Source organism: Paenibacillus sp. FSL W8-0186 (assembly GCF_037969765.1).
In the GTDB taxonomy this organism is placed as follows: Bacteria; Bacillota; Bacilli; order Paenibacillales; family Paenibacillaceae; genus Fontibacillus; species Fontibacillus woosongensis.
This window is the reverse complement of the sequence record NZ_CP150207.1, coordinates 3,479,201-3,709,886: the sequence shown is the minus strand read 5'-3', so window position 1 is coordinate 3,709,886 and position 230,686 is coordinate 3,479,201. Positions and strand designations below refer to the sequence as shown.

The following is a 230,686-nucleotide window of genomic DNA, read 5'->3' as shown; positions in this document are numbered from 1 at the left end:
TGGAAATCATATCGTGACAACCACGGTAGAGCATGCTTCCGTATATGAGACCTGCAGACATCTAGAACAGCAGGGGTGCGAGGTGACTTATGTGCCGGTACAGGCCAACGGTGCTGTACGGGTCGAGGATGTCCTAGCGGCGGTAACAGATAACACGGTGCTTGTGTCCGTCATGCATGTCAATAACGAGGTTGGGGCGGTTCAGCCAATCGCTGAAATCGGCAGAGCTTTGAAGAATCGTCATCCCCGGGTTCTCTTCCATGTTGACGGCGTTCAAGGATTCGGCAAGCTGCCGCTGTCCATTCAGGACAGCAGGATTGACCTGTATAGTTTATCGGCTCATAAATTCCGCGGACCTAAAGGAACCGGCCTCCTGTATGTCAGGGAAGGAGTGCATCTGACACAGCTGCTGACAGGCGGTGGGCAGGAAGGAGGGCTGCGCTCCGGTACTGAGAACATTCCGTACATTGTTGGTATGACGAAGGCGATGAGAATGGCGGCGGAACGCCAACCTGCTCTTGCTTCGCACTGGTCCAAGCTGAGCCGCGAACTCCATGAAGGACTGGCAGGCTTGCCTGGCCTTGTGGTCAATTCCAGCCCCGATGGAGCGCCGCATATCGTGCATTTCTCCTATCCGGGAATAAAGGCCGAGGCGATGCTTCATATGCTGGAGGAGGAGGGCTTCCTGGTTTCTACGCAGTCCGCCTGCTCCTCCAAACGAAGCGAACCAAGTCGTGTCCTGCTTGCTATGCAGAAAGGGAAGGATTGCTCTTTGTCGGGGATCCGCATCAGCTTGGGTGAAGAGCATACCGAAGAGGATGTCAGACAATTGCTGGGCGCTGTCAAGCGTACGATGGAGCGCCTGCAGATCGTGAAAGGTGGAAACAGATAAAATGCTGCAATATGATATGCTTCTGCTGCGTTTCGGGGAAATTACCGTTAAGGGCAGAAATCGTTCTCGTTTTGAAAAGGCTGCTTTAGCTCATGTTCAAGATTTGCTGCAGGCTTACCCGGCGACCGAAATCAAGAAGGAATACGGGCGGATTTATGTCGTCTTGAACGGAGAGCCTGCAGCCCCAATTATCGAGGTTCTGAAAAATGTATTCGGCGTTACGTCGATTAGTCCAGTCAAGGTAGCGGCAGCCGAGATCGATGAGATTATTACTCAGGCAGTCAGCTTCGTCGAGAGCATGAATGTCGCCAAGGAAACGGCCTTTAAGGTCAATGCAAGAAGAGTGTGGAAGAAGTTCCCAGTATCTTCTCAGGAAATGAACCAAATCATCAGCTCGCCGATCCTGAAGTCGTGCTCCCATTTAAAAGTCGATGTGCGCCATCCAGAAATTGAGCTTCGCATCGAGGTTCGCGAGCAGGGGGCTTACCTGTTCTCCGAGGTCGTGCCAGCCGCGGGCGGGTTTCCGCGGGGGACGAACGGGAAAGCGATGCTTCTGCTGTCCGGAGGCATCGACAGTCCGGTTGCCGGATGGGCTGCGATGCGCCGGGGATTGGAAATCGAATGCGTGCATTTTCACAGCTATCCTTATACGAGCAAAAAGGCAGAGGAGAAGGTTATCGATCTTGCTCAGGTGCTGTCCGGATATTACGGAAAAATCAAGCTTCATCTCGTGCCGTTCACAGAAATTCAGACCACGCTCGCTGGCGGCAATCATGAGAACGTCATGATTACGCTCATGCGCCGGGCGATGCTGCGGATCGCCACCAATTTGGCCGAGCGAAACGGCGCACTTGCTCTGGTTACAGGGGATAGTCTCGGACAGGTTGCGAGCCAGACGCTGGCCAGCATGAACGTTATCGGAAAGGTTACGTCTCTGCCAATGCTTCGGCCGTTAGTGACGACCGACAAAGAGGAAATTATCGGATTGGCGCAGCAAATTGGCACTTATGAATTATCTATCCTGCCTTATGAAGATTGCTGTACCCTGTTTGTGCCGAAGTCCCCATCGACGAACCCGAATTTGCATATCATCGAGAAAATCGAGGCATCCCTGCCTCAACTGGATGAGCAAATCAAAGAAGCGGTCAGCAAGACCGAGACGATCGTGATCAAACCGGGTGAAACTGTCATTAGAAGATCGCAAGGAGAGCCGGTTGCACAGGATAAGTGGTTTTAGGAGGGGCAAAGGTTAGGTGCAGCTGTTTATATTCTGGAACAAATAACAAGGCTGCCTCACTAATATGGTGAGGCAGCCTTGTTATTTGTCATCCCAGCTTAGCGTGTAGCATGACGCGAGGGGCGTTTATTGTTCTGCTCGCGCCGCCGCTGCCTTTGCTTTGCTGCATAGCCGGCGCCAAGGACGCCTAAAATCGTCAGGACAATAAACACATATTTAACCACGGGCTTGTCCGCAAAAAACGGCTCCAAATGCGGCTCTTCCGTGATCATGTGGGAAGCGGTATAGGCGAGTACGGCAGAGCCCACATAAGCAATCCAGGGAAATCGTCCTAAGAGCTTGATGAAAAGGGTGCTGCCCCAGATGACGATCGGGACGCTGATCAGCAGGCCAAGGACGACAAGAATCATATGCCGCTGAGAGGCTCCGGCAACGGCGATCACATTATCGAGTCCCATCGCTGCATCGGCAATAACGATGGTCCTTACTGCAGGCCAGAGGGATTCCTTCGCATCTATCGTTTCATGGCCGCTCTCATCGACCAGCACCTTATAGGCAATGTAAACCAGCATAGCTCCGCCTATGGCGAGCAGCCAAGGAATATTGAGCAGCCATACGACAACAAGCGTCGCGGCGATTCTGAGCAGAACCGCTCCGCCCGTACCTAGCAGGATAGCTTTCTTCTGGATATGTGCGGGCAGCTTTCTGGCGGCCATGCCTATGACGATGGCATTGTCTCCAGCCAGGATTAGATCGATGAATATAATATTAATTAATGCGATAAAAAAAGCAGCGCTAAATAGTTCCACTATGGTCACTTCTTCCATCATTTTTTGCCATGCACTTTATTATTAATTCACTAAAAATGGTTTTTGTCCAGTGTTGTTTTTGTAAAAGAAAGGGTATAGCTTGGCACATCCCCTCATACAAGTGTATGGGAGGGATAAGCCTATGGAGCATGTAATATTGTTAACCGAAATCCTTATTATTAATTTGGTGCTTAGCGGTGACAATGCTGTCGTTATCGCCATGGCCAGCAGAAATCTTCCCCTTCAGCAGCGCAGGCAAGCCGTATGGTGGGGAGCGCTTGGCGCGGTGCTGATGCGCTGTATCCTGACATGGCTGGCGACGATTCTGCTCAAAATTCCCTATATTCAAGCCATTGGGGGAGTGCTGCTAGGTACGATTGCTTTTAATCTGCTCCACCACCGGGATAACGATTCGGCAAGAAGTCACGCGGACACGATTTGGAAGGCGATACAAACGATACTGTTGGCCGATTTTATCATGAGTCTGGACAATGTACTGGCGATTGCTGCTCTGGCTGACGGAGATCTTGCGATACTGATTATAGGCATTGCCATAAGTATACCCATTGTGATTTGGGGAAGTAATATCATTACAGGATGGCTGCAGCGGTTCCCAATATTGACATTCGCCGGTGCAGGCATATTAGGTTATACAGCCGGGGAAATGCTAATAAAGGATGCGAAATTAGGCGTTTTTTTGACAGAAATGCTGCCATCCGTACACGGGTGGATTCCGGTCATTCTTGCTGCGCTTGTTATTATGTTCGGTTGGATCGGCAATTATAAAGCGACATGAGGGAGTAGCGTTTTCGCTCTTCTTCATATAAACTGGAATAAGGATGGCACAAAAAGGGTAGTCCTGTCCGTAATTGTCAATTGGAAGGTGAGTGACAGAATGTCCGACAACAACAAGCTTATGACCGGCATACTGATCCTAGCTGCGGGAGTCATCATTTTGCTTGGGAAGTGGGGAGTATTCAGCTTTCTCGGAAAAGCGCTGTGGCCGCTGATTCTCTTGGTTCCCGGCATCCTGCTGCATATATGGGTTATCTCCAGAAGAGCTTCTGCCGAATTGCTGCTGCCCGCGGGGATTCTTGTCATATACTCCATTTTGTTCTTTATAGGCATTATTGGGGGCTGGACGTTCCTGTTCTACAGATTATGGCCGGCATTTATACTTGGCATTGCCGTAGGCTTGTTTGAGTATTATGCGTATTCACCGCAGCGTCAGAGCGGTATGCTGTTGATGGCCATTGTGCTCGCTGCTGCGTCCATCTTCTTACTGGGCTGGAGCCTGTTCGCCTTTTCCTTTGTTTATCTGCTGGCGATCATCATGATCGCTGCTGGGATCTGGCTGATTGTGAACCGCGGGGATAGCCGCCGAATCTGGTAGATCTCTGGAAAGTTCTTGAATTAATTCTGGTTTTGCGTATAATATTAAGGATAGATTAGCGTCGGAAGTTTTCGTCCGGCGCTTCTTTGGGTGGACCAGTCGGTATATGTCAATTTACTGCAAAGACGCAGACATGAAAGGATTTGGAGAAAACTTATGCATGATAGAAACAATATTCGCAATATAGCCATTATTGCTCACGTCGATCATGGCAAAACAACGCTTGTCGACAAGCTGCTTCAGCAGTCCGGCATTTACCGCGATAATGAAACTGTACAAGAGCGCGTCATGGACAACAATGATTTGGAGCGTGAGCGCGGCATTACAATTTTGGCGAAGAATACGGCAATTACGTACAAAGACTATTTGATCAATATCGTCGATACGCCGGGACACGCCGACTTTGGCGGAGAAGTGGAACGGATTATGAAGATGGTAGACGGTGTTCTGCTCGTAGTTGACGCTTATGAAGGCTGCATGCCGCAGACGAAATTCGTGCTTAGCAAAGCGCTGGAGCATCAGCTTACCCCGATTGTTGTCGTGAATAAGATCGACCGTCCGGCCGCTCGCCCATCGGAAGTCATCGACGAGGTGCTTGATTTGTTCATCGAGCTTGAGGCCAATGACGAACAGCTGGAATTCCCCGTCGTGTATGCATCCGCTTTGAACGGCACCTCCAGCTTGGATCCGGAGAAGCAGGACAGCAATATGCAGGCGCTGTATGATACGATTATCGATCATATTCCGGCGCCGACGGAGAACGTGGAAGAGCCGCTGCAATTCCTTGTAACGCTGATGGATTATAACGAATATTTAGGACGTATCGCGATTGGCCGGGTTAACCGCGGGGTCATCCGTCAAGGCCAGCCGGTTGCGGTCATGACGCGCGAAGGCGGCAAAAAATCCGCCCGGATCGAGAAGCTGTTCGGCTTCAAGGGCCTTAACCGCGTCGAAATCGATGAAGCCGGAGCAGGCGATATCGTAGCGATTGCCGGTATTAAAGATATCAACATCGGCGAGACGATCGCTGACCCGAATCATCCGGAAGCCTTGCCGGTGCTCAAAATCGACGAGCCGACTCTGCAGATGACCTTCCTTGTCAACAATAGCCCGTTTGCGGGCCGCGAAGGAAAATGGGTTACTTCCCGCAAGCTGCGGGAGCGTCTGATGAAGGAACTTGAGACCGATGTATCCCTCCGGGTAGATGAGACGGATAGCCCGGATGCCTTTATCGTGTCGGGACGGGGAGAATTGCATCTCGGCATACTGATAGAGAATATGCGCCGCGAGGGATATGAGCTTCAGGTATCCAAGCCGGAAGTGATCGTGAAGGAAATCGACGGAGTTAAGATGGAGCCGATCGAACGCCTGCTTATCGATGTACCGGAGGAGCATATGGGAACGGTTATGGAAAGTCTGGGTTCGCGCAAAGCGGAAATGGTCAACATGATCAATAGCGGCAACGGACAGGTTCGCCTGGAGTTCCTCATTCCTGCCCGGGGCCTGATCGGTTACGGTACGCATTTCCTCACGCTCACCCGAGGTTACGGCATCATGAACCATGCGTTTGACAGCTATGGACCGTTCGTTGGCGGACAAGTCGGAGGACGTCATCAGGGCGTTCTCGTTTCCAGCGAAAATGGCGTGTCGACCACCTATGGCATTCTGTCGATCGAAGATCGCGGCGTGCTGTTCCTCGAGCCCGGCTCGGAGATATACGAAGGGATGATCGTCGGAGAGCATAACCGCGACAATGATATCGTCGTGAATATTTGCAAAGAGAAGCAGCTGACTAACGTTCGTTCGGCGACGAAAGAAGAAACGGTGAAGATGAAGACGCCACGGATTTTCTCCCTGGAGCAGGCGCTGGAATACCTCAACGACGACGAATATTGCGAGATTACTCCCAAAAACATTCGCTTGCGGAAGAAAATTTTGAATAAGAGCGAACGAGAGCGTGCCGAAAAACATCGCAAAATGTCTGAAGCCAACTTATAATGGTGAAGTAAGGCTGTAAGAAAACTATAACGATGCTACTGCCTCGAAGGAGGGAACTGTGTTGCAACAATGGTTTGCCGATCACCCGGTGATCGCGTATATTCTCATTTTTGTATTGGTTACTTTCGTGTACAATAAGGTGTTTCGGGCCCAGCAGAAGCTGCCCTTATGGAAAGAAGTCATCTTGTACGTGTTGATGGCGATCGGCTCTTTCATGCTGCTCATTTTTCAAATCGACAAGCTGCCGATCATCCAGTGTCTTCTCGTAGCAGTTGCTCTTATGCTCATGGTGCGCATCCGCTATTTTGTGGAGGGGCGCCGGAACAAGAAGAACGGCTCATCCGCTGTGGAGGGAGACGGAGGAAATGCTCCGTAATTACCGGCAGCGGGGAGTAGGCTTGTAACTATTTGAAGCGCAGATACGTTTTTAGTATTGTAGGTCAAATTGCTAATTCACATGAAAAAGGTGTTTTAATCCATGAGTTCTACACGTAGTGGCCTGCCTCCTCGGGAGCAAAGCCATAGAAAGTCACCTAAAAAAGGCTCTCGCAAGAAGAAAAAGAAAGCCAGCGGCTTCCAGATATTTCTGCGAACGCTGCTCACCTTGATGATTGTACTGGCACTCGGCGTAGGCGTGTACATCGGCTATTTGTCCGTCACGATCGATCAGGTCATTGAGGAGACCGGAACCGATGAGAAGGTTGCGCCGCAGCAGTCGGCCAAAGTCAAACCACTGACGATGCTGCTTTTGGGGACGGACTACCGTCCGGAGACGAAGACGCATCTTACCGACGTGATGATGGTCATCGCCATGAATCCCGACACAAAATCGGCTACCGTAGTATCGCTGCCGCGTGATACGCTGCTGGAGCTTAAGGGATACAAGCCTGACAAACTGAATGCTTATTATCCGAATTTTCTGGTCCAGGAGAAGAAGTCAGGAATTACAGCCAAATATGAGATGAAAACGATGATGAGCAAATATTTCGATCTGGACATCGATTACGTCACCGTATTGAATTTCCAGGGCTTCCGTGATGTTGTGGATGCGCTTGGCGGCGTCGATATCAATGTTGATGCGGATATGTGCTACCGCGACCGTGCGGATAATACGAACATCAACCTGAAGAAGGGACAGCAGCATTTATCAGGAGAGGATGCGCTCGGCTACGTCAGGTACCGCAAATCTAACTGCAGTCCAAGAACGAAGGCTTCCGATGACTTTGACCGCAACCGCCGCCAGAATGAAGTGCTGCATGCCCTCATCGATCAGGCTAAATCGCTTGACGGTGTGCTTGGTGCCGGGAAGGTGATCCAGTCGGTCGGCAAGAATATGGAGACGGATCTGGAATCCCAACAAATGAAGAACATCATCTCAGCCTATTGGAACATATCCAAGGAAAATGTGGCGTTCATGCCGGTCACCGGCCAATGGAAGAGCCCATACGTTTATTTGAACAAGGACGAGTTTGAGCAGGCTAAGCAGGCTCTGAAGGATGAGCTCTCGGGCAACAGGCCGGCAGTCGGTGAGACCGGGGATGCGGAGGCCGCGGTGGCAGGCAACTGATGATTGAAGGCAAGTTTTGCAGCATGCTATAATACAATCATATAGAAGGATTGTATAGGAGGGCTGGTTCATGTCTGATATCGTTACGCAGTTATCCGAACCTTTATATACTGCTTTCCAGTCCGAGATGTTTGTATTATTGAGCACCGTCGATATCGAGTCCGGCGGGCCGACTTCAAGCGCGATTTCCTGGGTCTATGCGCTGGATTATTCCACGCTTCGCCTTGCTCTTGACCATCGTTCGCGGCTGGTCGCCAATATCAAGGCTCACCCGAAGGTAACGATTACCGTCTTTGGCGAAGGGACAATCTATGCCATTAACGGCAGAGCGGCCGTAGCTCAAGACCCGCTTGAAATGGTTCCTTTCAAGATGTGCTGCTTCGACGTGCATATCGAGGCGGTTCGCAATGCTCTGTTCTATGGAGCTCAGCTTGTTGCTGCTCCCGTGTACAATAAAGTTTATGATCGGCGTGCAGCGGACATGCTGGACGCGCAAGTGTTTGAAGCCATGAAAAAAGCCTAGCGAATTGTTTTTCGCCGGGCTTTTTTTCGTTCTCATCTAACTATCGATTTCCTTGCGGAGCCATTTGCATGTTGTTATTTCTCTGTTTGTTCTGGTTTGCTTTGGATTTATAGGTATGGCTTTGCGTGGAAGGCTGGTTTACCGAAGCCCCTGGCTTGCGGCCTTGGATACCGTTTTCGGTTCTCGGTACGGTATCCCTCGGCATTTGCGGCATGATTCGACCGATAATATCGGCTAACTCCGTTGCAAACCCGGAAACAGGGTGTCCTTGCCTGATCTTGGAGCCGATTTCTGCAAGGCGGTTGTTCAAATCAACATCTGCGGTGACAATCGCACCGGCTCCATGCGGATCCTTACTCAGAGCCTCGGCAACAGTGTACTTGATATTACCCACGCGGGCTCTTTCCAGCTTGCCGTCGACATCGATGCCGACTACGGCTGTATTGCCCAAAACAACACAGTGAGCTCCCTTTACACCGGGCACCCGCTTAACGAGCTGTTCCAGATGGGCTTGCTTATTAATTTGATTTTGGTTGCCGGCGTTTTGAGCCGCCGGTTTATTGCCTGGTGCGGTGCTTTGAGCCCGCGGGTTGTTGTTAGGTTGACCTTGGGGAGAGGGTGATGCCTTTTGTGATGCTGTATTACAGCCTGCAAGAAGAATAGCCGTCAGTAACAAACACAGCCATATTCGCATGTTAATCGTCCTTTCGGGAATAATGTCTGTCTTTAAGCTTCCCGCTAGCGGGAAGAAATATGTATGTAAATGAAATAGGCTGCAATGACAAGCGGTGGAGGGGATAACTGTGAAAAAGATATTTGTATTGGATACGAATGTATTGCTGCATGATCCCAATGCGATTTTTGCCTTCGAGGAACATGAGGTCGTCATTCCGGCCATCGTCTTGGAGGAAATCGACTCCAAGAAGAGGAACGCTGACGAACTGGGCCGAAATGCACGGGGAGTCTCCAGGCTGCTTGACGGACTTCGCGAAACAGGACATCTCCACGACGGGGTAAAGCTGCATAATGGCGGAACGGTGAAGGTGGAGCTAAACCACCGCAGCTTCGCCAAAGTACAGGAGATGTTCGGGGATATATCGAACGATAACCGGATTCTGGCTGTCGCGCTTAACTACCACCTCGAGGAAGCCGAGCTCGGCTCCTCTAAAACAGTCGTGCTGGTAAGCAAAGATGTCCTTGTCCGCATTAAGGCTGACGTACTTGGTCTAACAGCCCAGGATTACCTCTCCGACCGTACAGCGGGCCCAAGCGAGCTGTATGCCGGATACTCCACCGTCAAAGTACATCCCGGCGTAATTGACGAGTTTTATTCCTACCGCTCTCTGCCCATCAAGCCGCTGGGACTAACCTATCCGCTGTATCCACACGAATTCGTTATCCTGAAGGATGAAATGGGCAGTGGAAAATCAGCTCTGCTTAAGGTTAGCGAGGATAGCCTAAAGCTTGCTCCGCTATTTCTCAGCAATGAACCTGTCTGGGGGATCAGCGCGCGCAATGCCCAGCAGCGGATGGCCCTTGAGCTGCTGTTAAATGACGAAATCCCGCTTGTGACTATTACAGGTAAAGCCGGCACCGGAAAGACCTTGCTTGCTTTGGCTGCCGGATTACTGAAGGTAGAGGATGAGCATAAATATAAGAAATTGTTGATTGCCCGTCCCGTCGTTCCGATGGGGAAGGATATCGGATACCTGCCTGGAGAGAAAGAAGAGAAGCTTCGGCCATGGATGCAGCCTATTTATGATAACCTGGAGTATTTGTTTGATACGAAGAAATCAGGGGATATCGATAAGATCCTCATGGGTCTCGGGAGCATACAGGTTGAGGCGCTGACTTATATACGAGGCCGCTCCATTCCAGGACAGTTCATTATTGTGGATGAAGCCCAGAATTTGACGCGTCATGAGGTGAAAACCATCGTGTCGCGGGTCGGAGAAGGTAGTAAAATTGTACTGCTTGGTGACCCTGAGCAAATCGACCATCCCTATCTGGATTCCGCCAGCAATGGTCTGACTTATCTGGTGGAACGCTTCAAAGAACAAAGCTTGAGCGGCCATATCACCTTGGAAAAAGGGGAACGATCCAAATTGGCTCAGGCCGCTGCAGATTTGCTGTAATTTTGCATATTCCTGAGAATAAATATCTAAAAATGAGCCGCCGGACTTAGCTTCGGCGGTTTTTGCCATGTTTTGTAGGGGACAAAGTATGAGGTAATTTGTTACAATAAGGGTTGATTGGATGTCGGACGGCGATCGGAACGCCAGAGAGGAAGAACAGGTGTGAAGCGTAGAAATTATTGGGTGCTTTTTGCGATCCTTTTACTTGCTTTAATTAACTTGTCTCCAAGTAAGCAGTCGACTCTTATTCGCAATGAGGAAGGCATCATTCCTGAGCCCGTATCTCTTCCGAACCCCAAAGAGGTTCAGGAGCCGGGGCATTTTCGGGTTGCTGTACAGATGAATGAAGGAGAATTTCTGCGTCTGCAGCAATGGAACTATGAATATATGAATCAGTTTGCGGATCAGGTAGAGCTGGTGAATTTGCCATCCGGTGAATCGTACCGCGACTTACTGCAGCAGTTCGAATTGGGGGAATCTCCGGATGTCCTGCTGCTGGACAATGACTGGATACGGAAATTCGCGTCCAGCGGGTATCTGCTGCCTGCTGAGCGCTACTACTTCAGCCCTTTATCAGGAGAGGTACTAAGCGTAACATTGGGCCAGAATGAATGGAATGGCTACTTATGGGGGGTCCCCTTTGATACCGATCCTTATGTATTCGCATACAATCCCGCATTAATCAAGGAATTAGGGCTGGATCATCCTCCGCAATCGGCCGACGACTGGGAGAAGCTTTTATCCTCATTCAAGAAACAGAGCCGCATCCCAAGTCTTTTAGCGGTGGATATTAGCGAACCTTACGCGGCTCTAACCTTGCTTTGGCAGTTTGGCGGGAATGCGGCGGGAGGAAGCCCGCCGTTTGAAATGTCGGAAGGGATGCAGCGAGGCATTCGGTACCTCGAAGAACTTCGCCCTTATCTGCTTCGTTATGATACGGAAGCCCAATCTGCGTCAAACGTTTGGAAGCGCATTTATGATGGCGAGGTGGCGATTTGCCTTACGCGTGCATCGCTGATCAGAGACGGGCAGCATCCGCGAATGGAGGCATTCATACCCGATTCGGAGAATACGGGCACCACGATGTGGAGCTACGGGCGCAGCTTCGTAGTTTCCTCTAAGAGCCCAAATGCCGAAGCTGCTGGAGCGTGGATCGAGGAAATGACCGGAGCCGGCAGGCAGCGGGAGTGGCATGAAATTACAGGGCATCTGCCTGTCCTTAAATCGTTGTATTTTGAATTTGAAAGAAATAAAATACCGGCATGGGTTCCGGCCTCGCTGGTGGGAAGCAAGCCGGACGCATTGCCCGTTGGCAGCCTTCTCCCCGAGCAAATGGAGCAGTTTGCCCGCCTGACGACGAACTTTATGAACAGCCGGCTCACCCTCGAGCAATACGGCAAGGAAATCACACAGATTGGGCGCGACAAATAAATAAGCGCAAGCAAGAAGCCCTCTAAAGAGAGAGCTTCAGCTTGACGGTCAAGGTTCCCTTCTGAATGTCTGCTTCGACGGCTTTCACGAAGGGAACTATTTTTTGCGGATAAAATCCGAGATCAAAATCTTTCTCCAGCTCTAGGCGCGTTGTGTCCGGCAGCTCCAGACCGTTGAAGACGAGCCGGTCCACATGGAACACGATGGCGTTCTGTGGAACGTCCTCCACGGTATAATGGCCTTCTACCCGGAGATTAAGGCCTTCCCGGCTTCCCGTAGCTACAATTTTATCCTCTTCGAAAAGGAATGCCATATTGCTGAGCAGATCATTTTTGCCGCGTAGGAAGGCGTTCAAATCCTCTTCACGAATAACGAGGACATATCCTCCGTTTTCCGAGACCAGGCTGTCTTGATGATCCTTCAGAAAGTCTTGAAAGTCCATCATCGCCGAAGCGAGAGCCTTGAAGTAGCGGCGCACCTCATGCAACCCTACATTTTCCCAATAAGCCGTAAGCTCTTCGATCATCGCCCTCAGGTGCTCGGGATCGGCGCTCGCTCCAAGCTTTCCGTCTACGCTGCGCTGCAGTTCTATCACACGTTCACGCTGCATCATCAGATCGTCTTTCATTTGCGCCAGCTCATCGGCCATCGCCGCCAACTGCTTCCGGGATTTGTTCAGCTTGGCGAGCTCGTTTCTGTAGCCCGTTAGCACATCGCGATCCCGCTCCATGATCAACTGGTAGTAATCTAGTACCGTAAAGAAGTCCTTCCAGCTGTTTACGGACAGGAGAGCCGCAAGCAAATCCTCGCGTTCCCCCATATAATAGGCTCTAAGCCGGGCGCCGGCGCGTTCCTGTGCGATCAGCAATTTCTCTTCTTTTCCGGCAAGCTCCTTGGACAGGTTAAGCATTGAACGTTCCGTGTCTTGCTGCTTCATTTCAACTCGGGCAATCTCCCGGTCAATTTCTACGATGGATAAGCTCTTCTCCAAAATCTCCTGCTCCTCTTCCGATAATGGGAATGCACGGGCATGGTTTAACGGGAAGACTAGAGCTATAACTAGCGACGCTGCCAGCAAGCAGGAGGAGCAGAAGGATATGAGACGTCTGTTCAAGAGCGTTCCTCTCCTTGGGTTGGTCTATAAATATATATGATATCAGGACAAGAAATAGTCTTAATGAAAAAGGCGACTCGGCCTTGGCCGAATCGCCCTTGATTGAAAGAGTGAGTTAATCCTACTCGTTCAGCACACCTATGGATTAGAGAGGCAGTCCCATCTGGAAGATCGTCCAGTAACTGAAGCCCGTAAAAGCGACGATCATGTATCCCCAGAACAGCAGGATATACGTTCTCTCCGTAAACTTCAAGTAACCAAAGATGACGAAAAAAGCCGTTTGCAGGAAAAATAGCAGGGCCATTTCGATATGGTTACCGGCAAAGGCCATAAGTCCAATGGTTAATGTGAAGAAGCCAAGGACGCGGTACATGCGTGCCACAAATAAGTCCCCCTTTCGTATGTATCGGCGACATCCAATTTTCTATACCTCATTATACCCGTAACCCTAACAACTGTAAACGAAAAGTCACCAAAGATTAACGATTGATTCCCGGACAAGTGATTCATGTTATGGAGTATTGTTTTTTACGGATTAAGAATTTTTCACATTTTATCGAACGAGGTATGACAGCCCTTTATTTTGGACATACAAAATAGTATCAAATAGATTCTATGAACTCTATGAGAGGCATAGGATGGAATATGAAGCTTTTTTACCGATTACACCGGCCCGGAATCGTGCCCGGAAGACGGTTATATTAGGATGTCGTTAGGAGGTTTTTATAGCATGACAGCTGTGAGACAAGATGCATGGAGCGCGGAGGACGACTTGATCCTGGCCGAGGTAACCTTGCGCCATATCCGCGAAGGGAGCACCCAACTGACTGCGTTTGAAGAGGTGGGGGAACGAATTGGGAGAACGGCAGCAGCTTGCGGTTTCCGCTGGAACAGCTGTGTCCGTAAAAAGTACGAAGCGGCTATTGGCATTGCCAAGGCGCAGCGGCAGAAACGGAACTATATGAAAAAGCAGGGATCGATCGCCAGCCAAACCTCGATCGCTTCCTTGGCTTCTGTAGATCTGGAAGAAGGACTCTATAAAAGTGAAGGGGTTACGGAAGAAACGATTTCCATCGATGCAGTTATCCGGTTTTTGCGGGGGTGGAAGAATACGGTTCAGGAAACGAACCGATATGTAAAGCAGCTTGAGAAAGAGCTTCGTGAGAAGGATGAAGAGCTGGCCGTGCTGCGCGAAGAGAAAGAGCGTTTGTCGGATCAGGTCAACGAAGTACAGACCGATTACAGGGTGGTAAACGATGATTACAAAGCGCTGATTCAAATCATGGACCGGGCGCGGCGGCTTGCATTTCTGAATGAAGAGGATGAAGAGTTAAAGACGAGATTCAAAATGGATGCAAACGGCAACCTGGAGCGAATCGAATAACACCTTTAAGCTCTAAATTGAGAAATTCCGGTATTTTAATGCCGGAATTTCTTTGTGTTGTGGGGACGAGGTCTGGTATAAAGGAAATAACAGAAATGCGGAAAGGGTGGAGAGGATGAAATTCGAGATCGTTGGATCGGGCGCACTCGGTTTGCTCTTTGGAAGCAAACTGGCTGCTTCTGGTCAAGGGGTCCGGTTTTGGACAAGAACGGCGGAGCAGGCCGAGCTGCTAGTTCAGAAGGGTATCGTTTTGCAGGAAGGAGAAGGAAGCTCTCCAGCCGTTATTGCAGTTTCGGCCGCCCATCCACTGCAAGATGCCGCCCGCTTGGCACGGCCAGATGGACATGCCGATTGGGTTATGCTGGTAACGAAGCAACGGCATATTTACAGCAGCCTGGTTAAAGAGCTGCAGCCACTGCTTGGGCCTAAAACGCATATCCTGTGCTTTCAAAATGGAGTCGGGCATTTGGAATATTTGTCAGCAAGTTTTCCAGCCACCCCGATTTATGCGGCTATTACGACCGAAGGAGCGAAGCGTCCTTTCCCATGGCAGGTCATCCGCTCTGGGCAGGGGACGACCACGATCGGCATGGCAGAACAGATCGGCGAATCAGCGGATTTATACTCAAAAAATGCCGCAGAAAAATTAATTGATGCCCTTAATATGGCAGGATTTTACGCACTTCTGTCGAAACACATCGATAGGGAAATTTATAGAAAACTGCTTATTAATGCTGTGATTAATCCGCTGACCGCGATTTGGCGAATCCCCAACGGGGAACTATTGGATTCCGCAGAGCGCAGGGCGCTGCTGAAGCAGCTTTGCGATGAGGCGGCGGCGATATACACGGCCCGGGGCATTCCCTTCGAAGGGGATGCTTACGAGTTAGTAGCGGAGATATGCCGTTTGACGGCGAGCAATACTTCCTCGATGCTGAAGGACGTACTGCAAGGAACGCCGACGGAAATCGACTATATTAACGGCCGGCTCGCAGAAATGGCCAAACAGGCCGGTGTTTCGGCTCCCGGCCACGAATTGTTATGGCGGCTTGTTCGCGGATTACATAAGTGATTAACCGAACTGTGGCAAATGAAATAAGGAAATGCCATTTGTTGAAATATTTGCAGGAGGTGGAACCATGAGTCTGTTAAGTGATACTTTGACCTTACTCGCTATCGTGCCAATCATTCCATTTTTGCTCGTCTATTTCATTCATCTTTACTTGAAAAAAGATAAGAAAGCGGCGCTGCTGCTCGCAATGGACGTATCGACGCTATTTTTCATTCTAGCGGCTGCAGCCCTGTTCAACATCGTTTTCAAATCCGGATTCGGACTCTACCTCATTGTGCTGATTCTGCTCATTGCTGCCGGACTTATCGGCGGCGCGCAAAACCGCTTGAAAGGGAAAGTGGATATCAAGCGGCTGCTTCGTGCGGTATGGCGTCTCGCGTTCGCCGGAACGGGGGTTGCTTACGTTCTCTTATTCCTAATCAGCTTTATTACATATATTTGGACAGCATGAGTCTACATAAACGCGTGTGATGGAGCCTTTACACAAGCTGACAACAAGCTGACACATTTGGCGGTCAAAAGCGGCAAAATTGATGTCATAAGCAGAAGCCAATAATGTAGAAAGGACTATTTTGTTAAGAAAATGCAAAGGATTTTATTAACAATAGTTCAATTTCTGAAATTATGTATTGGATTTTTTGACCGCTGGTTGTATAATCTAAAAACATATACCACAAATTTTAAGGGGGATATTGCTAGATGAAGAAGAATAAGAGTCTCTTGCTTCTTTTGACATTGGTTTTGGCACTCAGCACATTGCTCGCTGCTTGCGGTTCCAATGACAAAGGCGCCTCTAATGGCGGCAAGAACAATACACCTGCCGAGAATGCAAGCAGCGGTGAGGAAAAATTGGCAGCGGATCAAACGCTTAGAGTTAATCTGAGCGCTGAGCCTCCAACATTCGACCCTGCCCAAGCGCAAGATAGCCAAGCTAACACTGTCCTCAAAACAATGTACGAAGGTCTGGCTCGTATGGATGAGCACGGGCAACCTGTTCCTGCTGCGGCGGAAAAATGGGATGTGGACGGTACGAAATATACGTTCCACCTGCGCAAAGACGCAAAATGGAGCAACGGCGACCCTGTAACGGCTAATGACTTCGTGTTCGCATGGGAGCGCGTACTTAGCCCGAACACAAAGCCGGCTGCACCTTATGCTTACCAATTGTACTACCTGAAAAATGCTCAAGCTTACAATGAAGGCAAAATTACAGATTTCAGCCAAGTTGGTGTAAAGGCAACTGATGACTACACATTGGAAGTTGAACTGGATGCACCGACGCCATACTTCCTTGGTCTGACTTCTTTCTATACTTTCTACCCTGTCCACCAATCTGTTAAAGATGATGCGAAATGGGCAGTAGACGCAAGCAAAATGATCGTAAATGGTCCGTTTACTTTGACGACTTGGATAAAAGGGCAAACGATCGAAGTTACTAAAAATGAAAATTATTGGGACAAAGACGACATCAAGCTGAACAAAATTACGATGTCCCTTGTAAATAGTGGAGCAACTGAAATCACCAGTTACAGAAACAATGAATTGGATCGTGCAGGACATCCGAACGGGGAAATTCCTACCGACCAAATTCCGATTGTTCAAAAAGAATTGAAAGATGAATATAAAGTAAAAGGTATTGCAAGTACGTATTACTACCAGTTTAACGTTACAGCTAAACCGTTTGACAACGCTAAAATCCGTAAAGCATTCGCCATGGCGATCGATCGTCAAATTATCGTCGACAAAGTAACGCTTGGCGGTCAAATTCCGGCATTCGGCTTCATTCCTCCAGGTATCGCAGGGGTGAACGATGAATATCGTACTGAGGTTAAAGACGATTACTTCACCGAGAATGTAGAAGAAGCCAAGAAACTCCTTGAAGAAGGTATGCAAGAAGAAGGCTACACGAAATTGCCTGATATCACGTTGACTTACAACTCCAGTGAAGCGCATAAGAAAATTGCTCTTGCCGTAGCTGATATGTGGAAGAAAAACCTTGGCGTTGACGTGAAAACGGAAAACCAAGAGTGGGCCGTATTTATCGAAAACCGCAAAAACTTGAACTATCAAGTGGCACGTGCTGGTTGGAGCGCGGACTATAACGATCCGATGACATTTATCGACCTGTGGACTTCCAACAGCGGTAATAACGATATCGGCTTTAAGAATGAAGAATTCGACAAGCTGATCGCTGAAGCTAAGGCTATCGAAGATAACACAAAACGTAACGAAAACTTCAAAAAAGCTGAGGAAATCCTTGTTAAGGACAATATGGCAATTATGCCAATCTACTACTATACAAACGTAGCGGTGGAAAAACCATGGCTTAAAGGCGTATCGCTCGATTTCAGCGGTGCGATCGACTATACTCGCGCTTACATTACCGACGCGCGTAAGTAATTTTGAATAGCTGCACCGGGATATATATGTGGGTATTCCATATATATCCCGTTTTTTTGTATGCGGTCAGGAAACTTCCAAGCATTGCGTACTTATGGCAATTATATTGAATAGACATTGTGAATGAATTATCCTAAAATCGATTTATGTCGAAATTTATCAAAGGGGGTGCTAACGGGCATGGTTCGTTATATTGCCAATAAGTTTTTCTACATGTTGGTTTCATTGTTCATTCTAATCTCGGCCACCTTCTTTCTGATGCAAGCAATTCCAGGGGATCCACTAACCTCGGAAAAACAGGTTCCGCCTGCGATTAAGGAGCGCCTGTATGAACAATTAGGTTTGGATAGGCCCGTTTATGAGCAATATTTAAAATATTTGGGGAATATCGTCCAAGGGGACTTCGGAATTTCGATGAAGAAGATCAACCAGGATGTCTCCGACATCATTGGGCAGACGTTTTCGACTTCATTGAAGCTCGGGTTGGTTGCCATCATCGTAGCGGTTATTGTGGGCGTACTGCTCGGAATGCTGGCAGCGCTGTATCATCGCAAGCTGATCGATAACGTGGCGATGGTGTTAGCGGTGCTTGGCATTGCTGTTCCCAGCTTTGTTGTTGCAACTTTGCTTCAATACGTCTTTTCTTCAAAACTTCAATTACTGCCGACGATGGGCTTTAATGGGCCGATGTACTATATTTTGCCGGTTGCCGCTTTGACAGCTCAGCCGATCGCGTTCATTGCGAGATTGACCCGTTCAAGCATGCTCGAGGTGCTGCATGCTGATTATATCAAGACGGCTAAAGCTAAGGGCCTCGGCTGGATGGCCATTTTGTTCCGCCACGTTATTCGAAATGGTATTATGCCGGTTATTACTTATTTAGGGCCAATGACTGCGAATATCGTCACCGGTTCCGTCGTCATCGAGCAGATTTTCGGAATCGGCGGTATTGGTAAGCAGTTCGTTGAGGCGATAAGCGTCCGCGATTATCCGGTTATCATGGGCATTACGATTTTCTACGGTATCCTACTGATGCTGGCCCGGTTTGTTACGGATATTGCATATATGTTCGTAGATCCCCGAATTAAACTAAACAAAGGAAAGGAGGGGTAACGGATGGATTTAAAACCGATGAAAGTAATGCCGGCCCCTGCTGACCTGAAGCCGGAAGATTTCCGTAAAATCGGCACGGACGAGAAGGAAGCGGAAGTCATTCAGCGTGAAAGTATTTCAGCTTGGAAAGATGCATGGTATCGCTTGCGCAGCAACAAGCTGGCGATGGGAGCCTTGCTCATGCTGCTGTTAATCACTCTAGCGGCTATTGTTGGACCATGGATTTCAGAATATAACTATTATTCTAATGATTATCTGAATACTAATTCGCCGCCGTCTGCGGAGCATTGGTTCGGAACCGATGACCTCGGGCGCGACATGTTCGTTCGTACCTGGATGGGGGCGAGAATTTCCCTGGTCGTAGGTTTGGCCGCTGCTTGTATCGACTTGCTGATTGGCGTTATTTACGGCGGTATCATGGGTTATTTTGGTGGCCGTGTGGATGAAATCATGAATAAGTTTTCGGAGATTTTGTATTCCATCCCTTACCTTCTGGTAACCATTCTCCTTCTTGTCGTTATGGAGCCGAGTCTGGGCACGATTATTTTGGCTCTGACGATTACCGGATGGATCAATATGTCCTGGATTGTACGCGGTGAAATTATGCAGCTCAAAAGCCGCGAATTTGTACTTGCTTCCCGTTCTATGGGCGCAGGATCGGGACGCCTGCTATTCCGTCACTTGCTCCCGAACGCTGTAGGACCGATTATTGTTACTGTGACTCTATCTGTTCCGAATGCCATTTTCGCCGAAGCGTTTCTTAGCTTCCTTGGACTTGGCGTGCAAGCGCCAATCGCATCTCTCGGTTCAATGATCAGTGACGCGCTTACCGGCTGGCTGTACTACCCTTGGCGGATGCTGTTCCCAGCCATTCTAATCAGCTTAACCATGCTGTCGTTTAACATATTCGGCGACGGTCTTCGCGACGCGCTGGACCCTAAACTGAAGAAATAGGAGGTGGAATGATGGAACCGATTTTACAAGTTAAGGATTTGCATGTATCCTTCCAGGTTAAAGGCGGAGAAGTAAAAGCCGTTCGTGGCATGAACTTTGAAATAGGAAAAGGGGAAACGGTTGCTATCGTCGGCGAATCGGGCAGTGGTAAGAGCGTCACGGCTCAGACAGTCATGCGCCTGATCCCGTCCCCTCCATCGATCATTAAGCAAGGCGAGATCCTGTTCCAAGGACAGAATTTGCTCAAGAAAAGCAATAAGGAAATGGAAGCTATTCGCGGTAAAGACATAGGCATGATCTTTCAGGACCCGATGACCTCTTTGAATCCGACGATTAAAGTCGGCAAGCAAATTACTGAAGTGTTAATCAAACATCAGAATATGTCAGCGGCTGAAGCTAAGGACCAAGCGATTGAAATGCTGAAGCTTGTAGGAATCAAAAACGCGGAAGCCCGCTTTAATCAATATCCTCATGAATTTTCCGGAGGGATGCGTCAACGCGCGATGATCGCGATTGCGCTCGCTTGCCGGCCAGCCCTGCTGATTGCCGATGAGCCGACGACCGCCCTAGACGTGACGATACAAGCGCAAATTATGGATGTTATGAAGGACATGCAGCAGCGTCTTGGAACATCAATCATTCTGATTACACACGACCTCGGCGTCGTAGCAGGCATGTGCGATCGCGTAATCGTTATGTATGCCGGGGAAGTGGTGGAAACCGGGACCAAATGGGAGATTTTCAAAAATCCTCAGCATCCCTACACCAAGGGACTGCTTCGTTCCATGCCGCGCCTCGACCAGAAGAAAAGCGAGCCGCTTATTCCGATTATCGGCACTCCGCCCGATTTGATTAAGCCGCCGCTAGGCTGCCCGTTTGCAGCCCGCTGCGATCAGGCGATGAAGATTTGTGAACGGATCGATCCAGAAGCGACCGTGTTTAGCGACACGCATACTGCACGGTGCTGGGACCTGCATCCGATGGCGAAGGAGGCGCAGTCGTCTTGAATAAAAATCTAATCGAGGTCGAAGGCCTCAAGAAGTATTTTAATGTTGGCGGCGGCAACGTACTCAAGGCTGTTAACGATATCAGCTTTTCCATTGCGGAAGGGGAAACGCTAGGACTGGTTGGCGAGTCCGGCTGCGGCAAATCGACGGCAGGACGGACCATCCTCCGTTTATACGAGCCAACTGGAGGCAGTGTTAAGTTCAACGGAGTAGACATCAGCAAGCTCCCTCCGAAGAAAATGAAGGCGATGCGCCGCGATATGCAGATGATATTCCAGGATCCGTACGCATCGCTGAATCCAAGATTTACCGTTACCGATATTATCGGGGAGGCGCTGGACATCCACAATATGGCCGGCAGCCGGGCGGAGCGGAAGAGACGGGTCGAGGAGCTGCTTGATATGGTTGGTCTCAACCCGGATCACGCGACGCGTTATCCGCATGAATTTTCCGGCGGTCAGCGCCAGCGGATCGGAATTGCCCGCGCGCTTGCCGTCAATCCGAAATTCATCATTTGCGACGAGCCGATTTCCGCGCTGGACGTATCGATTCAGGCTCAGGTCGTCAACCTGCTCAAGGATTTGCAGGATCGTCTGGGATTAACATACCTGTTCATCGCGCATGACCTGTCCATGGTCAAGCATATTAGCGACAGGGTAGCGGTGATGTACCTTGGCCGCATTGTGGAGCTTGCAGAGAGCGAAGAATTGTATGCTAATCCAATGCATCCGTATACGAAGACGCTGTTGTCCGCGATCCCGATCCCTGATCCGGAAATTGAGGCTAATAAAAAGCGCATTTTGCTGGAGGACGATGCCAATGGTCCAATCCATTCGGCCAAAGGCGGTTCCGGCGGCGGTGCCTTTGATCTGGAAAATTCCGAGCTGGTTGAGGTAACCAAAGGACACTGGGTATCGATGCCGAAAAAATAACAAAAACCGATGAGCTCTCTCAGCGCCGCGTTCGCCGCCTGGGAGAGCTTATTTATTTAAACATAGATTGGCTTTGACGGGAAAGGAGTACATTCGGTACAATCGAATGGAGGTTTTCGATAAGGAACAGGAGGATATGAACCTGATGAACGTTGTTCAAGAGCCTTTACAATCCGGTCAACCGCTGGCAGAGTCCTACTTGTCGGACTATGAGGCAGTAGAGCATTTGTACGGCGGAGGATATCCGGCAAACGAGCGAAGCTGGACGGCTAGACTACAGTGGCTGGATCAGACGGAACATTTACGGGCCGGGCGAAAGGAACTTGTCAGCCGGCTGCGCGAATATAATGAACGGCTTAATCCGGAGGCAGCCGTGATGAGTTCGTTGAGCAGGCTGGAGCAGCCGGGAACTGTCGTTATTGCTGGAGGACAGCAAAGCGGCTTGTTCACGGGGCCCTTGCTTGTCATATACAAAGCCGCAACGATCATTAAAGCGGCTGAGCGGGCGGCTTCCCTGCTAGGGCGGGATGTTGTTCCCGTATTCTGGATTGCCGGAGAGGATCATGACTGGGATGAGGTGAATCATACATATGTGCTCTCGCCAAGTCTTGAGGTAAGCCGTATCCGCATTCCGCGCGAGGAAGGCCGCAGGGGGCCGGTCAGCCATACTACGGTCAGCGAGGAGGAGTGGAACCATGCCGCTACAGAGCTAGAGAGGCTGCTCCCGGATAGCGAATTCAAAGCCGATTTGCTGCAGAAATTGAGGGATACGCTGGCCGTATCCGGTTCATTGACTGATGCGTTTGCAAGGCTGCTCGGCACCTGGTTCGGAAAGTATGGCCTCATCCTGCTGGATTCCGCGGATCCGGCGCTGCGGCGGCTGGAAGCACCGATGTTCGAGGCGATGATCCGGAGCAACGATGAGCTGGAATCCGCATATCATGCGGCCTCCAAAGAGATTGCCGCTCAAGGCTTCCATCCGCAGGCTGAGGTTGCGGAGGGAGGCGCAAATCTTTTCTACGTCTTTGAAGGAGAGCGTTTGCTCTTATTTAAGCGTGAAGGCCGATTTGTTGACCGAAAAGGTTTGGTTTCCTTTACTCCGAATGAACTGCTCGACGAGCTTCATAGCCATCCTGAGCGCTTTAGCAACAATGTGCTGACCCGGCCTGTGATGCAGGATTATTTGCTTCCTGTGCTCGGTTCCGTGCTGGGCAACGGGGAGATTGCATATTGGGCCCTGACGGGCAAGGCGTTTGAGCTGCTGCAGCTGCGGATGCCGATCTTACTGCCGCGAATGTCGTTTACAGTTATGGACGACAAACTGCAAAAGCATATGGACAAATATGGGCTGACATGGGAAGATGTAATGGATCATGCCGTATTTGACAGAATCAAGGCAGCTTGGCTGGCAAGACAGGATCAGCTCCGGCTGGTTGAGCAGTTCGAGGATATGAAGAGAGCCTTCGCTGGTATGTATGATCCGTTGATAGGGCAGCTTGGCAGCGTAGAAAAAGGTCTGCTCAAGCTGGGCGGTGCAAATAAAGCCAAAATCATCGAACAGATGGATTTTATGCAGACGCGCGTTAGGGATGCGCTTGAGAGAAGCAATGAAACGGGCCTGCGCCATTTTGACCGTATTGAACTGACCCTGTTTCCACAGCGCAAGCCACAGGAGCGGGTATTCAATATTTTTGCCTATTTAAATCGCTACGGGTTCGATTGGATTGACCGTCTGATGGAAGTTCCGTATGACATGATGGGGCATCATAGAATGATTTACATGTAAAGGCAATTCAGCAAGCGAAATTGTGATTAAAGATTATGATTGGGAGGTTACTGCATTGACAACAAAAGCGATTCAAAACAGCGTAATTACGGATTTGAAGCTGGCTCCAGAGGGCCATTTGAAAATCGATTGGGTGGAAGCTCATATGCCGGTGCTTAGCCGCATCCGCAAGCAATTTGAGCAGGAGCAGCCATTTAAAGGTTTAAAGGTGGCTATATCTTTGCACCTGGAGGCCAAAACTGCTTATCTGGCGAAAGTGGTGCAAGCGGGCGGAGCTGAGGTTACCATTACGGGCAGCAACCCTCTATCCACGCAGGATGACGTATGCGCGGCGCTTGTCGAGGACGGCGTAACAGTGTTTGCGAAATATAATCCCGATCCGAAGGAATATAAAGAGCTGATGATCCGCGCTTTGGAGAACAAGCCTGATCTGATCATTGACGACGGAGGCGACCTGGTCAGCATTTTGCACTCCGAGCGTCCCGACCTGCTGGAGAACGTTCGCGGCGGCGCTGAAGAAACGACAACCGGTATTTTGCGACTCAAAGCGATGGATAAGGAAGGCCAGCTGAAGTTCCCGATGGTTGCGGTTAATGATGCATACTGCAAATACTTGTTTGACAACCGCTATGGAACAGGCCAATCGGTCTGGGACGGCATTAATCGGACGACGAACCTTGTCGTTGCAGGCAAAACGGTCGTTGTTGTCGGCTACGGCTGGTGCGGCAAAGGGGTCGCCATGCGCGCCAAGGGCCTCGGAGCCAATGTTATCGTAACGGAAATCGACGCGATCAAAGCGGTCGAGGCTTACATGGACGGGTTCCATGTTATGCCGATGATTGAAGCTGCCAAAGTGGGCGATTTCTTCGTAACGGTGACGGGCAACCGCGACGTTATTCGCGGCGAGCACTATGATGTAATGAAAGACGGAGCAATACTGTCCAACGCAGGGCATTTCGATGTTGAGGTCAACAAGCCGGAGCTCGAGGAGCGTTCCGTTTCCGTACGCACCGTAAGACGCAACATCGAGGAATATCAGCTTAAGGATGGACGCAAAATGTACGTTCTGGCCGAAGGCCGTCTGGTGAACCTAGCGGCAGGCGACGGACACCCTGCTGAAATTATGGATATGACCTTTGCTCTGCAAGCCTTGTCCTTGAAATACGTCAATGAGCGCTATAAAGAAATCGGCGCAACTGTCGTTAACGTGCCTTATGAGCTGGATGAGCAGGTTGCCCGCTATAAGCTGGAAAGCCTTGGTTTTGGCATAGACCGTCTAACGGAAGAGCAACGTGCTTATTTGGATAGCTGGCAGGAGCATTAAGCTCAAAATGTATCATTAATATTGCATTTATTATACAAAGACAGGCGGGAAAATACTTCCCGGCTGTCTTTTTTGATTTGAGCGAGAAATGGAGTTTCGTAGGACTTTAGACCTTTTGTCAATGTGCTTAATGCCTAACTATTTTATGTAAAACATGGAAGTATTCAAAGAATCGCAAAAATATACGCTTTCTTCGAAAAATAATTTGCATTGTAGGAGGATTTTACGCTAGAATGCAGAATAACTAATGTCATGAGTGGTGGAAAGTGGTGCAAAGTGGGGGAAAGAGGTAAGGAGTGACGGTTCAATGTTTATGGGGGAGTTCCAACATAGCATTGATGACAAAGGCCGGATAATTATACCGGCTAAATTTCGTGATCTCCTCGGAGCCTCTTTCGTAGTGACTCGCGGTTTGGACCAATGCCTTTTTGTGTATCCGATGCAGGAATGGGAAGTGCTGGAGCAGAAGCTGAAGGCCCTCCCTTTAATGAAGTCTGATGCTCGTGCGTTCACCCGCTTTTTTTTCTCGGGAGCGACAGAATGCGAGTGGGACAAACAGGGAAGGGTAAATTTACCGGCAAATTTGCGGCAGTACGCTAAGCTTGAGAAGGATTGCGTTGTACTTGGCGTGTCGAATCGGGTTGAAATTTGGAGCCGTGACACCTGGGAGCAATACTTCCAGCAATCGGAGGACACGTTCAATGACATTGCGGAGAAACTGGTTGATTTTAATTTTGATTTGTAGACGGTCTGGAGGGCTGCAGCTTGTTTCATCACATCACAGTGCTTAAAGAAGAAGCGACAGAGGGGCTGCGCATCAAGCCGAATGGTATTTATGTAGATTGTACCTTGGGAGGCGGAGGGCACAGCTCGGTAATTCTGTCCAAGCTTGGAGCGGAAGGCCGGCTGATCGCCTTTGACCAGGATGATTGGGCGCATGAGAATGCCAAAGCCAAATTATCCTCTTATGGAGAGCAGCTAACCTTGGTGCGAAGCAATTTTCGATACTTGCAGGAAAAGCTGTCGGAGCTCGACTGGGTTCCTAAGAAGGACGGCGTGCCTCAGGTTGACGGTTTTTTGTTCGATCTGGGCGTATCATCACCTCAATTCGATGAGGGCGAGCGGGGCTTCAGCTACAATGCGGACGCCCCGCTGGACATGAGAATGGATCAGACGGCCGGCCTGACCGCAAGAGAAATCGTGAATGAATGGCCGGAGAGCGAAATCGCGCGTATTTTATATCAGTATGGTGAAGAGAAATTTTCTAGACGAATTGCCAGAGTCATCGCCGAGAGGCGTGCCGAGCATCCGATCGAGACGACCGGTCAGCTGGTTGAACTCATCAAAGAAGGGATTCCAGCCGCAGCGCGCCGTACTGGTGGACATCCGGCCAAACGAAGTTTCCAGGCATTGCGGATCGCGGTTAACGATGAATTGGGCGCCTTCGAGGACGGATTGCATGCTGCAATTCGTTGCGCAGCGCCGGGCGGCAGAGTGTCGGTCATCACATTTCATTCGCTGGAAGACCGGATTTGCAAGCAAATTTTCGCAAAATTTGTCGAGAGGTGTACTTGCCCTCCGGATTTCCCGATGTGTGTTTGCGGAGGGAAGGGTGAACTCAAACTGATTAACCGGAAGCCGATGGTTCCTTCCGAGGAAGAATTGGCCGATAATCCCCGTGCGCGTTCAGCTAAATTGCGCGTAGCGGAGAAATTGTAATCTGTAGCGGAGGAATCGAGAAATGGCCTATACACGGGGTAATTTGGCAGTAAAAGAAAAAGCTCATGAACGCGGCAATCAGTCGCAGCGCTACCGTGAAACGACGAAGGTTGTTACCCGCAGAGCCGCTCTTCCCGTTCGGGAGAAGCTGCTATATATGTTCACTATCATGTTCTGTGTAGCCGTGATGGGTGGTTTGCTGTGGCAAAATGCCAATCTGTATAACATGAAACGCGAAATGTATAACCTGAATACCGACATGCAGAAGCTGAATGCCGAGATGAATGAGCTGACAATTCAGAAAGAAAAGCTAGAGGAGCAAATTCCTCAGGAAGCCGCCAAGCTCGGTTATACGGAGTCGAATGAAGAAGGGTTTCACGTACAAATTTCGACGGAGTCCGGCAGCAAAACTGCGAATTCGGAAGACGCAGCCAAGGTAGCCAGAAAATAAAGAATTAAAGAGGTTCTAGCCATGATCAAAAGAATCAAACTGCGGACGCTGCTTATAGGGGGAGTTATTACCCTCTTTTTTGCTGTATTGATGGGAAAAGTGTTTTGGATACAGGTCGTTGAGGCGGATTTCTGGCAAGACTATGCGGAAAAGGTATGGTCCAAGAAGAAGACAATACCGGCCAGCCGCGGCAAAATCATCGATCGTAACGGCGATATTCTGGCGGTGGATGCTCCTGCTTACACCGTGGCCATCAATCCCAAACTGATTCATGAGGCGGGAATCCAGGAAGATATCGTGAAGGGGCTTCACGACATACTCGGCAAGAAAGAGGATGAATTGCGCGAACTCGTCAATGCCAAGAACGAAGACGGCGAGTTCTATAGGCAGAGAGAAGTGCGCAGAGAGGGCTGGAAGGTCGATCAGGACGTAAAGGAACAGGTTGAGAAATTAAGAGATGACCTGATGAAAGAGCATGAACTTGAAGATGTAGGCATCATTCTCATTAAGGATCAAAAGCGATATTATCCGAAGAACAGCCTGGCGGCGCATGTGCTCGGTTATGTCAATCGCGAAGGCGAGGCTGTACAGGGCACGGGCATCGAAGCATACTACGATGAGGAGCTGAGAGGCCAGGACGGTTCGCTTGAATATAAGAGCGACGGCCGTGGAATTGAGATCCCCAAGGCTAGCGAAATTTTCACGCCGGCAAAGAATGGAAAGGATTTACAGCTGACGATTGACTATACAATCCAGTATTATATCGAAGAGGCGATGAGGGAAGCTTTCGCCGAACTGAAACCGATCAGCATGACGGTAGTAGCAGTTGATCCGAAAACGATGGAGATTCTGGGCATGGCGAACATGCCAACTTATAATCCCAACGAGTATTGGAAGGGCGTCGACCAGAAGAATTTCTACAACCATGCGATCAAATCAGTCTATGAGCCAGGTTCGACGTTCAAGATTGTAACGCTGGCTGGAGCGGTGCAGGAAGGTATGTTCAATCCGAACGAGAGCTTCATGTCCGGCAGCATTCGCGTACCCGGCCAGACAATTCACGACGTAAAACGGTCGGGCTGGGGAGCGATCTCGTATTTGGAAGGAGTCAAGCGCTCCAGTAACGTTGCTTTTGTCAAACTTGGCTATGAGAAGCTGGGTCCTGATTTGCTAAAAGAGTACGTCGACAATTTCGGCTTCGGCCAAAAGACAGGCATCGAGCTTCCCGGAGAAGCGAAGGGGTTAGTTAGTCCTGTATACCAGGCAGACTATGCCGCCATGTCTTACGGACACGGCCAGCTGCTCGTAACGCCAGTCCAGCAGCTTGTCGCGGTAGCTGCGGTAGCTAATGGCGGCAAATTGATGGAACCGCATATTGTCAAATCCATTACGGATCCTCATACGGGGGAGACCGTGACAACGCAGCCGAAAGTCATCCGCCAAGTCATATCACCGGAGAAGGCGAAGGAAGTTAGCGGATATCTAGAGCAGGTGGTCTCTGATCTAAAGATTGGTACCGGCCGGCATGCTTATATAGACGGGTATCGTATAGCAGGCAAGACGGGAACCGCGGTTAAGGCGGCTAAGGGCGGGTATGATTATACGAAACAAGTCGTTTCCTTCGTGGGTTACGCCCCTGTAGATGATCCCAAGATTGCTATCCTCGTCTTGATCGACGAACCTAGCAATTCCGAGCTTGGCGGCGGTACGGCTGCAGGGCCGATCGTCAAAAAAATACTGAACCAGGTTCTGCAATATATGGGAGTGCCGAAGCAGATCGATAAGGCAGCGAACTCTTCTGTGACCACAACTGGCGCAAAGGCGCCGGAGCTTAGCGGCTTGGGTGTGCAGGAAGCTAAGGATTTACTTGCAGGGAAGGGGATTTCCTATGCGACGCTGGGTAACGGAAGCAAGGTGGTCTCCCAATTTCCGAAAGCCGGGACTCATATGAAGCCTGGCCAGCATATGTACATTCTCACGGAAGAAGGCCAGCATTTGAACATCCCTAATGTGAAGGGGCAATCTTTGCGCGATGCGTTGGAGCTGTTGTCTGTGCTCCAGGTAGCCGTAAGAACCGTAGGCGAAGGGTTTGTCGTTGATCAGCAGGTAACGGAAGTTCAAGGCCAAAGGCAGGTTACGCTTGTGCTGGAGCCTCTTAGCAAGGAGGGTGACCAGGAGGCCGCGGGAGAGGATGCTTCCGGCCAAAACGAGGACGGTGATGATAAGAACGAGACTGATTCAGGGGAATCTGGCGAGCCATCCCCATAGCTTGTTCTAACCCCTGTTTGTCCTGAATAGTCATGATAGCAGTACGATCATGTCTTGTAAGGAACGAACAGGGGGGCAAACTATGAAAGTATCCAAGATTACCATCAGGCGAAGACTGCTGCTTCTGCTGCTGCTGCTGGTTATGCTATTTGCGGCCCTGGTTATCAGGCTCGCTTACGTACAGCTAGGACAAGGAGCGGAGTTGTCGGCTAAAGCGGAGGACTCCTGGCGGCGCAATATCCCTTTCTCGGCTAAACGGGGGGAAATCAGCGATCGCAACGGGGTTACGCTCGCCTATAATATAACTACGCCAACGGTCATGGCGATTCCGGTGCAAATCAAGGACCCGAAGGCTACTGCGCGCAGCTTGGCGCCGCTGCTCGGGATGAGTGAAGAACAGATTCTCAAAACGATCACGAAGCGACAATCGATAGTCAGGCTGCAGCCCGGCGGACGCAAAATTACGATGGATAAAGGACAGCAAATTCGTGATTTGGCTCTCCCGGGTATTGTTGTTGCTGAGGATAACAAAAGGTATTATCCTTATGGAGGGCTGGCTGCCCACATTCTTGGTTTTACCGGCAGCTACAATCAAGGACTGACCGGTGTCGAGCAGAAATACGACAGCCAGCTGAACGGGATGAGCGGCAGTATCTCGTATTTGTCCGACGCGGGCGGCAGGCTGATGCCGGGCTCGTCTGAGAAATACGTTGAGCCGAAGGATGGGCTTAATTTGCAGCTTACGATCGATAAGACGATTCAGAGCATCATGGAACGGGAGCTCGATCAGGCGATGGCCAGGTTGCAGGCGAATTCGGCGATTTCTATCGCGATGGATCCCAATAGCGGAGAAATACTGGCTATGGCCTCTCGCCCGGGATATGACCCGGGAAATTATCAGGAATACACCGCCGAGGTGTACAACCGCAACCTGCCGATCTGGATGACTTATGAGCCGGGGTCAACATTTAAGATCATTACCCTGGCAGCGGCTTTGGAGGAGAAGAAAGTCAATCTTAACGAAGGTTTCTTTGATCCAGGCTTTATTAAAGTAGCCGGCGCCTCGCTTCGCTGCTGGAAAAGGGGCGGTCATGGAAGCCAGACCTTCCTGCAGGTCGTGGAAAATTCCTGCAACCCGGGATTTGTAACGCTTGGACAGCGGCTCGGCAAAGAGACTCTGTTCAAGTACATTAAGGATTTCGGCTTTGGCAGCAAAACGGGGATCGACTTGAGCGGGGAAGAGAACGGCATTTTGTTCAAGCTTTCTCAGGTAGGTCCCGTAGAGCTGGCGACGACATCATTCGGGCAAGGGGTCTCGGTTACGCCGATCCAGCAGATTACAGCGGTGTCGGCGGCCATTAACGGCGGCAAGCTATATAAGCCCCATGTGACGAAATCATGGACCAATCCCGACACCGGCCAGATTGTCGACGAGGTAGAGCCGACTGTTGTCCGGCAGGTCATTTCCGAGGCGACTTCAAAGCAAGTAAGGAGCGCACTGGAGAGCGTCGTCGCGAACGGCACAGGGGGCAACGCTTTTATCGACGGCTACCGAGTCGGCGGCAAGACGGGAACGGCCCAGAAGGTGGTGAATGGCCGTTATTCGACAAGCGAGCATATCGTTTCGTTTATCGGCTTTGCCCCTGCAGACGATCCGAAAATCGTTGTATACACCGCAGTCGACAATCCTCAAGGCATTCAATTCGGGGGCGTTGTCGCTGCGCCCATCGTCCGCAATATATTGACCGATGCCTTGGAGTACATGGAAGTCCCTCCCCGTAAGGATCAGATGACAAAGAAGTACAAATACGGAGAAACGAAAATCGTAACTGTTCCCGATTTGATCGGGCATAGCGTACAGGAAATCTACGAGGACTTGAACATGAACTTCTCCTTGGCTAAATCAGGGGTTGGCAATATCGTCATTAATCAGGCGCCGAAGCCGGGAACGCGGGTGGAGAGCGGTTCAACCATCCGGATTTACATGGGCCAAGAATCCGAGGCTGGTATCGAGCATGACCATAGTGAATAATATTCCTGAAAAACCATGCTCTTGGTGATAATATAAGTGAGTGCATTGAAAAGGAACGCAACAATTTGACGGAGGGGTCTTACATGCTGCTGACAGAGCTGGCTACATATTTAATAGCATCGAGAATACATGGTAATAAAGAGACGGCGTGCGCGGGTATCGCCATCGATTCCCGGCAAGTGAACGCTGGCGACCTGTTCGTCTGCCTGCCGGGTCATACGGTGGATGGGCATGATTTTGCCCCGGAAGCCGCTCGGCGGGGAGCTGTTGCGCTGGTTGTAGAGCGGTATTTGGAGCATGTCGATCTGCCTCAGCTGCAGGTGAAGGACAGCAGACTGGCGATGGCGATATTAAGCAATGTATTCTACCGGACGCCGAGCTCGCGCCTAAAAGTTATCGGTGTGACCGGGACGAACGGTAAGACGACAACGACTTATCTCATTGAACGTATTCTTGCGGATCAGGGCAGCAATACGGGGCTGATTGGCACGATTGAACGGAAATACGGGGGGCAAACCTTCCCGATGCCGGGAACGACGCCGGAGTCATTGGATCTGCAGCGTTATTTAGCTGAAATGGTGCAAAGCGATGTAGATTATTGCGTTATGGAGGTATCCTCACATGCGCTTGAACAGGGAAGGGTCAAAGGCACGCGTTTCCGTACCGCCATATTTACGAATTTGACGCAGGATCATTTGGATTACCATCATACGATGGAAGAATATCGCGCCGCCAAAGGACTGTTCTTCTCACGGCTTGGAAATATCTATGAGGAAGATCCTGATCTGCGCAGCTATGCTGTGATAAATGCAGACGACCCGGCTTCCGTTTATTTCGCACAGCAAACGGCGGCCGAGGTCATTACTTACGGCGTTGAGCATGCGGCCGATATCCGGGCATCGGACATCGCCATTACGGCTCGGGGGACTACATTCCATGTTGATACGTTTCAGGGCAGCACCGATATTACGCTTCGGATGGTGGGCAAATTTAATGTGTACAATGCTCTGGCAGCGATAGCCGCTGCTTTGCTTGAGGGTGTTCCGCTGAATCGTATCAAAGAGAGCCTGGAGGCTGTAAAAGGGGTGGACGGCCGGGTTGAGGCTGTGGATGAAGGGCAGCCGTTTGCGGTCATTGTCGATTATGCCCATACGCCCGACGGGCTCGAAAACGTGCTGCGCACGGTAGGGGAGTTTGCCCAAGGACGGGTTATCTGCGTATTTGGCTGCGGCGGGGACCGCGACCGGACGAAACGGCCCGTCATGGGGAAAATAGCTGCCCGATATGCGCAGCATGTCATCGTTACATCTGATAATCCGCGTACGGAGGATCCTGTGGCGATCTTGAATGACATTGCGTTCGGGCTTGTGGAGGACGGTGTCGACCAGAAGCGCTATGAGCTGGTTGTCGACCGGCGGGAGGCGATCCGGAAGGCTATTGAAATGGCAAGCAATGAAGATGTAGTATTGATTGCGGGGAAAGGTCATGAGACCTATCAACTGATCGGCACGGAAGTGCATGACTTCGACGATCGGATCGTTGCCAAAGAAGCGATAAGGGGCTTAAACAAGTGATCAAGAGAACATTGAGAGAAGTAGCGGCGATGTGCGGCGGTGAACTCCGCAGCCTGGAGGATGCCGAATTAATGATACAAGGGATAACGACAGACTCTCGCAGTATTATAGAGGGTTGTCTGTTCATACCGCTGGTGGGCGAGAAATTTGACGGCCATGATTTTGCCGGAGATTGCCTCGCAGCAGGTGCAGCGGCTATATTATGGGACAAAGCCAAAGGCTCGCCTCCTGGGCCGGCTGTGATCGTAGATGATACTCTGGCGGCTCTTCAGCGGCTGGCGCAAAACTACCTCAAGCAGAGCAAAGCCAGGGTAGTTGGAATTACCGGAAGCAACGGCAAGACGACGACTAAGGATATCGTTTTCTCTTTGCTGTCTACGACGTACAAAGTGCATAAAACGCAAGGGAACTTCAACAATCATATCGGCCTGCCGTTAACGATCCTTGCCATGCCGGAAGATACGGAAATTGCCGTTCTGGAGATGGGGATGAGCGGGCGCCATGAAATCGAGCTGCTCTCCAAGCTGGCCGAGCCGGAAGTAGCGGTCATCACCAATATTGGTGAAGCGCATTTGCTGCAGCTGGGGTCCAGGCTGGAAATTGCCCGGGCCAAACTGGAAATATTGGCAGGGCTCAGGCCCGGGGGAACGTTCGTCTATGACGGTGACGAGCCGCTGATTCAAGAGGTTCTGTCGGAACCGGCGACGCTCAAACCGGATCATTTCGATACGGTAACCTTCGGTCTGCTGCCGCATAATGATGATTATCCTGTCGGCTTGATGTTCCTGGATGACGGGACGGTGTTCACGTCCAGCGCCGGAAGCAACGAACCGCTTCATTTGCCGCTGCTCGGCCAGCACAACGTCGTCAATTGTCTTGCGGCCATCGCTGTCGCCCGATATTTCGAGGTTACAGAGGCCGCGATCAAGGAAGGGCTGACCCAAATCAAGCTGACGGGCATGCGGATCGAGATCGTGAAGGGGCGCAGTGGTATCACGATATTGAACGACGCGTATAACGCAAGTCCCACGGCCATGAAGGCGGCGATCGGCGTGCTTGAGAACATGAAGGGGTATAGACGCAAAATTGCTGTTTTGGGCGATATGCTGGAGCTTGGGGACGCCGAGGACGCTTTGCACCGGGAGGTCGGTGCCTTTATGAAAGGCGGTAAAGTGGACCAGCTGTTCACTTATGGAATTCTAGGCGCGAAGATCGCGGCAGGCGCCGCAGGGCAATTGGACCAAAGGAGCATTCACGCATATACTGATAAAGTTGAACTTATAGAAGGGCTTCTGGCGATCCTGCATCCTGAGGATATCGTGCTCGTCAAGGCGTCTCGGGGCATGAAGCTTGAAGAAGTCGTGGAGGCCGTCAAAAATAGCGAGCTTCCTCAATAAATACCGGCTAATAAGGGGGTGATCCCATGGATTTTGGACTTATATTGTTAACGATAGGAGTATCCTTTATACTGGCCGTCATTTCGGCTCCGCTTCTTATTCCGATTTTGCGGCGGATGAAGTTCGGACAGCAGATTCGAAACGAAGGACCGCAGAGCCACCAGAAGAAGGCAGGGACGCCAACGATGGGCGGTATCGTCATTATATTGGCCTTCACGCTGGCATTTCTGAAATTCTCGGTGATCAATACGGATTTTTATGTGCTGCTCGTGGCGACGCTTGGCTTCGGACTAGTCGGTTTTCTGGACGACTATATCAAGATCGTATTTAAACGTTCTTTGGGACTGACACCCAGACAGAAATTGTTCGGACAGCTGCTGTTCGCCGGCATCGTCTGCGCCCTGCTGATTTCCGAAGGACACAGCACCGCGCTGGGCATTCCGGGGACGTCGATAGCCTTTGACTGGGGGGCGTGGTTCTACTATCCATTTATTATCCTCATGATGCTTGCTATCAGTAATGCGGTGAATTTTACTGACGGACTGGATGGATTGCTGTCCGGCGTGAGCGCCATCGCTCTCGGGGCATATGCCGTCATCGCGATGCAGGCTACGTCGATACCGGCTGCGGTTTGTGCGGCAGCAATGATCGGTGCGGTGCTGGGTTTTCTCGTGTTCAATGCCCATCCGGCAAAAGTGTTCATGGGAGATACCGGATCGCTTGGCATCGGAGGCGCGATTGCAGCCATTGCCATTATTACGAAGAGCGAGCTTTTGTTTCTTGTAATTGGCGGGGTTTTCGTCATTGAAATGCTGTCCGTCGTACTGCAGGTTATTTCTTTCAAGACTCGCGGCAAACGAATATTCAAGATGAGTCCGATTCACCACCATTTCGAACTGTCGGGCTGGTCGGAATGGCGGGTCGTCGTTACTTTTTGGGCCGTTGGCTTGCTGCTGGCCGGGGTTGGACTTTATTTAAACAAGGGGTTGTAATATGATGAAGCATCCAGAACAATACCGGGGACGGCAGGTTGTCGTCCTGGGCCTGGCAAGAAGCGGTGTTCAAGTTGCCAAAACCCTGCATCGCCAAGGGACGATCGTAACCGTTAACGATAAAAAGGACAGAGACCAATGTCCCGAAGCTTCTGAATTAGAGGCTTTGGGAATTTCTGTTCTATGCGGGGGGCACCCGGACGATCTGATACATCAGGGAATCGAGCTGGTCGTAAAAAATCCAGGCATTCCTTACAGTGCGCCGCCTGTCGTTAAAGCGCTTGAGCTGGGGATTGATGTCGTGACCGAAGTCGAAGTTGCCTATCGCTTATGCGCTGCGCCAATGATCGGCATAACGGGCTCAAACGGCAAGACGACGACGACGACCTGGATTGGCAGCATGCTGCAGAACGCGGGCCTTAATCCGATCGTCGCCGGCAACATCGGAACGCCCCTCTGCGAAGCAGCCGAGGCAGCCCGCGCGGACAACTGGATGGTTGTAGAACTGAGCAGCTTCCAGCTTAAAGGGACGCAGCAGTTTCGCCCTGCAATTGGGGTGCTGCTTAATGTCGCCGAGACCCATTTGGACTATCACGGAACGATGGAGGACTATGTGTCCTCGAAAGCGAAGCTGTTCGCCAATCAGACGGAAGCGGACACCGCCGTAATCAATTGGGATGATCCAGTCTGCCGGGAGCTAGTCCCTTATATCCGGGCGAAGCTTTTTCCGTTTTCGATGACGGAGCGGCTAAAGGCCGAGGGAATTTATGTCGAACCTCCGTATTTGCCGCAAAATTCGGACTCCCAGCCAAGAACGGTCGTTTACAGGAATGCAGAGGGTGCGGTCATGGAGATTATTCGAGTGGACGAGATCGGCTTGCCGGGACGCTTCAACACAGAGAATGCTCTGGCTGCGATTGCCGCATGCCTTGCAGCAGGAGCAAGCCCTGAGCAGCTTGTTGAGCCGCTGTGCGCATTCCGTGGCGTGGAGCACCGGCTGGAGTACGTTGCCGTTAAAGAGGGTGTGACTTACTATAACAACTCGAAAGCGACGAACTCCAAGGCGACGACGATGGCTATCGAGGCGCTGGAGGCGCCGATTGTGCTCATCGCTGGAGGGCTGGACCGCGGCTCCGATTACATGGAGCTGGTTCCCGTATTTCGGGACAAGGTTAAAGCTGTTGTGGCGCTGGGAGAGACGAGGGAGAAAATAGCCCGCGTCGCCGAGCTGGCTGGATTATCGGACGCTTTGCTTGTCGATACTGGAGACAGTGCTGCCGAGACGCTGCGTACCGCGACCCTCCAGGCTGCCGGTCTGGCGAAGCCGGGGGATATCGTCCTGCTGTCGCCTGCTTGCGCCAGTTGGGACATGTTTGCTTCTTACGAGGAGCGGGGACGCATTTTTAAAGAGGCAGTGCATACCCTTTAAGTAGGGGGGTGGAAAAGCCCCTACTTTTGGTTAAGAGGTGGCTTCCACGATGGGCAAAAATCGCATGGCGCCGGATTTTTGGCTGCTGTCCAGCATATTGGGACTGTTGGCTATCGGAATTGTAATGGTATACAGTGCGGGCTCTGTACTCGCTTTCCATGATTACGGAGATTCTTTTTATTTCGTCAAACGACAGCTGTTGTTTGCTGTGCTAGGCCTTGTGGCTATGTTCTTCATGATGAATTTCGATTTTCGCCATCTGCGGAAATATGCCAAGCTGGGTCTGCTAGTCTGCTTTGTCCTGCTCGTTATTGTGCTTATTCCCGGCATAGGCGTTGTCCGGGGCGGTGCGCGAAGCTGGCTTGGCATCAGCTCCTTTGGGATTCAGCCTTCTGAGTTCATGAAGCTTGGAATGATTTTGTTCCTTTCCTACTGGTTAAGCAAGGAAGATTACAAGATTACGATATTTACAAAAGGGCTGCTGCCGCCTCTGGGCATCATGGGACTAGCGTTTGGCCTCATCATGCTGCAGCCGGATTTAGGAACCGGCACGGTCATGATGGGCGCATCCTTGCTGATCGTTTTTACCGCCGGAGCAAGAATCAGGCATTTGGCCGGGCTGGCTGCGATCGGAGCAGTCGGCTTCGTCGGGCTCATCTTGGCTGCGCCGTATCGTTTGCAGCGGATTACCGCCTTTCTCGATCCTTGGTCTGATCCGCTTGGCGCCGGATATCAAATCATTCAATCGCTGTATGCGATCGGTCCAGGTGGACTGGCAGGTCTGGGGCTGGGGATGAGCCGCCAGAAATACAGCTATGTTCCTGAACCGCAGACGGATTTCATTTTCTCAATTTTGGCTGAGGAGCTTGGTTTTATCGGCGGATTACTAGTTCTATTACTGTTTCTCATCTTAGTGTGGAGGGGCATGAGAGTGGCGATGACAGTGGAAGACAGCTTCGGGAGCTTGCTTGCCGTCGGAATTGTCGGTATGGTAGCTGTACAGGTTGTTATCAATATCGGCGTCGTCATCGGTCTCATGCCTGTCACTGGCATCACCCTGCCGCTGATCAGCTACGGAGGCTCATCGCTTACGCTGATGCTGACGGCGCTTGGTATTCTATTGAATTTATCCCGTTATGCGAGGTGAACAAGTATGCGCGTCGTGCTAAGCGGCGGCGGAACGGGGGGACATATTTATCCCGCTCTGGCGATCGCAAAACAATGCGGTGCGGAATACCCTGATTCCGAATTTCTATATATTGGCGGCGAACGGGGGCTTGAGAGCTCTCTGGTGCCCAAAGAGAACATACCATTCAAAGCTATTAATATTACCGGCTTTCGCCGGAAATTGTCGTTTGATAACGTTAAAACGATTGTTCGTTTCGTGAAGGGCGTGCGTACTTCCAAACGGCTTCTGAGAGAGTTCAAGCCGGATGTGGTGATTGGAACGGGAGGATACGTCTGTGGTCCCGTCGTCTATGCAGCGGCGAAGCTCGGCATTCCGAGCATTATCCATGAACAGAATGCGGTACCCGGACTGACGAATCGTTTTTTGAGCAAATACGTATCCACGGTAGCAGTCAGCTTCGAAGGATCGGGTGCTGCCTTTCCGGCGGCGAAGAAAATTCTGTATACCGGGAATCCTCGGGCCACGACTGTTTTTGAAGCGGATAAAACCAAGGGATATGCTTCGCTGGGGCTTCCGCCGAACAGCCCGATCGTTCTCGTTGTCGGGGGAAGCCGCGGGGCAAAAGCGATCAACGAAGCGATGATCGATATGGCGTCTTCCGTCTCTCAGCTGGGGCATATTTCTTTTATTTATGTTACCGGCGAAAGCTACTATGAAACTACAAAGTCGGCAATCGCTGCCAAACTAGGCGAGATTCCGGGGAACTTGCGGGTGCTGCCTTACGTGCACAATATGCCGGAGGTGCTGGCATGTACCTCGTTGATTGTGAACCGGGCCGGAGCGTCCTTCCTGGCTGAGATTACCGCCCTGGGCATCCCGTCTATCCTGATTCCGTCGCCGAACGTCACGAACAATCATCAGGAGAAAAATGCGAGATCGCTGGAGACATCGGGAGCAGCCGAGGTGATCCTCGAGCCCCAATTAAACGGCGGCAAATTGTTTGCGGCGATTGAACGAATTATGACGGAAGCTTCCCTTCACGGAAAAATGTCAGCAGCAGCAAGGAAGCTCGGCAAGCCGGAATCGGCTCATTTGATCGTGGAGGAAATGCGGCGGCTTGTTCGAAGTCAAGGAAAACGATAGAGTACTGCCGGTGCTGGGCCTTTGTCACACTCTTACTTCAGAGGGCATAATATACCATATAAATCGTGACAATCCATGCGGGGACCAGAAGGAAAGACGTCTTCCTGCGTCGTCTCCGCGAACCCATGCAGCCGGTGGAAATATACGGATAGAACCGATCATCGGACGGCCTGACTACCGGACGGGATTCGGCATGTTAGTCAAGGAGGGATTTTCAGATGCAGCAATGGATATCGAAATTGTCAGAGCAGGAAGTGGGCAAGGTCTTGCCAAACGAGCCGATGTCGAAGTATACGACATGGAAAATAGGAGGGCCGGCCGACGCTCTAATCATCCCAGAGAACAAGCGGCAGCTGGCAAATTTGATTCGCCAGCTTCATGAAGAGCAAATTCCTTGGTTAATGGTAGGCAAGGGCTCCAACATGCTTGTATCCGATAAGGGCATTCGCGGTGCGGTAATTAAGCTGGGCAGGGAAATGGAGCAGATCCAATTTCGGGGAACCGAGGCCGAAGCGGGGGGAGGCGCCTCGTTCGTGAGATTGAGCATTATGGCGGGGAAGGAAGGCATGACCGGTCTGGAATTTGCTGGGGGGATTCCAGGAACCGTCGGTGGAGCCGTATATATGAACGCTGGCGCTCACGGGTCTGATGTGTCACGCATATTTAAATCCGCTGAAATTGTTCTGGAGACGGGTGAGTTGGTAACTTACAATGCGCAGGATATGGATTTCTCGTACCGCCATTCCATCTTGCATGGAAGCCGCGGAGTAGTGGCCAATGCCATCTTCACCCTGAAGGAAGGGGATCGTTTGGAGATCGCGGCTGCCATGGCTACCTATAAGGATCGCCGCCGCAAGACTCAGCCGTTGCAGCAGCCCTGCGCGGGCAGCGTATTCCGTAATCCGCCACAGGATCATGCGGCAAGGTTGATCGAAGCGGCAGGACTTAAGGGGAGGAGTATAGGCGGAGCGCAAATATCCGAGCTGCATGCCAATTTCATTGTCAATACGGGGCAAGCGACAGCAGAGGACGTTCTCGCGCTCATGGAGCTAATCAAGGATACCATAGCCTCAAAATATGATATCGCTTTGGTGCCGGAGGTTTACTTCGTGGGTGAACGGTAAACTCGGAGGTGATACATTGGACAAATTGGTGATTGAAGGCGGGCGACCCCTATCAGGAACCATTCAAATCCATGGAGCGAAAAATGCCGCACTGCCTATCTTGGCTGCCAGCTTGCTGTCTGAGGGGGCGGTGCAACTTCGAAATGTTCCTCGTTTGCTCGATATTGATGTTATGCTTGGCATTTTGAGCCGATTAGGCTGTAAAACGGTTCATAAGGACGACACCGTCATGGTCGATGCCAGCGGAGCGGATTCCAGCCATGTGCCTGAGGATTTGATGAAGCAGATGCGCTCTTCTATTTTTTTGATGGGGCCGCTGCTGGCAAGGTTCAAGGAAGTATGCATATATCAGCCCGGCGGATGCGCGATCGGCGAACGGAAAATCGACCTGCATTTACGGGGATTACAGGCTCTTGGAGCCGTAATCGAGGAGAATGATCATCAGATTTGGTGCAGGGCGAGCAAACTTGTGGGCAGTGACATTCATCTTGATTTTCCGAGCGTCGGCGCTACGGAGAACATTATGATGGCTGCGGCGCTGGCTGAAGGAACTACCGTAATTACGAATGCGGCACGGGAGCCCGAAATCCAGGACCTGCAAAATTTTCTTAATCGCATGGGCGCGAGCATCATGGGGGCCGGTACCGACACGATTACGATCCAGGGGGTAAAGCGGCTCAGCCCGTGCGATTACGAGATCATTCCCGATCGGATCGTGGCGGGCACAGCGCTCATTGCCGCAGCAGCCACAAGAGGAACGGTCACCCTGACGCACTGCAATCCTTCCCATCTGGTCTCTCTGCTTCATGTGCTGCGCCGGGCAGGTGTTCAAATAAGCACCTACAATGATATAATAACGGTAAGCAGCATAGGCCGCCTTAAAGCGGTAGAACGTATCATTACTTCACCTTATCCTTCTTTTCCTACAGATTTACAGTCCCAGGTTATGGTGCTTCTATCTTTAGCTGACGGGGTTAGCTTAATGAAGGAAACGGTGTTTGAAGGTCGATTCAAGCATGTTGATGAATTAGTGCGGATGGGTGCGGATATTTCCGTTGATATGAACGCAGCGATTATTCGCGGGGTGCCTAGACTGTATGGCGCTACCGTGGAGGCGACGGATTTGAGAGCCGGTGCCGCACTCGTGATTGCTGGATTAGCCGCGCAAGGCAAGACGATCGTTGAGCGAGTATATCACATTGACCGTGGTTATGATCGGATAGAAATGATGTTTCAGCGGCTTGGAGGCGTCGTGAGACGTGATGCTCCTGTACTCAAGCAGCTGGATCTGGCCTAATGATGCCTTGAATTATCCCCTCCGCCGGAGGGGATAAAGGCTTTGCACATTACAATAATACGGAGAAAAGTTATGTCTAAAGCCAATATGCCGGTGTTGAAGCAACCAAAACCGAAAAGAAGAAGCAGCAAAAAAGTAGCCGGGATTTTAATTCTCCTGTGCCTGTCTTTGCTCGCAGTGCTTTTTTTTCGTTCTTCTTTAAGCAAAATTTCCAGCATTACGTTTGAAGGAAGCTCGTATACGCCAAATGAGGACTTGCTGGAAATCAGCGGCCTCAAGGTGGGCGCTCCGTTTTTTGGGACGAGCTCGGATACGATAGCGAGGCGTATGACGAAGATTCCGTCCATTGAGGATGTCGAGGTGAACAAATCCTTTCCCGGAGGAATTATGATCCGTGTTAAGGAATATCCGCTGGCAGCTTATGAACTGACCGTGGATGAAGGGTTGAAGGGTTTTCTAGCCAATGGGACAAAAATCAGCCTGGGGATCGGATCGATGCCGATGGAGAAGCCGATCTTGACGGGATGGAAGGCGGATGATCCGAATTTGTCCAAGCTTTGCCAAGTTCTCGCGCAAATCCCGGATGACCAGGTATCTGACATTTCGGAAATCGTGCCTTCACCTACCTTGTCATATCCGGATCGGATCAAGCTGTATACCGGCTCCAAATTTGAGGTGGTGACAGCCATTTCGCTTCTTTCGAAGAAGCTTGAGTACATGAACTCCATTTTGGAGTCCCAGGATCCCGGAATACTTACTATGCTTGAAGCGGATTCCTATGTCCCTTACGAGCCGCATGACGATCAAAATGATACTACTCATGAATGAGAAACAATGATAAAATACATTTTATGGGCTGGTTTTTAAAGAAGCCCTTTTGTCTAATTTTATAGCATTGGACATAAAGGTCTGGGAACCTATTCTATCGTTACCTTTATCCTACTTTATGCAAAAGATGGAATTCAAAAAAATTGTAGAAAAAAGAGGGAAAGGTCAAACGATGTTGAATATGTAGAGTGTGTGTTTTATAAGGCTATAACAATTTTGAATGGGAAATAGGAGGTGCCAGAGCTTGAGCAACAATGACATCATTGTTAGTTTGGACATCGGTACATCCAAAGTTCGTGCTATTATTGGGGAAATTAGTAATGGAACCTTTAATATTATTGGAGTTGGATCGGCCGACTCGGAAGGAATTCGTAAAGGCGCGATTGTAGATATTGACCAAACCGTACAATCGATCCGCAGCGCTGTTGATCATGCGGAACGGATGGTAGGTATTCAAATATCGGAAGTATACGTCGGCATTTCGGGAAATCATATCGGACTCCAGACGAGCCACGGGGTGGTAGCCGTACAGAACGAAGACCGCGAAATCGGTGAAGACGACATCGACCGTGTGTTGAAAGCAGCGGAAGTGATTGCGCTGCCTCCGGAGCGGGAAATTATTGATGTGGTCGCCAAGCAATACATTGTGGACGGCCTTGAAGGGATACAAGACCCCCGCGGCATGATCGGGGTTCGTCTGGAGGTCGAAGCAACGATAATTACCGGCGCAAAGACAGCGATACATAATTTGCTTCGTTGCGTGGAGAAGTCCGGGCTGAAAGTAAGCGATTTGGTATTGCTGTCCCTTGGAGCAGGCCAGCTTGCATTATCCAAGGATGAGAAGACAATGGGCTCAGTGCTGGTAGACATCGGCGCGGGATCCACGACGATTGCAGTATTCGAGAGCGGGACAATTACAGCGACATCTACGCTTCCGATAGGGGGAGAATTTATAACGAATGACATTGCTTACGGCCTTCGCACGTTAACGGACCAAGCGGAGAAGGTGAAGCTCAAATACGGCTGCGCCTCTATCGAGGATTCGGCGGCGGACGTAACCTTCAAGGTTACGAGAATCGGCAGCAATGTAGACAAGGAATTTACCCAAGAGGATTTGGCTGCCATTGCCGAGCCACGCGTTCAGGAAATATTTCAAATGATCCGGCAGGAAGTCAAACGGCTCGGTTACAACGAGCTCCCCGGAGGTTATATACTTACGGGAGGAACCGTGTCTATGCCCGGGCTTCTCAAAGTTGCTCAGGAGGAACTGGCTGCTTCCGTGAGGGTCGCTGTACCGGATTATATCGGTGTCCGTGATCCTGGATACACGGGAGGCGTTGGCATATTATACAAGGTTATCAAAAATATCCGCGTCCGGAATACCGGCAACGGTGCAAAGAAGACAACCAATCGGAATAAACCGGTAACTACCCAGGAGAGCGCGAGCAAACCAGGGATCATGGAACGTCTGAAGAGTCTATTCAGTGAATTCATTTAACTTCTAAATGGACGGGCCATCCATGCACAATGAGGGGGAGATGGAAGAGTATGTTGGAATTTGATTTTGAAATGGAGAGTTTGGCTCAAATAAAAGTCATTGGTGTTGGCGGTGGCGGTAGCAACGCTGTGAACAGAATGATCGAGAACGGGGTGCAGGGAGTCGAATTCATTACGGTGAATACGGATGCTCAAGCCCTTCATCTAGCCAAGTCCGAGCATAAGCTGCAAATCGGGGATAAGCTGACCCGTGGACTTGGAGCGGGTGCGAACCCTGAGGTGGGCAAGAAAGCGGCAGAAGAGTCCCGCGAGTTGATTGCCAACACACTGAAGGGTGCGGACATGGTGTTTGTAACAGCCGGTATGGGCGGCGGAACGGGGACGGGAGCCGCTCCGGTCATTGCGGAAATCGCCAAAGAGTGCGGCGCGCTGACTGTAGGCGTAGTGACCCGGCCGTTTACCTTCGAGGGACGCAAGCGTTCTTCGCATGCCGAGCATGGCATCGAAGCATTAAAGGAGAAGGTAGATACCCTTATCGTTATTCCTAATGATCGTCTTCTTGAGATCGTAGATAAGAAAACGCCGATGCTGGAAGCGTTCCGCGAGGCGGATAATGTGCTGCGTCAAGCGGTACAGGGTATTTCTGACCTAATTGCCGTACCGGGTCTGATCAACCTTGACTTTGCCGACGTGAAGACGATTATGACTGAACGCGGATCCGCCCTGATGGGAATTGGTGAAGCTACGGGCGAGAATCGTGCGGCAGAAGCTGCTCGCAAAGCGATCATGAGTCCGTTGCTCGAGACTTCGATTGAAGGTGCTCGAGGCGTAATTATGAATATTACAGGTGGATCGAACCTGTCCCTATACGAGGTTAATGAGGCAGCTGAGATCGTCATCTCTGCTTCTGATCCGGAAGTTAATATGATCTTCGGTGCAATTATTGATGAGAGTTTGAAGGAAGAGATCAAGGTAACGGTCATTGCGACCGGATTCGAGCATAAGTCTTCGGCAGTGCCAGTCCGCAAGCCGGGGGCAGACACAGCCGAAACGCAAGATAGCCGTGCGGCATCCTCGTTGAGACCTTTTGGAAACCAGCCAAGCGGTGATCAATTGGACATCCCAACCTTCCTCCGCAACCGTTCCCGTCACAATAACGATTAAGTTTGACCAAATCTCCCCAAAATCTAAACCTCTATTCCACATCTCGTGGAATAGAGGTTTTTTGCATTGCTCGACAAAACTAGTACTTATCTTCACCCAATTTTAGACAGACTTTACGATGGCATCTCTTTATACTGATAGCAACTCCTGTGGCTTTAGAAAGGCTCTTCTACCATCACAAGAAGAAGATTAGGGAGGGCTGGGGCAGGTGAACCGAAGTGGTCGTTTATCTCGATCTCATATTTCTTATGAACCTGCTGATCGATGCGAGCTTGCTGCTGATGACGGCCTGGATCAGGAGGCAGCGGGTGAGGGCATGGCGGATCACGGCCTCGGCGGCTGTGGGAGCTGCTTATGTCCTGATGATGTTTCTTCCGGAGCTATCTTTTCTATTTACCTTCCTGGTAAAGTTTTTATTCTCTGTCGTCATGCTATGGATCGCGTTCGGTTATGCTAGTCTGCAAAACTACTTGCGGAATATGGGGGCCTTCTACATGGTGAATTTTGCAGCGGCCGGCGGCATTTTGGGCATTCATTATCTGCTGCAGAATTCTGGGGAAGTGTGGAGTGGAATTTGGTATTCTGCTTCCGGGGGGCTTGGCTTTTCGCTCGAAGTAGGTTCAATATTTACGATCATTGTCTTTTTTATAGTTGTTCTATGGTTTAAGGCGGTTGTCTCCTCAAGGCGCGCAGTGGAGCGCGTAGAAAGCTGCTTGGCTGAAGTACAAGTACGCATCGATGAGACGACGGTACGGTGCATGGGGCTTGTCGATACGGGCAATCAACTGAAAGATCCGTTGACGAGATGGCCCGTCATGGTCATGGAAGCCTCGTTATGGGACCAGATGCTGCCGGAATCTTTTTTAAGCCGGCTAGCTGCGGAGCAAGCGGACAACCTCATCATGGAGTGGAGCGACGAGGATTCGTTTCCATGGAGGGACCGTTTGCGGCTTGTTCCTTACCGGGGAATTAATAAAGGCTCTCAGTTTATGATCGCGCTGAAGCCGGATGAAGTGTCGGTTGTTCAGGAAGGGCGGACGGTGACGACGGGCCGGGTACTAATTGGATTGGACGGGGGGCGGTTGTCCATGGAATCTGCCTACCGCGCGATCATTCATCCGGTGCTGCTCGAAGGGATGTCGGGGCGGGAAGAGGAGTATCTTGTCAGTACATCAGGATCGTGATATAGGAGGAAATGAAATGCGTGTTAGATGGAAGTTGATGCTGCAATTACAATATTATCGGCTGTTGTTCCTGTTCGGGCTCAAAAGCGAGGAAATCTACTATATCGGGGGGAGCGAGGCGCTGCCGCCTCCTTTGACGAGGGAAGAAGAAGAATATTTGCTGCAGCGCCTTTCCTCGGGAGATTCCGCAATTCGAGCCATGCTCATCGAACGAAACCTGCGTCTGGTCGTTTACATCGCCCGCAAATTTGAAAATACCGGAATCAACATTGAAGATCTCGTGTCGATCGGGGCCATCGGACTGATCAAAGCCGTTAATACGTTCGATCCAGAGAAGAAGATTAAGCTGGCAACGTATGCTTCCCGCTGCATCGAGAATGAAATATTAATGTATTTACGGCGCAACAGCAAAATACGCACAGAAGTATCTTTCGACGAACCGCTCAACATTGATTGGGACGGCAATGAGCTTCTGCTCTCCGACGTGCTTGGCACGGAGAATGATACGATTTACCGCAATATCGAGGAACAGGTCGACCGCAAGCTGCTGCACAAAGCGCTTGATAAGCTGAGCGAGCGGGAGCGACTGATTATGGAGCTGCGCTTCGGCCTCGTTGACGGCGATGAGAAGACGCAGAAGGACGTGGCTGACTTGCTGGGAATATCGCAATCTTACATTTCCCGGCTGGAAAAGAGGATCATCAAACGTCTCCGCAAGGAGTTCAATAAGATGGTCTAGAGGTCATAAACAAAGGAATAAAAATACAGCCCGGGGAGATAATGATCATTAAGTTTCTCCTTGGGAGGTAAAGACACGATGACCCGAAACAAAGTCGAGATTTGCGGTGTAGACACTGCAAAATTGCCCGTTCTAACCAATGTGGAAATGCGCGAGTTGTTCCGCTCCCTGCAGCAGGACAATGAAAGATCAGCCAGAGAAAAGTTAGTGAATGGCAACCTTAGGCTAGTGCTGAGTGTCATCCAGCGATTCAACAATCGGGGGGAGTTTGTAGACGATTTATTTCAAGTCGGCTGCATTGGACTCATGAAAGCCATCGATAATTTCGATTTATCGCAGAACGTTAAATTCTCTACCTATGCTGTACCCATGATCATCGGGGAAATCCGGCGGTATTTAAGGGATAACAATCCGATCCGGGTATCCCGCAGCCTGCGCGACATTGCGTATAAGGCGCTGCAAATGCGCGACAGCCTGACCAACCAGAATTCGCGGGAGCCAACGATCTTCGAAATTTCCGAAGCGCTAGGTTTGCCGAAGGAGGATGTGGTATTTGCCCTGGATGCCATCCAGGATCCAGTCTCTTTGTTTGAACCCATTTACCATGACGGCGGCGATCCGATCTATGTTATGGATCAAATTAGCGACGATAAGAACAAGGATGTATCCTGGATCGAAGAGATCGCCTTGCGTGAGGCGATGCAGCGGCTGAACCGCCGCGAGAAGATGATTCTGTCGATGCGATTCTTCGAAGGAAAGACGCAAATGGAGGTCGCCGATGAAATCGGCATCTCTCAGGCGCAAGTTTCGAGGCTTGAGAAATCCGCTATTTTACAAATGCAGAAGCACGTTAAGTCTTAAATCATGGGTTCCTTCGGGAGCCCTTTTTTTTGGATTTTAAAGGAAAGAAACCTTTTTCTTATTTGTCCGTCGGGTTCTTTAAATGTTTTGCGGACGATCATCATATATATATTACAAACGATTGGCGGGAGGCTGGCATGAAAATATCTGATTTTCAAACGAAGGATGTCATCAATGTCGTTGACGGCAAAAGGCTGGGGCATATTAGCGATTTAGAGCTTGATCTGCAGCAAGGTGTCATTGAAGCCATCGTGGTTCCGGTCAATACGAAGTTTATGGGCTTGTTTGGGGGAGGGAGCGATCTCATCATTCCCTGGAAAAACATCGTGAAGATCGGTTCGGACGTCGTATTGGTCAAAATGGACGGCTTGGCCCAAAGCGGCGTCCAGCAATTTGAGACGACTGTCTATATCGACCGGGACGGGAGAGCAGAACGCCGAGGTTAGAATTCATGGAATTCGGCGGGCTGCCTCTTCGAAAAGCGGTTCGCCTTATGGTAAACTTGAGTTTGCAGTACCATTTCAGGATATGAAATGATAAAGAGGTGGATGATGGAGCCGTTTAAATGGAAAGCTATAGAAAGGAAGGGCCAGCCCGAAACGTTTATGCTGGAGAGCTGGAGCGGGCTGCTGCCTGGACTAAGCGCCGGCTTTAGCGGCCGAAATGGCGGAATAGGCAGCTCCCCTTACGATTCGCTGAACCTGGCCTACCATGTCGGCGATGATCAGGCCGCTGCGCTGGATAACCGTATCATCCTGGCGGAGTTTCTGGACTTTGAGCCCGGGCAGTGGACCTGCGGCGAGCAGGTTCACGGGACGCATGTTGCTATAGTGAAGGATTCAGATGCAGGCAAAGGTTATTTGGATCGGGAAAGCGCCTTTCAGAATACGGACGGTCTAGTGACCAACGTTCGCGGAGTTTTGCTGACCTCGTTTTATGCCGATTGCGTTCCGCTCTACTTCCTTGACCCTGTCCAGGGAGCCGTAGGCTTGGCTCATGCCGGCTGGAAAGGCACGGTAGGTCATATCGCAGCCGCGGTCATAGAGACGATGGAGAGAGAGTATGGAAGCCGTAGAGAGGATATTCGGGCGGCCATCGGACCGTCAATCGGGGAATGCTGCTACGAGGTCGATGAAGCGGTCATGTCCAAGGTGAGAGCCGGGCTTCCCGCAGGCGAGACGGTCGCTGCGTTCACAGCGCCGTCCGTTAATCCGGACCGATGCATGCTGAACTTGAAAGAATTGAATCGAATCATTATGATAAAAGCAGGAATATTGCCGACTCATATCGAATGTACAACATGGTGTACAAGCTGCCATCCCGATAAGTTCTTCTCTTATCGCAAACAGAACGGAGTAACTGGCAGGATGGCGAGCTGGATTGGCATGAAAGAGAGGTGATCCTTTCTTTGTCGCTCAAAGATCGGATACAGCAGGTGGAACACCGCATCCAAGCAGCTTGCGAACGAAGCGGTCGCCGGCGGGACGACGTCAACGTCGTCGCAGTGACGAAGTATGTAGGCCTGGAGACGACAGGCATGCTGCTGGATGAAGGCATCGTTCATATCGGCGAGAACCGTCCGCAGAACGCGGTTCCTAAATGGGAGGCGCTGGAAGGACGGGGAGTATGGCATTTCATCGGCCATTTGCAGACCAATAAAGTAAGGGACGTCATTGGCAAATTTCAATATATTCATTCCTTGGATCGTCTGTCCTTAGCCAAGGAGCTAGAGAAGAGGGCAGCAGCTCAAGGGATTACCGTTTCTGCGTTTCTGCAGGTGAACGTATCCGGGGAAAGTTCCAAGCATGGAGTTAGCCCTGAAGAGGCGGCTGATTTGCTGAGGGAAATCGCCTCTTATCCTCACATCAGAATAATTGGACTTATGACTATGGCGCCGATCGAGGATAACCCGGAGCTGACACGGCCGGTATTCCGGGGACTCCGCGAGCTAAGGGATCGGCTGAATGCCCAGAAAATTACGAAGGAACCGTTAACCGAGCTGTCGATGGGGATGTCGGGAGATTTTGAAGTAGCGATTGAGGAAGGAGCGACATGGGTGCGCTTGGGTACAATTCTAGTAGGGAAAGGGGAGGAGATGTAATGGGAGTTATGAATCGGTTTATGAATTTTCTGGGCCTTCAGGAAGAAGAAGAAATCGTGGAGCGCGAGAAGCTTCAGGAGCAAGAGGAAGCCGAGTTTGAAGCTCCTAGCTTCGAGGCTCGGCGGAATCAGAAGTTGAATAATGTAGTCAGTATCCATTCCCAGAAGAACGTGAAGGTTATCCTGTATGAGCCGCGTTCTTACGATGAGGCGCAGGAAATCGCAGATCATTTGCGCTCGCATCGGTCTGTCGTCGTGAACCTGCAAAGGGTCCGCAACGATCAGGCGATGCGCATTATTGATTTTCTCAGCGGCACGATCTATGCGCTCAGCGGCAGCATTTCCAAAATCGGCGGCAACATATTTCTCTGTACCCCGGATACGGTAGAAATACAAGGCTCGATTACGGAAATTCTGACCGAAGAACACGAATATAACAGAATGAGGTGAAGGCAGCTTGGGATTTGATATTTATCGCTTGATTTGGACGCTGCATGATATATATTTTTACATGATTTTGATTTATATTTTGATGTCATGGGTGCCAAACGCCCGTGAGAGCTTTATTGGAGAACTGCTTGGCAAGGTGGTCGAGCCCTTTTTGGCCCCGTTCAGACGCTTTATTCCGCCGATTATGGGTATGATCGACATTTCGCCGATCGTCGCTATTTTCGTACTGCGGATGGCCGTTTTCGGCTTGATTGGCGTGCTGAGCTACGTGCTGGGGTAACGGTAGCGTATGCGGTCTAACATCCATGAACATTTTCTCCCGGAAGAGCGCCCGTTCGTTGACCGGGCCTGGGAGTGGGTTGTGAATGCAGGGGATTATCATGAAGCGAAATTGAGCGACTTCCTTGACCCGCGGCATTGCCACATCGTGGAGAGCCTGGCGAATCGCCATGCCGATGTCCGTATCCGGTTGGATGGCGGGTTCCCGGAGGCGGAACGGAAGCGGGCGCTGATCGCACCCGATTACCGGGAAATTGAGGCGGAGCCGATGAACATGAAGGTGCTCAGCATCACGTCGGATGACCAGAAACTGGCTTCGCTTCAGCACGGCGATTATTTGGGAGCCATTTTGGGGCTCGGGCTCAAAAGGGATAAAATCGGCGACATTCATGTCCGCGAAGACGGATGCCATGTCATTGTGGCCGAGGAAATCTCCGCCTTTTTGGATATGAATTTGCGCCAGGTGCACCGGGTGAGCGTGGCGACCGAGGTGCTGGGACTCGAGGCGCTTAGAACGGCAGACGCTGTGCTGGAGCCGCTGGATATCACGGTGGCTTCTTTACGTTTGGACGGGGTCGCAAGCGACGTGTTCCGTTTGAGCCGGAGCAAAATCGTCGTGCCAATCAGGGCGGGCCGCTGCCGGGTGAACTGGAAGACGGAGGAGGATCCGTCCAAACCGTTAAAACCAGGCGACATTGTAGCGCTCCAAGGATTCGGCAGATTCAAGGTGTTGGAGGCGGACGGCATGACGAAAAAGGGCAGACACCGTGTCCGAATTGGTAAATTTGTGTGAAGGCTTTGCAGGAGTTCGGGGATTCCTGTCGAATTTAACAACAACACTTGTGCTGTAATGCTTCTATTTAACAGAAGCTTCGAATTTTCTAGGAGGTGCGCAACATGCCATTAACGCCGCTGGATATACATAATAAAGAATTCTCCAGACGTATTCGCGGTTACGATGAAGATGAAGTCAATGAATTTCTTGATCAGGTGATCAAGGATTACGAGATCGTGATCCGAGAGAATAAGGAGCTCCAGAGCCAGCTGCTGGCCGTGCAGGAGCGGTTGGATCATTTTGCAAATATTGAAGAAACACTCAGCAAGACGATCATCGTGGCGCAGGAAGCGGCGGATGAAGTGAAGAACAACGCTAAGAAGGAAGCGCAGCTCATCGTAAAGGAAGCTGAGAAGAACGCCGATCGGATCGTCAATGAATCGCTGGCGAAATCGCGCAAAATCGCGATGGAAGTCGAGGAACTGAAGAAGCAGGCTTCGATTTATCGCGCCCGGTTCCGTACGCTGGTCGAGGCCCAGCTCGATCTGCTCAGCCACGATGGCTGGGAGTCGCTTGAAGACCGTGAACGGCTTGAGGATCGCGACCGTGAACGCGACCGTGAAATTAAGGAGATTTACTAAAACGTCTGCCTTGTTGACAGAGCGGGGCATCATAAGTTATAACTATAGACATATTAAATTGTGTATATAGATTTGATGATGGGAACCAGTACGCTGTGGTTTTGTTCTCAGAGAGTTGACGAATTGCTGCGAGTCAACGTTCAAGACACAGACGGAATATCATCCCGGAGAAGATGAGCTGAGATTTCCGCCGTGGAAAGCGTAAGCTATATCCGGCTGCCGGCCGTTATACCGGCCCCATATGAAGCGTATGGGATCAGAGTGCCATGCTGTCCGAGCCGGAGCGTTCCGGAGGGGATGCAGTATGGAACAAGGGTGGTAACGCGAGATAAGAGTCTCGTCCCTTTTGGGGCGGGGCTTTTTTTGTTGCCTGTAGAGGTTGCTGCAGCCTGTTAGATTTTAAAGCTAATAATATGCATTGAAAGGAAGTCGCTACAAAATGAGAAAAGTAGATGTCAAAGAACCAGCGCGCGCCCGCGATCAGCGTATCCTGGCCAAATGGAAGCAGGAAAATACGTTCAAACGCAGCATGGAAAACCGTGAAGGCCGCCCGAACTATGTATTCTATGAAGGTCCGCCTACCGCAAACGGCGCTCCGCATATCGGCCACGTTCTAGGCCGTGTAATCAAGGACTTTATCGGCCGTTATCAGACGATGAACGGCTACCGCGTGGTCCGCAAAGCCGGCTGGGATACACACGGATTGCCGGTTGAGCTTGGCGTCGAGAAGCAGCTCGGTATTTCTGGCAAGCAGGAAATCGAGAAATACGGTGTCGAGAAGTTCGTGAAGAAGTGTAAGGATAGCGTGTTCGAATACGAGAAGCAATGGCGTGAATTGACGGAAGGGATCGCCTACTGGACTGATCTCGATAATCCGTATATCACCTTGCAAAATTCATATATCGAAAGCGTGTGGAATATTTTGTCCACCATTCACCAGAAGGGGCTGCTGTACCGCGGTCATCGCGTAAGCCCGTACTGCCCGTGCTGCCAAACGACGCTCAGCTCCCATGAGGTTGCTCAAGGCTATGAAGACGTCAAGGATTTGAGCGCTACGGCGAAGTTCAAACTTAAGGACAGCGGCGAATATGTGCTTGCCTGGACGACGACGCCTTGGACGCTGCCTTCGCACGTGGCCCTTGCCGTAAATCCGGAATTGGAATACGTTCGTGCGAAGCAGGACGACGGCGTATATATCGTTGCCAAAAATCTGGCGGACGACGTGCTCAAAGGCGAATTCGAGATCTTGTCCACGTTAACGGGAGCCGAGCTTGTTGGCAAATCCTATACTCCGCCATTTAACTACGTTTCGCCGGAGAACGGACTCGTCATACTTGGCGCAGACTTCGTCACGGATGCGAGCGGTACAGGGATCGTTCATATGGCCCCTGCTCATGGCGAAGACGACTATAGAGTGTGCCGCGAGAATAAGGTAGAATTCGTCAGCGTCGTCAACTCGCAAGGACGCTATACGGACGAGGTGACAGAATTTGCTGGCCGCTTCGTGAAGGACTGCGATCTCGACATCGTCAAATGGCTCTCGGAACGAGGACTGCTGTATTCTAAAGAAAAATACGAGCACAGCTATCCATTCTGCTGGCGCTGTAAATCGCCGCTGCTCTACTATGCGATGGAGAGCTGGTTTATTGAGACGACCGCGGTCAAGGATCAGCTCATCGCCAACAACAATAATGTGCAATGGTATCCAGGTCATATCCGCGAAGGCCGCTTTGGCAAGTTCCTCGAGGATCTGGTTGATTGGAACATCAGCCGCAACCGTTATTGGGGCACCCCGCTGAATGTCTGGGTGTGCAGCTCCTGTAAGGGCGAATACGCTCCTTCGAGCCATAAGGATTTGCGTGATCATGCCGTTGGTCATGTATCCGAGGATCTTGAGCTGCACAAGCCTTACGTGGATGAGGTGAAGCTCCATTGCCCGCACTGCGACGGCGGAATCATGGAGCGCACATCCGAGGTAATCGACGTCTGGTTCGATAGCGGCTCGATGCCGTTCGCCCAGTATCATTACCCGTTCGGTGATCAAAAAGTATTCGAGGAGCAGTACCCGGCCGATATGATTTGCGAAGGGATCGACCAGACGCGCGGCTGGTTCTACAGCTTGCTTGCTGTATCGACGCTCTTTAATGGCAAGGCACCTTATAAGGCAGTCATTTCGACAGGGCATATTCTTGACGAGAATGGACAGAAGATGTCTAAATCCAAAGGGAATGTCATCGATCCTTGGGATATTATCAATGAATTCGGAGCGGATGCTTTCCGGTGGGCCTTGCTGTCCGACAGCGCGCCATGGAACAGCAAGCGATTCTCGAAGGGCATCGTGGCTGAGGCGAAATCCAAGGTCGTGGACACGCTGGTGAACACGCACTCTTTCTTGACGCTATATGCGGCAATCGACGGATTCAAGCCGGAGGAGCATGAATTCCGCCCTTCGAAGAGCAAGCTGGACCGCTGGATTCTATCCAGACTGAATAGCTTGATCCAGGTTGTAAGCAAAGGGCTTGCCGTGAACGATTTCCTGAACCCGGCCAAAGCGATCGAAGGCTTTATCGATGAGCTGAGCAACTGGTATATCCGCCGTTCGCGCGACCGTTTCTGGGGCAGCGGTCTCGGAGAGGATAAAGTATCCGCATATCAGACCCTAATCAACGTGCTGCTGACGCTTTCCAAACTGATGGCTCCATACACGCCGCTATTGGCAGAGGATATTTATACGAATCTTGGCGGTGGCGAGAGCGTGCATTTGGATGATTATCCGAAGGCTGACGAAGCGCTGATCGACGAGAAGCTGGAGCAGGATATGGAGGCAGCGCGTCAGATCGTCGAACTGGCCCGCAACGTGCGGAATGAGACCGGAATCAAAACACGCCAGCCGCTGACGAGCCTGATCGTCTCGATGGATCATGATTTTGCGGTGAGCGAATACGAGGGAATTATCAAGGACGAGATTAACGTCAAGCAAATTGAACTGGAGACAAGCGACAGCGGATTCGTCGATTTTACACTGAAGCTGAACCTGAAAGTCGCTGGTAAGAAATACGGCAAAAACGTAGGATTCCTGCAAGGCTTCCTAAAAGGAATGCCCCCAGAGGATACCCGCCGGGCAGTAGAAAGCGGAGTAATCCATGTTACTTCTCCAGAAGGGGAAGAGCTGCAAATTACGTCGGATGAGCTGCTGATCGACAAGCAGGCGAAGCCTGGCTTTGCTTCCGCATCAGGCTATGGCATTACGGTAGCACTGAACACCGATATTACGCCGGAGCTTGAGCAGGAGGGCTGGGTGCGCGAGGTCGTTCGGGCCGTTCAGGATACCCGCAAGAAGCTGGATCTGCCGATTGAGAAGCGAGTGCATCTGGTTCTCGATGTAGACGATGAGCTGAAAGCCGCGATCGAGGCATTTGAACAGGTGCTCCGCGATAACGTCCTGATCACAGATGTAACGTTTGGCAAGCTAGAAGGCGAAGCTGAAATCGCGGATCTCGGCACGAAGAAGATCGGAATCCAAATCAAGGGCTAATCGCTGTATGGCAGCCCTGACTGAAGGTCATAATATCTAGAACCCAAGCGCAAACGAGCTCAGGTTATTCCCTTATTCAAGGGAGCCTGGCTCGTTTGCGTTCAATTCAACTAATTGGCTTCTTAGCGCCGCCTTCAGTAAAGGATGGGATAGCCCATATGACTCAGCAGAAACCGGAAGCAGGCCATGATAAATTATCTGATACAGCAGAAGAGAAAGTAAACGTCATGTACGACATGACTCTGAGATGGGCGCAGCAGCTCGAGCAATCCCGGATCATTGAGTATGCCGAGCTGTTGTACCATCCATGGAGCCTCATCTGGCGCAACGTTCTGGCCGGTATGGCCAGGGGCGTCGGAATTGCGATCGGGTTCACTTTTTTTGCAGCTACGATCATTTATATTCTGCAAATCCTGGGGGCGCTCAATCTGCCGATTATCGGGGATTATATCGCCGATATCGTCCGGATCGTACAGCGCCAGCTGGAGCTTAAAACATTTTAGCCAATTCAGTAATCGGGATCAGTAATTGTTCGGTCCGTCGCCAAGCGAATCCTCGCTATCCAGATGTTGCGTGGCGCTCATATGCTTACGGTATTGGCCATTGCGGTAAAAAACGACGTTGCGGCCGTAAATATCTGTAGCAACAAAGCTTTCGTACGGTTCGACGAATCCGTCTAGTTCGTTGCTGGCTTCAATTTCCATATCATTGTAATCATCGACTTCGTCCTCCTCCGCCATGGCTGGAGAGTTCGAGGTACCGTAGCTTTCGACGATCTGCCAGGCGTCCTCGCCGTCAAACTCGGTCTCGTCGGCGCGCTCATCCAGGCTCGTTCGGCCGAACGGCGGATACAGAACTAGCTCTTCTACAGGCCGGTCCCTTGATACCTTGGACTGTGGACTGTGTTCCTTGCAGTAAGCCGTCTCGGGCAGAGCTTTTAGCCGCTCGATATCAATCGGCTGGTCGCAGGTTAAGCAGTAGCCGTAGCTTCCTGCAGCCATCCGATCCAGTGCGTCCTTTACGCGGGTTAGCCGCAACTCATCATGATTGGTGAGAGCCACGTCTTTACCGCGTTCGAACACTTCTGTCCCGATATCGCCAGGGTGATTGTCAATCGTGCTAAGCTCGCTTGTATTGTCGCGGACGCTCCCCTCTAAGCCGTAATGGTCATTGGCGGACAGCTTGGTTTCGATGGACTGCTGCTCGGAGCGCAGCTGGGCTTCAAGCTCCGCGAGGAGCTGCTTGGTAAGATGAGGCATATAAGGTCAGGTCTCCTTTCGGCCCGAATAGTCGCATGGGCATTGTTCATAGCTTTATTTTGCGTCAAAGTACGACGATTTACCTACGGAAAATACTATCTTACATGGACGACTTAATTCCTGCTGTGCTACAATATACAGGGCTTGCATGTGGTTAATCCTACCGCCGGCTGATGCGGGGGAAATGAAAAACGAGGTGACTTTGCCGCATGATATATTTTTTGATAGCGTTAATTATTTTCCTGGTTGATCAGGGTACGAAGTATTTGATAGCTACGCGTATGGCCATTGGGGAGCAAATTCCCATTATCGGAGACTTCTTTCTGATCACTTCGCATCGCAACCGTGGCGCGGCTTTTGGAATTTTGGAGAACCAGCGCTGGTTTTTTATCATATTCACGGTCATCGTCGTAATCGGCGTTATTTGGTATTTGCAAAAAGTGAAAAAGTCCTCCAACAAATTGCTGCCTGTCGCGCTTTCGCTCGTTTTAGGCGGAACGCTGGGCAATTTCCTGGATCGGCTGCTCACCGGGGAAGTTGTCGATTTCCTGCAGTTCAATTTCGGTAGCTATACGTTCCCGATTTTTAACGTGGCTGATTCCTCGATTGTGATCGGCTTCGGGATGATCGTGCTGGACTCGTTCCTGGAAATGAAGCGGGAGAAGCAGGCCTCGGCTGTTGTGGCTGAGCAAGAGGATAAGACATGAATGAATTGACATCTTACGAAAATACAGAGGATAACGAAATGGAATGGCTGATTGACGAAGCGGCAGCCAAGGTGCGCGTCGATAAATTCGTGAAGGAGCAGCTCGGCGAGGATACCTCGCGTACGCAAATCCAAATTTGGATTGAAGAAGGAGCCGTGCTGGTTAACGGTACAGCTGTAAAGACCAATTACAAGCTCGCGGCAGGAGACCGCATTACGCTGACAATCCCTGAGGCAGAGTCCGTAGAAATTGTCCCGGAAGATATCCCGCTGGATATTTACTATGAAGACAGCGATGTCATCGTTGTCAACAAACCGCGGGGAATGGTCGTCCATCCTGCTCCCGGGCATTCTTCCGGTACACTAGTCAATGCGCTGATGGCGCATTGCAAGGATTTGTCAGGCATTAATGGCGAGCTGCGCCCGGGGATTGTCCATCGGATTGACAAGGACACATCAGGACTGATCATGGCGGCGAAAAACGACAAATCCCATGCTTCGCTGGCGGCTCAGCTGAAGGAGCATTCGGTGACACGGAGATACTTGGCGCTCGTTCATGGCAATCTGAGCCATGATCAGGGCACCGTGGATGCTCCCATCGGACGTGACCCTCATGACCGTAAAATGTACACCGTCATCGATCGCAACAGCAAGCATGCGGTGACCCATTTCCATGTTATGGAGCGCTTTGGGGATTATACGCTGCTGGAGCTGAAGCTGGAGACTGGGAGAACTCATCAAATTCGCGTGCATATGAAGTTTATCGGCCATCCGCTGGTAGGCGATCCGATGTACGGGCGAAGCAAAGGACCGAAATTCAATGGACAAGCACTTCATGCGGCAGTTCTTGGATTTGTACATCCCTCTACGAGCGAATATAAGGAATTTACGGCTCCGCTGCCAGCGGACATGATGGATTTGCTTCATTCGCTGCGAAGCCGCTAAATTGCCGCCGAATACGGCTTAAAGCGGCTGAACATATATTCATAACATCCACACCTTTTGACAAGAAATCAGGCTTGCGGGCCCGATTTAAGTCAGAAGGTTTTTTTTGTTCTGCATCGCCTATACGGGCAAAAAATGCAAACGATAACTCGATTTATCCATTCCATGGCCGTCGGGCTTCAAGCATCATATAACGATAGACCGATGAAGGAGATGGATGAACATGACTGAACAAACAATAAATTCGGAACCAAATAAAAACACTTATATTCAACGGCAGTTTGCAGAAAGAATTGGCGGCTCGCGTTACGGGACGGATACAGCAATCTATAAATTCGAGAAAATCAAACGGGCAAAAGCTGCTGCCAGGGCTGAGTTCCCTGATTTGGAATTGATTGATCTGGGCGTAGGCGAGCCCGACGAAATGGCCGATCAGGCTATCGTGAGGAAGCTGGCGGCGGAGGCGGCCAAGCCGGAAAACAGAGGTTATGCCGATAATGGCATAGCTGAGTTCAAGGAAGCCGCTGCACAATATTTGGGGAATGTGTTCGGGGTAGAGGGCATTGATCCGGCGACAGAAATCGTGCATTCAATCGGCTCCAAGCCGGCGCTGGCGATGCTCCCCTATTGCTTCATCAACCCGGGAGATGTCGCGATTATGACGGTTCCGGGGTATCCGGTACTGGGAACTCATACGAAATATTTGGGCGGGGAAGTATATCATGTACCACTCACGGAGGAGAATGGCTTTCTCCCCGTTCTTGCAGCCATTCCAGAAGAGGTTGCCCAGAGGGCAAAGCTGCTCTATTTAAATTATCCGAATAATCCGACGGGCGCATGTGCGAATTATGATTTTTTTGCCGAGGTTGTCTGCTGGGCTAAGAAATACGATGTCATCGTCGTTCATGATGCCCCTTATGCAGCTCTGACGTACGACAGGCAGAAGCCGCTGAGCTTCCTGTTCGTTCCGGGGGCCAAAGACGTCGGCGTAGAGCTGCACTCTTTATCCAAGTCGTATAACATGACGGGCTGGCGAATTGGCTTCGTCGCCGGAAACCCGCTCATCGTCAAGGCGTTCAGCGATGTGAAGGACAATTGCGATTCGGGGCAATTTATCGCGATTCAGAAGGCAGCCGCTTATGCTTTATCCAGGCCGGAAATAACGGAGGCCATCGCTGCTAAGTATTCAAGACGGCACGAGCTGCTTGTAAGCGCGCTGAATGATCTTGGCTTCGAAGCGAAGAAGCCGCGGGGTTCTTTTTTTCTATACGTAAAGGCACCTAAGGGGATAGCGGGCGGAGAGGCTTTCGGATCAGCGGAGGAATTCTCGCAGTATTTAATTCGCCACAAGTTGATTTCGACGGTACCGTGGGACGAGGCCGGCGCTTTTGTGCGCTTCTCGGTGACGTTTGCGGCGGATGGAATTGAGGAAGAGCGAAGAGTCATTGCGGAAATTAAACGGCGCCTCGAAGGGATTTCTTTCGTATTTTAACGGCGATTGTATAAAGTATTGTATAATTATTAGTTTATATGTATAATTATAAAAAACAACGCGATGGGCTATGCAAGGCCATTTTTCCATCCATTTCGCGTTCCAAAATATTCATCCTATATTTTCTAGGTTGCCTTCTTGACAAGATAAGGTGCTTTCTGTCATAATTCACTTAAATCAATAGCACCTTTAAATCAGTCCCGTGAGGCTGGCAAGGTAACGTGAATGGGTTGTTATGGGGAGACCTGCGCTTTTTTGTGCGGTGATCTCCCGATACTCACCCGCATGATAGTCATGGTCATTTACTGTGGCTAACGGCTCCTTGCCTGTATCAGGCAAGGAGTTTTTTTGTGCGCTATCACGGAACCAGGTGAATTTATCATCTTAGGAGGCCAATACCATGAGCATTGAAACACATGTCATTATGGATGAGACTGCAATTCGGCGGGCACTTACCAGAATTGCGCACGAAATATTGGAGCGAAACAAGGGAATTGAAGGATGCGTACTTGCAGGCATCAAAACGCGGGGTGTTTTCCTGGCGAAGCGGCTTGCCGAGCGCTTGGAAGAAATTGAAGGGGCAAGCATCCCATGGGGAGAGCTGGATGTAACCTTCTACCGGGATGACCGGAACAAGACGGCGGAAGGAACGAACAGCAACACCTTCAGCCTGCCGGTACATGGCAAAAAAGTAATATTGTTTGATGACGTTCTTTATACGGGACGCACGATTCGCGCGGCAATGGACGCGATTATGGACTGCGGGCGTCCCGAGAACATCCAGCTTGCCGTGCTTGCTGACCGCGGGCACCGGGAGCTTCCGATCCGGCCGGATTACATCGGCAAGAACGTTCCAACCTCCAAGTCCGAAGAGATTGAGGTTATGCTTCAGGAAATCGACGGAAGCGACGTTGTTCGGATTTTGCACCATCGGGAGGAGAACTGATATGGCGATGACAGCTTCCGCATTGAAAGAGCGCAGTCTGCTGGGATTAAAGGATTTAAGCGGTGCAGAAATCAACTGGATTCTTGACCGGGCCGCTTACTGGAACAGCCAGAAGGAGAAGGTAGTTCCGATTTTGAAGGACCGCTTCATCTCTAACATGTTTTTTGAGAACAGCACACGAACCCGATTCTCCTTCGAAATGGCCGAGAAACGCCTGGGAGCCGAAGTGCTGAACTTTACGGCGGCTTCGTCCAGCGTAGAGAAAGGCGAATCCATCTACGATACGGTCCGCACGCTGGAATCGATGGGCATCGATGCCGGAGTTATCCGCCTCAAGCCAATCGGCGTCTTGGAAGAGATCGCCGAGAAAGTGTCGATTCCGCTCATCAATGCCGGAGACGGCAACAATGAGCATCCGACGCAAGCGCTGCTCGACGTATATACGATGAGAAAACATTTTGGCGAGCTGAAAGGACTCAAGGTATCCATTATCGGCGATATCAAGCACAGCCGGGTAGCACGCTCGAATTTGTGGGCGCTGCAGAAATTAGGAGCGCAGGTGAAATTCTGCGCACCGGACAGCATGAAAGCTCCGGAGCTCGAACGCCATGCTCCTTATGTGACCATCGACGAGGCGATGAGCAGCGATGTGGTCATGATGCTCCGCGTACAGCTGGAGCGCCATGAAGGAGGATTCATGAACTCCGCGGTAGAGTACCGGCAAAACTACGGGATGACGGAGGAGCGGGCACGGAATCTCTCCCCGCACGCGATTATCATGCATCCTGCACCAGTGAACCGGAACGTAGAGATCGACGACAGCGTCGTGGAGCATCAACAGTCCCGCATTTTCAAGCAAATGGAGAATGGGGTTCCGATCCGGATGGCAGTTATGGAACGGGCGATGAAGCACTAGTATTGTTCGCTGGCTAAACAGCTTATTAGAACAGATAACCTAGCACGGAATATTGCAATTCAATGAGCGGAGGTAAGTTATGCTACTCAAGATTACGAATGCCAATGTACTGGACGGAAACGGCCAGCTTCAGCTAAAGGATATCTATATCAGCGATGGAGTGATTGAGAAGCTTGCGGAGGCGGGAAGTGAAGGATCAAGGCCTGCGGATCAGACGATCGATGCGGGAGGCAAGCTGGTAACGCCAGGTTTTATCGATATGCATGTCCACTTGCGAGAGCCGGGCTATGAGCATAAAGAAACGATCGAAACCGGCTCCAGGTCGGCCGCCAAAGGCGGGTTTACGACGATCGCCTGTATGCCGAACACGCGCCCGGTCATCGACACCCCGGAAACGATCGAGCTGGTGAAGAGCAAAGCTGAAGCAGCGGGACTGGTCAACGTCCTGCCTTACGCTGCGATTACGAAAAGCGAGCTTGGCCGCGAACTGACGGACTTTGCAGCGCTGAAGGAAGCTGGAGCCATCGGCTTCACGGATGATGGGGTCGGCGTACAAAGCGCGCAAATGATGAAGGACGCCATGGCGCTTGCCCAGTCGCTGGACATGCCGATTATCGCCCACTGCGAGGACAACTCGCTCGTGGAAGGGGCTCCGGTCAATGAAGGGGAATTCGCGAAGCGCCACGGCCTGAAAGGCATCCCGAACGAATCCGAGGCGATTCACGTGGGGCGCGACATCCTGCTTGCGGAGGCGACAGGCGTACACTATCATGTGTGCCACGTCAGCACAGAGCAATCGATCCGCCTGATCCGGCAAGCGAAGGAGATCGGCATCCGCGTGACGGCGGAGGTATGTCCGCATCACCTGCTGCTCGCAGAGACGGACATTCCGGGCCTTGATGCCAATTGGAAAATGAATCCGCCGCTTCGTTCCCGCCGGGATGTTGAGGCATGTATTCAAGCGCTGGAGGACGGGACAATCGACATGATCGTAACGGACCATGCTCCGCATAGCGAAGATGAGAAGGCCAAGGGAATGCAGCTGGCGCCGTTTGGTATCGTCGGTTTCGAAACGGCTTTTCCACTCCTGTATACCAAGTTCGTCTTGACGGGGAAATGGGAGCTGTCCCTGCTCGTTCAGCGCATGACGGAAGATCCGGCACGGGTATTCGGGTTAACCGCCGGAAGACTGGCACCGGGAGCTCCTGGAGATTTGACGATTGTGGATCTCGATAAGGAACAGGAGGTTAACCCGGAAACGTTCGCATCGAAGGGGCGCAATACTCCTTTTGGCGGATGGAAGCTCAAAGGCTGGCCGGTGACGACCATCGTTAACGGCAAAGTAGTCTGGCAGGAACAATAAATTTATTGTAACGGCATCATAGGCAGAACTTTTTTTATAAATTATTGATATAGATACAAAAGTCGAGCATAAAGGAGTGCGGGGAAATGCAGGCAAGATTGTTATTGGAGGACGGCACGCTGTTTACCGGAAAGTCATTTGGGGCAGAGGGCGAATTCACGGGTGAGGTCGTTTTTAATACGGGAGTTACAGGTTATCAGGAAGTCGTATCGGATCCTTCCTACTATGGTCAAATCGTGACGATGACTTATCCGCTGATCGGCAACTACGGCATCTCCAGAGACGACTTCGAGTCGCTCGTTCCAGCGATTCATGGACTCGTAGTACGCCGCTACGAGCCGATTCCGAGCAATTGGCGCGCTGAATACAGTCTGGGCGACTTACTTAAAGAGCACGGCATTCCAGGGATTTCAGATATCGATACGCGCATGCTCACGAGAAAAATCCGCCAGAACGGTACGATGAAGGGAATCATCACAACTTCTGCCAAATCGGTAGAGGAGCTACAAGCGATGATGGCGGATGTGAAGGTTGAAGAGCTGCATAATCAAGTAGCCAACACCTCGACAAAATTCCTGTACCATAATCCAGGAACGAAGGAGCGGATCGTGCTCGTCGATTTCGGGGCGAAGAACGGAATTTTGCGCCAGTTGAACAAGCGCGGCTGCGATGTGGTTATCGTACCGCATAATACGACTGCTGAGGAGATTCGCCGGCTTAATCCAGACGGCATTCAGCTGTCGAACGGCCCTGGCGATCCGAAGGACGTTCCTCATGCTGCGAAGATGATCGCTGAGCTGCTCGGCGAATATCCGATTTTCGGCATTTGCTTAGGGCATCAGCTGCTGTCCCTGGCCTGCGGGGCAGATACAGAGAAGCTGAAATTCGGCCATCGCGGCGGTAACCACCCGGTTAAGGAGCTAGCTACGGGAAGATGCTACATTACCTCCCAGAACCACGGCTATGCGGTGAAGGAATCCTCGATTGCCGGTACGGAATTGGAAATTACACACATCAATAATAACGACAAAACGATCGAAGGCGTCAGACATAAGAAATATCCGGCTTTCTCAGTGCAATATCACCCGGAGGCGTCGCCAGGTCCTCAGGATAACAATTATTTGTTTGACCAGTTCCTAGATATGATCAGAGAACATAAGCAGAATAATCCGCAAAAATCACGTCAGGCTGAAATCATGGCCGCTGCGAAGGGAGAGCTTTAATATGCCGATCAATAAAGACCTCAAGAAGATTCTCGTCATTGGTTCCGGTCCAATCGTGATCGGTCAAGCGGCCGAATTCGACTATGCTGGTACCCAGGCTTGCCAAGCTTTGAAGGAAGAAGGCGTGGAAGTCGTCCTTATCAACAGCAATCCCGCTACGATCATGACCGATACGAATATGGCGGATAAAGTATACATCGAACCGATTACGCTGGAGTTCGTTACCCAGATCATTCGTCAGGAGCGTCCGGACGGATTGCTGCCGACCCTTGGGGGACAGACCGGCTTGAACATGGCCGTAGAACTCGCCCGTGCGGGAGTTCTCGAGCAGGAGAACGTGAAGCTGCTTGGTACGCAGCTTACATCGATCGAGAAAGCGGAGGACCGCGATCTGTTCCGCGAGCTGATGCGTGAGCTGGAGCAGCCGGTTCCGGAAAGCACCATCATCACAACGGTTGAAGAGGCGCTGCGCTTCGCAGATGAGATCGGCTACCCGGTTATCGTTCGTCCGGCTTATACGCTTGGCGGTACGGGCGGCGGAATTTGCGCGACGGAAGCAGAACTGAAGGAGACGGTTGCATCCGGGATCCGCTACAGCCCGATCGGGCAATGCCTGATTGAGAAATCGATCGCCGGCATGAAGGAAATCGAATACGAGGTAATGCGCGACGCTAACGATAACTGCATCGTCGTATGTAACATGGAGAACTTTGATCCTGTCGGCGTACATACCGGCGACAGCATCGTTCTGGCTCCAAGCCAGACTCTGTCGGACCGCGAGTATCAAATGCTGCGCTCCGCATCGCTTAAAATCATCCGCGCATTGAACATCGAAGGCGGATGTAACGTACAGTTCGCGCTTGATCCGCAAAGCTTCCAATATTATGTTATCGAGGTTAACCCTCGTGTAAGCCGCTCTTCCGCTCTGGCTTCCAAGGCAACGGGCTACCCGATTGCGAAAATGGCCGCTAAAATTGCGCTCGGCTACACGCTGGACGAAATCGTCAACCCGGTTACAGGGCAGACTTACGCTTGCTTCGAGCCGACGCTCGACTATATCGTCAGCAAAATTCCGCGCTGGCCGTTCGATAAATTCATTCATGCGAACCGCAAGCTGGGAACGCAAATGAAGGCGACAGGCGAAGTTATGGCAATCGGCCGGACATTTGAAGAATCGATCCATAAAGCCGTTCGCTCCCTGGAAATCGGCACGCACCGCTTGTACTTGAAAGGCACGGAACAACTGAGCCAAGAGACGCTCGATCAGCGGCTCGTTCAGGCCGATGATGAGAGGCTGTTCCTGGTTGCCGAAGCGTTCCGCCGCGGCTACAAGCTGCAGCAAATTCAAGATTTAACGAAAATCGACTGGTGGTTCCTGGATAAAATTGAGCGCCTCGTGCAATTCGAGCATAAGATTGCATCCGAGCCATCGTTGACCTACGAAACACTATATGAGGCTAAACGCCTTGGCTTTACAGACCGGGCCATCGCTGAGCTGCGGGCGGCGGGCCAGCCAGGGGGAACGCATTTGACGGAAGAGAGCGTGACTCACTTCCGCAAAGAGCACAACCTGCGCCCGGTATACAAAATGGTAGACACCTGCGCAGCGGAGTTTGAAGCATCCACTCCATATTACTACTCTACTTACGAGACCGAGAACGAAGTTGTGCAGACGAAAAAAGAAAAAATCGTTGTGCTTGGCTCCGGACCGATCCGGATCGGCCAAGGCATCGAATTTGACTACTCCACAGTGCATGCCGTCTGGGCGATTCAGAAGGCTGGCTATGAAGCGGTCATTATTAACAACAACCCGGAGACGGTATCGACGGACTTCAACACGTCCGACCGACTCTATTTCGAACCGCTCTTCTTCGAGGATGTCATGAACGTTATTGAAGAGGAGAAGCCGGTTGGCGTAATCGTCCAATTCGGGGGCCAAACCGCGATTAACCTGGCGGCACCGCTTCAGGCTGCTGGAGTGCGCATTATCGGAACATCGCTGGAGAGCATCGATGAGGCTGAGGACCGGAAGAAGTTCGAGGCACTGCTGTCCAGACTGCAAATCGCCCAGCCTAAAGGCAGCACGGTAACCTCCGTGGATGAAGCTGTAGGCACGGCGCAATCGCTAGGCTATCCAGTACTTGTCCGCCCATCCTACGTGCTCGGCGGACGCGCCATGGAAATCGTATACTCTGACCAAGAACTGCTGAAATATATGGAGGAGGCCGTCAACATCAATCCGCAGCATCCGGTGCTTATCGACCGTTACATGCTCGGCAAAGAGGTCGAGGTCGATGCGATCTGCGACGGCGAGACGGTGCTCATTCCGGGGATCATGGAGCATATCGAGAGAGCGGGCGTGCACTCTGGAGACTCCATCGCGGTATATCCGCCGCAGCATGTATCTGACGAATTGAAGAATAAAATTGCTGACATCACGATTAAAATTGCTCGTGAACTGAAAACGGTGGGTCTCGTTAACATCCAGTTCGTTATTTACAACAACGAGGTTTACGTGATCGAGGTCAATCCGCGCTCTTCCCGGACGGTTCCGTTCCTGAGCAAAGTGACGAACATTCCGATGGCCAACCTAGCTACGCAGTGTATTCTCGGCGCCAAGCTGAAGGATCTAGGATATACAGACGGACTATGGCCTGAGGCTGAATACGTATCCGTTAAGGTTCCAGTCTTCTCCTTCGCGAAGCTTCGCCGCGTGGAGCCGACGCTGGGTCCTGAAATGAAATCGACGGGCGAGGTTATGGGACGCGATCCGCAGTATGCCAAAGCGCTGTATAAAGGGCTTGTCGGCGCAGGCATGAAAATTCCAACTACGGGTGCGATTATTGCGACAATCGCGGATAAAGATAAAGAGGAGGCCGTGGAAATTCTTCGGGGCTTCTCGAAACTTGGCTACAAAATACTGGCGACGGGCGGTACGGCTGCCGCGTTACAGGAAGCCAATATCCATGTTACAACGGTTAATAAACTAAGCGAAGGATCCCCGAATATTCTGGATCTGATCCGCAACGGGGAAGCCCATTTCGTTATCAATACGCTGACCAAAGGCAAAGAGCCGGAGCGTGATGGCTTCCGCATTCGCCGGGAAGCGGTCGAGAACGGTATCGTCTGCATGACCTCGCTGGATACGGTACGCGCGCTGCTTAACATGCTCGAGACGATTAACTTCTCGTCCCAAGCGATGCCGGTCCTGTAAGATCTATATAATTGAGCAATTCAGAAATTTACGCGGCTCCGGAAGCTTTAGGCTTCGGAGCCGCAAGTATGACGGGGGGACATTAAATGAGTACATTTGAACAAGCTGCCGGGCGCCTCATGGTTGCGCTCGACTATCCGACTGCGGAAGAGGCGCGGGGGCTCATCACTCAACTGGAAGGCATCCCTTGTTACGTGAAGGTCGGGATGCAGTTGTACTATGCAGTTGGTCCTGATTTTGTAAGGGAACTGAAGAAGCGGGGGTATCGGGTGTTCTTGGATTTAAAAATGCATGACATTCCGAATACCGTGAGGGGCGGAGCCAACAGCGTAACCCGGCTCGGCGTAGACATGTTCAATGTACATGCTGCTGGAGGGTTGAAAATGATGGCTGCCGCTCTGGCCGGCGCTGAGGCTGCTCTGGCCGGCGACCCGTCGCTGGCTATGCCCACGATCATTGCGGTCACTCAGCTTACGAGCACGAGTCAGGAGACCTTGAATCGGGAAATCGGCATACCTGGAACGATGGAGGACGCAGTTGTCGCTTATGCGTCCTTGGCCAAACAAGCAGGATTGCATGGAGTTGTCGCCTCCCCGCTCGAGGTACAGGCGATTAAGAAGCATTGCGGGAACAGCTTCAAAACGGTAACGCCGGGCATCCGCCCGGCAGGCAGCGCAGCCGGAGACCAGTTCCGGACGCTTACCCCCGGGGACGCGATGCGTCAAGGGACGGATTACATCGTTGTCGGACGGCCGATTACGGAAGCCAAAGATCCGCGGCGCGCTGCCGAGCTTATTATAGAGGAGATGAAGGAAGCATGGTAAATACAAATCAAATCGCTTTAGAGGTAGCAGGGAAATTGCTGGACATTGAGGCGGTCGCTCTTCGGCCGCACCAGCCCTTTACTTGGACTTCGGGCCTCAAGTCACCGATTTATTGCGACAACCGCCTGACGATGTCCTATCCGGAAATCCGCGATCTCATTGCCGAATCGTTTGCAGGCATAATTCGCAGCACTTATCCACAGGCAGAGGTCATTGCGGGTACGGCTACGGCGGGGATTCCCCATGCGGCCTTCGTCTCCCAAAAGCTTGGGTTGCCGATGATTTATGTTCGCGACAAGGCGAAGGGCCACGGCAAGGAAAATTTGATTGAAGGCTTGGTCAAACCTGGGCAGAAGGTCGTTGTCATCGAGGATCTGATCTCGACTGGCGGCAGCTCGATCAAAGCGGCACAAGCTGTACGCGAGGCGGGTGCTGAACCGCTGGCCGTGCTGGCCATCTTTAGCTATCAGCTGGATAAGGGGACGCAAGCGTTCAAGGAGGCGGGATTTCCCTTACAGACGTTGTCCAACTATGGAGCGCTTATTGAAGTCGCGATCGAGAAGGGCATCGTGAAGCCGGATGATTTATCCCTGCTTCAATCCTGGCGGGAAAATCCCGAATCCTTTGGAGTATAATCAAACACGAGAGCCATTCCCTTGTTACAGGGAATGGCTCTTTTTTATAAATCGAATGAATGAAATAAGTACGTGGAATAACGTTCCGCATTGCTCAGGCTTGTCCAAACATCCGGCGTCTCGCCGCCGATGTGCCAGTATGCATAGCCAGCCACGCCCCGGCTCGCAGCCATCTGATATTTAAGCGATAAAGACCGGGAATCCTCCAGCCATATCCGATGGACTGCTCCATTGTTATACGCAGCGTGGTACTGGCCAAGGGTCTCGTTCCACACAGGCCGGAATTTATAGCGCACCATTAAATCAGTCTGCTCCTGCAGGGTGATATCCGTCGAAGCAAGAGCTGCGTTCGAGCTGCTTCCTTTGGTGGTCCAGTCTCGATTGTAGAAAGGCAGAGCCAAAATGAGCTTATGATCAGGCACGTCCTGCCGCAGCGTATCAAGACCGCTGCGCACCCAAGGCAGAGAGGAGACGGATCCCGCATAGCTGCCGCCTGCCCAATGCTCATCATATCCCATTAGCACGACGTAATCCGCATATTTGCCGATGGCCGCGTAATCGAAAGCCGCTGTCCAGTCACTGCCTAACTCTGGCGAGACATTTACCGATAGGACGGCGCCGGCGCTATGCATTTGCTCGCCCAGCAGTCTGATGAAACGGGTGAAATAGGGACGATCTTCGGGTTTTACGTTTTCAAAGTCGACGTTAATTCCCTGAAGGCCGTATTTCTGCACGGTGGACACGATACTGCGGGTAAAGTCGGCCGTTTCGGCCGATGAGGCCAGAAGCTCATGGGTCGCTTCCATATCGAAGCGGTTCCCCAGCATAGCCCATATTGCTTTATTATGCTGCTTGGCCCATGTGATGAGAGAAGGATCTGAATAGTCCTGCAGCTCGCCTCCCTTTTCCAAGAAAAACCAGCGTGGAGACAAGACATTTACGTTCGAGCTTAGAACGCTATGTTTATATTGCTGTGTAGTCTGTCCGTATTGCCAGCCTATTTGAATTTTTGGGCTTATCTCTTTGCCGATTTCATTCATCCATGGCTTGTGCGCTTGTATGCGGTACAGTAGTGAGGCTGCCTCTTGGCGGGATAACGGTTGATTCGGCTGAAACATTCCCTCGTAACCACCCATGAATTGCAGCTTCGTGACCGTATTAACATAAGGCAGCGCCCACGGGGCGATTTCCGATTGATCGCGGTACGGAGATAACGCTGTTGCTGAGCCTGGCTGCTGCTTGAATGCACGAACGATCCAGGCTGCCGCCTCTTGGCGGCTTAGCGGCCGGTCCGGACTGAATGTACCCGTGCCTGTTCCTGAGGCAAGGCCGATTTCCGTGGCGGCCTGGATATAGCCGTAATACCAGGAAGACGAAGCAACATCGCTATAGGCGGGCACCTTTGCTTGAACTGGAGTGAGGCGAAGCAGGCGAACGAGCGTCGTGAGAAATTCTGCCCGGGTCATCGGCTGCTTGGGAGCAAAAAATCCGGGTTTGACTCCGGCCATGATATTATCCCGGTAAAGGGCAACGATTTCTGTTTTGGCATAGCTGTCGCCAATGTCCTGAAACGGTGCTCCCTGAGTCAGAGCTATAGTTGGTGTCTGAAGATTGCAACTTATGGAAACAAAAAGCGTCATAGTAATGAGAAGAAATAGTTTTGCGCGCCGCTTCATCACTTCTCCTCCCTTTTTTCAAAATTGCTAGAATTTATAAACTATCAGCAGCGCTGAACTATGCCGTAATTTCTGCTATATTACGAGTCTTTGTCATCTTAACAGACTTACAGCCGCAGTTCAGTGAATAAATAATGGTAATATTATCTCAATATCGTAAAAAATGTTGTAACTTTTTGCCATGAGATTTCGTTTATAATGCTAGACGTGAAGAATTAAGGGACGCGTAAAAATAGGAAGTATAGGAGACCGATACACAATGATGCGATGGTTTCGCAAAACGGTAAAATCAGAACAATCCGATGATCAAGATGTGAGCGTTATCTCGAATAATGCTGCACCAGAGGAACCCGCCCGAGAGCTTGAGAACACGGGACAGGGGCTTGAGGAAGCTGCCGCCGCAAAGGTGGCCGCGGTGCCGAAGAATAACGTGGCGACCCCGAAATCTTCGGAGCCCATTCTGTCGGTAAGGGAAGTTCACCGGACGTTTCCGGTAGGCGGGACCGAACTTCATGTGCTGAAGGGTATTAACATGGAGGTTCGATCCGGCCAGCTTGTGATGCTTAAGGGCCGATCCGGTTCCGGAAAAACGACGCTGCTCAATATGCTGGGCGGGCTTGATCAGCCTACAAAAGGGGAAATTCTGTTCCGGGGGCAGCCGCTGCACCAGCTTAGCGACGACAAGCGTACGATATTGCGCCGCGACCAGATTGGATTCATCTTCCAGGCCTATGCATTGCTGCCGCTTCTGTCGGCATGGGAGAACGTAGAGCTGTCGCTTCGGATGGCCGGCGTGCCTCCGCAGGAATGGAAGCCGCGCGTGACGCAGTGCCTGGAGCTGGTAGGGCTCGGCAAGAGAATGTTTCACCGCCCGTTCGAGATGTCGGGGGGAGAACAGCAGCGCGTAGCGATCGCCAAAGCGATTGCCCATCGCCCCAAGCTGCTTCTTGCGGATGAACCGACGGCCAACCTGGATTCCCAGATGGGTGCACAGGTGATGTCAGTATTCAAAAATATCATACATACGGAACAAGTGACGATTTGTATGACGACTCACGATCCTACAATCTTGGAGGTAGCAGACCATGTTTATGAAATGGTGGATGGAAAATTTATCGAATAAAAGGGCATGGCTCCGGACGCTGAGCCTATTGTCATTATGTATTGTCCTAGTTGGCGCATCCGGCTGCGGATTGCTGCCAAATGAAGAGGAGGAAGAGGATCTGCCGGTGATTACCCCGCCAACGATTTCGAAGAAGCCGGAATACGAGGTCCGGAAGGAACCGATTGAGCTGGACGTTAAAGGGACGGGGAAAGTGCTGAGCCAGCGGGAAGAGCAGCTGTATTTCTCCGACGATAAAGGGGCCACGCATATTAAGAACGTCCGGGTGAAGGCTGGGGATAAGGTTGCCGCAGGCGACATTCTGATCGAACTGGACGTCGAGGAGCTGCAGAAGCAGCTTCGCAAGAAGCGCCTGGACTTCCGCAAGCAGGAGATTGCGATGAAGGAAGCGCTGCGCACGAAGGACGAGAAAGAGGAATATGAATTCGAGGAATCCGCCATCGTGTTCGAGGAAGCGCGCCAGGAGCTGGTCGATCTCGAGCAGCAAATTGCCGACGGAACTTTGCGGGCACCGTTTGCGGGCACCATCGTGTCCTTAAAGGCAGAGAAGGGCGGTACGATCAAGGCCTATGAATCACTTGGCGTCATCTCCGATACTTCGGCGCTTGTGGTTGGCGCCACGTTCAGCAAGGATGATCTGCAGAAGCTTGCCGTCGGGATGAAGGCCACCGTTGATATTAATACGTTTGGCAAATTCGACGGAAAGGTTAAAGTTATGCCATCCTCAACAGATAGCGGAAACAATGGGGGCAATAACAACGGAGGTCAAAATGGAACCCCTCCAGAGAAGGACTCTATTGATAAGTACCTGATCGTTGAATTGGATAAATGGCCTGAAGATCTGGGACGTGGTGCGATGCTGACCGTAAGGATCGTCACCCAGCGTATTGAGGATGCGGTGGTGATTCCGATTTCGGCACTGCGGACAGTAGGGTCGCGTACTTACGTACAGGTGATCGAGCCGGACGGAACGAAACGCGAAGCGGACGTTGAGGTAGGAGTTCAAACTCCGACTGATGTACAGATTGTAAAAGGACTAGAGCCGGGGCAGAAAGTAGTGGGTCGCTAATGGGTGTTCCTTTATTACGCTTGCTGTTCCGCAAAATGTGGAACACGAAATGGTTGACGCTTAGTACGTTGTTGGGGCTTGTCGTCGCTGTCTCATTCACAGTAAGCATACCGATGTACTCGGATGGGGCATTGAAGCGGGTTGTCTCGAATTCTTTGAAGGAAGAAAGCAAGGGTTTGCCTGCCGGCTCTCTGCTGATGAGCTATCAGGCTGCGGGCGGAACAAAGACGGATTTTGCCGGTCTGGAGAACGTTCATTCGTATATCGTAAATGAAGTGCCTGAAGAGATCGGATTCCCGCAGCAAACTTTTGTTAATACGCGTTCTATTCGTACGTCTGAGGTGTACCCTCAAGATCCGACAAAGGTGGATGCCAGCCGGAAAAGGGCGATGTCCATCGTCTCGATGAGCGGTCTGCCGGAACATATCACAATCACAAACGGGAAAGTGTTCTCGGACCAAGTCGAGGACGGATATATAGATGCCTTGATGCTGGAAGAAGCGATGTTCCGCCAAGATTTGCATGTCGGCGCGGTGATGGAATATCCCGTGATCGGCAAATCAGACCTGACTCTTAAGGTAAGAATCGTGGGCACATTCCAGCCTTTGCAAGAGGGCGATCCTTATTGGTATCAAGGCTTTGAAGGCATGATGAACCAGTTTTACGTCAGCGAGAAAGCTTTTAATGAGGGATTGCTAACAAAATTAACGGTGCCGCTGCATAACTCCGGGTGGTACTACGCATTCGATCTTAGGGAGATCAAGACGAGCCAGCTGTCACCGCTGCAGAGCACGCTGGATCGCCTGAACGTGGAGCTGTACCAGAAGCTGAAGGATACAAAGGTGGATATTTCTTTCGGCGGTTTGTTGAATGATTTCCGCAAACAAAGCCTGCAGATGCAAACGCTGCTGTTCACATTGGCCGCGCCGATGATTGCTATGGTGTTCTATTATATCGTCATGAATGCGCGCCAATCGCTCGACAAACAGCAAAGCGACATTGCCGTGCTGCGAAGCCGCGGAGCTTCGACGAGGCAGATCGTGTTCATCTATCTGCTGGAAGGGCTGCTGCTCGGGCTGGCGGCGATGATTATTGGTCCGCTGCTCGGCTGGTTCATGTCCAAGAGCATCGGTGCCGCTGACGGCTTCCTAGCCTTCGTGAACCGGAAATCGATTCCAGTGGGCTTTAATATGGACGCCTTGGCTCTAGGCGGCGCTGCTGTCATTATTGCCATTCTAGCCACGCTGATACCAGCTATTTCATATGCGAGGTCTTCGATTGTCAATGCGAAGCAAAAACAGGCCCGCTCGGACCGGAAGCCCGGCTGGCAGCGGTACTTTCTGGACCTCGTCCTGCTTGGCATTGCGGGTTATGGATATTACCTGTTCATGGACCGTCAAATGATCACGTTTCAGACAGGGATGACCACGGATGAGCTGCAGGTTCAGCCGTTCCTGTTTTTCGTACCGGCTATTGCGATATTCTCAATGGGGTTGTTTTTCCTGCGCGTATTCCCGTGGCTGCTCAAGCTGATCGGCTGGCTCGGGAAAAAGTGGCTGCCGGTGCCCTATTATTTAAGTCTGACGCAGTTATCACGTTCGTCGACATCCTATTATCCGCTCATGATTTTGCTCGTTCTCACTTTGGGCCTCGGGGTTTATAACGCCTCGGCCGCCCGGACGATCGATGTGAATTCGACGGAACGGACGCTTTATAAATACGGGACAGATGTAATTATGCAGGCCGTCTGGACAGGAACGCCAGAGAAAACGACAACGCCTCCAAACCAAGGACAGGGCGGGGGCCAGGGCGGCGGCCAGGGCGGCGGACAGCCGGGAGGAAATCCCGGAGCTGGCGGACCTGGAGGACCTGGCGGCGGTCAAGGCGGAAATACCCCGCCAGCGAAGATGGTATATAATGAAGAACCGCCGTTTCAGGCCTTCCGTGAACTGGATGGCGTGATGCATGCCGCTCGCGTGCTGCAAACGAAAGGGAACATCATCGTTTCGGGGCGCTCGGCCGGCCAGGGAACTTTAATGGGGATCGACAACGCGGATTTTGCACAGGTTGCCTGGTTCCGGAACGATTTGTTCCCGGCACATCCATTTCAGTATTTGAATTTATTAGGAATGAATGAAGCCGCTGCGATTATTCCGTCCAATTTTGCCGAGAAGCATAAATTGAAGCAGGGCGATATTTTCTCCGTATCGTTAACGGATGGCGCCATTGAATTGGCCGTCTATGGCATTGTGCCTTACTGGCCGAGCCAGTACCCTGACGAGAAGCCTTTTATTATCGCCAATTTGGACTACATCAACGATCAGCTTCCGCTTATTCCATATCAGGTATGGCTTAAGATGGAGGAGGGAGCGAAAGTGGCTCCACTGATGGAGAAATTGAAGGAGAAGCAAATCGAACTTTATTCCGTAGAGGATGTGCGCACCGTATTATCCGTGCAGAGCAAGCATCCTACCCGCGGCGGGGTGTTCGGCATCCTTAGCCTCGGGTTCCTCGTATCCGTTATCGTGTCTTTGATCGGTTATGTGCTGTACTGGTTCTTCAATCTGTCGGGCCGTGTCGTGCAATTCGGTATTTTGCGGGCGATGGGATTGTCGAAGAAGCAGCTTACATTGATGCTATTGGCCGAACAAATATTGACCGCAGGTTTATCCATTGTGCTTGGCATCGCCATTGGCAAAGTGGTCGGTAAACTGTATTTGCCGTTCCTGCAAACCGCTGATAACGTAACGACCCAGGTTCCGCCGTTCAGAATTATTTTCGACTCCAAGGATACGTTCCAGCTCTATGTCGTAGTATTTGTCATGCTGGCGCTGGGAGCCGGTCTACTGTTCTGGCAAATTCGCAGACTGCGGGTGCATCAAGCGGTCAAGATGGGAGAGGAGCGGTAAGATGGCAATGATTCATTGCGAAGGACTCGTTAAAATTTTTAAAACTGAGGAGATTGAAGTCGTTGCTCTTCAAGGGCTGAATTTGACCGTAGAGCAAGGGGAAATGATGGCGATTATCGGGAACAGCGGCAGCGGTAAATCTACGCTGCTGAACATCCTAGGCGGTCTCGACCGGCCTTCTGCTGGCCAGGTTCATGTCGGGGGCTGGGACTTGCTGAAAATACAGGACGACCAATTAGTGGAGTACAAACGAAATACCGTCGGTTTTGTATGGCAAAATAATGCGCGAAATCTGCTTCCGTATTTGACGGCGCTGGAGAACGTGGAAATGCCGATGCTGCTGTCCGGCAAGCTGGATCGCGCCTACGCGAAGCAGCTGCTGGAGTGGGTTGGGCTCAAGGACCGGATGCATAACAAGCTCCATCAGCTGTCTGGTGGAGAGCAGCAGCGCGTGGCCATCGCCATCTCGCTGTCGAACCGGCCGAAGATGCTGCTGGCGGATGAGCCTACGGGCTCGGTCGATACGGCGACCTCCGATCAAATTATGCGAATCTTCCGGGAAGTGAACAAGGAGCTTGGCATTACGATCGTGATCGTCACGCATGATTTGGAATTGGCCGGAAAGGTTGACCGTGTCGTCGCGATTCGGGATGGCTTAACGAGCACCGAGTTCGTAAAACGCAATCCGAATTTGGATCAGGCCAGCGGCGAGCCCGGCTCTCAGGGCGGAGGGCTTCAGGAGGTTCACGAAGCCTTCGTCGTGGTTGACCGGGTGGGCCGCCTGCAGGTTCCAAAGGAATACTTGGAGGCTGTTGGTATCGGGGGCCGGGCCAGCATGGAATTCGACGGGGAGAAAATTGTGATTACAGCTCCGAAACCTTTAGAGGGGGATAAGCAATGAACAACAGGTATAGTGGAAAAATCCGCAAAGTAATGACTTTCGCTTTGGCTGCGAGTTTAACCGTCGGCTTGCTTGCCGGCTGCAGCAGCGCCGGCAAAGTCAAGGACAGCAAGGAAGAAAAGGTGCTGCGCATCGGTATGCTGTACGGCTCTAACGATGATTCCTGGTTTCGGCAGCAATACACCGATATTTATGAGTTCAATAACAATGTAAGGATCGAAATCGTGCCGGCGGTAGACCAGTCCGAATATCGCTACAGAGATTACAGCAACAATGAACAGTACGTCGAGCCGGATTACTTCGAGGGCATGAAGAAATTGATGACGGGGAACAATCCGGTGGATATCATCATAGCGGATACCGGTACCCTGAAACGGCTGGCAGAGGAGAATTTGCTCAAGCCGCTGGATCCGATGATTCAGGAGGATAAGTTCGATACCTCCGATATCGTCCCGGTAGTCATCGATACGCTTAAGGATATTGGCGGAGACAACAAGTTGTACGGACTCTCGCCAACCTTCAGCTCGTCCGCGTTATTTTATAATAAGAAAGTATTTGCGGATGCAGGAATCGAACCGCCGACAGACGGCATGACCTGGGATGAGGTGTTCGATAAAGCTCGTATGGTCTCCAAGGGAGAAGGGAAGGATCGGGTGTTCGGCTTCTCCTTCAACCGTTATTTAGGCAGTGATCCTTATTGGGATATGCAAAGCAGTTATGTAACCCCGCTTGAACTTCGAGTGTACGACGAGAAAGCTGAACTGATGACGGTCAATTCGCCGCAATGGCAAAAGGTGTGGGATACGATCAGCAAGCTGGCGAAGGATAAAACTATTCCGAGTTCAGCAAATATGAACATGGAAGAGTATTACTCGGAAGACAATTACAGTCCGATCAGCGGCGATTTGTTCTTGTCGGGCAAGCTCGCAATGATGATCAGTGACGGCTATTACATTAATGAGATCGTAGAAGCCAATAACAATGCAGACAAGATTAAAAATTACAGCCCGGTGGACTGGGATATCGTGACGATGCCAGTGCATCCGGAGAAGCCGGGGATTGGCAGCAATATTTGGATCGGAAATACGTTCTCGATTAACAGTGCGGCTCCAAACGCCGAGACTGCCTGGGATTTCATTAAGTTCGTAAACGGGGAGGATTTCGCTAAGCTGAGATCCCGCAGCAACTCGTATGAAATGGTGTCCCGCAAATCGTTCATTACACCGAAGGCCGGTCAGTCTTATAATATTGATGCATTTTATCAGTTGAAGCCTGTACCGCCAGCTAGCGCCGCCGAAGAAAAACTAGCGCGTGATATCCCGGGGCTGTATAACATTACGAACTCAGGAAGACCGCATTTCCAGGAAGTGCTTGAGGACAAGAAATCAGTGGCAGACGCGCTGAAGGAATGGGAAGAGAAGGGGAATAAAATGCTGCTGGAGCTGAAAAAGAACCCGAAAGCCCAGTTTAATGAGGATGGCTCGGTATTTGAAATGCATTAATCATGAAATCTCGCCGGATTTTGAACCGGCGGGATTTTTTTTTGTACGTTGTTGGGTATTCTATAGTTGTAATGGTTCATCGACAAAATCTTTGAAGGGCAGGAATACCAGATGAAATGGGTGTATTTTAACAAGCTGTACCGAACAAAATTCCAGGCGGGCTGCTTGGCCAAAAGGCTTGTTCAGGACGGCTGGATTTACGGCTTCGATGAGATGAGGGAGGTGGAGATATTCCGTTCGCGGAAGGGGAAATACGGTGTCCGTTTTATTCCTTAATTTTTAAAAAATAATACTTGACGCCTGGCAGGGGTATCGTGTATATTATTAGTTGTCGCTATTTACTGACGCGGGGTGGAGCAGCCCGGTAGCTCGTCGGGCTCATAACCCGAAGGCCGCAGGTTCAAATCCTGCCCCCGCAATTCATCTTTACCCCGTTCCCGGGCCCTTAGCTCAGTTGGTTAGAGCGGTCGGCTCATAACCGACTGGTCGGGGGTTCAAGTCCCTCAGGGCCCATACATAAGAGAAACCCTTGCGAAGCAAGGGTTTTTTGCCGTTTGTAGGGCTGTTAGATGGTAGATTTACTCTTGTAAAAATGAACGGAATTAATGAATTGCTAACGCATTTGCTAACGCTCAATTCAGCACTGGTTCCGATGGTTTTTTAGCTCGGCTTTGATTAGTTATATGACCTCATCTTGCCACCTTAAGGAGAAAAATGGGAGTAGCGTCTGTTAAACATAGCTGGTAGGCTTCTTGAAAATCCCGGCGTTTAAGTTACCGACAACAGTCGGGGTATTAACCGATACGTGAGCAGAGAGTTGAATGAATTTTGACTATAACTTGAAGATAAGTTGAGCGCGATGTGGCGGGTTTTCCGTTATAGGATGTAAACATAGCAAAAGGCGGGAATGACAAGCACGGCTTGCATGAATGCGGCGATGAACCAGGGCGTACCTTGATGATTTGTTTGAATATACCCGACTTACTTCGATCGAAACCCGCTTGGATCTAAAGAAGATCGATGTATTCCAACTCCTCAATCAATTGCTTTTTGAATTCGAACCGATCGCTCAAGAGAACGGTATCTATATCGTAAAGGAGATAGGTAACTCTCCTGTTGTAATCCTCATTGACAGTGAAAAGATTGCCAGAGCAATTGATAATCTGCTGATGAACGCGCTTAAGTACTCAGTAAAACCGGGAACCGTTCGTATATTAATGAATTCGAATCATAAGCAAATTAATATTGAGATCGAAAATGAAGCAATTTCCTTGACGCAGGAACAACAAAACAAACTTTTCGATCGTTATTATAAAGTTGATTATTCGCGAAGCAGCGAAGGCATTCAAACAGGGGCCGGTCTTGGTCTTTCTATTGCCAGAAACATTGTAGAATTACACGGAGGAACTTTAATCCTCAATTATATAAACAACATATTTAGATTACTCTTACTTTGCCTCTTGATGGAACTGTGACTAACTACACGAATTGGGGCCCTGGCCCTGAAGGAAGTTAATAAAATTTCTGTTCTAATGTGTTTTCGCTCGACCCCCCATTATTTTTCAATTTAAATAGAAGAAAACCGCTGCCTAACGGGCAGCGGAGCAGCTGACAATTACAGCGTGTTACCATACCAACGGTTAAATCAGATGAAAAAAGGGAGCAGGAATAAGTTCCGAATGCCATAGAAGGGAAAACGGCGATAGAAAAACCGGCGTCTTGGGAAAAAGCCAGGGAAAAAACCAAACTGTCTGTAGGTTGCCTCATTCGCTGGTAATCCGTCTAAGCGCTGGATCATTTCATTGCTAGGAACCGCTAGAGTCACATAGTTCTGATCTACATGGGCGATAAAACCATCGTATGCATGACCGTCGGCCGTTTCAATCCCGACATATTTATTCATGCAGCTCCAACAGATTTGCTGATACTCATTTGCGTTCATAAACGTACCTCCTAAGGTTAATGTACCTGACATTAGTCTATGGACTTTAACCCAGAGTGGCACGGCATTAGCCTATATTAGCCTGTAATAAAAGGAGAGGATACTCATAAAGGCAATAACGATCATCCAGCCTTGGGCGACATTTCTAGCCCTTGAGGAGAAGCGTTTTGAAACACGCAGCTGAGCAACGAGGCATCGCGGACCAATCGCGATCCACGCCGGGAAGAAAGTCGATAAAAGGATCTGCCGGGAGGAACCTTTTTGCAGTATTCTGGCGAAGCATGGCTATACAGCGGACAATCTTCCGACAGGGGCGGTTATTGCCCTAGCGAATTTGCAGAGCTGTTATGCCGTAACCAGACCGTTTGGAGAAAAAGGGGATGTATGGCTTGAGACAGAGGGAAAGTTAGTCATATGGGATGCCCCAAGGCTTGTGGCGCTTGCGGCGCACAAGGGGCATGAATATGCCTTCGGGGATTACGGCCATGGCCGTTATGCTTGGGAAATGACGGATGTACGGCTGCTAGAGGAGCCCGTACCGGCAAAGGGGATGCAGGGCTTGTGGAATTGGGAAGAGCAGGCGGAGCAACCGTGTGAATAACCAATGTTCACGCCATGATCATTTGGTCTTGGATGCCAGCATTTGATCGACCAAATCGCTCATTCCTTGCCAGTTGTCTTTAAGCTGGTATTGATGCTGTATATGCGCATTCCATGGGCGAGGGATCAGGATTGTTTCCTTGCCGGCTTCGCTTGCGGCGATAATGTTATGAGGGCCGTCATCAATCAGCAGATCAAAGCCAACCAAATACTTCCGCTTCGCTACAAAAAAGTTCTCAAAAGGAATGAAGGGAAGGTGCTTCTGCATCCAGTTCCATTTCTCGGGAACGGAGGAAGGGCGGGCCGCAGTAATGACAATGATATCGTATTTTTCGGTCATTTTGCGTATTTCTTCGATTGTATATTCGTCAAAGATATCCAGTTCCTCGTAAAGCCCGGGTCTGCCGAAAAAGGCTTCCTCCGTGCATTCTGGGTGCCAGATGCCGCTTAGGTCAAAGCTGGTAACCTGCTCCATCATCAATTGAAGTCCGGGATACTGCATATTATGATAATAAAGCGCTTTGGGTATTAAATGACAGATGGTGTCGTCCATGTCAATGGCTACAATTTTTTTTCTCATGTTCATGTTGTTCTCCTAGCAGTAGATATAATGGTTTAGTAAGATTGTAACGGACATTAGGGCGGTTGGCAATTTGGCATAGTAGGGCAGGAAGCTCAGACCAATTGCAGCCTTTATTCTTGTCATTTCTGAGAAAAGGGTAAAAGAGAGAAGTGAACTGTTCGCAAAGGGAGGCTATTCACTCTTTTTCTTCCATATTAAACTGAGAGAGACGCCTAATGATATGCCAATGGCGATTCCGACGGCGAGATTATCCATGGCCAGGCCAACGCAGACACCAACAGCGACTCCCACCGCTAATCCGGTTCCAGAGAACTGTTCTATGTTTCCTTTGCTCATATGAGAGCCTCCTTATTTTACTTCTTTCAATACGGCAGCGGCAATAAATGTGGCGTATGTAATGCCGCCAGCTGTGTTGTTATAAGAAAAGTTAACCGTAGGAACACCCACCACAAGTGCTTGATCGTCTTTGAGCAAGTCCTTCGCCGTACCTGGATACCAGATGTAGATGACATTATTATATTTATCGTAAATTACGGCTATAGTGATCGTATTATCATCTAATACCATTTCATCAATTTTTAATACGGTTCCTTGGATCTTAACGAAGGTGTCTAAATAGTCATTGATGTTTTTGTCCAAATGCCTGGTCGTCACTTTAGGGTTCAATAAACGCTTGACCTCGTCTATGGATTCCTGGGAGTCTGCAGGGAAAAGTTGCTTTGTGCGATCCAGAAACTCATAGGATGCCGGAGTTAATTCTTTATTCGTAAAGACCGGAACAACCTCAACCATTCTATCAGCGATACTATCGTTTGATCTCGCTCTATTTTGCTCCTGTCCGAGAAGCAGCTCTACTGAATCGATAATTTGCTTTGTTTGCTCTATACCGTATTTTTCATAGAGAGGCTGAAAATAGGTTATATTCAGGTAAAATATATACTTCTCGGTTGGGATTGCGTACTGTACCATCGTGAATTCTTCACCATTGCTTTCAAATTTCCCCGTAAAGATCCCGCCGATATAATTTTTGTATTGTTTTTCGGTATATCCGGTCTTTTTGAAATTTTCAATGTTGGTTTTAAAAGACTCGATGAGAGCATCGCTAGCTGATTTAACATCTACTAACCTGTCGGTAGGGGAAATAAAGGCTTGCGCAAGAATATTGTATTTAGAATCGTTCGGATCTGGAAAGGCAAAAGAAACTACGTGTTCAATATTATCACCTATATCTATGTCTTCATTTCTTTCCCATGAAGAGGGATAAGAAAAGGAGTAAGCCTCACCTTGGTATGTAGTGAAATTTGTTACACGCTTGCTCGCCTGAACACTTGGTTCAGACTCTGGATGCTTAGAATAAGGCCTGCTGCCGCATGCGGTTAGCAGTGAGATGATAGCAAAAATAATAGCAATTTTTTTCATTAGCTGAAGGCTCCTGACACATCCCCATAGGCTGAGGAACTTGCTGTGGGTCGTCATGAATTAATACAAATGGGATGGCTCAGATCATTTCATGAACCACCGGACGATATAGCTGATCAATGACAATACGACGCTGATCAGAATGCAGGTCACGATGGGGAAATAAAATTTAACATTCCCTTTATCAATCATGATATCACCTGGCAAACGTCCGAGATGGATAAACCTGCCCAGAAAAGACCAGAGCAAGCCCGCGATAATGAGGACTGCCCCGGCGATGATTAATATTTTTGGCATGTTGTTCATTGGAGTTCCCTCCTCTATAAAGCAATGATTATCGGTTCTCTGACTTTTCGTATGCGATTAAGGCAACCTCATTCCCGGTTGCTTCAGCTATAGCCGCCTCGGCTTCTTTGATAATTGCGACGGCTTGCTTCTGATCGTTTAACGGCGCAATTTGGTAAGTGTCTGTCGTGATATTCACATGCATGACCTCCTGTCGTAATGGAATACATCATGTAGTGTATCCAGACAAACCGACTTGATGTAAAGGGCATGAATTACCTATCTTTAACCTACCAAAAAAATCTGCAAAAGGCCATCGGGCGATATTTTTTACATTTGGGCTTGAAACTCCGTCGAATATCATGTTATAATCAATAACGCAGGAATTTTTTCGACATTGATTTTGAACTGGCATATTATTTATGCCGGGGTGGCGGAATTGGCAGACGCACAGGACTTAAAATCCTGCGGTAGGTGACTACCGTACCGGTTCGATCCCGGTCCTCGGCATCCTTGATTAAAACCATGATTTAGAGGTTTTTTATGTGATAGCGAAACGCACAGAATCACAAAGATGAACGTCTCTCCGTTAAATATGGAGGAGGCGTTTTTTTCATGACAAGAATACTTGAGATTGACGATCAAAAGCTGAACGTGATAAATGGACAGATGTTCTAGAGGAGCACATCGAAATTAGGCGCGATAGGTCGACTTTCTACTTTGCGCGATGATGGAACTATTATTACGCTGAGATTGGCCACCCTGATCACGGTACTAGGATAAGGAGTTTCGGGCGTTATAAGCGGAGTAGAACGAAGTTCCTTGATATACTACTTAGGAACTGTGTCCAAGGGCTTTTTTATTTTTTCTAGGAATGGTATGATTTAGGTAATTTGGAGGGGGTAAAAAATGAGGAGAGTTAGCATACTTATATTGGCGCTATCCGTACTGTTGATATTTTCTGGATGCGGACAACCTGCTCGTACTAACAAAGGAAATGAAGCAGATCAAGCATTGAACGTTACGTCTAATGATTTATCTGAATCAATTATGGAATCAAATAAAGAAATTGAAAAGGAGGAAGTTCCAGAGCCTTTACGACTCGCCAGTGAGCAATTAGTTTCAGGAAATGTGGATCGCGCCAAGACGTACCTAGAATTAACTATAAATGATTTTAAAGGAACAGACGCAGAGTTTACGGCGGTAGTAATTAAATCTATAATTCTTGCATCAGAATCTCGAAGTTATACATATTTGCAAAGTTCACTGGGGAAAGGTATTGATAATTTAGCGATTTCACTAGTTGAAAAAAACGATTTTGATAGACTTGAAACTACCTATACTGAGTCTGCCCGTACTAAGGATGAATTATTAATTGAACTTGAGGGCACTGTCAAATACATATTTGATAACTACAAGGAACATTTAAATGATGAGTTGCAGGGGCTGAAGTTTGAATCGAAAGTGGTCTCATCACCTAGTGATTTGTCCTTTTTTGAAGATGTAGGTTATCCAGTCCCTACGGAGTCACAGATGAACGATACGCGGGTTTACGCTTTTGAGCAACTGTTAAGTAGAAATCTAAATGAAGTTATTTCTGTGAATAAAATAAATTATATTAATCTTTTTTATCTAGCAGGACTGAGTCTTATAGGATTGGAAGAATCAGAGGTGCTTGAATCTGTAATGAATGAAGTATTAACATTAACGGAAAATGATAAGTATAACGAAAAAAGAATTGACGTCCAAGAATTTTTGAATAGTAAGAAATAAGATAATAGCATGGATTGGATAGTATTAAAGCACGTGATAAGAGAGATGAAGAAAACAGACAATAAATCGCACAGCTCTCGCGAAAGCGAAGGTTGTGCGATTTTTTTGTCGGTTCCGCTCAGGGGATTTCTGCTAAAATGAGTTTAGGAATAGTATATAATGCTAGAAGCTTGGAAAGGGAGAGGCAACATGAGTAAGGAGATATTCGGCAACGATTGGGACCAGGTGCTTGCAGCGGAGATGGACAAGCCGTATTTCCATGAGCTGATGGATTGGCTGGATCAGGAGTACAGGGAGCATACGGTATTCCCGCCGCGGCCGTATTTGTTCCAGGCCTTGAAGCTGACGGGCTACAGCCAGACACGGGCGGTGATTCTGGGGCAGGATCCATATCATGGCGCAGGCCAAGCCCATGGCTTAAGCTTCTCTGTGCTGCCTGGGGTAAAGATTCCGCCATCGCTGCGGAACATCTATAAGGAGCTGTCCAGCGATCTTGGAATTCCTGTTCCTTCTGAAGGCACTTTGACTTCATGGGCCGAAGAGGGTGTGCTGCTGTTGAACACGGTGCTGACCGTACGCGAAGGGCTGGCCGGCTCCCATCAGGGCAAGGGCTGGGAGAAGTTTACGGATGCGGTCGTAGCAGCGTTAAATGAAAGGGAAGAGCCTGTGGTTTTCATTTTATGGGGAAGCCATGCCCAGAAAAAAGGAGCGCAAATCAATACGGATCGCCATCTTGTCATTGAATCGGCCCATCCGAGTCCTTTGGCGGCGAGACGGGGCTTTTTTGGAAGCCGTCCTTTTTCCCGGACTAATGCTTTTTTGAAAGCGCAAGGCGAACAACCGATCGATTGGAACGTAATTCATAGCCATAAATGATAGGAAGTAGGACAAACGAATTATTTTTGCGGAAAAAGGTTACGAAATTAATCCTATATGTCGATATAATTTCAGTAGAGCTGGATTGAATTTCCGGCTATAAATGACAACAAAGGAGAGAAATGGATGATTCCGAACAGGAAAATGACGAAGTGGCTCCTGACCATGGTGCTGCTCATTGCCGCTGTATTCCCGACTAGCGTCTTTGCTGCCTCCGGCGATGTCTTATCGATTGATATTGAAGGCTCCGGTGCAACGCTAGAACTTACGGTTGGCAAAGGAACGAAGCAATTGAAGGTATGGGCGACGGTCGAGGGCTCCTCGGTCAAAAAGGACATTACCCGTGCCGTCAGCTGGTCATCGGATCAGCCGGATACCATTAAAGTAGACAATGGTCTTCTAACGCCGCTAAAGAGCGGAACTGCTACAATTACCGCTGTCTATAACGATTCCGCGGTAGATACGATTACCGTCAAAGCGGTGGATACATACAAGGATTTGACTTTGGAGTATTCGCTGAATGGTAAATATAAGCTTGGAGCGGATGAAGCGGATCTGAATGTTAAAGCCCAGGCCGTCGTTGAGAACACGAACGGTACGCTGGCTGACGTAACTCAAGATGCGCAGTGGACTTCTTCCAATACGTCCGTGCTCACGATCGATAAAGGTAAAATTAAGCTTGTTGCAGAAGGTAAAGCGACGATTACGGCCAAATATTCCGGATTGACGGCTTCTTTCGAGGCCACAGTCTCTTCCCCGTACTCGGAACTGAATCTCGTATATGCAAGCAATGATGAAAAGGCAGAGGATATCGAACTGCTTGTCGGCGATAGTGGGATTGAGGTGAAAGCCACTTCCACTTTGTCGAGCAGCCAATCGACAGTGGATGTATCCGACAAAGCTGAATGGTCTACATCCGACAAGAGCATCGCTACCGTTGAGGATGGCAAGATCAAACCAGTAGCCATCGGTAAAGCGACGATTACAGCCGAATATCTCGGAGCCAAGGGTCAAGTGGACGTCTATGTACGTACACCGTATGAAGTGATCATCCTTAACCCTTCGTCCGAGCAATTCCTGTTCATCGGCGAGCAGCTGGAGGCAAAGGCAGAGGTTAGAAGCGGGGCCAATTCGACGGATGATGTTACCGCTGCAGCTGAGTGGACATCCTCCAACCCTCTGGCTGTAACGGTGGATAAAGGAATTATTTCTCCAAAAGCAGTCGGAACATCCACAATCAAAGTCAGCTATCGTGGCGTAAACAGAACTATGAATGTGACGGTTCAACCGACCATTACGAAGCTTGAGGCGGACAAAAGCGAGCTGGAATTACTCAAGAATGAATCGCTGAACGTACCGAAAATCAAAGCAACCAAGCTGGATGATACAGAATTAGATTTCAGCAAGGAAGTGATTTGGTCCTCCAGCAATGAGGATATCGTCAAAATCGAGGATGGCAAAATCGTGGCGAAGGATGCGGGCAAGGTAATAATTACGGCGAAGCTTCCAGAATCCAAGGTTACAGCCGGATCGGCCCACTCCATTCGCAACAGTTCGGTTGAGGTGGAAGTGACGGTCAAGGAAAAGGTTCTGGCGCTGATCAGCGAGGAAGAGAAGCTGAACCTGGTCGTTGGCGAGGAAAGCCCGTTCCCTAAAGTAGCTGTCGTATATGAGGACGGAAATGAAGAGGCAGATATCGCCAGCGAAATTACTTGGACGATTTCGAACAGCAATGCGGTGATCAAAGATTCCGCAAACGGCAAAACGATCAAAGGCCTGATCAAAGGATCGGCGACTTTAAAAGGAACGTACTCGAACAAGACGATCAGCATCCCGATGACAGTCGAGCAAAAAATTACGAAGGTTGTCGTAGAGCCGGTGAATATCGAACTTAACCTGAAGAAATCCAAGTCGATCAAAGTAACCGGCTATTATTCGAACGGCCAGAAAGTAACGCTGTCCACGAAAATGAACTGGCAATCCTCCAATACGGACGTAGCCACAATCAGTTCCTCGTCCGTCAAGGCGGTTGGCGAAGGCTCGGCTACATTGAGCGGATCTTATCAGGGTCATAACGTCAGCGTCAACGTGAAGGTTGTTCCTAAGCTGACCAAGCTGACCGTAGACGAGAAGAAGCTAGCATTAGCTCCTGGAGGAATCAAATCGGTTGTCGTAAAGGCCGAATATGATACCGGTGCGACGGCGATTGTAACCGGCAGCGCAGAATGGACCAGCTCCAAACCGTCCGTAGCTAAAGTGACTGGGGGCAAAATCGAGGCGGTAGGCAAAGGCACGGCGTCGATCAAAGGAAAGTTCGGCGGCAAGACGGTTACCATTTCAGTAACAGTGAAATAATAAGACTCATTTATCCCGTATTCTCCAATTCTAAAAGCACTTCAGCGATTTGGCTGAAGTGCTTTTGCATTATTTTCGCAGATAAAGGTTACAAGCTAATGGTTGATTCTGGCTGGAGCATTTAATATAATAAGTGGAACAAATGTTCTAATTGTTTCGTTGTCATGGCGCAAGGTTAGAGCAACTAGAAAAGGACAATGATCATCCATGAAGAAGTGTCGTTCGATTTTTAAATTTCAGTTAAGAATGTTCGTAAGTATTTTGGCTGTCGTGCTGATGTTATCTGGCTGTGCTCTGGAATTAGAACTAGGGAGTCCTGCCGATACAAGCAGCGGCTCCAGGCAGAATGAGGGCCGTCTGCGGGTTATTTTTCTCGATGTAGGTCAAGGGGCATCCCAATTGCTGATCAGCCCTTCGGGGAAGACGATGCTGATCGATGCAGGGAATAATGACCGAGAGCAGGCGATGCTTGATTATTTAAAGGAGTACGGCGTTAACCGCTTGGACATCGTGATCGGCACGCATCCGGATGCAGATCATATCGGCGGATTGGACCGGGTGATCGACCATGTTGATATCGGGGAAATTTATATGCCGAAGATTCAAGCAAATACGAAGACGTTTGAGTCCTTGCTGCTCTCGATTAAGAATAAGGGCCTGAAGGTCAAGACGGCGAAGGCGGGGCTTGTGCTTGAGTGGGATGAAGACGTTCAGGTGACCATGGTTGCCCCCGTCCAAACCTATGATGACAAGAACAATATGAGCGCCGTAGTCAAAGTGGTGTACGGCAATACATCCTACTTGCTGACCGGCGATGCCGAGCGTCAGAGCGAGAAGGATATGATCGAATCCGGGGCGGATTTGCAGGCCGACGTAATGCTGATAGGACATCATGGCTCGAAATCTTCTACTACGTTAAGCTTCTTGAAGAAGGTAGCTCCGCAATATGGGGTGATCCAGGTTGGGGAGAACAATTATGGGCATCCTACATCGACCGTGTTAGATAGGCTAAGTAAGCAGGGGATTGAAGTATACCGCAATGACCTGCATGGCACCGTGGAAATTGCTTCAGACGGTCATACATACCGAATCACGACCGAGAGGTGAGTGGAACGATGGTTGGGATCATTGAAGGCTTTGAAGGTGAGTATTGTATTATAGAGGTAGATGGCCAGACAAGGGACGTGCCTCGCGAGCTGGTAGGCGCCGGCGTAAAGACCGGAGATGTCGTGGAATGGGACGGAGCCCGGTGGAATGCAAACGCCGAGAAGACAAAGCAAAGAAGCGAGTATGTGAAGTCTTTGATGGATGACGTATGGGATGATTAAGCGATCTATATCTATGTTTGGGGGATGAGTTATGACGTTGTCTAAACCACAGTCAGGAGAGTATCTGGAGCATTTCGAGGAATATATTCGTGAAGTGCCCGAAGGAGAGTTAATTTCTCTGCTTGAGCTTCAGCCGGAGGAAGCAATGCTGAAGCTGGGAACACTTTCGGACGAAGCCGGTAATTACAAGTATGCGGAAGGCAAATGGAGCCTGAAGGAAGTGCTGGGGCATATAACGGATACGGAGCGCGTCATGAGCTATCGGCTGCTGCGGATTGCCAGGGGAGATAAGACGCCGCTGCCGGGCTTTAACGAGGAGCTGTTTGTGAGCCATGCCAATTTTGAACGGCTGTCGATCCAGCAGTTGTTGAAGGATTTTACGACGGTCAGGAAAGCGACTTTGTCGCTTATCCGGCAGTTGGATGATGAAGCTTGGCAGCGGGTCGGAACCGCAAGCGGGGGACCTGTATCCAGCAGGGCGCTTGCTTATATTATCGCCGGTCATGCGATTCATCATTTCCGCATCATTCGCGAACGGTATTTAATCGGACATATGTAAACGAAACGGGCTGACTTCGAAGTTAGATGCTTCTAACTAGAGTCAGCCCGTTTTTGATTCGGCGTTAGGACTTGTGTGGTTTTGCTATTCTGTTATTCCGAGGACACGATCAAATTCATCGAACCGTTCAATTCATACGGGCCGAAGGAGACAGGGAGAATAAAGTGGTCGCCCTTGTTTAGCGGGTATTGATTGTCTCCGGTAGTCAACTGTCCTTGTCCTTCAATTACGCTGCAAAGCATGTATTTCTTGCCAGCTTCCAGATGGGCCTGGCCATCGAGATCCCATTTTTGTACGGTGAAGAAATCGTTTGATACAAAGGAGGTGACAGTAAGTCCTTCTTGCGTAAATGTATCATAGGTCTCCTTCTTGTACGACTGGGGAATCGTGGTGACGTCAATGGCCTTGTCCAAATGAAGCTCCCGGGTATTTCCGTCCTTGTCTTTACGATCATAATCGTAAACACGATAGGTAGTGTCTGAGCTCTGCTGCGTCTCAAGCACAACGATTCCTTTGCCGAGTGCATGAATCGTCCCGCTAGGCACGTAGAAGAAATCGCCGGGATGAACCGGAACCTTGGTAAGAAGCCCCTCCCAATTTCCTTCCTCGATCCACTGCACGAGCTGCTCCTTGGATTTGGCCTCATGGCCATAAATGATCTCTGCGCCCGGCTCGGCGTCAATGATATACCAGCACTCCGTCTTGCCCAGCTCGCCGTTCTCATGCTCTCCAGCATACTCATCGTCCGGATGAACCTGAACGGAGAGGTCGTCGGAAGCGTCCAAAATCTTGGTCAGCAAAGGGAATACCGGTGATTCCGATTGAAATAATTCCGGATGGGACGACCATAGCTCCCCAAGGGTCAGTCCCTGGTAGGGCCCGGCTTTGACAACGCTTTGTCCGTTGGGGTGAGCCGATACCGCCCAGCACTCTCCGGTCTTCGCATAAGGTATATCGTAGCCGAATAGCTCTGCCAGCTTGCTTCCGCCCCAAATGCGCTCTTGAAATACAGGTTTTAGAAAAATAGGCTGTTGATTCATAGAGATGTTATCTTCCCTTCTTATCGCGTGATTAATATTTCATATGGATCAATGCAGCAGCGCCGATGAGTCCTGCATCCTGGCTTAATGCGGCAGGGACAATCGGGGTGCTCTGTCCCGACGGATTTAAGGCGCATCTGCTGACATAATCCTGCACGGAGCTAAACAGTGGCTTACCGACCTGCGAGACGCCGCCGCCGATAACCACCTTTTCCGGATCGAAGGTGTTGATCAGTGTGACGCAGCCGATGCCGATGTAGCGAAACACTTGATCGATCAGCGTCTTCATGCCGGGATGCCCTTCCTGAGCGAGATCGAACGCCTCTTTGGAGCTGACGTCCCTGCCAAGCAGCCGGGAAGCTTGTCTGGCGATAGCTGTACCGGAAGCGACGAACTCCCAGCAGCCCTGCTGGCCGCATACGCAGTCCCCGGCGGATGGGTCAATGACCAGATGCCCTACGTCGCCAGCGTTGCCGGTCGAGCCCGTAATCAGCTTGCCGTGCGAGAATATGCCGGCACCGATGCCGGTACTGATCGTTATGAAGATGAAATGGTCGGCGTCCCGCGCGGCTCCCTGCCATTTCTCAGCCAGTGCAGCGGCCGTGGCGTCATTCTCGAATGCAATCGGAAGCACAAAATGCCGCTTCAAGGATTCAAGCAAAGGGAAGCCATGCCAAGCCGGCATATTGGGCGGCTTGACGATATGGCCCGTCTTCGTATTCAAAGGGCCGGGAGCCCCGACTCCAATGCCTTCAATTTGGGCTTCGTTCAGGCTCTGTTCCGCAAGCAGCTGCTTGGCGGCATCGGCTATACGGCTGACCATCACGTGCGGATCAACCGTTAGATCTGTAGGCAGGGAGGTCTTGGCGCAAACCTTTCCATCCGAATCGATGATCCCGATCGCCGTCTTGGTACCGCCGATATCGATGCCTATCGCGTATTTCACTTCCAAGTCGAATACCTCCTGTATTCTATGTTAACTTTACAAACTTGACAAAATCAATTTTTGTAAAGTATATTTAGGTTAAGTTTATCATGTTTTGAGAGGGTTGAAAAGAATGGCCCGTAAAAAGAAAATATCTATGCAGGATATTGCCGACAAGCTGGAAATTTCCAAAAATGCCGTATCGCTGGCCCTGACCAACAAGAAGGGGGTAAGCGAGGAATTGCGCAGCCGTATTATGCATACAGCCAAGGAAATGGGATATGGCTCTTATGCCGTCAGCGGCAGCGAACAATCCAATATTCTCGTACTTGTGCCAGAGCGGATTATGAGCTACCAGGACAACGACCATTTTCAATTTTATCACGACATGATTTGGGGGCTCGAGAAGAGCATTCGCAGCAAAGGCTTCAACGCCGTCATCGCGCCGATTGACCGCGAATCCGAGCAGCGTCTTAAGCTGCCGCGCCTGTTCACGGATATTTCTTATCGAGGCGTTATATTATTTGGAATTACGAGCTTAGAATATGCGCGTCTTGTCTGGGAGCAGCAGGTTCGGCTTGTCATGATGGATTCTTATCATCGGGATCTGCCTTGTCCGGCTGTCACCTCGGCGAATATGGAGGGGGCATATGAAGCGGTCTCCTATCTCATGGAGTGCGGACATGACGAAATCGGATTCATCGGCCCCGTCAATTTGACGACAAGCCATGAAGAGCGCTGGCTGGGGTACTGGAGGGCAATGCAGCGCGGAGGACTGAAGATAAGGGGAGAGTATTGCCTGACATCATCGGAAGGCTATGATTATACGGAAGAGGAAATCTCCTCCTTCCTGTCTGGACTGACCGAGCTGCCAAGCGCATTTTTCTGCGGGAACGACCGAATTGCCTATATTTTGGCCGAGGTGCTTCAGAAACGGAACATTGCCGTACCTGGGGACATTTCGATTGCGGGTTATGATGATCTCCAGTATGACAGCAGCTCGGGCGTGAATATGACAACGGTACGCGTAGAAAAGGAGCGAATGTGCGATGCTGCTGCAGAGCTGCTGCTATCACTGTCTGAACCTTCCCGGGAAGCAGTCCGCTGGAGTATCGCGCCAACGCTGATCGTCCGCGAATCCGTAAAGAGGAAGCAGGGCGTGCGTTAAATTAAATGAATATACATCCACCAACCCATAAAAAGACGGACATCCCGGTGAAGAGATGTCCGTCTTGTGTTTGCATTAACTCAATTATTTGTTAAGAGCCGCTTCATAACGTTTCTCAACTTCAGACCAGTTGATGACGTTGAAGAAAGCTGCGATGTAGTCAGGGCGTTTGTTTTGGTATTTCAGGTAGTAAGCATGCTCCCAAACGTCCAGACCGAGGATTGGAGTTTTGCCTTCCATGATTGGGGAATCCTGATTAGGCAGGCTGTATACGGTCAACTTGCCGTCTTTGTCTACCGCAAGGAATGCCCAGCCGCTGCCGAAACGAGTCGTAGCTGCTTTCGTGAAATCTTCCTTGAACTTGTCGAAGCCGCCAAGCTCGTTGTTGATTGCGTCAGCAAGCTTGCCGGAAGGCTGTCCGCCGCCGTTTGGTCCGATCGTTTCCCAGAACAGGGAGTGGTTGGCGTGTCCGCCGCCGTTGTTCCGAACCGCTGTGCGGATGCTCTCAGGAACGCTGTCCAGATCGGCGATCAGATCTTCCAGAGATTTGGATTGAAGCTCAGGAGCGGACTCCAGCGCCGCGTTCAGGTTCGTTACATAAGTATTGTGATGGCGATCATGGTGGATCATCATCGTCTGTTCGTCGATATGTGGTTCAAGTGCGTTATTCGGGTAAGGTAGAGCAGGTAATTGGTGTGCCATAATTTAAATCATCCTCTCTAGTGTATATGTAGTGCCCTTTATTTCTCACAATGATCATTATAAATATTTACGGACACTTAGTCAACTTATATGTATGTTAAGTATATTAAATGGGTAGTTTGTATTGACAAATGGTAGGACGTTTATCATAATAATTGAACTGTAACGATAACGTATATTTGAGGTGACATGTGGTGGGCTTGGGAATCGTCGTTGTAGAAGTATGCGATAGCAATCTGCTCAGCTCGGTAGAGCTGGAGCAGCTGGAAGAAGAATATCCCGAGATAGCCGTTCTCCGCCTCGACTGCCTCAATTTGTGCGGCCTGTGCAAGCTAAGGCCCTATGCGATGGTCAATGGCAAGCGGGTATTTGCCAAGACGGTCGAAGAGTGCGTGCAGCTAATCCGGCAGACGATTGAGGAGGAGCTTCGAGCTTTTGATGATATAGAGTGATATTCCCTGTTTAATCATACCCAATTTCAGGCAAAATAAAACCTTCGGCGCTGACAATCGGCGGATCCGAAGGTTTTTATATTATTACTGCTGTTCTGCTTCCTTATTTGGATTGGAAATGACATAAATGCATCTTTTTCCGTCTTGCGCCAGGCATTCCGTACGCTCAATCTCTGTCTTCAAGAGCGACTTGAATAAGCTTAATTCGCAGTCACAGGCGTGGTTGTAGCGGTTTGCGATTTGAGAAATCGGACAGTTGTGCTCCTTCAGCACAAAATCACCGTCATCATTTTGCTCGCATTCAGTCATATAGCCGTTTTCGTTCTGAATTTGCGCCAGCTTCTTTACTTTATCGGCAAAGGGGATCCCTTCCATGCTTGTCTGGTACTGCTGCTTCAGCTTATCCCGGCGTTTCTCGAAGAGCCGTCTGATCGTATCCTCGCCGCCTTCATTTTCAAGCTCACTCAGCAGGTCGAGGGTCAGCGTATGGTAGTTTCTTGGAAACAGGCCTTCGGCCAGCTCCGTAAGCCCGAATACCGAGGTAGGCCTTCCCATCGTCTGCCGGATCATTTTGGATTCAATCAGCCCGTCGCGCTCCATCGTGCCGAGATGGCGCCTGACCGCCATTTCCGTAATTTGCAATTCGGACGTAATTTCTTTCGCGCTGAGAGGGCCGGATGTTTTCATCATGTGCAAAATCCGTTCCCTCGTCGGCAGCTCTTTGATTTGGTTCATCGTGACACTCCTTGCTAGAATGACATTAGCCGTTGCTTGCAGTGAGTGCGGCTTCCTTGCATTCGCTGCTGCAGAATCCGTGATGCTCTTCCTCGCAGGCTTCGCAGCAGACATGCTGGAGATTGCACACGGGACAGTTGATATAGCGGTCATTCGTCTCGCCGCAATGGTAGCAGCTCGCAATAACGATATCCTCGTCGGTACGGTTGATCGGCACGGAAATCCGCTCATCGAACACATAGCATTTGCCGTCGAACAAATGTCCCTGTACCTCAGGATCTTTGCCGTAAGTGACGATTCCGCCCTCTAGCTGGGCTACATCTGTAAAACCTTCATGCAGAAGGAAGCCGGTCAGTTTCTCGCAGCGGATTCCCCCTGTACAATAAGTCAAAATTTTCTTATCCTTATACTGACTTAAGTTCTCGCGAATCCACTCTGGGAACTCGCGGAAGGACTCCACTTCCGGACGGATGGCGCCGCGAAAATGGCCGATATCAAATTCGTAGTCGTTGCGGCCGTCGATGACGATGACGTCTTCCTGCTGCAATTGTTCGTGAAACTCGACGGGAGAAAGCCGTTTTCCGCTGATTTTGTTCGGGTCGAGCTCATGCTCGTAACGGAAAGTAACCAGCTCTTTCTTGTGGCGGACGAACATTTTTTTGAAGGCATGTCCTTCTACTTCATCGATTTTGAAGACGATGTCTTGGAATAGCGGGTTGGCCCGCAGGTCGTTCATATATTTCTCGGTTTGTTCTACCGTTCCGGATACCGTTCCGTTAATGCCTTCAGAAGCGATGAGGATACGCCCTTTCAGGCCGAGGTCTTTGCAGTACTGTAAATGTTCCGCGGTAAATGCTTCTGGAGATTCGATGTGTACAAATTTATAATATAGTAACACGCGGTATGCGGTTTTGCTCATTATGATCACCTATCTATATTGGATTCTTCTGCATTGTAGTGAATTTTAACTACTTAGTCAATATTAAAGTATAGTAAGTATAGTAACGAAAATCTACAGGATATTTAAGGAGACGAGTATATGACAAGAACGGTTGGCTTTATTTATGCCCATCCTGACGATGAAACCTTCGGCTGCTCTTATCTGATTCGGCAGATCGCTGATAGCGGCAATAAGGCGGTGCTGCTGACGGCAACGAGGGGAGAAGCAGGGAAAAGCGGCAGGCTTGGAGCCATGACTAGGGAGCAGTTGGCGGAGATTCGCGATCAGGAACTGCAGCGGGCCGGGGACATACTGGGCATTGCTGAAATCGAGCAGCTGGATCTGGGAGACGGCAAGCTGCGTGAAGTGAAGCAGGAAGTACTGGTCGATAATATTGCCGCGTTTCTAAACAAGCATGGGGCCGAGATAGTCGTTACTTTTCCGGCGGATGGCATTTCCGGTCATCCCGATCATATCGCTATCCATCATGCGGTAAATAAAGTGGTATTCAGCGGGGCATGCAGCTCTGTCCAGAAGCTGTATTATAACGTGATGGGGAGCGCTGGGTCCGAAGCCGTATTGGAGCTTAAGGGGGAGGGGCTGCAGGAAATGAAAGCCAAGGCACTTGCAGCGCACGAATCGCAGATCTTATCGATTGAACGGGTATTTGGCAAGCTCGATGACGGTCCGCCCTGGCACTTCGCGCCGGAATTATTCCAGCTTGTATGGGAGCGGGGGAGCTTTAACCCTGCAAAGCAGGAGCGCTCCATCTTTGATGGCCTGATGAACTGAATAGCTTAGCTCCTTATATTGGTTGCCAAGGCAAAGGCCAAGGCAAAGGGAAAAGGAAAGGCTGCTCCTCGTAAGAGGAACAGCCTTGTTGTTTGTCATGCTTTATATTTACGCGCCGTGCTTGACTTTTAAATGTGGTTTGCCGACAGGCGCTTCTATCTTGGTTACTGCTTTTTTGTGGTTAAACAGCCCGCGCAGGTAAGGGAGCACGTAGTAGTCAAGTCCGATTTTGCCGGCGTTGGCGGCTGCTACGACAATCAGTACTTCAAGCAAGAGCATTTGCGCATTCGTGCTCACTGTGCCCGAGAAGAGGAACGCCGCGTTCATCACAAGTCCCATCAGTGCTGCAAAGGTGGTGAAGGTACCGAGGATGAGGCCAAGGCCGACGAGAAACTCTCCGTAAGGAACCAGGATGTTAAAGATGTCTACTCCGGGCAGTGCGACATGTTCTAGAAATGCTGCCCACCAGCCTTGCACTGCCGGATTGTCGCCGGCGCTCTTGGCGATGGCTCCGGCCAGATAACCTCCGGCATCAAAGCCTCCCGTAATTTTGCCCCATCCTGCTTTCATCCATTCGAAGCCGAGATAAATCCGGACGACGGTCAGGAACCACATTGCAAATTTATTTGTTCTTAGGAAGTTGTTAAACATAATTACCACTCCTTATTGTGATGTTCTTTTTTTGGGTTTGTTTGAAGGATGATCATCTTTGATGTCTTTATTATAAGTGATATTTTTCACAATATATGTGATTTAAATCACAATTATTAAATTTTAAATAAATAAATTTTTAAGCACGGGAAAATAAAGCAGCGGAGAGGCGAGCTTCTCCGCTTTTAACAACGTTTTTTTGCTGATTTTGTGCTGGGCATAGCAGAATGCTATGGGCACGGTAGAATCTTGCGCGTTTAATGAATGACTTTTTTCAGCTGGTGATCAGGCTGGGCTTTATGGGTTAACAACTCGGTTACGGTTACGAAGGAATAGCCCTGTTTTTTGAGCTCAGGCAAAATCTGCTTCAGGGCTTCGACGGTTTGTGTACTGTTAGCCACATAATCATGCATGAGGACGATATCGCCGCTGCGTGCGTTCGTCAGCACTTTTTTGACGATTTTATTTACACCCGGGGATCGCCAGTCTTTCGTATCCTGGTGCCAGGACCAGAGAATAAATTTCAACTCGTTTGCTTTAGAGACGTTGATCAGCGTTTCATTGTAAAATCCGCCGGGGGGACGAAAGAGCACGGCCTTGTAGCCTGTAGCCTGGTAAATGGCCTGCTGGGTTTTACTGAGCTCATTATGCATATTGTCTTTGTTCAAGCCCTGAAAGGATGGATGCCGATAGGAGTGGTTGCCGATTTCATGGCCTTTGGCAAGCTGCATTTTAACGATTTCAGGGTATTTCTCGACCCGTTCCCCAACTACGAAAAAGGTAGCCTTGGCGTTATACTGATCCAGCACGTCCAGAATTTGCAGCGTTTGGCGGCGATCTGGACCATCGTCAAACGTAAAGGCAATGCACTTGTCCTCGGTGGGTACTTCCCACACGATATCGCCGCGTTGCTCATAATAAGCCCTGTCTTTGAATTCAGAAGCCGGGAGGGCCGATATGGAATGCGGGATTAGGGGAAAGGCGAGGGTCAATGTCAGAATCGGAATGAACCATCGGGTATATTTAGACATCTGAAGCTATCCTCCATTTTGCGGTCGTTAACCAACGTTTAGTTATTTTGCTGCAATCTGATGATTTTATCCCTCCCGGGCTTATTTCCTGAATGAGAAGCAGGAGAGGCAAGTAATTAAGCATTGTTTTCATACAAGCAGGCTTGCAAGGATGGGATGTCGAATAAGATGATTGTGGGGAGGTGATGAGGATGAAGAGAAATAGTGTAAAAACATTCTTCAACACAAATATTGGTGATCTTGAGAAGGAGATCAACGACTGGCTGTATGAGAACAGAAGATTTACCGTCCAGTCCATTCAGTATGCGGCGGAAGGAAACAGTTTCAGCGCTCTTGTCTGGTATTTGGTGTAATCATTCTTCCTTCGGACGTAACAAAACCAAAAAAACCTTTGGAGCCAATGGCTTCAAGGGTTTATGGTGTTGATCAAATATGAGGCGGACAGGGAGACAAGCAGAGCGCCGCCGACCCACCACAGCATTTTGCGGAATATTAGCTTCTCCGCCGTCTTGGCTTGCATTTGCTGCTCATCGGCGATTTCCTGTCTGAGCTGCTCCTGCAGCTCCTTTCTCCAAATCTCCAGAACGCCGCGCTGTTCTTTCATTTCCTGCTGCAGCTTCTCGTTCCCGAGTTCCTGTTCCTGCCTGAACTGCAGGATGAGCCGCTGCTCGGCTTCATCGATCATCGTCTGCTGATCCCGTATGACGGCCAGGATTTGCTTCGCCTGGTCATGGCTGATGCCCCAGAGCTGCTCGATATGCTCCTGCTGCTCCCGGATCGCGTCGTTCTGCTCTTTAAGCTCTCGCTGCTGCTGATGCAGCACGTTTTGCTGGTCCTTGATCACCTTAGCGTACATCGTTGTTAGCATGGCCAGCCCGATATTCATTTTCGAGCTTTCGATCAGCGTCTTTTCGGCATTCGCAAGCACTTTATCATTGCCCCCGGTAAAAGAGCCCCACCACATTTTAAACATGCCCTGCTCGGAGAGCTTGTCCAAAGAGTCCTGCGCATCGTCCAGATGCCCGACGACTTCGGTAATTTTAGGAATAAGCGAGGAAATATCCACTTTGCTGAGCATCTCATCGGTTATTTTTATTTTCGCCAAATCTTCGATTTCGCTTTGAAGTACGGTCATTTGCTTGCTCATCAGTTATTCACCTTTGCGTCGTTCTAGCAGCCGAAGAACCTCTGAGTAGGTATCCGCAACATCATCGATTCGTTCTGCTATCTTGTCGTTGTTTAAAATTATGATGCTCTGGTCATTTCTTATGTCCGCATAGTCCTGGATAGACTCCTCATAGGCGCTGTGGATGTCGTTCATCGTGGTTGCGTTGTCATACAAGACCAGCATATCACGCTCTTGGCCGGTGAAGGAGAGCTGCTTACTGCTAATAAGCTGCTTGCGCAAATCCATGCTATCCCTGGCAATCTGGAAGCAGTACTTGGCAATCATCAGGAGCTGCGGGACATTGAGCATAAACGGATTCTTCGTAACCGCCACTTTGCCGAGATTGAACAGCATGGCGAAGGAATGCGTGAACAGCAGCATTTTGCTCCGTTTGGAGCGGATCGCTTCTTTAGGCGCGTCAGCATTAAAGTAGCGGAGGAACAGATACACTCTCAGCATAATTTCAATAGCCGCCACGCTTAAAGCCTGACCTGTAACGATACGCAAATTGAAACCATGGTCAATGTACAGCTTCTCCGCAAAGGCAGGCATTTGATCGCCGTTCAAATTAGCGAGAACTGTCATGCCGGGAAGGGGCAAGGAGCGTACCGTACAAAAATCCTTAAACAAGTGAAGCAAATTGACAATGACGGCCGTCCCGAAGTCCAGCTGCTCGTACTCTGGGAATTCCTTGACCAATTCACCCCATCCAACGGACGAGACTCCGGCATATTCGCCAAACATCGTTTGCCTTACGCCTTCGAAGAAACGAAACAGATCATGTCCGTAGGAATACAGCCGGTGATCCCCGCCAAACGCTCCTGGTTCCTGATAGTCGATGGGATTATTTTTTAAATCATATTGTTTGAGCTGCTCTCCGAGTCCTCCGAAGGAACTGTTCGTAATTTTTGGCTCTTCCATGCCTTTGGGATGTCCGATGACCAGGTCGCATAATGCGCCAACACTGCCGCTGAGCACCATCATAATCCAATCCCATTTATCGAGAGGTAGCGTGTGGTCGTTTAAATAGTTAAAAGAAATATCATCAAAGAAGCTCGCGTCCGCTATGGAGCCATTCATCACTTTCGTTCACCTCAGGGTTCTATAAAGTATAGTCTTTCGGTTGTAGGTAAATAGAACTATTCGGCAAAAATACACGAAATCCTGCCTCTCGTTACGGATTATGCGAAGAAATCGGCTACAGCGAATAATTTTTAAGCTTGTTTCTCGCCTCAACCTGCTTGAACAAGCAGTATTTAATAATATCGGAGCGGATGGATTCCTTCATTTGAACGAATTCCAGCGAAATTTTATAGTTATTGTCCGGGAGTACCGCGCAATTGACGATCTTTCCATGAAACTCGATCGTATTTTGGGAATTGTTCGTCTCCAGATGCATGACTCCCGCAACCAGCTTCTCCGCCTCCACTTCAAAGCTGCACAGGAAGGACAGTCCGCCCCCGCTGATATCCTTTGTCGTTACCTTGATAAACTCATCTTCGTTTGGTTGTCCGGCTGGTTTGAGATTCAAATTTAATTCGACCTCAACGGGAACCCGGAAGAAGCGGCGTCTTTGCGCTTTTTTGATGCGGCTTGCGGGCGGGGCGGGGAATGACAGTTGGTTAAGCTGCAAGCTAATCTCGGTATCAAAAGAGTACAGCACCCGCTCCTCGCTATGGAAGAAGATCGTTACGGACATACTGCCGGTGAAGGACAGATAACGGTTCATGCGGTTGACTGGTTTTTGTATGTAAAGTCGGTTGTTCGCCAATTGGATAATTTGCGTTTTATACATGACTCCTTCAGGGGTTTGAAGCTCGAGCAGCTGGCCTTTCCAAAACTCGATGATTGCCGAACCTTCCATGAATAATGAATCTCCTCTCTCTTTATTTTGTATATTCGATTACAACAAAGACAACTCTACAATACCTATACACGAAGCGATTCCCAGGCTGTCAAGTTTTTGTAGAGCCTGTACACTTAATATATTTGTAAGGGGGGGAATCAATGAACATAGAAGGCAGTTATAATTACTATATTGTGGCACTCTCAGTAATAATTGCAGTACTGGCATCATACTCCGCTCTGAGTATAGCGGCAAAAATCTCTCTCGCTAACGGGAAAACCAGGTTCTTCTGGCTGCTAGCGGGTTCTTTGGTCATGGGCAACGGCATATGGTCGATGCATTTTGTTGGCATGCTAGCTTTTCATATCCATATGACAGTGAGCTATGATATTTGGCTGACTATAGGATCGCTGCTGGCCAGCGTGATTTCTTCGTTTATTGCATTTTACATCACGATCCCTCGGAATATTAAATGGTATACTATGGCCGTCGGCGGCTTCATCATGGGCAGCGGGATCGTAACGATGCACTATACGGGAATGGAAGCCATGATCATGCCTGTTGACATTTATTATGATAAAACGCTTTGGGTGCTTTCGGCGGTCATCGCTTTAATTGCATCCTATGCAGCGTTGTTGCTGTTCCTGCGCTTTCGCAGCCAATCCTCGGCAAGCTGGTCCAAGTGGCTGTCGGCCGTCACGATGGGCGCCGCGATTTGCGGCATGCATTACACGGGAATGGAGGCAGCGAAAATGGAACATTCCGCGACTGCCGATATGGTCGCAGAAGCTTCGACAGGCGCAGACTTGTTTCTGTTGTTTGGCGTGACCATCGTCATCTCCATCATCCTGCTCGTGTCCTGGGGAGCGATCTTCTTTGACCGCCATGTGCTTGAGAAGCTGGCCTACCTGGACTCGATTACCGGATTGCCAAACCGCAACGAAATGAACCGGTTTTTCGATTCTCATGTCGGCACCGAGAAGCTCGGCGTCCTGTTCCTCGATTTGGATCAGTTCAAAGCCATCAACGATACGCTTGGCCATAATATCGGGGACTTGCTCATTCAGGAAGTCGGCATCCGGCTTCGCCAGTACATCCGCGAGGATCAGCAGGCGTTCCGCATCGGCGGGGACGAGTTCTTGTTCATTATCAAGCACTGTACCCCAAAGCGGGCGGAGCAGCTGGCCCATCAAATTTTACAGAGCATTAAACAGGTCTACCACATTGAAGGCAACGAGTTGTACGTCACCGGCAGTATCGGCATCAGCATTGGCTCGATTCAGGATTCCGACCGCTCCGTCCTGCTCAAGACCGCGGATACGGCGATGTACAAGGCGAAGGGGCTTGGAAAAAACCAGTTTTGCTTCTACAGCGATGAAATGGGCCTGCAATTAGTGCGCAAAATGGAGCTTGAAAAAGATTTGCAGCTTGCTCTGGAAAATAAGCAGTTCTTTGTCGTGTACCAGCCCAAATGGAACGTAAAAACGAGCAGTCTGGTCGGATTCGAGGCACTGATCCGGTGGGAGCATCCGCGCCTTGGCTTGGTTAGCCCCGGGGAGTTCATCCAAATCGCCGAAGGAACCGGGCTGATCGTGCCGATGACAAGATGGGCGCTGGAGGAGGCCTGCTGCCAGTGCAAGCGATGGCAGCTGCAAGGACTGGAACAGCCGGTTTCCGTCAACCTGTCCGTGCGTCTCTTTCAAACCGACAGCTTGCAGGAAATTGTCCGGAACGTGCTTGACAAAGTGGGCCTAGAGCCTCATCTGCTTGAGCTGGAGATCACCGAGTCTATGGTGCTGTACGATATCAACGACATCATCCGCCAGCTCCAGAGCCTGCGTGAGCTTGGCGTCCGGGTATCCATGGATGACTTCGGAACCGGATATTCCTCGATCGGGCTGCTGGATCGAATCCCTATCGATACATTGAAGCTGGACCGCTTATTCACGAATGATTTGGAGAGCCCCAGCAAAAGGGCGATCATCAACGCTATCATTATGATGGCCGACCATCTTCAGCTTGACGTCATTGCCGAGGGCGTCGAGACGCGGGAGCATATCGAGTTCCTGACCCAACTGGGCTGCCATGTGATGCAAGGGTATTATTACGGCAAGCCCATGCGAGATGACGAGATCGGCGAATGGCTTAAAAAGCATGAACACTACATGAGTTTAGTCTGAATGCCCCAAAATTGCAAAGTCGACTGGCAAGTGGTTGTAAGCGTTATTCTTCGTGCTCCTGTTTCCAGTCGTCATACCAATCCGTAATATATGTACTTGGCTGTTCATTGAACTCTTCCAGTAAAATAGCGACCAGCAAACGGTATTGCCGGTGGACAGCCAATGAATTTTTATTTGCCGCGAAAATCTTCATCAGTGCAAAATGCGCTTCCTCCGCGATCGGATGCTGATGGCAGATTTCTAAATATTTTTCCACGGCCTTCGATTGCTGGTGGCTCGACATGTACCATTCGGCCATTCGGAACGAGGTGCGCAGCCATAGCATTTTTAATCTCTGGCGCTCACTCTCTGCCCACCAGTAGTCGTATTCCTTAAGGTAGTCATCTTTAAACAGCTTCATCATGCCGATATATTCGCCGATTGTTTTGTTCGTTACAGGCGGGCTGGATAGGATGAAGTTCTCCCATTCCTCGACATCAACGAGAACATTATTCAAATTTAGAATATATCCATCAACGGAGTTCGTAAGGGAAAAGTATTCCTCGTACTGCTCCAGGGTTTTGCGAATATGGTAAATGACCGTGTACAGCAAAGAAAATGCCCGGTTCGGCTCGTATTCGGGCCACAGCAATTCGATTAAGGTCGATTTGCGGATAAATTGGCCGCGGCACTGCAGCATGTACAGGAACAGCTCCTGAGCCCGGGTCGTCCGCCAGCGCAGCGGGGGCAGCTGCTTCTCGTCAAGGATCATCTGAAAATGGCCCAGCATTTTAATTTGCAGTGATTGATTCTGCTGCGCCAGACGATCCAAATCAAACACCGTCTGCGACCGGTCAATCCGCTGGAGCGTATTCATCAATCTTTCCGATTTCACAGGCTTGAGTAAATAATCCAGCGCATTCAGCTCAAAGGCTTTTACCGCATAAGCCTCATATCCTGTTACAAACACGATTTTTAAATCAGGTTTGATTTGTAAAATTTCCTCCGCCAGCTGAATCCCATCCACATCAAGCAGCTGGGTATCAAGAAAAACTAGGTCGACCGGCTGATTAATGATTTCTTTCCTGCCTGCTGCCGGATCTGTAAACTTCCCCGCAATTTCAATCCCGGGAATCTGCTGCAGCTGTTGTTCCAAATAGTCCAGTGCAATTCTATCATCATCCAGAAGAATAACTTTCATCGCGCTCTCCCTACATGTGTAATAACATCTGTAACAATCTAACAATTCCAAATAAATACTATAGACCATGAATCTATACAATCTCTGAACAAATTGTCTCTTTACTGGAAGAAATATCGGCAGGATATGGAAGATCCTGTAGTGTAGGGAGGTTTTTTTGTCGATTTTTACCTATGATAACTTTACTGCTGTTCTTTACTTATCAGCAATAGGGATTGGATAGAATATTGAAAGCATAAGGCTAGTTTATTGCATCGACCATTCTGCCAGGTTTTATTACATTGAAGATATTACTGCAGAGTGAGGTGGAGATCCATGTTGAGAATGATCTTTAAGAAAAACCAAGGGTACTATCCAGTAATTGATCTGGGAGACAGTGTGACGGACACGATGATAGTTCACTATCCAGTAGAAGCGCAATTTTTAGACCAGACTTTCATTCGCTTGAAATACAATTATGTGAATCAGGAGAAACCTAACAAATGGCAGGCTAAAGCACAATGGAGGCACTCCGGCTACAGTTTTGAAATTATAGATCAATGGACTGAAGAGATAAATCGGGTCGTTCTTCAGCGCAAAGTGAAGGCGAAGGCTTATCAAGCCGGTGCCGAAAATGGCGGACTCCAGCTTCGGCTCCAAGGGAGTATCCCAAGTTCCGATAGTGCTGAATGGAGATTTTGTGCTCCTGCCACCCATTATTCCGAGCAAGGTACGCTGGATACATTTTCTAAAGCCAGAGTATACATGGATGATCGTTTAACTTATCCGTTTATATTAGCGTACCGTCCCATGATTGGACGTTCAATTACTTTGGGGCGTGTAAGTCTGCCAAAGTCCACGCTGGCTCCTAGGCGAACAGAGGCAAAGGAAAGTGCTTATCTGCAGGAAACGGAAGTAGGTTCAGTCGGATATGGTGTTAAGGGCGGCAACGAGTTATTTCTTCAAGCATTCTGGCCTTACTACGAAGGGGATACAAGTGTTTCCCTCAATGCCCATGGTACTCCTGTATCGGCATATTATCCACTTGAGGGTGCCAATTTTCAGCTGGATCTATCTTATGATTTTCGCATCGGTGAAGGAGAGACTTTCGGTGATGCTGTCTATGCGGCCTTCCAAACGTACGCCGAGCTTCATCCCCCGCAACCGGTAGAGCTCCCTTTTACGCTTGATCAATCGATTGAATACCGGAAAATATCACTACGCCATAGCTATCGGGAGTTGGATAACGGGGGAGCAGGTTTTTTCTTTCACTTTGATCCTAGACATGGCTACATGTCGGAACCATCTGGATTTGGGACATCCTTTAACAATATTCCCCATGAAACGTATACTCGAATTTTAGAATTCGGGTTTACCGGACGGCAAATCAATGCAGCTTATATGCTGGCGAAATTGGACGGCAAGGAATGGATCGAGAGGGGAAGGAAGGTCACTTCATTTTTTGTAGATCGTCTTTCCACACCATCTGGATTTCTCTATTCTTTATTTGATATTGAACAAAACAAGCCATTTGCTTCTTTCGGCGAAATAGATGCCCCGAAATTACATTATATTTCCCATGGGAACATCCCGGGCAATTATTTACGCACGATGGTGGAACCTGCCTTCGATCTGCTGCAAATATATCAATTTTACGCTTCGCTAAACATTGAGGAGCCTACGTGGCTGGACACTACTATGAAGTTTGGGCATTTTTTACTTGAAAATCAAAACGAAGACGGCTCATGGTACCGGGCATACGAACCGGATGGAACGCCTTTAAAACATGGACATGGATTTGGAGAAAATGAGTTTTCCGCGAAATCGGCGAGTTCAATCCCAATCCTGTACCTAATCGCACTAGGAAAAGCGTCTGGAGCGGATGGGGAATTATTTTTCAATGCAGCTAAGAAGGCAGGGGATTTCGTTCTAAACACTTATGTTTCAAAAGATCATTACTTGGGCGGAACGCTCGACAACCCTAATGTGATTGATAAAGAAGCATCGCAGTATGCGATGGCCGCTCTTTATGGTCTGTATAAATTAACGGGGGATAAACGCTATCTGCAAGGTTCGGTCAAAGCCGGCAAACTATTTGTCACCTGGAATTATCTGTGGAATGCCCCGCATTTCCCGGGAACGGATCTGGCTCAAGTACAATTTCAAACGGTGGGAACTGGGGGGATTAACTCGATTTGGGGCGGTGGCGTTGTCGATATCTATTCCTTGTTCCATATTGAAGAATTGTATCTTGTAGGTGAGGAGACCAAAGAAACATTCTTCTGTACAATGGCGGAGTGGATTTCCAAAGGGACACAGCAGTTGCTGTCACATCCGGGTGATTTAATGGGATTTACCGACCTTGGAATGCAGCCGGAAGGGTTCGGAATTTGTAATCAGGGGATCGATGAAGGCATGATTGCCAAGGGTGATATTTGGGGTACGCTAGGATGGATCTACTCGGCAGGAATTTATGGACTGGGAAAATATTTAGAGAGCCGGAACAGATCATCATAGGATAGATTTTCATATCAAACTGAACAGTTTACTGAATGTAGTTTCTCTGTACTATACCGTACGATGAAAATATATTAAAAAGTGAATTTAGAGGAGGGACTTGGATGTGAAAAGAAAGTGGTTCAAAGAAAAGGCAGCGTTTGTGCTGATATTCATTCTTATCGTTGCGGGTTGTGGTTCGGGCAATTCAAAGGAAACCGTAACGGGTGGCGGCAACAGTGCTGCTTCCAAGCAGCGGATAGAGTTATCCATGCTCAGCAGCTGGAGTACGGATACGGAACGCGGGAGAGCTCTGCAAGCCGTAGTAGAGAAATTCAATCAAGAAAATGAAGACAACATTACCGTAAAGTTGGATATCAATGCCGACTGGCCGTCTTTGCAACAAAAAGTAAAAACAATGATCGCAGCCGGACAAACACCTGACTTGTTTAATTATAACTTCAATCCCAACGACCTGTCCCGGCAAGAATCCGGGGAACTGCTCGATTTTAATCCTTATATGGATGAAGAGTGGAAGTCCCGGTTTACAGAACAAGACTTGCAGGCGATGACGGTAGACGGGCAATTAACCTCGATACCGTTCGAGAAGGCGGGCATCTTATTTTACTATAACAAAGAATTGTTTACTCAAGCTGGCATTGAATCGTTTCCGGCAACCTGGGACGAGTTTTTTCAAGCATGTGAACAGCTTAAAGCAGCCGGAATCACCCCGATTTCTCTCATGACGAGTGATGATGCATGGCATACAACTAATTTATTTACCTACTTAGCAGCAAGCATTACCGGGACAAGTGTGTTTGAGCCGGGACAATCTCTCGATACACCGGAAGTGACGCAAGCGGCCCAATATTTGAAACAATTATTTGAATATACGACACCAGATGCCTTGGGAGGAAATTATTCGGTCAGCTCCAACAACTTCCTCATTGGCAATACGGCGATGATTATTGACGGGCCATGGCTCATCGGATCCATTTCAGAAGAAATGATTCCTTCCATAGGCATTGCAGCAAGCCCGACATTTGGAGATGGCAAGGTACAACCTGGTTTTACAGTAACCGACGCCCATACCCCTTGGTCTGCGGCTAAGCAAACATCACAAGAAAAAGAAGAGGCTGTCGTACAGTTTCTGAAATTTATGACTTCCGAGGAAAGCTCAAAAACGTTTACAATTGATGGCCGCATTCTATTATCGATGAGGCTGGAACTGAATGAGGATGAGGTGAGCGAAGCGGGACCGATCCTCGGCCAATATATCAAGACGAACAGTGAAGCGCCTGAAAGTATTGTAAATATCGTAAGAATACTCAAGCCGGCAGCTACTTCCAAGCTCCCTTCCCTTCTTGAAGGTCTAATCCTGGATAAATTTACACCAGAAGAGTTCGCCAAAGAGCTGGAAGCCGCTAATCAATAAGAAACTATCCACATGGGGGGGAGCTTTCCCCCCTTATGATGAAAGGAGCTGAAGCATGTTGACTTCACGGCAGATATACATTTACCTGGCTCCAGCCTTACTATTCACGGCTCTTTTCTTTATATTTCCTTTTGTATTCTTACTCTATGTAAGCATGCAGGAATGGAACGGCATCGGTGCAATGAATTTTGTCGCCTTCGATAATTTCCGTTACCTTCTAGGTGATCCTGTGTTCAAAACCGCAATGATCAACACCGTGCTGTGGATATTAGCGGGCATCCTTCTTCATACTCCGCTGGGGCTGTTAATGGCGTTGCTCTTATTTAGAAAACCAAGAGGCTGGAAGCTGTTCCGCGTGCTCTTTTTCCTGCCAAATGTCATTTCTACAACCGCGCTTGCCTTCTTATGGTACTTTGTACTTCATGTCAGCCTCGGTTTGGTCAACAACCTGTTCAAAACGGTTGGATTGGAGTCGTGGGCGCACCCTTGGTTAAGCGATCCAGGAACGGCTGTTTTCGCAAATATGATCCCTTTTGTGCTGTATATTGGCTTTACGATGGTGATCTTCCTGACGCAAATGACGACAATTTCACCGGATCTTTATGAAGCCGCTGAGATCGATGGAGCCACGAATATACAGAAGGACCGGTATATTACCATTCCCATGGTTAAAAGCGCGATCGCGATTAACGTGATCTTCAATACGGCATTTTGCTTGAAAATGTTTGAATATCCGCTGCTGATGACCGGGGGCGGACCCGCAGATTCATCCATAAACCTGTCTCTTTATATTTATAGGGAAATGATCACGGCGAACCGTTACGGCATCTCCATGTCGGCAGGGCTGATGACTATACTTATGGGGGCGGCAGCTATGCTGCTCGTCTTCGGGGCTCTGGGTCTAACGGAAAGGAGGGGGAAAGCATGAAGTGGCTGCGCTTTGGTTTCAAAATGCTTTTCCTGCTTGTGACGATGGTTCCTTTCCTATGGTTGATTCTCGCGTCGTTCAAGACGAACCAGGAGCTGTTTGCAGCCCCCTTCTCACTCCCAAAAAGGTGGATGATTGAAAATTATGAGGCGGTTCTTTCCAGTCATCCGATCCCGCATTATTTTTTCAATTCGATATTTATTGCCATCGTCTCGACGTTACTTGGCGTGATTGTCGCGACTTTAGTATCCTATGCTTTTATGTATACCTTTAAATTTAAATCAGGCTGGTTGTTATTGGTTACTTTTGGGATATTTATCCCCACAAATGCTTTCATTGTTCCTTATTATTTTATTGTGAATTGGCTGGGCTTGTATGATACTTTGCTGGGGGTAGCTCTTGTTTACGCGGGGGTCTCACTTCCGCTATGCGTATTAATTGTAAAAACGTACATGGACTCCATCCAGCATGAAATTCTTGAAGCCTCATTTATCGATGGGGCCAGTGTGCACAGGACGTTCTTTCAGGTCATTCTGCCTGTCTCTTATCCGGGTATGACGACGGCAAGTATTTTCCTGATGATTACGGCCTGGAATGAGCTGCTGTTTGCCTCTTTGCTTACTCAAAGCGAAGCGACCCGAACACTTCAGGTGGCAATCCGGTTCTTTTTAACGACCTTTTCAGCGAATTATCCGGTAGCTTTTGCAGCGATGGTTATTGCTATTATTCCAACTATAGTGATCTATTCTTTGCTTAGTGAGAAAATCATTGGTGGACTAACCGCGGGAGCCGTGAAATAATCGATTGCAAATACATGTTCGAGGAGGATATCTAACATGAAGGTACTAATTGTTGATGATGAAATATTTATCCGAGACGGACTTCGTACATTGATCGATTGGAGCGAGGCCGGATTTGATGAAGTGCTGGATGCAAAAAATGCCGTTGAAGCCAATTCCATCATTGAGGAAGGGCCTCCTGATTTAATTGTCACCGATATTTTTATGCCAGGCATATCCGGCCTTGATTTTGCCAAAAAAATTCGCAGTCAGCATCCCCACATTCGTTTTGTCATCCTGACAGGGTATGAGAAATTCGAGTATGCCAAAGAGGCGATTGAAATCGGCGTAGCCAAATATTTGGTCAAGCCTATTTTTCCCGAGGAATTAAAGGAGACTGTGAAAGAGATACGGGAAGAGATTCTGCTTGAGTACCGATTAGAGAACTGGAATGAGATGGCAAAGACAAGGCTTGAACAATACAAGCCTATTATTGCTGAAAAATTTTGGAGCGATTTACTTGCCGGAGGATTGTCTAGTTCCTCACAGATCCATGATCGGGCCGCCTCTGCTGATATTTCGTTAAATTATCCGGCCTTTTGTTGTGTCGCCATTGAAATTTGCAAATTAGAGAAGGCGTACGAGCGTTACGGGCAAAGCGAGCTTTCCCTCGTTCGCTTTGTCATTCGCAATATTATAGAAGAATTGCATTCACAAGCCATTATTTATATTTATAATCACTCGGATACTGTATTGCTCTGCGTATTATCCGAGTCAGGAGCTATCCCTCAGTGGACAAAAACCGTAGAGACGATCCAGCATACTTTGAAAATTGATGTCAATGCTGGTATAGGAAATAGCTACGAGCAGCTAACTTCTATTTGGGCCACCTCGCTTGAAGCACTTGACAGTGTGAAGTATTTAGCCATTTTAGAGCAAACAGGCATTATTCGGTATGAAGATATTCCTGCCTGGAAAAAAGACCATGTGGAGTATCCATACGAAGAGGAGAAGGCTTTACTGGAAATGCTGAGGTACCGAGAGCAGCTTAGCGAGCAAGCACTGGAGCCGTTTATGCAAAAAGTGATGGTCCAAAATCCTTCGCCCCCGATGATCCATCTTACTTTTGTACAACTGCTGGGGGCCATTTACCGACTGGTAGACGAGTATGGCATCGATTCGATCCCTACCTTTAATCAAAGCCTGTCCCGGCTCGAAGAACTGGCTTCATACAGTCAGTTTCAGAAATTGCTTACCGAGCTGCTCACGGAAATTATCGAGCGGAGAAGCAGGCATCATGCCAGCTTTGTAAGCCAGCTGGTGGATGGAGCCCAGCAAATGATCCAGGCACGTTTCAATGATTCAACGTTAAGTGTCACTTCTATCGCACAGAGCTTATGTATTTCGCCAAACTATCTTTCACGTATTTTCCATCAGCAGACCGGCAAAACCTGTGTTGAATTTATTACGGAATGCCGATTGGAGGAAGCCAAGAAGCTGCTGTTACTAACGAATCGCAAAAACTATGAAATATCGGAGGAAGTTGGTTATACTAGCGCGCATTATTTCAGCTCCATATTTAAGAAAAGCGTTGGCCACTCACCGAGTGAATATCGGGAACGATTCAGTACAGGGTCAGTGCAATGAGCTCTGTTCGCACACAGATGATGCTGTTTTTCTCTCTGCTTATTATTGTTCCCATCATTATTAGCAGTATCAATGTCTACTTTACGCTGCAAAACTATTTAAAAAACAATTATATCGTTCAGCAAAACCAATCCATAGAAAATTTACTGTCGCAAATTACGGAATGGCGGGGGAGCTACGAGGATTTGTCGCTGCAAATATTTGGAGACAAACGAGTGCAAAATTTTCTTCTTCATCCAAATACAATGCAGACGGGAGAACAGCTGGAGCGGTCTACCGATTTTCGTCAAGCGCTACAAACCTATGCTACGGCGGGAAATGGCAATTTTTCAATTTACGTCGTTCGTTTGAATGGGAAAGTGTACGGAGCAGGGCTTCATGCTGATCATGAACAATTTATCCAATCCAGAATCAGTATGGCAGAAAAATATGGCGGATTGCCCGTTTGGGAAAATGCGGATACACTGAATTCTATTGTTTTGTACCGGCAGATTAACAATAATGAGTTCGATTTAAAGCTCCCGGTTGGTTACCTGTTCCTCGTCATTGATAAAAGTGAAGCAGAGAAAATTATCGAGAGATACAGTGTCAATTCCAATCAGCAATACGGCATTTTCAATCAGGACCATACGTTGAGAATTAGCACGGATTTAGTGGCGGACAATGCATTTTTACATGAGGCTGGGAAACAGCCGGGCGTAACCAGCCAAGAGATGATTTATCAGGACATGTCTTATATTACATTTGCCAAAAGACAGTCAGACTGGACGTTCGTATCCTGGATATTAAAACGTGAAATATTGGAGCCGGCAAGGGAATTATTTTTAGGTATCCTTTTTATAGCGCTTTTGCTCCTATTATTCTCCGTATTTATGGTGATGTTTCTCTCCCACCGAATTACGAAGCCATTAAATTTAATGCGGCGCAAAATGAAGCAGATCGGAGAAGGCTTGTTTATCATTAAAGTCCCTGTCATACGGAATGATGAGATCGGAGAGCTGGCTAATGCAATGAACCGGATGTCTGATGAGATCGTAAGTCTTATTCAGAAAAATCGTGAAGAGGAAGCGAAGAGCCGCCTCCTGCAACTACAAACGCTTGAATATCAGATTAACCCTCATTTTTTATACAATACGTTGGACTCGGTGAATATGCTGGCCCGGAAGCATAAAGATCCGATCATTGCGGATATCGTGACCTATCTCTCCCGTTTATTTCGGATCGGGCTCAATCAAGGTCGGGAAATGATCACGCTTGCCGATGAGGTGCGTCATGTGACGTATTATTTAAAAATTCAGGAAATCCGGTTTGCAGGTCAGTTATATTGGGAAATTCAAATAGATGACAGTCTTGAAGATATCAAAATTATCAAATTTATTCTTCAGCCGCTCGTGGAGAATAGCATTAATCATGGCATTCGTAAACGCGATGAACCAGGACATATTTACATTCGTGTAGGGAAGGAAGAAAATTGTATCCTGCTGGAGGTAAAGGATGACGGCGTTGGCATCAAGTCTGAGCAAATGGAAAAAATCCGCCAATCTTTGGCCATCGAGCAAGAGCATGAGGAGAAGGATCACGGCTTTGGTTTGCGCAACGTTCACCAGCGAATCCAACTGCATTACGGCCCTCATTATGGTCTCCAGTTGGCTAGTGAAGAAGGGCAGGGAACTACAATATATATTAGGCTGCCTTACTCAAACGAACAAACCAGCTCATAGATAGAATAGGTTTGGACTTTCTTCACCGGTTTGAAATAGAGAATAAAAAAAGAACCCTTACGTCGTAAGGGTTCTTAAGTATGATCTGTAGTGGGCTCGAACCACTGACCCCCACCCTGTCAAGATGGTGCTCTCCCAGCTGAGCTAACAGATCAGATTCAATTAGTGAAGACAAGAAGTATCATACCAGGTTAAGCGAACTCTGTCAAACCTTTTTTTAAAAATATAATTAGAGAGTTCACAGATAGGCGCCTTTCTGGCGTATAAAGGGTGCGGATGCAGACGAAAATGAAGTTAGCAGGCACAAAGCCATAGTCAAAATCAAAGCACCAAGGAACATGACAGAAAGGATGAACAACGTGCAGCACAACAAGCTAACGACAGCAGCACAATTCCCCCGTAGAGTTATTTGTAAAATCGTTCTCGCCGTCGGCGCCTCCAGCTTACTGCTGCTGGGCAGCGGATGCGGACTGGAGCCGAGTAAAGAGACGTTGCAGCGGCAGCAGCAGCTTCCTTCCTGGTTCGGCCAATCCGTACGCGACAAGGTATACGGCAAATCCGTACGGGAGCACGTCTACTCGAAAGAGGTCATCACGCCCCCGTGAGAAGGGTTTAACTCAGTCATCCTCCCATTTCCGGGAATACCCCTTTTTGATGGTGTAAAACATGGGAACGATAAGTATAACGGTTACTAGCACCGAAGCGATAATCGTTATTGTGACCATGGTGTAGCGACTCCTTCCGGGGTAGATGTTCATAATATATAAAGATGAACTAAAGAATGGGATGCATGGCAAGGGAGAAAAATGATTCCGAAGAAACGTCAGTGGTCGCCTTTGTGACTGGATTTCTACCTTTTATGAATCTATACAATCTAAGAAATCTGGGAGCAACAGCGATCGTAGGAACATTTTACGTACTTGCCCTACATTCATTTCAATTGTTCAACTTATATAGAAGCGTAATAGTTACTTTACAACTATACACGAAAAGCTTTTTTTTGTATAATGATGCAGTTTGCATAGTAAAGAAGCAACATGGGAGGGGTATCAATGGCTGCTGCTGTAATTATAGCCGTTAATTCGGAAGAGCAATTGGAGAAATGTCTAAACATTCGCAAGGAAGTTTTCGTAGAGGAGCAGAAGGTGCCGATCGATCTGGAAATCGATGAATATGATGTGATCAGCCCGGACGCCGTTCATGTGCTGATCGAAATGGAAGGTACGGCTGCGGCAACGGGAAGAATTACGTACTATAAAGATAACAGCGCCAAAATGCAGCGGATTTCGGTTCGGAAGCCGTTCCGTTCGCAAGGCGTAGGCAAAATACTGCTGCTCGCCATGGAAGAGCGGGCCAGAGAGCTGGGACTGACGAAGTCCGTCCTTGATGCGCAATGCCAGGCCGAGGGCTTCTACGCCAAGCTGGGTTATGAGACGATTTCCACGGAACCGTTCTATGACGCAGGCATATTGCATGTACGCATGGAAAAGCCGTTATAAGCATCACCCCTCATATAAATGGCCGAAGCAGGCAACACTATAGGCATCCCTGCTGGGAATCTCAGTAGATTAAGGAGATGTGATGAAGGATGGCTGTAGACAGCAGAGAGACTTTTATCGCGGTTCAAAGAAACGGGGACGGCAACCTGACCCGGTTCAAAACCTCCAGTGGCCGTATATTGAACTATGAGGATGCGCTGAGTGAGGTAAATGCCGGTGCCATTGCGGGAGTGAACATTTTTAAGGGAAAAGACGGCGAGATGTATATCCGCGGCGATGCGGACGGAGATCCAACCAACAATTTGGACGCGCTGCCCACATTCGAATAGAAGATGCACAGAAGCCGCCCTGGGAAGGATTCCCAAGGCGGCTTTGTCGTATCGCGAAAAGTTATCCCTATAACTGATAGATTTCATGCTGGCGAAGGAAATCCATCTCGAGCGTCTGGCCGATATAGCTCTCCATTTCATCGCCGTAGTGCATCAGCGAGATTTTCGCCCGGATGTCCGCAGGCAAGGTCAGAAGCTCTGCCAAAGTGGTGTGAACCTGACCCGGTCCTGTCAACTGCACTTCATGCAGAATTTTACGGCAGCCGCGCCGATATACGAGCTTCTTCAGCAGTTCGGGCTGAAAGATCATATCCGCGCTGTAAAAAATTTCACTGTTCAGGTATAAAGAGTAGCTGTTCTTCCCAGGAATATGAGGGGTGCGAATGATTTCAAGCGTGAGGCCTGGCGCTAGCTCCGAGGTTTGCCCCTCGCGAAGGAGATGGACATGAAAGGCGTCCTCCAGCTTTTCGATGCCGTCCTGACCCAGCCCGCCTTTCAGGGTGTTCTCCCATAGCGGCTCTGCCAGCGGCTCGGGAACGTAAAGCACAGGCTTTCGTCCATGGCCGTATTTCATACGGAAAGCATATTCCTCCAATCCGCCGACATGATCGCCATGAATATGGGTGATCAGAACGGCGTCGATGGCCTCCATCGGCTTGCCGATCCGGTGAAGCGCCAGCGGAGCCGTAATTCCGCAATCGATCAGCAGCGTATAGTCGTCTGCATACAATAGTCCGTTGTTATTGAAATATTGCTTGGCAAAAGCACCGCCTGTACCAAGCATCTGAAGGCGAAGCGACAAATGGATTCCCTCCTTTATAACGTTCTTTGGCATACATTTCTAATTTACACGATTTCTTTCATGAGAGAAAGGAGCTCTTGCATTCTCGCAAAAAATAAGAGTGATTTGCAGAAAACACCGCAACTTGGGCCGTTTGCAGGAGTATACATTAACATCAACATGAATCAATTGGAGGGCTATTGATGAACTTAAATTGGAGAAGAGTAGCGGTACTAGTGTTGGCATTCTCCCTTGCGGGCGGATCCATGCTGTTTGCAGATTCAGCAACTCAGAAAGTAAAGCTGTATATGGATGGCCGTGAAGTGGAAGATGGCGGTTATGTGATCGATGGCAAAACTTATGTCCCGGTCCGGGAGCTCGAGGGACTGGTCGAATATGACGAAGCGACGAAAAAGGTTAATTATTATAAGCCTAACGTGCATATTTTCTTATTTAAAGGCAAGGATGTGTTCTCCGATATCGAGAAGACCGGCAAGCTTAAGTTCAGCGTATTCTCGCAAATCGACAATCTGAGAACGGAAATATCCGCCGTCAGAGTTGCGATTACGGCACCGGACGGCACCTCCAGAACGATTCAGACCAAAGATGTTAAAGATACCGGCAGCAACTTTTATTTCGTCACTGACGATTATACGTATGATTTCAAAACAGCGGGCAAATATACGCTCGGTTTCTACATGAAGCCGGCGGCCGGCAATTCCGATTTCGTCCTCGTGTCGGAGAAAAGCATCAATGTGCTGAAATAATTCACTTTTGCTCTGGAATAGCCTCGTTACTGAATTGACCTGCCCCGTAAAAAAATGATACGATACGAGAGGAAACTGACAGGTTCATCCAAACCAACCAACAAAACATTCAAAGCGAGGTATTTCAATGAGCGATCACAAGCATGAACACGGCGAAGCGTGCGGCTGCGGACACGATCATGACCATGAGCACGAGGAGTTTGTGCTCACGCTGACGGACGAAGAAGGCAACGACGTGGAAATGGTTCTCGTCGAAACATTCGACGTAGCCGAGAAAGTATATGCGCTATTGCTTGAGCGGAACAATCCGGAAGCGGACGGGATCATCCTTCGTCTGGAAGAAGAGAACGAGGAAATGGTTCTTTACAACATTGAAGATGAGGACGAATGGCGTCAAGTGGAGGCGGCCTACAACGAGCTGGTCTCCGGTCAAGATGAAGTGTAGCATGCTTGTCTATAGATCCATGACCTGAACTGAAGAGAAGCTCCCCGCCTAGGGGAGCTTCTTTGGATATGCACGCCTCGATAATAAGTTGCAATCATCAGAAAATCGGGTCGGCTTCGACGATGACCTTCACCTGATTGATGTACCGGTCCTCCGGTCCCTTTACGGGAAGCCCTACCTCCACATGATCAACGATATAGTCGATATTGTCCTGGGATATGACTTCTCCAGGGAGGAGAATCGGGATGCCCGGCGGGTACACATAGATGAACTCGGCAATGATGCGGCCTGCCGATTCTTTAAAAGGAACGACCTCGGTATCTGCATAGAATGCATCACGCGGAATAAGCGAGAGCTGAGGAATTTCCGGTATTTTTACGATTAGCTCGTTGGCATTATTTTCTTTATAATACATTTTAGACAATTCGCGCAGCGCTGTGAGCAGCGTTTCTACGGTTTCTTCCGTATCACCCGGGGTAATGAAGCACAGAATGTTGTACATGTCGCTGAGCTCTACCTCGATATTGTAGTTATCTCTTAGCCAGTTCTCCGTCTCATAGCCGGTGATCCCCAGATGGCGGACGTGAATCGTCAGCTTGGTCGGGTCATGATCGTAGGCAGCTTCGCTGCCGAGAATCTCCCGCCCGAAGCAGTACAAGCCTTCGATCTTATTGATTTCATGCCGGGCATGATGCGCCATGTCCAGTGCACGCTGGATCATTTCCCGCCCGTTAAGCGCAAGATTCCTTCTTGCCGTGTCCAGCGAAGCGAGCAGCACATATGAAGTCGACGTTGTAGTCAGCATGCTGATGATCGTCTGAACGCGCTGCGGGTTGACATATCCGTTCTTTACGTTCAGATTCAGCACGGAACTCTGTGTCATCGATCCGCCCAGCTTATGCACGCTTGTCGCGGCCATATCGGCGCCGGCCTCCATCGCCGACATCGGAAGCTCCTCATGGAAATGGATGTGCACGCCGTGCGCTTCGTCCACGAGCACAGGGACATTGAAGCTGTGGGCAAGGTCGACGATTTCCTTCAAATTGGCGCAGACCCCGAAATAGGTCGGGTTGATCACCACTACCGCCTTGGCATCCGGATGGCGCTTCAGCGCCCTTCTTACGGAAGAAGTGGTAATGCCGTGATCGATCCCCAGGTTCTCGTCCTGTGCAGGGGAGACGAAGACCGGCTTGGCGCCAGCGAAAATAATGGCCGACATGACGGATTTGTGCACGTTCCTCGGTACGATGATTTTATCGCCGGGGGAGCAAATGGACAGGATCATCGTCATAATCGCGCCGCTAGTGCCCTGAACGGAGAAATACGTGTAATCGGCGCCGAACGCGTCCGCTGCCAGCTTCTGTGCTTCTTCGATGACGCCGGTAGGCTGGTGCAGATCATCGAGCGGTGCAATGTTGATCAAATCGATCGAGAGGGCATTATCACCTATGAATTCTCGAAATTCTTTATCGGTACCAAGCCCTTTTTTGTGCCCGGGAATATGAAATTGAACGGGATTGCCGGCCGCGTGCTTCTTGAGCGCGGTAAACAGCGGTGTGACTTGATGATCCATGAAGGCCATCCCTGCCTTTCCATGCAAAATTTTTAAACAAAGTTGAGTATAGCAAAAAGAGAATGGATTGCAAGTAAAGATTGGACGCAAGATGCAGATAATCTCGAATCGGGGTGTAACTTACCGTCCCAAAAGGATAAACTAGAAATAACTTTTCGATGATAAAGAGAAGATAAGGGAGAACGACTGTGGAAATAACGACCAAACTCGTAAGCAAGAAACTGCTGACTCCGACTTTCATTAGCTTATGGATCATTATGTTCCTGGTGGAGTTCGTAAAGGGAGCATTAATCGTATCAATTTTACCTGTGTACATGGGGGATGTACTGCATCTTAGCGCGTTCGCAATCGGATTATCCTTCTCGCTTCAGTATATTGGCGATAACGTGTTTCGCAGCCCGGCCGGCTGGTTCATTGAGCGGGTCGGTTTCAGGCTGACGATGATGCTGGGGCTCTTGCTGACGTTTGTTGCCGTCCTGATTATCGCCATGGCGGATAAAATGGGCATGATCGTCCTCGGATGCGCGCTGATCGGCATCGGCACCGCTCCGCTATGGCCATGCGTTCTGATGGGCATTTCCGCCGTTACGCGCGAGAACAACAATTTCGGCACCGCGATGGGCGTCATTCAAATCTCCAGCTTGGGCGGGACAGGCTTAGGCCCGGTCATTATTAATTTTTTTGTGGACGGCTCGTATCGGCCGGTCTTCTGGGTTCTGCTTGCTTTGATGGGAATCGTGGTCATCGTGTCTTTGTTCCTGCCGGGAAAAAGCAAGATGAAGAGCAGTCCGGGTACGGCGGGACAACCATCGGAGGAGCCTTCTCTTTGGGAAGGCGGAGTCAAGGGAGTGCTCAACAATGTCCGCCAATCGATCCGCCATATTAAAGAGAATCTCCATGTCAGCCGGTTACTGTTCCCGGCGCTTTTCCTGCAGACCTTCGCGATTGGGCTGCTGACCCCGGTCATCACCTTGTATGTGCGGACGGAGCTTGATTTATCACCGGAAGCCTTCAGCGCCCTGCTCGTTACCGGAGGGGGGATCACTGTAATCGGCCTAATTCCGATCGGCCGGCTGGTGGACCGTTTCGGGACAAAATGGTTTCTGCATATCGGCTTCGCGCTCTCTTCCGTAGCGATCGGGCTGTTTGCCGTAACTCGCTCCATTTCTCTCGTCTGGATCCTCGTCATCCTCATCGGGATCAGTTATGCGTGCATTTTGCCGACATGGGATACGATGATTTCCCATATGCTTCCCGAAGGGGAGAAGGGGACCGTGTGGGGCCTCTTCCTCACGGTACAGGGATCAGGGATGGTCGTAGGACCGATCATCTCGGGCAAAATGTGGGACATGCTCGGCCCTTCAGCGCCGTTTATGGCTAGCGCCATTGTGATGGGCATTCTGTTCTTTGTCCATATCATCATATCCCGTCAAAAAAGCAGCCTTCCCCGAGCGTAAGGGGAAGGCTGCTTTTTTGCGTTTCAGAAGGATCCTTTGTAGAGCGGCAGTAACGTCTCAAAGGTTTGTTCGATCTTATGGGTCAGCCCCTCGCCATCTTGAAGAAGGGGGTGATCGCGATCGAGGCGCAATCCGCACAGCAGCTCGGATTTTTTCACGGCTTTGAGCTTGCCGGCCATTTGCAGCAGTGCCTCTTTATTCATTTCCCGGTGGAGCGTTCCCTCGGGCTTCATATGGTCGGTCGACCAGTAGAAATCAGCCGGCACGAGCTTGTCTACTTTGGCTGTATGCTTCTCCAAATACCGGGCGATCGTTTCCTTATTCGGGCTTTCATAAATAACCGCAAAAATGATGAACAGGTGGGTGGAGAACATCCCTACCTGGAAATGCGGCAGCGCTTTGTAGCCGCGCTTGCTGCTGCTCCAGGCAATCCACGTATCCTCCGGCGGATTGATCGTCCGTCTCGCGTGCTTCGCGACATGCGGGAACATCTCTTCGCCGCACAGGGCCGACAAGTAAGGAGCAAGCGTTCCTCCAAGCGCTTCGAGCTTGGGACGGATATTCGCGATGATCGCTTCCATCCGCGGCTCAAGCCCTGGTACGGTCAGGCTATCGAAATCTTGGCTGTGAAAGCCGGTAAAATTCATCATGGTAACCTCCAGCAGAATGCTTGTTTTTCTATGGGCCACTATCGGCCGTTACTCGCCAGTATAACACTTTTCCAGCCCATTCTGCGTCATAATGGGCCCATAACGGGTAAAAATAATCAATAATCCAAGTTACCTCTACATAAGATGAAGTATAAGATAAGGTAAGGAGGGAGTGCCGTGAATAAAAGTTATGAGGTAGAATACTGCAATCTGGAACTCCGTTTCGACCGTCGGCACATTCAGCAGCTGATTCGCGATCTGATCCAGGACGGATATTCGCTGTACTGGAGCGAGAACGAATCGATCTTTATTATTTCCGTACGCACTGGACGCAAATTAACCAAGTTGCGTTTTCAGCGTCTCGCGAAAGGATACAAGCTGGCAGGCGATTACGTCATTAAGGACGCCAAGCTGGCGGAATGGTTTGAGAAGCTGATCGGGGACTTGCGCGGCCATGCGGTCGTCAAACGGTTCAAAGACCGGCAAATATTAATCGAGAGCATCTTGTTTGGCGAGGTCATCCGTTTGGTGGAAATTACCGGGGTGGAGCATCGGGTTATTTTTCAAAAAGGCCCCATGCTTGACATGGAGCGAGTCGCGGAGCTGCTGGCATCGCAATCAGCGGAGCAGCAGATCGAAAGCCTGCAGAAGAGACTGGACGAAGAACTGGATCATTTGTATGACGCTATGAAATCCGGCGATGAACAGCTGATCGAGGACTGCAAAGAGAAGCTGCGCAAGCTTCGTATTCAATTAATCCAACTGGAGTGGTAACAGAGACAATGCGAACATCAAACAAGGATTGAAACGGCTCTTTCGGATTAGGGGAAGAGCCGTTTTTAAATATAAAATGAGAGTTGGATGAAGGGGTTCACTTCTGTACTTCAAAGAGTTAAAATGATATTATTGAAAAAAATATAGAATGCAAAGGATGGAGACCATGTCGAAACAACAAATTGGCGTTATCGGCCTTGCCGTTATGGGTAAGAACCTCGCCCTAAATATTGAAAGCAGAGGGTTCACTGTCTCGGTGTATAACCGCTCCCCTGAGAAAACTCACGATATGCTCGCAAACGAAGCGAAGGGCAAAAACGTGGTTGGTACATTCTCGGTTGAAGAGTTTGTCAATTCCTTGGAAGTGCCCCGTAAAATCCTGATCATGGTACAAGCAGGTCCAGCTACCGACGCAACGATCGAGCAGCTCCTTCCTTACCTGGATCAAGGCGATATCATTATCGATGGAGGCAATGCCTACTTCCCGGATACGCAGCGCCGCAGCAAAGAGCTTGAAGCCAAAGGCTTCCGCTTTATCGGCACAGGGGTATCCGGCGGTGAGGAAGGCGCGCTGAACGGCCCTTCGATCATGCCTGGCGGCCAGGAAAGTGCATATAAATTAGTCGAGCCGATTCTTACGGCCATTTCCGCTAAAGTGAACGGCGATCCATGCTGTACATATATCGGTCCAGACGGTGCAGGCCACTATGTCAAGATGGTGCATAACGGAATTGAGTATGGCGATATGCAGCTGATCGGCGAAGCCTACCACCTGCTCAAGGACGTGCTTGGCCTGGATGCCAAGGAACTGCATGAAATTTTCACCGAGTGGAACAAAGGCGAACTCGACAGCTACTTGATCGAGATTACGGCGGACATCTTCTCGCAATACGATGAAGAGACCGGCAAACCGATGGTCGATGTCATTCTTGATGCTGCCGGACAGAAGGGAACAGGCAAATGGACAAGCCAAAGCGCTCTTGACCTCGGCGTGCCGTTGTCCATGATTACAGAATCTGTATTCTCCCGCTTCTTGTCCGCGATGAAGGAAGAGCGCGTTGCCGCAAGCAAAATTTTGAGCGGCCCGGCTGCCAGCTCTTTTGACGGCGACAAACAGGAGTTCATTGAAAATGTTCGCAAAGCGCTGTTCGCCAGCAAGATCGTATCCTACGCTCAAGGCTTTGCACAAATGAGAGCAGCTTCCGACGAGTACGGCTGGGATTTGAAATACGGCAATATCGCGATGATTTTCCGCGGCGGCTGCATTATCCGTTCCCAGTTCCTGCATAACATCAAGGAAGCTTACGACCGTGATCCTGGCCTGAAGAACCTGCTTCTCGATCCTTACTTCAAGAACATCGTGGAAACATATCAGGATGCATGGCGCCAAGTGATCTCGGCAGCGGTCTCCCGCGGCATTCCGGTACCAGGCTTCTCCAGCGCATTGTCCTACTACGACAGCTACCGTACGGAGCGCCTGCCAGCTAACCTGCTGCAAGCGCAGCGCGACTACTTTGGGGCGCATACGTTCAAGCGCGTTGACAAAGAAGGCGTATTCCATCATCAATGGTTCTAATCAACTGATTCATAAGGCGTCAAGAGCGGTTTTGCTCTTTGGCGCCTTTTTTTGAATATTTAGCGATGAGATGTGCCGAAATGCTGGCGCCTGTGTTATGATATGAAAAAGTTTGCCATCAGCACAGGAATAAAGTAGGTGAAATATTGAGTGGAATGAGAAACAATATTATACTGGTAGGAATGATGGGCACAGGCAAGTCGACGGTAGGAGCCGCTCTTGCTGAAAAGGCTGGCTATCGCCTGATCGATCTCGATCAACAGATCGAAGAGGAGGCGAAGTGCACAATTCCCGAATTGTTTGCCAATTACGGCGAGACTTATTTCCGGGATATGGAGTCGGCATTGCTGAGCCGGGTTCTGCAAGAAGGCGGGGTAGTGCTGGCGACCGGCGGCGGGGCCGTCCTGCGCGAAGAGAACCGCTCCATCATGCTGGAACAGGGCTGGGTTGTTGCCCTTACCGCCGACCTGGAGAGCATCCTGAAGCGTGTTGGCGAGGATCCGGGCAGGCCGCTGCTTGCCGGAGGGGCGAAGGAGAGACTAACCGTCCTCCTGGAAGAGCGCAAGCATGCTTATGATTTTGCTCACGTCAAAATCGATACCACGGGTAAAACTCCGGACGTCCTAGCGTCTGAGATTTTAATGCATTACCGCGGTTAATCAAAATAATATTTGATGAAAAAAGGAGAATATAAATGGACGTTATCGTTAGACCAACGCCCGAGCTTAGCGGTGAAATCGGGGCGCTATCATCGAAAAATTATACAACGCGCTATCTGCTCGTTGCCGCGCTAGCCGAAGGGACGAGCACCATATATTATCCTGCGCACAGCGAGGACAGTGACGCCATGCGCCGCTGCATTGCCGACCTGGGGGCGGTGCTGGAGGAGGATGAGGAGAAGATCGTCATTACGGGCTTTGGCCGGAAGCCGAGGGATGTCAAGGAATTGAACGTAGGCAATGCCGGAGCCGTGCTGCGGTTTCTAATGGGCATCGCCGCGCTGTGTCCTGAGGTGACCTTCGTTAACACCTATCCTGATTCCCTAGGCAAACGTCCGCATGATGATTTGATTACGGCTCTACAGCAGCTTGGCGTCGAGGTCGACCATCAGGAAGGACGGCTGCCGATCACAATTCGCGGCGGCAATCCGAAGGGCGGCAAGATCACCGTATCCGGCGCAGTCAGCTCGCAGTATTTGAGCGCCCTCTTGTTCCTGACCCCTCTTCTGGAGGAGGACAGCGAAATCGAGGTGCTGGACGATTTGAAATCGAAGGTCGTTGTCGGCCAGACGCTCGAAGTTCTGGAGCAGGCGGGAATCATCATTCATGCCAGCGACGATTACATGAGCTTCAAGGTCCCCGGCCGCCAGAGCTATCAGGCGAAGACCTACACGGTACAGGGCGATTATCCGGGCTCGGCGGCCATTCTGGCGGCAGCTGCGGTAACAAAGTCCGATGTGAAGGTGCACCGTCTCGCCGAGCGCAGCAAACAGGGCGAGCGGGCGGTAGTGGATGTCCTGCAAATGATGGACGTGCCGCTGACCCATGTGAACGATACGGTTCACGTACAAGGCAATGGCCGCTTGCGTCCGGTTGAGTTCGATGGCGATGCAGCGACCGATGCGGTGCTGGCTATGGTGGCCGCCGCAGTGTTTGCCGAAGGAACGTCCCGTTTCTATAACGTAGAGAATTTAAGGTATAAAGAATGCGATCGGATTACAGATTATTTGAACGAGCTGAGAAAAGCCGGCGCGAACGTAGAGGAGCGCCAGGCCGAGATCATCGTGCACGGCCGTCCGAGCGGGCTTGAAGGGGGCGTCGAGATCAACGCCCACTATGATCACCGCGTCATTATGGCTTTGACGATTGTCGGCCTGCGCTGCCGCGAGCCGCTGGTCATCAAGGACGCCCATCACGTCGCCAAATCGTATCCGCAATTTTTTGATCATATGAAGGCGCTTGGCGCTCAGGTAGAATGGGTATAACAAAATAGAGCAGGGCATACTATGGAAATTCGAGAGGAGGATTCAGCCATGGCTTTTGAAAATCCCAGCCGCGAGGAAATCAAGGGAATTTTGGAGCATGCGGGCAATATCGCCGTCGTCGGGCTGTCCGACAAGCCAGACCGCACATCCTACATGGTAGCCCAAGCGATGCAGAGCAACGGCTACCGCATTATTCCAGTGAACCCGGCGGTAAGCGGGCAGATTCTCGGCGAACAGGTGTATGCTTCCTTGGCGGACGTACCTGAGCCGATCGATATCGTCAACGTATTTCGGCGCAGCGAATATACTCCGGAGGTGGCCCGCGAAGCGGTGGCGGCCCGTGCCAAGGTGCTGTGGCTCCAGCAGGGAATCATCAGCGAGGAGGCAGCGCAGATCGCTGAGCAGGGCGGCTTGAAGGTGATCATGGACCGGTGTATCAAGGTAGAGGACAGCATATTGCTCGGCAAGAGCCGGCAATAATCCCTAAGGAGAGGACCTGAATTCAGCGGGTCCTCTTTTTTTGTTTTAGCTGGACAGGTTTAATTTCCTTTGACAAATTTGCAAGCCTAGGATTACCATAATAGTGCGAACCCGAATTACTTCGTGAACAAAGATAAATATTATAGAGAGATGTATCCTATAACAGAGCAGGATATAGGGGGTCTAAACATGATACAGGGCGTCGCTGCAGCAGCGGGCGTAGCCATCGGCAAGGCATTCGTGCTGCCTGCCTGGGAATGGGATTTGCCGGACCGCCAGATGGATAAGGTGGATTTGGCCGCAGAGTTTGAGAGACTGTATGAAGGCATACGTACATCCAAGACGGAAATTGAAGTGATGAAAAATGAAGTCAAAGAAGCGGTAGGGGTTGAGGAGTCGAGCATTTTTGACGCCCATTTGGCCATTTTGGAGGATCCCGTATTCATGAGCGAAATCCGCGGGATCATCGAACGTCAGTACAAAGCGGCGGAAGTTGCCGTGAAAGAAGCAACGGATCATTTTGTCACCATGTTTGATCTGCTAGATGATGAGTATATGAAGGAGCGGGCGCTTGATATCAAGGATGTAGGCAATCGCCTGCTGAAGCATTTACTCGGCACGCCCGATATTACGCTTCCGGCCGATACCCAGCCCTATATATTGGTGGCCAAGGAATTATCACCCTCCCAGCTTGTACATATGAATCCAGATAATGTGCTGGGCATGGTTACGATGGCTGGGGGCAAGACCTCGCATTCGGCGATTATGGCCCGGGCTCTAGGGATTCCCCTTGTGTCCGGACTGGAGCACAAGCTTGGAACGCCGCTGAAGACGGGCGATATGCTTGTCGTTGACGGCGACGAAGGACTTATTTATGTTGAACCTGATCAGGAAATTATAGACCGCTACACGGAACTGGCCGAAATCCAGCGGAAGCGCAAGGAGCAGCTGCAGCTGCTGGCAACGGTCGAAGCTATTACACGGGACGGCGTCCGCTTTCGGCTGGCGGGCAATATCAGCTCCGTCAAAGATTTGGAGCAGGTGCTGCATTACGGCGCCGAAGGTGCGGGATTGTTCCGCACCGAGTTCCTCTATATGGATCGTTCCAGCTTTCCATCGGAAGAGGAGCAGTTTGATATATACCGGCAGGTTGCCGAGAAGGCAGGCCGCTATTCCGTCGTGATTCGCACGCTCGACATTGGGGGAGATAAGCAGCTGGAATATTTCGAGCTGCCGGAAGAGGATAACCCCTTCCTCGGCTACCGGGCCATCCGCATCAGCTTAAACAGCAAAGAAATGTTCAAGACCCAGTTGACCGCCATCCTCCGTGCCAGCGCCTACGGAAGCTTGAAAATCATGCTGCCGATGATTTCCTCGCTGGAGGAGGTGCGCCATGCGAAGCAAATACTGGCCGAGGCCAAGTCCGATCTCGACCAGCGCGGCATCGCCTACGACGACGGCATTCCGGTCGGCGTCATGATTGAAGTGCCTGCTGCGGCAGCGATCGCCGATCTGCTGGCCAAGGAAGCTGATTTCTTCAGCATTGGCACGAATGATCTGGTGCAGTACGTTCTGGCTGTCGACCGGATGAACGAGACGATCGCCCATATGTACCAGCCATTTCATCCTGCGGTGCTTCGCCTGCTGCGCCAGGCGATTACGGCGGGGCAGGACGCCGGGATTCCGGTCAGTGTCTGCGGAGAACTTGCCGGAGACGAGAAAGCTATCCCGATCTGGCTTTATCTGGGCGTCCGTGATCTGAGCATGTCCCCGCAATCGCTGTTAAGGGTGAAGCACCGGATATTGAATGCCGAAGCTTCCGCAGGACGGGAAGCCGGGGCGAACTGCTATCGGCTTGCGACCGGCGCCGAAGTGGAGGCAGAGCTGACGCGTTTTGCCGAAAGCTGTGTGTGGCAGAACCATTAAACACGAAGAAGAACCGCATAGGGAGAGCAGTGGGCTCCTTCCCTTGCGGTTCTTTTTTTGTGTACAGCAGCACTTCAGGGGAATGGGTTACGCTTTCGCCAGCGCATCCACGAACGCTTTGCCGTACGGCGGTAGATCCGGCGGACGGCGGGCTGAGATGATATGCCCGTCTACGACGACGGCTTCATCCTTCCAAATCGCGCCTGCGTTCTCCATATCATCGCGGATTCCCGGTGTCGACGTAACCGTAACGCCCTGTAGAATCTTAGCGGATATCAGCACCCAGCCGGCATGGCAGATTTGGCCAATCGGCTTCTTCGCCGCATGAAGTTCTTTGACCATTTCCAGCACCTTGCCATAACGGCGCAGCTTGTCCGGGGCCCAGCCGCCCGGAACGAGGATGCCGTCGTAGTCTTTGGCATCGATTTCCTCGAAGCTATATTCCGCTTCGGCAGGCACGCCGTACTTGCCGATGTATTTTTTGCCTTTCTCCGGTCCGACGAGATGAACCTCGGCACCTTCCTCGCGAACCCGATAAATCGGGTACCACAGCTCCAAATCCTCGAATTCCTCATCTACTAAAGCGATAACTCTTTTACCAGTAAGTCTCAATATGGACGCCTCCTGTTCTCGGTCGGTCTTGACGAAAATCGTTTTCGATATTTTAATTGTATCAAAAATAAAGTTATTTTTCATATGGCCATCGCCGCAGCCTAGGCGAGATTCCTTGCCAGTCAAGGAAATTACAAGCATTTGCATCCCCGAAAAGGAGAACATCCCTTAAGGGTCGAATACATCATTCAACGGACGGCGGGCAAGTAAAAGTAAATTGAAAATGATTTGTAAGAAGAGGTGGTACTGTGCGCAAGCTGTGTCATTGCGGGCAAGAAATGAGCCTTGATTTTAGAGTGCTTATTTTTGAAGGGATTATCGAAATTGACAGAGTACCGGTATTCGAATGCGAGCAATGCAGTCATTACGAGGTGCTTCCGGCCATAAAACCGGATCTGCTTGCTCTGCTGGGGGAACTGAAGGCGAGCCGGGAGCAGGGGCTCGTGCTTTTTAATGAAGTGAGCGAACTGGCAGACGTGATGTACGGCATTTACCGGACATGGAGCGAGACCGACTCACCATCCTTTGAATCGCTTCTCGACCAGAAATGCAAGGAACGCATTAACCTTCTGCTGGATGTGTATGGATGCGCCAAAGGAATGGAAGACCAGGTTTGGATGGAGGACATTTCCAAAAGATTGGCTCAAATATCTGACTTTGTAAATAACAGTCAGTTTTCAAGAACAAATTAAGGGTGCTTTCTGGCAAAAGTACTGCAATGAGTTGTGTTTAACGTCTTTTTTTTGTTAAGATAACAAAAGAGTAATGTTAAGTATGCCTTGTCGGAAAAAGGGGATGGATATATTATGGCTGGTTTGAAAAGAATAACTTCCATAGAAGAGCTTGCCCAGGCTATGGAAGATTCAGCGCACAGGCCGTTTTTGTTATTCAAACATAGTACCCGTTGTCCCATCAGTTCGGGAGCGCACCGGGAGTTCGATGCATACTTAAATCATAATCCCAACGAAGCTGTAAACTACGGTGTGATATACGTTCTCGAAGACAGGGCTGTCTCTGATGCGGCTGCTGAGCGCCTTGGAGTGAAGCATGAGTCCCCTCAAGCCATCCTGGTCAAAAACGGACAAGCCGTTTGGCACACATCCCATTCCGACATTACTTTAGAAGCCCTAGAGGGAATTCTAGCCGAATGAAGCGCGAACATTGCACAAAGTAAAATTTTGTCGTATCATAAACCTAATTGGAGCTTGAAAATTACGGGATGAATGAGTGAAAATCTATTGGCAATGGAGAGAAGAATGTGACGGTTACCATTTATGATGTGGCACGTGAAGCAGGCGTCTCAATGGCCACGGTTTCACGGGTTGTCAACAACAACCCCAATGTGAAGCCGCAAACCCGGAAAAAAGTATACGAAGCAATTGAACGGTTGGGATATCGTCCGAATGCGGTTGCAAGAGGCCTTGCGAGCAAGAAGACGACTACGGTTGGCGTAGTCATTCCGGACATCTCAAATTCAATTTTCGCTGAAATCGCCCGGGGTATTGAAGACATCGCTAACATGTACCACTATAACATTATTTTATGTAATGCGGACAAGAAGAAGGAGAAGGAAATCCGCGTCATCAACACGCTGCTCGAGAAGCAGGTGGACGGGCTTCTCTTTATGGGCGGAGCAGTGACGGAAGAGCATATGCAGGCTTTCCAGACCTCCTCTGTTCCGGTTGTGTTGTGTGCGACGAGCGATGAGAACGGAACAATTCCTTCCGTTGATATCGATCATGAGGCTGCTGCCTTCGATGCTGTCAGCACACTGATTCGCCATGGCCATCGCGAGATTGCCATGATCAGTGGAACGCTGCAGGATCCTGCCAACGGATATGCGCGGTTCCAGGGTTACAAGCGCGCGCTCGAAACTGCGGGCATTCAGTACCAGGAGGATCTGGTGCGGATTGGCAATTACCGCTACGAATCCGGTGTCGAAGCGATGAAGTATTTCCTGGGTCTTAAGAAGCGCCCGACGGCAATCTTCGCCGCCACGGATGAAATGGCGATTGGAGCAATCCACAGCATTCAGGACGAAGGTCTCAAAGTGCCGGAGGATTTCTCAATTATTAGTGTGGATAACATTCGCATGGCTTCGATGGTTCGGCCGCAGCTGACTACGGTCGCACAGCCGATGTACGACCTTGGTGCGGTAGCGATGCGTCTGTTGACGAAATTGATGAAGAAAGAGACTGTAGAGAGCTCGAAGGTGATTCTGCCGCATGAGACGATTCTTCGCTTGTCGGTCAGCCATGTATAATTGGCTGGACTGATTCATCAATTATAGATAGAGAAGAAGATTAAAGACAAATATATGAAAAAGGTTATACGGAAAAAGCTCCTGCTCAGGAGCTTTTTTTAGGGGAAAAAAGAGGAGGAGATCGTTATGGCCGCAACAATCGGGCTGATGGGCGCCATGGATGAAGAAATCGCTCTGCTGCTGGAGCAGGTAGAGGGGCAGAATACCGTCATACATGCCGGAATCAGCTTTGTAACCGGGCAGCTGCACGGCAAAGAGGTTGTCGTATGCAAGTCGGGCGTCGGCAAAGTCAATGCCGCTGCAACGACACAGGTGCTGGTGGATCGGTTCGGAGCAGACACGATACTATTTACAGGAGTGGCAGGTGCGGTTCACCCCGAGCTTAACATCGGGGATATCGTGATTTCCTCTTCATGCCAGCAGCATGACATGGACGTTACGCCGCTCGGCTTTGCCCGCGGTATAATTCCTTATCAGGACGTATCGGATTTTCCGGCAGACAAGAAACTGATCCGTCTGGCGGAAGAGGCCTGCTCCAAACTGTGCGAGGATAACAACTTTATCGTAGGCAAGGTGCTGTCTGGCGACCAGTTTATTTCCGATTATGATTATGTCCGCGAGCTTCACGAGACGATGGACGGCGCCTGCGTGGAGATGGAAGGGGCAGCTGTAGCGCAAGTATGCCATATGAATGGAGTGCCTTACGTCATTCTCCGCTCGATGTCCGACAAGGCCGACGGCACGGCGGACGTCAATTTCGCCGAATTTACGGTGCTCGCTGCCCGGCATTCGTTTGAAATTCTAAACGAGATGGTCGCCGGCCTGAACCGTTAATTAGATTTCAGGGAAATCCTGCAGCGCAACCGCGAGGCTCTCGCGGTTTTTTGCCGTGATTTCGGCCCTGCGGGGAATCCCTTCCCAATGGGTCAAATCATCGAGCCATTCGGCTGGAAGGCTTACCGAGCTCTGTTCCTGCCAACGCTCAATCCACGTTTGGGGAAGCCGGGTACGGGGATGCTGCTTCAGGGAGCGCTTTAGCGGATGATCCGTCATCTCCAGCCACAGCAGGCTCCATGCCCGGGGAACGACGCGCCAGATGTCATATCCGCCGCCGCCTACGGCAACCCAGCGCCCGCTGCAGTACGTATGGGCCAGACTGTGTATGATCGCGGGCATTTCGTTATAGATGGCCATGCTGCACTGCATATGGGAGAGCGGGTCGAGCGCATGCGCATCGCAGCCATGCTGGCTGATGATAAGATCCGGTTTGAAATATTCCGTCAAGCGGCGGATCGACTGCTCGAAGCATTCCATCCAGGAAGCGTCCTCCGTATAAGGCTGAAGTGGAATGTTGACGCAGGCTCCATAGCCCTGGTGCTCGCCCTTCTCTTGCACGAAGCCAGTGCCCGGGAATAAATACTTCCCGGTCTCGTGGATGGAATAGGTGCATACTTCGGGATCGGAATAGAAGCTCCACTGTACCCCGTCACCATGGTGCACGTCCGTATCGATATAAAGCACACGTGCCTTGTAGCGCTGCCGGACATAGGCGATAGCCACGGAGACGTCATTGTAGACGCAGAAGCCCGCTGCTTTGGCAGAGAGGGCGTGATGCAGGCCGCCGCCCAAATGCAGGGCGTGATCGCAGCGTCCGGACATAACCTCCTCGCAGGCCGTAATTGAGCCGCCGGCAACATAGGCAGCAGCCTCATGCATGCCTGGGAAGAAGGGCGTATCGTCGTCGTCCAGCCCGTACTGCCCTGCCCGCTCCAGCCAATCAGGACCTGGATTTGTGCTTAGCGCTTTTACAGCCTCTATATAAGCCGGCTGGTGAACCTGCAGCAGCTCTTCTTCTGTGGCCGGCCGCGACGTCAGCATCGCTGTAGGGGCTAGCGCACCCGCTTCGGCAAGAAGATCGAGCGTTAATCTAAGCCGGAGGGGATGAAAAGGATGGCTGTCGTGAAAATGATAATTCATGGCTTTATCGTGATGAATCAATAAAGCGCTTCCAGTCATGGGCGCCACTCTCCTTGCTCTTGTGTCATCATCTGCATGAGCATTAATACATGAACCGCTGCTGAAAGCGAATGCGGTCAAATTGCTCTTCAGATTCCAGCGGGACATCTTTTCCGATGCGGACCATCAGGCAGTTTGCCGGATGGGAGCAAATTTCCGGGTCATCGGTAGCGTACCAGACCATATCGACCGTTTTCATGAGCCGCTCCATCATTTTCCGGTAGTCCCATACGCTAAGTCCGCTGCTTTTCAAATCCCAATGCCAGTAATATTCCGTCGTAAATACGATGTAGCGCTCCATCTGTTCCTGCTCGAATGCTGTCCGGATCATTTTCGAGCCGAGTCCTAGCGAGCGGTAGTCGTTGGCTACCTCAATCGCCCCCAGTTCAATGAGATCGGGCATATTTCCCTGAGACCAGCGTTCCATTTCATCCGGATAATGAAACGTGACGTAACCGACGATTGTGTCCTGCTCCCTTGCGATGATAATGCGTCCTTCCGGGAGTCCCGCGATTTCGATCAACGCCTCATGCTGGTCCTTGGGTCTGCGAAAAGCATCGAGCTCCTCATGCATTTGAAAGTGCTGCAGGAGCTCCGGCGAAACCGGGCCCTCAATGACGATTTCGCGGCCTCCACTAGATACGGTATGGCGGATATGCGTTTTCCGATGTTCCATTTTCGCCGCCTCCTTTGCTCGTTCCCCTCACTTATAACAGAAAAATGAAAATTTGAAAAGTATAGCCCCTCATAAAAGCGTGTGTTATAATGTATTCCGACATAAAACATTCATAATTAACTCTTGACATCCCGCTGCACACTGCATGACTAATTACACACTGGCCCTCATGAACAAGTGGATACCGCTTCAAACTATGCCATTAGGTTGACAGCATTAATCCGCACTATGAAATCCGCCGACGTGTATCCGTTTTCATGATTTGAATTTGCTTATTAATGGGTGCTTAAAGACAGATTCAAGGGAGGATGAAACAATGAGTCAGCTGCAAGGTGAGATTATTTCGGAGGTAGCCCCCTCGTCCAATTTGGGGAACTATGAGGAGGCTTACGCCAAATTCGATTGGGCCGAAGTGGAGAAGCAATTCTCCTGGTATGATACGGGCCGCGTCAATATGGCTTATGAAGCGATCGACCGCCACGTGGATGCGGGAAAAGGCAGCCGTACGGCTCTGCTGTTCAGTGATTCGAACAGGAATGAATCCTATACGTATGAAGAACTGAGTACGCTGTCCAACAAATTTGCGAATGTACTGCGCAGCTATGGCATTGGTAAGGGCGACCGCGTTTTCGTCTTTATGCCGAGAAGCCCTGAGCTGTATATCTCCGTACTCGGTACACTCAAGGTAGGTGCGGTCGTAGGGCCGCTCTTCGAAGCTTTTATGGAAACGGCGGTCAAGGACCGGCTGGAGGACAGCGGCGCGGTAGCCATCGTCACGACGCCTGCGCTGCTGCATCGCGTCAAGCGGAACGAGCTGCCCGAGCTGAAGCATGTGTTCCTGGTCGGCGAGGATCTTCCGCAGGAAGCGGGGCTGATCGACCTGCTGGCCGAGCTGGAGAAGGCCGCACCGGAGACCGAAATCCAATGGGTCGACCGCGAGGACGGGATGATCCTGCACTATACATCGGGCTCTACGGGAAAACCTAAGGGTGTATACCACGTTCATAACGCGATGATTCAGCATTATCATACAGGCAGGGTTGTTCTGGATCTGAAGGAAGGCGATATTTACTGGTGTACGGCCGATCCGGGCTGGGTGACGGGGACCTCCTACGGGATATTCGCACCTTGGCTGCTTGGGGTTACGAATGTTGTGCGCGGAGGACGCTTCAGTCCCGGTGACTGGTATGATACGATTCAGCAGAACAAAGTAACAGTCTGGTACAGTGCGCCGACGGCATTCCGGATGTTGATGGGAGCAGGGGAAGACATCATCGGCCAATACGATCTGTCTTCGCTGAGACATGTCCTATCCGTCGGCGAGCCGCTGAATCCTGAGGTCGTACGCTGGGGACACAGAGTATACGGGCTGCGCATTCATGATACATGGTGGATGACGGAAACCGGCGGACAACTGATCTGCAACTACCCATCGATGCCGCTGAAGCCGGGCTCCATGGGCAAGCCGGTTCCGGGCATCGGAGCCGCGATTATCGACGATAACGGCAAGATTCTGCCGCCTAACCGGATGGGAAATCTGGCCATCCGTACACCTTGGCCGGCCATGATGCGGTTAATCTGGAACAACGCTCCAAAATATGAGGAGTATTTCCGGGTTCCGGGGTGGTACATTTCCGGCGACACGGCTTATATGGACGAAGACGGTTATTTCTGGTTCCAGGGCCGGATTGACGACGTCATCAATTCCTCCGGGGAGCGAATCGGCCCATTTGAGGTGGAGAGCAAGCTGCTAGAGCATCCGGCCGTTGCGGAAGCGGGCGTAATCGGCAAGCCTGACCCGACGCGGGGAGAAATCATCAAAGCGTTCATTTCGCTGCTGGATGGATATGAGCCTTCAGAGGAGCTGAAGGCAGACATCGCCCGCTTCGTGAAGGAAGGGTTGTCGGCTCATGCGGCACCACGCGAAATCGAGTTCAAGGATAAGCTGCCGAAGACGCGCTCCGGTAAAATCATGCGCCGCGTGCTCAAGGCCTGGGAGCTGAATCTTCCAACCGGGGATCTGTCGACAATAGAGGATTGATAACAAACGATAGGCATGACCGATATTCATTTAATACAAGAAAAACGCCGGGATGAACCATGTCAGCCCCGGCGTTTTTCTCGTAGTCAGCCTTCAACGAATTGCCCCTTGATGGGGTCAAGATCGTTTTTAAATTTTATGCGAATCGATTTGCCCTTCCCCAGACTTGGTTGATCGGACACCTGGAAATGAATATGCGCTTCGCTGGAATTTCCGGAATTGCCGGCAAGTCCAAGCGTCTGGCCTCGTTTGACCTTTTGCCCCTCCTGCACGCTGATCGATCCTTGTTTGAAATGCGCCAAAATACTGTACTCTCCTTGATGATTGATGATAATGTAGTTACCGGCGGCCTGCTGCTCGTTCATGGTGCCGACAGGGGCATTATCCTCCACATCGTTCACGACCTCCATGATGATGCCGTCCGCTGGAGCCAGCACCTCCCGTCCGAAAGCATGGAAGCTTTCATTTTCCGCCGGGTCCCCTTCATAGCTGCCGCCTTCCTCAACGACGATGAAATCGTAAGCATAGCGCTGGGTCTCGTAAGCGTAGTGATAATTGAAGAGCACGTTGCTGCCGCCCCAGAAGGTTAGCCATTCCCCTGTAAACGGTAAACTGTATTCTTGCTTGGTGTAATCATTATCCGTTGCGGGATAAGAGGACAGATTTACAATTTGCAGCCCCCATATGACTCCGTTCTGGTCTGTTACAGCGGAAATTCCTTTGCTGGAGGAAGGATCGATCCATACATAGTCCGTCATGCCGTTGACTGCTATCTTTGATTGCATCACAAACGTATCATTAGCCCCAAAGAAAGATTGCGACAGCTCTTTGATTTGCTGCATAGTTACTTGGCTTTGAAAATCGGGGCTAAGCGTGTTGTACACCTGCTTATAATGTTCGTTCTGCAAAGCCTGGGGGAGCAGATCGATACTTTCCAAGATATCGGCGGATGGCTGGGAATCTTTTGATGATTGTGAATTTTGTGAATCTGGCAGGCTGCACCCTGTGAAAATGAATAATGCTACTGCGCAAATTAACAATTTTGCTTTCATATGGCATCTCTCCTGTTCTACATCGAGTTGATCTCTTTGTCTGTAATTATAGCCGCCGGAGTTGAACGCTAGAAAAACAGGGGATTAACAGCTGCTTAAATTTATTATGCTTCTGTTAAGGTGCTGTTAAGGTTCCAGAAGCCATGAGACAGCAAGGATATGTTACAATGAGCACAACTATATGGAAGCACAGGGAGGACTAAAGAATGAGCCAGCCCCAAATCCTGCTGGTGGATGACGAGAAGGCAATTCTTAAATTGCTGCAGACGGTATTGGCCAAGGAAGGCTATACCGAAGTAGACTCCGTCGAGAGCGCAGAGGAGGCCATAGAGGCCTGCCGCTCCAAATCATACGATCTTATTATCTTAGACGTGATGCTGCCGGGTAAGAGCGGCTTCGAGGCAGCCCCATTCATTCGCGAATGGACAGCTGCGCCGATCCTGTTCTTGACGGCCCGTTCGACAGATTTGGACAAGCTGACTGGCTTCGCGATAGGAGGGGATGATTATATCATTAAGCCGTTCAATCCTCTAGAGGTCATCGCTCGACTGAAGGTTCATCTTAGAAGGACCACTGGATCCGGATCGCCAGGATCTCTGCCTGCAAAGAGGGCGGGAATTCAAGAAATATATGATTTTGGCTACTTCGTCGTGGATGGGACCGCCAAGGAGCTTACGGTAAACGGTAGTGCTGTTGACTGCCCGGCCCAAGTTTTTCAGCTGCTTTTATTTTTATGCCGCCATCCTAATCGTGTATTTTCAAAAGACGAGCTTTATGAACGGGTTTGGGGCGAATCTGCGTTCAGGGATGACAACACAGTTATGGTACATATTCACCGTATACGAGAGCGAATTGAGCGGAATCCCGCCAAACCAGAATTTTTGCTGACTGTGCGGGGACTGGGCTATAAGCTGGTTCACAGAGGAGCAGAACCGTGACCATGCGCCGCCGTTTTGTCTGGATGTTTATCAGACAGTGGTTGACTGTCGGGGTTATTACGGCAATTTGCATTGTGATGATGTTTCTATGGATCGCAGAAAAAATGATGGAACTGGATTTAAAGCGCAATTTCTCCCGTGTGGCGCTGGAATCCATTATGGACGCTTATTCGGTCCGCGAGGACGGCTCTCCGCACATTTCGCCCAGGCTGCTGAAGCAGGTAGAAGATAATGGCGGCTGGCTTCAAGTGCTAAATGAGGATGGGGAGGCAACGAGCGCCTATTTTACACCCCCGGATGTTCCCGAGAAATATAAGCCTGGTGAGCTGATCGACTATTTTAACCGTCAGCAGCCATTTCCTTACCGGCTCTATATATTGATTCGTCCGATTGAAGGAGAAATGGTTACGCTTCTGTATGGCGTCAAGGAGCCGCTGGACACGGCGGCGTCTGTACTAGCCGAGGGAGGTACGGGATATGAACATTTAATCAGGGAGGCAGGGCAAGCTGAGCCAGCCTCTGGATTCAACGGATGGCCCGAGGAGATTAGATACTCCCTGGAGGAATATGAGGCCGGCATACAGCTGCTGAGTGCTGAGGGAAAAGAGCTATTGTCGTATCGTCTGCCTTCAGGCGTCCCGCATCAATATTCTCCGCAGGAGCTCGTGTTAAGATGGCAATACCCGGAACGCTATGGCATGCGCATAGAAATGAGAACGGAGAAGGACAGCGGAAGGATATGGCTGATTCATGCTCCATATGATGCTGTTCCTGGCATCTGCTTAACGCCGTTTGGCCCTACTGTCAATAGTGAGAGTCAGCTCATGATGTACGGGTTCGGCAGTCTCGTGCTGATCCTATTACTTGCTTGCGGCGGATTGGCATTGTGGCAGGGGAATAGATTCGGGCTGCCAATGCTTCATGTAATGCGATGGCTGGAGCAACTGGCGCAGCGGCATTACAAGGAGCCAAACGACCGGCATGGCAGACCGAGCAGCAAACGGCGTTCCGGCCGCCTGAAGCACAGGTATAAAGCGTATGCAGAAGTCGTTTATTCTGTTGAGGAATTGTCTCAGCAGCTGGAGCAGCATGAGTTTGAACGGGAGCAAAATGAGCGCATGCGGGAAGAATGGATTGCAGGCCTGTCCCATGACCTGAAGACGCCGCTTTCCTCCATATACGGTTATGCCCAACTGCTGCGATCCGGGCAGTACGAGTGGGACAGAGAGGAAGTTACGGACTTTGCGGCAATCATGGTGGAAAAGGCAGAATATATGGATGGCCTGATTCAGGATTTAAATTTGCTTTATCGCCTCAAGCATGCCTCTGATGCGCTGCATCTGGAATACCGCAATGTGAACGAAGTGGCGGGGGAAGCCGTTGCGCGCATTGCGGAGGATCCAGCCTGGTCGCCGTATGAAAGCGAATGGATTTCTTCCCCTGAGGATATTTATTATCCTGTTGATCCTCTTGCATTTCGCCGAATGATGGATAATATTATGGTCAATGCCATGCTGCATAACCCGCCAGGGACGAAATTAATAATTCAGTTGCAGAAAGGCCCGGGATCCGGCTTCACCCTGCATTTCGAAGATAACGGTAACGGCATGGATGAGGCTACCTTAAACAGTTTGTTTCAACGGTATTATCGGGGAACGCCCACGGATCGCATAACGTCAGGCAGTGGGCTAGGCATGGCGATAGCTAAAGAAATCGCCGAAGCGCATGGGGGAACGGTTGAGGTGCGAAGTGCGGTGGGGCGGGGAACATTAATTACGGTAAGCTTCAGCGGAAATAAGAGGGGACACCCGGCAGATCTAAGTACGATCTAGCCGAATGTCCCGGAGGCTTCAAGGATATTAAATAGATCTGAAGCCGTTGGGCAAGACGCCTGTTCTGCGAATCGCCCGAATTTCCGCCAGGCTTAGACGCCTATTGGAGCTGATGATCGATTCAGGCTCACTGCCTGCAATAATGTCGTCTAGATCGGCGATATTGGTTACGCCCCGAAAAACCCGGAATCTTCCTCTGAAATTCGTACGAGAGAACAGAACTAAGGTAGCACCCAAGTTCGGAGAGAAGAAGCGCAGGCTCTCGATGTCGCCAAATGTACGCTCTAGGTTCCGTATTCCGACATTACCGCGAACGACGAATCTGCGTCCTCTGTAATTCTCGTCCCGAAACAAGCGAAGTCTTGGAAAAACGGCTTGAGAGATCATTGCTTTACTCATGCTGTCACCTCCTTCGCGAACAGTATATGAATCTTAAAATTCGGCTGCTTGGACATAGTTCCTATTGAAAACAAACAAAACAAGTTTCATAGAAAAAAAGCTTCCACCAGAACGAAATGTTCCGTGGAAGCTTTTGGTGTTCGCGGTTATTTCTTGAACTGCACTGAACTAGAAGGTGAGGATTCTCCCAGCCCATTGATGGCCGTGACCCTGACCCAACCGCTTGGCGCATCCGTTTTAAACGAAAAATGCGTGGCTGGGGTCGAGCCTAGTCTGGAATAGACGCCATCTGCGGTATCCGATAAATAGATCTGGTATTTCGTAATATGTTCCTCGGACGCATTCGCTGCCCAGGATACCGTAATTTCCTGATCGTTGATCTGCGCTCCGACTTGCCCTGGTGCGTTAGGCGGGGCTAAATTATCCAAATCAATATCCGGCAATGATTCCTGATCCGAGCCATCCGGATTGGGAATGCCACTCCAGCTATCGAAGCTAACGATCGCGCTTGGCGCGGATTCTCTTCCAGCAACGTCTACCGCTGTGATGTAGTAGGCGTAATTGCCTCCGGAGCCCGAGTCTGTGAACAGGGTGTCTTGACCCGTCAGCACGACCTTCCCTGTGCCCTTGAAGACAGCTCCGCCTTCCGACCGGTACAGGCGATAGCCGACGACGTCATTTTCTGGATTTTTGGCAAAAGATATTTTGGCCGCGCCGCCTGCCGCAGTCAGATGGACATCACTTGGCGGTGATGGATCTTTGCCATCGTCTTCCCTTGGATCCGGCTTGGTTGGAGCGTCTTCGCCAGCATCCTTCGGCATATAGAAGCTAAGCGGTCTATGACCGCCTTTCATACCGGAAAAGGCCTTCTGAAGCTCGTCGACAAGCTCCTTAATCGGCTTCTCGCGCTTCATGACGACTTTCTCCAGTACCATGTCGGAAGGGGTCGTGTCATGCGGAATATAGTTCACGCCTTCATACGTGATATATTTCGTCCGAACCAGCACGTCATCGGGCTCGGTAGGGACGTATTTCGCGTTAAATATGTCCGTGACCACTTTTCCGGCCTGCTGTGTAAGGGCAGTCGGCAGCTTGCCGCTATAGCCTGAGACGGTTTTGGTTACGATGCCGTCCGGCTTCTCAAATTGTTTCGTTTGAAACAGCTCCGGTTTGCTGTCGGTCACTTCATTCATTACTTTGGCCCAGATGGAGCGAGCTCTCGACTTGCCTGCGTTAGACAGCGTATTAACCGGTTCTTTATAACCGATCCAGACGCCTAGCGACACGTCGGGAGTATATCCCATAAACCATACGTCCGCATAATTTTGCGTAGAGCCCGTTTTACCGACTATCGGAATTTTTCCATAGCTTTTGAAGTCACTTTTGAGCGATCTGGCTGTTCCGTCGGTAATGACCGTGCGAAGCATATCCGTCATCAAATAGGCGGTCTGTTTGGAAAAGACTGGTTCAGACTCTACCTGATGCTTATAGACGACATTGCCTTTAAAATCGGTGATTTTCTCGATCATGTAGGCATCGGTGAATTCTCCGCCATTGGCGATTGTGCTATACGCGTTCGTAAGCTCCTCAACAGTGACACCGTATTTAAGGCCGCCAAGGACGCCGGTCTGCGCCCCGTAGTCATCCTCAACCAATGTGGTAATGCCGAGCTTCTTGGTGAATTCCCAGGCCTGCTCGATGCCTACAGTTTGATTAAACACCTTCAGCGCCGGTACGTTTCGCGATTCATTCAGCGCCGTTCTTGCTGTAACCAAACCTTTGTAGCCGCCGCTTGAATTTACCGGAATATGATAGCCCTTGGAGTAATCCCGCAAAATAATCGGCGAATCATCGATGATGCTGGCCGGCTGGATCAGACCGAGTTCCATTGCCGGCAGATAGGCGGCGATCGGCTTCATTGTGGAGCCGGGCTGCCTTTTCATTTGTGTAGCATAGTTCATTTGCTCCGTATAGAAGTCCCGGCCTTCAATCATGCCGAGAATGGCTCCAGAACGGTTGTCGAGCATGATGGCAGCGACCTGCTCAAGCCCTTTCTTCTCGCTGTAAGGGCTGAAATTGTCAGCGTTCTCCGACACCTTATGCATGGCATTGTACACTTGCTTATCGATGGTCGTGTATACCCGGTAGCCTCCCGTCAGAAGCTGCTGCCGCGCTTCTTCGAGCAGCTGCGGATTGCCCAGCAGCTCCTCTTTGGTCATCTCCGGATTATTCATCATGGCGATGACGAGAGCGCCCTGCCGCTCGGTTTCCAGCATTAAATAAGGATAGGTCTCGTAAGCTTTTTTTGTTTGTGCTGCCAGAGAGCCTTTAATGTCAAAGGCTAAAGCCTCGTCATACTGTTCTCTGGTAATCTTGTTTTCTTCCAGCATGCGGGACAGCACGAGCTGCTGCCGCTTGATGGCGCGGGCAAATGCTTCTTCGTTGAACTCACCCTTGCCGTTAAAGGCGGAATAGGCGGAAGGAAGCTGAGGCAGCCCCGCCAGATAAGCCGTCTGGGCAATGTTGAGCTCGTTTAGGTTGGTGACGTTGAATATCCCCTTGGCGGCAGCTTTGATGCCGTAGACCTGATATCCGTTTGAGCCATTGCCAAAAGGAACTTTATTCAAATAAGCTGTAATGATTTCAGGTTTGGAGAGAAAGCGTTCCAGACGTACAGCAAGAAAAATTTCCTTCACCTTTCGGTTAGCGGTTTTGTCGAGGCTCAGGAACACGCGTCTGGCCAGCTGCTGAGTCAGTGTGCTGCCCCCGGTCTGTACATCCTCCTTCAGGAGCCGTTGTTTGACCGCACGCATTGTTCCATTGAAATCAACGCCGATATGGCGGTAGAAGTTGTTGTCCTCGATAGCGATTACCGCATCTATGACGGAAGCAGGAATTTCTTCATAACTGACCGGCCGCCGGTCTTCTTCCGAACGAAGCTGGCCAATGCCTGAGCCGTCGCGGAAATAGGCGAAGCCTGTCATCTCGTTATGATTGATTTTCGCTTCTATATCGGCACGGGACCGCACGGGGTCATCCTTCACGATCGAGGTGACGTACCCGAATACGGCGCCTCCGGCAAAGAGAACGGCAGCGAATCCGAACAGGGTCAGCCAGCCCAGCGTCATCCAGACCCAGCGCCATTTTGAGCGTTTTGGCGCTTTTGCCTTGTTCTTCTGTTGCTTTTTGTTGGAGCTTGTATCGTTATCGCGAGCCATGAAATATCCTCCTTTTTAACAGCAACATTATAGCATAAATTAAGGGATTTGAATGCTCTTTCAAAGATTGGCCGCGCAGAAAAAAATGATTCCGGCCTGAGAATCACCGTTTTGGACTTGTAAAAAGTATGTATTTTATAACTAGCTAAAATGCATTGCTCGGCAAAAAATACAAAAACCGACCCGATCCTTGCGGACGAGTCGGTTTTGTGAAGCTTATTAACGGTTGTAGAACTCGACGATTTGCTTCTCGTCAATGTCTTGGGACAACTCGGAACGCTCTGGCAAACGGATGAATTTGCCTTCCAGCGCTTGGTCGTTGAACTCAAGGTAAGCAGGAACGTGAGTGCGGTTCTCCAGGGCTTCCTTAATGGAAGAAAGACCGCGGCTTCTTTCGCGAAGACCGATTACGTCGCCAGTGCTTACGGAGTAAGAAGCGATGTCAACTTTTTTGCCGTTAACGGTAACGTGTCCGTGGGATACCAATTGACGTGCGCCTGCACGGGAGTTGGCAAAGCCCAGACGGTACACCAAGTTGTCCAAACGAGTCTCGAGGAGGAACATGAAGTTCTCACCCGCGATACCGCTCATTTTTTGAGCTTTGTTGAACAAAGTGCGGAATTGCTTCTCGCCAAGACCATACATGTGGCGAAGCTTTTGTTTTTCTTGAAGCTGCATACCGTAGTTGCTGATTTTTCTCCGTTGGGTTGGACCATGTTGTCCCGGAGGGAATGGGCGCTTCAATTCTTTTCCAGTGCCGCTCAAGGAAATGCCAAGACGGCGGCTAAGTTTAAATTTAGGACCAGTGTAACGTGCCATTGTATAGGTAGACTCCTTTAATTTGAAATTTTCGCTATAGGGTTCTACTTGCGCGGACTTTGTTTAGTAAGCGAAGGATAGAAGATAATTACGCTTATCTGTCAGGAAAGTTCAGCCGCTGTCCCGACAGCAACAAAATCCAGAGGGTGCCGCATGCGTTACGCCCTAATCAAAGACCTATCCAGTCTTCTTCAACAATATATATTATATGAAATCATCGAATAAAGTCAAGATGGGTTTTTTGTATGAAAAGCGTTAAAAATCGTGGTTTATGTCGATAGGGCTTTCGGCCTAAAAAAGTGTGGCGAAATGGAGTAAAATTAATGCAAAAAGGGACGGAAGATAGTAAAATAAACATATAGTCACATAAAAGAATCAAGGAGCGAAACTGACTGGACGGACGAGACAAACATGAGCAGCTGTTATACATGGACAGAGTTGAATAGCTTAGGTTACCAATAAATCGCCGTATTTCAAGTGCGACGAAAAGGAGTTTTCCTATGGCCAAACAATCAAGAGACGACCCGATGATAGATACAATTCCGAATTCTTCGCTGTCTGTGCTATTTGAGGAAGCAAGTGAGCATATGAGTTGGCTGGAACAACTCGATATAACAGAACATGATTACTCATATATTGAACCGTTCATACAGAAAGGCTACGCGGATTGGAAGCAGGAGATTTCCGGATTGCTTGAACTTGACGGGGGATGGTGGTTTGTGGCCAATCATACCGGGACGATCATCGATGCGGACATGCCGATCCCGGAGCTCGTGGCCGAGACGATCGCGGCCACCGTACAAAGCCTTGAATGTACCGTCCGTTCCTTCGAATGCTTCAGCTGCATTGCCGTACCGGTCTTAACGCGGAGTAACGGGCAGTTGTTCGCCGTATTCGGCTGCGTGCTGGATGAAGGCATAAGTGCTGATGCTTCGCTCATATTGGCAAAAATGAACGCCCATTATTTCCGGGCCTGCTTCTATAAGAGATTCCATTCCTGGTTCGTGCTTGATTTGCTGAGCATCCAGAGACAGACCAAACGCGAGGAGCATCGACGCTCCATCTTGTTCCAGGTCGTTCAGAAGCTGCATGGCAAAATCGACGTCGATTCCATTTTGTCGGAAGTGTTCGAGAGAATTGCCGGCATGTATCCAGATGCCAAGGTCGAGCTGCTCATGTCACAGGATCACGTCAGCCGCGATCCGAGGGTCAAGTCGCTTCTGCTGCACGGAGAGCAGGAGCATATCTGCGTTAGAGCTTTTATGGAAGGCAGGATGCTGCGCAAAGAGCTGCAGAGTACAGAGGGCGAGCCTTACATAGAAATTGCGGTCCCCCTCATCGGCAAGCAGGGCGTTTACGGGGTGTTTCATTTGCTGCTGCCTAAGGATCAGGTAGAGGAAATCGATTTACAGCTCATCAGCATGCTGGCCGATACGGCGGGGACTGCCTTCGAGAACGCGAAACTGTACGAGCAATCCAATCTGCTGATCAGCGAGCTGCGGCTCATCAATGAATTGACTAAACGGCTCAATCAAAGTCTCCGTCCCAAAGAAGTTTTTAAATTCGCGACGGAAGAGCTGCTGTCGATTTTTAAAGCCGAATTTTGCTGCATCTCGCAAATCACCAAAGAAAATGAGCATTTCGAAATCATGTCCAGCAATGTGCCGTCGTTGTCCAAGGAGTTCTTTCCGAAGGATTACGGCTTTAGCGGGTTGGTCTACTCGACGCAGGAGCCGATTATTCTGTCAGATTACAAGGCCTATGGCAAGTTTTCTTCTAAAATGATGGAGATCACGGACTCCCGCTCCCTGATTGCCGCTCCTTTGATCGTCAGGGGAGAGGTGAACGGCGTTATTATGCTGTCCCACCGGGAAGAACGGTTTTTCTCTTATGAAAATTACAAGCTGCTGCAGGTGCTGGCTTCCCATATCGGCCTTGCCATCGCTAATGCTTCTCTGCATGCGGAAGTACGTAGGATGGCCAATCGGGACATGCTCACAGGACTGTATGCGCGGCATTATTTGGATGATACGATTCAGGAATTTCAGAAGAAGGACACTAACGGCTCATTGATTGTCGTCGATATCGATCAGTTTAAGGGGATCAATGATACGTACGGGCATCAAACCGGAGACAAGATTCTGAAGCAGGTATGTTCGATTATCAGTAGCACGATACGCAAGACGGATATCGCTGCCCGGTGGGGCGGCGAAGAGCTTGCCTTGTACTTGCCGGGAGCGAGTATGGAGCACGGGCTGCAGATCGCGGAGATGATTCGTTTGCGCGTAGAACAGGAGACCGAGCCGAAGGTGACTGTGTCGTGCGGCATTGCCGAATGGACCCGGGATGATGACAGGATCAGTGTTGAATCATTGTTCTACCAGGCGGATATGGCTTTGTACAAAGCGAAAAATAACGGCAGAAATCAAACGCAGGCGGGTTAAATAATATAGTGCTGTTTCATGATGACTGTCTCACGTCGTGAGGCAGTTTTTTGCTGTGCTGGCGCATAGATTCTTTGGGCAGGGACAGCCTACAGCTAACAGGCATTATCCTAAGGAGGAATCAGCATCATGGGTCTACTTCACAGGTTCATCTTAGCGAGCTTTTGCTTGATGGCTGCAGTGTTGATGTCGTCCTGCCGCCTGCAGGAGGCGCGAACCGGCGAGCAATGGTTTAATCACGCGTGGTCTGGCCTGGCGGGCGTAGATGCTTTGACCTTTCAGGGCAAAGCGGCATTATGGCGCGGAGAGCAGGGGGTACTGGAGCAAAATTTAAGCTATAGCGGCAGGCTGGATGACCATCACCGCCTGACCATGCGGACCGTCATTGCGGAAGGGGGGGCCGGCAGCAAGGGAAGCCTGCTGGCATCGGGGACGCACCTGGGGGGAAAATATGAAACAAAGCTTGTGGCACAGGGACGGCGCTGGCATATTGTTTCTGACGAAGAGTCGCTGGGCAAGGGGCTGGCTCGGCTTAACCCGCTGGAACAGCTGGAGCATATCCGCAATGCCCGGAAATCGATCAAGCTGGAGAGCGGGGCAGCCAGAGGAACGAAGGTGCTGCGGATTGAACTTGATGCCGCGGATGCACAGGCTTTGATTGGCAGTGAGCTGGAGGAAGAGATGAAGCAGGTAAGGCAGAAATGGGAAAGCAAGCTTGCCAAGCTGCAGAATGCGGAACGGGCGAAGCTGGCCAGCCAGTCGGAGCAGATCTGGAGTGCGGGAAATAAACAGCTTGCCGAAATGCTGAATCAAGCTGAGATTCAAGCTGTATACCATCTAACCGTCAATTCGAAGACAGGGCTTCCGATGCGCCTGACCTCCGAATCGAGGATAGCGTATTTGAGCCCGCAAGGTGTTCCGCAGCAGGAGATGCTGCGCACAGATAACCGGTTTGCTGATTATAAATAGCAAGCTGGTTATTTTCCGAATATCTCCTAATCTCTTGGAAGAGAGCGGCAGACCGTGCTACAATAGAAAACGAATTAACCAGCGTTCAACTAACAGAGCAGCTTCCTGTCAAGATGGGAATGCTGCTTATCTAAATTAGAGGAGGCGTAAGTCTGTATGCGAGATCCAAGAATACAGAAATTGGCGGAAAATTTGGTGGGCTACTCAGTTAACGTTCAGCCGGGAGAAAACGTGCTTGTGGAGATGATCGGCAATGAAAGGGATTTGCTGATCGCGATTGTTGAAGAGGTCGGCAGAAAGGGCGGGAATGCCTTTGTGGAGCTGACCGACCGGACAGTGCAGCGTTCGCTTTTCAAATATGCAAACGAGGAACAGATGAAAACCTGGGCAGAAATTGACCTTAACCGGATGAAGCAGATGGATTGCTATATCGGTATCCGGGCCGGCACGAATGTGAACGAGTTGTCCGATGTTCCTGAGGAGAAAATGAAGCTGTACAATTCGCTTTATTCCCATCCTGTACATAGCGAGCAGCGGGTGAAGCATACGAAATGGGTCGTCCTTCGTTATCCGAACGCCAGCATGGCGCAATTGGCGAACACGAGCACCGAAGCCTTCGAGAACTTCTATTTCGATGTATGCAATCTGGATTACGCCAAAATGGACCGGGCGCAGGATGCATTAGCCGATCTAATGAAGCGCACGGATAAAGTCCGGATTACCGGCCCTGGTACGGATTTGTCCTTCTCCATTAAAGGAATCGGAGCCATCAAGTGCTCGGGAGAGCGCAACATCCCGGACGGCGAGGTATATACGGCGCCAGTCAGAGATTCGGTAAACGGTACGATCAGCTATAACACGCCTACTTTGTATAACGGAATTACGTTCGAGAACATCAAGTTCCGTTTCGAGAATGGAAAAATCGTAGAGGCAACAAGCAACGATACGGACAACCTCAACAAAATTCTCGATACGGACGGAGGATCACGATATATTGGCGAGTTTGCGATCGGCTTCAATCCGTACATTTTGCACCCGATGAAGGATATTCTGTTTGATGAGAAAATTGCCGGCAGCCTTCATTTTACGCCGGGCCAGGCTTATGAAGAGGCATTTAACGGGAACAAATCCTCCATCCACTGGGATCTGGTGCTTATCCAGCGTCCAGAATACGGCGGCGGGGAAATTTATTTCGATGACGTACTCATCCGCAAAGACGGAATATTTGTAGTGCCTGAGCTGGAGGCGTTGAATCCGGAGAACCTGAAATAGAGAGAATATACCTTGCTAGGGAAGCGGATTCAATGTATCATGGTAATATATTTATTCCAAAGTTAGACGCGGAGGGATTCGAAATGGCGAACAACAATCAAGCGGTAGTTGAAATTGCTCAAACCGCGAGCAAATTTTCATCATCCATCGTTCTTCAAGCAGATAATAAGTACATCGATGTAAAAAGTATTTTGGGTCTCTTCACAACGCTGGTAAACACGCAAAGCTATGAGCTTCATGTTCACGGACCAGATGCAGATGCCGCGAAGGCAGCCGTATCTGAAGTGTTTGCAAAGCACGGCTTGAATGTGAAGGTAGTTGCCGAATAATCGCTCATTCGAAGAAGCACTCTTGCCAATGCAGGCAAGGGTGCTTTTTTGAACATATTAGAAGTATCATTCCGGGATGTGCGAAACGTCATACCCAATTGGGGAGACTTGGGAAAGGGATTATTTAGAGAGGTTCTTGTATTGGCTTTCGATTTCGTCTAATATTAAGAATAGAGTAGATGAGTGATCGACTTTAGGGACATAGGGGGGAAGAAACATGACTTCATCTGATTTGCAGGAGCAACTGAATCTGAAAGCATTAAATCTTCTGCAGGAAGATGCGGATAAAATACAGAAGCTGATCGAAGTGCAGATGGAGAACCTGGCTACGCGTTACTGCCCTCTCTATGAGGAAGTATTGGATACCCAGATGTATGGTTTCTCCAGGCAGGTTGACTACGCGGTTCGTGTCGGGCTCATTCAAGAGTCTACAGGCAAACAAATTTTGAACAAGCTCGAGCGGAATTTGGCCCTGTTATACGAAGCGATGAATAATAAAGAGTAGCCTGTTAATAGAAACAGGCTTACATACCACAGAAAGCGTACAATCCGTGTTATCGCCCGGGATGTACGCTTTCTTTGTTTGTATCGCTGTGTGGCCGAACTGACGTTCTTCCGGCGTTATACGAGGTAGAACGAGACCCCCAGAATCGCATAGACAGCAATCAGGAGCAGGCCCTCATACCAGTTCGTCTGTCCGTCCTGAGTAATCGATTTGGCGATGAAGACAGACACGCCAATGGCCGCAAGCTCAATTACGGTGAACACGATGTCCATCGGCCGGCCGAAGAGGTGACTGACAAAAATCAGCACCGGAGCAACGAACAAAGCGATTTGCAGACTGCTGCCCACGGCGATTTCTACGGAGGCGCCGATTTTATTTTTCATGGCGAGTAAAATGGCTGCACTGTGTTCTGCTGCGTTCCCGACGATAGCGACAACGAAGGCACCGACAAATATTTCGCTAAGACCGAACCGCTCTGTGAACGTATCCAATGTTCCAACGAGCCATTCGCTGACAAAAGCGACCATGACCGTTGCCAGGACAAGATACGTGATCGATTTGCCTTTGGACCATGCCGGCGGCAATTCATGCGAACCCCCTGCAGTAGCCAGGGCGATGCTGTCTGTTTCGGCGGCAGCTCCATTGTCCGCTCCTTTGCCGGCTTCCGTGACATCGGCCAAATAATCCTTATGCGTAATCATGGAGAAGACGAGCCATAGTAAATAGGAAGCGATGAGGATTCCGGCGACGACGAGGCTAAGCGCAGTCCGGTCCTCTTCATGAAGGACGTGCGTCTGCAGGAAAATAGCCGGTACAAACAAGGCGATAATCGCCACGATCATCAACGAGCCGTTCATGCCCGCCAGCGATATGTTGTACCGTTGTATTTTATGCTTTAATCCGCCAGCGAACAGGCTTAAACCGAGGACAAGCAGCAGATTTCCGATAATTGAGCCGGTAATGCTCGCTTTGACCATGTCGAATAATCCTTCGCGAACGAGCAGAATGCCGATGATCAGCTCCGCAGCGTTCCCGAAGGTTGCGTTCAGAAATCCGCCCAGGCGCTGTCCGGCATAATGAGCTACGCTTTCGGTCGCTTTTCCCAGAAATCCGGCAACAAAAATGACAGCAACGGCGGAAATGATAAACTGCAGGGTGGCCGGCCAGTGTGCGTAATGCCCTGCGGCGCTTAAAATAAAGAAAATGATCAACAGGCTTGGCGATACATATTTTCGCATATTGGCACCTCGGCTTCGCGTGAATATATCAAACTCAATATAACCAATTTGGGTAAAATAAAAACGATACACCGAAAAGAATATTCCACATTTGCTTTACAGCAGCATAGGAATTACAATAAATATAATGAGGTTGAAGGAGGAATTGACCATGACCGAACAATTACAGTTAGATAATGGGCTTATTCGAATTTCAGACGACGTCGTTGCAAAAATCGCCGGGATGGCGGCCCTGGAAACGCCGGGAATCGCGGCTATGTCTGGCGGCTTGTCCGAAGGCTGGGCGAAGCGGTTAAGCGGCAAGAATGTGCAAAAGGGCGTCACCGTAGAAGTCGGTCAGTTGGAAGCGGCAATTGATCTCCGTATTATTGTGCTGTACGAGACGCCGATTCACGAGGTGTGCCGGATGCTTCAGCAAAATGTTCGTGAAGCGGTCGAAAGCATGACAGGACTTAAAACCGTGGAAGTCAATGTGAAAGTTGAAGGCGTTGCATTTAAGGATGATGAAATCTGATCGTGCAGCGTGACGGTACATAGATCGTTCGAGAATTTCAGAACTGAACCGGTATGGAAGAAAGAAGACTACGGGGAGCCCGTAGTCTTCTTTCTTTCTTGCTATAAATGGCGGCGTCTCGGATGGCTCAGCTCATACGATGGATCCTTTACAACGACCGATTTGGTTCGTTCCTGCTTTGCAGGCAGGGAGGAGTCGCGCGAGATGCTGAGGACAATGCCCATTGCTCCCATCATGACCAGCAGGGAGGAGCCGCCGTAGCTGATGAATGGCAGGGTTACGCCGGTAATGGGAATCGTCCGCGTTACGCCTCCGATATTAACGAAGGCCTGGATGGCGATGAGTCCCATAATCCCGACGCCGGTCAGCAAGCCGAACGTACTGGAGCAGCGGAGTGAGACCAGCAGTCCCCTCCATATAAAATAGGTGTATAACAATAGGAAAATAATGCTTCCAATGAAACCGAATTCTTCACCAATGACTGAGAATATAAAGTCATTATAGGAATTCGGGAGGTAATGCAGCTTCTGAATGCCTTGGCCGAATCCTGCTCCTGTTAAGCCGCCATGTCCTAGCGCGGTTAAGGAATGGATGATGTTATAGCCTGTGTGCTGCGGATCCTCCCAAGGGTTAATGAATGATGTAATTCGTCCTACTTTATAGTTGCTGCCTGTTTGTTTCTCGCCTGGATTAATTTGCTCTAAAAGGGCGCCGGCACCGAGTACGATGCTGGCTCCAAGGATAAGCAAAGCGATAGAACCTAAAATATGTTTCAAATTTGCTCCGCCGGCAAATATAATGAGGCCTGCGGTAGCGACCAGAATCATGCATGAGCCAAAATCGGGCTGCAGCATGATAAGACCAGCCACAAAGCCGACGATGACCATCACGGGAATATAGCCTGTTCTTAAATCCCGAAAACGATCCCCTTTCTTTGAAATCAGAGCAGCCAGATAAAGGATCGTAGCAATCTTCGCGAGCTCGGTAGGTTGAACGCCGAGGCCGAAGATCATAAACCAGCTTTTTGCCCCAAAGATATCGTCAGCTAAAAATGGAACAAGCATAAGCATAATAATAGTTACAATAAAAACCGGAACAAAAAGCTTCTTGAATTTGTCATAAGGAATGTTCATCGTAATGAACATGAGGATCAGGCCGACTCCTCCGAAAGCTATTTGACGTTTTGTAAAGTACATCAAATCATAACCAAATTTTTCACTTACCAAAGTAATGCTGGAGCTGGAACTGAAAACCATCACGATCCCGAAGCCAACCAATAACAAGGTGAGGATGAGCAGTTGAAAATCGGGAGCTCCGCGTTTGGGCTCTGATTTGCTGTCTCTCATGCCAAATTCCTTATGCCTCTAGAAGCTGTTTCAGTTCGGTTAGCTTAAGGTTGGCCGTCTTTTGTACGAAAGACGGAATTTCCGATTCGTATTCCAGCCCGTGCGGGAATGTAGCCCGTCCGATATAGACCGCTTCAATTTCCAGAACCGTGTCCGGACGCTCCAATTTGCCCTCTACAGCCCGCGTGTTAATGCGAAGGAAGTACTCGTTATCATTTGCTTCTATTTTGTAATCGTATGTAGCCCGGTAATATTCCCATTGCCAGCGAATAAACCCGACTTTCTCTGCGGATTCGTCCAGATAGGACAAGTCGCTCTTTAATCCGTTCAAACCGGTATTTTCGAGAATCATCGTGTAAAATGCCTCCTTAAAAGTTCTTCTCCCATGATATTATGTTTCCACCACTTGTGCAAGCATAGGAAACGCTTCAAAAGGGTGAAGGGACGCTGTTTATAGTGATTTGCCCTATATTGAGGGCGCTGATTTTTCTGCTACAATAATACATATCGTATGCCGGCGGGCATGCTGCCGGCAGTTTGATGCGTGATTGATGAAGAAGGAAGTGGAAGTCCATGAGAGAGGAAACGCTAAAATCATTGTTTCCGGCTATGGTGGAGCGGAGACGGTATTTGCACCGCCACCCGGAATTGTCGTTCAAGGAACAGAAAACGGCGGCATACATCGCTGATGAGCTAAAGAAGCTGGGCATTGATGCAGCGGTGGGGATCGGAGGGAACGGGGTTGTAGGCACCATTCGCGGCCATTTGCCGGGGAAGACGGTTGCGCTGCGTGCTGATATGGATGCACTGCCGATACAGGACGAGAAAACGTGCGAATATGCGTCTTTGGTTCCCGGCGTTATGCATGCATGTGGACATGACGGCCATACGGCCGTTCTGCTCGGGGTTGCCGAATATTTCAGCACCCGGAGAGTGACGCTTCAGGGCGAAATCCGGCTCATCTTCCAGCCGGCGGAGGAGGTCTGTCCGGGCGGGGCACTATCCATGATTGAGGCAGGGGCGCTGGACGGCGTGGACGTGATTTACGGCGTGCATTTATGGACGCCGATCCCGGTAGGCGCAGCGGCCAGCCGGCCCGGGCCGATGATGGCCTCGACCGACGAATTCTTCATCGAGCTGTCAGGCCGCGGCGGCCATGGCGGCATGCCGCATGCCGCGGTAGACAGCGTCGTTGCCGGGGCGGCGCTTGTTCTCCAACTGCAGAGTGTCGTCAGCCGTTCAGTCAATCCGCTGGATCCCGCTGTCGTGACGATCGGCTCCATTCACGGGGGGACGGCTCAGAATGTCATTGCCGACACATGCCGATTGGCCGGTACGGTCCGCTGCTTCAAAGAGGAGACCCGCAGGATAATCCGCGAACGGATCGAGCAGCTGACTGAAGGGACGGCACAGGCTTACGGGGCGGGCGCGACGGTCGAATACATGACCGGCTATCCGAGTCTGGTCAATCATCCGGAGGAATATGAGAGGTTTCGGGAGGTGGCGGAGCGGGAGACCGGGCTGTCAAGCGAGCACTCTCCGCAAATTATGCCTGCCGAGGATTTTGCTTACTATTTGCAGCGGGTTCCCGGCTGCTTCATGCTTGTAGGAGCCGGAAATCCGGAGAAGAATGCGATGTATCCGCACCACCATCCAAAATTTGATATCGATGAAAAAGCGATGCTGCATGCGGCAAGCCTCTTGATCGCGATGGCGGAAGCTTATCAAGAAAGCAGCATTTGAAGGATCATGCATAATATAGCTCCCTCCTAGGAAATCTAGATGATGGAGGGATGGCATAATGAGAAAAGTAAAGGATATCATGACTGACCAAGTAGTTACCGTATCGCCAAAGGACAATATCTATGAGGTTGCGGTAAAAATGAAAAACAATGATACGGGCTTCATTCCCGTCGTCGAAAATGGAGACCGGCTGATCGGGGTTATTACCGACCGTGATCTCGTCATTCGGGCGATTGCGGATAAGCATCCGGGTTCTACAGCCGTAGAGACGGTTATGACACGGGGCATCCGCTGCGCTTCGCCGGACACGCCGGTTGACGAGGCTGCGGATATGATGGCGGAGCAGCAAATTCGCCGCCTGCCGGTTACAGAAGGAGAACGGCTGATCGGGATCGTGTCGCTTGGGGATATGGCTGTACGCAACAATTTTGCCGATGAAGCCGGCGATGCGTTGAGTGATATTTCCCACCAAGTCCACTAGTCATGCTAAGGCCAATTTAAGAGAAGAGGTTCGCATCATGCTTGCGGGCTTCTTCTTTTCCATATCACAGACTTTTGGAAGGAATAAGGAGGCTTTGTGGGATGAACGGAACGGGAGCGTGTATCGTGCAGCGTGATTTTACGGTTCTTCTGGAGAAGGGGCATCCCGGCTTCGAACAGGCCAAAAACAAGCTGGCTCTCTTTGCTGAACTCGTCAAAAGTCCGGCCATGTTTCATACATACCGAATTACGCCGCTATCTTTATGGAATGCTGCAGCGGGTGGCCAAACGGCGGACGATGTCGTGGAGATGCTGCGCTGCTTGTCGAGATGGGAGGTGCCGGGCAAGGTGCTTTCCGACATCCGCATGTGGATGTCTCGTTACGGCTCTCTGGCTTTGATTCGAACAGACGGTGCTCCAGGCATGCTCTATCTTGAGCAGCGTCGCTCGAACCCTGCCCTGCTGGATCAGTTGGAGACGGAACCATCGCTGGCTTCTTTCAGGCTGCAGCGGGACGGATTCCGGCTGTGCTTTCCAGCGGTGTTTCGCGGCCAGCTGAAGCAGGAGGCGGCACGTCTAGGTTATCCCGTCATCGATGAAGCGGGGTACCATCGCGGACATACATTGCCGGTCGCTCTAAGGGGCGTGACTGGGGATGGCCAACCATTTGCACTGAGGGATTACCAGGAAGCAGGCGTCGATGCGTTTGCCGGCCGGGTGAATCCGGCCGAAGGGCAGGCGGGGCATGGCGGAAGCGGAGTGATCGTGCTGCCGTGCGGGGCTGGAAAGACGATAGTAGGGCTTGCCGCACTGGAGCGCTTGCAATGCGAAACGCTGATCCTGACCTCGAATGTCACCTCCGTACGGCAATGGATAACTGAGATTTGCCAGAAGACGACGCTGACGTCCGAACAGATCGGGGAATATTCCGGCGATAAGAAGCAGGTACGTCCGGTTACCGTTTCAACGTATCAAATTTTAACCCACCGCACGAAAAAAGACGGCGATTTTCAGCATATGCGCTTATTCAACGAAAGAGACTGGGGACTGATCATTTATGATGAGGTGCACCTGCTCCCGGCTCCCGTATTCCGGGCTACGGCTGATATTCAAGCGACCCGGCGCCTCGGGCTGACGGCTACGCTCGTCCGGGAAGACGGCTGCGAGCGGGATGTCTTCTCTCTGATCGGACCTAAGCTTTATGAGGTGCCTTGGCGCGAATTGGAGCGAACCGGGCATATCGCCAAGGTCGAATGCCAGGAGATTCAGGTTGCGATGGCCCCGTCCTTAAAGGAAAAGTATGAAGCCGCGCAAGGGCGGGAGAAGTTTAGAATCGCATCCGAAAATTCCCGGAAGACCGCCTGGCTGGAGCGGTTGCTGCGCTTGCATGAAGGCCGGCAAATCCTCGTCATCGGCCAATATTTGCAGCAGCTTGCCGAGGCAGCATACGTACTTCAGGCACCGCTTATTACAGGCAGTACTCCGCAGGAGGAGCGAGTCCGGCTGTTTCAGGCGTTTCGCGAACGGCAGATTCAAGTCCTTGTCGTTTCCAAAGTAGCCAATTTTGCCGTAGATCTGCCGGATGCGTCAGTGGCCGTGCAGATCTCAGGCAGCTTCGGCTCAAGACAGGAGGAAGCGCAGCGGCTCGGCCGGATACTCCGGCCGAAGGCAACGGGAGAAAAGGCATATTTCTATAGCTTGGTCTCCGCGGACAGCAGGGAGCAGCATTTTGCCCTGCGCCGTCAGCTCTTTCTTGTCGAGCAGGGCTATGAGTACAAGATTCGCCGTGATGAAGCTATCTTTCAAGATGATGCTGCCCAGTCGGAGGTGCTTTAGGCATGAACAGGGAATGCATGACATCGAAAGAGATGCAGGGCCGCGAACGCGGAGCGGAAGGATTCCCGCCAGCCGCTAAAATGGCCTTATTCTTAATCTTTCGCCGATTCGCCGGGCTCTCCTTCAAGCTGGAGCATCTGCCGAAGGCCGCCGAGGGCCGGACCACGGCGGCCGATTTGCGTGCAGCCGTTCCGGCACTGCTGCGTCATCGCTATCTGGTTTCGGTCCGTAATTCATGGGGCGAGCGTCTATTCTACATTCCACAGGAAATTGCAGACATGATCCAGGGTGAATGGATGCAACCGAAGCTTGAGCCGATCAGCGGCAGCGAAATCAAGCTTATCCGCGAGGCGAAGCGGGGGCTCGCGTTGGATTTGTTCCGCAGCCTCGTTTGGATTGCAAAGTACGGTATTCCCGTTACGGCAAAAGGAGGCATTTACCAACGGGCACTCGTGAAATTAAGCGGGCAAACAGCGCTGCAGCCTGAAGACGTAACGGGGTTGGAGCTTAGTTATCCCCACCAAGAGACGATTCAGGCTTCAACGGCGGTCGTGCTGGATTTGCTGCTGGATATGGAGCTTATCATTCAGGCTCCAAAAGCGTGGCAGTTGAATATGCAGGCAATAACTTTCTGGCTAGAACAGAATGTGGACGGAATGAATGCAGAGCTGTATCGCCGAGTTCAAACGAAATATGTTCCCGCGGAGGCAGGATTGCAGCACCTTGTTTATGCATTATCATCTCCGTTTTTTGTTCCCGGCGAGTGGTATTCCATAGAGATGCTTATCCAATGGCTGCAGGAGGAAAGGCTGCTTCGCCTTGACCCGCCTGAGGAATGGCGGCGCTGGCTATGGGGCTGGATCGAGGCTATGTGCGGCTTTGGCTGGCTGGAGCTGGGATGCCATAATGCGGGGGGACGAGCCTTTCGCTGGATAGAGCAGCCAAGAAGGCTTGGGCTGGCGCAGGACGCTTTGCATCGGGATGAAGACGGTGAAACGGCGGAATCCGGCTTTTGCGTTCAGCCAGATTTTGAAATCATCGTGCCCACAGAAGTGTCTTTTGCCTGCCGATGGGAGCTGGAAGCCATTAGTGAATGCATTTATGCGGACCGCATGTCGGTGTATCGCCTGACGCGAGAGAGCATCGCCGAAGGGATCCGGCTTGGCCGCTCCTGGCGGGAAGCGCTCCGCCAATTGCAGCGTTCCTCTTCGGGCGTCCCGGACAATGTAGCCCTTGCCCTTGAAGAATGGGGGAGGGAGCTTGGGGAACCGGGGGAGTTGCGGGTTTTCCCCAGGCTGGATGGTTCTTTGTCCAAGTTGCCCGAGCTAGGAGGGCCGAACGGTATTCCGCAGTCAGGAGGCAACGGCAGCGGCTGGATATTTTGCGGGGAGGACCGCTCTTCATATCGCCTATTTGATACTGGCTTGGAGCGGGAAGAGCTGTTTCCGGGGCTGGATCAGGTTCCGGCCATATGGCTAAAGACGGCAAGAAGCTATCATTCCTCAACCGCCCGGGAAATGGTGAGCCAGGCTATGAAGTGGCATGTCATGCTCGCCTTGGGAATCAAAGGGGAAATGTATGAATATTTGCCCGCAGGCCTGCAAGGGGGGGCGGATTGGCAGGTTACAGGCAAACTGTTCTCGCCCAATTCTTCCGAAGGCCGCGATGCCGTGCTGACTCCGGAAAATTGGGAGATTATGCGTCTGCTCCTTCCAGAGATCGTTGCGGAAGACCGGAACGGAGCAATCGCGGGAAACCCTTCTGCTGGGAAACCGAATATGTTATTATAGTGTAGTCTACTGAAAATTGTATTGTTGCATGGATTTTTTAGTAGACCATTCTATATAGAATCGAGTTGAGATTCATGAGCGTAACCGAGCTGAAGACGGTCGATATGGCCCAGCTTTTGACATACGCCTATGAATTAGGCGATATGATAAACAATTCCACCGCGGTATCCGATTATTTATACTGGAAGAGACGCGTGGAGGAAGACCCGGAGATCCAGGCATTCGTCAGAAAGCTTGACGCGCAGAAGGAGCTCTTTGAGGAGACGGAGCGATTCGGCCACTACCATCCCAATTACCATGAGGCGAAAGACAAAGTAGCTCAGGTGGAGAAGGAGCTAGAGCAGTTCGAAGCCGTACGCAAATTCAAAGCGGCAGAGAAAGAGCTGGACGACATACTGCATCAGATGTCGGAGACGATTGCTTATTCCGTATCCGATACTATTAAGGTACCGAGCAACGACCCGAATCCAAAGGGCGGCGGCTGCGGAAGCGGCGGCAGTTGCAGCTGCGGATAACGGGGCACCGCCGATATATGGCGGCAGCACCATCTTTTACAGGCGACGATATTGGGGGGATTACATGTTTCCGGAACGTACAGGCTATATCATATGGGTAAACGATTTGAAGGCGGCAAGAAATCTGGAGAAATACGGGAGCGTGCACTATTTATCCCGGCGGATGCATTACGTCGTCATGTATGTAAATGCGGAGCGCGCAGAGGATATCATGCGGAATATCCGCAAGCTGTCGTATGTCCGCAAGATTGAACGATCGTATCGCAATGAAATCAAGACGGAATATTCAAAGGAAGTTCCAGACAAGACGCAATATTATGGATTGTAGAATCCAAATGCACGTACGAATACTCATGACCCGATTGGCGTAGGACTTATTAAAATGCCGGCGGGATACAATAAAGAGCGACCCTTCGGGGCGCTCTTTATTTTTAGCGGTTTTATCCAGAATGGAGCAGAACATCGTCAGGAGGCGGAAATCATGGAGTATGAACTGCTGCTGCGCGTGCTGATCGCGGGGATTTGCGGCTATATCATCGGCTTTGAGCGAAAAAGCCGCATGAAGGAAGCGGGGGTGCGGACGCATTTTATCGTGGCTGCTGGCTCTGCCCTCATGATTATCATTTCCAAGTACGGCTTTCAGGACCAGATCGGCTGGAGCAACCTGTCGCTCGATCCGTCAAGAGTCGCGGCCGGTGTTGTGAGCGGGGTCGGCTTTTTGGGGGCGGGCATGATATTCATGCAGAAGCAAACGGTGAAGGGGCTGACTACAGCAGCAGGCATATGGGCGACGGCGGGAATTGGCATGGCGGTTGGGGCCGGCATGTATTTCGTCGGCATCGGAGTGATGCTGATTATTTTCGTAGGCCAAATCGTGCTGCATGGCCGCTTAGGCCGGTTGACCTCTCCAAAAGTCGAAAATATCACCCTTGTACTCGAGAACGAAGCGGAGGCTTTGGAGCGGATTTTAAAACAGCTTAGGGAGCTTCATATTGCCGTTCTGTCTTTTGAAGTGGAACGCGGGGGACAATCGATGACCCTCGCTTTGACGATACAGCTTAAAGGCGGTTATGACATGGAGGCGCTAATGCTCGCTTTAGGAAGCAACGAATCAGTGAAAAAAGTTAAAGCGGAGTAAAATTTCTCATAAATTTTGGTTCTAAGATCAAGGCCTCCCTTGTAGAATAATGGAAAGTGATGTATGATTATAGGTAAATATACTTAGTTATAAAGACCTATCAACTACAAGACATGAGGGGTGCGTCATGAGAGACAAGGTTACGGAGCGGTGGGGAACTTATGAGGCTTTTCACATAACATTAGGCGATAAGAGAGTCTCCGATATCGTGATCACTAACCATGCCATGATGCGGTATCGCGACAGGATAGATCGGACTAGCAAAGGCTTTGAGAAAATTGCCGGCTGGGCTTGGGAATGTCTCAAGCAGGGGCGGATCAAGCATTATTACCGCAATGAAGAGGACGTTTATTTGGTGGACGATGATTTGGTGATGGTTGCTGAATTTTCCGAAATTCCTGGGGAATACGATCTGGTCGGAAGACCTATGCATAGGATGATCATCGTGACGTTTCTCGGACGCATGTCCGAGACGATCGAGCTGCGTGACCTGCGTTCCTATTATTCCTGGCTGAGGCATTCCCGGCGTATGACGCTGATGAAGAACAGCCGCAAGCGGAAATAATTCGAGAGCGGGTAGCGCGTTTCTAATTTAGAGAAGGTCATGAAGCAGACACGAAGATGTGTTTGCTTTTTTTTGTTTTATTTAAGGTCTATGGGGAGCCAGGGCTTTTTATCGCTTCCACTTACGATTCGGCCAGGTTTAAGCTGCTTTATGAAATGGATATGGAGAACGTCTCTCCATGGCTTTCCCCGACCTGTTGAAATTAACTGGTTTTTGTTTGCATGAACATGCTATTGTAATGGAGAAGAAGGAGTGAAGCGACAATGGCTTTGAATTATCACCAATTACATATTTTTTATACCGTTGCCCAGCGGGGCAGCTTTTCGGCGGCCGCGCAGGCGTTACATATGACCCAACCTGCAGTAACGATGCAAATTCAATCGCTTGAGGACTATTTCGGCACGAAGCTGCTAGTCCGATCGACGAAGCGTATTGATTTGACCGAAGCGGGAAAAGCTTTATATCCGTATGCGCGCAAAAGCATCGAGCTTATGCGCGAGACCGAAAAGGCGATGTCGCAGTTCACGTCCATGCTGGAAGGGCGCCTGCTGCTCGGCTCCAGCCTCACGATCGGCGAATATGTGCTGCCGCGCCTGCTCGGCCCGTTCGGACGCCAGTATCCGCACATTTCTATCGTGCTAAAGGTGATGAATACGACGCAGATCATTGACGAAATTGTAAGCCATCAGCTTAATTTTGGCCTGGTCGAAGCGCCTGTGCATCATCCCGATATGATATCAGAGCCAGTCATGGAGGACGAGTTGAAGCTGGTCGTGCCTGCGGGGCATCCGCTCACCAGCAAAGGCTCCCTGAAGCTAGCGGACATATTATCCTACCCGTTCGTCCTTCGGGAGAAGGGCTCGGGCACCCGCCAAGTCATGGAGGAGCAGTTGGAACGCAGCGGGATCGATCTCGCAGAGCTGGATATCGTCATGGAGCTAGGAAGCACAGGGGCCGTGAAGTCCGCAGTCGAGGCCGGCTTCGGTCTTACATTTCTGTCGCCGTCATCGGTCAAGCATGAGCTAGCCCTAGGATTGCTGGAGATTCTGGAAATCGAGGATGCGAAGTTCAAGCGTCAGTTTTATTCGATCCATTTGAAATCCACGCTGCTTCCGGTATCCGCAGTTACGTTTCTGACCTTTTTGCGGGAACAGCAGCTACCTTTGTAGACAGTTAAGGAGGAACTCCATGATCAACGATTCGGTATTCGATAATTTATGTGATTTGCACACTCATACCCGGGCCTCCGATGGAATGAACGCCCCTGCAGAAAATGTCCGTCTGGCCCGGGAGAAGGGTCTGGCAGCCATCGCGATCACGGATCATGATACGGTAGCCGGAATTGAAGAGGCGCTTGCCGCTGGGAAGCAATACGGCATCACGGTCGTTCCGGGCGTTGAAATCAGCACGGTCGCGGCGGGCCGCGACATTCACGTGCTGGGTTATTATATCGATACCATGGATGAAAGGCTGCTGGGCAGACTGCAGAGGCTTCGGGCTACGCGAGAAGCGCGGAATGAGCTCATTTTGGAGAAGCTGCATGCCCTCGGAATGCCGCTGACGCTCCAGGAGATCAAGGATGGGCTTGGCCGCCCGCTTCGCCCCGATGAGAGCATCGGCCGGCCGCATATCGCCGATGCATTGGTCCGAAAGGGCTATGCCGAGAATATGCGGGATGCCTTTGACCGTTATCTGGGCGAAGGGAAGCCGGCTTATGCAAGCGTCCCCAGGATCGCGCCAGAGGAGGCGATGCAATGGATTCGTGAGGCCGGCGGCGTCCCTGTGCTGGCGCACCCCGGGTTATATGGGGATGACGAATTGGTCAAACGGATTATTGCCCAGGGCCAGCCTGCAGGCATCGAAGTGTATCACTCTGACCATGGGGCAGCCGACGAGCAGCGTTACCTGGAAATGGCAGAAGAGTTCGATCTGATTCCGACTGCCGGTTCCGATTACCATGGCGTCCGGCAGGGCGTGATCTTTCACGGGGATATTGGCTCGCGTACAGTACCGTTAAGTACATTGGAACTGCTTCGTCATCGCTCAGGGCACGCAGGTCAGAACTGACCTCGTACCCGCAGTAAAGCAGCGTGTACTGCCCAAGATGAACAAATCCTTCGTCCTTGCTATGTAAGCATTAGCAAATGGCCGAAGGATTTGTTGTTTAAGTTATATATCGCAGCTTATTTGACGGTGTTTGGCAGGCTCTTGACAAGCGCCTCGTCAGGCGTGACGAACAAAGTGCGCTGCTGCTCGTAAATGACGAAGCCGGGCTTCGCGCCGCTTGGCTTGCGAACATGCCTGATCAGCGTGTAATCGACGGGTACGCTGCTGGATTCCTTGGCCTGGCTGAAATATGCTGCCAGCTGGGCTGCCTCGTTTAATGTGGCTTCCCCGTAAGAGGCGCTTCGAATGACGACGTGGGAGCCCGGAATGTCCTTCGTATGCAGCCAGGTATCATTGTGGCTGGCCAGGCGGTTGGTTACGTACTCGTTCTGCAGATTGTTCTTGCCTACGTATATGTCTATGCCTTCGGAAGAAGTGTAGACATGGAGCGTCGGACGGTCGCTCTTCTTTTTTTTCTTGCTTTTGCCGCTTCTTTGTCTCAAGTATCCCTGCTGGATCAATTCCTCGCGGATTTCATCGATATCGTTCAGCGTCGCATAATCCAGCTGCTGAAGCAAACCCTCCAGATACGTGATTTCCCTGCGAGCAATGTCCATTTGTTCATCGATAACCGTCAGGCTGTTTTTGAATTTGTTGTATTTCTTGAAATAACGCTGCGCATTTTCGGACGGAGTCAGCAGCGGATCAAGGGAGATCCGCATAGGCTTTTGCTCTTCATCGTAATAATTGATGAGCTCAGCTTCTTTGTCGCCCTTTTCAATTTGGTGAAGGGAAGCAAGGAGCAGTTCCCCGGAGATCCGGTATTTCTCGGCATCCTCGGCTTCCGCCAGATCCTCCTGCAGCTTCGTCAGCTTCTTTACATTTTTGCTGCGCTCATTTTGCAGAAAACGCAGCAGATCGCTCGTTTTTTGCTTCACGGTATCACGCAGCGCCTTTTCCCCGTAATAATCCTCCATGCATGCGCTGATCGAATCGAACGTCCGGATATCTCCCTGAACCATACTTAACAACACGGCCGAAAATACATGTTTTCCTTTGATGTTGTTACCGGTCATCGGCTGGTATTGATGGCGGTCAATATCGAGCATCATGGCCGAGAAAGCTGACCATAACGCATCAGGCTGCAGGGGCACTTGTACAAGGGGAGCTTTGGCATCAGCTTCACTGTGCCGGGCGCGATAATAAATTTCATCCGCGATCAGCGGGCTGAGGCCGCTATAAGCCTGCACCAGCCAGTGACTGGATTCTGCTGCAGCTTCCCCGGCTTCGCCCCAGGCTGACAGGAATTGCTCCTTGCTGGTTTCCAGCGGATTCAGCTTATGCTGCTCCGGCGGCTTCGTATAGGCAAATCCCGGCATGACGACGCGGTAGCTGCTGATGGAAGGGGTGACGTGGTGAATGCCGTCCAGCTGCACGCCTGTGTTGGGATCGACGAGAATGATATTGCTGTGCCGTCCCATCAGCTCGATAATGATCCGTTTGGCGGAAATATCCCCAAGCTCGTCACGCTGCCTGATATCGAGCGCGATAATCCGCTCCATCCCGTACTGGGTAATCGCCTCGATAACGCCGCCTTCGCAATGCTTGCGCAGCAGCATGCAGAACATGGGAGCTTCCTGCGGGTTGGGAAAGGACTGTTCTGTAAGATGAACGCGCGGATAAGTCGGATTAGCCGATAAGATTAACCTTCTATTTTCACCCTGTGAGCGCAGATTGATAATGATATCGCTCTCGGATGGCTGATGTATTTTATTAATGCGTCCGCCCACGCAAATTTGCAGCTCGTGGACAATGGAACGCGTTACGATTCCGTCAAGTGCCATAATTGTACAGTCTCCCTCTTATAAGTGCCTTGGCGCATATCGCGCTCTCTCTATGATGCCATACTTCATGCAAAAACTTAAGTCCTCCCCTGTGATAATTTAGGACTGGCCCGAATACATTTACCCTAGGTGGAAAAGCCTTCGCTCTGTAAAACGGCATAAAATACGGGAGGGGAATAGGGAGGATGGAACAAAAAAACTGGCACCAGCGGAGTGGGGAGGAGCTTCTCGAACGGTTCGGCGTCTCGCGGGAGCAGGGGCTGACCGAAGAAGAGGCGCGGCGCAGGCAGGAGCAAAGCGGCTGGAATGAGCTGCAGGAAATGCAGAAAGTGTCGCCGCTGCTCCTCTTCTTGAACCAATTCAAGGATTTCATGATGCTCGTACTGATGGCAGCTACCTTGATATCTGGACTTCTCGGTGAATATTTGGACGCCGTTACTATAATAGCCATCATCATCCTGAACGGAGTCCTGGGCTTTATCCAGGAATTTCGCGCCGAACGGTCGCTTAGGGCGCTCAAGCAGTTGTCTGCTCCCCATGCCAAAGTTTTGCGGGAAGGACGCTTCCGCGATATTGCGGCGCGAGAGCTCGTTCCAGGTGATATCGTCATGGTGGAGAGCGGAGACCGTATTCCGGCCGATATCCGCTGGCTGGAGACGAGCAGTCTCGATGCGGAGGAATCTGCGTTAACCGGCGAATCTCATCCGGTAAATAAGCATTCGGAGACGATCCGGGAAAGCGAAGTTCCGCTTGGCGATCAGAAAAATATCGGCTTCATGGGAACGATGGTGACCCGCGGGAGTGGAAAGGGCATCGTCATTCGCACAGGGATGGAAACGGAAATGGGCAAAATCGCCGACCTGATCCAGAATACGGAGGCGCAGGAGACACCGCTGCAGCGGAGGCTCGAGCAGCTCGGCAAAATTTTGATTTATTTGGCTCTCGCCTTGACGGTTCTTGTCGTCGTGGTCGGAATCATTCACGGGCAGCCCGCCGGAAGCATGTTCTTGGCTGGGGTAAGCCTGGCTGTTGCGGCTATTCCAGAGGGCTTGCCGGCAATTGTGACGATTGCCCTTGCGTTAGGGGTACAGCGGATGATTAAGCGCAAAGCAATCGTGCGCAAGCTTCCGTCCGTCGAGACGCTTGGCTGCGCTTCGGTCATCTGCTCCGACAAGACTGGCACTTTGACACAAAATAAAATGACGGTTACGCATGTTTGGCTGGAAGGGCGGCCGCTTGAAGTAACTGGCGACGGGTATGAGCCGGTCGGCCATGTTATGGAGCAGGGGCAGCCGCTCGACGTGAAGAAGGACCAGAGCCTGCGCCGTTTGCTGCAAATTAGCGCATTGTGCGGCAATGCCGTCATTTACGAGGACGAAGAGGAAGAGAGCGCAGGCAGCCGGCGTAAAGGCAAAGAGGAGCCTGGGGGATCCCGCTGGCAGTTGAAGGGAGACCCGACGGAAGGGGCGCTCGTCACCTTAGCGGCCAAAATGGGGCTGACCCCAAGCACGCTAAGTGGAGTATACAAGCGTGAGAAGGAGCATCCTTTCGATTCCAAACGCAAAAGAATGTCCGTCGTTGTATCCCATCAGGGCGGAGCCCTGGCTTTTGTGAAAGGGGCTCCGGATATGCTGCTGGAGCGCTGCTCGTACATATTATGGGAGGGTAAGGTCGTGCCTTTCACGGGCACGCTGCGCCAAAGGGTGCAGGCCGCGAACGAAGACATGGCGCGCCGGGCGCTCCGCGTTCTGGGCATGGCTTATCGCGAGCTCCGCTCTCATGAAAATACGAACAGCGAGGATGCGGTAGAATCACAGCTGGTATTCGTCGGCCTGACCGGCATGATCGACCCGCCGCGGCGGGAGGTTCGCGATGCAATCGCGGTCTGCCGCAAAGCGGGCATTAAGACGGTGATGATTACAGGGGATCATGGGCTCACCGCCGAAGCGATCGCCCAGGATTTAGGGATTTTGCAGCGTGGCGGCGAATCGGTCTCCGGCTCGGAGCTGAACATGCTCAGCGACGAGGAGCTGGAAGCGAAGGCGGACGGCATTAGCGTCTATTCTCGGGTATCGCCGGAGCATAAGCTGCGTATCGTGAAGGCTCTGCAGCGGAGGGGGCATGTGGTTGCCATGACAGGAGACGGTGTCAATGATGCCCCCGCTATCAAAGCGGCCGACATTGGCATCGCCATGGGAATCACGGGAACCGACGTTTCCAAAGAAGCGTCCTCGCTCATTTTGACCGACGATAATTTCTCGTCGATTGTCGCCGCGATCGAGGAAGGACGGAACATTTACGAGAATATACGCAAATTCATCAGGTATTTGCTGGCCTCCAATGTGGGCGAAATATTGACGATGCTGTTCGCCATGCTGGCCGGTCTGCCGCTGCCGCTCATGCCGATCCAAATTCTCTGGGTAAATTTAGTGACGGACGGCCTGCCTGCTATGGCGCTCGGGGTGGATCAGCCGGAGAAGGATCTGATGGAGCATAAGCCGCGCGGCGCAACCGAGAACATCTTTGCCCGCCGCCTCGGCTGGAAGATTCTGAGCCGGGGCCTGCTGATCGGCCTGTGTACGCTCGGCGCCTTCTGGATTACACTGCAGAGCAATCCGGGAGCGGAAGGCCAGCTCGTTAAGGCGCAATCGGTGGCGTTTGCCACGCTGGTCATGGCCCAGCTCATCCATGTCTTCGACTGCCGCAGCTCGCGGTCTATTTTCCACCGCAACATTTTGCAGAACCGCCTGCTCGTCATCGCGGTGTTATCTTCCATTCTACTGCTGCTTGGCGTTATCTACATTGAGCCGCTGCAGCCGATTTTCAAGACCGTTCCGCTTTCGCCGCGGGAATGGTCCATTACTCTCGTGGCCGCGGGCATTCCAACGTTCCTGCTCGGCGCGGGCAGCGTCTGGTCAGGGCGGAGGAACCGCCGCAAGTACAACAGTTCGGGCCCGTTCGCACCGGCGAAGAGTACAAATATTCGTGCATAAAATCAATACCTTTTCGAGCCCTCAAATTATAGACTAACCCCATAGTTTAGCTTTGCTGGCCAAAGCTTGAAGGGGTGGTTTTGATGAAATTTACGAAAATGCACGGGCTCGGAAATGATTTCCTTGTGATTGACGGAGAGAAGGAACTGCCGGAGTATGCTTCTTCTCTCGCTGTGAAATGGTGCAACCGCTATTTCGGCGCGGGGGCCGACGGATTGGTGTTTATTTTGCCGTCGGAGCGGGCGGACTTCCAAATGAGAATCTTTAATTCCGACGGAACAGAGGCGGAGCAATGCGGAAACGCCATTCGCTGCGTCTGCAAGTACGTGTATGAGAAGGGGTATATCGACCGCAGGAAGGTCAGCATTGAAACGTTGGGCGCCGGCGTGCAACTGGCGGAGCTGAAGACGGATTCAGGCGCAGTCTCGTCCGTGCGCATCGACATGGGGGAGCCTATTCTTCGCGGGCGCGCCGTTCCGACCACGCTGGAAGCAAGCCCGGTACTGGATTGGCCGCTGGAAGTAAACGGACAGCGATTCAGGTTTACGGCGGTCTCCATGGGCAACCCCCACTGCGTTATTTTTGTCGAAGATGCAGCTGTGTTTGATCTGTATAAGTGGGGGCCCATGCTCGAGGAGCATCCTATTTTCCCGCAAAAAACAAATGTCGAATTCGCTACAGTTACGGCCCGGGACCGCGTGGAAATGCGGGTATGGGAACGGGGCGCCGGCTCGACCCTGGCCTGTGGAACCGGCGCCTGCGCTACGCTGGTCGCCTCCGTTCTGCACGGATATACAGACCGCGCAGCCTGGATCGGCCTCGCGGGCGGTGATTTATATGTGGAGTGGAGCGAAACGGATAACCATGTATACATGAGCGGTCCTGCGGAGACGGTGTACGAAGGGAGGATCGGGCAATTGCGCTAAGAAGAGGCCAGGAGGCCTCTTCTTTTTTGCTCTCTCAAAGCCGGTTCGATGGTAGGGAATGGCAGCGCTCGCGGCTAGAGGGTACGATGCTTTTTCTAACCATTCAGCCTGATTTTGTGGTACATTAGAATGAAAACGAGTTTGCGATAGATCTTGAAATAGAATGTGGGCTGTGGAGGTAAGGAATATGAGGCCGGATTTACGCGAGAAAATGAAGCATGAGGTACTGATCGGGGACGGGGCGCTGGGCACTTATTTATATCAGCTCGGTTTTCCCGTAGGCATTTCTTATGAAGAATTTAATTTACTAAGACCTGAAGTCATTGGCGACGTCCATCGCCGTTATATAGAGGCTGGGGCGCAGCTGCTGGAGACGAACACGTTCTCGGCGAATTATTATAAGCTCGCTAAGTTCGGATTGGAATCCAAGGTGGAGGAAATCAACAAAGCGGCCGTACGCATTGCCAGAAACGTAGCGGGCACAGACGCTTATGTTGCCGGGGCGGTAGGGTCGATTCGCGGCGGGAAAAGGGTCAACGTCTCCGTTCCGGAGCTGAATAAATATTATGAGCAGCAAATTGCCGCTTTGCTGACGGAAGATGTTGATGCGCTTCTGTTCGAAACCTTCTATGATCTGGAGGAAATGCGGATTGCGCTAGGCAAAGCGCGGCAGCATACTTCAATTCCTGTCATCTGCCAGTTCGCTGTCGATCAGCTAGGCCGGACCTTGGACGGCTACAGTATAAAGGAAGCCTTCGGAGTTTTGCGCCAGGAGGGCGCCGACGTACTCGGCTTCAATTGCCATTCAGGCCCTAAGGGGATCATGAGCGTAATGGAGCGTCTCGGGGGGCCGCTTGATATTCCGCTGTCCGTCTTCCCGAATGCGGGTTTAGCGGACTATATAGATGGAGAATATGTATATGGAGCAACTCCGGAGTATTTCGGTGAATGCGCGCTTTCCTTCGCGGACCTGGGTGCCCGGCTGGTTGGCGGCTGCTGCGGCACGACGCCGGAGCATATTTCCGCAATTGCCAAGGCGCTCGCCGATTACACGGCCCAGCCGCTCCAGGAAGGGTCGGCTTTGCCGGAGGTAAGGCCTTCCATCGTTGCTGCTGAGCGGGAGAATCAGGCTGGGGAGAGCTTTGGGGGGCAAGCTGCAGAGCCGAGCATCGTGGATCTCGTGAAAGAGCGCCATACGGTCATCGTCGAGCTCGATCCGCCGCGCGATCTGGATATCCGCAGATTTATGGATGGAGCAGCCGCTCTGAAGGAGGCGGGAGTCGATGCCTTGACTCTGGCTGATAACTCGCTGGCTGTCACGCGGATGAGCAATATGGCGCTGGGACATCTTGTCCAGTCCGAGACGGGGCTGCGTCCGCTCATTCATATTGCCTGCCGCGACCGCAACCTCATCGGCACCCAGTCGCACATGATGGGCTTTGATGCCCTTGGCATCGACCATGTGCTGGCCGTAACCGGCGATCCGGCCCGCTTCGGCGATTTGCCCGGTTCGAGCTCGGTATATGATTTGACTTCCTTTGAAATCATCCGTATGATCAAGCAGCTTAATGAAGGGATCGCCTTCTCGGGCAAACCGCTGAAGCAAAAGGCGAAGTTCGTCGTCGGCGCCGCCTTCAACCCGAACGTGAAGCATTTGCATAAAGCCGTCGAGCGTCTGGAGAAAAAGATCGCCTCTGGCGCGGACTATATCATGACCCAGCCAGTCTACGACCCTGAGCTGATCGTTGCGGTCAAAGAGGCGACCGCTCACCTGGATATCCCGATCTTCATCGGCATTATGCCGCTGGCCAGCGGTAAAAATGCCGAGTATCTGCACAACGAGGTTCCCGGCATCCAGCTATCAGACAGCGTCAGAAAGCGGATGGATGGACTGCAGGGAGAGGAAGGCCGCAAAGTCGGCGTGGAAATCGCCAAGGAACTGCTGGACACGGCTTTGGAGCATTTTAACGGCATTTATTTGATAACTCCATTTATGTTTTATGAAATGAGCGTCATTTTGAGTAATTATGTCTGGGAGAAATCCGCACATCGATCACGCTACTTGTCTCGTTCATAATTATCAATTACAATAGGGTAACGGATGTGATACCTTTGTCTCACAGTATGACAGGATACGGACAGTCCGCCAGGCATTACGGCGGTTATGTTATTCAATTTGAAATTAAATCCGTCAATCACCGGTATGCCGAAATCGTTCTTCGCATGCCCCGGGAATGGACATGTTATGAGGATGGGCTGCGGCGTCTTGTGCAGCGGCATGTCAAGCGTGGCCGGATTGACGTATACATCAGCAAAGAGCGCGACGACAGCAGCTCTTTGCCATTTGTATTGAATTCTTCCATGGTGCAGTCTTACTTGCAGGCAGCTGGGGAGCTTAACCGGAGTTTCGGTATAAAGGCAGATCTCACGGCCAGGGATATTTTGACCCTGCCTGATGTGTTAACGGCTCCCGATCTGTCTGGGGAGGAAGCCATCTCGCAAGATGGTGAATGGGAGAGCGTGCTGCAGGACGGGCTGGATGAGGCGGTATCCGGGCTGCTGCGCATGCGCGAGAAGGAGGGGCTTCATCTCGTTCGCGATTTGGAGAACCGGCTGCTTAAACTGGATGAGCTTCATGCCGAAATCGTAAGGCTCGCTCCGGAAGTGGTGAGCGATTACCGCGCCCGCTTGCAAGGCCGGCTCAATGAACTGTTTGACGGCGCGCTGGATGAGCAGAGATTTGCGATGGAGATTGCGCTGTTTGCGGACCGGTCCAACATCGACGAGGAACTGATCCGATTGAAGAGCCATTTCGAGCAGTGCCGCGGGTTGCTGAATGCCCGCGAGCCGATCGGGCGCAAGCTGGATTTTTTAATACAGGAAATGAATCGCGAAACCAATACGATCGGATCAAAGGCCAACCACTTGGCTTTAGTCAACCGTGTTTTGGAAATGAAAGCAGAATTGGAGAAGATTCGCGAGCAGGCGGCAAATATGGAGTGAGGCTCCACGGTTTGCAAACGAATCGAGAAAATTAGGGGGAACTACCTAACCATGGCAATTAAACTTATTAACATCGGTTTTGGAAATATCGTATCGGCAAATCGCATCATTTCCATTGTCAGCCCGGAGTCCGCTCCGATCAAGCGGATTATTCAAGAGGCGAGAGACCGTCATATGCTCATCGACGCCACTTATGGGCGCCGTACCCGGGCGGTTATCATCACGGATAGCGACCATGTCATTTTATCGGCGGTACAGCCGGAGACGGTCGCGCATCGTCTATCCATCAAAGACGACGACAACGACGAATAATGGAGAGAACAATGGCAAAAGGGCTACTTATCGTATTATCTGGACCGTCCGGAGTGGGGAAAGGAACGGTCTGCAATGAATTGAGGCATCGTTTGCCGGAGCTTGTGTATTCCGTGTCTGCGACGACAAGGCAGCCGCGGCTGGGCGAGGAGCACGGTGTGAATTATTTTTTTAAGACCCGCGAACAGTTTGTTGAAATGATCCAGAACGACCAGCTGCTTGAATATGCGGAGTATGTCGGCAACTATTATGGGACTCCGCGTGATTTCGTGGAGCAGACGATCGAGAGCGGCAAGGATATCATTTTGGAAATCGAGGTTCAGGGCGCGCTGAAAGTGAAGGAGAAGTTCCCGGAGGGCATATTCGTGTTCCTGCTCCCGCCATCCCTGGACGAGCTAAAAGGGCGGATTCAAGGGCGAGGTACGGAGAATCAGGCGACGATTGATCATCGGATGTCCGTGGCTGCGGATGAAATCGCCCTGCTCAAACACTATGATTACGCCGTCGTTAACGACGAAATTGATCTGGCCTGCAAGAGAATTGAAGCCATCATTACAGCCGAGCATTGCAAAGTCAGGAAATAACCGAGCGCAGCTGTGCTGTGATTCGATGAATACTTGAAGAGGTGTTGTTGAATATGTTGTATCCATCTATTGATAAAATGCTGGATAAAGTCGACAGTAAATACTCCCTGGTTGTAGCTGCATCCCGCAGAGCAAGACAGCTCAGAGAAGGGGATAAGAGCGAATTGCAGCAGCCGAAATCCCATAAGCAGGTCGGCGTTGCGCTGGAGGAAATTTACGGAGATTTCATCAAGATCAAGCGGGATGAAGGCGAGAACCAGAACGCTGACGAATAAGAAGCATGGCCTCCGGGCTGCTATTAGACACTTTTAGTGTTTTTTTCACGACAACCGCGAGGTTGTTGTTTTTTTCTGTAAGGAATAGGGGCGGAAAGAGAGGGGATCACCGATGTTAACCGGCAAAAAAATACTGCTGGGGGTTACCGGCGGCATCGCTGCCTTCAAGGCGGCATCGCTCTGCAGCAAGCTCGTGCAGCAAGGCGCAGAGGTCCGCGTCATTATGACGGAGTCGGCGACGAAGTTCATTTCGGAGCTGACGCTGCAGGCGCTGTCCAAGCACCCTGTCTACACGGATACGTTTGAGGAGAAGAACCCGCAGGTCATCGCGCACATCGACCTTGCGGATTGGGCTGATCTGGTGCTGATCGCGCCGGCTACCGCAAATATCATCGCCAAAATGACTGTAGGGCTGGCGGATGATATGCTATCCACTACATTGCTTGCGACAGAGGCTCCCATCATGCTGGCTCCGGCGATGAACGTCCATATGTATACCCATCCGGCAGTGACCCGTAATTTAGCGGAGCTTACCGCTCGCGGAGTAATGATGGTGGAGCCGGGAAGTGGTCTGCTTGCCTGCGGTTATACAGGAAAGGGCCGGATGGAGGAGCCGGAAAATATCATTGCTGCGGTCGAGGCTTATTTTGCTCGTCAGGGGCGGGCGGCGCAGCGGCCGCTGGCGGGTAAAAAGGTCATTGTTACCGCGGGGGGGACGGTGGAGCGGCTGGACCCCGTACGTTATATTACGAACGATTCGTCTGGCAAGATGGGATTTGCAATCGCCAAGGCCGCCTTGGATCTGGGGGCGGAAGTAACGATTGTCGCGGGCCGGACGGACGTATCCCCGCCGCTTCACCGGGAGGGATTGTCTCTCGTTCGCGTCGAGTCTGCCCAGGATATGTATGAAGCGGTCAACACGCTATGGGCGGATACTGATATTCTCGTCAAAGCGGCTGCCGTTGCGGATTACCGTCCTAAACAGGCTGCCGACCGCAAGATCAAGAAGTCTGGGGATTCCATGACATTGGAGCTTGTCAAGAACATCGACATTCTGGAGACACTGGGGCGGAGTAAACGGTCGCAATTTTTGATCGGATTTGCCGCCGAGACGGATCGTCTTGAGGAGCATGCGATGGACAAGCTGCGGCGTAAAAACTGTGATCTTATTATAGCTAACGATGTAACTGCCGAGGGTGCGGGCTTTGGCACCGATACAAATATTGTGCATGTATACGATGCCAATGGACAGGTAGAGACGATTCCGCAGGCGTCCAAGGAGGAAATCGGGCTCAGGATTATGGAGCTGGCCGCGGCGCGTTTGACGGGAGAGTCGAAGTAATGTACAGAATGGCTAAAGTAATTGTCGATGTGCCGAGCCGGGAAACCGACCGGCCTTTTGATTATTTGATTCCTGAGTCCATGAGCAGCTGGATTGAAGTGGGGAGCCGGGTCGGGGTGCCTTTTGGCCGCCGGACCGTACAAGGGTTCGTCGTTTCCCTGCATGAAGAGCTGGAGATGGATTCTTCGAAAATGAAGCCGATTGATGAACTGCTTGATCTGCTGCCCCCGCTGCCTCCGGATTTGGTGGAGCTGGCGGCATGGATGAGCCGCAAATATGCCTGCAGCATGATTTCGGCGTTGCAGGCCATGATTCCTTCGGCATTAAAGGGCAAGGCGGAAAGATATATTCACGTCGCCGATGAGCATGAGAATGAAGGGGAGCAGACAGCAGAACCGGGGGTTCTGTTCGGCTCACAAGCCCTTCTGGGTCCGGCTGAACGTGAGATCGTCGGTTATATCCACCAGGCTGGCCCGGTGACGATGGCTCATTTAAGCGGCCGTTATCCGGATAAAGTTGAAGTGATTAAAAACTTGCTTGGACAAGGGATATTATTCGAGAGCCAGGCGATTAAAGACCGGATCAGGAAAAAAACCGTAAAAACCGTTGCTGCAGCCGTCAGCGGGGAAGCAGCCAAAGAGGCGCTTGCTTCGTTTGGAGGAAAGGCGCGCCGCCAGCAGGAAGTACTGCAGTTCCTGCTGGAAGTGGGCGTTCCCTTATCGATGCAGGAAGTACTGTCCACGCTGCGTGTTACGGCAGGGACGGTCAAGAGCCTTGCGGATAAAGGCTATGCAACGATTACAGACGTAGAGGTGTTCCGCGATCCATACCAGGATCGCCGTTTCAAGGCCACGAAGCCGCTGGAACGCACGCCCGAGCAAGAGAACGTCTACCGTTATCTTGCCGAGGCGATCGATTCCCGCCGGCAGCGCGTGTTTCTGCTGCACGGAGTGACCGGCAGCGGGAAGACGGAGGTCTATTTACAAACGATCGAGCGCTGCATTTCGCAGGGCCGGCAGGCGATCGTCCTCGTTCCGGAAATATCGCTGACCCCGCAAATGGTGGAGCGTTTCAAGGGAAGGTTCGGCAGCAAGGTCGCCGTGATGCATAGCCGCCTGTCGACCGGAGAGCGCTATGATGAATGGCGGAAAATCCGCGAGGGCCGCGTCCAGGTAGCGATCGGAGCACGTTCCGCCGTGTTCGCCCCTTTTGCCGATCTGGGATTGATCGTCATGGACGAAGAACATGAAACATCCTACAAGCAGGAGGAAACGCCGAAATATCATGCGCGGGATGTGGCGGTAGAACGGGCTCGCCAGCATGGTGCTGCGGTCATTCTAGGCTCGGCGACCCCTTCACTGGAGAGCTATCATGCTGCGCGATCACTGAGCAGCGATGATTTCGCTCCAATGATTCTTGAGATGAAGCAGCGCGCCTCGGGCAGCCGTCTGCCCGGCGTTCAAATCATCGACATGCGCGAGGAGCTGCGAGAGGGCAACCGCTCTATGTTCAGCCGGGCTCTGCATCAGGGAATCGCCCAGCGGATCGAGCGGGGGGAACAGACCGTGCTGTTCCTTAACCGCCGTGGATACTCGACGTTCGTCATGTGCCGGACCTGCGGTTATGTGGCGGAATGTCCGGAGTGCGACATATCGCTGACGTATCATCAGAAGTCCAACAACTTAAGATGCCATTATTGCGGTTATGCGACCCCTACCCCTACGGAGTGCCCAGAATGCCAAAGCGAGCATATCCGCTATTTTGGAACGGGGACGCAAAGGGTAGAGGGCGAGCTGTCCAAGCTGTTCCCGGGTATCCGGGTCATTCGCATGGATGTGGATACGACGAGCGAGAAGGGCTCGCATGAGAAATTGCTGCAGGCGTTTCGGGAGAAGAAAGGCGATGTGCTGCTCGGCACGCAAATGGTCGCTAAAGGCCTGGACTTCCCGGAAGTGACGCTCGTTGGCGTAATCGCTGCAGATACGGCGCTGAATTTGCCCGATTTTCGTTCGGCGGAAAAAACGTTCCAGCTGCTGACCCAGGTGGCCGGGCGGGCCGGACGCCATCAGCTGCCGGGCGAAGTATATATTCAGACGTACATGCCAGAGCATTATTCGATCATTCATTCCAGCAGGCATGATTATCATTCCTTTGTGAGGGAAGAGCTGCAGCACCGTAAATTGCTGCATTACCCGCCTTATAGCCGCCTGATCCTCGTGACCCTCTCCCATGAGCAGCTTCCTGTACTGCTGCGGATGGCAGAGAACTTCGCCAGCGAATTGCGGGGCAAGGCGCAGCGTCTCGGCTGGTTCGGCGATTTGGACCGGCGGACGGCAGAGGCGTTAGACGTTCTCGGGCCTGTAGCCTCGCCGCTCCCCCGCATCAAGAACCGATACCGGTTCCAATGTATGGTAAAATATCGGGGAGATCTGGATGCGGTGTCTCTCGTACGCGAGATTTCAGCGGCTATGATGGGCCAACTGCGGGATGCGTCATTGCAAATCAGCATCGATGTTGACCCGCAGATGCTGATGTAAGGCCGGGCCTGACCGCTTAAAAGGCGCGTTCCGGCCGGAGCATCGGGGCGGAAGGCTGCATATATATTTTGTTAAGAACAGGTAAATCTAAGAAGAGGCAAGAGGAGGATGTTCCCAGTATGGCGATTCGGATTATTGTCAACGAACCGGATGAAGTGCTGCATCAGGTAGCCAAAGAAGTGAAGAAAATTACCCCTAACGTGCAGAAGCTCCTAACGGACATGGCGGATACGATGTACGATGCGGAAGGAGTCGGGCTGGCTGCCCCGCAAATAGGGATTCTGAAACGGGTGATTGTCGTCGATGTTGGGGATGAGCATGGGCTGATTGAGCTGATCAACCCGGAAATCGTCTCTTCGGAAGGGGAGCAATTCGGACCCGAGGGCTGCTTGAGCATACCCGGTTACCGCGGCGATGTAAGACGAGCGATGCAGGTTACGGTCAAAGGGCTGGATCGCAACGGCAAGGAAGTGACTTATACGGGGACGGAGCTGCTGGCTCGGGCATTTCAGCACGAAATCGATCACTTGAACGGTGTGTTGTATACGGACATTGCGGAAAGAGTATATGAAATTACGCCTGAGGGTGAAGAGAAGGAGTGACTTCGCAGTTGAATATCGTGTTTATGGGAACTCCCCAGTTCGCTGTACCTTCCCTGGAAGGGCTGCTGCGCGAGGGGTATAACGTGGTAGGCGTCGTGACGCAGCCGGACCGGCCGCAGGGACGCAAGAAGGTATTGATGCCTACGCCGGTAAAGGAGGCTGCCTTGAAGCACGGCCTTCCCGTGCTCCAGCCGCAGCGCATGAGGGCGCCTGAGGCGATCGAGGAGTTGGCGGCGCTGCAGCCGGATCTTATCGTTACTGCCGCCTACGGCCAGATTTTGCCGAAGGCTGTGCTTGATTTGCCGCAACATGGCTGCCTGAATGTCCACGGCTCGCTGCTCCCGAAATATCGGGGCGGCGCGCCGATTCAGCGTTCGATCATGAACGGGGAGAAGGAGACGGGAATCACGCTGATGTACATGGCGGAAGGGCTGGATACCGGGGACATGATCGCCAAATCTGTCGTTCCGATCGAAGATGAGGACACCGCCGGGACGATGTTCGAGAAGCTGAGTCTGGCCGGAGCCGAGCTGCTGCTGAAGCAGCTTCCGCTGATTCTGGAAGGGCGGGCCGAGCGGATTCCACAGAACGACGAGGAGTCCACGTATGCCCCTAATTTGTCCCGGGAGGACGAGAAAATCGACTGGACATCGACGTCGCGGGCGATCTATGACCAGGTTAGAGGCCTAGTGCCGTACTCTGGCGGATATACGCTCTGGAATGGTGATGTATTTAAAGTGTGGGCCGTAGCTAAGCCTGCTCCTGCTAGTGCGGGTATGGGTACAGGGGAACAAGCGGGCGGACAAGCTCCAGGCACGGTGCTGCATTTATCGGAGCGGGGAATCGAAGTGAAGACGGGCGATGGCTCCGTCCTGTTAACACGGGTTCAGCCCGCAGGCAAAAAAGCGATGGAAGCCTCCGAGTTTATTCGCGGCGGCGTCATGCAGCCGGGGATGGTACTTGAATGAGCAGGGACAAGGAAAGCCGCCCGAGCGGCGGAGCACGGGTAAAGCATGGGGGAAATGCGGGCGCCGCGTCCAAAGCCGGACAGCAGGGCGCGAAGGGCGGACCGCGCCGGCAGCACAAGGCTTCAGCCCGCGATACGGCCCTGCATGTGCTGACTGAAGTGGAGCAGGAGGGCGCGTACAGCAATCTGCTGCTGAACTCTGCGCTGCAGAAGTCCGGCCTGGCGGGACCGGAAGCAGGACTTGCCACCGAGCTCGTATACGGCACGATTTCCCGCAGGAATACGATCGATTATTATCTTGATCAATTCGTGGCTAAGGGAGTGGCTAAGCTGCAGCCTTGGGTACGCAACTTGCTGCGGCTGAGCTTCTACCAAATTTATTATTTAGACCGGATTCCTCCGCATGCCGCTGTCAATGAAGCGGTGAACATCGCCAAACGCAGAGGGCATCAGGGGATATCGGGAATGGTCAACGGGGTGCTTCGCAATGTGCTGCGACGCAAGGAGGAGCTGAAGCTGCCCGAGGATCTGCCGCCGGCACGCCGGATTGCCCTGGAGCATTCGCATCCCGAGTGGCTGGTGACAAGATGGGTCGACCAATACGGCGAAGAGACCGCCGAGGCTATTTGCCGCGCGAACAATGAGTCCCCTCCAGTCAGTGTGAGGGTCAACCAAACGCGGATCAGCAGGGATCAGCTCATGCAGCAGTTGGAAGAGCAGGGACTGAAGGTAGCCGCCTCCAAGGTTTCTCCCGACGGAATTATCGTGCTGAGCGGGGGGAATATGGCGTTAACGGCGTGGTATGAGGACGGTTTATTATCGATCCAGGATGAGAGCTCAATGCTGGTGGCTGAGGCCGTGAAACCTGAGGCCGGGATGAAGGTGCTGGACTGCTGCGCAGCTCCGGGGGGCAAGACCTGCCATATGGCGGAGCGCATGAACGGCTCGGGCGAAGTGTTCGCGAACGACATTCACCCGCATAAGGTGAAGCTGATCGCCGATCAGGCTTCCCGTTTACACCTTGGCAATGTCCAAGCCTTGGCGGGGGATGCGATGGAGCTTGACAAGCGTTATGCGCCAGAAAGCTTTGACCGTATTTTGCTGGATGCCCCATGCTCTGGACTAGGCGTTATTCGGCGCAAGCCTGATTTGAAATGGGCCAAGACGCCGGAGGATATCGCCGAGATCACCAGCATTCAGCGTGACTTACTTGACCGGGTGAGTCCTCTTCTCAAACCGGGCGGGGTGCTGGTATACAGTACATGCACGATTGAACCAAGGGAGAATGAAGAGATGGTGAGACAGTTTCTTGATCGCCATCCCGACTTCGAACCTGCTCCAGAGATGGCGGAGTGGCAGCGGCTCGCCCCGGAGTCTGGTTCGGATAACCGGGAAAATGGGATGACCCCGGAAGCAATAGGCTTGCAAATCCTGCCGCAGCAGTATCATTCGGACGGTTTCTATATCGCACGGTTAACGAAACGTGCAAAATTTGAATAAAATCTGGAAAATATGTGATTTACGAACCAGGAAATTTCTTATATAATAAACGAAGATGAAGCACATCTCTTGACTCGCGTGCAGCGAGTAGAAGAGCTGTGCTTTTTTTGCGGGGACAAATTCCTTAATTTATCAGGTTATCCAATTAAAAGGAGGTCTTTGGTCCTGTCATCACGAAATAGGAGGGAGGGGTGCAATGTACATAGGGACAAGGGATAAATGATAATCGATAAGGAAGTGGGTAACGATGAGAAGACGGGTTGCTTTATTGCTGGCTGGGTGGATATTTGTAATGAACGCGCATTTTATTGTGGGTGTTAAGGCTGCAGGCACGGGTTTTAAGGATGTAAAACCAGACCATTGGGCGGGCAAAGCGATTGAAGCGGCGGTAGGCAAAGGGTATTTCAAAGGCTACGCAGACGGGACATTTCAGCCGAACGCTACTGTTACGCGAGCAGAGTTTGCGGCCTTGCTGGCCCGCGTGGCGGAGGGCGAGGTGGAGGTGAATCCTGCGGCAAGCTTCGCGGATCTAGCCGGTCACTGGAGCGAGGCAGAGGTCAAGCGGGCGATTGCCCTTGGTTTTGTGCAGCCTAGCGATTATCCCGATGGCTTCAAGCCCAACACGCCGATTACACGCTTTGAAATTGCGAAATGGATGGCCTCCGGTTTGGCTGAGGCTGACCCGGACTACAGGCAGGCTCTGGAGGATACCAAGACAACAGTTATTCCGGTGAAGGAATACTTTAATCCAGGTATATCTGAATCTAAGTCCTCTTATATCGCTGTTGCCTTAGGTACGAAGCTGTTAAGCGGTTATCCGGACGGCTCTTTTGGTATGGATCTGAAGGCAACCCGCGCAGAGACAGCTGCCATTTTGCTAAATTATGAGAATGCAAGCCTGAAGCAGGCAGATCAATTTCTGGGACTTCGAGAGCTGCGTCAGGTAGGTACGGAACGAACCAACCTTGAGACGATCAGCCCTTTTACGACAGGGAATACGTCATTTAATAATGTGGTTGATAAAACCTATACGTTCAAGAATAACGCCGGCACCTTGAAGCTCCACCATTATATTGTCGTGGATACGGAGGACTTCAAGGATATCAGCAGCATATATGCGCCGTTGTTTGTGGATGAGACTGATTATGTGGAGAGGATTGATAAACCGGGAAATTATCGGGTGTATATGCAAGTTACTATTTATCCGAAGGCGAGTGAGTTTAGTATTGGTCACTATATAAATGGAATCAACTCAACTCTATTAGGAATCGGTAGAGTGAATAATACAAAACTAATTCAGCAATATGGTTATCTGTCTTTTCCTGCTTTAGAAACTAAAAAGTTTTTTCAGAATTATAAAAACGGTCAAGGGATATCGTTATGGATTGAAAGTTATGTTAAGGAACGAAGCAGTTACACCACTGATGACAGTTCATTTGTAATAACTGAGGGAAAATAATTTCATGGTGGTAAATCAATGAAAAAATTTTTGGCTGCTTTATTTACTTTATTTCTATACTTTGCTGTATTTCCTAAATTCTTATTTAGTGCTGGGTTTGAGAATGGTTATCCAGCTTCAGTAGAGGTAACTCCCAATGGACCAGTAAATCTTCAAACGATTAAAGTGGTGGTAAAGGGGGAGGCTCCAGCTACCCCGAAGGTTGTGTGGGTTCAATCCGACACTGAAATATGGAGAGCTACCTTTGGAAATACCAGTGTAGAGACAGGGACATTCGGAAGCGGAGAAAGTGCACTTCCTTTAAGAAAAAGAACAGAAGAGAAACTAGATATGACTACTTATGCCCCGCAGTCAATGAAGGACTCAATAGGAAATGCTTTTATAAGATCATATGTTAGAGATTTATTTATTGAGAATATGGAATGGAACTCAGTTCCCTATTATGAGCCAATAGGGACTAAACCAGAGTATGACCGAGGGAGTATAACGGCTACTATTAAGGTTTATACAGGCCATCCTTTAGATGTAACAGATAAACATAGGTATTCAACTAGGGCAGACGGAGCGCCTAAATTTATGGCTGAGTACTATATCCCAATGGACGTTAACTACACCGGATACGTAGTAGAAAAAAAGCAAATTCGCGTAGTGGAAAATGCCGTTTTACAAGCCAATGAAACCAAAAATATGAAGGCTGAGGTTCGAACCCTGGATTACACGATGGCGGATTGGAACGAGAAGTGGTTTGATGTCTCCACAGCGCCGGAGACGGCGTGGTCCTCCAGTAACGAAGCAGTGGCCACTGTTGACAGCAACGGCAAAGTTACCGCGATTTCGGAGGGAACAACAACAATTTCCGCTGACTGGAAAAAAGGACCCTATTGGCTGAGAGGGATAGCGACGATCAGAGTAGGCAATGGGCCGCCTCCGGGCCCGGATCCCGATCCGCTTGAGCCTGGGGTGACCTGCACGACCCCTTCGCCCGGCAGGACAATGTCGGGAGAAGACTTCAGCCCGAATGTCAGCGCGGTTATCCGGGCGGACGCCCGGGGCAGCGAACGGTTTAATGTGCTGGATGGCATACCAACAACGGAAAGTTTGTACGGTAATGTATGGGCAAAGAACTATTTGCATCAATACGGTTACCAGGAAATGACGGGGAAGTGTACGTTTACCGTCAATGTGACTGTTATGCCGCCGCCCCCGCCCCCAGATGGACAACCGGGTGAGCCTTCAACCGTACAAGTCCAGGTGGATAAGAACTATTCCTTCTGGACGGTATCGCAAGTTGAGGTCTATGGCCTGAAAGAGGCTGCCCTGCAGAATTATGCGTTCGAGGCAAACGGCATCAGAATTTCACCTAGCGGATATAACACCCCGTATTTTGCGATAGCACAGACGCATCGTTATGAACCATCCGCTGTTCTCGACATTACTGTGGGTGCTGACAGCGATCCTGAAGCAGCCGCCAGGTCGGCGGTGAGCGTGCGGGTGAGGAATGATACGTTCACGTTCAATGGACAGACCCTCATGAGCGGAGCGGAAACGACGGGCAGCGGGCAGGCTCCATCTCCAATTCCTACAGCAGCTATGACGGGCGACAATATTTTGTACAGTCCGGGAAACGTCATCCCGATGTTCAAGACAAACCAGGAAAAGCGGCCGAGCACAGGAACGGTATATTATGTCCAGGTCAATGGTGCTGCTGAAAGAAGTTATCCTATCTATGGCATCAACCCGGTCACCGTACATACTCCGGTCGTCATTTATCCTGCCGTATCGGATGACCGGGAGCATAATCAGAAAACCAAGCCGGCAGCAGGGCGTTCTGCAGTTATTCTGGACCGGCCTTTTGTAATTGAACTGCCAAATTCGGGGCAGCATGCGAGTTATCTCGGATACGGCAGCCGCAATTATTTAAAATACATCGGCAGCAAGCAGGTCAGGTTTCCGTTTGATGTCTACGACGGCTCCAAGACGCAATTTCACCCGAAAAATACATGGATCGAGGTGGAGAAGCCGCAGGAGAGCTTTTCCTTTTTTCTCCCGGTATGGGTAGATGAAGGATTCTATGACGTCGAGTTCCGGACGATAGCGCATAACGCGCCTGCCGGAGCAACCCATCAAAGAAATGCCAACCTGGATTTAACTCATCATATTGCCTATGACACTGTGGCGGTAGATGTCATTGGACGCGTGTATGATTTCCGGGTTACCGATATTGCCGACTACCACTGGGAGACGGTGTTCCGGACGGCGAAGGGAAGCAGCCTGCCAACGGGAACCGCCTACTGGGCCGGGTTAGGGGGCATAGACGGGGCGCCAAGAGGAATCTCGTCCATGTATACTCTGCCGATTCGTCCCGGAAGTCATCCCGTATATAAGAACGTCGCTATCAAAACCGGATATCATTTCAAATTCGATCTGAAGACTAAAGGAAATATGTTCGGAATTAAGGATGAAATCAAAATTACGCCTAGTTTCTACTTTATCAGTGCGGAAGACGGGGCGCGCACGCCCGTGGAGCTGTATTATCACAAAAGCGGAAAAAGCTATATCAAAGTAGGTTCGCCCGGCGACGAGGTGAACCGGTACGTTGTCCTGAACGAGCGCCTGCGCAATGTTCCCGAAGAGGAACTGACGGATACGGCGCTTTATAAATATGACTATCAATACTCTTTTGGCCAAATTGCGAACATCGGGCGCCCGCAGTTTGTAAGTCACTATATCAACTTTGCCACGAAACGCAGGACGGCGATAGGGAGCCTGACCCTGCTGCGTCTCCCCGAAGGCGTGCGTACTTTTATCGGGCCGAAAACGAATATCCCCGCAGGGGTCGATCCCAGCCGGGCAAATGCTGCCGTGCAGAGATGGTACGGCGAGTACAGCCTGCCAGCCGACCTGTATGCCGTGAAGGCTGGGACGAACGTCGCAGAATACGGGCGAACGCACAGAGGGCTTACGGACAAGTCGCCGATCTTTTTGAAAAATGGTTATATCGTGGTTAATTTCAATATGGAGACGGTGCGCGAAGGGCAAGCCACCGACCCGCATCTGCAGTATATTCACGGTCCATTGGTTAACCAGTGGCATCAGATGGAGGGCTTTGCCCGGAGCGTGCAGGATCCGTTTGGCGTGACCTACCGTCTGCAGGACGGGGACGTTGTGCTGTACCATGCCGGCCTTTCCAGCCGCGATGATTTCCGCTCGATGGTCACGCATTAATTCATAGTTCAATAGTCTTAGCCGATCCCTGACCCGGCTCGCCGGGGAAAGCTCGGCTTTCTTTTTTCCTCCATATGGAAAAAGACGGCAAGGCTTGAAACTTGCCGGACTTTAGTGTAAAAATGATTTGTGCTAAAATAGGAAGAATGAGTGGGCAACTGCATACGATATACTATAGGACAGGTGTGTGAAGATGAAACCTTTTATATACGATTATACTTATGATGAATTACGGGAATGGGCTGTCGCCCAAGGAGAGCCTGCGTTTCGCGGAGGGCAAATCTTTGATTGGCTCTATGTAAAACGTGTAAACTCTTTTGAGGAAATGACGAACCTGTCCAAGCCGCTCCGCCAAAAGCTGGATGAGCAATTCGCCTTCGTCACTTTGAATGAAATCACCAAGTTTGAATCGAAGGATGGAACGGTCAAGTTCTTGTTCGGGCTCCATGATGATCATGCGATCGAGACGGTCATCATGAAGCATAACTACGGGAACAGCATTTGCGTAACGACCCAGGTCGGCTGTAAGGTCGGCTGTACGTTCTGTGCCTCGACGCTGGGCGGACTGAAGCGGAACTTATCGGCTGGGGAGATCGTTGCCCAGGTTGTACAGGCTCAGAAAATCCTCGATGACCGCGGCGAGCGTGTAAGCAGTATCGTCATTATGGGCACCGGGGAGCCATTCGAGAATTACGACGCCACGATGAACTTCCTTAGAATCATGATCCATGACAAAGGCTTGAATATCGGGCAAAGGCATATTACGGTCTCGACGAGCGGTATTGTTCCTAACATTTACCGATTCGCCGACGAGGATACGCAAATTAATTTGGCGATATCCATTCACGCGCCTAACGATGCGCTTCGTTCCAAGTTAATGCCGGTGAACCGCCGCTTTCCTTTCGACGACGTTATGGAGGCGCTGCGTTATTACATCGCAAAGACGGGACGCAGAATTACATTCGAATACGCGCTGATCGGCAGTGTCAATGATCAGCCTGAGCATGCTGAGGAACTGGCCAGCGTCATCAAGGACATGCTTTGTCATGTGAATTTGATCCCGGTTAACCATGTGCCGGAGCGCAAATATGTGAGAACTTCAAGAAATGATATTTTTCAGTTTCAGCGCATTTTGGCGGATAAGGGCATCAATGTGACGATCCGCCGTGAGCAAGGACACGATATCGCGGCGGCCTGCGGTCAGCTGCGGGCGAAGCATATGGAGTCTGGTGCGAGGTGATCTGATTCAATGAAAATGGTGTATTTAAGTGATGTGGGACGCGTCCGCCCCGTAAATGAGGACAGCGCCTGGGTATCCCGCTTGGAGCAGGGCTACACCTTAGGCATTGTCGCCGATGGCATGGGCGGCCATCAGGCCGGAGATACCGCCAGCAAACTGGCGGTAGAGACGATCACTCAGGATATCGTCTCGCTGGCTCCGGGACTGTCGGTGCAGGCATGCGCTGAGGCGCTTAAAGCAGCGATTCTGCATGCCAATGAAGTTGTTTTCCGCAAAGCCTCAGAACATGATGAGTACCACAACATGGGAACGACCGTCGTCGCCGTGCTTCTCAGCGGACGGGAAGGGGTTGTCGGCCATATTGGCGACAGCCGGGCCTACCAGTTTCGGCAGGACGATCTGATTCTGCTGACGGAGGATCATTCGCTCGTGAATGAGCTTGTCAAGAGCAAGCAAATCAGTGAAGAGGAAGCCAGCGTGCATCCGCGGCGCAACGTGCTGACGAGGGCGCTGGGCACCGATTCCGATGTGGAGGTCGATCTGGACCATATCATATTGGAAACCGGGGATATCCTGCTGCTTTGCAGCGACGGGCTCAGCAACTATGTATCAAAGGAACAAATGACCCTTACGCTGGGATTGGACGATCTCTCCTTGCAGGATCGGGCTGATCGCCTGCTTCAGCTTGCCTTGAATGCAGGTGGCGACGATAATATTACCGTTGCCCTGCTTGAGCATCAGGAAGAAGCCGGGTCAAGCATAAAGGAGTGGAACTCATGATCGGACACGAATTGGGCGGTCGTTATCAAATTATCGAACGAATTGGCGGCGGGGGAATGGCGCTCGTCTACAAAGCGCACGACGTTCTCCTCAATCGCAACGTAGCGATCAAAGTGCTGCGCCAGCAATTTGTGAACGACGAGGAATTTATACGCCGTTTTCGGCGGGAAGCGCAGTCTGCTGCATCTTTGTCGCATCCCAATGTGGTCAGCGTCTATGATGTAGGACAGGAGGACGATATTCATTATATTGTCATGGAGTACGTGGAAGGTCAGAACCTGAACGAAATCATTAAGGAGCGCGCGCCGCTGCAGGTGGACGAGGCCATCCGCATCGCATCGCAAATCGCCGATGCCCTGGATCATGCTCATCATAACCAAATCATTCATCGCGATATTAAACCTCATAACATATTAATCGGCCGCAATGGCCGGGTGAAAGTGACCGATTTTGGGATCGCCCGCGCGGTCACGTCTACGACGATTACGCAAACCGGCTCGGTCGTAGGGTCGGTGCATTATTTCTCGCCGGAGCATGCGAAGGGAGTCGCTACCGGGGAGAAATCGGATTTATATTCACTGGGCATTGTGCTGTATCAAATGCTGACGGGGCGCCTTCCGTTCCTGGGAGAGAGCCCGATTAGCGTTGCCTTGAAGCATTTGCAGGAGCATTTCGAGGAGCCGCGTTCGGTTAACCCGATGATTCCGCAAAGCGTTGAGAACATCATTCTGAAGTCGATGCGCAAAAATCCGGGCGAACGCTATCAGTCGGCCAAAGAAATGCTGGTTGACTTGGAGACCTGCCTGCTGCCGGAGCGGCGGATGGAGTCGAAGCTTTTATTTGATGATGGCGACGATGAGGATAGCACCCGGATCGTTCCGGCGATCAGGCCGCAAATGGGCGGCTCGGCTGCCCGGGGCGGTTCCAAGCTGTCCAGGGAGGCGCAGGCCGACGAGGACCGCGACGAGGCGAAAAAGGGCACGAGCTTCTGGTCGAAGCCAGTGCTCTGGGTAAGCCTAACGGTATTGCTGCTTGTGGCGATGGCCGGCGTCGTATGGTACGTGAACAAAACCTTCACCGTACCTGACGTCACGGTTCCAAGCGTTCTTAATATGAACGAAGCGGACGCAGCGAAGGCGCTGCAGGACAAGGGACTGGCGGTCGGCGACGTGAAGCGGGAGTACAAGGAAGGCTTCGATGAAGGGATCGTCTATGACCAAAGCAGGCCGGAAGGTACGATAGTCAAAGAAGGCGCAATTATAGATTTAACCGTGAGCACAGCCAAACCGCTGAAGAAAATGCCGTCATTCAGCGGCATGACTTATCAGGAAGCGGAAGCCCAGCTCGTCCAGGCCGGAGTGGATAAGGACCGGATCAGTCAGGTGGAAGAGTTCAGCGACGAGGAAGAGGCTGGCAAAATTATTGGTCAAAGCCCCGATGAAGGCACGGAGTATGATCCGGCGTCAGTAAGCATTACACTTAAAGTGAGCAAGGGCGCTAAGGAATTTAGTATGAAGAACCTGATAGGAATGAAACAGGAAGAAGCTGAAGCCCTCATTAAGGAATTGGGGCTGAAGCTGGCCAAGGATGGCATTAAGACGGAGCCTAGCTTTGAGAGAGAAGCGGGCGAGGTCATTGACCAATGGCCGTTTGCCCCGAACAGCCTGGCTACGCCGGGAACCGAAATGGTGCTGACCGTAAGCTCAGGTTATCCGCCGGAAGCCATCAAATACACCTTTGAAGTGCCGGCAGCTCCTGTGGAGGAAGGCAAGAACAGCAAAATCCGGATCGTCTACGGGGACGCACGGGGGGATAATAGAGAATGGGGAACCAAAACGATCAATGCGACCCAAACGTTCTCCGTTGAACTTGTATTAGCCCCGAACAAGAACGGTGCGGTCTCGGTCATCCGGGATGGGGAGCTGTTTGACACTTATCTGGTCTCGTACATTGATGCCAAGCAGGGAACGGTACCTGTGCCTCAACTGCCGGGCAGTCAATATGACGAGAATTCGTACAATGAATGGGACGAAGGCGAGATTGAAAACCCGGAAACGGGACGCATCGACCAGGGAGCTGTAGCCCAAGCCGTTAAAGCGGATAAGAACAATAAGGGCAATAACGGCAAAGGAAAAGGCAAGGGTAAAAAAGAACACGGCAACAACTAGACAGGAAGAAAATGAAAGTGAGGCCGGCAGCATGCCTGAAGGTTTAATTGTTAAGGCATTAAGCGGATATTACTATGTGAAGCCGTTAGCCTCGGCAGAGGAGATTGTTCTCCAATGCCGGGGCCGCGGCATTTTCAAGAAAAAGGGGATTACTCCGCTCGTAGGGGACCAAGTTCTATATACCCCTACCGAGAACGGGGAAGGCACGGTAGACGAAATACTGCCGCGCGATACGGAGCTGATCCGTCCGCCCATCGCTAATGCCAGCCATGCGGTTCTGCTGTTCTCCGTGAAGGAGCCGGATTTGAACCTGCAGCTGCTGGACAAGTTCCTCGTACATATCGAGCATGCGGGACTCCTCCCCCTGATTTGCCTGACGAAGGAAGATCTGCTGGATGAGCAGGGCGACGAACAGGATCGTAATTTAACGAAGCAGGTTGGCGAGTTATATGAAAAGGTAGGCTATGAGGTTATCATTACTAGCTCCTTGACGGGAAGCGGGACGGATGAAGTAAAGGCGCGGCTGGCTGGCCACATCAGCGTGTTTGCCGGGCAATCGGGCGTGGGAAAATCATCTCTGCTGAACGCCATGCTGCCGGGTTTATCGCTAGAAACAAGTGAAATCAGCCTGAAGCTGGGCCGCGGCCGACATACGACGCGCCATGTGGAGCTGATCGAGCTGGATAATGGCGGTTATGTTGCGGATACTCCCGGGTTCAGCCAGCTGGACTTCCTGGAGCTGGGCGTAGAGGAGCTGTCATCCTGTTTTATCGAATTCAGCGAATATGCGGAGCAATGCAAATTCCGGGGCTGCAGCCATCTGCATGAGCCGGGGTGCCGGGTCAGAGCGGCGGTAGAGGAAGGCGAAATTGTCTCCAGCCGCTACAAGCACTATGTACAGTTCTATGAGGAAATGAAAGATAAAAAACGGAGGTACTAACTTCATGCGAAAAATCAACATAGCACCGTCTATTTTGTCCGCGGATTTTGGGAAATTGGCTCAAGAAGTCGCCGAGGTTGAGCGCAGCGGCGCCGACTGGCTTCATGTCGATGTCATGGACGGCCATTTCGTGCCCAACATGACGTTCGGACCGCTGGTGCTGGAAGCCGTGGCGCCTCATACGAAGCTGTTCCTGGACGTGCACCTCATGATCGAGCATCCGGAGCGTTATATCGAAGCGTTCGCTAAGGCAGGAGCAAGCCTGATTACGGTTCATGCCGAGGCTTGTGTGCACCTGCACAGCGTCATCCAGCAAATCAAGAGCCTGGGCGTAAAGGCAGGGGTCGCCATCAATCCGGCTACGCCGGCGCTGGCGGTTCGCGAAGTGATCGAAGATCTTGATCTCATACTTGTCATGACGGTGAATCCGGGCTTCGGCGGGCAAGCCTTCATCCCGGGAACAGTCCGCAAGATTTCGCAAATTGCCGAGTGGAGAGAGCAGCTGGGATTAACGGGCCTGCATATCGAAGTTGACGGCGGGATTACCGCTGCTACGGCGCCAACCGTAGTAGAGGCCGGGGCAGATGTGCTAGTTGCGGGCAGTGCGGTGTTCGGGCGCGAGGACCGGGCGGCAGCGATTTCTGAAATCCGCGGCAGCGTGGAGCGTTTCTAGCGAAACCGTATTGTCCGTTGGTATAGGGATGGGCAGTGCCGCATACAATGGGTTACATGAGCAGGGTTCTCATGTAGCCTTTTTTTTGTGTCCTCAATACACGGGAAGCAGACTTGGAACATAGACTATAGGTGAAGGCATGAGAATGATGGGGAGGGTGAAGGATGAAATTTTACACATTCAAGCTGCCTAAGTTTTTGGGCGGATTCGTCAAAGCGGTATTGAACACATTTCAGAAAAATTAGGGAGGGGACCTTGCGTCTAAGCATCAGCAGGAAGACGCGAGCCCGCTCCCGCCGATCACGCAGCGTTCCAGGCCGGGCGGAGCAGGCGGCGGGCATTAAAAAAGCACCTCGAATGACAAGGTGCTTTTTGTCTATATGCTTATTACAACCCTACGCGCGGGTTACTTTACCGGATTTCAAAGCCCGAGTGCTAACGTATACGCGTTTCGGTTTACCGTCTACAAGAATACGGACTTTTTGTACGTTCACGCCCCAAGTACGCTTCGTGTGATTGTTTGCGTGGGATACATTGTTCCCTGTGCTTGGGCTCTTGCCTGTCACATAACATTTGCGAGACATTCATTACACCTCCTAATTCCAACCTCTTAAAACAACACTTATCTATAATATCACAGTAAAAAAAGAGCCGTCAACCAGTGGCGCAACTTTATTTCTGGCTCCATTGCTCTTCTTTTATTTATTTCTCTTTCTTCTTATAGTACAATGTTGATTAGTCCATAATAATTTTGGGGAGGAGTTGATGCGGGCGTGGCTATTGAACTACATACGGAGCATGGGACAGTCCATATTTCCGATGAAGCCATAGCGGTGATCGCCGGATCGGCCGCCATGGAATGTTATGGATTGGTAGGAATGGCAAGCCGCAAGCAGTTCAAGGACGGTTTTGCCGAATTGATTGGGAGAGAGAATCTGGCCCGTGGTGTGGAAGTGAACCTGGAGAATAATCAATTGTCGATTCATCTTTATATTATAGTTAGTTATGGCACGAAAATTTCCGAGGTCGCACACAACATACAACAAAAAGTAAAATATGTACTCACCGAAGTCGTTGGACTCGAAGTAGCGTATGTCAACATCTCGGTTCAAGGCGTACGTGTATCAAGCTAGGAAGGGGAATTTTCATTGAGTAAGCGTTCTCTGAATGGAACAGATTTTACCGCTATGGTGTTAGCCGGGGCGGAGAGGCTTCATCAGCATGCCGAGCATGTCAACTCCTTAAACGTGTTTCCGGTTCCGGATGGAGACACGGGGACGAACATGAATTTGACGATGACGGCAGGCGTGTCTGAGCTGAAGAACAACGGTACCGGAGGCTTAGGCAGCCGGGCGGGCGTATTGTCCAAAGGTCTCCTGATGGGCGCGCGAGGCAACTCTGGCGTTATTTTGTCCCAGTTATTCCGTGGCTTTGCCCGCTATGCGGCGGCTTACGAAGAACTCAACACGATTCATTTCGCCGCTGCGCTGCAGAGCGGTGTGGATACCGCCTACAAGGCCGTTGTTAAGCCGGTGGAAGGCACGATTCTTACCGTGGCCAAAGAAGCGGCCAAGCATGCCGTATTCTATGCCAGACGGACGACGGATGTGACGGAGCTGATGACGGAGGTGCTGGCCAAGGCCAAGGAGGCGCTTGCCCATACGCCTGAGCTGTTGCCCGTCTTGAAGCAGGTCGGTGTCGTAGATTCCGGTGGACAAGGACTCGTATATATTTATGAAGGATTCTTGCAAGTTTTAACGAACGGAACGATACCGATGGAAGAGCCCGTAACGGGACAAGCTGTATCCGCCGTAAAACCGGTCTCTGCGGCTCCGCGAATTACACCGGACGCCCCGATTTCCGCCCAAGCCAAATTGGAGACGGAGGATATCGAGTTTTTGTACGACATGGAATTTTTCATCAATCGTACGCTCGGTGAAGCTAGAAATACGCCATTTAACGAAGATCAGTTCCGGGAAGCGCTGTCAAAGAATGGAGATTCCATCATTGTCATCGCTGATGATGAAGTAATCAAAGTACACGTGCATTCTAAAGCGCCGGGCGAGGTGCTGAATTTGGCCCTGCGTTATGGCGAGATTACGCAAATTCATATTTTGAACATGCGCGAGCAGCATCGCGACCTGCTGTCGGCGGGAATGGACGCGGCTCCCATGCCGGAATTGTTCGCCGATATCCCGGCAGAGGGCCTGCGCCAGACAGAGCGTGCGGAGATGCCGGCCGACGAACTGGCGCCTTATGGCTTCATCGCGGTTGCTTCAGGGCAAGGTATCTCTGATATTTTCACCAGCCTTGGCGTTGATGTCGTGCTCGCCGGAGGACAGACGATGAATCCGAGTACCGAGGATTTCGTGAAGGCGATTCATTCGATTTCCGCCCAGCATGTGTTCATTCTGCCGAACAACTCGAATATTGTACTAGCCGCACAGCAAGCGCGCGATCTTCTGGAAGGCGAGCGCGAGGTTACCGTTATTCCAAGCAAGAGCATTCCGCAGGGAATCGCCGCTGCATTCGCGTTCCAGGAGGAAGAGAGCGTAGAGTCGAACGCCGACAGCATGATGAACGCCGTAAACCATGTCAAGACGGGACAGGTGACCTATGCGGTTCGCGATACGGTATTCGATGAACTGGAAATTACAGCCGGTCACTATATCGGCATTGCAGACTCCAAAATCGTGGCAACGGAAGCAGGTCTCCTGGAGACGTGCCGGGATCTGCTCTCCAAAATGCTGGAGGGCGGGGATGAGATCGTAACGATTCTCGTCGGCGAGGAAGCCTCGCCCGAGATGACTGGCGAACTGATAGCTTGGATGAATGAGACTTATCCGGATGTCGAAGTGGAGGCCCACAACGGCGGCCAGCCGATATATTATTATTTATTCTCTGTGGAATCCTAGGCTGCGCCTAGAGGTGACGGGAGAGTTGAAAGGATGAGGATCTCATGACCAAGGTTGTCATCGTTGCAGACAGTACGGCTGACGTACCGAAGACTACGGCGGAGGAATATGGCATTCATATCGTGCCGATGCGTCTTGCGTTCGGCGAGGAATCTTTTCTGGAGGGCGTCGACATTACAGCGGCAGAGTTCTACGACAAACTGACAAAGTCGCGTGAGCTGCCGAAGAGCTCCCAGACGTCCCCGTCCCAGTATGCCGAGGTCTACCGCAATTTGCTGGAAGCGAATCCGGGCTCGCCGATCGTATCCATCCATATCTCTTCCGGCATGAGCGGAACCTATCAATCGGCCCTCTTGGCGAAGACGATGCTGGAGGAAGAGACGGGCAAGGAGCTCGATATTACAGTCATTGATTCCTTAAGTGCTTCCTACGGCTTTGGTCTTCAAGTGGTTGAAGCGGCAAGAATGGCCTCTAAGGGAGCCACCGTGGACCAGATCAAAGCCGAGGTCGAACGCCTTGGGCGCAGCCGCAGGCTGTACTTCCTGGTTGATACGCTGGAGTATTTGCAGAAGGGCGGACGGATCGGCAAAGCGGCGGCTATTCTTGGCACGCTGCTGAACATCAAGCCGATTCTGTCGGTGGATCAGGAGGGCATTATCTACGCAGTGGATAAAGCGAGAGGCCGCAAGAAGGCGGTATCGCGGGTTATCGAGCTGTTCGTGAATGATTTTGGCAATCATAAAGATTTGAATGTTGCGGTTTGCGACGGTGTGAATCCAGAGCTCGCCCAGGAGTTTGTGGATTTGCTGTCCCAGCACTTCACGCTGCATGAGGTGGTTCGCACGGACATCGGCGCAGTCGTAGGTTCACATACCGGCCCGGGAGTGGTAGCTATATTCGTGTGGCCGGCTTGAAGCGAGGGATTGGAATGAGTTTGGATTTAAACGAAATTCCGGTAAAGCAGGTTAACGGCGTGAGTGCTCTCAAAGAAGGAGAGCTTCACGCCTTTGGCATCTTTACGGTAAATGATTTAATGGAATATTATCCGTTTCGGTATGAAGATTACCGGCTGCGCTCTTTGACGGAGGTGAAGGACGGCGACCGGATTACTGTCCAAGCCAAGATCATGGGAGTGCCTGTACTGCAGCGCTACGGCCGGAAATCGAGGCTGACGTGCAAAATGGTGGCCGAGGACTGGATGTTCACGGCGACCTGGTTTAACCGCCACTTCTTGAAGGATCAGCTGACGGCGGGACGGGAGATCGTGCTCACGGGCAAATGGGACCAGCGGCGCAGCCAATTGACGGTCTCGGAGTCGGAGTTTCCCGACCGCGGCACGCTGCGCAGCGGGAGCCTGCAGCCGGTATATTCGGTAGGCGGGAAAATTACGCAGACCTGGATGCGCAAAACGATCGGACAGGCACTGCAGCAATATGGGGAGATGATTCCGGAAATTTTGCCGCCGGAGCTCCTGCGTAAGTATGAGCTGATGCCGAGACGGCAGGCGATTTGGCGCATTCATCAGCCGCAGGACAGCGAGGAAGGGCAGCAGGCGCGCCGCCGGATGGTCTATGAGGAGCTGTTCCTGTTTCAGTTGAAGCTGCAGGCCTACCGGGCGATGAATCACGAGCGGATGGACGGAGTGAAGCATGAGGTGGATAATGCGACGATCCGTGAGTTCGTTCGCAGTCTTCCCTTTGAGCTGACAGATGCCCAGAAGAAGGTGGAGCTGGAGATCCTGCAGGATATGCGTTCTCCGTACTGCATGAATCGTCTGCTGCAGGGGGATGTAGGCTCGGGCAAGACGGTTGTGGCGGCCATTGCGCTGTATGCGGCGGTCAAATCGGGACATCAGGGCGCATTTATGGTGCCAACGGAAATATTGGCGGAGCAGCATATGCGCTCATTGTCCCGGTTGTTCGAGCCGTTCGGCATTACCGTAGGCCTGCTTACGGGCAGTGTGACCGGGCGCAAGCGCAAGGATTTGACTGCCTCGCTGCAAATGGGGCTAACGGATATCGTCGTCGGGACCCATGCGCTTATTCAAGAGGACGTGTTCTTCCGTTCGCTCAGCTTGGTCGTGACTGACGAGCAGCACCGGTTTGGCGTCAATCAGCGCAGCATCCTGCGGCGCAAAGGCTTCAATCCGGACGTGCTGACGATGACGGCGACGCCGATTCCCCGCACGCTGGCGATTACGGCCTTTGGCGACATGGACGTGTCCACACTGTCCGAGCGGCCGAAGGGACGCAAGCCGATTTCGACCTATTGGGTGAAGCATCACATGATGGATCGCGTGCTTGGGTTTATCCAGCGCGAGGTGTCCGCGGGAAGGCAGGCCTATCTGATCTGCCCGCTGATCGAGGAGTCTGATAAGCTGGATGTGCAGAATGCCATTGATCTGCACGTCTCGATGCAGCAGGCGTTCCCGCACTTCAAGGTCGGGCTGCTGCACGGGCGGATGACCGCGGCCGAGAAGGACGAGGTCATGCGTTCGTTCTATGACAATGAAGTGCAGCTGCTCGTTTCGACGACCGTCGTGGAGGTCGGCGTGGATGTGCCGAACGCGACGCTGATGATCGTGATGGACGCGGACCGCTTTGGCCTGTCGCAGCTGCATCAGCTGCGCGGCCGGGTTGGCCGGGGGGAGCACGCTTCGTATTGCGTGCTCATCGCCGAGCCGAAGTCGGAGGTCGGTCAGGAACGGATGAAGGTCATGACCGAGACGGACGACGGCTTCGAAGTGGCTCGCCGGGACCTGGAGCTGCGCGGTCCCGGGGATTTCTTCGGCACCAAGCAGAGCGGGGTGCCGGAATTCCGAATCGCAGACATGGTCAGCGATTTCGCGGTGCTGGAGGCGGCACGGGACGATGCCGCCCGTTTGGTCGGCGACGAGTCTTTTTGGACGTCGCCGCAGTATGAGCCGCTGCGCGGGTATCTGCAGCGGGAGCAGGTGTTCCAAGGCGAACTGATCGATTGATGTGAACCGCGATCGGCTTTGAAATCGCAATCGCAATCGCAATCGCATTAGAGGGGCATGATCGATGCACGAGTAAACACCGGTGGGGTTCTGACGGACCGTGGTTCCGTTATATTATGAAAATCGTCCTATTTCATTGGTTTGTTGGACACAGGTTCCGCTATTTGAGCAAATGAATGAGTTTCTGTTGTGATTTGCAGCAAATAAAGGCTCCTGTGTCCGTTCCCTATCCATTTTGGCGATTTTAGGACAAATAGCGGATCTCATGTCTGTTACGAGCCAGAGAGAAATGCCCTTGGCAAGCTTATCTTAATCCTAGCTTGCCAAGGGCATTTTTTCTGTGGCAACATGTACATCCTATCCGTCATATATTAATGAGGATTAGCGTGTGACGGGAGGTGTAACCCAGTTTTGAGTTATCAGCAATATGGCATCAGTCCGCAGCTGGTGGAGCGCATTAAGCTGAAAATGAAAAACCCAGCCGTAAAAGAGCGCATCAAGTCCCTCGCCGATGGTCTGACTAAATCGGACCTGCAGGATAGAGCCAAGGTCAGACGGCTGGTGAAGTCGGCAACCTCGATTTTGAATGAACGCTTGACAAGCGTGCAGGAGGAACAGATCGTCCAGTTTGTCATCGCTCAAAAAGTCGACCCTCGGAATACGTTCCATCTCCTTAAGTTATGGAGCATGTTTAGGTAATGTAAAGCTGTATAGGTTGGTGAGCGTAGAAACCGTTCGTCCCTGCAGGGGCGAACGGTTTCTTTAATATATTCGAGGTTCGTCAGGTACGTCGATAAATGTTTTTCTTTCTATATGATAGTCCGCATGCAGAGTCTTTATTAGCTCTTCGTTAATCCCGCTTCGCCAAGAAAGCGGCGTACGACATCGATTTGGTATTGTACCCTGGTGGAAAAGGGCAGGCTCCAGCCTGTCTCTACGGTGACTGTCCGTGCTCCAAGAATACGGGCTGCGGCGGTGCGGGAGGAGCCAGGCAGCTCATGCAGCCGCAGATTGAAGGATTGGGATTTGGCCCGGATGGTGCGGTTGACTCCTTTGATGATTTTGCGTGCGGCAGATACGGACCGGCTGCCCGGATCAGTGATCAGCGTTTGGCCCAGTACCTTGGAGTTTTGCTGCGATAAACCGTTCGCTTCATGAAGATCCAGATACCAGGAGGGGCGATAGCGTCTTGCTGTATCAAACAGCGCCGCGGATAGCGGATGTTTCGCTGTTTGGCCTGCTTTGCGGGGAAAGGTGCGGTTCAAATCCGGCACGCCGCGAATACGCTGGCGATATGCACGCCTATGGACCGTGGGGACGATGACAAGACGTCCTGTATGAAGCCTAAGCTCGTCTGTGCCCAGCATGCGGACGAGCCTGCGAGCCGCTTGGATGCTGCCGGTCTCATTGCCGTGTATCCCTGCAACGATCATAGCGGTTGGTCCGGGCCGCGCGCTTTGCGCCACATAGTAAGGAGTAGCGTAGGATGTGCCCGGCAACAGCGTATACTTCTGTACCAGCATTATGCTCACCTCCACTTCTGCTTGCCTGCTAATGGCGGGTATACACTATAAATATGCAGGGAAGAGAGGGATTAATTGGACAGGTAACTTTGTCGGCTGCCCGTACAACGCCCGGATTTAGCGCTTGCCCGTTCCGCGCAAAATCGCAGTCAAATGGTTCGTGTAATGGCCGATGGCCAGGCTGACTTGGGATTTCAAATAATCCCTGGTCATTGTAAACTCGTCTTCCATGCCGCGGCATACGAAGCGATAGCGGATGTCCAGACCGTCCATCGACGGCTCGAAAATGCGAATGCCCTGCTCCAGAAGGGATTTGCGGTATCGCTGGATATCTCCGCGGATATGCTGAGCCAACACTTTCGTCGCTGCGGCATAGAGGGCTTTGAAGGTCTGGGACGACATTTCGACTTCCCTGTTCTTCTTCTCGACGATTTCGAGAGCTACAGGCAAAATGATGTAACTCTTGATGACTTCCATATCCTTGGCCGTTGGAGGAGAAACGGTCCGGTGCGCGGCCCCGCCTGCTGCTGCTTCACCCGCCGCCTGCCGGCTGGCTGATACGGACTGCTCCTTATGCTGGGGGAGCATCATCCGGCTTGATTCCCAAAGGCCGTTGCCTGATAGCTTTTTGCTCATTTATAGTGCCCTCCAATCTTTCTTGCCCGTTCTCTGGCCTGCCCTGATGTCGTCAATGAGGAGGCTCTCATAATCGCCGCGCTGCCGTAGCGGTCTTTAATCAGATCGGTTGCTTTGTCCAAGGCCCGAAGCTTTACTTGATCCTCAAAAAGGGTCAGCTGGTAGCCCTGGTCGGAGGCAAGACCGCTAAGCGCAACGCCTAAGCGGCGTACCGGCAGAGTGTTCCAGTGGCGATAGAACAGTCTCTTGGCCGCTTCGTAGACGGTATTTGTATGATGGCTCGGATCGGCCATCTTCATCTGCCGGGAGAAGCCGAGGCGCGCATCATAGGGACTGCACAGGCAGCTGACGGTAACGACCTGCCCCATATAACCTTTGCGCCGGCAATCCCGGCAGACCTCCTCTACAAGCTCAAGCAATACGGTGTCGATCTCATCCTGCTCGGCATAATCCCGCGGCAGCGTCATCATATGGCTGACCGATTTCGGCGCGGCGTCGAAGGTGCGCGGCGTCACCGGGGAATCGTCAAGCCCGTTCGCCGTCCTCCACATGACCTCCGCCTGAATATCGCTTTGCTTGCCGAAGCGGGCGCGGAATTTGTCCTTCAGCACCGGCAGCGGTGTTTGGGCAATATCGCCGATCTGGTACATTCCGAGCCGGGTGAAGTGAGCAGCCATACGGGAGCCGACCCCGAACATTTTGGGAATCGGCTGCGGCCAAAGCGCCTCAGGCACATTAGCTTTGGGCAGGACATATAGTCCGCTCTCATTTTTCTTCGCCCAGATGTCAGTAGCCAGCTTGGCAAGCATTTTGTTGGAGCTGATGCCGATGCGTACCCATACGCCGGTCTGTTTAAGCACCTTCTGCTGAATCGACCTCGCCATGGCGAGCGGATCGCCCTGGAACAGGTGCAGGCTTCCCGATACGTCGAGAAATTGCTCGTCGATCGAAAAAACTTCGACCAAATCGGTGTATTCCCGGTAAATGTCCGTAATCATCAGAGATATATCGATGTAATGCTGCATCCGCGGGCGCATGACGACGAGACCCGGGCATTTGCGGATCGCTTCTCCCAGACGCTCCGCCGTCGTTACCCCAAAGCTTTTGGCGATGGGGCAGGCCGCCAGAATAATTCCTGAACGGCGGGCGGGGTCTCCCGCTACGGCTACCGGTTTGTTCTGGCATCCCGGATGATCCGCTTTTTCGATGCTGGCATAGAAGCTTTGGCAATCTGCCAAAAAAATCGTCCTTTCGCGCGCGCTTATCATTTGGGCGCCTCCCACAGTCTCATAAGAAGAATCATCAGCTCCGCCTTCACCAGGCTTCTGAGCATTTTGAAACGGTGAATATATCCCCGAACCTTGTACTCTACTTCGACGCCCAGCGCGTTCATCGTCGTGTCCAGCACTTGAATGCGCTGCTGCCGCATTTTGCTTCTGAGGGTTTTCAGCTCGAGATGGATGCTGCTTTCAATTCCCTTAAGATAAAAGATCACGAGATTGTAAATCAATTTATTCTGCTGCAGGCTAAGCTCCTCAATATCCCTTGCCAGCATATCCAGCAAAATAGGCAGCAAGGTGTACTCTTTGATGATTTGAATATCCTCTTCTGTCTCGATTGTTGAGTTAATCATGATATTTCACCACCATAATGCGAACGTATATTCGTTTTATATATTATACACCGAACGTAAGTTCGTTATGCAAGTGAATTTTATGGAAAATGGATACTTCGATATAGTCCCTTTATATTATAATAAATGTAATTTTATGGTTCTTATTACGGGGAGGAAAATGGGCAAGAAGTCATCGGCGGGATCACGTAGTCCTATGGAAAAATCCGGAACGAAATTATCGAAAAGGGATAGAAACTAGTATAGGACCAGCGCACGTTTTTTTAGGGGATAACAGAATTTAACAAAATGCTATAAAGCCGCGTTATTAAGCGATTTTTGCACGAGACTTTGGTATCAATTTTGTAACCTTTATGGAAACGGGTGTAAAAATAGATCGAAACTTCGAAAAAAGTTGCGCGTCTAATATGAGCGAACAGCAGGAGCACTGTACTTCTCTGAAAACAGCGACTTGGAAATGCAGCATAGGAATGCTTCGTTTTTCAAGTCTTTTTCATAAGGACGAGAGGTGCAGTTGTTAGAAGGCGATCATGCAAGAAAACCGGGAAGCAAGAGCTAAAAGGCTTCTATTATGCAGGATAGGGCCCAAATGGAAAACACTTCTATTAGCCTAGTTACTTTATTAGAGTACTTGGTTAATGATAGAGGTAATACGAGAGGAGTGGAGGTGTGAGGGGACCGTACTGGTAAAATCGCCTGCATACAAAAAAATAGCGAGGTGACAAGAGCAAACCCGATGACAACGTTAGCGCGAAAAAGGTTAATTATTTTACTCGTACTCGGCGGTATTCTGATCGCCGGTGGGATCTACCTTATCATTCAAAATCTGCCTCCATCTCTTGCGACGTTCCAAACCGCGGACGGTGCAAAAATCAAATTCCAAACTTCGGGAGACCGGTTCATGGAGTACAAGGGTGAGGGAAAGTGGCAGGAGATTTTCGTGAAAGGCGTCAACTTGGGAGCTACGGTTCCTGGTCATTTTCCCGGGGAATTCCCGATCACTGAAGAGGATTATCTGCGTTGGTTCAAGCAAATCGATGATATGGGCGCCAACGTGATTCGTATCTATACCGTGCATAATCCGGTGTTCTATACGTCCTTAGTCAAATACAACAAAGAAAAAGGAGACGATCCGCTGTACTTCATTCAAGGCATTTGGTCGCCTGAGGAACAATTGATTGAGCTTAAGGATGCATATAACCCTGGAATCAAGGAAGCATTCCATAAAGAAATCGAAAAAGCGGTAAAAGCGGTATACGGAGATTTAAAAATACCGGTGCAGCCGGGAGCTTCGGGAGGAAAGTACAGAGCGAATGCGGGGCGCTATTTGATGGCCTGGCATATCGGTACAGAGTGGGATCCCGAAATGGTCGACAACACAAACACGCAGTATGCCTCCATAGAGCCTTACCGGGGCAAGCGGTTCTCTGCGCTGGACGAGGCCAGCCCGTTTGAGAGCTGGCTTGCTGAGCTAATCGATCAGACGGCTGAGCTGGAGGCTGGTTACGGCTGGCAGCATCCCATGACCTTCACAAACTGGGTCACGACGGATGTGCTCGAGCATCCTGGAGAGCCTCTGTTCGAAGAGGATTTGGCCAGCGTGGATGCCACGCACATAGAGCCGGTCGACTGGGAAGCCGGGTATTTCGCCGCCTATCACGTATATCCGTACTATCCAGATTTCTTCCATCTTGACAAGACGCTGGAGACCATTCCCGACGGTAAGGGCGGCTTCAATACGTATAAGGCTTACTTGCGGCAGTTAAAGGCATATTACAAGGATATTCCGATCATGGTTACGGAATACGGGGTACCTGCGTCTTTGGGCGTATCGCATATCGGTCCCGGCGGACGGAATCAGGGCGGGCACAGCGATGACGAAAAGGCCGAAATCGACGTATCCCTGACCAAAGACATTTATGACGAAGGCTACTCCGGCGCCATATTGTTCATGTGGCAGGATGAGTGGTTCAAGAAGACGTGGAATACGATGCGCTTCGAAATCCCCGAGGATCGGCGCTCTTATTGGCTGAACGTCCTGACGAACGAGAAATTGTTCGGTATCGTCGCCATGGGCCCGGGCAAAGAGGAAGACATCATTATCGACGGCAAGCTGAGCGATTGGGACGCATTGCTGGAAGGAGAAGTGAAGTCGTGGGACAAACCAGCCCCCGGCATTGAACGTTTCCGTGTAACGCATGACGAGGCATACGTGTACGTAGGGCTTACGTTGAGCGAGGATTTTGATCCCAAAGCCCGGCAAATTTATCTGGGGACGAGTACGCAGCCTGGAGGAAACGAACCGGTTACCGAGCTGCCTGGCATTAAGCTGAGCGACGGGCTGGAAAATTTGGTCGTCATCGGACAGGATGACGAAACGGAAGTAAGAACGGCGCCGAGCTATGATTTCCACCGCCGTCTCTATGGACGGTACGGCCACTGGATGCTCGAGGATCCGACGGAGGAGGAGAAGGTGCAGTTCCAGCCCTGGAAGCTGGCCGTCAGCCTGACGATGTCTCCGCCGGATACGAGGCTTAGCCAGCCGTTTCAGGATATGACGGTCGGCAGTCTGGTGCGGGGAACGTCTGATCGAAAGGATGAGCATTTTAACTCGCTAACCTCATGGCAATACAGCGGCCGCGAAGTAGAGCTCCGCATCCCATGGATGCTGCTTGGCTTCGCAGACCCCAGCTCCCTTCAGGTCATTGATTATGGCCCGCTCAAAAAAGATCGCTCGTTTACGACAGCGCAGACGGACGGAATTACTTTTGTGCCCTGGATCAAAGACCGCCAGAGCCAGGAAGTATTCGGGCCGGGCAAAGACGGGGCCGTCAATCTTGCGGAGCAGCCGAAATATACTTGGTCGCCTTGGGAAACCGTGAAATACACCGAGAATTTAAAGTCCGGCTACTATGCGCTGAAGAAGTTTTATGAAAGCTTGCCGGAACATCAACCTGAATAGTCCGGTGCTTGGTATATAGAAGGAGGAATGTTCTTTATGTATACGCATCTTACCTTGGCAATCTATTTTATTTATTTCTGCCTGGGACTGATCGGGATAGGAATCGCGGGTTTATTCGCCTTGAAGTTCAATCATCTGCATAAAGTCAAAATGAGTCAGCAGTATTCGAAGAAGCATCAGGATTATTTCAAATTCATTCAATCCCATCTGAACGGGCCGTCGGAGCTCCAGCTTCCGCCGGGCAAGCTTAAGGCGCTCGAAGCTCGGGTCATCCAGGAGAAATTCATCGGCTGGATTGGCCAGTTCAAGGGCGAGTATCGGGAGAAGCTCGTCAAGCTCTGCCACGACGCCGGCTTTGTGCGCCAAGACATTAAGCTGCTGGACAGCTTGTTCTACGGGCGGAGAATTGCCGCGGCTTACAGGCTTGGCGGAATGCGAGCAGCCGAGGCCGTACCCCGGCTGCTGACGATGATGAAGAGCGAGCGTTATACTCCGCTTACCATCGTCGTAGCCCGGGCCGTCGCCAAAAGCGCAGAGAACGAGGAGCAGCTGAAGGAAATGCTGCAGCACCTGCTTCGCCACGGCAAACCGATCCACAATATGGCTGCCGATATCGTAATGGAGACACGGCTTGATGCCAGCGGCCTGCTGCTCAAGCTGCTGGATGATGAGAATCCGGATCTCGTGAAGGTAGCTCTCGTGGCGATGTGGGGGCAGGCGGTTCCAGAGGTCGTTCCTTCCCTGGATCGCCTGGTCGGCGCCGAGCAGACAGATGTCCGCGCCGAGGCTGTGAAGCTTTATCTAAGCTCCAACCCGGTGCTTAAAGATGACACCATCAAAAAGCTGATGGCTGACAGGGACTGGGAAGTGCGTGCCGCCGTGGCCAAATCCCTCGGTTCCCTGCACGCGGCCGGCAGCATTCCGCTTCTGCGCCATGCGCTGAAGGATGCGAACTGGTGGGTGCGGAACAACAGCGCTGAAAGCCTGGCCAAGCTGGGAGAAACGGGCTTCGAGGTTCTTTGCCAGATTGCGATGAACGGCTCCGGCGTGGAGCGGGAGACGGCGATGTATCATATCGAAAGAGCGATGCTGCAGGATAACGAGCATCAAAAACTCGACCAAATGGTCGCCTATAACAAAAAAAAGCTGCTGTACGAGCGGTACTTCGGCGTTGCCGAGCGAAGACCGATTCGTCAGGTTGCGGCGGTCGGAGGCGATTACTCTGCTTAGAGACATTTTGCTGATTTACGGACTATTTGCCATTTACTATGTAATGACAGTTAATACGATTTATTTTACGATTATGGCCTTTTCATTTCGGAATATCATGACGATTTTTCGCAGGTCGGCCTATTCGAAATACAACACGCTCTCCGGCTCGGAGCTGGTGCCTTCCGTATCCTTGCTCGTGCCGGCCTTCAATGAGGAGCTTACGGTCATCGAGAATGTGAAGTGTCTGCTGACCTTGAATTATCCGACCTATGAAGTGATCGTCATCAACGACGGCTCCAGCGATAACACGCTGGGGGTATTGAGGGAGGAATTTGGCCTTGAGCCGCTTCCGAATCCGGAAATGCGGAACTCGATTGATTGCCAGCCGATTAATGCTGTCTATCACAATCCTCAGTATCCGCATCTGTATGTAATAGATAAACCGAATGGCGGGAAGGCGGATTCCCTGAATGCGGGTATCAATCTGTCCCACTATCCGCTTATTTCGTCCATCGATGCCGACTCGCTGCTCGAGAAGGATGCCTTGATCCGTATGGCCCGGATGTACATGGAGAACCCGGAAGAGACGGTAGCCATCGGTGGGGACGTTCGGATCGCCAACGGCTGTGTGATCGAGAACGGAGCAGTGAAGCATGTGTCGCTGCCGCGGAAAATGTGGCCGATGTTCCAGGCAGTTGAATACTTGAAGGCATTCTTGGGCGGACGCATCGGCTGGAGCGCCATCAACGGACTGATCATCGTGTCTGGGGCGTTCGGGATGTTCCGCAAGGACTATGTCATCGCCGTAGGGGGATACCGCGGAGGATATCCTGGCGAGGACATGAACATTATCATCAAACTGCATCGCTATATGCTGGAGAACAAGCTGAAATACCGCGTTGCCTTTTGTCCGGAAGCCGTATGCTGGACGCAGGCGCCGGATTCTTACCGCATTTTGTCCAATCAGCGGAAGCGCTGGGGACGCGGTAACCTGAAGAATATGATCGAAAATTACGATATGGCCTTTAACCCGAAATACAAAGTCATGGGGCTGTTGACGATGCCTTACAACATTATTTTCGAAGCGCTCAATCCATATTTCAAAATTACCGGCCTGCTTGCGCTGGTCGGCTATACGATCATGGATATGACGAACTGGAAAATTCTTGTCGTATTCGGGCTGATCAACATTTTGAGCGGTTATTTGCTCAGTATTGGCGCCTTATTCTTGGAGGAACTCGCCTTCAAGCGGTTTACGAAGGTATCCGATCTGGCTCGTCTGCTGATGTTCTCCGCTTTGAAATTCTTCGGTTATGCTCAGCTCGGCGGACTATGGCGGATCCAAGGTCATATTCAATTTTTGCGCAATAACAATTCCTGGGGAACGATGACCCGGACGAGCTGGAAAGAAGAGAGCGAAGCGGCCAAGACCGCTTAAGACTTCAAGGCTTACGAGGGGAGTTCGGGAAGGGAGTTGATAGTCAACTGCACAAGCCCGTAAGGGGCTGCACTACTTCAATCTTACAGAAAGGCGGGAGTTCAGATGCCGAATACGGCAGCATTGCAAACCGAAATCAAGCAATCCAGTTTATATTCAACGATCGAGCGGCATGTGAGGGAATCTGTCCAGGAGGCCAACGGGGTTCTGTTCATTTATTCCGCAAGTGCTCCAACCTATTTGGAGACGCAAATTCGCGGAATTTTAGAAACTCAGCCCGGCGTAACCTTTGAGCTCTGGAGCGGTAACGAACCTGGCAGCTATGCCGTTCTGCTGCCCGGGCAGCCGCTTGATTCCGTTCATTTTCAAGGCTTGCTGTTGAAGCAGCGGATTCAGGAAATCGTCGGAGACTTGGATCTGCACATGACCTTGTCGAGCTTTCCCGAGCAAGGCGAGCTGAGCGAGCAGGTTTTGAAGCAAATGGAGGAGTCCGCGAAGCTGAGCCCTTCCGGGGATATCCATATTTTTACGAGACAAGAGTTTCACTCATCGCAAAGCCGTATCCTGATCGTCGAAGGCGATCCTGCGGTTCGCGAGTTTCTGCAAATTAGGCTGCAGATGCAGGGCTATGACACAGCCGTGACGGATAATGGAATTTCCGCGCTGGAGCTTATTGAGAGCTGGAATCCGGATCTGGTGCTGACGGAGTTGAATCTGTATGGCATCGACGGCCTGCCTTATATTCACCATATCCAGCAGCTCAACGTTAAAAACACGCCGAAAATCGTCGTTCTGACCGAGCAGCGCGTAGAGCAAACGATCAGTCTATGCTTCCAAAGCGGTGTAGATGATTACATCACCAAGCCCTTCTCGCCAGTTGAACTGGATGCGCGGATTCGGCGCTGCATTCACTAAATATTAAATAAATAGAAAAAAACAACTACTTAGACAATATGGAGGTTGAAACCTGTGAATAAACAATACCGTGATTTATTGGAAGCTATTGAGTCAAAAGATGCCGTGCTGTGCGTCGTGGGCCTTGGATATGTCGGCCTTCCGCTGGCCGTAGAAATGGTCAAGCAAGGATTCAAGGTCGTAGGTATTGATCTGGATTCCAGAAAGATCGACCAGATTTACCGCGGGGAATCTTATATTCACGATATCTCCTCCACGACACTCAGCGAAGTCGTGCAAACGGGACGGTTCCAGCCAACTTCCGATTATGCAGCCCTGCGGGACGTCGATGCTATCAGCATTTGCGTGCCGACTCCGCTTAGCGAAAATCAAGATCCAGACACATCCTACATCGTGACCGTAGTGGAGAACATTAAACGTTATATGAAAAAAGGCGTCCTGATTACGCTGGAAAGCACGACGTACCCGGGTACGACAGAGGAGCTGATCCAGCGCGAGCTGGAAAGCCTCGGATATGTAGTCGGAGAGGATTTCTTCCTCTGCTTCTCACCGGAGCGGGTAGATCCGTCCAATACGAAATTCAATACATTTAATACGCCGAAAGTCATTGGCGGAACGACGGAGGCATGCCTGGCGCTTGGCGTAGCCGTATACAGCCGGTATGTCGAGACGGTCGTTCCCGTATCGTCGCCAAAGGTGGCAGAAATGTCTAAGCTCCTTGAAAATACATTCCGCAGTGTGAACATTGCCTTCGTTAACGAAATGGCAATGATGTGCGACCGGATGGGCATCGATGTCTGGGAGGTCATCGATGCTGCGAAGACGAAGCCATTCGGCTTCATGCCATTCTACCCGGGGCCGGGAATCGGCGGACATTGCATTCCGCTGGATCCGATGTACCTGTCGTGGAAAGCAAAAGGATTCCGTTTCTACAGCCAGTTCATTGAGCTTGCTCAATCGACAAATGACAATATGCCTTATTATGTAGTGAACAAAACCTCGAAAATTTTGAATGAGTATGCAAAATCTATTAAAAAGTCGAACATTCTTATTCTCGGCATGGCTTATAAACCGGATATCAGCGATCTCCGGGAGTCGCCGGGTCTTGAAGTATATGAGTTGTATAAAGACAGCGGTGCAGCTGTGGAGTATTATGATCCGTTCGCCACGAGCTTCAAGGACAAAGCGGGAGTTACGGTTCATAGCGTGGAGTATGATCTTGAAAAGTTCAAAACCTATGACTGCATGGTTCTGGTAACGAATCACTCGGATCTCGATTACAGCGCCATCGCCTCGCTAGGCGTTCCGATTCTGGATACGCGCAATGCATTCAAGGAGTTCAAGCTGCCTCACGTGTACAAGCTCGGCCATTCCGTTCAGCATGTGGACGAGCAGGCCGAAGCGCTGATCGTAGGATAAAAGAAGAGCTAGGCTTAAACAGAAACAAAAAACACAGAAAAACGGGCTTGGCCCGAATAAAACAGGAGTGGAGGCGGAGATGAATATCAAATCGTTATTTAAACGGTATAGAGGGCTCATCATGGTATTGGCATCAGGATCAATCGTCCTACTTGCTGGATTGTTTGTTGTTCTACTCCGTCCTTCCGTCCCGGAAGCGAAGGCGACCTGGCTTTGGGACGCCCGGCTCGTGGAGAGCCATACGCAGGATATTATTGAATTCGCTAAAGAGAACGGCGTAACGACCGTGTTTTTGCAAATCGGAAATGAGGTAAGCGATGCCTCGTACCGGCGGTTTGTGGCTGCTGCAACCAAAGCCAGGCTGGAGGTTCATGCCCTGAACGGGCATCCGGAGTGGGCTTTGCGGGAGCAGCGCAAGGAAGCGGTCCGCTTTCTCGATTGGGTCAAACAATACAATGACCAATCCAGGCCTGAAGAGCGCTTTGCAGGCGTGCAATTCGACGTAGAGCCTTACCTGCTGAAAAGTTGGGGGACGAAGCAGGATGCCATGGTCGAGCAATGGATGGAGAGCGCCCGGATATGGGTGGAGCGTGCGCAGCGCGATCAGCTCAAAATTGGAGCAGCGGTTCCCTTCTGGCTCAATGGCATCGAGCATGAGGAGCTTGGAAAAGGCCGCGATCTGCGGCAGTGGATGGTCGATAAGTTCGATTATGTGGCAATTATGGCCTACCGGGATGCAGCGGAAGCCATCTATGAGGTGTCGCGGGCAACGCTGGAGGAAGCCGACGAGCGGAACAAGCAGGTCTGGGTAGGCGTCGAGCTTACCAAAAGCCAGGAGGGACCAGGCGTGTCCTTCTACGAACAGCCATTGGAATCTGTGACGCAGGAGCTGGATAAATTGGTGTCCCTGGTCGGCAAGCATTCCTCGTTTAAAGGCGTTGCCGTGCATAGCTATGAATCCTGGCGGGACAAGCAGGAGACAAAGGTGGCGCAAAAAACGGACGGCGCGTCCGCAGACGATGCCTCCCCATAATCATCAAGAAAGTACAACAAGCCCAGCGCCTGTATAGGCGCTGGGCTTGCTGCATGGCTCAGGAATAAACGCTTGGACGTGTTTTTTTGCTATAATAATGGCTACGAGAGTCTAAACCAACGAATGGAGCGATATCGATGATTCTGCATAAAGGAGAGATTTTATTCCGCCAGGGCGATGAAGGAAAATATCTTTACCATATTAAAAGCGGCCTGTTCAAGGTAACGCGGCTGCATGAGAATGGCAATATGGTTCTGTTCAACATCTTGTATCCCGGCGAGACGGTGCCGCACCACTCCCTAATCTCCCCCAAGGAGACGCATGGCACGGCAATAGCTCTCATTCGCAGCGAAGTAGAGGTTATTTCGGCCCAGGAATGGTACCGTGAGCTTGAAGAGGACCCGCAGAAGCCGCTGGAAGTCGCCCGACTGCTTCAGGAGAAGGTCCGTTTTATGCAGCAGCGCCTCGACCATCTTACGGTAGGCACCCCCGGCGAACGGCTGGAGCTGCTGCAAAAGTGGCTCAGCCACCACGCCAATGGCATTCCCCTTACAGACTATTTGACTCAGGAAGAGATCGGCCAATTGATCGGGATCCGGAGGGAAACGGTCAACCGTCTGCTGCGCGGCCAGCACGCATAGGCGGGCCGGACGGCTGTAGCCTATTCCTCAGAACTAGAGCTTGGGCTGGAGCCGCTCGGGCTGCCCAGGCTGCCGGCCGGTCCGAAAAATTCGTAATGAATATTCGCTTCAGGCACGTTCAGGCTGTGCAAGGCTTGATTGATCGCCCGCATGAACGGCACCGGTCCGCAGAAATAGAAGTCGGATTCCAGCGGCGCAACCTGCGAGAGCCACGAAGCATCGATATAGCCGCTTTTGTCGCATCTTTCACTGTCCGCAGCTGATTCATAGACCGTGTAGCATTTCAAGCGGGAAGAATTATTGGCGGCAAGCTTGGCCACATGTTCCTTCAGGATATGGTGCTCCTTGCTCCGGGCGGCGTGAATATAGACGATCTCGAGATCGGAATGCTGCAGCAGCGTCTCCAGCATACTGACCAGCGGCGTCAGACCTACGCCCCCGCCGATTAGTGTGACGGGCGTACTTAAGTTCTGATTCAGCGTGAAATCGCCTGCAGGCGCGCTGAGCTCGATGATGTCGCCTTCCTGAACATGCTGATGAAGATAGGTAGACACGATGCCAGCCGGCCGATCGCCGCCAGCGTCTTCCCGCTTGACGGTAATCCGGTAGTAGCCGGCTCCCGGGGCAGTGGACAAGCTGTAATGGCGAAGGTGCGTGAACTCCTGGCCTTCCGGCTTAACTCTTATCGTAATGTACTGGCCCGGCTCATATGAAGTAATCGCATTGCCATCCTCTGGCAAGAGATAGAAGGAGGTTACCTCGGCCGTTTCCTGTACCTTACGGTCGACGACGAAGCGGCGGAAGCCTCTCCATCCTCCGGGCTGCTGTTCGGTTTGCTCGTACATGCCCGCCTCCACGCTGATAAAGACATCCGCAATGACCCCGTAAGCTTTGCTCCATGCCTCGATAATTTCATCGGTAGCCGCTTCGCCCAGCACGGTTTTGATCGCAGCTAGCAGGTTCTCACCTACGATCGGATAATGCTCGGGAAGAATGCCCAGCGCACGATGCTTCTGGGCGATGCCGTGGACGACAGGAAGAATACGCTCCAGGGCGTCGATGTTCGCGGCGGCGGCGTAGACCGCATTGGCCAGCGCTGTCGGCTGTTTGCCCTGGCGCTGGTTGGCGTGGTTGAATACATTCAGCAGCTCGGGGTGGTTTCTGAACATCGTTTCATAAAATGTGCGGGTTATTGTTTCTCCGTGCACTTCCAGCACAGGAACTGTGGATTTAATGATTTCGATTGTTCGTGAATCAAGCATAACAGTACCCTCTTTCCAATATAAATTGTGGTTTCGCATTTCTTCACCAGTATAGAACCGCCTTCAGGCCGAAAAGGTGATTTTCGTCACAGGAAAAATTCCTAAAATGTGAACAACTCGGAGATTGCAATGAATTTAATCACATCAAGGAGGAGCGAAATAATTATTTCTGAGGCAAGCTGTTTAGTCATCATGGCCGCTGTGTTATAATAAAGATAGATACAAACCAAAAAAGAAAGGATCAGGATACCATGGGTTCCCGAAGGACGAAATCCCTAAGGACGATTTGGAAACGTTGTGATCTCTCTTACACTTAGCTTCTTTTCGTAGTGTCGTCGGTAATTTAGGCTAACCACCCTACGAAGGAAGCGTGGAATGATGCGAAGGATGAACTCCTCACCAACCTTCTTTGTAGGGTGCAGCCGCAAGGTTGACCAAACTACGATAAGAGGGATTGGAAATGGGGAAAAAAGTAGACTGGCAAGCCTTGAGCTTGCAGGTAACAATGCTGTTGCTGGGTACGTTTTTGTTGGCTTTCACGTATTATCATATTAATTTTCAGAACGGTTTAGCCGAGGGCGGATTCGTGGGCTTGGCGCTGCTGGGCAAGTATTTGTTCGATTTGCCGCCGGCTTTGAGCATGATCATGCTGGATATTCCGGTACTGATCGCCGCCGTGTTCTTAAAAGGACGCAAGTTTATTGCAAATACGTTATTTGCATCACTGGCATTCTCGGCATTCTATGAGCTGTGCGAGCGGTTCTCGCCGTTTATTTTAAATCTGCAGGATAATTTGCCGATTGCTGCGCTGCTGTCGGGTGTGTTCACGGGAATCGGCGCGGGCGTTGTACTGCGGGTAGGCGGGGCTACCGGCGGGGACGATATGCTGTCTCTCTTCATCAGTGAACGATCCGGCCTGAAGATCGGTACGGTTTTCATTCTGATGGATGCCTTGGTTCTAGGCATATCTTTAATATATTTACCATTTACGGAAACGGTATTCACAATCCTGGCCGTGCTGATTGCCGGCAAGACGATCACCTGGACCGTAAACTGCGGGAAGCAAGATACCGCGGTTCTCCGTGTGCCATATGCAATCAAAGAAAAAACAGCCCGGGCCTGATGGCCTGAGCTGTTTTTTGCCGTTGCGCGGCATTATTTTTTGTCGTCATGATGCTTGGGGTGGTTGTCGTCCCATTCATGTGCCCTTGCCGTGCCGATCGCGATGGCTCTGCCTTCCTCATAGCCTTCCTCAAGCAGGGCATTTGCAATTTCGATCGCTTTGTTGCGGACGCGCGCGTCCAGGTTTTTCATGGATACCGGGTAATCCTGTTTGTTCCAAGGCATAGACTATCTCCTCCTTGTGAGGGTAGTATTTCTATATTCATTACCCTGATTCAGACACACGCTAACACGGTTTATTATTCATCGCTGCCGGACTGCCCGGACTCTTCGAACAGGTAGAGGTACTCTCCGTATCCTTCCTGTACAAGCTCCTCCTTAGGGATGAAGCGGAGTGCCGCCGAATTGATGCAGTAGCGCAGACCGGTTGGTTCCGGACCGTCGTCGAATACATGGCCTAAATGGGAATCGCCCTCGCGGCTGCGGACTTCGGTACGGATCATGAAATGGCTTGTATCCAGTTTTTCCTTGATACTGTATGATCGCAAAGGTCGCGTGAAGCTCGGCCAGCCGCAGCCGGCGTCATATTTATCCCTGGAGCTGAACAGCGGCTCGCCGGACACGATGTCGACATAGATGCCATCAGCCTCGTTATCCCAATATTCGCCGGTGAACGGTCTTTCCGTGCCGTTGTTCTGGGTCACTTCATATTGAATCGGGGTCAGGCGCTTCTGCAGTTCCTCTTTGTTGGCCGGGCCCGACCAGTGCCGCTCGATAAAGTCCTCCCGTCCCGAACCCTTGCGGTATCTTCGGTAATGGGCAGGATTTTTCTTATGGTATTGCTGATGGTAATCCTCTGCAGGGTAGAATGGCGCAGCCGGCAGAATGGCTGTCACGATCGGTTTTGCAAACCTTCCGCTTTGCTCCAGCGCCAGTTTGGACGCCTCGGCTTCCTGGCGCTGTTCCTCCGTATGATAGAAAATCGCCGTTCGGTACGAATCTCCACGGTCATGGAACTGACCGCCCTCATCGGTCGGGTCAATTTGCTGCCAGAACAGTTCCAGCAGCTTCCGGTACGGGAACACAGAGGGGTCAAAAGCAATTTGCACCGCTTCATAATGTCCGGTGCGATTAGAGCAGACCTCTTCATAGGTAGGGTTTGCCGTATGGCCGCCTGTATAGCCGGAGACGATGCCGTAAATGCCGGGCAGCTCCTCAAAGGGCGAAACCATGCACCAGAAGCAGCCGCCGGCAAACGTAGCCAGCTCCCTATTCGACGTTGGCGTTGTACTCATCATGCACTCCTCCGTTTCATTTTAAATTTTATTATATCTTTTTTTGACGAAATCCCCAAACCCAGAGCAGAAGTAGCAGGACCACGAAATAGGACACGGCTATAACTCCCGCGGCAAGCGGACGTTCTGCCAGGGTTGAGCCCACGTAAGCATAGACGTAGACGGCAGGCAATTTACCGACAAGTGAACCAAGGATAAAGTGGATGAAGGACATCCCTGTGGCGCCTGCATAAATGTTAACGGCCGTCTGGGGCAGGATCGGGATCAAGCGGCAAATCGCGATGGTGCGAAAAGGCCTGCTGGACGAGAACTGCGTCAGCCGCTCCAATTTGTCGTAACGGGCCAGCCAGGTAGCTGCGGACTCCCGGAACAGCGCTGCCGCCCCATAGACGATGGCACCGGCCAGCGTAGAGCCGATCAAGATAATGGTTCCGCCGCTCCATGTGCCCATCACATAACCCGCAGCGGCGACCACGACCTTATAGGGCATGACGGGGAACAGAGCCAGCAGGGTGGAGAGCGCCAGCAGCAGCCAGACTGGAGGCGATCCTTGAATCCATCCCGCAAGTTCATGACGATAGATGTAGGTTAGCAGGAATAACGCGGCATACAGTATTGCCACAGACCATTTTTTCATCGGACAAGGCCCTCTCTTTCTTTCTGTATCATACCAAAGAAGCGGGCTTGCTAGAAAGATTGTGCGAGTTTCATATTTTTTTCAAGATATCTGGCGCTTGGGCCAAGACCATGCTATAATAATCACATTATATGGATGTATGGTTCCCAAAGGGGAGTAGCTGTAACAGTAAAGTCGTCATTACGGGATGGATTGTCCCCGGCTTTATTGACAACATTGGATGTTGTTGGCGAGACCTTTGCCCGCACGTGTATTGGGTGAAGGTCTCTTTTGATGCTTAAGCGTCGTGCCCAATACCGGCACGGCGTTTTTTGTTGGGACAAGTTCATCGCAGGAATAAAGAAGGGAGAGAGAAAATGGACTTTACTTCGTTGGACTTTTGGACCGCGCTGATGTCGATCGTGCTGATTGATCTTGTTCTTGCAGGCGACAACGCCATCGTGATCGGGCTTGCGGCACGCAACGTGCAGAAAGAGGATCAGAAGAAAGTAATCCTCTGGGGAACGGTCGGAGCGATTCTCGTTCGCGTCATCATGACCCTGCTTGTGCTGCAGCTGCTGACTATTCCGGGGCTTCGGCTCGCAGGCGGCCTGATGCTGTTGTATATTGCGTACAAATTGCTGGTGGATGAGAAAGATCATGAAATCGATGCAGGCAGCCAAATGTGGGCAGCGATCCGGACGATCATCATAGCCGATACGATGATGGGTCTGGACAATGTGTTGGCCGTGGCCGGTGCAGCTCATGGAGACTTCGCCCTGGTTATTATAGGGCTGGCAATTTCCATTCCAATTATGGTGTGGGGAAGCACGCTGATTTTGAAGCTTACGGATCGGTTCCCGTTCGTGATTACGATTGGCGCTGCCGTGCTGGCATGGACCGCTGCCAAAATGCTTGTCCAAGAGCCGCTTATTGACGACTGGTTCGCGTCGGGCTGGGTCAAATACGGATTTGAAATCATCTGTATTATCCTTATCGTAGCGCTTGGATCTTACGTGAAGAAAAACCAGGAGAAAAAGCGCCAAATCGAACAAGCCTTGAATCAAGGAAATTCTACGATATAAAAACATGGAAACGCCGCTTTGTCATAGGACAAGGCGGCGTTTCGCTATAATGACTTCGTTCAGTCGTTGCTGCGGGCGCTCTGACGAAACTCCTTGGGCGACATGCCGTATCGCTTGCGAAAGAGGCGGTGAAAATAGTTGTAATTGGGAAAACCTGAGCTTTCCGCGACATGCTCCAGGGATAACGGACTATAGATGATGCGCTCGCGTGCCATATTAATCCGGATTTCCAGCGTATACTGAATGATGCTCGTGCCGAATGCCTGTTTAAACAGGAATACCGCCCGGGAGACGCTGATGCCGACATGGGAAGCGACATCTTCCAGCTTGAACGGGGAGGAAGCGTTCTCCTCGATATAGTTCTTGATGCGGTGGGCAAGATATGACTGAGGCGACAGAACCTGATGCTCCTGCAGGTTACGGTCGATATCCAGACATAAAATTTTCAGGTAATACCCGGCGATCTCCGGCGATGGATTGGAAATTCGGCGCTGCTCCATCATAATCTGCCGGAAGGCGCCGACGAGGCCCTCGGACAAGGTGACCTTGAACTTTTGCGGCCGCTTGGTCTGCTGCCACCATCGCTCGACCCAGGCGCCGGACAGGAAGATATGATAATCCGCACTGTCCACCGTAAATTCGCCGGAATGATTTTGCTCGGCTTCGATTTTCAGCTCGTAAGGCTCCTCGGGGGCAAACAGCAGAAGATCGCCCGGCTCCAGCAGCTCAAGCTGGCCGTTGATGCGGCTTCGGCACCGGCCTGCCGTCTGGAGACGAATCAGAAAGTGGCCCAGTCCGTCATCATTGGACATATGGAACGGTTTCCGGTGAACGGAGTAGCCTGCTGTCAGTATTTGCAAGTCATCATGAAGTCGCATACGTTGTCCTCCATTGCTTTGTTAAAAATAATAAGCAGATTGTTCATGTCTCAATCATATTATTCATTTTAAATTGCAACCGATTTAATTACTATGTTAATAGAGTGACGGCAAAACAACAATAACGCTTCTGGGGGTAACTCTAATGACAGCCATGAGAATTGGAATCATCGGATGTGGAAACATCAGCCCAGCCTATTTGAATTATTTGAAGGACAGCACCGTTGCGAAAGTAACGGCCTTGGCCGATCTGCTGCCGGATAAGGCGGCGGAACGGGCCAAGGAATACGGTATTGAGCAAGTATACTCTGTGGAAGAGATGCTGCAGTCCCCGGACATCGACATCATTCTCAACCTCACGATTCCAGCTTCTCACGCGGCGATCAACATTGCCGCTCTGGAGCATGGCAAGCATGTGTATGCGGAGAAGCCATTGTCGATATCGCTTGAAGACGCTAAAAGGACGCTGGAGATTGCAGAGGCAAGGCAGCTGCGTGTAGGCTGTGCGCCTGACACGTTCCTGGGAGCGGGGCTCGAGACTAGCCGCATGGCGATTCAGGAAGGACGGATCGGCCGGCCGGTTGCGGCTTCGGCGTTTATGATGGGAGCAGGGCCGGAAGGATGGCACCCGAACCCGGATTTCTTTTACCAGGAGGGCGGCGGACCGATGTTCGACATGGGGCCCTACTATTTGACGGCACTGGTCAATTTGCTCGGGCCGATCACTCGCGTTAGCAGTTCAGCGCAAAGCTTGCTCCCAGAGCGTATAGTGAAATCCGGTCCGCGGGCAGGCACGCGCATTCCCGTGTATACGCCGACGCATTACAGCGGAACGCTTGATTTTGCAGGCGGAGCAATCGGTACCCTGATTACGAGCTTCGACATTCCTGGTGGCAGCACGCTTCCCCGCATTGAAATATATGGAACGGAAGGCTCGCTGCTTGTTCCCGACCCGAACTGCTTTGACGGCGAGGTGAAGATTCGCAAATACGACTCCGAGGAATGGAGCGTCGTTGAGCCTGCTTTTGCCGGAGGCGCCAACGAGAGAGGCAAGGGGATCGAAGACATGGCCAGAGCGATTCTCGAGAACCGGGAGCACCGGGCCAGCGGCAAGCTTGCCTACCATGTGCTCGAAGCGATGCATGCATTCCTGTCTTCATCTAGGGAAGAAAGACATATTCATCTGGAAAGCGCCTCATCATTGCCGTCGATCGGGGCTTATCGTCCAGCTGACAAGGCAGTGCTTGTATAGGCCTGGCTAGATTGGAGCTTCTTAGACAATGGTTATTATTCCATCCAATTACTTATATGAGGTGAGAACATGGCGAATTTAGGATTGCAGCTGTACACGGTTAGAGATCATTTGGAGAAGGACTTTGAAGGCACACTGCGTAAAGTAGCCGAACTCGGCTATAAGGGGGTTGAATTTGCCGGTTATTACGGGCGTACTCCCGCACAGGTTTCCGAAATATTGAAGGAGACGGGCTTAACCGTGATCGGGGCTCATACTTCGTATGACCGCCTACGCAACGCGCTGGAGGAAGAGATTGCGTTCAACAAAGCGATCGGCAACCGATATCTTATTTTCCCTTTTCTGGCGGAGGATGAGCGCGACCGCTGGCCTGAAGTCATTGAGGATTTGAAGGCGATTGGCAAACGCTGCGCTGCCGCCGGTCTGGGGCTTCTATATCACAATCATGAGTTTGAGCTCACCGAGACGCTGGACGGCCAGCCGGTGCTTGACGCCATCTATGAGCGCGTCGCTCCGGAATTGCTTCAGGTTGAACTGGACTCCTGCTGGGTAACCTATGCAGGCTTCGATCCGCTGGCGTACATAGCGAAATACAGCGGCAGAATTCCTTTATTGCATTTGAAGGATATTGTCAAGAAAGAGGACGGATCTGCTGAAACGGTTGAGCTGGGCCGGGGAATCGTCGACATCAAGGCGATTGCGGATGCCGCTGCCGCAGACGGAGTGCAGTGGATCATCGTAGAGCAGGATTACTGCGCTGGAGATTCGCTGGACAGCATTGCAGTAAGCATGGAATGGATTAAAGGTTATGTTCAAGAGGGAGGAAAAATCAATGTCTAAAACGTTAAAAGTAGCCATCGTTGGGTGCGGTGGAATCGCGAACGGCAAACATCTGCCGAGCTTGGCTAAGCTGCCAGAGGTTCAAATGGTCGCATTTTGCGATATTATAGAAGAGCGGGCTCAAAAGGCCGCGGAGGAATATGGTGTGGAAGGCGCTAAAGTGTTCACGGACTACCGCGAGCTGCTGAAGGAAGATGTGGATGTCGTTCACGTCTGCACGCCGAACGATTCGCATGCCGAGATCACGATTTCATCGCTGGAATCCGGCAAGCATGTGATGTGCGAGAAGCCGATGGCCAAAACCGCAGAGCAGGCGCGTCAAATGCTCGATGCAGCCAAGCGTACCGGGAAGAAGCTCAGCATTGCTTACCAGAACCGCTTCCGCAGCGACAGCTTGTATTTGAAGCAGCTGTGCGAGGATGGGGAACTGGGCGACATCTATTTTGGGAAAGCGCTCGCCATTCGCCGCCGTGCCGTACCGACATGGGGCGTGTTCCTGGACGAGGAGAAGCAGGGCGGAGGACCGCTGATCGACATCGGCACGCATGCGCTTGACCTGACATTGTGGCTGATGGACAACTATGAGCCGAAAAGCGTTACGGGCTCGGTATTCCATAAACTTGGCAGCCGCGAAAATGCCGCCAACGCATTCGGCCCTTGGAATCCGGAGGAGTTCAAGGTCGAAGATTCAGCGTTTGGCTTCATTACAATGAAGAACGGCGCCACGATTATGCTGGAATCCAGCTGGGCCTTGAACGTGGTGGAGACGGGCGAAGCGAAGACGCTGCTCTGCGGTACGGAAGGCGGAGCGGACATGAAGGATGGTCTGCGGATCAACGGCGAGAAGCTGAGCCGGCTGTACGAGACGAAGGTCGACTTTGGCGCCGGCGGCGTAGCTTTTTTTGACGGCGAGCAGGAGACCGATGCCGTTCGCGAGGCGAGAGCTTGGGTTGAGGCGATTCTGGAGGATAAAGAGCCGCTCGTCAAACCGGAGCAAGCGCTTGTTGTCACCGAAATTCTAGAGGCGATCTACACTTCCGCGAGAACCGGCAAGACCGTATATTTTGACTAATCCATAGAGCTAAGGAGGTTCAACCATGAAACTAGGGGTATTTCTCGTTTTGTTTGGCGGACGTTCATTGGAAGAGGCGCTGGATATGGCAGCAGCGCAGGGCCTAAAGGCCGTGGAAATCGGCACCGGAGGGCATCCCGGCAATGCTCACTGCAACCCGGACGTGCTGCTTGAGGACAAGGCGGCGCTGGAACGCTTCAAGAAAGCGGTGGAATCGCGCGGCATGATCATCAGCGCACTAAGCTGCCACGGCAATCCGCTGCATCCACAGAAGGCGATTGCTAAGGAATTCCATGATGCGTTCGTCAAGACGGTACAGCTGGCGGAGCGGCTGGAGGTTCCGGTCGTTAATACGTTCTCGGGCTGTCCGGGCGATCATGAGGATGCCAAGTATCCGAACTGGCCGGTAGCTCCTTGGCCGAACGACTATCAGGAAATACTGGCCTGGCAGTGGGAGAACAAGGTGATCCCTTATTGGACGGAATGGGGAAAATATGCTGCTGAGCGAAATGTGAAAATCGGTTTGGAGCTTCATGGCGGATTTTCCGTTCATACGCCGGGCACTTTGCTGCGGCTGCGCGAGGCTGCGGGCGAAGTCATCGGAGCTAACCTGGACCCGAGCCATATGTGGTGGCAGGGCATCGATCCGGTACAGGCTATTTCCATTTTGGGCCGAGCCGGAGCAATTCACCATTTCCATGCGAAGGATACTTCCGTTGATCCGATTAACGTCAATATGCACGGCATCACGGACATGCAGCCGTACACGGCGATGATGGACCGGGCTTGGCAGTTCCGTACGGTCGGCTACGGCCATGATCTTAAGACGTGGAGCGATATCATCAGCGCTCTTCGCCTGGTCGGCTACGACTATGTGATCAGCATCGAGCATGAGGACGGATTGATGTCGATTGAGGAAGGCTTCACGAAGGCGGTACGCAATCTACAGGGAATCATGATCGAGGATTCCGCCGCTGATATGTGGTGGGTATAATTGGTTTAGGAAGCAGTATACTAGAAATAGCGGCTACCGCCCCGGTAGCCGTTTTTTGTTAGATGGTATCTAACAAGACGAAAGGCAAGGAAGAAATGGAACTTAAAGCGGATTCACTATGCGCTCTTTTTGCGGTATAATCAAATATTATCCCAGTGTTCACGGTGTAAAAAATATGTTAAGGTTGATATATACTAACTAAACGTAAGTTTTAGGTTTTCCGAGTTCACTCGGGTAGAGAGGTGAAGAGCAATGGAAGATGCGCATCATACGCTGTGTCCGCGGTTCGAGTCGGCATTCTCGATCTTGGGCAAGCGCTGGAACGGACTGATCATTCATACGTTGATGACCGGGCCTAAGCGATTTAAGGATATCTCCAACTTGATTCCGTCGATGAGCGATAAAATGCTGTCCGAACGGATGAAGGATCTGGAGAATGAAGGCATTCTCGTCCGTCACGTATATCCAGAGACGCCGGTGAGAATCGAATATGAGCTGACGGAAAAAGGGCTGGCATTGGGACCCGTCATGGGCGAGGTTCAATGCTGGGCCGAGAAATGGATCGACTAAGCTTCGTGCCGTTACCTGAGACGGATCGGCACGAATAATAACGAAAGTGGGTGTACTTGTGGCTGAGGTCATTGTGATCGGAGCAGGGCCAGCGGGGGCTAGCGCAGCTTTGTTCCTGGCAAAGGCAGGGAAGGAGACCCTTGTGCTTGATAGCAATACGAGCATGACGAAACGGGCATGGATCGAGAACCATTATGGAGCCAGAGGAATATCCGGTCCGGAGTTACTGCAAATTGGACGTGAACAGGCAGAGAAGTTCGGGGCCAAATTCATCGAAGAGAAGGTAACGGCCATTGATACGAATGGCGGTTCGAAAGTGACCGTGAAGACGGATTCAGGCCGCAGCTTTGAAGCATCCCATATTATTCTGGCTACGGGCGTCCTGACCGATTTGGCCAGCTCCATCGGGCTCGAACTGAAGGAAGGCACGGAGCCGCGGATCAAGACGGTGATCCAGACGGACGGAGCCGGAAGAACGAGCAAGCCGCGGATCTGGGCAGCGGGCACGGCTGCCGGCGTCAGCGTCCATACGATCATTACCGCAGGCGACGGAGCTAAGGTAGCCATCGAATTAATCAGCGAGCTTAATGGCGAACGCTACGTTGACCACGATATACTTAAAAGCGAATAAAGAAATTGAAGCTATCATGTTATTGTTCTAGATGCGGGCTGCCCTGAAGAGGGGGCCTTTTTTTGTTGGTAGAAATGGTCGGTGGTGTACTATAGTATATGCACTTTAAAACACTTTGCTCTGCATCCATGTTTGAGAACTGGAATCGAGTCCGTTATGCTAGAAAGAGAGAACTCGGGTGAGGCCTAAATGGAAAGCAGGTGCAGATATGAACTATAAGACGGCTTTTATATCGATGTTGACCGCCATGCTCGCTCTGCTCGGGACGGGCTGTGCGCCGCAGACTATAGAAGAGCCTCCGGCTCCGGTGGAACATAAGCAAGAGGAACATGACATTACTTTGAAAATCGATGGAAGCACCTTGATCCCTGATGTAACCAGCAGTATTCATTTTGATTATATGGAGGGACTTACCGTACGGCAGGCGCTGGAGAGCCAGTTGATCCAGCTTACGAGTGATGGCAAAGGCATCTTGTCCGTTGGGGATGTAGCGCTGGATACGACTTTGGAATGGGGCGTGAAATTAAACAAGCAGGACCTCAAGCCGGAGGACTGGAACACAAAGCTGAAGAAAGGCGACGTTATCCTGGTCTATGTCAAGACGGTGAGCAGCGAAGGGGATTTGACGGGGCAGCAAGCGATCATATTAACCGTAAATCATGGCGTCGCTAGCGGCGGGGAACGGCTGCAGTTTGTGAAACGGTATGAAGATAACATTACGGTAAGGGATCTGCTGAGAATGAGCGGAATCGTTACATTCAATTTGAACAACAAGCAGATTATCGCGGTAAATGGGCTGCAGCCGGGCATGCATGAAATGTGGGTTTTAAAGGTAAATCATAAAGAGCTTAAGGAGAACGGGCTGGAAATGCGCCTTAAACCGCATGATAACGTGCAGCTGGAGCTGATCAGAATGTAACTTGGTGATTCTGTGCTCTGAGGGATTGTATTTCGCGAGGATTGGACTAAGAATATTGCGCAAGGCCGATCTTCGCGAAATGCAGGCTGCAAGCGGGAAGAAAAGAAAAATGTGACAGTTATTGTGATAATATTCACAATTAATGTGAATGTAATCACAATCTCATTTAAATTTTAATTATATAATAACACCATGAAATGGAAACGAAGGATCAAGTTAAGAAGGAGGCATTCCTCGATATGAACACTCATAAACCTAAACTGGTCGTGATCGGAAACGGGATGGCCGGAATCAGTACAGTCGAACAAATTCTGAAGCTGACAACACAATTTGAAATTACGGTATTCGGCAGCGAGCCGCATCCGAACTATAATCGCATCATGCTCTCTTATGTGCTTGAGGGAAGCAAGACGATCGATGATATCGTGCTTAATGACTGGCAATGGTATGCGGACAACGGTATTACGCTGCACACGGGAACCAAAGTCGTAAAAATTGACGAAACGCACAAGGAAGTAGTGACCGAAGAGGGGATGCGGGTTCCTTACGACAAAGTGATTATCGCGACAGGATCAAATTCATTTATTCTGCCTATTCCGGGCAGCGACAAGCAAGGCGTGATCGGCTTCCGCGATATTGCAGACTGCAATCAGATGCTGGGGGCTGCCAAGACATACAAGAAAGCGGCTGTCATCGGCGGGGGACTGCTGGGGCTCGAGGCTGCCAAAGGGCTTGTACAATTGGGCATGGACGTTACGGTTGTCCATTTGATGGAGGATCTGATGGAGCGGCAGCTGGACCATCAGGCCGCGCTTATGCTGCGCGCGGAGCTGGAGCGCCAGGGCATTAAGTTCAAAATGCAGGCCCAGACGGTCGAGCTGCTTGGCGGTGAGAGAGTGAGCGGCCTTCGCTTTGCCGACGATACCGTGCTGGACGCGGAGTTCGTCGTAATGGCCGTAGGCATCAAACCAAACGTTGAGGTTGCCAAGAACAGCGGTATCGAAGTGAACCGAGGCATCGTCGTTAACGATTACATGCAGACGTCGATGAAGGACGTATATTCGGTAGGCGAGTGCAATGAGCATCGCGGCGTATGCTACGGCCTCGTGGCTCCGCTCTTCGAGCAGGGAATGGTGCTGGCAAAGCATATTTGCGGAGTAGACACCGCCCCCTATGAGGGATCGGTCGTATCAACGAAATTGAAAATTTCCGGCGTGGACGTATTCTCGACCGGCGAATTTATTGACGGACCTGAGCATACGGTCATCGCAAGCAAGGATGATTGGAAGCGCACGTATAAGAAGATCTTGCTGAAAGATGGCATTATGGTTGGCGCTGTCTTGTATGGGGACATCACGGATTCGGCGGAGCTGCAAAAGCTGATCAAACAAAAAACGGCTATGACCGACGAGCTGTACAATACGCTGATGGGCACAGGCTGCTGCGGCAGCGGGGCGAAGAAAGCGGCCACGGTCGAGACGATGTCCGACGATGAAATCGTCTGCGGCTGCAACGGAGTGACCAAAGGAAGTATCATCGACGCAGTTACGAACCAGGGCCTGACGACGGTGGATGAAATCAAGGCCTGCACTGGGGCAACCCGTTCGTGCGGAGGCTGCAAGCCGGTCGTTGAGCAAATTCTGCAATATGTGCTGGGAGACGGGTTCACAACCGCAGCGAAGCAGGGCATCTGCGGCTGCACCACGCTCAGCCGCGACGAAATCGTCGCCGAGATCAAAGCCAAGGGGCTGCAGACGACCAAAGAGGTCATGCATGTTCTCGGCTGGAATGAGCCGGAAGGCTGCTCGAAGTGCCGCCCTGCGCTCAATTATTACCTGGGTATGATCTATCCGGACACCCATGAGGACGAGAAAGAATCGCGCTTCGTCAATGAACGGATGAACGCCAACATTCAGAAGGATGGAACGTATACGGTCGTTCCGCGGATGTATGGGGGCGTAACGACACCGGAGGATTTGAAGAAGATCGCCGACGTCTCGCTGAAATACGACGTTAAGGTAGTTAAAGTGACCGGCGGCCAGCGCCTCGATTTGATTGGCGTGAAAAAAGAGGACCTGCCGAAGGTATGGGAAGAGCTCGGCATGCCGTCGGGGTATGCTTACGCAAAATCGCTGCGTACCGTCAAGACCTGCGTAGGCTCGCAGTTCTGCCGTTTCGGCACTCAGGATTCGATGAGTATGGGAGCGCTGCTGGAACGCAAGTTCGAGCGGATCGACTATCCGGCCAAATTCAAAATGGCTGTCAACGGCTGCCCGCGAAATTGTGCGGAAGCGTGCACGAAGGACATCGGCATCGTTGGCAATGACGGGGGCTGGGAAATTTTCATCGGCGGCAACGGCGGCATTAAAGCCCGCCTGGCGGATTCGCTATGCAAGGTGAAGACGGATGAGGAACTCATCGAGGTATGCGGCGCCGTCATCCAATATTACCGGGAGACGGGCAATTATCTGGAACGCACCTCGGAATGGGTCGAACGAGTTGGCTTGGAGCAAATCAAGGCTGTTGCCGTCGACGATCTGAACCATCGCCGGGATCTGGTAGAGCGCGTCGAGTTCGCCTTGAAACAGGCGGAGGAGCCTTGGAGCAAAATGCTGAATGACCATGACAGCCGCAGCAAAATGTTCCATAGCGTAGAAATGAAGGGATAACGATCAGAGAGGAGAATGGAGATGGGAGCAACGCAGGAGACCATGCACCATGTAGGCACGTTGGATATGTTTATGAAGCAGATCGGGCGGATCGTGGAATTAAACGGCGAGCAAATTGCCGTATTCCGCGATTCCTCCGACCGGATCTATGCCGTTGAGAATAAGAATCCCCACCCAAAGGGCGGACCGCTGGCCGAGGGCATCGTGTCGGGCCACTATTTATATGATCCGCTGTACGATTGGAAGATCGATTTAACGACGGGACTGGTACAAGCTCCAGATACGGGACAGGTAAAGGTATATGAGGTGAAGGTAGAGGACGGCGGCGTATGGATTGGCGCATAGGAAGTTAGTCGCGTCTTCAAACTTGTATGAAAGACGGGAGCAAAGGGAGAGAACTGGTATGTATACACAAAATATTGAGGCCATTATTGAAGCGGCAGTCAAGAAAAGGGATGCGATGCGGGAGAGCCTGCCGAGGTATATCGTATCCGCTTTGCTCGCCGGTGCCTATGTGGGGCTCGGGATCATCCTTATTTTTAGTCTCGGCGCTCCGCTGGCCAAAGCGGAATCTCCCATTCAATCGCTCGTCATGGGGGCATCCTTCGGGATAGCCCTCACCTTGGTCGTCTTTGCCGGCTCGGAGCTGTTTACGGGAAACAACATGTTTTTTACGATCAGTACACTCGCTAAGCGGACGTCGCCAGGCGACACGCTGAAGAACTGGGCGATTGTGTTTCTCGGCAATTTGGCGGGCGCAGTGGCGCTAAGCCTGCTCGTCGTCGGTTCGGGCTTATTCAAGACCGCCGGACCGGAACATTTGATTTTCGCCGCTTCAGCGAAGAAGATGGCCGCCCCGATATCAGAGCTGTTTTTTCGCGGGATATTGTGCAACTGGCTTGTCTGTCTGGCGCTGTGGATGGCGAACCGGGCCAAGGATGACATCTCCAAGCTGGTGCTCATCTGGTGGTGCCTCTTTGCCTTCATTGCCAGCGGCTATGAGCACAGCGTTGCTAATATGACCCTGCTTAGCCTCTCGCTGCTGCTCCCGAACCATCCGGATACGATTTCGCTCGCCGGCTGGCTGCATAATATGATTCCTGTGACGCTAGGAAATATGGTAGGCGGCATTGTGTTTGTAGGCATGGCCTATTGGTTTATCTCCCCAGTGCGTAAGAAAAACGATGTTTCGAAATGAGCAAGCAGCTAGCAGAATAAGACGTCCTGTCAGCCGATCCCGGCTGGGGGGCGTCTTTTTGCTTACATGAAGACGGGCGAAGCCGCTGGTTCATGAAGTCCATAGAAATATCTCCTCTAATAGTGGATTTGTCATCCTTACAGGCCGGAAGCCTTATTTTATAATGAGGGTGCAAAGCAACACTACTCAATTATTTAGGGAGGTCAAACAGTGAGAAAAAGTCTGATCATGATGTTAAGTCTGATTTTTGTAGCCGGCGCTCTGGTGGCGGGCTGCGGAAAAAGCAGCAATTCCGTGGAGCCGGTAAATACGGGCGCCAATGGCGGAAATGCGCAGCAAAACAGCAAAGCGGAGCCGTTTGAGCTGAAAATGCGCCATATCGAAATCGGGGAACCGAATAAAAACCGCTTGGCTCGCTTGGAGGCCGTGAAGAAGAGGATCGAAGAGCAGGTTCCTGGTTTGACGATCAAGCTTGACGGTGTGGACAGCGAAGTTAACCGGAAAGACAAGCTGAGAAGCGAAATGGCTGCAGGCAATCCTCCGGATATTTTCGATGCCTTCGGCAGCCCGGATATCGGCGTATACGCGAAAGAAGGCTTAGTCCTCGACATCGGTCCAATTCTGGATGAGTTGAACTTGAGAGACCGTTTCATCAACTTGGATCCTTGGACATACGATGGCAAAATATACGGCCTGCCAAAAGGCGGATCGATCGAAGGCTATTTCTATAATAAAGAGTACTTTGCTGCAAAAGGGCTGGAAGTCCCGAAAACGCTAGCTGAATTGGAAGCGCTTGCCGAGAAGGTGAAGGCTGACGGCAAGGTTCCTTTCGCCCAAGGTTCCAAGGATGCTTGGGTACCGCTCATGACGACGAATAACCTGTGGGCGTACTATGCCGGAGCCGATTTCACGGCCGGATTCAAGACCGGTGAATCGAAGTGGAATGATCCGAAAATGGTCGAGGCCGTGAGCAAGCATCAGGAATGGGTGAAGAAGGGTTATTTCAAGAAAGGTGAGCTTGGCATCGACTACAATAGCCAGCGCAACCAGCTGCTGACGGATGAAGCCGTAATGATGTACGACGGTTCCTGGGCTTCTTCCGTGTTCAACGACGAGGTGGGCGCTGACGGCAAGAGCAAGTTTGGCTTCTTCGTCATGCCACCGCTGAATGAAGGAGACGGCTTCAGCTCGATGGTTGACTCGAACAACGGCTATGGCTTCTCCGCAAAGGTAGCGGAAGATCCGCAGAAGCTGGAAGCGGTCAAAACATTCATTAAGGTCTTTTACAGCGATGAAGTTCAATTGCAAAGTCTGAAGGAGGACGGTTTGCTTCCTTCCATGATTTTGAATGAGGAAGATCTGGAGGCCAATGCGGCTAATGATCTGGTTAAGGAAATCATTCTGCGCATGAATGAACTAGAGTATAAATGGCCTGCGTTCGATGCCTTGGTGCAGGCTGAGGTCAACACCGAGCTTAGCAGCGGTATCCATCGCGTCATCGAAGGCGTTCAAGATCCGCAGGCTATGCTTGACGCCCTGCAAAAAGTACAAGACGAAGCGAATGCAGCCGGACAATAACAGCGTATATTGACATGTGGAGCACCCCAGCTAATCCAGGTGGTGCTCCTTTTCACAGCACAGCCATGTTGCAACCAAGTAAGAAGCTGGAGGGTTTTCTATGAATAAGGCGATGAGAAGTCCGCTGATGTATGCGTTGTTCCTGATCCCGACCTTTGTCGGTATCGTATTATTTTTTGTTTATCCCGTAATTAATGCCGCATTTTACAGCTTCACTGATTGGAACGGGATTGCCAAGACGTATAACTTCACCGGGTTAGCAAATTATACGAAGTCCATGAGCCAAAACGCTTTTTGGGTGTCGGTTAGAAATAACGGTTTCTTTATTTTGTTTTCTGTTTTTATTCAAGTTCCGCTGATTATCCTATTCTCGCTTTTGATCGCAAACGTCAAGAAGCTGAAGGGGCTGTATAAAACGGCCGTGTTTATGCCTTCCGTCATGTCGACGGCAGTGATCGGTATTTTGTGGGGATTCATTTATGAACCGGATATCGGGCTGTTCAACAATGTGCTTGGACTATTCGGCATCGACAAAGTTTATTGGCTGTCGGACCGGAACTGGGCCATGATCTCCATTCTGATCACGAACGCCTGGCAGTGGACAGGGTTCTATATCGTCATGGTGCTGGCTGCAATCATATCCATTCCGAAGGAGCTGGACGAAGCGGCGATGATTGACGGAGCGACAGGCTTCCAGCGGGCTATGAGGATCACGATGCCGCTTATCATGCCGATCGTGTCGGTTGTCATCATGCTGTCGATCGCCGGAGCCATGAAAGCGGCGGACATTATTATCGTCATGACCAAGGGCGGACCGGCCGGCTCTACCGAGGTGATGGCCACCTACATGCTGAAGCATTCCATCACCAGCTTTAAATACGGATACGGGAACAGCATCGCGGTCTTGATTTTTATTTTTACACTTATCATTACTGCGCTTTATCAAGTCCTTGTAGTGAGAAGAACGGAAAGGATCGAATATTGATGACAAAAAAACTCAAGGGCAGCCTGGCTCATATCCTGTTGATGATTTATTTGCTGGTCATATTGTATCCATTCTTGTTCGTGCTGTTCTCATCGGTGAAGACCGACAATCTGGCGATTGCCCAAAATCCGTTCGGCTTTCCGAAAGAATTCCAGTGGTCGAACTACGTGGAAGCCTGGGTGAATGCGAAAATCAGCACTTATTTTCTGAATAGCTTGTACATTGCTGTCATTGCCGCGGTAGCTACGATCATCATGGCTTCCATGGCCTCCTTCGCGCTTACCCGGATGCGGTTCACGAAGCTTAGCCCGATGCTGTATCAGATCATCATTCTAGGCATACTCATACCGGGAAATGCCTTGCTGCTGCCAATATATAATTTGATGCGCTCGACGAACCTGCTGGATACGCACTGGGCGCTGCTCATCCCCTATGCGGCGAATTCTATCCCGTTTTCGGTCGTCATTTTAACGGCTTTTATGAAATCGCTGCCCAGTGAGATCGAGGAAGCTGCCGTCGTGGACGGGCTTAGATCTCCCGGCATTTTTGCCCGAGTGGTGATGCCGCTAACGGTTCCGGCGCTTGTGACGGTCTTTATCGTTAATTTTCTCGGCAACTGGAATGAATTTTTGCTTGCCAATTACTTTCTGTCCGAGGACTCGCTTAAGACGCTCCCAGTGGGGATGGTAGGCTTCCGTGACGCATTCAGCATTAACTATGCGCAAATGTCGGCCGGAATCGTCTACAGTGTCGTACCCGTCATGGTAATCTATGCCATTCTGCAAGAGAAGATCATTGAAGGTTTGACGGCCGGAGGGGTAAAAGGATAGATTAACAGTAGAACGGTAACGACGAAATGGGGTAATGCTCTGTGGATATCAAGGCGCTGCTCATTGATGACGAGCCTCTTATACTCAATCATTTGAAGAATGCAATTCCCTGGAACGAAATGCAGATCGAGCTTGTCGGGACGGCTCGCAACGGCGTCAAGGGGCTGGAGCTGGTCATGGAATTCGAGCCGGACATCATTCTGTGCGACATCCGGATGCCGCTGATGGACGGCCTGGAATTTCTCCGGGAGATCCGCAGGCTGGGCTATGAGACTGAGGTTATTATGCTGACCGGGTATCAGGAGTTCGAATATGCCCGGCTTGCGCTGCAGCACGGAGTGAAGGACTATATTCTGAAGCCGATCAATTATACAGAACTGGAAGCGGCGATTGGCAAGCTTGCGGATGAAGTCCGCTCCCGCCGGTCGGAGAAGCGCTGTGCGGAGCGGCAGCTGCAAAGGATGATCGGACTCGCGAATGAGAAAATGATGTTCGACGTGCTGATGGGCTTTGCGGCTGACGTGCCCCGATGGGGTTTGGAGGAGGAGCAGGGACGGGAGCTTCAATACGCTCTGTTCCTGGTAGACTTGGACGATTATGCGCAGCGTACTGTGTCCTGGACGGAACAGGAGCGCAAGCTGTGGAATTTTGCGGTGCGCAATGTGCTGCAGGAGGCGATCCCGGGCCAGAAGCCTCATTATACAGTGGTCCAAATGCGCCAGGGGGAGTGGTGCGTCCTGCTGCAATTCGAGCGTTCGGGCAATGCTGCTAGTTCACCGCAGATGCAGGAGTGGGCCCGGGAAATCCAGCGGGCGGTCAAGGACCATATCAAGCTAACGGTCAGTCTGGCTTGGGAGCAGGGGCTCCTGGAGATCGGGGGACTGTCCCAGACGTACATGAAGCTGCAGCGCGGCTTGATGCTGCAAGCGGGCCATGAACAGCTGCTCCCTATGACGGAGGACGCGCTGGCGCGCGATGCGGCTGCGGTGTCGGAATGGCAGCTTGTTGAGGAAATCACTTCAGGTCTGAAAATGTACGACAAATCGAAGGTCGAGCAGGGGCTTGGTCAGTTGAAGGCCAATTTGCCGCATATTTCCGAGCGTTCGGCGCTGGGAATCGAGAAATTTTTGCAATATAGCATTATTCATCTGCTCCGGGAAATGCGCGAGCTTGATTTCATGAACTCCCGGGAAGAGGGGAAGATGTGGCAGCATTTGCAGCACAGCCAGAACGTGAAGGATTTGCTGAACGTGATTTCGGAGCTGGAGAGCCACATCAGGGAGCTTGAGATCAATAAGAAATCCAGCGAGCTGCTGATGATTTCGGCCGGAGAATATATTCAGCGCAATTTGAGTACGGACATTGGGGTCGACGACATTGCGAATCACCTGAATATCAGTTCTAGCTATTTCAGTCATC

At 51.0% G+C, this 230,686-nt stretch carries 212 protein-coding genes, 4 tRNA genes, 1 pseudogene and 1 other annotated feature (2 of these 218 cut by a window edge); of the genes and pseudogenes, 169 read left to right on the top strand and 48 right to left on the bottom strand.

Going from position 1 to position 230,686, the window contains the following annotated elements; all coding sequences use genetic code 11:
* Both MKX50_RS16810 and thiI read left to right on the top strand, forming a co-directional pair.
* Positions 1-892, top strand: partial view of a cysteine desulfurase family protein gene (locus tag MKX50_RS16810; protein ID WP_213590213.1) — the 3' portion only. 260 nt of this gene lie to the left of the window's left edge; only the last 892 of its 1,152 coding nucleotides appear in the window; its start codon lies beyond the left edge, outside the window; the stop codon is at positions 890-892.
* 4 nt (positions 893-896) lie between these two features.
* Positions 897-2,129, top strand: a complete 1,233-nt coding sequence (gene thiI, locus MKX50_RS16805; RefSeq protein WP_213590691.1) for a tRNA uracil 4-sulfurtransferase ThiI — start codon at positions 897-899, stop codon at positions 2,127-2,129.
* A gap of 98 nt (positions 2,130-2,227) precedes the next feature.
* Here thiI and MKX50_RS16800 read toward each other — a convergent pair whose 3' ends face one another.
* A complete protein-coding gene (locus MKX50_RS16800) occupies positions 2,228-2,938 on the bottom strand; it encodes a TerC family protein (RefSeq protein ID WP_339157394.1) in 711 nt (236 codons plus the stop codon).
* A 142-nt stretch (positions 2,939-3,080) separates the two neighbouring features.
* Between MKX50_RS16800 and MKX50_RS16795 the strand changes: the two genes are divergently transcribed.
* From MKX50_RS16795 to MKX50_RS16770, 6 genes are all read left to right on the top strand, one after another.
* Positions 3,081-3,734, top strand: coding sequence for a TerC family protein (locus MKX50_RS16795; RefSeq protein ID WP_213590215.1), 654 nt, complete (start codon positions 3,081-3,083; stop codon positions 3,732-3,734).
* Positions 3,735-3,821: 87 nt separating this feature from the next.
* Positions 3,822-4,331: a hypothetical protein gene (locus tag MKX50_RS16790; RefSeq protein WP_339157393.1), complete on the top strand. Its 510-nt coding sequence runs from the start codon at positions 3,822-3,824 to the stop codon at positions 4,329-4,331.
* A 156-nt stretch (positions 4,332-4,487) separates the two neighbouring features.
* Positions 4,488-6,329 (top strand): translational GTPase TypA, encoded by a 1,842-nt coding sequence (typA, locus tag MKX50_RS16785; protein ID WP_213590217.1) that lies wholly within the window; start codon positions 4,488-4,490, stop codon positions 6,327-6,329.
* A 61-nt stretch (positions 6,330-6,390) separates the two neighbouring features.
* The gene (locus MKX50_RS16780; protein ID WP_213590219.1) at positions 6,391-6,705 is read left to right on the top strand and encodes a YlaH-like family protein; all 315 of its coding nucleotides are present in this window, start codon (positions 6,391-6,393) and stop codon (positions 6,703-6,705) included.
* Between the two features lie 102 nt (positions 6,706-6,807).
* A complete protein-coding gene (locus tag MKX50_RS16775; protein ID WP_213590221.1) occupies positions 6,808-7,896 on the top strand; it encodes an LCP family protein in 1,089 nt (362 codons plus the stop codon).
* A 70-nt stretch (positions 7,897-7,966) separates the two neighbouring features.
* Entirely contained in the window at positions 7,967-8,419 is a 453-nt protein-coding gene (locus MKX50_RS16770) for a pyridoxamine 5'-phosphate oxidase family protein (RefSeq protein ID WP_213590223.1), read from the top strand.
* Positions 8,420-8,459: 40 nt separating this feature from the next.
* On the opposite strand, the gene MKX50_RS16765 is transcribed toward MKX50_RS16770, so the two are convergent.
* Positions 8,460-9,113, bottom strand: coding sequence for a YhcN/YlaJ family sporulation lipoprotein (locus MKX50_RS16765; RefSeq protein ID WP_213590225.1), 654 nt, complete (start codon positions 9,111-9,113; stop codon positions 8,460-8,462).
* A gap of 109 nt (positions 9,114-9,222) precedes the next feature.
* Here MKX50_RS16765 and MKX50_RS16760 point away from each other — a divergent pair, with 109 nt between their 5' ends.
* Both MKX50_RS16760 and MKX50_RS16755 read left to right on the top strand, forming a co-directional pair.
* Positions 9,223-10,554, top strand: coding sequence for a PhoH family protein (locus MKX50_RS16760; protein WP_213590227.1), 1,332 nt, complete (start codon positions 9,223-9,225; stop codon positions 10,552-10,554).
* Positions 10,555-10,716: 162 nt separating this feature from the next.
* Positions 10,717-11,985, top strand: coding sequence for an extracellular solute-binding protein (locus MKX50_RS16755; RefSeq protein WP_339157392.1), 1,269 nt, complete (start codon positions 10,717-10,719; stop codon positions 11,983-11,985).
* 22 nt (positions 11,986-12,007) lie between these two features.
* On the opposite strand, the gene MKX50_RS16750 is transcribed toward MKX50_RS16755, so the two are convergent.
* Positions 12,008-13,099 (bottom strand): hypothetical protein, encoded by a 1,092-nt coding sequence (locus MKX50_RS16750; RefSeq protein WP_213590230.1) that lies wholly within the window; start codon positions 13,097-13,099, stop codon positions 12,008-12,010.
* 145 nt (positions 13,100-13,244) lie between these two features.
* Positions 13,245-13,481, bottom strand: coding sequence for a DUF2626 family protein (locus tag MKX50_RS16745; protein ID WP_110932156.1), 237 nt, complete (start codon positions 13,479-13,481; stop codon positions 13,245-13,247).
* Between the two features lie 348 nt (positions 13,482-13,829).
* Here MKX50_RS16745 and MKX50_RS16740 point away from each other — a divergent pair, with 348 nt between their 5' ends.
* The 38 genes from MKX50_RS16740 to MKX50_RS16555 all read left to right on the top strand — a co-directional run bounded on the left by MKX50_RS16740 (position 13,830) and on the right by MKX50_RS16555 (position 56,182).
* Complete coding sequence (locus MKX50_RS16740; RefSeq protein ID WP_213590231.1) at positions 13,830-14,483, top strand: RsfA family transcriptional regulator; 654 nt, start codon at positions 13,830-13,832, stop codon at positions 14,481-14,483.
* Positions 14,484-14,598: 115 nt separating this feature from the next.
* Positions 14,599-15,555, top strand: a complete 957-nt coding sequence (locus tag MKX50_RS16735; protein ID WP_213590232.1) for a 2-dehydropantoate 2-reductase — start codon at positions 14,599-14,601, stop codon at positions 15,553-15,555.
* A gap of 67 nt (positions 15,556-15,622) precedes the next feature.
* The gene (locus MKX50_RS16730) at positions 15,623-16,006 is read left to right on the top strand and encodes a DUF3397 domain-containing protein (protein WP_213590233.1); all 384 of its coding nucleotides are present in this window, start codon (positions 15,623-15,625) and stop codon (positions 16,004-16,006) included.
* Positions 16,007-16,254: 248 nt separating this feature from the next.
* Positions 16,255-17,955 carry a peptide ABC transporter substrate-binding protein gene (locus tag MKX50_RS16725; RefSeq protein ID WP_213590234.1) on the top strand — a complete coding sequence of 567 codons (1,701 nt, stop codon included), beginning with the start codon at positions 16,255-16,257 and terminating at the stop codon, positions 17,953-17,955.
* 180 nt (positions 17,956-18,135) lie between these two features.
* On the top strand, positions 18,136-19,068 hold the full coding sequence (locus MKX50_RS16720; protein ID WP_155610406.1) for an ABC transporter permease: 933 nt from the start codon (positions 18,136-18,138) through the stop codon (positions 19,066-19,068).
* A 3-nt stretch (positions 19,069-19,071) separates the two neighbouring features.
* Positions 19,072-20,022 (top strand): ABC transporter permease, encoded by a 951-nt coding sequence (locus tag MKX50_RS16715; RefSeq protein WP_280530403.1) that lies wholly within the window; start codon positions 19,072-19,074, stop codon positions 20,020-20,022.
* Positions 20,023-20,033: 11 nt separating this feature from the next.
* The gene (locus tag MKX50_RS16710; protein ID WP_213590235.1) at positions 20,034-21,029 is read left to right on the top strand and encodes an ABC transporter ATP-binding protein; all 996 of its coding nucleotides are present in this window, start codon (positions 20,034-20,036) and stop codon (positions 21,027-21,029) included.
* Positions 21,026-21,961, top strand: a complete 936-nt coding sequence (locus tag MKX50_RS16705) for an ATP-binding cassette domain-containing protein (RefSeq protein ID WP_196427110.1) — start codon at positions 21,026-21,028, stop codon at positions 21,959-21,961. Before MKX50_RS16710 ends, MKX50_RS16705 begins: the two co-directional genes overlap by 4 nt.
* 145 nt (positions 21,962-22,106) lie before the next feature.
* Positions 22,107-23,747 (top strand): bacillithiol biosynthesis cysteine-adding enzyme BshC, encoded by a 1,641-nt coding sequence (gene bshC / locus MKX50_RS16700; protein WP_339160166.1) that lies wholly within the window; start codon positions 22,107-22,109, stop codon positions 23,745-23,747.
* Positions 23,748-23,802: 55 nt separating this feature from the next.
* A complete protein-coding gene (locus MKX50_RS16695; protein ID WP_213590238.1) occupies positions 23,803-25,071 on the top strand; it encodes an adenosylhomocysteinase in 1,269 nt (422 codons plus the stop codon).
* 307 nt (positions 25,072-25,378) lie between these two features.
* Positions 25,379-25,816, top strand: coding sequence for a division/cell wall cluster transcriptional repressor MraZ (gene mraZ / locus MKX50_RS16690; RefSeq protein ID WP_155610402.1), 438 nt, complete (start codon positions 25,379-25,381; stop codon positions 25,814-25,816).
* Positions 25,817-25,836: 20 nt separating this feature from the next.
* On the top strand, positions 25,837-26,790 hold the full coding sequence (rsmH, locus tag MKX50_RS16685) for a 16S rRNA (cytosine(1402)-N(4))-methyltransferase RsmH (protein WP_213590239.1): 954 nt from the start codon (positions 25,837-25,839) through the stop codon (positions 26,788-26,790).
* A 22-nt stretch (positions 26,791-26,812) separates the two neighbouring features.
* Positions 26,813-27,241 carry a hypothetical protein gene (locus MKX50_RS16680; RefSeq protein WP_155610400.1) on the top strand — a complete coding sequence of 143 codons (429 nt, stop codon included), beginning with the start codon at positions 26,813-26,815 and terminating at the stop codon, positions 27,239-27,241.
* 21 nt (positions 27,242-27,262) lie between these two features.
* On the top strand, positions 27,263-29,509 hold the full coding sequence (locus MKX50_RS16675) for a penicillin-binding transpeptidase domain-containing protein (RefSeq protein ID WP_213590240.1): 2,247 nt from the start codon (positions 27,263-27,265) through the stop codon (positions 29,507-29,509).
* Between the two features lie 82 nt (positions 29,510-29,591).
* Positions 29,592-31,541 carry a stage V sporulation protein D gene (locus MKX50_RS16670; RefSeq protein WP_213590241.1) on the top strand — a complete coding sequence of 650 codons (1,950 nt, stop codon included), beginning with the start codon at positions 29,592-29,594 and terminating at the stop codon, positions 31,539-31,541.
* A gap of 83 nt (positions 31,542-31,624) precedes the next feature.
* Entirely contained in the window at positions 31,625-33,115 is a 1,491-nt protein-coding gene (locus MKX50_RS16665) for a UDP-N-acetylmuramoyl-L-alanyl-D-glutamate--2,6-diaminopimelate ligase (RefSeq protein WP_283925184.1), read from the top strand.
* Positions 33,115-34,512: a UDP-N-acetylmuramoyl-tripeptide--D-alanyl-D-alanine ligase gene (gene murF / locus MKX50_RS16660; protein ID WP_339160164.1), complete on the top strand. Its 1,398-nt coding sequence runs from the start codon at positions 33,115-33,117 to the stop codon at positions 34,510-34,512. Before MKX50_RS16665 ends, murF begins: the two co-directional genes overlap by 1 nt.
* A 26-nt stretch (positions 34,513-34,538) precedes the next feature.
* The gene (gene mraY / locus MKX50_RS16655) at positions 34,539-35,504 is read left to right on the top strand and encodes a phospho-N-acetylmuramoyl-pentapeptide-transferase (RefSeq protein ID WP_155610396.1); all 966 of its coding nucleotides are present in this window, start codon (positions 34,539-34,541) and stop codon (positions 35,502-35,504) included.
* Positions 35,505-35,508: 4 nt separating this feature from the next.
* Positions 35,509-36,933, top strand: a complete 1,425-nt coding sequence (murD, locus tag MKX50_RS16650) for a UDP-N-acetylmuramoyl-L-alanine--D-glutamate ligase (RefSeq protein WP_339160161.1) — start codon at positions 35,509-35,511, stop codon at positions 36,931-36,933.
* A 49-nt stretch (positions 36,934-36,982) separates the two neighbouring features.
* On the top strand, positions 36,983-38,080 hold the full coding sequence (gene spoVE, locus MKX50_RS16645; protein WP_213590247.1) for a stage V sporulation protein E: 1,098 nt from the start codon (positions 36,983-36,985) through the stop codon (positions 38,078-38,080).
* A gap of 6 nt (positions 38,081-38,086) precedes the next feature.
* The gene (murG, locus tag MKX50_RS16640) at positions 38,087-39,205 is read left to right on the top strand and encodes an undecaprenyldiphospho-muramoylpentapeptide beta-N-acetylglucosaminyltransferase (protein ID WP_283925182.1); all 1,119 of its coding nucleotides are present in this window, start codon (positions 38,087-38,089) and stop codon (positions 39,203-39,205) included.
* A 218-nt stretch (positions 39,206-39,423) separates the two neighbouring features.
* A complete protein-coding gene (murB, locus tag MKX50_RS16635; protein WP_213590251.1) occupies positions 39,424-40,329 on the top strand; it encodes a UDP-N-acetylmuramate dehydrogenase in 906 nt (301 codons plus the stop codon).
* A gap of 16 nt (positions 40,330-40,345) precedes the next feature.
* Complete coding sequence (gene murA / locus MKX50_RS16630) at positions 40,346-41,626, top strand: UDP-N-acetylglucosamine 1-carboxyvinyltransferase (protein ID WP_244996369.1); 1,281 nt, start codon at positions 40,346-40,348, stop codon at positions 41,624-41,626.
* A gap of 72 nt (positions 41,627-41,698) precedes the next feature.
* Entirely contained in the window at positions 41,699-42,454 is a 756-nt protein-coding gene (locus tag MKX50_RS16625; RefSeq protein WP_339157391.1) for an FtsQ-type POTRA domain-containing protein, read from the top strand.
* Positions 42,455-42,698: 244 nt separating this feature from the next.
* Complete coding sequence (gene ftsA / locus MKX50_RS16620; protein ID WP_213590257.1) at positions 42,699-43,952, top strand: cell division protein FtsA; 1,254 nt, start codon at positions 42,699-42,701, stop codon at positions 43,950-43,952.
* Between the two features lie 50 nt (positions 43,953-44,002).
* Positions 44,003-45,115, top strand: coding sequence for a cell division protein FtsZ (gene ftsZ, locus MKX50_RS16615; RefSeq protein WP_155610389.1), 1,113 nt, complete (start codon positions 44,003-44,005; stop codon positions 45,113-45,115).
* A 218-nt stretch (positions 45,116-45,333) separates the two neighbouring features.
* Complete coding sequence (spoIIGA, locus tag MKX50_RS16610) at positions 45,334-46,299, top strand: sigma-E processing peptidase SpoIIGA (RefSeq protein ID WP_339157390.1); 966 nt, start codon at positions 45,334-45,336, stop codon at positions 46,297-46,299.
* 16 nt (positions 46,300-46,315) lie between these two features.
* The gene (gene sigE / locus MKX50_RS16605) at positions 46,316-47,038 is read left to right on the top strand and encodes an RNA polymerase sporulation sigma factor SigE (protein ID WP_155610388.1); all 723 of its coding nucleotides are present in this window, start codon (positions 46,316-46,318) and stop codon (positions 47,036-47,038) included.
* A gap of 78 nt (positions 47,039-47,116) precedes the next feature.
* The gene (gene sigG / locus MKX50_RS16600; protein ID WP_155610387.1) at positions 47,117-47,899 is read left to right on the top strand and encodes an RNA polymerase sporulation sigma factor SigG; all 783 of its coding nucleotides are present in this window, start codon (positions 47,117-47,119) and stop codon (positions 47,897-47,899) included.
* 137 nt (positions 47,900-48,036) lie between these two features.
* Positions 48,037-48,345, top strand: a complete 309-nt coding sequence (locus tag MKX50_RS16595; RefSeq protein WP_155610386.1) for a YlmC/YmxH family sporulation protein — start codon at positions 48,037-48,039, stop codon at positions 48,343-48,345.
* A 159-nt stretch (positions 48,346-48,504) separates the two neighbouring features.
* Positions 48,505-49,299, top strand: a complete 795-nt coding sequence (gene pgeF, locus MKX50_RS16590; RefSeq protein ID WP_339157389.1) for a peptidoglycan editing factor PgeF — start codon at positions 48,505-48,507, stop codon at positions 49,297-49,299.
* Positions 49,300-49,307: 8 nt separating this feature from the next.
* Positions 49,308-50,000, top strand: a complete 693-nt coding sequence (locus MKX50_RS16585; protein WP_213590262.1) for a YggS family pyridoxal phosphate-dependent enzyme — start codon at positions 49,308-49,310, stop codon at positions 49,998-50,000.
* Complete coding sequence (locus tag MKX50_RS16580; protein WP_155610383.1) at positions 50,000-50,449, top strand: cell division protein SepF; 450 nt, start codon at positions 50,000-50,002, stop codon at positions 50,447-50,449. Before MKX50_RS16585 ends, MKX50_RS16580 begins: the two co-directional genes overlap by 1 nt.
* Positions 50,450-50,456: 7 nt before the next feature.
* Complete coding sequence (locus tag MKX50_RS16575) at positions 50,457-50,729, top strand: YggT family protein (RefSeq protein WP_155610382.1); 273 nt, start codon at positions 50,457-50,459, stop codon at positions 50,727-50,729.
* Positions 50,730-50,738: 9 nt separating this feature from the next.
* Positions 50,739-51,521, top strand: coding sequence for a YlmH/Sll1252 family protein (locus tag MKX50_RS16570; protein ID WP_339157388.1), 783 nt, complete (start codon positions 50,739-50,741; stop codon positions 51,519-51,521).
* 104 nt (positions 51,522-51,625) lie between these two features.
* Complete coding sequence (locus MKX50_RS16565) at positions 51,626-52,144, top strand: DivIVA domain-containing protein (RefSeq protein ID WP_213590266.1); 519 nt, start codon at positions 51,626-51,628, stop codon at positions 52,142-52,144.
* A 66-nt stretch (positions 52,145-52,210) separates the two neighbouring features.
* Positions 52,211-52,492: a binding site (T-box leader), on the top strand.
* 91 nt (positions 52,493-52,583) lie between these two features.
* Positions 52,584-55,679, top strand: coding sequence for an isoleucine--tRNA ligase (gene ileS / locus MKX50_RS16560; RefSeq protein ID WP_213590268.1), 3,096 nt, complete (start codon positions 52,584-52,586; stop codon positions 55,677-55,679).
* 158 nt (positions 55,680-55,837) lie between these two features.
* A complete protein-coding gene (locus MKX50_RS16555; RefSeq protein ID WP_213590270.1) occupies positions 55,838-56,182 on the top strand; it encodes a DUF5665 domain-containing protein in 345 nt (114 codons plus the stop codon).
* Positions 56,183-56,200: 18 nt separating this feature from the next.
* Here the strand turns inward: MKX50_RS16555 and MKX50_RS16550 are convergent, their stop codons facing one another.
* Positions 56,201-56,938, bottom strand: coding sequence for a TraR/DksA C4-type zinc finger protein (locus tag MKX50_RS16550; protein WP_213590272.1), 738 nt, complete (start codon positions 56,936-56,938; stop codon positions 56,201-56,203).
* Positions 56,939-57,147: 209 nt separating this feature from the next.
* Here MKX50_RS16550 and lspA point away from each other — a divergent pair, with 209 nt between their 5' ends.
* From lspA to pyrE, 10 genes are all read left to right on the top strand, one after another.
* A complete protein-coding gene (lspA, locus tag MKX50_RS16545; protein WP_155610376.1) occupies positions 57,148-57,645 on the top strand; it encodes a signal peptidase II in 498 nt (165 codons plus the stop codon).
* The gene (locus MKX50_RS16540) at positions 57,642-58,589 is read left to right on the top strand and encodes an RluA family pseudouridine synthase (RefSeq protein ID WP_213590274.1); all 948 of its coding nucleotides are present in this window, start codon (positions 57,642-57,644) and stop codon (positions 58,587-58,589) included. The genes lspA and MKX50_RS16540 overlap by 4 nt, the downstream gene beginning before the upstream one ends.
* A gap of 238 nt (positions 58,590-58,827) precedes the next feature.
* The gene (locus MKX50_RS16535; protein ID WP_339160159.1) at positions 58,828-60,081 is read left to right on the top strand and encodes an LL-diaminopimelate aminotransferase; all 1,254 of its coding nucleotides are present in this window, start codon (positions 58,828-58,830) and stop codon (positions 60,079-60,081) included.
* Positions 60,082-60,481: 400 nt separating this feature from the next.
* Positions 60,482-61,027 (top strand): bifunctional pyr operon transcriptional regulator/uracil phosphoribosyltransferase PyrR, encoded by a 546-nt coding sequence (gene pyrR, locus MKX50_RS16530; RefSeq protein ID WP_213590276.1) that lies wholly within the window; start codon positions 60,482-60,484, stop codon positions 61,025-61,027.
* A 1-nt stretch (position 61,028) separates the two neighbouring features.
* A complete protein-coding gene (locus MKX50_RS16525) occupies positions 61,029-61,943 on the top strand; it encodes an aspartate carbamoyltransferase catalytic subunit (protein ID WP_213590278.1) in 915 nt (304 codons plus the stop codon).
* 79 nt (positions 61,944-62,022) lie between these two features.
* Positions 62,023-63,306 carry a dihydroorotase gene (locus tag MKX50_RS16520; RefSeq protein ID WP_339157387.1) on the top strand — a complete coding sequence of 428 codons (1,284 nt, stop codon included), beginning with the start codon at positions 62,023-62,025 and terminating at the stop codon, positions 63,304-63,306.
* A gap of 86 nt (positions 63,307-63,392) precedes the next feature.
* A complete protein-coding gene (carA, locus tag MKX50_RS16515; protein WP_213590283.1) occupies positions 63,393-64,529 on the top strand; it encodes a glutamine-hydrolyzing carbamoyl-phosphate synthase small subunit in 1,137 nt (378 codons plus the stop codon).
* A 1-nt stretch (position 64,530) separates the two neighbouring features.
* Complete coding sequence (carB, locus tag MKX50_RS16510; protein ID WP_213590285.1) at positions 64,531-67,743, top strand: carbamoyl-phosphate synthase large subunit; 3,213 nt, start codon at positions 64,531-64,533, stop codon at positions 67,741-67,743.
* Positions 67,744-67,829: 86 nt separating this feature from the next.
* The gene (pyrF, locus tag MKX50_RS16505) at positions 67,830-68,567 is read left to right on the top strand and encodes an orotidine-5'-phosphate decarboxylase (protein WP_339157386.1); all 738 of its coding nucleotides are present in this window, start codon (positions 67,830-67,832) and stop codon (positions 68,565-68,567) included.
* A complete protein-coding gene (pyrE, locus tag MKX50_RS16500) occupies positions 68,561-69,202 on the top strand; it encodes an orotate phosphoribosyltransferase (protein WP_339157385.1) in 642 nt (213 codons plus the stop codon). The genes pyrF and pyrE overlap by 7 nt, the downstream gene beginning before the upstream one ends.
* Before the next feature lie 44 nt (positions 69,203-69,246).
* Here pyrE and MKX50_RS16495 read toward each other — a convergent pair whose 3' ends face one another.
* On the bottom strand, positions 69,247-70,842 hold the full coding sequence (locus MKX50_RS16495; protein ID WP_339157384.1) for an S-layer homology domain-containing protein: 1,596 nt from the start codon (positions 70,840-70,842) through the stop codon (positions 69,247-69,249).
* Positions 70,843-71,137: 295 nt separating this feature from the next.
* Here MKX50_RS16495 and MKX50_RS16490 point away from each other — a divergent pair, with 295 nt between their 5' ends.
* From MKX50_RS16490 to MKX50_RS16450, 9 genes and pseudogenes are all read left to right on the top strand, one after another.
* Positions 71,138-72,001 (top strand): ABC transporter ATP-binding protein, encoded by an 864-nt coding sequence (locus MKX50_RS16490; RefSeq protein ID WP_213590289.1) that lies wholly within the window; start codon positions 71,138-71,140, stop codon positions 71,999-72,001.
* The gene (locus tag MKX50_RS16485; protein ID WP_213590291.1) at positions 71,964-73,070 is read left to right on the top strand and encodes an HlyD family efflux transporter periplasmic adaptor subunit; all 1,107 of its coding nucleotides are present in this window, start codon (positions 71,964-71,966) and stop codon (positions 73,068-73,070) included. Before MKX50_RS16490 ends, MKX50_RS16485 begins: the two co-directional genes overlap by 38 nt.
* On the top strand, positions 73,070-75,979 hold the full coding sequence (locus MKX50_RS16480) for an ABC transporter permease (RefSeq protein ID WP_339157383.1): 2,910 nt from the start codon (positions 73,070-73,072) through the stop codon (positions 75,977-75,979). Before MKX50_RS16485 ends, MKX50_RS16480 begins: the two co-directional genes overlap by 1 nt.
* Positions 75,980-75,986: 7 nt before the next feature.
* Positions 75,987-76,880: an ABC transporter ATP-binding protein gene (locus MKX50_RS16475; RefSeq protein ID WP_213590697.1), complete on the top strand. Its 894-nt coding sequence runs from the start codon at positions 75,987-75,989 to the stop codon at positions 76,878-76,880.
* A complete protein-coding gene (locus MKX50_RS16470) occupies positions 76,877-78,382 on the top strand; it encodes an extracellular solute-binding protein (protein ID WP_213590295.1) in 1,506 nt (501 codons plus the stop codon). The genes MKX50_RS16475 and MKX50_RS16470 overlap by 4 nt, the downstream gene beginning before the upstream one ends.
* A 111-nt stretch (positions 78,383-78,493) precedes the next feature.
* Complete coding sequence (locus MKX50_RS16465; protein ID WP_196427109.1) at positions 78,494-78,658, top strand: hypothetical protein; 165 nt, start codon at positions 78,494-78,496, stop codon at positions 78,656-78,658.
* Between the two features lie 69 nt (positions 78,659-78,727).
* A tRNA-Met gene (locus MKX50_RS16460) sits at positions 78,728-78,801 on the top strand.
* A gap of 20 nt (positions 78,802-78,821) precedes the next feature.
* Positions 78,822-78,895, top strand: a tRNA-Ile gene (locus MKX50_RS16455).
* A gap of 440 nt (positions 78,896-79,335) precedes the next feature.
* Positions 79,336-79,857: pseudogene (locus MKX50_RS16450) on the top strand (ATP-binding protein); the annotation flags it as partial.
* Between the two features lie 170 nt (positions 79,858-80,027).
* Here MKX50_RS16450 and MKX50_RS16445 read toward each other — a convergent pair.
* On the bottom strand, positions 80,028-80,324 hold the full coding sequence (locus MKX50_RS16445) for a phosphatidylinositol kinase (protein WP_339157382.1): 297 nt from the start codon (positions 80,322-80,324) through the stop codon (positions 80,028-80,030).
* A gap of 334 nt (positions 80,325-80,658) precedes the next feature.
* On the opposite strand from MKX50_RS16445, the gene MKX50_RS16440 reads away from it, so the two are divergent.
* On the top strand, positions 80,659-80,925 hold the full coding sequence (locus tag MKX50_RS16440; protein WP_339157381.1) for a hypothetical protein: 267 nt from the start codon (positions 80,659-80,661) through the stop codon (positions 80,923-80,925).
* An 18-nt stretch (positions 80,926-80,943) separates the two neighbouring features.
* On the opposite strand, the gene MKX50_RS16435 is transcribed toward MKX50_RS16440, so the two are convergent.
* The 5 genes from MKX50_RS16435 to MKX50_RS16415 form a co-directional block, all read right to left on the bottom strand.
* Entirely contained in the window at positions 80,944-81,504 is a 561-nt protein-coding gene (locus tag MKX50_RS16435) for a hypothetical protein (RefSeq protein ID WP_213590297.1), read from the bottom strand.
* Between the two features lie 174 nt (positions 81,505-81,678).
* Positions 81,679-81,843: a hypothetical protein gene (locus tag MKX50_RS16430; RefSeq protein WP_213590299.1), complete on the bottom strand. Its 165-nt coding sequence runs from the start codon at positions 81,841-81,843 to the stop codon at positions 81,679-81,681.
* Between the two features lie 12 nt (positions 81,844-81,855).
* Positions 81,856-82,926 carry a hypothetical protein gene (locus MKX50_RS16425; protein WP_339157380.1) on the bottom strand — a complete coding sequence of 357 codons (1,071 nt, stop codon included), beginning with the start codon at positions 82,924-82,926 and terminating at the stop codon, positions 81,856-81,858.
* Between the two features lie 84 nt (positions 82,927-83,010).
* A complete protein-coding gene (locus MKX50_RS16420; protein WP_155610356.1) occupies positions 83,011-83,232 on the bottom strand; it encodes a DUF2905 domain-containing protein in 222 nt (73 codons plus the stop codon).
* A gap of 28 nt (positions 83,233-83,260) precedes the next feature.
* Entirely contained in the window at positions 83,261-83,410 is a 150-nt protein-coding gene (locus tag MKX50_RS16415) for a hypothetical protein (RefSeq protein WP_339157379.1), read from the bottom strand.
* Positions 83,411-83,635: 225 nt separating this feature from the next.
* Here MKX50_RS16415 and MKX50_RS16410 point away from each other — a divergent pair.
* From MKX50_RS16410 to MKX50_RS16380, 7 genes are all read left to right on the top strand, one after another.
* A tRNA-Leu gene (locus tag MKX50_RS16410) sits at positions 83,636-83,721 on the top strand.
* Positions 83,722-84,120: 399 nt separating this feature from the next.
* Positions 84,121-84,984 carry a hypothetical protein gene (locus MKX50_RS16405; protein ID WP_213590303.1) on the top strand — a complete coding sequence of 288 codons (864 nt, stop codon included), beginning with the start codon at positions 84,121-84,123 and terminating at the stop codon, positions 84,982-84,984.
* 201 nt (positions 84,985-85,185) lie between these two features.
* On the top strand, positions 85,186-85,860 hold the full coding sequence (locus tag MKX50_RS16400) for a uracil-DNA glycosylase (RefSeq protein ID WP_213590699.1): 675 nt from the start codon (positions 85,186-85,188) through the stop codon (positions 85,858-85,860).
* A 126-nt stretch (positions 85,861-85,986) separates the two neighbouring features.
* A complete protein-coding gene (locus MKX50_RS16395; RefSeq protein WP_213590305.1) occupies positions 85,987-88,215 on the top strand; it encodes a hypothetical protein in 2,229 nt (742 codons plus the stop codon).
* Between the two features lie 246 nt (positions 88,216-88,461).
* Complete coding sequence (locus MKX50_RS16390) at positions 88,462-89,322, top strand: ComEC/Rec2 family competence protein (protein ID WP_339157378.1); 861 nt, start codon at positions 88,462-88,464, stop codon at positions 89,320-89,322.
* An 8-nt stretch (positions 89,323-89,330) separates the two neighbouring features.
* Entirely contained in the window at positions 89,331-89,543 is a 213-nt protein-coding gene (locus tag MKX50_RS16385; protein ID WP_213590309.1) for a DUF3006 domain-containing protein, read from the top strand.
* A 31-nt stretch (positions 89,544-89,574) separates the two neighbouring features.
* Entirely contained in the window at positions 89,575-90,102 is a 528-nt protein-coding gene (locus MKX50_RS16380) for a DinB family protein (RefSeq protein WP_339157377.1), read from the top strand.
* A gap of 92 nt (positions 90,103-90,194) precedes the next feature.
* Here the strand turns inward: MKX50_RS16380 and manA are convergent, their stop codons facing one another.
* Together manA and MKX50_RS16370 are read right to left on the bottom strand one after the other, a co-directional pair.
* Positions 90,195-91,142, bottom strand: coding sequence for a mannose-6-phosphate isomerase, class I (gene manA, locus MKX50_RS16375; protein WP_213590313.1), 948 nt, complete (start codon positions 91,140-91,142; stop codon positions 90,195-90,197).
* Positions 91,143-91,173: 31 nt separating this feature from the next.
* Entirely contained in the window at positions 91,174-92,088 is a 915-nt protein-coding gene (locus MKX50_RS16370; protein WP_339160157.1) for an ROK family protein, read from the bottom strand.
* Positions 92,089-92,200: 112 nt separating this feature from the next.
* On the opposite strand from MKX50_RS16370, the gene MKX50_RS16365 reads away from it, so the two are divergent.
* On the top strand, positions 92,201-93,235 hold the full coding sequence (locus MKX50_RS16365; RefSeq protein WP_339157376.1) for a LacI family DNA-binding transcriptional regulator: 1,035 nt from the start codon (positions 92,201-92,203) through the stop codon (positions 93,233-93,235).
* Positions 93,236-93,319: 84 nt separating this feature from the next.
* Here MKX50_RS16365 and MKX50_RS16360 read toward each other — a convergent pair whose 3' ends face one another.
* On the bottom strand, positions 93,320-93,937 hold the full coding sequence (locus MKX50_RS16360) for a superoxide dismutase (protein WP_213590317.1): 618 nt from the start codon (positions 93,935-93,937) through the stop codon (positions 93,320-93,322).
* Between the two features lie 194 nt (positions 93,938-94,131).
* Between MKX50_RS16360 and MKX50_RS16355 the strand changes: the two genes are divergently transcribed.
* Positions 94,132-94,389 (top strand): DUF1450 domain-containing protein, encoded by a 258-nt coding sequence (locus MKX50_RS16355; RefSeq protein ID WP_213590318.1) that lies wholly within the window; start codon positions 94,132-94,134, stop codon positions 94,387-94,389.
* A gap of 84 nt (positions 94,390-94,473) precedes the next feature.
* On the opposite strand, the gene MKX50_RS16350 is transcribed toward MKX50_RS16355, so the two are convergent.
* Together MKX50_RS16350 and MKX50_RS16345 are read right to left on the bottom strand one after the other, a co-directional pair.
* Positions 94,474-95,124, bottom strand: coding sequence for a metalloregulator ArsR/SmtB family transcription factor (locus MKX50_RS16350; protein ID WP_213590320.1), 651 nt, complete (start codon positions 95,122-95,124; stop codon positions 94,474-94,476).
* Positions 95,125-95,149: 25 nt separating this feature from the next.
* Positions 95,150-96,043, bottom strand: a complete 894-nt coding sequence (locus tag MKX50_RS16345) for a rhodanese-related sulfurtransferase (protein ID WP_339157375.1) — start codon at positions 96,041-96,043, stop codon at positions 95,150-95,152.
* Between the two features lie 120 nt (positions 96,044-96,163).
* Between MKX50_RS16345 and MKX50_RS16340 the strand changes: the two genes are divergently transcribed.
* On the top strand, positions 96,164-96,856 hold the full coding sequence (locus MKX50_RS16340; RefSeq protein ID WP_213590324.1) for a PIG-L family deacetylase: 693 nt from the start codon (positions 96,164-96,166) through the stop codon (positions 96,854-96,856).
* A 108-nt stretch (positions 96,857-96,964) separates the two neighbouring features.
* On the opposite strand, the gene MKX50_RS16335 is transcribed toward MKX50_RS16340, so the two are convergent.
* Together MKX50_RS16335 and MKX50_RS16330 are read right to left on the bottom strand one after the other, a co-directional pair.
* On the bottom strand, positions 96,965-97,507 hold the full coding sequence (locus MKX50_RS16335) for a DoxX family protein (protein WP_213590326.1): 543 nt from the start codon (positions 97,505-97,507) through the stop codon (positions 96,965-96,967).
* Between the two features lie 257 nt (positions 97,508-97,764).
* Complete coding sequence (locus tag MKX50_RS16330; protein WP_213590328.1) at positions 97,765-98,538, bottom strand: polysaccharide deacetylase family protein; 774 nt, start codon at positions 98,536-98,538, stop codon at positions 97,765-97,767.
* A 191-nt stretch (positions 98,539-98,729) separates the two neighbouring features.
* Here MKX50_RS16330 and MKX50_RS16325 point away from each other — a divergent pair, with 191 nt between their 5' ends.
* On the top strand, positions 98,730-98,891 hold the full coding sequence (locus MKX50_RS16325; RefSeq protein ID WP_154674770.1) for a hypothetical protein: 162 nt from the start codon (positions 98,730-98,732) through the stop codon (positions 98,889-98,891).
* 53 nt (positions 98,892-98,944) lie between these two features.
* On the opposite strand, the gene MKX50_RS16320 is transcribed toward MKX50_RS16325, so the two are convergent.
* From MKX50_RS16320 to MKX50_RS16310, 3 genes are all read right to left on the bottom strand, one after another.
* Positions 98,945-99,685 (bottom strand): hypothetical protein, encoded by a 741-nt coding sequence (locus MKX50_RS16320; protein ID WP_213590330.1) that lies wholly within the window; start codon positions 99,683-99,685, stop codon positions 98,945-98,947.
* Between the two features lie 3 nt (positions 99,686-99,688).
* Entirely contained in the window at positions 99,689-100,786 is a 1,098-nt protein-coding gene (locus tag MKX50_RS16315) for a hypothetical protein (protein WP_339157374.1), read from the bottom strand.
* A 118-nt stretch (positions 100,787-100,904) separates the two neighbouring features.
* Positions 100,905-101,570, bottom strand: a complete 666-nt coding sequence (locus MKX50_RS16310) for a PilZ domain-containing protein (protein WP_339157373.1) — start codon at positions 101,568-101,570, stop codon at positions 100,905-100,907.
* A 143-nt stretch (positions 101,571-101,713) separates the two neighbouring features.
* On the opposite strand from MKX50_RS16310, the gene MKX50_RS16305 reads away from it, so the two are divergent.
* Positions 101,714-103,732, top strand: a complete 2,019-nt coding sequence (locus tag MKX50_RS16305; protein ID WP_244996372.1) for a bifunctional diguanylate cyclase/phosphodiesterase — start codon at positions 101,714-101,716, stop codon at positions 103,730-103,732.
* A 43-nt stretch (positions 103,733-103,775) separates the two neighbouring features.
* On the opposite strand, the gene MKX50_RS16300 is transcribed toward MKX50_RS16305, so the two are convergent.
* Positions 103,776-104,912, bottom strand: a complete 1,137-nt coding sequence (locus MKX50_RS16300; protein WP_213590336.1) for a response regulator — start codon at positions 104,910-104,912, stop codon at positions 103,776-103,778.
* A 315-nt stretch (positions 104,913-105,227) separates the two neighbouring features.
* On the opposite strand from MKX50_RS16300, the gene MKX50_RS16295 reads away from it, so the two are divergent.
* The 6 genes from MKX50_RS16295 (at position 105,228) to MKX50_RS16270 (ending at position 113,897) form a co-directional block, all read left to right on the top strand.
* Positions 105,228-107,408, top strand: coding sequence for a hypothetical protein (locus MKX50_RS16295; protein WP_339157372.1), 2,181 nt, complete (start codon positions 105,228-105,230; stop codon positions 107,406-107,408).
* Positions 107,409-107,514: 106 nt separating this feature from the next.
* Positions 107,515-108,822, top strand: coding sequence for an extracellular solute-binding protein (locus tag MKX50_RS16290; RefSeq protein WP_339157371.1), 1,308 nt, complete (start codon positions 107,515-107,517; stop codon positions 108,820-108,822).
* Positions 108,823-108,877: 55 nt separating this feature from the next.
* Complete coding sequence (locus MKX50_RS16285) at positions 108,878-109,750, top strand: sugar ABC transporter permease (RefSeq protein ID WP_339157370.1); 873 nt, start codon at positions 108,878-108,880, stop codon at positions 109,748-109,750.
* Positions 109,747-110,550 (top strand): carbohydrate ABC transporter permease, encoded by an 804-nt coding sequence (locus tag MKX50_RS16280; protein ID WP_213590344.1) that lies wholly within the window; start codon positions 109,747-109,749, stop codon positions 110,548-110,550. Before MKX50_RS16285 ends, MKX50_RS16280 begins: the two co-directional genes overlap by 4 nt.
* A gap of 36 nt (positions 110,551-110,586) precedes the next feature.
* Entirely contained in the window at positions 110,587-112,176 is a 1,590-nt protein-coding gene (locus MKX50_RS16275) for a response regulator (RefSeq protein WP_339157369.1), read from the top strand.
* A 17-nt stretch (positions 112,177-112,193) separates the two neighbouring features.
* The gene (locus tag MKX50_RS16270; protein WP_339157368.1) at positions 112,194-113,897 is read left to right on the top strand and encodes a sensor histidine kinase; all 1,704 of its coding nucleotides are present in this window, start codon (positions 112,194-112,196) and stop codon (positions 113,895-113,897) included.
* A gap of 81 nt (positions 113,898-113,978) precedes the next feature.
* On the opposite strand, the gene MKX50_RS16265 is transcribed toward MKX50_RS16270, so the two are convergent.
* Positions 113,979-114,051: transfer RNA gene (locus tag MKX50_RS16265), tRNA-Val, on the bottom strand.
* A 184-nt stretch (positions 114,052-114,235) separates the two neighbouring features.
* Between MKX50_RS16265 and MKX50_RS16260 the strand changes: the two genes are divergently transcribed.
* The 3 genes from MKX50_RS16260 to MKX50_RS16250 all read left to right on the top strand — a co-directional run bounded on the left by MKX50_RS16260 (position 114,236) and on the right by MKX50_RS16250 (position 115,725).
* The gene (locus MKX50_RS16260) at positions 114,236-114,502 is read left to right on the top strand and encodes a hypothetical protein (RefSeq protein ID WP_339157367.1); all 267 of its coding nucleotides are present in this window, start codon (positions 114,236-114,238) and stop codon (positions 114,500-114,502) included.
* Between the two features lie 447 nt (positions 114,503-114,949).
* Complete coding sequence (locus MKX50_RS16255; protein ID WP_213590421.1) at positions 114,950-115,396, top strand: GNAT family N-acetyltransferase; 447 nt, start codon at positions 114,950-114,952, stop codon at positions 115,394-115,396.
* 89 nt (positions 115,397-115,485) lie between these two features.
* Entirely contained in the window at positions 115,486-115,725 is a 240-nt protein-coding gene (locus tag MKX50_RS16250) for a DUF3892 domain-containing protein (RefSeq protein ID WP_155610323.1), read from the top strand.
* A gap of 67 nt (positions 115,726-115,792) precedes the next feature.
* Here MKX50_RS16250 and MKX50_RS16245 read toward each other — a convergent pair whose 3' ends face one another.
* A complete protein-coding gene (locus MKX50_RS16245) occupies positions 115,793-116,527 on the bottom strand; it encodes an MBL fold metallo-hydrolase (RefSeq protein ID WP_339160155.1) in 735 nt (244 codons plus the stop codon).
* A gap of 182 nt (positions 116,528-116,709) precedes the next feature.
* Here MKX50_RS16245 and MKX50_RS16240 point away from each other — a divergent pair, with 182 nt between their 5' ends.
* Positions 116,710-117,273, top strand: coding sequence for a copper amine oxidase (locus tag MKX50_RS16240; RefSeq protein WP_213590423.1), 564 nt, complete (start codon positions 116,710-116,712; stop codon positions 117,271-117,273).
* 127 nt (positions 117,274-117,400) lie between these two features.
* Entirely contained in the window at positions 117,401-117,718 is a 318-nt protein-coding gene (locus MKX50_RS16235) for a DUF1292 domain-containing protein (protein ID WP_055107530.1), read from the top strand.
* A gap of 97 nt (positions 117,719-117,815) precedes the next feature.
* On the opposite strand, the gene MKX50_RS16230 is transcribed toward MKX50_RS16235, so the two are convergent.
* Positions 117,816-119,291, bottom strand: coding sequence for an aminotransferase class I/II-fold pyridoxal phosphate-dependent enzyme (locus MKX50_RS16230; RefSeq protein ID WP_213590424.1), 1,476 nt, complete (start codon positions 119,289-119,291; stop codon positions 117,816-117,818).
* 188 nt (positions 119,292-119,479) lie between these two features.
* Here MKX50_RS16230 and MKX50_RS16225 point away from each other — a divergent pair, with 188 nt between their 5' ends.
* Positions 119,480-120,748: an MFS transporter gene (locus tag MKX50_RS16225; protein ID WP_213590425.1), complete on the top strand. Its 1,269-nt coding sequence runs from the start codon at positions 119,480-119,482 to the stop codon at positions 120,746-120,748.
* A gap of 23 nt (positions 120,749-120,771) precedes the next feature.
* Here the strand turns inward: MKX50_RS16225 and MKX50_RS16220 are convergent, their stop codons facing one another.
* Positions 120,772-121,395 (bottom strand): DUF1054 domain-containing protein, encoded by a 624-nt coding sequence (locus tag MKX50_RS16220; RefSeq protein ID WP_213590703.1) that lies wholly within the window; start codon positions 121,393-121,395, stop codon positions 120,772-120,774.
* 180 nt (positions 121,396-121,575) lie between these two features.
* Between MKX50_RS16220 and MKX50_RS16215 the strand changes: the two genes are divergently transcribed.
* From MKX50_RS16215 to ptsP, 6 genes are all read left to right on the top strand, one after another.
* On the top strand, positions 121,576-122,172 hold the full coding sequence (locus MKX50_RS16215) for a hypothetical protein (RefSeq protein ID WP_213590426.1): 597 nt from the start codon (positions 121,576-121,578) through the stop codon (positions 122,170-122,172).
* A 166-nt stretch (positions 122,173-122,338) separates the two neighbouring features.
* Positions 122,339-123,748, top strand: coding sequence for an NADP-dependent phosphogluconate dehydrogenase (gene gndA / locus MKX50_RS16210; RefSeq protein WP_213590427.1), 1,410 nt, complete (start codon positions 122,339-122,341; stop codon positions 123,746-123,748).
* Between the two features lie 155 nt (positions 123,749-123,903).
* Positions 123,904-124,407, top strand: a complete 504-nt coding sequence (locus MKX50_RS16205; protein WP_339157366.1) for a shikimate kinase — start codon at positions 123,904-123,906, stop codon at positions 124,405-124,407.
* A 35-nt stretch (positions 124,408-124,442) separates the two neighbouring features.
* On the top strand, positions 124,443-125,732 hold the full coding sequence (aroA, locus tag MKX50_RS16200) for a 3-phosphoshikimate 1-carboxyvinyltransferase (protein ID WP_213590429.1): 1,290 nt from the start codon (positions 124,443-124,445) through the stop codon (positions 125,730-125,732).
* Positions 125,733-125,780: 48 nt separating this feature from the next.
* Entirely contained in the window at positions 125,781-126,212 is a 432-nt protein-coding gene (locus MKX50_RS16195) for a CoA-binding protein (protein WP_339157365.1), read from the top strand.
* A gap of 189 nt (positions 126,213-126,401) precedes the next feature.
* Positions 126,402-128,138: a phosphoenolpyruvate--protein phosphotransferase gene (gene ptsP, locus MKX50_RS16190; RefSeq protein WP_339157364.1), complete on the top strand. Its 1,737-nt coding sequence runs from the start codon at positions 126,402-126,404 to the stop codon at positions 128,136-128,138.
* 87 nt (positions 128,139-128,225) lie between these two features.
* Here ptsP and MKX50_RS16185 read toward each other — a convergent pair whose 3' ends face one another.
* Positions 128,226-128,753, bottom strand: coding sequence for a type 1 glutamine amidotransferase domain-containing protein (locus tag MKX50_RS16185; protein ID WP_213590704.1), 528 nt, complete (start codon positions 128,751-128,753; stop codon positions 128,226-128,228).
* 275 nt (positions 128,754-129,028) lie between these two features.
* Here MKX50_RS16185 and MKX50_RS16180 point away from each other — a divergent pair, with 275 nt between their 5' ends.
* The 4 genes from MKX50_RS16180 (at position 129,029) to MKX50_RS16165 (ending at position 131,847) form a co-directional block, all read left to right on the top strand.
* Positions 129,029-129,442: a hypothetical protein gene (locus tag MKX50_RS16180; RefSeq protein WP_339157363.1), complete on the top strand. Its 414-nt coding sequence runs from the start codon at positions 129,029-129,031 to the stop codon at positions 129,440-129,442.
* Between the two features lie 114 nt (positions 129,443-129,556).
* Complete coding sequence (gene ytxJ / locus MKX50_RS16175; RefSeq protein ID WP_339157362.1) at positions 129,557-129,901, top strand: bacillithiol system redox-active protein YtxJ; 345 nt, start codon at positions 129,557-129,559, stop codon at positions 129,899-129,901.
* A gap of 107 nt (positions 129,902-130,008) precedes the next feature.
* Positions 130,009-131,013 carry a catabolite control protein A gene (gene ccpA / locus MKX50_RS16170; RefSeq protein WP_055107543.1) on the top strand — a complete coding sequence of 335 codons (1,005 nt, stop codon included), beginning with the start codon at positions 130,009-130,011 and terminating at the stop codon, positions 131,011-131,013.
* Between the two features lie 126 nt (positions 131,014-131,139).
* Entirely contained in the window at positions 131,140-131,847 is a 708-nt protein-coding gene (locus MKX50_RS16165; RefSeq protein ID WP_339157361.1) for a 5'-methylthioadenosine/adenosylhomocysteine nucleosidase, read from the top strand.
* Here MKX50_RS16165 and MKX50_RS16160 read toward each other — a convergent pair whose 3' ends face one another.
* Complete coding sequence (locus tag MKX50_RS16160) at positions 131,848-133,029, bottom strand: acetoin utilization protein AcuC (protein WP_339157360.1); 1,182 nt, start codon at positions 133,027-133,029, stop codon at positions 131,848-131,850.
* Positions 133,030-133,072: 43 nt separating this feature from the next.
* A complete protein-coding gene (locus MKX50_RS16155; protein WP_155610311.1) occupies positions 133,073-133,705 on the bottom strand; it encodes a GNAT family N-acetyltransferase in 633 nt (210 codons plus the stop codon).
* A 316-nt stretch (positions 133,706-134,021) separates the two neighbouring features.
* Between MKX50_RS16155 and acsA the strand changes: the two genes are divergently transcribed.
* Positions 134,022-135,746 (top strand): acetate--CoA ligase, encoded by a 1,725-nt coding sequence (gene acsA / locus MKX50_RS16150; protein ID WP_339157359.1) that lies wholly within the window; start codon positions 134,022-134,024, stop codon positions 135,744-135,746.
* An 86-nt stretch (positions 135,747-135,832) separates the two neighbouring features.
* On the opposite strand, the gene MKX50_RS16145 is transcribed toward acsA, so the two are convergent.
* Positions 135,833-136,684, bottom strand: a complete 852-nt coding sequence (locus MKX50_RS16145) for a M23 family metallopeptidase (RefSeq protein WP_339157358.1) — start codon at positions 136,682-136,684, stop codon at positions 135,833-135,835.
* 320 nt (positions 136,685-137,004) lie between these two features.
* Between MKX50_RS16145 and MKX50_RS16140 the strand changes: the two genes are divergently transcribed.
* A complete protein-coding gene (locus tag MKX50_RS16140) occupies positions 137,005-137,736 on the top strand; it encodes a response regulator transcription factor (RefSeq protein ID WP_213590437.1) in 732 nt (243 codons plus the stop codon).
* A 23-nt stretch (positions 137,737-137,759) separates the two neighbouring features.
* Complete coding sequence (locus tag MKX50_RS16135) at positions 137,760-139,568, top strand: HAMP domain-containing sensor histidine kinase (protein ID WP_339157357.1); 1,809 nt, start codon at positions 137,760-137,762, stop codon at positions 139,566-139,568.
* Positions 139,569-139,595: 27 nt separating this feature from the next.
* Here MKX50_RS16135 and MKX50_RS16130 read toward each other — a convergent pair whose 3' ends face one another.
* The 3 genes from MKX50_RS16130 to rpsD form a co-directional block, all read right to left on the bottom strand.
* Positions 139,596-139,967, bottom strand: a complete 372-nt coding sequence (locus MKX50_RS16130) for a hypothetical protein (protein ID WP_213590439.1) — start codon at positions 139,965-139,967, stop codon at positions 139,596-139,598.
* 146 nt (positions 139,968-140,113) lie between these two features.
* Positions 140,114-143,185 carry a transglycosylase domain-containing protein gene (locus MKX50_RS16125; RefSeq protein WP_339157356.1) on the bottom strand — a complete coding sequence of 1,024 codons (3,072 nt, stop codon included), beginning with the start codon at positions 143,183-143,185 and terminating at the stop codon, positions 140,114-140,116.
* A 219-nt stretch (positions 143,186-143,404) separates the two neighbouring features.
* Positions 143,405-144,004: a 30S ribosomal protein S4 gene (gene rpsD, locus MKX50_RS16120; RefSeq protein ID WP_155610304.1), complete on the bottom strand. Its 600-nt coding sequence runs from the start codon at positions 144,002-144,004 to the stop codon at positions 143,405-143,407.
* A 500-nt stretch (positions 144,005-144,504) separates the two neighbouring features.
* Between rpsD and MKX50_RS16115 the strand changes: the two genes are divergently transcribed.
* The 5 genes from MKX50_RS16115 (at position 144,505) to MKX50_RS16095 (ending at position 149,523) form a co-directional block, all read left to right on the top strand.
* The gene (locus tag MKX50_RS16115) at positions 144,505-146,448 is read left to right on the top strand and encodes a diguanylate cyclase (RefSeq protein WP_213590441.1); all 1,944 of its coding nucleotides are present in this window, start codon (positions 144,505-144,507) and stop codon (positions 146,446-146,448) included.
* Between the two features lie 129 nt (positions 146,449-146,577).
* Entirely contained in the window at positions 146,578-147,417 is an 840-nt protein-coding gene (locus MKX50_RS16110) for a hypothetical protein (protein ID WP_213590442.1), read from the top strand.
* Between the two features lie 156 nt (positions 147,418-147,573).
* A complete protein-coding gene (locus tag MKX50_RS16105; protein ID WP_213590443.1) occupies positions 147,574-148,689 on the top strand; it encodes an aminopeptidase in 1,116 nt (371 codons plus the stop codon).
* 83 nt (positions 148,690-148,772) lie between these two features.
* Positions 148,773-149,018 (top strand): HPr family phosphocarrier protein, encoded by a 246-nt coding sequence (locus MKX50_RS16100; protein ID WP_155610300.1) that lies wholly within the window; start codon positions 148,773-148,775, stop codon positions 149,016-149,018.
* A 217-nt stretch (positions 149,019-149,235) separates the two neighbouring features.
* Complete coding sequence (locus tag MKX50_RS16095) at positions 149,236-149,523, top strand: YlaN family protein (protein ID WP_055107555.1); 288 nt, start codon at positions 149,236-149,238, stop codon at positions 149,521-149,523.
* Positions 149,524-149,639: 116 nt separating this feature from the next.
* Here MKX50_RS16095 and cax read toward each other — a convergent pair whose 3' ends face one another.
* Positions 149,640-150,761, bottom strand: a complete 1,122-nt coding sequence (gene cax / locus MKX50_RS16090) for a calcium/proton exchanger (protein ID WP_213590444.1) — start codon at positions 150,759-150,761, stop codon at positions 149,640-149,642.
* Between the two features lie 151 nt (positions 150,762-150,912).
* On the opposite strand from cax, the gene MKX50_RS16085 reads away from it, so the two are divergent.
* Positions 150,913-151,275, top strand: a complete 363-nt coding sequence (locus MKX50_RS16085; protein WP_155610298.1) for an Asp23/Gls24 family envelope stress response protein — start codon at positions 150,913-150,915, stop codon at positions 151,273-151,275.
* Positions 151,276-151,376: 101 nt separating this feature from the next.
* On the opposite strand, the gene ftsW is transcribed toward MKX50_RS16085, so the two are convergent.
* Entirely contained in the window at positions 151,377-152,621 is a 1,245-nt protein-coding gene (gene ftsW / locus MKX50_RS16080) for a putative lipid II flippase FtsW (protein ID WP_213590445.1), read from the bottom strand.
* A 10-nt stretch (positions 152,622-152,631) separates the two neighbouring features.
* On the bottom strand, positions 152,632-152,973 hold the full coding sequence (locus tag MKX50_RS16075) for a YugN family protein (RefSeq protein WP_213590446.1): 342 nt from the start codon (positions 152,971-152,973) through the stop codon (positions 152,632-152,634).
* A gap of 221 nt (positions 152,974-153,194) precedes the next feature.
* On the opposite strand from MKX50_RS16075, the gene MKX50_RS16070 reads away from it, so the two are divergent.
* From MKX50_RS16070 to MKX50_RS16025, 10 genes are all read left to right on the top strand, one after another.
* A complete protein-coding gene (locus MKX50_RS16070; protein WP_339157355.1) occupies positions 153,195-154,364 on the top strand; it encodes a M20 family metallopeptidase in 1,170 nt (389 codons plus the stop codon).
* A gap of 58 nt (positions 154,365-154,422) precedes the next feature.
* Entirely contained in the window at positions 154,423-154,845 is a 423-nt protein-coding gene (locus MKX50_RS16065; protein WP_339157354.1) for a CBS domain-containing protein, read from the top strand.
* A gap of 101 nt (positions 154,846-154,946) precedes the next feature.
* Positions 154,947-156,680, top strand: coding sequence for a DNA repair helicase XPB (locus tag MKX50_RS16060; RefSeq protein ID WP_213590449.1), 1,734 nt, complete (start codon positions 154,947-154,949; stop codon positions 156,678-156,680).
* Positions 156,681-156,682: 2 nt separating this feature from the next.
* Positions 156,683-158,470 (top strand): helicase-associated domain-containing protein, encoded by a 1,788-nt coding sequence (locus MKX50_RS16055; RefSeq protein WP_339157353.1) that lies wholly within the window; start codon positions 156,683-156,685, stop codon positions 158,468-158,470.
* A gap of 74 nt (positions 158,471-158,544) precedes the next feature.
* Complete coding sequence (locus MKX50_RS16050) at positions 158,545-158,985, top strand: YlbF family regulator (protein ID WP_155610827.1); 441 nt, start codon at positions 158,545-158,547, stop codon at positions 158,983-158,985.
* 64 nt (positions 158,986-159,049) lie between these two features.
* Positions 159,050-159,313, top strand: a complete 264-nt coding sequence (locus tag MKX50_RS16045; RefSeq protein WP_155610291.1) for a YlbG family protein — start codon at positions 159,050-159,052, stop codon at positions 159,311-159,313.
* Between the two features lie 153 nt (positions 159,314-159,466).
* On the top strand, positions 159,467-160,123 hold the full coding sequence (locus MKX50_RS16040) for an MgtC/SapB family protein (protein WP_155610290.1): 657 nt from the start codon (positions 159,467-159,469) through the stop codon (positions 160,121-160,123).
* A gap of 127 nt (positions 160,124-160,250) precedes the next feature.
* Complete coding sequence (locus MKX50_RS16035) at positions 160,251-160,688, top strand: hypothetical protein (RefSeq protein WP_155610289.1); 438 nt, start codon at positions 160,251-160,253, stop codon at positions 160,686-160,688.
* Positions 160,689-160,951: 263 nt separating this feature from the next.
* Positions 160,952-161,857: a selenium metabolism-associated LysR family transcriptional regulator gene (locus MKX50_RS16030; protein WP_155610288.1), complete on the top strand. Its 906-nt coding sequence runs from the start codon at positions 160,952-160,954 to the stop codon at positions 161,855-161,857.
* 19 nt (positions 161,858-161,876) lie between these two features.
* Positions 161,877-162,755 (top strand): PHP domain-containing protein, encoded by an 879-nt coding sequence (locus tag MKX50_RS16025; protein ID WP_213590452.1) that lies wholly within the window; start codon positions 161,877-161,879, stop codon positions 162,753-162,755.
* A gap of 116 nt (positions 162,756-162,871) precedes the next feature.
* Here the strand turns inward: MKX50_RS16025 and MKX50_RS16020 are convergent, their stop codons facing one another.
* Positions 162,872-164,638, bottom strand: coding sequence for an NFACT RNA binding domain-containing protein (locus MKX50_RS16020; RefSeq protein WP_339157352.1), 1,767 nt, complete (start codon positions 164,636-164,638; stop codon positions 162,872-162,874).
* 185 nt (positions 164,639-164,823) lie between these two features.
* Between MKX50_RS16020 and MKX50_RS16015 the strand changes: the two genes are divergently transcribed.
* From MKX50_RS16015 to spoVM, 20 genes are all read left to right on the top strand, one after another.
* Positions 164,824-167,631 (top strand): calcium-translocating P-type ATPase, SERCA-type, encoded by a 2,808-nt coding sequence (locus MKX50_RS16015; RefSeq protein WP_213590454.1) that lies wholly within the window; start codon positions 164,824-164,826, stop codon positions 167,629-167,631.
* Between the two features lie 83 nt (positions 167,632-167,714).
* On the top strand, positions 167,715-168,557 hold the full coding sequence (dapF, locus tag MKX50_RS16010) for a diaminopimelate epimerase (protein ID WP_155610284.1): 843 nt from the start codon (positions 167,715-167,717) through the stop codon (positions 168,555-168,557).
* Between the two features lie 187 nt (positions 168,558-168,744).
* Complete coding sequence (locus tag MKX50_RS16005; RefSeq protein WP_213590456.1) at positions 168,745-170,634, top strand: bifunctional homocysteine S-methyltransferase/methylenetetrahydrofolate reductase; 1,890 nt, start codon at positions 168,745-168,747, stop codon at positions 170,632-170,634.
* Between the two features lie 35 nt (positions 170,635-170,669).
* Positions 170,670-171,560: a YicC/YloC family endoribonuclease gene (locus MKX50_RS16000; protein WP_339157351.1), complete on the top strand. Its 891-nt coding sequence runs from the start codon at positions 170,670-170,672 to the stop codon at positions 171,558-171,560.
* Positions 171,561-171,611: 51 nt separating this feature from the next.
* The gene (locus MKX50_RS15995) at positions 171,612-171,872 is read left to right on the top strand and encodes a DUF370 domain-containing protein (RefSeq protein WP_019639066.1); all 261 of its coding nucleotides are present in this window, start codon (positions 171,612-171,614) and stop codon (positions 171,870-171,872) included.
* A gap of 11 nt (positions 171,873-171,883) precedes the next feature.
* Positions 171,884-172,456: a guanylate kinase gene (gene gmk, locus MKX50_RS15990; protein WP_155610281.1), complete on the top strand. Its 573-nt coding sequence runs from the start codon at positions 171,884-171,886 to the stop codon at positions 172,454-172,456.
* A gap of 53 nt (positions 172,457-172,509) precedes the next feature.
* The gene (gene rpoZ, locus MKX50_RS15985) at positions 172,510-172,731 is read left to right on the top strand and encodes a DNA-directed RNA polymerase subunit omega (protein ID WP_155610280.1); all 222 of its coding nucleotides are present in this window, start codon (positions 172,510-172,512) and stop codon (positions 172,729-172,731) included.
* Positions 172,732-172,843: 112 nt separating this feature from the next.
* Entirely contained in the window at positions 172,844-174,073 is a 1,230-nt protein-coding gene (gene coaBC, locus MKX50_RS15980; RefSeq protein ID WP_155610279.1) for a bifunctional phosphopantothenoylcysteine decarboxylase/phosphopantothenate--cysteine ligase CoaBC, read from the top strand.
* Positions 174,073-176,610, top strand: a complete 2,538-nt coding sequence (priA, locus tag MKX50_RS15975; protein WP_213590458.1) for a primosomal protein N' — start codon at positions 174,073-174,075, stop codon at positions 176,608-176,610. Before coaBC ends, priA begins: the two co-directional genes overlap by 1 nt.
* A 119-nt stretch (positions 176,611-176,729) precedes the next feature.
* Positions 176,730-177,212 (top strand): peptide deformylase, encoded by a 483-nt coding sequence (gene def, locus MKX50_RS15970; protein WP_155610277.1) that lies wholly within the window; start codon positions 176,730-176,732, stop codon positions 177,210-177,212.
* An 8-nt stretch (positions 177,213-177,220) separates the two neighbouring features.
* Positions 177,221-178,180, top strand: coding sequence for a methionyl-tRNA formyltransferase (fmt, locus tag MKX50_RS15965; RefSeq protein WP_155610276.1), 960 nt, complete (start codon positions 177,221-177,223; stop codon positions 178,178-178,180).
* Entirely contained in the window at positions 178,177-179,679 is a 1,503-nt protein-coding gene (gene rsmB, locus MKX50_RS15960; protein ID WP_339157350.1) for a 16S rRNA (cytosine(967)-C(5))-methyltransferase RsmB, read from the top strand. Before fmt ends, rsmB begins: the two co-directional genes overlap by 4 nt.
* A 247-nt stretch (positions 179,680-179,926) precedes the next feature.
* On the top strand, positions 179,927-181,138 hold the full coding sequence (locus MKX50_RS15955; RefSeq protein WP_339157349.1) for an S-layer homology domain-containing protein: 1,212 nt from the start codon (positions 179,927-179,929) through the stop codon (positions 181,136-181,138).
* A 576-nt stretch (positions 181,139-181,714) separates the two neighbouring features.
* Complete coding sequence (locus MKX50_RS15950) at positions 181,715-184,363, top strand: DUF5704 domain-containing protein (RefSeq protein WP_339157348.1); 2,649 nt, start codon at positions 181,715-181,717, stop codon at positions 184,361-184,363.
* Positions 184,364-184,556: 193 nt separating this feature from the next.
* The gene (rlmN, locus tag MKX50_RS15945) at positions 184,557-185,603 is read left to right on the top strand and encodes a 23S rRNA (adenine(2503)-C(2))-methyltransferase RlmN (RefSeq protein WP_339157347.1); all 1,047 of its coding nucleotides are present in this window, start codon (positions 184,557-184,559) and stop codon (positions 185,601-185,603) included.
* A gap of 9 nt (positions 185,604-185,612) precedes the next feature.
* A complete protein-coding gene (locus MKX50_RS15940; RefSeq protein ID WP_155610271.1) occupies positions 185,613-186,383 on the top strand; it encodes a Stp1/IreP family PP2C-type Ser/Thr phosphatase in 771 nt (256 codons plus the stop codon).
* On the top strand, positions 186,380-188,551 hold the full coding sequence (pknB, locus tag MKX50_RS15935; protein WP_339157346.1) for a Stk1 family PASTA domain-containing Ser/Thr kinase: 2,172 nt from the start codon (positions 186,380-186,382) through the stop codon (positions 188,549-188,551). The genes MKX50_RS15940 and pknB overlap by 4 nt, the downstream gene beginning before the upstream one ends.
* A 31-nt stretch (positions 188,552-188,582) precedes the next feature.
* Positions 188,583-189,491 (top strand): ribosome small subunit-dependent GTPase A, encoded by a 909-nt coding sequence (gene rsgA, locus MKX50_RS15930; RefSeq protein ID WP_339157345.1) that lies wholly within the window; start codon positions 188,583-188,585, stop codon positions 189,489-189,491.
* 4 nt (positions 189,492-189,495) lie between these two features.
* Positions 189,496-190,164 (top strand): ribulose-phosphate 3-epimerase, encoded by a 669-nt coding sequence (rpe, locus tag MKX50_RS15925; protein ID WP_155610268.1) that lies wholly within the window; start codon positions 189,496-189,498, stop codon positions 190,162-190,164.
* Between the two features lie 164 nt (positions 190,165-190,328).
* Positions 190,329-190,409, top strand: coding sequence for a stage V sporulation protein SpoVM (spoVM, locus tag MKX50_RS15920; protein ID WP_055107596.1), 81 nt, complete (start codon positions 190,329-190,331; stop codon positions 190,407-190,409).
* Positions 190,410-190,559: 150 nt separating this feature from the next.
* Here spoVM and rpmB read toward each other — a convergent pair whose 3' ends face one another.
* On the bottom strand, positions 190,560-190,748 hold the full coding sequence (gene rpmB / locus MKX50_RS15915) for a 50S ribosomal protein L28 (protein WP_019639081.1): 189 nt from the start codon (positions 190,746-190,748) through the stop codon (positions 190,560-190,562).
* A gap of 189 nt (positions 190,749-190,937) precedes the next feature.
* Here rpmB and MKX50_RS15910 point away from each other — a divergent pair, with 189 nt between their 5' ends.
* The 5 genes from MKX50_RS15910 (at position 190,938) to MKX50_RS15890 (ending at position 196,758) form a co-directional block, all read left to right on the top strand.
* Positions 190,938-191,297 (top strand): Asp23/Gls24 family envelope stress response protein, encoded by a 360-nt coding sequence (locus MKX50_RS15910; protein WP_213590464.1) that lies wholly within the window; start codon positions 190,938-190,940, stop codon positions 191,295-191,297.
* Positions 191,298-191,312: 15 nt separating this feature from the next.
* Complete coding sequence (locus MKX50_RS15905; protein WP_155610267.1) at positions 191,313-193,079, top strand: DAK2 domain-containing protein; 1,767 nt, start codon at positions 191,313-191,315, stop codon at positions 193,077-193,079.
* A gap of 44 nt (positions 193,080-193,123) precedes the next feature.
* A complete protein-coding gene (locus MKX50_RS15900; RefSeq protein WP_155610266.1) occupies positions 193,124-193,993 on the top strand; it encodes a DegV family protein in 870 nt (289 codons plus the stop codon).
* Positions 193,994-194,007: 14 nt separating this feature from the next.
* On the top strand, positions 194,008-196,059 hold the full coding sequence (recG, locus tag MKX50_RS15895; RefSeq protein ID WP_155610265.1) for an ATP-dependent DNA helicase RecG: 2,052 nt from the start codon (positions 194,008-194,010) through the stop codon (positions 196,057-196,059).
* 411 nt (positions 196,060-196,470) lie between these two features.
* Entirely contained in the window at positions 196,471-196,758 is a 288-nt protein-coding gene (locus tag MKX50_RS15890) for a stage VI sporulation protein F (protein WP_155610264.1), read from the top strand.
* Between the two features lie 140 nt (positions 196,759-196,898).
* Here MKX50_RS15890 and MKX50_RS15885 read toward each other — a convergent pair whose 3' ends face one another.
* From MKX50_RS15885 to MKX50_RS15870, 4 genes are all read right to left on the bottom strand, one after another.
* A complete protein-coding gene (locus MKX50_RS15885; protein WP_155610263.1) occupies positions 196,899-197,582 on the bottom strand; it encodes a succinylglutamate desuccinylase/aspartoacylase family protein in 684 nt (227 codons plus the stop codon).
* A 117-nt stretch (positions 197,583-197,699) separates the two neighbouring features.
* Positions 197,700-198,218 (bottom strand): hypothetical protein, encoded by a 519-nt coding sequence (locus MKX50_RS15880; protein WP_339157344.1) that lies wholly within the window; start codon positions 198,216-198,218, stop codon positions 197,700-197,702.
* Positions 198,215-199,486, bottom strand: coding sequence for a DNA polymerase IV (locus tag MKX50_RS15875; RefSeq protein ID WP_339157343.1), 1,272 nt, complete (start codon positions 199,484-199,486; stop codon positions 198,215-198,217). The genes MKX50_RS15880 and MKX50_RS15875 overlap by 4 nt, the downstream gene beginning before the upstream one ends.
* Positions 199,483-199,851, bottom strand: a complete 369-nt coding sequence (locus MKX50_RS15870; RefSeq protein ID WP_213590469.1) for a hypothetical protein — start codon at positions 199,849-199,851, stop codon at positions 199,483-199,485. Before MKX50_RS15870 ends, MKX50_RS15875 begins: the two co-directional genes overlap by 4 nt.
* 736 nt (positions 199,852-200,587) lie before the next feature.
* Between MKX50_RS15870 and MKX50_RS15865 the strand changes: the two genes are divergently transcribed.
* The 7 genes from MKX50_RS15865 (at position 200,588) to MKX50_RS15835 (ending at position 209,471) form a co-directional block, all read left to right on the top strand.
* Positions 200,588-202,813 (top strand): hypothetical protein, encoded by a 2,226-nt coding sequence (locus MKX50_RS15865; protein WP_339160153.1) that lies wholly within the window; start codon positions 200,588-200,590, stop codon positions 202,811-202,813.
* Positions 202,814-202,849: 36 nt separating this feature from the next.
* On the top strand, positions 202,850-204,043 hold the full coding sequence (locus MKX50_RS15860) for a HEAT repeat domain-containing protein (protein WP_339157342.1): 1,194 nt from the start codon (positions 202,850-202,852) through the stop codon (positions 204,041-204,043).
* A gap of 43 nt (positions 204,044-204,086) precedes the next feature.
* The gene (locus MKX50_RS15855) at positions 204,087-205,463 is read left to right on the top strand and encodes a glycosyltransferase (RefSeq protein ID WP_339160151.1); all 1,377 of its coding nucleotides are present in this window, start codon (positions 204,087-204,089) and stop codon (positions 205,461-205,463) included.
* 105 nt (positions 205,464-205,568) lie between these two features.
* The gene (locus tag MKX50_RS15850) at positions 205,569-206,378 is read left to right on the top strand and encodes a response regulator transcription factor (RefSeq protein WP_213590472.1); all 810 of its coding nucleotides are present in this window, start codon (positions 205,569-205,571) and stop codon (positions 206,376-206,378) included.
* 54 nt (positions 206,379-206,432) lie between these two features.
* Positions 206,433-207,797, top strand: a complete 1,365-nt coding sequence (locus MKX50_RS15845) for a nucleotide sugar dehydrogenase (protein ID WP_213590473.1) — start codon at positions 206,433-206,435, stop codon at positions 207,795-207,797.
* A gap of 79 nt (positions 207,798-207,876) precedes the next feature.
* Positions 207,877-208,830, top strand: coding sequence for a hypothetical protein (locus tag MKX50_RS15840; protein ID WP_213590474.1), 954 nt, complete (start codon positions 207,877-207,879; stop codon positions 208,828-208,830).
* A 137-nt stretch (positions 208,831-208,967) separates the two neighbouring features.
* Positions 208,968-209,471 (top strand): Crp/Fnr family transcriptional regulator, encoded by a 504-nt coding sequence (locus tag MKX50_RS15835; protein WP_213590475.1) that lies wholly within the window; start codon positions 208,968-208,970, stop codon positions 209,469-209,471.
* A 20-nt stretch (positions 209,472-209,491) separates the two neighbouring features.
* On the opposite strand, the gene hmpA is transcribed toward MKX50_RS15835, so the two are convergent.
* On the bottom strand, positions 209,492-210,733 hold the full coding sequence (gene hmpA, locus MKX50_RS15830) for an NO-inducible flavohemoprotein (protein WP_339157341.1): 1,242 nt from the start codon (positions 210,731-210,733) through the stop codon (positions 209,492-209,494).
* Between the two features lie 460 nt (positions 210,734-211,193).
* Here hmpA and MKX50_RS15825 point away from each other — a divergent pair, with 460 nt between their 5' ends.
* Positions 211,194-211,856, top strand: a complete 663-nt coding sequence (locus tag MKX50_RS15825; RefSeq protein ID WP_213590477.1) for a YitT family protein — start codon at positions 211,194-211,196, stop codon at positions 211,854-211,856.
* A gap of 32 nt (positions 211,857-211,888) precedes the next feature.
* Here the strand turns inward: MKX50_RS15825 and MKX50_RS15820 are convergent, their stop codons facing one another.
* The 3 genes from MKX50_RS15820 to MKX50_RS15810 form a co-directional block, all read right to left on the bottom strand.
* Complete coding sequence (locus MKX50_RS15820; RefSeq protein ID WP_213590478.1) at positions 211,889-212,080, bottom strand: hypothetical protein; 192 nt, start codon at positions 212,078-212,080, stop codon at positions 211,889-211,891.
* Positions 212,081-212,154: 74 nt separating this feature from the next.
* Positions 212,155-213,150 (bottom strand): peptide-methionine (S)-S-oxide reductase MsrA, encoded by a 996-nt coding sequence (gene msrA, locus MKX50_RS15815; protein ID WP_213590706.1) that lies wholly within the window; start codon positions 213,148-213,150, stop codon positions 212,155-212,157.
* Positions 213,151-213,181: 31 nt separating this feature from the next.
* Positions 213,182-213,787, bottom strand: coding sequence for a VTT domain-containing protein (locus MKX50_RS15810; RefSeq protein ID WP_213590479.1), 606 nt, complete (start codon positions 213,785-213,787; stop codon positions 213,182-213,184).
* A 356-nt stretch (positions 213,788-214,143) separates the two neighbouring features.
* Here MKX50_RS15810 and MKX50_RS15805 point away from each other — a divergent pair, with 356 nt between their 5' ends.
* Entirely contained in the window at positions 214,144-214,851 is a 708-nt protein-coding gene (locus MKX50_RS15805) for a TerC family protein (protein ID WP_213590480.1), read from the top strand.
* A 59-nt stretch (positions 214,852-214,910) separates the two neighbouring features.
* Here the strand turns inward: MKX50_RS15805 and MKX50_RS15800 are convergent, their stop codons facing one another.
* Entirely contained in the window at positions 214,911-215,729 is an 819-nt protein-coding gene (locus tag MKX50_RS15800) for an AraC family transcriptional regulator (protein WP_213590481.1), read from the bottom strand.
* Between the two features lie 145 nt (positions 215,730-215,874).
* Here MKX50_RS15800 and MKX50_RS15795 point away from each other — a divergent pair, with 145 nt between their 5' ends.
* From MKX50_RS15795 to MKX50_RS15730, 14 genes are all read left to right on the top strand, one after another.
* Positions 215,875-216,981, top strand: coding sequence for a Gfo/Idh/MocA family oxidoreductase (locus tag MKX50_RS15795; protein ID WP_213590482.1), 1,107 nt, complete (start codon positions 215,875-215,877; stop codon positions 216,979-216,981).
* Between the two features lie 69 nt (positions 216,982-217,050).
* The gene (locus MKX50_RS15790; protein ID WP_213590483.1) at positions 217,051-217,821 is read left to right on the top strand and encodes a sugar phosphate isomerase/epimerase; all 771 of its coding nucleotides are present in this window, start codon (positions 217,051-217,053) and stop codon (positions 217,819-217,821) included.
* A complete protein-coding gene (locus MKX50_RS15785) occupies positions 217,814-218,893 on the top strand; it encodes a Gfo/Idh/MocA family oxidoreductase (RefSeq protein ID WP_213590484.1) in 1,080 nt (359 codons plus the stop codon). The genes MKX50_RS15790 and MKX50_RS15785 overlap by 8 nt, the downstream gene beginning before the upstream one ends.
* 25 nt (positions 218,894-218,918) lie before the next feature.
* Positions 218,919-219,887: a sugar phosphate isomerase/epimerase gene (locus tag MKX50_RS15780; protein ID WP_213590485.1), complete on the top strand. Its 969-nt coding sequence runs from the start codon at positions 218,919-218,921 to the stop codon at positions 219,885-219,887.
* 252 nt (positions 219,888-220,139) lie between these two features.
* Complete coding sequence (locus MKX50_RS15775) at positions 220,140-220,457, top strand: helix-turn-helix domain-containing protein (protein ID WP_213590486.1); 318 nt, start codon at positions 220,140-220,142, stop codon at positions 220,455-220,457.
* Positions 220,458-220,515: 58 nt separating this feature from the next.
* Positions 220,516-221,088 (top strand): FAD-dependent oxidoreductase, encoded by a 573-nt coding sequence (locus tag MKX50_RS15770; RefSeq protein WP_213590487.1) that lies wholly within the window; start codon positions 220,516-220,518, stop codon positions 221,086-221,088.
* 208 nt (positions 221,089-221,296) lie between these two features.
* Positions 221,297-222,007 carry a hypothetical protein gene (locus tag MKX50_RS15765; RefSeq protein WP_339157340.1) on the top strand — a complete coding sequence of 237 codons (711 nt, stop codon included), beginning with the start codon at positions 221,297-221,299 and terminating at the stop codon, positions 222,005-222,007.
* 239 nt (positions 222,008-222,246) lie between these two features.
* Positions 222,247-224,676, top strand: a complete 2,430-nt coding sequence (nirB, locus tag MKX50_RS15760) for a nitrite reductase large subunit NirB (RefSeq protein WP_339157339.1) — start codon at positions 222,247-222,249, stop codon at positions 224,674-224,676.
* 21 nt (positions 224,677-224,697) lie between these two features.
* Positions 224,698-225,021, top strand: a complete 324-nt coding sequence (gene nirD / locus MKX50_RS15755) for a nitrite reductase small subunit NirD (RefSeq protein ID WP_155610239.1) — start codon at positions 224,698-224,700, stop codon at positions 225,019-225,021.
* A 58-nt stretch (positions 225,022-225,079) separates the two neighbouring features.
* A complete protein-coding gene (locus MKX50_RS15750) occupies positions 225,080-225,874 on the top strand; it encodes a formate/nitrite transporter family protein (RefSeq protein ID WP_213590490.1) in 795 nt (264 codons plus the stop codon).
* A 210-nt stretch (positions 225,875-226,084) separates the two neighbouring features.
* Positions 226,085-227,452: an extracellular solute-binding protein gene (locus MKX50_RS15745; protein ID WP_213590491.1), complete on the top strand. Its 1,368-nt coding sequence runs from the start codon at positions 226,085-226,087 to the stop codon at positions 227,450-227,452.
* A gap of 100 nt (positions 227,453-227,552) precedes the next feature.
* On the top strand, positions 227,553-228,437 hold the full coding sequence (locus tag MKX50_RS15740; protein WP_155610237.1) for a sugar ABC transporter permease: 885 nt from the start codon (positions 227,553-227,555) through the stop codon (positions 228,435-228,437).
* A complete protein-coding gene (locus tag MKX50_RS15735; RefSeq protein ID WP_155610236.1) occupies positions 228,437-229,267 on the top strand; it encodes a carbohydrate ABC transporter permease in 831 nt (276 codons plus the stop codon). The genes MKX50_RS15740 and MKX50_RS15735 overlap by 1 nt, the downstream gene beginning before the upstream one ends.
* A 41-nt stretch (positions 229,268-229,308) precedes the next feature.
* Positions 229,309-230,686, top strand: partial view of a response regulator gene (locus MKX50_RS15730; protein WP_213590492.1) — the 5' portion only. The gene runs 266 nt beyond the window's last position; only the first 1,378 of its 1,644 coding nucleotides appear in the window; it begins with the start codon at positions 229,309-229,311; the stop codon falls past the right edge of the window.

What these genes read in the sequence shown, in the direction of transcription:
- MKX50_RS16795 (WP_213590215.1), top strand. Translation starts at nt 3,081, where the DNA reads ATGGAGCATGTAATATTGTTAACCGAAATCCTTATTATTAATTTGGTG.
- typA (WP_213590217.1), top strand. Translation starts at nt 4,488, where the DNA reads ATGCATGATAGAAACAATATTCGCAATATAGCCATTATTGCTCACGTC.
- MKX50_RS16775 (WP_213590221.1), top strand. Translation starts at nt 6,808, where the DNA reads ATGAGTTCTACACGTAGTGGCCTGCCTCCTCGGGAGCAAAGCCATAGA.
- MKX50_RS16770 (WP_213590223.1), top strand. Translation starts at nt 7,967, where the DNA reads ATGTCTGATATCGTTACGCAGTTATCCGAACCTTTATATACTGCTTTC.
- MKX50_RS16765 (WP_213590225.1), bottom strand. Translation starts at nt 9,113, where the DNA reads ATGCGAATATGGCTGTGTTTGTTACTGACGGCTATTCTTCTTGCAGGC.
- MKX50_RS16740 (WP_213590231.1), top strand. Translation starts at nt 13,830, where the DNA reads ATGACAGCTGTGAGACAAGATGCATGGAGCGCGGAGGACGACTTGATC.
- MKX50_RS16735 (WP_213590232.1), top strand. Translation starts at nt 14,599, where the DNA reads ATGAAATTCGAGATCGTTGGATCGGGCGCACTCGGTTTGCTCTTTGGA.
- MKX50_RS16730 (WP_213590233.1), top strand. Translation starts at nt 15,623, where the DNA reads ATGAGTCTGTTAAGTGATACTTTGACCTTACTCGCTATCGTGCCAATC.
- MKX50_RS16725 (WP_213590234.1), top strand. Translation starts at nt 16,255, where the DNA reads ATGAAGAAGAATAAGAGTCTCTTGCTTCTTTTGACATTGGTTTTGGCA.
- MKX50_RS16720 (WP_155610406.1), top strand. Translation starts at nt 18,136, where the DNA reads ATGGTTCGTTATATTGCCAATAAGTTTTTCTACATGTTGGTTTCATTG.
- MKX50_RS16715 (WP_280530403.1), top strand. Translation starts at nt 19,072, where the DNA reads ATGGATTTAAAACCGATGAAAGTAATGCCGGCCCCTGCTGACCTGAAG.
- MKX50_RS16710 (WP_213590235.1), top strand. Translation starts at nt 20,034, where the DNA reads ATGGAACCGATTTTACAAGTTAAGGATTTGCATGTATCCTTCCAGGTT.
- bshC (WP_339160166.1), top strand. Translation starts at nt 22,107, where the DNA reads ATGAACGTTGTTCAAGAGCCTTTACAATCCGGTCAACCGCTGGCAGAG.
- mraZ (WP_155610402.1), top strand. Translation starts at nt 25,379, where the DNA reads ATGTTTATGGGGGAGTTCCAACATAGCATTGATGACAAAGGCCGGATA.
- MKX50_RS16680 (WP_155610400.1), top strand. Translation starts at nt 26,813, where the DNA reads ATGGCCTATACACGGGGTAATTTGGCAGTAAAAGAAAAAGCTCATGAA.
- MKX50_RS16675 (WP_213590240.1), top strand. Translation starts at nt 27,263, where the DNA reads ATGATCAAAAGAATCAAACTGCGGACGCTGCTTATAGGGGGAGTTATT.
- MKX50_RS16670 (WP_213590241.1), top strand. Translation starts at nt 29,592, where the DNA reads ATGAAAGTATCCAAGATTACCATCAGGCGAAGACTGCTGCTTCTGCTG.
- MKX50_RS16665 (WP_283925184.1), top strand. Translation starts at nt 31,625, where the DNA reads ATGCTGCTGACAGAGCTGGCTACATATTTAATAGCATCGAGAATACAT.
- mraY (WP_155610396.1), top strand. Translation starts at nt 34,539, where the DNA reads ATGGATTTTGGACTTATATTGTTAACGATAGGAGTATCCTTTATACTG.
- murD (WP_339160161.1), top strand. Translation starts at nt 35,509, where the DNA reads ATGAAGCATCCAGAACAATACCGGGGACGGCAGGTTGTCGTCCTGGGC.
- spoVE (WP_213590247.1), top strand. Translation starts at nt 36,983, where the DNA reads ATGGGCAAAAATCGCATGGCGCCGGATTTTTGGCTGCTGTCCAGCATA.
- murG (WP_283925182.1), top strand. Translation starts at nt 38,087, where the DNA reads ATGCGCGTCGTGCTAAGCGGCGGCGGAACGGGGGGACATATTTATCCC.
- murB (WP_213590251.1), top strand. Translation starts at nt 39,424, where the DNA reads ATGCAGCAATGGATATCGAAATTGTCAGAGCAGGAAGTGGGCAAGGTC.
- MKX50_RS16625 (WP_339157391.1), top strand. Translation starts at nt 41,699, where the DNA reads ATGTCTAAAGCCAATATGCCGGTGTTGAAGCAACCAAAACCGAAAAGA.
- ftsZ (WP_155610389.1), top strand. Translation starts at nt 44,003, where the DNA reads ATGTTGGAATTTGATTTTGAAATGGAGAGTTTGGCTCAAATAAAAGTC.
- sigE (WP_155610388.1), top strand. Translation starts at nt 46,316, where the DNA reads ATGCGTGTTAGATGGAAGTTGATGCTGCAATTACAATATTATCGGCTG.
- sigG (WP_155610387.1), top strand. Translation starts at nt 47,117, where the DNA reads ATGACCCGAAACAAAGTCGAGATTTGCGGTGTAGACACTGCAAAATTG.
- MKX50_RS16595 (WP_155610386.1), top strand. Translation starts at nt 48,037, where the DNA reads ATGAAAATATCTGATTTTCAAACGAAGGATGTCATCAATGTCGTTGAC.
- pgeF (WP_339157389.1), top strand. Translation starts at nt 48,505, where the DNA reads ATGCTGGAGAGCTGGAGCGGGCTGCTGCCTGGACTAAGCGCCGGCTTT.
- MKX50_RS16580 (WP_155610383.1), top strand. Translation starts at nt 50,000, where the DNA reads ATGGGAGTTATGAATCGGTTTATGAATTTTCTGGGCCTTCAGGAAGAA.
- MKX50_RS16570 (WP_339157388.1), top strand. Translation starts at nt 50,739, where the DNA reads ATGCGGTCTAACATCCATGAACATTTTCTCCCGGAAGAGCGCCCGTTC.
- MKX50_RS16565 (WP_213590266.1), top strand. Translation starts at nt 51,626, where the DNA reads ATGCCATTAACGCCGCTGGATATACATAATAAAGAATTCTCCAGACGT.
- ileS (WP_213590268.1), top strand. Translation starts at nt 52,584, where the DNA reads ATGAGAAAAGTAGATGTCAAAGAACCAGCGCGCGCCCGCGATCAGCGT.
- MKX50_RS16555 (WP_213590270.1), top strand. Translation starts at nt 55,838, where the DNA reads ATGACTCAGCAGAAACCGGAAGCAGGCCATGATAAATTATCTGATACA.
- MKX50_RS16550 (WP_213590272.1), bottom strand. Translation starts at nt 56,938, where the DNA reads ATGCCTCATCTTACCAAGCAGCTCCTCGCGGAGCTTGAAGCCCAGCTG.
- lspA (WP_155610376.1), top strand. Translation starts at nt 57,148, where the DNA reads ATGATATATTTTTTGATAGCGTTAATTATTTTCCTGGTTGATCAGGGT.
- MKX50_RS16540 (WP_213590274.1), top strand. Translation starts at nt 57,642, where the DNA reads ATGAATGAATTGACATCTTACGAAAATACAGAGGATAACGAAATGGAA.
- pyrR (WP_213590276.1), top strand. Translation starts at nt 60,482, where the DNA reads ATGAGCATTGAAACACATGTCATTATGGATGAGACTGCAATTCGGCGG.
- MKX50_RS16525 (WP_213590278.1), top strand. Translation starts at nt 61,029, where the DNA reads ATGGCGATGACAGCTTCCGCATTGAAAGAGCGCAGTCTGCTGGGATTA.
- MKX50_RS16520 (WP_339157387.1), top strand. Translation starts at nt 62,023, where the DNA reads ATGCTACTCAAGATTACGAATGCCAATGTACTGGACGGAAACGGCCAG.
- carA (WP_213590283.1), top strand. Translation starts at nt 63,393, where the DNA reads ATGCAGGCAAGATTGTTATTGGAGGACGGCACGCTGTTTACCGGAAAG.
- carB (WP_213590285.1), top strand. Translation starts at nt 64,531, where the DNA reads ATGCCGATCAATAAAGACCTCAAGAAGATTCTCGTCATTGGTTCCGGT.
- pyrF (WP_339157386.1), top strand. Translation starts at nt 67,830, where the DNA reads ATGAGTACATTTGAACAAGCTGCCGGGCGCCTCATGGTTGCGCTCGAC.
- pyrE (WP_339157385.1), top strand. Translation starts at nt 68,561, where the DNA reads ATGGTAAATACAAATCAAATCGCTTTAGAGGTAGCAGGGAAATTGCTG.
- MKX50_RS16495 (WP_339157384.1), bottom strand. Translation starts at nt 70,842, where the DNA reads ATGACGCTTTTTGTTTCCATAAGTTGCAATCTTCAGACACCAACTATA.
- MKX50_RS16490 (WP_213590289.1), top strand. Translation starts at nt 71,138, where the DNA reads ATGATGCGATGGTTTCGCAAAACGGTAAAATCAGAACAATCCGATGAT.
- MKX50_RS16485 (WP_213590291.1), top strand. Translation starts at nt 71,964, where the DNA reads ATGTTTATGAAATGGTGGATGGAAAATTTATCGAATAAAAGGGCATGG.
- MKX50_RS16480 (WP_339157383.1), top strand. Translation starts at nt 73,070, where the DNA reads ATGGGTGTTCCTTTATTACGCTTGCTGTTCCGCAAAATGTGGAACACG.
- MKX50_RS16475 (WP_213590697.1), top strand. Translation starts at nt 75,987, where the DNA reads ATGATTCATTGCGAAGGACTCGTTAAAATTTTTAAAACTGAGGAGATT.
- MKX50_RS16470 (WP_213590295.1), top strand. Translation starts at nt 76,877, where the DNA reads ATGAACAACAGGTATAGTGGAAAAATCCGCAAAGTAATGACTTTCGCT.
- MKX50_RS16465 (WP_196427109.1), top strand. Translation starts at nt 78,494, where the DNA reads ATGAAATGGGTGTATTTTAACAAGCTGTACCGAACAAAATTCCAGGCG.
- MKX50_RS16445 (WP_339157382.1), bottom strand. Translation starts at nt 80,324, where the DNA reads ATGAACGCAAATGAGTATCAGCAAATCTGTTGGAGCTGCATGAATAAA.
- MKX50_RS16435 (WP_213590297.1), bottom strand. Translation starts at nt 81,504, where the DNA reads ATGAGAAAAAAAATTGTAGCCATTGACATGGACGACACCATCTGTCAT.
- MKX50_RS16430 (WP_213590299.1), bottom strand. Translation starts at nt 81,843, where the DNA reads ATGAGCAAAGGAAACATAGAACAGTTCTCTGGAACCGGATTAGCGGTG.
- MKX50_RS16425 (WP_339157380.1), bottom strand. Translation starts at nt 82,926, where the DNA reads ATGAAAAAAATTGCTATTATTTTTGCTATCATCTCACTGCTAACCGCA.
- MKX50_RS16420 (WP_155610356.1), bottom strand. Translation starts at nt 83,232, where the DNA reads ATGAACAACATGCCAAAAATATTAATCATCGCCGGGGCAGTCCTCATT.
- MKX50_RS16405 (WP_213590303.1), top strand. Translation starts at nt 84,121, where the DNA reads ATGAGGAGAGTTAGCATACTTATATTGGCGCTATCCGTACTGTTGATA.
- MKX50_RS16395 (WP_213590305.1), top strand. Translation starts at nt 85,987, where the DNA reads ATGATTCCGAACAGGAAAATGACGAAGTGGCTCCTGACCATGGTGCTG.
- MKX50_RS16390 (WP_339157378.1), top strand. Translation starts at nt 88,462, where the DNA reads ATGTTCGTAAGTATTTTGGCTGTCGTGCTGATGTTATCTGGCTGTGCT.
- MKX50_RS16385 (WP_213590309.1), top strand. Translation starts at nt 89,331, where the DNA reads ATGGTTGGGATCATTGAAGGCTTTGAAGGTGAGTATTGTATTATAGAG.
- MKX50_RS16380 (WP_339157377.1), top strand. Translation starts at nt 89,575, where the DNA reads ATGACGTTGTCTAAACCACAGTCAGGAGAGTATCTGGAGCATTTCGAG.
- manA (WP_213590313.1), bottom strand. Translation starts at nt 91,142, where the DNA reads ATGAATCAACAGCCTATTTTTCTAAAACCTGTATTTCAAGAGCGCATT.
- MKX50_RS16365 (WP_339157376.1), top strand. Translation starts at nt 92,201, where the DNA reads ATGGCCCGTAAAAAGAAAATATCTATGCAGGATATTGCCGACAAGCTG.
- MKX50_RS16360 (WP_213590317.1), bottom strand. Translation starts at nt 93,937, where the DNA reads ATGGCACACCAATTACCTGCTCTACCTTACCCGAATAACGCACTTGAA.
- MKX50_RS16350 (WP_213590320.1), bottom strand. Translation starts at nt 95,124, where the DNA reads ATGAACCAAATCAAAGAGCTGCCGACGAGGGAACGGATTTTGCACATG.
- MKX50_RS16345 (WP_339157375.1), bottom strand. Translation starts at nt 96,043, where the DNA reads ATGAGCAAAACCGCATACCGCGTGTTACTATATTATAAATTTGTACAC.
- MKX50_RS16340 (WP_213590324.1), top strand. Translation starts at nt 96,164, where the DNA reads ATGACAAGAACGGTTGGCTTTATTTATGCCCATCCTGACGATGAAACC.
- MKX50_RS16335 (WP_213590326.1), bottom strand. Translation starts at nt 97,507, where the DNA reads ATGTTTAACAACTTCCTAAGAACAAATAAATTTGCAATGTGGTTCCTG.
- MKX50_RS16330 (WP_213590328.1), bottom strand. Translation starts at nt 98,538, where the DNA reads ATGTCTAAATATACCCGATGGTTCATTCCGATTCTGACATTGACCCTC.
- MKX50_RS16325 (WP_154674770.1), top strand. Translation starts at nt 98,730, where the DNA reads ATGAAGAGAAATAGTGTAAAAACATTCTTCAACACAAATATTGGTGAT.
- MKX50_RS16320 (WP_213590330.1), bottom strand. Translation starts at nt 99,685, where the DNA reads ATGAGCAAGCAAATGACCGTACTTCAAAGCGAAATCGAAGATTTGGCG.
- MKX50_RS16315 (WP_339157374.1), bottom strand. Translation starts at nt 100,786, where the DNA reads ATGAATGGCTCCATAGCGGACGCGAGCTTCTTTGATGATATTTCTTTT.
- MKX50_RS16310 (WP_339157373.1), bottom strand. Translation starts at nt 101,570, where the DNA reads ATGGAAGGTTCGGCAATCATCGAGTTTTGGAAAGGCCAGCTGCTCGAG.
- MKX50_RS16305 (WP_244996372.1), top strand. Translation starts at nt 101,714, where the DNA reads ATGAACATAGAAGGCAGTTATAATTACTATATTGTGGCACTCTCAGTA.
- MKX50_RS16300 (WP_213590336.1), bottom strand. Translation starts at nt 104,912, where the DNA reads ATGAAAGTTATTCTTCTGGATGATGATAGAATTGCACTGGACTATTTG.
- MKX50_RS16295 (WP_339157372.1), top strand. Translation starts at nt 105,228, where the DNA reads ATGTTGAGAATGATCTTTAAGAAAAACCAAGGGTACTATCCAGTAATT.
- MKX50_RS16285 (WP_339157370.1), top strand. Translation starts at nt 108,878, where the DNA reads ATGTTGACTTCACGGCAGATATACATTTACCTGGCTCCAGCCTTACTA.
- MKX50_RS16280 (WP_213590344.1), top strand. Translation starts at nt 109,747, where the DNA reads ATGAAGTGGCTGCGCTTTGGTTTCAAAATGCTTTTCCTGCTTGTGACG.
- MKX50_RS16275 (WP_339157369.1), top strand. Translation starts at nt 110,587, where the DNA reads ATGAAGGTACTAATTGTTGATGATGAAATATTTATCCGAGACGGACTT.
- MKX50_RS16270 (WP_339157368.1), top strand. Translation starts at nt 112,194, where the DNA reads ATGATGCTGTTTTTCTCTCTGCTTATTATTGTTCCCATCATTATTAGC.
- MKX50_RS16260 (WP_339157367.1), top strand. Translation starts at nt 114,236, where the DNA reads ATGACAGAAAGGATGAACAACGTGCAGCACAACAAGCTAACGACAGCA.
- MKX50_RS16255 (WP_213590421.1), top strand. Translation starts at nt 114,950, where the DNA reads ATGGCTGCTGCTGTAATTATAGCCGTTAATTCGGAAGAGCAATTGGAG.
- MKX50_RS16250 (WP_155610323.1), top strand. Translation starts at nt 115,486, where the DNA reads ATGGCTGTAGACAGCAGAGAGACTTTTATCGCGGTTCAAAGAAACGGG.
- MKX50_RS16240 (WP_213590423.1), top strand. Translation starts at nt 116,710, where the DNA reads ATGAACTTAAATTGGAGAAGAGTAGCGGTACTAGTGTTGGCATTCTCC.
- MKX50_RS16235 (WP_055107530.1), top strand. Translation starts at nt 117,401, where the DNA reads ATGAGCGATCACAAGCATGAACACGGCGAAGCGTGCGGCTGCGGACAC.
- MKX50_RS16230 (WP_213590424.1), bottom strand. Translation starts at nt 119,291, where the DNA reads ATGGATCATCAAGTCACACCGCTGTTTACCGCGCTCAAGAAGCACGCG.
- MKX50_RS16220 (WP_213590703.1), bottom strand. Translation starts at nt 121,395, where the DNA reads ATGAATTTTACCGGCTTTCACAGCCAAGATTTCGATAGCCTGACCGTA.
- gndA (WP_213590427.1), top strand. Translation starts at nt 122,339, where the DNA reads ATGTCGAAACAACAAATTGGCGTTATCGGCCTTGCCGTTATGGGTAAG.
- MKX50_RS16205 (WP_339157366.1), top strand. Translation starts at nt 123,904, where the DNA reads ATGAGAAACAATATTATACTGGTAGGAATGATGGGCACAGGCAAGTCG.
- aroA (WP_213590429.1), top strand. Translation starts at nt 124,443, where the DNA reads ATGGACGTTATCGTTAGACCAACGCCCGAGCTTAGCGGTGAAATCGGG.
- MKX50_RS16195 (WP_339157365.1), top strand. Translation starts at nt 125,781, where the DNA reads ATGGCTTTTGAAAATCCCAGCCGCGAGGAAATCAAGGGAATTTTGGAG.
- ptsP (WP_339157364.1), top strand. Translation starts at nt 126,402, where the DNA reads ATGATACAGGGCGTCGCTGCAGCAGCGGGCGTAGCCATCGGCAAGGCA.
- MKX50_RS16180 (WP_339157363.1), top strand. Translation starts at nt 129,029, where the DNA reads ATGAGCCTTGATTTTAGAGTGCTTATTTTTGAAGGGATTATCGAAATT.
- ytxJ (WP_339157362.1), top strand. Translation starts at nt 129,557, where the DNA reads ATGGCTGGTTTGAAAAGAATAACTTCCATAGAAGAGCTTGCCCAGGCT.
- MKX50_RS16165 (WP_339157361.1), top strand. Translation starts at nt 131,140, where the DNA reads ATGGCCGCAACAATCGGGCTGATGGGCGCCATGGATGAAGAAATCGCT.
- MKX50_RS16160 (WP_339157360.1), bottom strand. Translation starts at nt 133,029, where the DNA reads ATGACTGGAAGCGCTTTATTGATTCATCACGATAAAGCCATGAATTAT.
- MKX50_RS16155 (WP_155610311.1), bottom strand. Translation starts at nt 133,705, where the DNA reads ATGGAACATCGGAAAACGCATATCCGCCATACCGTATCTAGTGGAGGC.
- acsA (WP_339157359.1), top strand. Translation starts at nt 134,022, where the DNA reads ATGAGTCAGCTGCAAGGTGAGATTATTTCGGAGGTAGCCCCCTCGTCC.
- MKX50_RS16140 (WP_213590437.1), top strand. Translation starts at nt 137,005, where the DNA reads ATGAGCCAGCCCCAAATCCTGCTGGTGGATGACGAGAAGGCAATTCTT.
- MKX50_RS16135 (WP_339157357.1), top strand. Translation starts at nt 137,760, where the DNA reads ATGTTTATCAGACAGTGGTTGACTGTCGGGGTTATTACGGCAATTTGC.
- MKX50_RS16130 (WP_213590439.1), bottom strand. Translation starts at nt 139,967, where the DNA reads ATGAGTAAAGCAATGATCTCTCAAGCCGTTTTTCCAAGACTTCGCTTG.
- MKX50_RS16125 (WP_339157356.1), bottom strand. Translation starts at nt 143,185, where the DNA reads ATGGCTCGCGATAACGATACAAGCTCCAACAAAAAGCAACAGAAGAAC.
- rpsD (WP_155610304.1), bottom strand. Translation starts at nt 144,004, where the DNA reads ATGGCACGTTACACTGGTCCTAAATTTAAACTTAGCCGCCGTCTTGGC.
- MKX50_RS16115 (WP_213590441.1), top strand. Translation starts at nt 144,505, where the DNA reads ATGGCCAAACAATCAAGAGACGACCCGATGATAGATACAATTCCGAAT.
- MKX50_RS16110 (WP_213590442.1), top strand. Translation starts at nt 146,578, where the DNA reads ATGGGTCTACTTCACAGGTTCATCTTAGCGAGCTTTTGCTTGATGGCT.
- MKX50_RS16105 (WP_213590443.1), top strand. Translation starts at nt 147,574, where the DNA reads ATGCGAGATCCAAGAATACAGAAATTGGCGGAAAATTTGGTGGGCTAC.
- MKX50_RS16100 (WP_155610300.1), top strand. Translation starts at nt 148,773, where the DNA reads ATGGCGAACAACAATCAAGCGGTAGTTGAAATTGCTCAAACCGCGAGC.
- MKX50_RS16095 (WP_055107555.1), top strand. Translation starts at nt 149,236, where the DNA reads ATGACTTCATCTGATTTGCAGGAGCAACTGAATCTGAAAGCATTAAAT.
- cax (WP_213590444.1), bottom strand. Translation starts at nt 150,761, where the DNA reads ATGCGAAAATATGTATCGCCAAGCCTGTTGATCATTTTCTTTATTTTA.
- MKX50_RS16085 (WP_155610298.1), top strand. Translation starts at nt 150,913, where the DNA reads ATGACCGAACAATTACAGTTAGATAATGGGCTTATTCGAATTTCAGAC.
- ftsW (WP_213590445.1), bottom strand. Translation starts at nt 152,621, where the DNA reads ATGAGAGACAGCAAATCAGAGCCCAAACGCGGAGCTCCCGATTTTCAA.
- MKX50_RS16075 (WP_213590446.1), bottom strand. Translation starts at nt 152,973, where the DNA reads ATGATTCTCGAAAATACCGGTTTGAACGGATTAAAGAGCGACTTGTCC.
- MKX50_RS16070 (WP_339157355.1), top strand. Translation starts at nt 153,195, where the DNA reads ATGAGAGAGGAAACGCTAAAATCATTGTTTCCGGCTATGGTGGAGCGG.
- MKX50_RS16065 (WP_339157354.1), top strand. Translation starts at nt 154,423, where the DNA reads ATGAGAAAAGTAAAGGATATCATGACTGACCAAGTAGTTACCGTATCG.
- MKX50_RS16060 (WP_213590449.1), top strand. Translation starts at nt 154,947, where the DNA reads ATGAACGGAACGGGAGCGTGTATCGTGCAGCGTGATTTTACGGTTCTT.
- MKX50_RS16055 (WP_339157353.1), top strand. Translation starts at nt 156,683, where the DNA reads ATGAACAGGGAATGCATGACATCGAAAGAGATGCAGGGCCGCGAACGC.
- MKX50_RS16050 (WP_155610827.1), top strand. Translation starts at nt 158,545, where the DNA reads ATGAGCGTAACCGAGCTGAAGACGGTCGATATGGCCCAGCTTTTGACA.
- MKX50_RS16045 (WP_155610291.1), top strand. Translation starts at nt 159,050, where the DNA reads ATGTTTCCGGAACGTACAGGCTATATCATATGGGTAAACGATTTGAAG.
- MKX50_RS16040 (WP_155610290.1), top strand. Translation starts at nt 159,467, where the DNA reads ATGGAGTATGAACTGCTGCTGCGCGTGCTGATCGCGGGGATTTGCGGC.
- MKX50_RS16035 (WP_155610289.1), top strand. Translation starts at nt 160,251, where the DNA reads ATGAGAGACAAGGTTACGGAGCGGTGGGGAACTTATGAGGCTTTTCAC.
- MKX50_RS16030 (WP_155610288.1), top strand. Translation starts at nt 160,952, where the DNA reads ATGGCTTTGAATTATCACCAATTACATATTTTTTATACCGTTGCCCAG.
- MKX50_RS16025 (WP_213590452.1), top strand. Translation starts at nt 161,877, where the DNA reads ATGATCAACGATTCGGTATTCGATAATTTATGTGATTTGCACACTCAT.
- MKX50_RS16020 (WP_339157352.1), bottom strand. Translation starts at nt 164,638, where the DNA reads ATGGCACTTGACGGAATCGTAACGCGTTCCATTGTCCACGAGCTGCAA.
- MKX50_RS16015 (WP_213590454.1), top strand. Translation starts at nt 164,824, where the DNA reads ATGGAACAAAAAAACTGGCACCAGCGGAGTGGGGAGGAGCTTCTCGAA.
- dapF (WP_155610284.1), top strand. Translation starts at nt 167,715, where the DNA reads ATGAAATTTACGAAAATGCACGGGCTCGGAAATGATTTCCTTGTGATT.
- MKX50_RS16005 (WP_213590456.1), top strand. Translation starts at nt 168,745, where the DNA reads ATGAGGCCGGATTTACGCGAGAAAATGAAGCATGAGGTACTGATCGGG.
- MKX50_RS15995 (WP_019639066.1), top strand. Translation starts at nt 171,612, where the DNA reads ATGGCAATTAAACTTATTAACATCGGTTTTGGAAATATCGTATCGGCA.
- gmk (WP_155610281.1), top strand. Translation starts at nt 171,884, where the DNA reads ATGGCAAAAGGGCTACTTATCGTATTATCTGGACCGTCCGGAGTGGGG.
- rpoZ (WP_155610280.1), top strand. Translation starts at nt 172,510, where the DNA reads ATGTTGTATCCATCTATTGATAAAATGCTGGATAAAGTCGACAGTAAA.
- coaBC (WP_155610279.1), top strand. Translation starts at nt 172,844, where the DNA reads ATGTTAACCGGCAAAAAAATACTGCTGGGGGTTACCGGCGGCATCGCT.
- priA (WP_213590458.1), top strand. Translation starts at nt 174,073, where the DNA reads ATGTACAGAATGGCTAAAGTAATTGTCGATGTGCCGAGCCGGGAAACC.
- def (WP_155610277.1), top strand. Translation starts at nt 176,730, where the DNA reads ATGGCGATTCGGATTATTGTCAACGAACCGGATGAAGTGCTGCATCAG.
- rsmB (WP_339157350.1), top strand. Translation starts at nt 178,177, where the DNA reads ATGAGCAGGGACAAGGAAAGCCGCCCGAGCGGCGGAGCACGGGTAAAG.
- MKX50_RS15955 (WP_339157349.1), top strand. Translation starts at nt 179,927, where the DNA reads ATGAGAAGACGGGTTGCTTTATTGCTGGCTGGGTGGATATTTGTAATG.
- MKX50_RS15950 (WP_339157348.1), top strand. Translation starts at nt 181,715, where the DNA reads ATGGCTGAGTACTATATCCCAATGGACGTTAACTACACCGGATACGTA.
- rlmN (WP_339157347.1), top strand. Translation starts at nt 184,557, where the DNA reads ATGAAACCTTTTATATACGATTATACTTATGATGAATTACGGGAATGG.
- MKX50_RS15940 (WP_155610271.1), top strand. Translation starts at nt 185,613, where the DNA reads ATGAAAATGGTGTATTTAAGTGATGTGGGACGCGTCCGCCCCGTAAAT.
- pknB (WP_339157346.1), top strand. Translation starts at nt 186,380, where the DNA reads ATGATCGGACACGAATTGGGCGGTCGTTATCAAATTATCGAACGAATT.
- rsgA (WP_339157345.1), top strand. Translation starts at nt 188,583, where the DNA reads ATGCCTGAAGGTTTAATTGTTAAGGCATTAAGCGGATATTACTATGTG.
- rpe (WP_155610268.1), top strand. Translation starts at nt 189,496, where the DNA reads ATGCGAAAAATCAACATAGCACCGTCTATTTTGTCCGCGGATTTTGGG.
- spoVM (WP_055107596.1), top strand. Translation starts at nt 190,329, where the DNA reads ATGAAATTTTACACATTCAAGCTGCCTAAGTTTTTGGGCGGATTCGTC.
- rpmB (WP_019639081.1), bottom strand. Translation starts at nt 190,748, where the DNA reads ATGTCTCGCAAATGTTATGTGACAGGCAAGAGCCCAAGCACAGGGAAC.
- MKX50_RS15900 (WP_155610266.1), top strand. Translation starts at nt 193,124, where the DNA reads ATGACCAAGGTTGTCATCGTTGCAGACAGTACGGCTGACGTACCGAAG.
- recG (WP_155610265.1), top strand. Translation starts at nt 194,008, where the DNA reads ATGAGTTTGGATTTAAACGAAATTCCGGTAAAGCAGGTTAACGGCGTG.
- MKX50_RS15885 (WP_155610263.1), bottom strand. Translation starts at nt 197,582, where the DNA reads ATGCTGGTACAGAAGTATACGCTGTTGCCGGGCACATCCTACGCTACT.
- MKX50_RS15880 (WP_339157344.1), bottom strand. Translation starts at nt 198,218, where the DNA reads ATGAGCAAAAAGCTATCAGGCAACGGCCTTTGGGAATCAAGCCGGATG.
- MKX50_RS15875 (WP_339157343.1), bottom strand. Translation starts at nt 199,486, where the DNA reads ATGATAAGCGCGCGCGAAAGGACGATTTTTTTGGCAGATTGCCAAAGC.
- MKX50_RS15870 (WP_213590469.1), bottom strand. Translation starts at nt 199,851, where the DNA reads ATGATTAACTCAACAATCGAGACAGAAGAGGATATTCAAATCATCAAA.
- MKX50_RS15865 (WP_339160153.1), top strand. Translation starts at nt 200,588, where the DNA reads ATGACAACGTTAGCGCGAAAAAGGTTAATTATTTTACTCGTACTCGGC.
- MKX50_RS15860 (WP_339157342.1), top strand. Translation starts at nt 202,850, where the DNA reads ATGTATACGCATCTTACCTTGGCAATCTATTTTATTTATTTCTGCCTG.
- MKX50_RS15855 (WP_339160151.1), top strand. Translation starts at nt 204,087, where the DNA reads ATGACAGTTAATACGATTTATTTTACGATTATGGCCTTTTCATTTCGG.
- MKX50_RS15850 (WP_213590472.1), top strand. Translation starts at nt 205,569, where the DNA reads ATGCCGAATACGGCAGCATTGCAAACCGAAATCAAGCAATCCAGTTTA.
- MKX50_RS15840 (WP_213590474.1), top strand. Translation starts at nt 207,877, where the DNA reads ATGAATATCAAATCGTTATTTAAACGGTATAGAGGGCTCATCATGGTA.
- MKX50_RS15835 (WP_213590475.1), top strand. Translation starts at nt 208,968, where the DNA reads ATGATTCTGCATAAAGGAGAGATTTTATTCCGCCAGGGCGATGAAGGA.
- hmpA (WP_339157341.1), bottom strand. Translation starts at nt 210,733, where the DNA reads ATGCTTGATTCACGAACAATCGAAATCATTAAATCCACAGTTCCTGTG.
- MKX50_RS15825 (WP_213590477.1), top strand. Translation starts at nt 211,194, where the DNA reads ATGGGGAAAAAAGTAGACTGGCAAGCCTTGAGCTTGCAGGTAACAATG.
- MKX50_RS15820 (WP_213590478.1), bottom strand. Translation starts at nt 212,080, where the DNA reads ATGCCTTGGAACAAACAGGATTACCCGGTATCCATGAAAAACCTGGAC.
- msrA (WP_213590706.1), bottom strand. Translation starts at nt 213,150, where the DNA reads ATGAGTACAACGCCAACGTCGAATAGGGAGCTGGCTACGTTTGCCGGC.
- MKX50_RS15810 (WP_213590479.1), bottom strand. Translation starts at nt 213,787, where the DNA reads ATGAAAAAATGGTCTGTGGCAATACTGTATGCCGCGTTATTCCTGCTA.
- MKX50_RS15805 (WP_213590480.1), top strand. Translation starts at nt 214,144, where the DNA reads ATGGACTTTACTTCGTTGGACTTTTGGACCGCGCTGATGTCGATCGTG.
- MKX50_RS15800 (WP_213590481.1), bottom strand. Translation starts at nt 215,729, where the DNA reads ATGCGACTTCATGATGACTTGCAAATACTGACAGCAGGCTACTCCGTT.
- MKX50_RS15795 (WP_213590482.1), top strand. Translation starts at nt 215,875, where the DNA reads ATGACAGCCATGAGAATTGGAATCATCGGATGTGGAAACATCAGCCCA.
- MKX50_RS15790 (WP_213590483.1), top strand. Translation starts at nt 217,051, where the DNA reads ATGGCGAATTTAGGATTGCAGCTGTACACGGTTAGAGATCATTTGGAG.
- MKX50_RS15785 (WP_213590484.1), top strand. Translation starts at nt 217,814, where the DNA reads ATGTCTAAAACGTTAAAAGTAGCCATCGTTGGGTGCGGTGGAATCGCG.
- MKX50_RS15780 (WP_213590485.1), top strand. Translation starts at nt 218,919, where the DNA reads ATGAAACTAGGGGTATTTCTCGTTTTGTTTGGCGGACGTTCATTGGAA.
- MKX50_RS15775 (WP_213590486.1), top strand. Translation starts at nt 220,140, where the DNA reads ATGGAAGATGCGCATCATACGCTGTGTCCGCGGTTCGAGTCGGCATTC.
- MKX50_RS15765 (WP_339157340.1), top strand. Translation starts at nt 221,297, where the DNA reads ATGAACTATAAGACGGCTTTTATATCGATGTTGACCGCCATGCTCGCT.
- nirB (WP_339157339.1), top strand. Translation starts at nt 222,247, where the DNA reads ATGAACACTCATAAACCTAAACTGGTCGTGATCGGAAACGGGATGGCC.
- nirD (WP_155610239.1), top strand. Translation starts at nt 224,698, where the DNA reads ATGGGAGCAACGCAGGAGACCATGCACCATGTAGGCACGTTGGATATG.
- MKX50_RS15750 (WP_213590490.1), top strand. Translation starts at nt 225,080, where the DNA reads ATGTATACACAAAATATTGAGGCCATTATTGAAGCGGCAGTCAAGAAA.
- MKX50_RS15740 (WP_155610237.1), top strand. Translation starts at nt 227,553, where the DNA reads ATGAATAAGGCGATGAGAAGTCCGCTGATGTATGCGTTGTTCCTGATC.
- MKX50_RS15735 (WP_155610236.1), top strand. Translation starts at nt 228,437, where the DNA reads ATGACAAAAAAACTCAAGGGCAGCCTGGCTCATATCCTGTTGATGATT.